The 225,709-nt window shown below is 64.3% G+C and carries 213 protein-coding genes, 1 tRNA gene and 2 pseudogenes; 105 read left to right on the forward strand and 111 right to left on the reverse strand.

The annotated features are described in order from the left end of the window. The first annotated feature begins 149 nt into the window (after positions 1-149). The gene (locus K8374_RS22425) at positions 150-782 is read left to right on the forward strand and encodes a C40 family peptidase (RefSeq protein WP_224457254.1); all 633 of its coding nucleotides are present in this window, start codon (positions 150-152) and stop codon (positions 780-782) included. Between the two features lie 106 nt (positions 783-888). Here the strand turns inward: K8374_RS22425 and K8374_RS22430 are convergent, their stop codons facing one another. Beyond that, positions 889-1,884 (reverse strand): type IV pilus twitching motility protein PilT, encoded by a 996-nt coding sequence (locus K8374_RS22430; protein WP_224457255.1) that lies wholly within the window; start codon positions 1,882-1,884, stop codon positions 889-891. 66 nt (positions 1,885-1,950) lie between these two features. Here K8374_RS22430 and K8374_RS22435 point away from each other — a divergent pair, with 66 nt between their 5' ends. From K8374_RS22435 to K8374_RS22475, 9 genes are all read left to right on the forward strand, one after another. Beyond that, the gene (locus K8374_RS22435) at positions 1,951-2,637 is read left to right on the forward strand and encodes a YggS family pyridoxal phosphate-dependent enzyme (protein WP_224457256.1); all 687 of its coding nucleotides are present in this window, start codon (positions 1,951-1,953) and stop codon (positions 2,635-2,637) included. Between the two features lie 38 nt (positions 2,638-2,675). After that, positions 2,676-3,494 (forward strand): pyrroline-5-carboxylate reductase, encoded by an 819-nt coding sequence (gene proC, locus K8374_RS22440; protein WP_224457257.1) that lies wholly within the window; start codon positions 2,676-2,678, stop codon positions 3,492-3,494. A 10-nt stretch (positions 3,495-3,504) separates the two neighbouring features. Then, positions 3,505-4,095: a YggT family protein gene (locus K8374_RS22445; protein WP_084853815.1), complete on the forward strand. Its 591-nt coding sequence runs from the start codon at positions 3,505-3,507 to the stop codon at positions 4,093-4,095. Positions 4,096-4,183: 88 nt separating this feature from the next. Beyond that, positions 4,184-5,323, forward strand: coding sequence for a homoserine O-succinyltransferase MetX (gene metX / locus K8374_RS22450; protein WP_224457258.1), 1,140 nt, complete (start codon positions 4,184-4,186; stop codon positions 5,321-5,323). Between the two features lie 7 nt (positions 5,324-5,330). Then, the gene (gene metW, locus K8374_RS22455) at positions 5,331-5,951 is read left to right on the forward strand and encodes a methionine biosynthesis protein MetW (RefSeq protein ID WP_224457259.1); all 621 of its coding nucleotides are present in this window, start codon (positions 5,331-5,333) and stop codon (positions 5,949-5,951) included. 32 nt (positions 5,952-5,983) lie between these two features. After that, positions 5,984-6,418 carry a DUF4426 domain-containing protein gene (locus K8374_RS22460; protein ID WP_224457260.1) on the forward strand — a complete coding sequence of 145 codons (435 nt, stop codon included), beginning with the start codon at positions 5,984-5,986 and terminating at the stop codon, positions 6,416-6,418. Next, positions 6,415-7,011, forward strand: coding sequence for an RdgB/HAM1 family non-canonical purine NTP pyrophosphatase (gene rdgB, locus K8374_RS22465; protein ID WP_224457261.1), 597 nt, complete (start codon positions 6,415-6,417; stop codon positions 7,009-7,011). Before K8374_RS22460 ends, rdgB begins: the two co-directional genes overlap by 4 nt. After that, on the forward strand, positions 7,008-8,195 hold the full coding sequence (gene hemW / locus K8374_RS22470) for a radical SAM family heme chaperone HemW (RefSeq protein ID WP_224457262.1): 1,188 nt from the start codon (positions 7,008-7,010) through the stop codon (positions 8,193-8,195). The genes rdgB and hemW overlap by 4 nt, the downstream gene beginning before the upstream one ends. Positions 8,196-8,204: 9 nt before the next feature. Next, positions 8,205-8,531: a DUF3392 family protein gene (locus K8374_RS22475; protein ID WP_224457263.1), complete on the forward strand. Its 327-nt coding sequence runs from the start codon at positions 8,205-8,207 to the stop codon at positions 8,529-8,531. A 391-nt stretch (positions 8,532-8,922) separates the two neighbouring features. On the opposite strand, the gene trmB is transcribed toward K8374_RS22475, so the two are convergent. The 4 genes from trmB to K8374_RS22495 form a co-directional block, all read right to left on the reverse strand. Then, positions 8,923-9,645: a tRNA (guanosine(46)-N7)-methyltransferase TrmB gene (gene trmB / locus K8374_RS22480; protein WP_224457264.1), complete on the reverse strand. Its 723-nt coding sequence runs from the start codon at positions 9,643-9,645 to the stop codon at positions 8,923-8,925. A gap of 9 nt (positions 9,646-9,654) precedes the next feature. Next, positions 9,655-10,449 (reverse strand): thiazole synthase, encoded by a 795-nt coding sequence (locus K8374_RS22485; protein WP_043208630.1) that lies wholly within the window; start codon positions 10,447-10,449, stop codon positions 9,655-9,657. Positions 10,450-10,503: 54 nt separating this feature from the next. Beyond that, positions 10,504-10,704, reverse strand: coding sequence for a sulfur carrier protein ThiS (gene thiS, locus K8374_RS22490; protein ID WP_084854288.1), 201 nt, complete (start codon positions 10,702-10,704; stop codon positions 10,504-10,506). Between the two features lie 103 nt (positions 10,705-10,807). After that, positions 10,808-11,179 (reverse strand): DUF423 domain-containing protein, encoded by a 372-nt coding sequence (locus tag K8374_RS22495; protein ID WP_224457265.1) that lies wholly within the window; start codon positions 11,177-11,179, stop codon positions 10,808-10,810. A 64-nt stretch (positions 11,180-11,243) separates the two neighbouring features. Between K8374_RS22495 and mtgA the strand changes: the two genes are divergently transcribed. Continuing rightward, on the forward strand, positions 11,244-11,942 hold the full coding sequence (mtgA, locus tag K8374_RS22500; RefSeq protein WP_084854286.1) for a monofunctional biosynthetic peptidoglycan transglycosylase: 699 nt from the start codon (positions 11,244-11,246) through the stop codon (positions 11,940-11,942). Between the two features lie 125 nt (positions 11,943-12,067). Here the strand turns inward: mtgA and rpoH are convergent, their stop codons facing one another. From rpoH to ftsY, 4 genes are all read right to left on the reverse strand, one after another. Further along, a complete protein-coding gene (rpoH, locus tag K8374_RS22505) occupies positions 12,068-12,922 on the reverse strand; it encodes an RNA polymerase sigma factor RpoH (protein WP_084853798.1) in 855 nt (284 codons plus the stop codon). A gap of 110 nt (positions 12,923-13,032) precedes the next feature. After that, on the reverse strand, positions 13,033-14,058 hold the full coding sequence (gene ftsX / locus K8374_RS22510) for a permease-like cell division protein FtsX (RefSeq protein WP_224457266.1): 1,026 nt from the start codon (positions 14,056-14,058) through the stop codon (positions 13,033-13,035). Then, positions 14,055-14,726 carry a cell division ATP-binding protein FtsE gene (gene ftsE / locus K8374_RS22515; protein ID WP_084853794.1) on the reverse strand — a complete coding sequence of 224 codons (672 nt, stop codon included), beginning with the start codon at positions 14,724-14,726 and terminating at the stop codon, positions 14,055-14,057. The genes ftsX and ftsE overlap by 4 nt, the downstream gene beginning before the upstream one ends. Then, positions 14,723-16,174, reverse strand: coding sequence for a signal recognition particle-docking protein FtsY (gene ftsY, locus K8374_RS22520; RefSeq protein WP_224457267.1), 1,452 nt, complete (start codon positions 16,172-16,174; stop codon positions 14,723-14,725). The genes ftsE and ftsY overlap by 4 nt, the downstream gene beginning before the upstream one ends. A gap of 230 nt (positions 16,175-16,404) precedes the next feature. Here ftsY and K8374_RS22525 point away from each other — a divergent pair, with 230 nt between their 5' ends. From K8374_RS22525 to K8374_RS22540, 4 genes are all read left to right on the forward strand, one after another. Continuing rightward, positions 16,405-17,760 (forward strand): M16 family metallopeptidase, encoded by a 1,356-nt coding sequence (locus tag K8374_RS22525; RefSeq protein WP_224457268.1) that lies wholly within the window; start codon positions 16,405-16,407, stop codon positions 17,758-17,760. Further along, positions 17,753-19,249, forward strand: coding sequence for a M16 family metallopeptidase (locus tag K8374_RS22530; protein WP_224457269.1), 1,497 nt, complete (start codon positions 17,753-17,755; stop codon positions 19,247-19,249). The genes K8374_RS22525 and K8374_RS22530 overlap by 8 nt, the downstream gene beginning before the upstream one ends. After that, positions 19,249-19,851: a 16S rRNA (guanine(966)-N(2))-methyltransferase RsmD gene (gene rsmD, locus K8374_RS22535; RefSeq protein ID WP_224457270.1), complete on the forward strand. Its 603-nt coding sequence runs from the start codon at positions 19,249-19,251 to the stop codon at positions 19,849-19,851. Before K8374_RS22530 ends, rsmD begins: the two co-directional genes overlap by 1 nt. Before the next feature lie 222 nt (positions 19,852-20,073). After that, positions 20,074-21,069, forward strand: coding sequence for a hydrolase (locus tag K8374_RS22540; RefSeq protein WP_224457271.1), 996 nt, complete (start codon positions 20,074-20,076; stop codon positions 21,067-21,069). Positions 21,070-21,374: 305 nt separating this feature from the next. Here K8374_RS22540 and K8374_RS22545 read toward each other — a convergent pair whose 3' ends face one another. Continuing rightward, positions 21,375-22,229 (reverse strand): sulfurtransferase, encoded by an 855-nt coding sequence (locus K8374_RS22545; protein WP_224457272.1) that lies wholly within the window; start codon positions 22,227-22,229, stop codon positions 21,375-21,377. Positions 22,230-22,265: 36 nt separating this feature from the next. Continuing rightward, positions 22,266-22,931, reverse strand: a complete 666-nt coding sequence (locus tag K8374_RS22550) for a TetR/AcrR family transcriptional regulator (protein WP_224457273.1) — start codon at positions 22,929-22,931, stop codon at positions 22,266-22,268. A gap of 224 nt (positions 22,932-23,155) precedes the next feature. Here K8374_RS22550 and K8374_RS22555 point away from each other — a divergent pair, with 224 nt between their 5' ends. From K8374_RS22555 to K8374_RS22575, 5 genes are all read left to right on the forward strand, one after another. Then, positions 23,156-24,586, forward strand: coding sequence for a coniferyl aldehyde dehydrogenase (locus K8374_RS22555; RefSeq protein ID WP_224457274.1), 1,431 nt, complete (start codon positions 23,156-23,158; stop codon positions 24,584-24,586). A gap of 13 nt (positions 24,587-24,599) precedes the next feature. Beyond that, positions 24,600-25,085, forward strand: a complete 486-nt coding sequence (locus tag K8374_RS22560) for a twin-arginine translocation pathway signal protein (RefSeq protein WP_224457275.1) — start codon at positions 24,600-24,602, stop codon at positions 25,083-25,085. Between the two features lie 25 nt (positions 25,086-25,110). Beyond that, positions 25,111-26,709 carry a GMC family oxidoreductase gene (locus tag K8374_RS22565; RefSeq protein WP_224457276.1) on the forward strand — a complete coding sequence of 533 codons (1,599 nt, stop codon included), beginning with the start codon at positions 25,111-25,113 and terminating at the stop codon, positions 26,707-26,709. A 112-nt stretch (positions 26,710-26,821) separates the two neighbouring features. Continuing rightward, the gene (gene coaD, locus K8374_RS22570) at positions 26,822-27,301 is read left to right on the forward strand and encodes a pantetheine-phosphate adenylyltransferase (RefSeq protein ID WP_003249065.1); all 480 of its coding nucleotides are present in this window, start codon (positions 26,822-26,824) and stop codon (positions 27,299-27,301) included. A 109-nt stretch (positions 27,302-27,410) separates the two neighbouring features. Continuing rightward, on the forward strand, positions 27,411-27,662 hold the full coding sequence (locus tag K8374_RS22575; RefSeq protein WP_043208655.1) for a YfhL family 4Fe-4S dicluster ferredoxin: 252 nt from the start codon (positions 27,411-27,413) through the stop codon (positions 27,660-27,662). Positions 27,663-27,787: 125 nt separating this feature from the next. Here K8374_RS22575 and mutM read toward each other — a convergent pair whose 3' ends face one another. Next, a complete protein-coding gene (gene mutM / locus K8374_RS22580; RefSeq protein ID WP_196156656.1) occupies positions 27,788-28,600 on the reverse strand; it encodes a bifunctional DNA-formamidopyrimidine glycosylase/DNA-(apurinic or apyrimidinic site) lyase in 813 nt (270 codons plus the stop codon). A 4-nt stretch (positions 28,601-28,604) separates the two neighbouring features. Continuing rightward, positions 28,605-29,417 carry an HDOD domain-containing protein gene (locus tag K8374_RS22585; protein WP_224459386.1) on the reverse strand — a complete coding sequence of 271 codons (813 nt, stop codon included), beginning with the start codon at positions 29,415-29,417 and terminating at the stop codon, positions 28,605-28,607. A 192-nt stretch (positions 29,418-29,609) separates the two neighbouring features. On the opposite strand from K8374_RS22585, the gene K8374_RS22590 reads away from it, so the two are divergent. Continuing rightward, positions 29,610-30,149, forward strand: a complete 540-nt coding sequence (locus tag K8374_RS22590; protein ID WP_224457277.1) for a type 1 glutamine amidotransferase domain-containing protein — start codon at positions 29,610-29,612, stop codon at positions 30,147-30,149. 179 nt (positions 30,150-30,328) lie between these two features. Beyond that, a complete protein-coding gene (locus tag K8374_RS22595; RefSeq protein WP_224457278.1) occupies positions 30,329-31,525 on the forward strand; it encodes a class I SAM-dependent rRNA methyltransferase in 1,197 nt (398 codons plus the stop codon). Positions 31,526-31,610: 85 nt separating this feature from the next. Here the strand turns inward: K8374_RS22595 and mgtE are convergent, their stop codons facing one another. Then, positions 31,611-32,666, reverse strand: a complete 1,056-nt coding sequence (gene mgtE, locus K8374_RS22600; RefSeq protein WP_224457279.1) for a magnesium transporter — start codon at positions 32,664-32,666, stop codon at positions 31,611-31,613. Positions 32,667-33,173: 507 nt separating this feature from the next. Here mgtE and ilvD point away from each other — a divergent pair. Next, positions 33,174-35,015: a dihydroxy-acid dehydratase gene (gene ilvD, locus K8374_RS22605; protein WP_224457280.1), complete on the forward strand. Its 1,842-nt coding sequence runs from the start codon at positions 33,174-33,176 to the stop codon at positions 35,013-35,015. A gap of 123 nt (positions 35,016-35,138) precedes the next feature. On the opposite strand, the gene K8374_RS22610 is transcribed toward ilvD, so the two are convergent. After that, positions 35,139-36,194: a haloacid dehalogenase-like hydrolase gene (locus tag K8374_RS22610; protein WP_224457281.1), complete on the reverse strand. Its 1,056-nt coding sequence runs from the start codon at positions 36,192-36,194 to the stop codon at positions 35,139-35,141. Positions 36,195-36,439: 245 nt separating this feature from the next. Here K8374_RS22610 and K8374_RS22615 point away from each other — a divergent pair, with 245 nt between their 5' ends. Further along, a complete protein-coding gene (locus K8374_RS22615) occupies positions 36,440-37,831 on the forward strand; it encodes an L-cystine transporter (RefSeq protein ID WP_224457282.1) in 1,392 nt (463 codons plus the stop codon). A 117-nt stretch (positions 37,832-37,948) separates the two neighbouring features. Here K8374_RS22615 and K8374_RS22620 read toward each other — a convergent pair whose 3' ends face one another. Beyond that, positions 37,949-38,464 carry a dihydrofolate reductase gene (locus tag K8374_RS22620; RefSeq protein ID WP_224457283.1) on the reverse strand — a complete coding sequence of 172 codons (516 nt, stop codon included), beginning with the start codon at positions 38,462-38,464 and terminating at the stop codon, positions 37,949-37,951. Between the two features lie 53 nt (positions 38,465-38,517). Between K8374_RS22620 and K8374_RS22625 the strand changes: the two genes are divergently transcribed. Both K8374_RS22625 and K8374_RS22630 read left to right on the forward strand, forming a co-directional pair. Next, positions 38,518-39,909, forward strand: a complete 1,392-nt coding sequence (locus K8374_RS22625; protein WP_224457284.1) for a DUF2868 domain-containing protein — start codon at positions 38,518-38,520, stop codon at positions 39,907-39,909. Then, entirely contained in the window at positions 39,902-41,266 is a 1,365-nt protein-coding gene (locus K8374_RS22630; RefSeq protein WP_224457285.1) for a GTPase/DUF3482 domain-containing protein, read from the forward strand. Before K8374_RS22625 ends, K8374_RS22630 begins: the two co-directional genes overlap by 8 nt. Positions 41,267-41,371: 105 nt before the next feature. Here the strand turns inward: K8374_RS22630 and K8374_RS22635 are convergent, their stop codons facing one another. From K8374_RS22635 to K8374_RS22655, 5 genes are all read right to left on the reverse strand, one after another. After that, the gene (locus K8374_RS22635; RefSeq protein WP_224457286.1) at positions 41,372-42,397 is read right to left on the reverse strand and encodes a putative 2-aminoethylphosphonate ABC transporter substrate-binding protein; all 1,026 of its coding nucleotides are present in this window, start codon (positions 42,395-42,397) and stop codon (positions 41,372-41,374) included. A 30-nt stretch (positions 42,398-42,427) separates the two neighbouring features. Then, a complete protein-coding gene (locus K8374_RS22640; RefSeq protein WP_224457287.1) occupies positions 42,428-44,152 on the reverse strand; it encodes a putative 2-aminoethylphosphonate ABC transporter permease subunit in 1,725 nt (574 codons plus the stop codon). A gap of 1 nt (position 44,153) precedes the next feature. Next, a complete protein-coding gene (locus K8374_RS22645; RefSeq protein WP_224457288.1) occupies positions 44,154-45,218 on the reverse strand; it encodes a putative 2-aminoethylphosphonate ABC transporter ATP-binding protein in 1,065 nt (354 codons plus the stop codon). A 400-nt stretch (positions 45,219-45,618) separates the two neighbouring features. Then, a complete protein-coding gene (locus tag K8374_RS22650; RefSeq protein WP_224457289.1) occupies positions 45,619-46,488 on the reverse strand; it encodes a LysR family transcriptional regulator in 870 nt (289 codons plus the stop codon). Positions 46,489-46,498: 10 nt separating this feature from the next. After that, complete coding sequence (locus K8374_RS22655) at positions 46,499-48,751, reverse strand: heavy metal translocating P-type ATPase (RefSeq protein WP_224457290.1); 2,253 nt, start codon at positions 48,749-48,751, stop codon at positions 46,499-46,501. Between the two features lie 124 nt (positions 48,752-48,875). Here K8374_RS22655 and cadR point away from each other — a divergent pair, with 124 nt between their 5' ends. Continuing rightward, positions 48,876-49,319: a cadmium resistance transcriptional regulator CadR gene (gene cadR / locus K8374_RS22660; protein ID WP_224457291.1), complete on the forward strand. Its 444-nt coding sequence runs from the start codon at positions 48,876-48,878 to the stop codon at positions 49,317-49,319. Between the two features lie 126 nt (positions 49,320-49,445). On the opposite strand, the gene K8374_RS22665 is transcribed toward cadR, so the two are convergent. Genes K8374_RS22665 through K8374_RS22675 form a run of 3 tightly spaced genes read right to left on the reverse strand, consistent with a single transcriptional unit; the run spans position 49,446 to position 52,073 of the window. After that, on the reverse strand, positions 49,446-50,417 hold the full coding sequence (locus tag K8374_RS22665) for a thymidylate synthase (protein WP_224457292.1): 972 nt from the start codon (positions 50,415-50,417) through the stop codon (positions 49,446-49,448). A 48-nt stretch (positions 50,418-50,465) separates the two neighbouring features. Continuing rightward, positions 50,466-51,275 (reverse strand): prolipoprotein diacylglyceryl transferase, encoded by an 810-nt coding sequence (gene lgt / locus K8374_RS22670; RefSeq protein ID WP_224457293.1) that lies wholly within the window; start codon positions 51,273-51,275, stop codon positions 50,466-50,468. Between the two features lie 15 nt (positions 51,276-51,290). Further along, positions 51,291-52,073 carry a sulfite exporter TauE/SafE family protein gene (locus K8374_RS22675; protein WP_224457294.1) on the reverse strand — a complete coding sequence of 261 codons (783 nt, stop codon included), beginning with the start codon at positions 52,071-52,073 and terminating at the stop codon, positions 51,291-51,293. A gap of 130 nt (positions 52,074-52,203) precedes the next feature. Here K8374_RS22675 and K8374_RS22680 point away from each other — a divergent pair, with 130 nt between their 5' ends. Beyond that, positions 52,204-52,950: an NRDE family protein gene (locus K8374_RS22680; protein WP_224457295.1), complete on the forward strand. Its 747-nt coding sequence runs from the start codon at positions 52,204-52,206 to the stop codon at positions 52,948-52,950. A gap of 105 nt (positions 52,951-53,055) precedes the next feature. Here the strand turns inward: K8374_RS22680 and ptsP are convergent, their stop codons facing one another. From ptsP to ilvA, 4 genes are all read right to left on the reverse strand, one after another. Further along, positions 53,056-55,335, reverse strand: a complete 2,280-nt coding sequence (ptsP, locus tag K8374_RS22685; RefSeq protein ID WP_084853747.1) for a phosphoenolpyruvate--protein phosphotransferase — start codon at positions 55,333-55,335, stop codon at positions 53,056-53,058. Positions 55,336-55,357: 22 nt separating this feature from the next. Further along, entirely contained in the window at positions 55,358-55,837 is a 480-nt protein-coding gene (locus K8374_RS22690) for an RNA pyrophosphohydrolase (protein WP_029614755.1), read from the reverse strand. Between the two features lie 377 nt (positions 55,838-56,214). After that, positions 56,215-56,640, reverse strand: a complete 426-nt coding sequence (locus K8374_RS22695) for a DUF2269 family protein (RefSeq protein ID WP_084853746.1) — start codon at positions 56,638-56,640, stop codon at positions 56,215-56,217. Between the two features lie 38 nt (positions 56,641-56,678). Continuing rightward, positions 56,679-58,193 (reverse strand): threonine ammonia-lyase, biosynthetic, encoded by a 1,515-nt coding sequence (gene ilvA / locus K8374_RS22700; protein ID WP_224457296.1) that lies wholly within the window; start codon positions 58,191-58,193, stop codon positions 56,679-56,681. Between the two features lie 143 nt (positions 58,194-58,336). Between ilvA and rpiA the strand changes: the two genes are divergently transcribed. Continuing rightward, the gene (gene rpiA, locus K8374_RS22705) at positions 58,337-59,011 is read left to right on the forward strand and encodes a ribose-5-phosphate isomerase RpiA (protein ID WP_084853742.1); all 675 of its coding nucleotides are present in this window, start codon (positions 58,337-58,339) and stop codon (positions 59,009-59,011) included. 138 nt (positions 59,012-59,149) lie between these two features. Here rpiA and K8374_RS22710 read toward each other — a convergent pair whose 3' ends face one another. The 4 genes from K8374_RS22710 to K8374_RS22725 all read right to left on the reverse strand — a co-directional run bounded on the left by K8374_RS22710 (position 59,150) and on the right by K8374_RS22725 (position 63,404). Next, positions 59,150-60,061 carry an SdiA-regulated domain-containing protein gene (locus K8374_RS22710; RefSeq protein ID WP_224457297.1) on the reverse strand — a complete coding sequence of 304 codons (912 nt, stop codon included), beginning with the start codon at positions 60,059-60,061 and terminating at the stop codon, positions 59,150-59,152. A 90-nt stretch (positions 60,062-60,151) separates the two neighbouring features. After that, on the reverse strand, positions 60,152-61,078 hold the full coding sequence (locus K8374_RS22715) for an SdiA-regulated domain-containing protein (RefSeq protein ID WP_224457298.1): 927 nt from the start codon (positions 61,076-61,078) through the stop codon (positions 60,152-60,154). 237 nt (positions 61,079-61,315) lie between these two features. Continuing rightward, on the reverse strand, positions 61,316-61,981 hold the full coding sequence (locus K8374_RS22720) for a fumarylacetoacetate hydrolase family protein (RefSeq protein ID WP_224457299.1): 666 nt from the start codon (positions 61,979-61,981) through the stop codon (positions 61,316-61,318). A gap of 25 nt (positions 61,982-62,006) precedes the next feature. After that, positions 62,007-63,404 (reverse strand): FAD-binding oxidoreductase, encoded by a 1,398-nt coding sequence (locus tag K8374_RS22725; RefSeq protein WP_224457300.1) that lies wholly within the window; start codon positions 63,402-63,404, stop codon positions 62,007-62,009. Positions 63,405-63,573: 169 nt separating this feature from the next. Between K8374_RS22725 and serA the strand changes: the two genes are divergently transcribed. Then, positions 63,574-64,803, forward strand: coding sequence for a phosphoglycerate dehydrogenase (gene serA / locus K8374_RS22730; RefSeq protein WP_084853736.1), 1,230 nt, complete (start codon positions 63,574-63,576; stop codon positions 64,801-64,803). A 102-nt stretch (positions 64,804-64,905) separates the two neighbouring features. Here the strand turns inward: serA and K8374_RS22735 are convergent, their stop codons facing one another. After that, positions 64,906-65,382, reverse strand: coding sequence for a DUF4399 domain-containing protein (locus tag K8374_RS22735; protein ID WP_224457301.1), 477 nt, complete (start codon positions 65,380-65,382; stop codon positions 64,906-64,908). Positions 65,383-65,607: 225 nt separating this feature from the next. Between K8374_RS22735 and K8374_RS22740 the strand changes: the two genes are divergently transcribed. Further along, on the forward strand, positions 65,608-66,090 hold the full coding sequence (locus tag K8374_RS22740) for a substrate-binding periplasmic protein (RefSeq protein ID WP_224457302.1): 483 nt from the start codon (positions 65,608-65,610) through the stop codon (positions 66,088-66,090). A 112-nt stretch (positions 66,091-66,202) separates the two neighbouring features. On the opposite strand, the gene K8374_RS22745 is transcribed toward K8374_RS22740, so the two are convergent. Beyond that, positions 66,203-66,712 (reverse strand): DUF523 domain-containing protein, encoded by a 510-nt coding sequence (locus K8374_RS22745; protein WP_224457303.1) that lies wholly within the window; start codon positions 66,710-66,712, stop codon positions 66,203-66,205. Then, positions 66,693-67,322 carry a 2OG-Fe(II) oxygenase gene (locus K8374_RS22750; protein ID WP_224457304.1) on the reverse strand — a complete coding sequence of 210 codons (630 nt, stop codon included), beginning with the start codon at positions 67,320-67,322 and terminating at the stop codon, positions 66,693-66,695. Before K8374_RS22750 ends, K8374_RS22745 begins: the two co-directional genes overlap by 20 nt. A gap of 114 nt (positions 67,323-67,436) precedes the next feature. On the opposite strand from K8374_RS22750, the gene K8374_RS22755 reads away from it, so the two are divergent. Next, complete coding sequence (locus K8374_RS22755; RefSeq protein ID WP_224457305.1) at positions 67,437-68,189, forward strand: hypothetical protein; 753 nt, start codon at positions 67,437-67,439, stop codon at positions 68,187-68,189. 1 nt (position 68,190) lies between these two features. Here the strand turns inward: K8374_RS22755 and K8374_RS22760 are convergent, their stop codons facing one another. Then, entirely contained in the window at positions 68,191-69,120 is a 930-nt protein-coding gene (locus K8374_RS22760; protein ID WP_224457306.1) for an alpha/beta hydrolase, read from the reverse strand. 117 nt (positions 69,121-69,237) lie between these two features. Between K8374_RS22760 and K8374_RS22765 the strand changes: the two genes are divergently transcribed. Then, positions 69,238-69,801 (forward strand): DUF6436 domain-containing protein, encoded by a 564-nt coding sequence (locus tag K8374_RS22765; RefSeq protein WP_224457307.1) that lies wholly within the window; start codon positions 69,238-69,240, stop codon positions 69,799-69,801. Here the strand turns inward: K8374_RS22765 and K8374_RS22770 are convergent. Beyond that, positions 69,780-70,346, reverse strand: coding sequence for a sugar O-acetyltransferase (locus tag K8374_RS22770; RefSeq protein ID WP_224457308.1), 567 nt, complete (start codon positions 70,344-70,346; stop codon positions 69,780-69,782). The two genes, K8374_RS22765 and K8374_RS22770, sit on opposite strands and share 22 nt — an antisense overlap. Before the next feature lie 87 nt (positions 70,347-70,433). On the opposite strand from K8374_RS22770, the gene K8374_RS22775 reads away from it, so the two are divergent. Further along, complete coding sequence (locus K8374_RS22775; protein ID WP_224457309.1) at positions 70,434-72,797, forward strand: penicillin acylase family protein; 2,364 nt, start codon at positions 70,434-70,436, stop codon at positions 72,795-72,797. Positions 72,798-73,183: 386 nt separating this feature from the next. Here the strand turns inward: K8374_RS22775 and K8374_RS22780 are convergent, their stop codons facing one another. From K8374_RS22780 to K8374_RS22800, 5 genes are all read right to left on the reverse strand, one after another. Then, positions 73,184-73,969, reverse strand: coding sequence for a MetQ/NlpA family ABC transporter substrate-binding protein (locus K8374_RS22780; RefSeq protein WP_224457310.1), 786 nt, complete (start codon positions 73,967-73,969; stop codon positions 73,184-73,186). Positions 73,970-74,145: 176 nt separating this feature from the next. Further along, positions 74,146-75,093 (reverse strand): sigma 54-interacting transcriptional regulator, encoded by a 948-nt coding sequence (locus K8374_RS22785; RefSeq protein ID WP_224457311.1) that lies wholly within the window; start codon positions 75,091-75,093, stop codon positions 74,146-74,148. 64 nt (positions 75,094-75,157) lie between these two features. After that, complete coding sequence (locus tag K8374_RS22790; protein ID WP_224457312.1) at positions 75,158-75,739, reverse strand: alpha/beta hydrolase; 582 nt, start codon at positions 75,737-75,739, stop codon at positions 75,158-75,160. A 177-nt stretch (positions 75,740-75,916) separates the two neighbouring features. Next, positions 75,917-77,023 carry an agmatine deiminase gene (gene aguA / locus K8374_RS22795; protein ID WP_224457313.1) on the reverse strand — a complete coding sequence of 369 codons (1,107 nt, stop codon included), beginning with the start codon at positions 77,021-77,023 and terminating at the stop codon, positions 75,917-75,919. Positions 77,024-77,263: 240 nt separating this feature from the next. After that, entirely contained in the window at positions 77,264-80,161 is a 2,898-nt protein-coding gene (locus tag K8374_RS22800; RefSeq protein WP_224457314.1) for an aminotransferase, read from the reverse strand. Positions 80,162-80,308: 147 nt separating this feature from the next. Here K8374_RS22800 and K8374_RS22805 point away from each other — a divergent pair, with 147 nt between their 5' ends. From K8374_RS22805 to K8374_RS22815, 3 genes are read left to right on the forward strand one after another with little or no spacing between them, the layout of a single operon-like run. Next, complete coding sequence (locus tag K8374_RS22805) at positions 80,309-82,123, forward strand: ATP-binding protein (protein WP_224457315.1); 1,815 nt, start codon at positions 80,309-80,311, stop codon at positions 82,121-82,123. Next, positions 82,120-83,529 carry a sigma-54-dependent transcriptional regulator gene (locus tag K8374_RS22810; RefSeq protein ID WP_224457316.1) on the forward strand — a complete coding sequence of 470 codons (1,410 nt, stop codon included), beginning with the start codon at positions 82,120-82,122 and terminating at the stop codon, positions 83,527-83,529. The genes K8374_RS22805 and K8374_RS22810 overlap by 4 nt, the downstream gene beginning before the upstream one ends. Beyond that, positions 83,526-83,981, forward strand: coding sequence for a YiiD C-terminal domain-containing protein (locus tag K8374_RS22815; protein ID WP_224457317.1), 456 nt, complete (start codon positions 83,526-83,528; stop codon positions 83,979-83,981). Before K8374_RS22810 ends, K8374_RS22815 begins: the two co-directional genes overlap by 4 nt. Before the next feature lie 173 nt (positions 83,982-84,154). On the opposite strand, the gene cysQ is transcribed toward K8374_RS22815, so the two are convergent. Together cysQ and nudE are read right to left on the reverse strand one after the other, a co-directional pair. Further along, entirely contained in the window at positions 84,155-84,985 is an 831-nt protein-coding gene (gene cysQ, locus K8374_RS22820) for a 3'(2'),5'-bisphosphate nucleotidase CysQ (protein WP_224457318.1), read from the reverse strand. Continuing rightward, the gene (gene nudE / locus K8374_RS22825; protein WP_084853701.1) at positions 84,982-85,548 is read right to left on the reverse strand and encodes an ADP compounds hydrolase NudE; all 567 of its coding nucleotides are present in this window, start codon (positions 85,546-85,548) and stop codon (positions 84,982-84,984) included. The genes cysQ and nudE overlap by 4 nt, the downstream gene beginning before the upstream one ends. Positions 85,549-85,612: 64 nt before the next feature. Between nudE and yrfG the strand changes: the two genes are divergently transcribed. Next, positions 85,613-86,275, forward strand: coding sequence for a GMP/IMP nucleotidase (gene yrfG / locus K8374_RS22830; protein WP_224457319.1), 663 nt, complete (start codon positions 85,613-85,615; stop codon positions 86,273-86,275). A gap of 111 nt (positions 86,276-86,386) precedes the next feature. Here yrfG and lysM read toward each other — a convergent pair whose 3' ends face one another. After that, entirely contained in the window at positions 86,387-86,827 is a 441-nt protein-coding gene (lysM, locus tag K8374_RS22835; RefSeq protein ID WP_224457320.1) for a peptidoglycan-binding protein LysM, read from the reverse strand. 174 nt (positions 86,828-87,001) lie between these two features. Here lysM and fdhD point away from each other — a divergent pair, with 174 nt between their 5' ends. After that, complete coding sequence (fdhD, locus tag K8374_RS22840) at positions 87,002-87,844, forward strand: formate dehydrogenase accessory sulfurtransferase FdhD (RefSeq protein WP_224457321.1); 843 nt, start codon at positions 87,002-87,004, stop codon at positions 87,842-87,844. A 189-nt stretch (positions 87,845-88,033) separates the two neighbouring features. Then, positions 88,034-88,519, forward strand: a complete 486-nt coding sequence (locus K8374_RS22845; RefSeq protein ID WP_224457322.1) for a YMGG-like glycine zipper-containing protein — start codon at positions 88,034-88,036, stop codon at positions 88,517-88,519. Positions 88,520-88,593: 74 nt separating this feature from the next. On the opposite strand, the gene K8374_RS22850 is transcribed toward K8374_RS22845, so the two are convergent. The 3 genes from K8374_RS22850 to hslO form a co-directional block, all read right to left on the reverse strand. Next, positions 88,594-89,028 (reverse strand): acyl-CoA thioesterase, encoded by a 435-nt coding sequence (locus K8374_RS22850; RefSeq protein ID WP_224457323.1) that lies wholly within the window; start codon positions 89,026-89,028, stop codon positions 88,594-88,596. Between the two features lie 156 nt (positions 89,029-89,184). Further along, positions 89,185-90,726, reverse strand: a complete 1,542-nt coding sequence (locus tag K8374_RS22855) for a phosphoenolpyruvate carboxykinase (protein ID WP_224457324.1) — start codon at positions 90,724-90,726, stop codon at positions 89,185-89,187. Between the two features lie 179 nt (positions 90,727-90,905). After that, the gene (hslO, locus tag K8374_RS22860) at positions 90,906-91,805 is read right to left on the reverse strand and encodes an Hsp33 family molecular chaperone HslO (protein ID WP_224457325.1); all 900 of its coding nucleotides are present in this window, start codon (positions 91,803-91,805) and stop codon (positions 90,906-90,908) included. Between the two features lie 108 nt (positions 91,806-91,913). On the opposite strand from hslO, the gene K8374_RS22865 reads away from it, so the two are divergent. Next, positions 91,914-92,714, forward strand: a complete 801-nt coding sequence (locus K8374_RS22865) for a phosphatase PAP2 family protein (RefSeq protein WP_224457326.1) — start codon at positions 91,914-91,916, stop codon at positions 92,712-92,714. Positions 92,715-92,810: 96 nt separating this feature from the next. Here the strand turns inward: K8374_RS22865 and K8374_RS22870 are convergent, their stop codons facing one another. Beyond that, complete coding sequence (locus K8374_RS22870) at positions 92,811-93,212, reverse strand: RNA-binding S4 domain-containing protein (RefSeq protein WP_224457327.1); 402 nt, start codon at positions 93,210-93,212, stop codon at positions 92,811-92,813. Between the two features lie 175 nt (positions 93,213-93,387). Here K8374_RS22870 and K8374_RS22875 point away from each other — a divergent pair, with 175 nt between their 5' ends. Both K8374_RS22875 and rimK read left to right on the forward strand, forming a co-directional pair. Next, positions 93,388-93,804 carry an ATP-dependent zinc protease gene (locus K8374_RS22875; RefSeq protein WP_253249296.1) on the forward strand — a complete coding sequence of 139 codons (417 nt, stop codon included), beginning with the start codon at positions 93,388-93,390 and terminating at the stop codon, positions 93,802-93,804. Beyond that, a complete protein-coding gene (rimK, locus tag K8374_RS22880; protein ID WP_084853683.1) occupies positions 93,801-94,706 on the forward strand; it encodes a 30S ribosomal protein S6--L-glutamate ligase in 906 nt (301 codons plus the stop codon). Before K8374_RS22875 ends, rimK begins: the two co-directional genes overlap by 4 nt. A gap of 75 nt (positions 94,707-94,781) precedes the next feature. Here the strand turns inward: rimK and K8374_RS22885 are convergent, their stop codons facing one another. Both K8374_RS22885 and ompR read right to left on the reverse strand, forming a co-directional pair. Continuing rightward, positions 94,782-96,095: an ATP-binding protein gene (locus tag K8374_RS22885; RefSeq protein ID WP_224457328.1), complete on the reverse strand. Its 1,314-nt coding sequence runs from the start codon at positions 96,093-96,095 to the stop codon at positions 94,782-94,784. Between the two features lie 124 nt (positions 96,096-96,219). Further along, positions 96,220-96,960: a two-component system response regulator OmpR gene (gene ompR, locus K8374_RS22890; RefSeq protein ID WP_084853679.1), complete on the reverse strand. Its 741-nt coding sequence runs from the start codon at positions 96,958-96,960 to the stop codon at positions 96,220-96,222. 232 nt (positions 96,961-97,192) lie between these two features. Here ompR and K8374_RS22895 point away from each other — a divergent pair, with 232 nt between their 5' ends. The 4 genes from K8374_RS22895 (at position 97,193) to K8374_RS22910 (ending at position 102,368) form a co-directional block, all read left to right on the forward strand. Next, on the forward strand, positions 97,193-99,514 hold the full coding sequence (locus tag K8374_RS22895) for a Tex family protein (protein ID WP_224457329.1): 2,322 nt from the start codon (positions 97,193-97,195) through the stop codon (positions 99,512-99,514). Then, entirely contained in the window at positions 99,514-99,897 is a 384-nt protein-coding gene (locus tag K8374_RS22900; RefSeq protein ID WP_224457330.1) for a PaaI family thioesterase, read from the forward strand. Before K8374_RS22895 ends, K8374_RS22900 begins: the two co-directional genes overlap by 1 nt. A 267-nt stretch (positions 99,898-100,164) precedes the next feature. Beyond that, a complete protein-coding gene (gene gshA, locus K8374_RS22905; protein ID WP_224457331.1) occupies positions 100,165-101,742 on the forward strand; it encodes a glutamate--cysteine ligase in 1,578 nt (525 codons plus the stop codon). After that, the gene (locus K8374_RS22910; protein WP_224457332.1) at positions 101,742-102,368 is read left to right on the forward strand and encodes a TetR/AcrR family transcriptional regulator; all 627 of its coding nucleotides are present in this window, start codon (positions 101,742-101,744) and stop codon (positions 102,366-102,368) included. Before gshA ends, K8374_RS22910 begins: the two co-directional genes overlap by 1 nt. Before the next feature lie 100 nt (positions 102,369-102,468). Here the strand turns inward: K8374_RS22910 and K8374_RS22915 are convergent, their stop codons facing one another. From K8374_RS22915 to K8374_RS22950, 8 genes are all read right to left on the reverse strand, one after another. Next, entirely contained in the window at positions 102,469-102,684 is a 216-nt protein-coding gene (locus K8374_RS22915; RefSeq protein WP_003255829.1) for a molybdopterin-binding protein, read from the reverse strand. A 31-nt stretch (positions 102,685-102,715) separates the two neighbouring features. Next, the gene (gene ssuB / locus K8374_RS22920) at positions 102,716-103,528 is read right to left on the reverse strand and encodes an aliphatic sulfonates ABC transporter ATP-binding protein (RefSeq protein ID WP_224457333.1); all 813 of its coding nucleotides are present in this window, start codon (positions 103,526-103,528) and stop codon (positions 102,716-102,718) included. Further along, entirely contained in the window at positions 103,525-104,319 is a 795-nt protein-coding gene (gene ssuC / locus K8374_RS22925; protein ID WP_224457334.1) for an aliphatic sulfonate ABC transporter permease SsuC, read from the reverse strand. Before ssuC ends, ssuB begins: the two co-directional genes overlap by 4 nt. Positions 104,320-104,329: 10 nt before the next feature. Then, positions 104,330-105,478, reverse strand: coding sequence for an FMNH2-dependent alkanesulfonate monooxygenase (gene ssuD, locus K8374_RS22930; protein WP_224457335.1), 1,149 nt, complete (start codon positions 105,476-105,478; stop codon positions 104,330-104,332). A gap of 60 nt (positions 105,479-105,538) precedes the next feature. Continuing rightward, on the reverse strand, positions 105,539-106,504 hold the full coding sequence (locus K8374_RS22935; protein ID WP_224457336.1) for a sulfonate ABC transporter substrate-binding protein: 966 nt from the start codon (positions 106,502-106,504) through the stop codon (positions 105,539-105,541). A gap of 93 nt (positions 106,505-106,597) precedes the next feature. Then, positions 106,598-107,191 carry an NADPH-dependent FMN reductase gene (ssuE, locus tag K8374_RS22940; RefSeq protein WP_224457337.1) on the reverse strand — a complete coding sequence of 198 codons (594 nt, stop codon included), beginning with the start codon at positions 107,189-107,191 and terminating at the stop codon, positions 106,598-106,600. 338 nt (positions 107,192-107,529) lie between these two features. Continuing rightward, positions 107,530-108,168, reverse strand: a complete 639-nt coding sequence (locus tag K8374_RS22945) for a peroxiredoxin (protein ID WP_084853658.1) — start codon at positions 108,166-108,168, stop codon at positions 107,530-107,532. A gap of 297 nt (positions 108,169-108,465) precedes the next feature. Beyond that, positions 108,466-109,806 (reverse strand): OprD family porin, encoded by a 1,341-nt coding sequence (locus tag K8374_RS22950; RefSeq protein WP_224457338.1) that lies wholly within the window; start codon positions 109,804-109,806, stop codon positions 108,466-108,468. Positions 109,807-110,302: 496 nt separating this feature from the next. On the opposite strand from K8374_RS22950, the gene tauA reads away from it, so the two are divergent. The 4 genes from tauA (at position 110,303) to tauD (ending at position 113,923) form a co-directional block, all read left to right on the forward strand. Continuing rightward, entirely contained in the window at positions 110,303-111,274 is a 972-nt protein-coding gene (tauA, locus tag K8374_RS22955; RefSeq protein ID WP_224457339.1) for a taurine ABC transporter substrate-binding protein, read from the forward strand. Positions 111,275-111,414: 140 nt separating this feature from the next. Beyond that, on the forward strand, positions 111,415-112,209 hold the full coding sequence (tauB, locus tag K8374_RS22960; protein WP_224457340.1) for a taurine ABC transporter ATP-binding subunit: 795 nt from the start codon (positions 111,415-111,417) through the stop codon (positions 112,207-112,209). After that, positions 112,206-113,045, forward strand: coding sequence for a taurine ABC transporter permease TauC (gene tauC, locus K8374_RS22965; RefSeq protein WP_224457341.1), 840 nt, complete (start codon positions 112,206-112,208; stop codon positions 113,043-113,045). The genes tauB and tauC overlap by 4 nt, the downstream gene beginning before the upstream one ends. A gap of 44 nt (positions 113,046-113,089) precedes the next feature. Further along, positions 113,090-113,923 carry a taurine dioxygenase gene (gene tauD, locus K8374_RS22970; RefSeq protein ID WP_224457342.1) on the forward strand — a complete coding sequence of 278 codons (834 nt, stop codon included), beginning with the start codon at positions 113,090-113,092 and terminating at the stop codon, positions 113,921-113,923. Between the two features lie 116 nt (positions 113,924-114,039). Here tauD and betT read toward each other — a convergent pair whose 3' ends face one another. Together betT and epsC are read right to left on the reverse strand one after the other, a co-directional pair. Further along, entirely contained in the window at positions 114,040-116,001 is a 1,962-nt protein-coding gene (gene betT, locus K8374_RS22975) for a choline transporter BetT (RefSeq protein WP_224459387.1), read from the reverse strand. 345 nt (positions 116,002-116,346) lie between these two features. Further along, complete coding sequence (gene epsC / locus K8374_RS22980; protein WP_224457343.1) at positions 116,347-117,279, reverse strand: serine O-acetyltransferase EpsC; 933 nt, start codon at positions 117,277-117,279, stop codon at positions 116,347-116,349. A gap of 296 nt (positions 117,280-117,575) precedes the next feature. On the opposite strand from epsC, the gene tcyJ reads away from it, so the two are divergent. From tcyJ to K8374_RS23025, 9 genes are all read left to right on the forward strand, one after another. Then, positions 117,576-118,370, forward strand: coding sequence for a cystine ABC transporter substrate-binding protein (tcyJ, locus tag K8374_RS22985; RefSeq protein ID WP_224457344.1), 795 nt, complete (start codon positions 117,576-117,578; stop codon positions 118,368-118,370). Beyond that, positions 118,367-119,035 (forward strand): cystine ABC transporter permease, encoded by a 669-nt coding sequence (gene tcyL, locus K8374_RS22990; RefSeq protein ID WP_224457345.1) that lies wholly within the window; start codon positions 118,367-118,369, stop codon positions 119,033-119,035. Before tcyJ ends, tcyL begins: the two co-directional genes overlap by 4 nt. A 2-nt stretch (positions 119,036-119,037) precedes the next feature. Beyond that, on the forward strand, positions 119,038-119,793 hold the full coding sequence (gene tcyN, locus K8374_RS22995; protein WP_224457346.1) for an L-cystine ABC transporter ATP-binding protein TcyN: 756 nt from the start codon (positions 119,038-119,040) through the stop codon (positions 119,791-119,793). Between the two features lie 243 nt (positions 119,794-120,036). After that, entirely contained in the window at positions 120,037-121,263 is a 1,227-nt protein-coding gene (locus tag K8374_RS23000) for an SfnB family sulfur acquisition oxidoreductase (protein WP_224457347.1), read from the forward strand. A 138-nt stretch (positions 121,264-121,401) separates the two neighbouring features. Then, positions 121,402-122,607 (forward strand): SfnB family sulfur acquisition oxidoreductase, encoded by a 1,206-nt coding sequence (locus K8374_RS23005; RefSeq protein ID WP_224457348.1) that lies wholly within the window; start codon positions 121,402-121,404, stop codon positions 122,605-122,607. Further along, on the forward strand, positions 122,607-123,995 hold the full coding sequence (locus K8374_RS23010; RefSeq protein ID WP_224457349.1) for an LLM class flavin-dependent oxidoreductase: 1,389 nt from the start codon (positions 122,607-122,609) through the stop codon (positions 123,993-123,995). Before K8374_RS23005 ends, K8374_RS23010 begins: the two co-directional genes overlap by 1 nt. Beyond that, entirely contained in the window at positions 123,988-124,788 is an 801-nt protein-coding gene (locus tag K8374_RS23015; RefSeq protein WP_224457350.1) for a MetQ/NlpA family ABC transporter substrate-binding protein, read from the forward strand. The genes K8374_RS23010 and K8374_RS23015 overlap by 8 nt, the downstream gene beginning before the upstream one ends. A 1-nt stretch (position 124,789) precedes the next feature. After that, positions 124,790-125,896, forward strand: a complete 1,107-nt coding sequence (locus K8374_RS23020; protein WP_224457351.1) for a methionine ABC transporter ATP-binding protein — start codon at positions 124,790-124,792, stop codon at positions 125,894-125,896. Continuing rightward, a complete protein-coding gene (locus tag K8374_RS23025; protein ID WP_084853629.1) occupies positions 125,886-126,530 on the forward strand; it encodes a methionine ABC transporter permease in 645 nt (214 codons plus the stop codon). Before K8374_RS23020 ends, K8374_RS23025 begins: the two co-directional genes overlap by 11 nt. 111 nt (positions 126,531-126,641) lie before the next feature. Here the strand turns inward: K8374_RS23025 and dibA are convergent, their stop codons facing one another. Next, a complete protein-coding gene (gene dibA, locus K8374_RS23030) occupies positions 126,642-128,579 on the reverse strand; it encodes a phosphodiesterase DibA (RefSeq protein ID WP_224457352.1) in 1,938 nt (645 codons plus the stop codon). A gap of 150 nt (positions 128,580-128,729) precedes the next feature. On the opposite strand from dibA, the gene desA reads away from it, so the two are divergent. Together desA and K8374_RS23040 are read left to right on the forward strand one after the other, a co-directional pair. Then, positions 128,730-129,914 (forward strand): delta-9 fatty acid desaturase DesA, encoded by a 1,185-nt coding sequence (desA, locus tag K8374_RS23035; RefSeq protein ID WP_224457353.1) that lies wholly within the window; start codon positions 128,730-128,732, stop codon positions 129,912-129,914. Between the two features lie 99 nt (positions 129,915-130,013). Further along, on the forward strand, positions 130,014-131,045 hold the full coding sequence (locus K8374_RS23040; protein ID WP_224459388.1) for a GGDEF domain-containing protein: 1,032 nt from the start codon (positions 130,014-130,016) through the stop codon (positions 131,043-131,045). Positions 131,046-131,055: 10 nt separating this feature from the next. Here K8374_RS23040 and K8374_RS23045 read toward each other — a convergent pair whose 3' ends face one another. The 8 genes from K8374_RS23045 to K8374_RS23080 all read right to left on the reverse strand — a co-directional run bounded on the left by K8374_RS23045 (position 131,056) and on the right by K8374_RS23080 (position 139,740). Then, on the reverse strand, positions 131,056-132,267 hold the full coding sequence (locus K8374_RS23045; RefSeq protein WP_224457354.1) for an HDOD domain-containing protein: 1,212 nt from the start codon (positions 132,265-132,267) through the stop codon (positions 131,056-131,058). 138 nt (positions 132,268-132,405) lie between these two features. Continuing rightward, entirely contained in the window at positions 132,406-133,683 is a 1,278-nt protein-coding gene (gabT, locus tag K8374_RS23050) for a 4-aminobutyrate--2-oxoglutarate transaminase (protein ID WP_224457355.1), read from the reverse strand. Between the two features lie 181 nt (positions 133,684-133,864). After that, positions 133,865-135,307 (reverse strand): NADP-dependent succinate-semialdehyde dehydrogenase, encoded by a 1,443-nt coding sequence (gene gabD, locus K8374_RS23055; protein WP_084853620.1) that lies wholly within the window; start codon positions 135,305-135,307, stop codon positions 133,865-133,867. A 348-nt stretch (positions 135,308-135,655) separates the two neighbouring features. After that, positions 135,656-135,931, reverse strand: a complete 276-nt coding sequence (locus K8374_RS23060; RefSeq protein ID WP_224457356.1) for a DUF971 domain-containing protein — start codon at positions 135,929-135,931, stop codon at positions 135,656-135,658. Continuing rightward, positions 135,931-136,896: a HEAT repeat domain-containing protein gene (locus K8374_RS23065; RefSeq protein WP_224457357.1), complete on the reverse strand. Its 966-nt coding sequence runs from the start codon at positions 136,894-136,896 to the stop codon at positions 135,931-135,933. The genes K8374_RS23060 and K8374_RS23065 overlap by 1 nt, the downstream gene beginning before the upstream one ends. A 46-nt stretch (positions 136,897-136,942) precedes the next feature. Next, the gene (locus K8374_RS23070; RefSeq protein ID WP_043208219.1) at positions 136,943-137,188 is read right to left on the reverse strand and encodes a ferredoxin family protein; all 246 of its coding nucleotides are present in this window, start codon (positions 137,186-137,188) and stop codon (positions 136,943-136,945) included. A 48-nt stretch (positions 137,189-137,236) separates the two neighbouring features. Then, the gene (locus tag K8374_RS23075; protein WP_224457358.1) at positions 137,237-138,994 is read right to left on the reverse strand and encodes a fumarate reductase/succinate dehydrogenase flavoprotein subunit; all 1,758 of its coding nucleotides are present in this window, start codon (positions 138,992-138,994) and stop codon (positions 137,237-137,239) included. Continuing rightward, complete coding sequence (locus K8374_RS23080) at positions 138,991-139,740, reverse strand: GntR family transcriptional regulator (protein WP_224457359.1); 750 nt, start codon at positions 139,738-139,740, stop codon at positions 138,991-138,993. The genes K8374_RS23075 and K8374_RS23080 overlap by 4 nt, the downstream gene beginning before the upstream one ends. Before the next feature lie 235 nt (positions 139,741-139,975). Between K8374_RS23080 and K8374_RS23085 the strand changes: the two genes are divergently transcribed. The 4 genes from K8374_RS23085 (at position 139,976) to K8374_RS23100 (ending at position 143,849) form a co-directional block, all read left to right on the forward strand. Further along, positions 139,976-140,052: transfer RNA gene (locus K8374_RS23085), tRNA-Arg, on the forward strand. Positions 140,053-140,265: 213 nt separating this feature from the next. Next, positions 140,266-141,264: an Abi family protein gene (locus K8374_RS23090; RefSeq protein ID WP_224457360.1), complete on the forward strand. Its 999-nt coding sequence runs from the start codon at positions 140,266-140,268 to the stop codon at positions 141,262-141,264. Positions 141,265-141,418: 154 nt separating this feature from the next. Next, positions 141,419-143,152, forward strand: a complete 1,734-nt coding sequence (locus K8374_RS23095) for a dipeptidase (RefSeq protein ID WP_224457361.1) — start codon at positions 141,419-141,421, stop codon at positions 143,150-143,152. Positions 143,153-143,411: 259 nt separating this feature from the next. After that, the gene (locus K8374_RS23100; RefSeq protein WP_084855411.1) at positions 143,412-143,849 is read left to right on the forward strand and encodes a CBS domain-containing protein; all 438 of its coding nucleotides are present in this window, start codon (positions 143,412-143,414) and stop codon (positions 143,847-143,849) included. Between the two features lie 30 nt (positions 143,850-143,879). Here the strand turns inward: K8374_RS23100 and K8374_RS23105 are convergent, their stop codons facing one another. The 3 genes from K8374_RS23105 to K8374_RS23115 all read right to left on the reverse strand — a co-directional run bounded on the left by K8374_RS23105 (position 143,880) and on the right by K8374_RS23115 (position 145,351). Continuing rightward, the gene (locus K8374_RS23105) at positions 143,880-144,518 is read right to left on the reverse strand and encodes an NADH:ubiquinone oxidoreductase subunit N (protein WP_224457362.1); all 639 of its coding nucleotides are present in this window, start codon (positions 144,516-144,518) and stop codon (positions 143,880-143,882) included. 70 nt (positions 144,519-144,588) lie between these two features. Further along, the gene (locus K8374_RS23110; protein ID WP_084855409.1) at positions 144,589-144,831 is read right to left on the reverse strand and encodes a DUF2789 domain-containing protein; all 243 of its coding nucleotides are present in this window, start codon (positions 144,829-144,831) and stop codon (positions 144,589-144,591) included. A 61-nt stretch (positions 144,832-144,892) separates the two neighbouring features. Then, the gene (locus tag K8374_RS23115) at positions 144,893-145,351 is read right to left on the reverse strand and encodes an aminoacyl-tRNA deacylase (protein ID WP_084855408.1); all 459 of its coding nucleotides are present in this window, start codon (positions 145,349-145,351) and stop codon (positions 144,893-144,895) included. A 96-nt stretch (positions 145,352-145,447) separates the two neighbouring features. Between K8374_RS23115 and K8374_RS23120 the strand changes: the two genes are divergently transcribed. Then, positions 145,448-146,794 carry an NfeD family protein gene (locus tag K8374_RS23120; RefSeq protein ID WP_224457363.1) on the forward strand — a complete coding sequence of 449 codons (1,347 nt, stop codon included), beginning with the start codon at positions 145,448-145,450 and terminating at the stop codon, positions 146,792-146,794. A 2-nt stretch (positions 146,795-146,796) separates the two neighbouring features. After that, the gene (locus tag K8374_RS23125) at positions 146,797-147,549 is read left to right on the forward strand and encodes a slipin family protein (RefSeq protein WP_196144611.1); all 753 of its coding nucleotides are present in this window, start codon (positions 146,797-146,799) and stop codon (positions 147,547-147,549) included. Positions 147,550-147,582: 33 nt separating this feature from the next. Here the strand turns inward: K8374_RS23125 and K8374_RS23130 are convergent, their stop codons facing one another. The 3 genes from K8374_RS23130 to K8374_RS23140 form a co-directional block, all read right to left on the reverse strand. Next, positions 147,583-148,215 (reverse strand): LysE family transporter, encoded by a 633-nt coding sequence (locus K8374_RS23130; RefSeq protein ID WP_196144612.1) that lies wholly within the window; start codon positions 148,213-148,215, stop codon positions 147,583-147,585. 189 nt (positions 148,216-148,404) lie between these two features. Then, the gene (locus tag K8374_RS23135; protein ID WP_224457364.1) at positions 148,405-148,992 is read right to left on the reverse strand and encodes a mechanosensitive ion channel domain-containing protein; all 588 of its coding nucleotides are present in this window, start codon (positions 148,990-148,992) and stop codon (positions 148,405-148,407) included. Beyond that, positions 148,992-150,902 carry an ATP-binding cassette domain-containing protein gene (locus tag K8374_RS23140; protein ID WP_224457365.1) on the reverse strand — a complete coding sequence of 637 codons (1,911 nt, stop codon included), beginning with the start codon at positions 150,900-150,902 and terminating at the stop codon, positions 148,992-148,994. Before K8374_RS23140 ends, K8374_RS23135 begins: the two co-directional genes overlap by 1 nt. Before the next feature lie 69 nt (positions 150,903-150,971). Here K8374_RS23140 and K8374_RS23145 point away from each other — a divergent pair, with 69 nt between their 5' ends. Continuing rightward, the gene (locus K8374_RS23145; RefSeq protein WP_224457366.1) at positions 150,972-151,454 is read left to right on the forward strand and encodes a TIGR02444 family protein; all 483 of its coding nucleotides are present in this window, start codon (positions 150,972-150,974) and stop codon (positions 151,452-151,454) included. On the opposite strand, the gene K8374_RS23150 is transcribed toward K8374_RS23145, so the two are convergent. Further along, on the reverse strand, positions 151,430-152,488 hold the full coding sequence (locus K8374_RS23150) for an AlgP family protein (RefSeq protein ID WP_224457367.1): 1,059 nt from the start codon (positions 152,486-152,488) through the stop codon (positions 151,430-151,432). The two genes, K8374_RS23145 and K8374_RS23150, sit on opposite strands and share 25 nt — an antisense overlap. A gap of 224 nt (positions 152,489-152,712) precedes the next feature. Here K8374_RS23150 and K8374_RS23155 point away from each other — a divergent pair, with 224 nt between their 5' ends. After that, positions 152,713-153,375, forward strand: coding sequence for an FKBP-type peptidyl-prolyl cis-trans isomerase (locus tag K8374_RS23155; RefSeq protein ID WP_224457368.1), 663 nt, complete (start codon positions 152,713-152,715; stop codon positions 153,373-153,375). 9 nt (positions 153,376-153,384) lie between these two features. Here the strand turns inward: K8374_RS23155 and rsd are convergent, their stop codons facing one another. From rsd to K8374_RS23190, 7 genes are all read right to left on the reverse strand, one after another. Beyond that, entirely contained in the window at positions 153,385-153,855 is a 471-nt protein-coding gene (rsd, locus tag K8374_RS23160) for a sigma D regulator (protein WP_084855399.1), read from the reverse strand. A gap of 231 nt (positions 153,856-154,086) precedes the next feature. After that, entirely contained in the window at positions 154,087-154,593 is a 507-nt protein-coding gene (locus K8374_RS23165; RefSeq protein WP_224457369.1) for a disulfide bond formation protein B, read from the reverse strand. Between the two features lie 222 nt (positions 154,594-154,815). After that, positions 154,816-156,054: a heme biosynthesis HemY N-terminal domain-containing protein gene (locus K8374_RS23170; RefSeq protein WP_224457370.1), complete on the reverse strand. Its 1,239-nt coding sequence runs from the start codon at positions 156,052-156,054 to the stop codon at positions 154,816-154,818. Next, on the reverse strand, positions 156,051-157,151 hold the full coding sequence (locus K8374_RS23175) for a uroporphyrinogen-III C-methyltransferase (protein WP_224457371.1): 1,101 nt from the start codon (positions 157,149-157,151) through the stop codon (positions 156,051-156,053). The genes K8374_RS23170 and K8374_RS23175 overlap by 4 nt, the downstream gene beginning before the upstream one ends. 45 nt (positions 157,152-157,196) lie before the next feature. After that, a complete protein-coding gene (locus K8374_RS23180; RefSeq protein ID WP_224457372.1) occupies positions 157,197-157,967 on the reverse strand; it encodes a uroporphyrinogen-III synthase in 771 nt (256 codons plus the stop codon). Continuing rightward, entirely contained in the window at positions 157,964-158,905 is a 942-nt protein-coding gene (gene hemC / locus K8374_RS23185) for a hydroxymethylbilane synthase (RefSeq protein ID WP_224457373.1), read from the reverse strand. Before hemC ends, K8374_RS23180 begins: the two co-directional genes overlap by 4 nt. A gap of 195 nt (positions 158,906-159,100) precedes the next feature. Further along, a complete protein-coding gene (locus K8374_RS23190; protein ID WP_196144622.1) occupies positions 159,101-159,844 on the reverse strand; it encodes a LytR/AlgR family response regulator transcription factor in 744 nt (247 codons plus the stop codon). Positions 159,845-160,153: 309 nt separating this feature from the next. Here K8374_RS23190 and argH point away from each other — a divergent pair, with 309 nt between their 5' ends. Next, entirely contained in the window at positions 160,154-161,548 is a 1,395-nt protein-coding gene (argH, locus tag K8374_RS23195) for an argininosuccinate lyase (protein ID WP_070572082.1), read from the forward strand. 91 nt (positions 161,549-161,639) lie between these two features. Here argH and K8374_RS23200 read toward each other — a convergent pair whose 3' ends face one another. Further along, positions 161,640-162,299: a glutathione S-transferase gene (locus K8374_RS23200; protein ID WP_224457374.1), complete on the reverse strand. Its 660-nt coding sequence runs from the start codon at positions 162,297-162,299 to the stop codon at positions 161,640-161,642. Positions 162,300-162,446: 147 nt separating this feature from the next. Between K8374_RS23200 and K8374_RS23205 the strand changes: the two genes are divergently transcribed. The 3 genes from K8374_RS23205 (at position 162,447) to K8374_RS23215 (ending at position 166,078) form a co-directional block, all read left to right on the forward strand. Further along, a complete protein-coding gene (locus K8374_RS23205) occupies positions 162,447-162,755 on the forward strand; it encodes a hypothetical protein (RefSeq protein WP_084855390.1) in 309 nt (102 codons plus the stop codon). 64 nt (positions 162,756-162,819) lie between these two features. Then, on the forward strand, positions 162,820-163,065 hold the full coding sequence (locus K8374_RS23210) for a TIGR02647 family protein (protein WP_084855389.1): 246 nt from the start codon (positions 162,820-162,822) through the stop codon (positions 163,063-163,065). Positions 163,066-163,213: 148 nt separating this feature from the next. Then, a complete protein-coding gene (locus K8374_RS23215; RefSeq protein ID WP_224457375.1) occupies positions 163,214-166,078 on the forward strand; it encodes a class I adenylate cyclase in 2,865 nt (954 codons plus the stop codon). Positions 166,079-166,208: 130 nt separating this feature from the next. Here the strand turns inward: K8374_RS23215 and rnk are convergent, their stop codons facing one another. The 3 genes from rnk to cyaY all read right to left on the reverse strand — a co-directional run bounded on the left by rnk (position 166,209) and on the right by cyaY (position 167,308). Continuing rightward, on the reverse strand, positions 166,209-166,619 hold the full coding sequence (rnk, locus tag K8374_RS23220) for a nucleoside diphosphate kinase regulator (protein WP_084855387.1): 411 nt from the start codon (positions 166,617-166,619) through the stop codon (positions 166,209-166,211). A gap of 133 nt (positions 166,620-166,752) precedes the next feature. Further along, the gene (locus K8374_RS23225; RefSeq protein ID WP_224457376.1) at positions 166,753-166,974 is read right to left on the reverse strand and encodes a DUF1289 domain-containing protein; all 222 of its coding nucleotides are present in this window, start codon (positions 166,972-166,974) and stop codon (positions 166,753-166,755) included. Between the two features lies 1 nt (position 166,975). Then, the gene (gene cyaY / locus K8374_RS23230) at positions 166,976-167,308 is read right to left on the reverse strand and encodes an iron donor protein CyaY (protein ID WP_043213409.1); all 333 of its coding nucleotides are present in this window, start codon (positions 167,306-167,308) and stop codon (positions 166,976-166,978) included. 269 nt (positions 167,309-167,577) lie between these two features. Between cyaY and lptM the strand changes: the two genes are divergently transcribed. Genes lptM through K8374_RS23260 form a run of 6 tightly spaced genes read left to right on the forward strand, consistent with a single transcriptional unit; the run spans position 167,578 to position 172,191 of the window. After that, positions 167,578-167,784, forward strand: coding sequence for an LPS translocon maturation chaperone LptM (gene lptM, locus K8374_RS23235; RefSeq protein WP_084855385.1), 207 nt, complete (start codon positions 167,578-167,580; stop codon positions 167,782-167,784). A 9-nt stretch (positions 167,785-167,793) separates the two neighbouring features. Next, complete coding sequence (lysA, locus tag K8374_RS23240) at positions 167,794-169,041, forward strand: diaminopimelate decarboxylase (protein ID WP_224457377.1); 1,248 nt, start codon at positions 167,794-167,796, stop codon at positions 169,039-169,041. A 4-nt stretch (positions 169,042-169,045) separates the two neighbouring features. Next, positions 169,046-169,876: a diaminopimelate epimerase gene (dapF, locus tag K8374_RS23245; protein WP_224457378.1), complete on the forward strand. Its 831-nt coding sequence runs from the start codon at positions 169,046-169,048 to the stop codon at positions 169,874-169,876. Between the two features lie 13 nt (positions 169,877-169,889). Beyond that, positions 169,890-170,600, forward strand: coding sequence for a DUF484 family protein (locus tag K8374_RS23250; RefSeq protein ID WP_196144629.1), 711 nt, complete (start codon positions 169,890-169,892; stop codon positions 170,598-170,600). Continuing rightward, on the forward strand, positions 170,600-171,499 hold the full coding sequence (xerC, locus tag K8374_RS23255) for a tyrosine recombinase XerC (protein ID WP_224457379.1): 900 nt from the start codon (positions 170,600-170,602) through the stop codon (positions 171,497-171,499). Before K8374_RS23250 ends, xerC begins: the two co-directional genes overlap by 1 nt. Then, positions 171,496-172,191 (forward strand): HAD family hydrolase, encoded by a 696-nt coding sequence (locus K8374_RS23260; protein ID WP_224457380.1) that lies wholly within the window; start codon positions 171,496-171,498, stop codon positions 172,189-172,191. The genes xerC and K8374_RS23260 overlap by 4 nt, the downstream gene beginning before the upstream one ends. Positions 172,192-172,344: 153 nt before the next feature. Here K8374_RS23260 and sutA read toward each other — a convergent pair whose 3' ends face one another. The 3 genes from sutA to glnK form a co-directional block, all read right to left on the reverse strand. Next, a complete protein-coding gene (gene sutA / locus K8374_RS23265) occupies positions 172,345-172,671 on the reverse strand; it encodes a transcriptional regulator SutA (protein WP_224457381.1) in 327 nt (108 codons plus the stop codon). Between the two features lie 454 nt (positions 172,672-173,125). Then, positions 173,126-174,457, reverse strand: coding sequence for an ammonium transporter (locus K8374_RS23270; RefSeq protein ID WP_224457382.1), 1,332 nt, complete (start codon positions 174,455-174,457; stop codon positions 173,126-173,128). 43 nt (positions 174,458-174,500) lie between these two features. Next, positions 174,501-174,839: a P-II family nitrogen regulator gene (gene glnK / locus K8374_RS23275; protein ID WP_002555808.1), complete on the reverse strand. Its 339-nt coding sequence runs from the start codon at positions 174,837-174,839 to the stop codon at positions 174,501-174,503. Between the two features lie 366 nt (positions 174,840-175,205). On the opposite strand from glnK, the gene K8374_RS23280 reads away from it, so the two are divergent. Together K8374_RS23280 and K8374_RS23285 are read left to right on the forward strand one after the other, a co-directional pair. Then, positions 175,206-175,469, forward strand: coding sequence for an accessory factor UbiK family protein (locus K8374_RS23280; RefSeq protein ID WP_084855377.1), 264 nt, complete (start codon positions 175,206-175,208; stop codon positions 175,467-175,469). A 179-nt stretch (positions 175,470-175,648) separates the two neighbouring features. Continuing rightward, positions 175,649-177,136, forward strand: coding sequence for a YifB family Mg chelatase-like AAA ATPase (locus tag K8374_RS23285; protein WP_224457383.1), 1,488 nt, complete (start codon positions 175,649-175,651; stop codon positions 177,134-177,136). Positions 177,137-177,213: 77 nt separating this feature from the next. Here the strand turns inward: K8374_RS23285 and K8374_RS23290 are convergent. Next, positions 177,214-177,380, reverse strand: a pseudogene (locus K8374_RS23290) (IS3 family transposase); the annotation flags it as partial. Positions 177,381-177,903: 523 nt separating this feature from the next. Here K8374_RS23290 and K8374_RS23295 point away from each other — a divergent pair. The 3 genes from K8374_RS23295 (at position 177,904) to K8374_RS23305 (ending at position 182,249) form a co-directional block, all read left to right on the forward strand. Then, complete coding sequence (locus tag K8374_RS23295) at positions 177,904-178,815, forward strand: AAA family ATPase (protein WP_224457384.1); 912 nt, start codon at positions 177,904-177,906, stop codon at positions 178,813-178,815. Then, complete coding sequence (locus K8374_RS23300; protein ID WP_224457385.1) at positions 178,812-181,025, forward strand: S8 family peptidase; 2,214 nt, start codon at positions 178,812-178,814, stop codon at positions 181,023-181,025. The genes K8374_RS23295 and K8374_RS23300 overlap by 4 nt, the downstream gene beginning before the upstream one ends. A gap of 69 nt (positions 181,026-181,094) precedes the next feature. After that, entirely contained in the window at positions 181,095-182,249 is a 1,155-nt protein-coding gene (locus tag K8374_RS23305) for a S8 family peptidase (protein WP_224457386.1), read from the forward strand. Here the strand turns inward: K8374_RS23305 and K8374_RS26350 are convergent. Together K8374_RS26350 and K8374_RS23315 are read right to left on the reverse strand one after the other, a co-directional pair. Then, positions 182,216-182,407 carry a DUF4917 family protein gene (locus K8374_RS26350; protein ID WP_224457387.1) on the reverse strand — a complete coding sequence of 64 codons (192 nt, stop codon included), beginning with the start codon at positions 182,405-182,407 and terminating at the stop codon, positions 182,216-182,218. The two genes, K8374_RS23305 and K8374_RS26350, sit on opposite strands and share 34 nt — an antisense overlap. A 109-nt stretch (positions 182,408-182,516) precedes the next feature. Next, positions 182,517-183,707: a hypothetical protein gene (locus K8374_RS23315; RefSeq protein ID WP_224457388.1), complete on the reverse strand. Its 1,191-nt coding sequence runs from the start codon at positions 183,705-183,707 to the stop codon at positions 182,517-182,519. 742 nt (positions 183,708-184,449) lie between these two features. On the opposite strand from K8374_RS23315, the pseudogene K8374_RS23320 reads away from it, so the two are divergent. The 5 genes and pseudogenes from K8374_RS23320 to K8374_RS23340 all read left to right on the forward strand — a co-directional run. Beyond that, positions 184,450-184,604: pseudogene (locus K8374_RS23320) on the forward strand (magnesium chelatase); the annotation flags it as partial. A 492-nt stretch (positions 184,605-185,096) separates the two neighbouring features. Then, entirely contained in the window at positions 185,097-186,881 is a 1,785-nt protein-coding gene (locus tag K8374_RS23325; protein ID WP_224457389.1) for a monovalent cation:proton antiporter-2 (CPA2) family protein, read from the forward strand. 453 nt (positions 186,882-187,334) lie between these two features. Next, the gene (locus K8374_RS23330; RefSeq protein ID WP_224457390.1) at positions 187,335-187,628 is read left to right on the forward strand and encodes a DUF3077 domain-containing protein; all 294 of its coding nucleotides are present in this window, start codon (positions 187,335-187,337) and stop codon (positions 187,626-187,628) included. Positions 187,629-187,800: 172 nt separating this feature from the next. Next, complete coding sequence (locus tag K8374_RS23335; protein WP_224457391.1) at positions 187,801-188,361, forward strand: PBECR2 nuclease fold domain-containing protein; 561 nt, start codon at positions 187,801-187,803, stop codon at positions 188,359-188,361. Positions 188,362-188,768: 407 nt separating this feature from the next. Next, positions 188,769-189,680 carry a LysR substrate-binding domain-containing protein gene (locus K8374_RS23340; protein ID WP_224457392.1) on the forward strand — a complete coding sequence of 304 codons (912 nt, stop codon included), beginning with the start codon at positions 188,769-188,771 and terminating at the stop codon, positions 189,678-189,680. Positions 189,681-189,771: 91 nt separating this feature from the next. Here K8374_RS23340 and ycaC read toward each other — a convergent pair whose 3' ends face one another. Next, positions 189,772-190,398: an isochorismate family cysteine hydrolase YcaC gene (gene ycaC, locus K8374_RS23345; protein ID WP_224457393.1), complete on the reverse strand. Its 627-nt coding sequence runs from the start codon at positions 190,396-190,398 to the stop codon at positions 189,772-189,774. A gap of 263 nt (positions 190,399-190,661) precedes the next feature. Here ycaC and K8374_RS23350 point away from each other — a divergent pair, with 263 nt between their 5' ends. Then, positions 190,662-192,089: a mechanosensitive ion channel family protein gene (locus K8374_RS23350; protein WP_224457394.1), complete on the forward strand. Its 1,428-nt coding sequence runs from the start codon at positions 190,662-190,664 to the stop codon at positions 192,087-192,089. Between the two features lie 45 nt (positions 192,090-192,134). Here the strand turns inward: K8374_RS23350 and K8374_RS23355 are convergent, their stop codons facing one another. Together K8374_RS23355 and K8374_RS23360 are read right to left on the reverse strand one after the other, a co-directional pair. Then, positions 192,135-193,421: an NAD(P)/FAD-dependent oxidoreductase gene (locus tag K8374_RS23355; protein WP_224457395.1), complete on the reverse strand. Its 1,287-nt coding sequence runs from the start codon at positions 193,419-193,421 to the stop codon at positions 192,135-192,137. 167 nt (positions 193,422-193,588) lie between these two features. After that, the gene (locus tag K8374_RS23360; RefSeq protein WP_318010855.1) at positions 193,589-195,079 is read right to left on the reverse strand and encodes an aldehyde dehydrogenase family protein; all 1,491 of its coding nucleotides are present in this window, start codon (positions 195,077-195,079) and stop codon (positions 193,589-193,591) included. A gap of 136 nt (positions 195,080-195,215) precedes the next feature. On the opposite strand from K8374_RS23360, the gene K8374_RS23365 reads away from it, so the two are divergent. Continuing rightward, complete coding sequence (locus K8374_RS23365) at positions 195,216-196,106, forward strand: LysR family transcriptional regulator (RefSeq protein WP_224457396.1); 891 nt, start codon at positions 195,216-195,218, stop codon at positions 196,104-196,106. A gap of 177 nt (positions 196,107-196,283) precedes the next feature. Further along, positions 196,284-197,669 carry a VOC family protein gene (locus K8374_RS23370; RefSeq protein WP_224457397.1) on the forward strand — a complete coding sequence of 462 codons (1,386 nt, stop codon included), beginning with the start codon at positions 196,284-196,286 and terminating at the stop codon, positions 197,667-197,669. Positions 197,670-197,721: 52 nt separating this feature from the next. On the opposite strand, the gene K8374_RS23375 is transcribed toward K8374_RS23370, so the two are convergent. Continuing rightward, positions 197,722-198,690: a LysR substrate-binding domain-containing protein gene (locus K8374_RS23375; RefSeq protein WP_224457398.1), complete on the reverse strand. Its 969-nt coding sequence runs from the start codon at positions 198,688-198,690 to the stop codon at positions 197,722-197,724. Positions 198,691-198,847: 157 nt separating this feature from the next. On the opposite strand from K8374_RS23375, the gene K8374_RS23380 reads away from it, so the two are divergent. Next, entirely contained in the window at positions 198,848-200,236 is a 1,389-nt protein-coding gene (locus K8374_RS23380; protein ID WP_224457399.1) for a NorM family multidrug efflux MATE transporter, read from the forward strand. Positions 200,237-200,332: 96 nt separating this feature from the next. Here the strand turns inward: K8374_RS23380 and K8374_RS23385 are convergent, their stop codons facing one another. Beyond that, positions 200,333-201,997, reverse strand: a complete 1,665-nt coding sequence (locus tag K8374_RS23385; protein WP_224457400.1) for a putative bifunctional diguanylate cyclase/phosphodiesterase — start codon at positions 201,995-201,997, stop codon at positions 200,333-200,335. A 251-nt stretch (positions 201,998-202,248) separates the two neighbouring features. On the opposite strand from K8374_RS23385, the gene rep reads away from it, so the two are divergent. Both rep and xpt read left to right on the forward strand, forming a co-directional pair. Then, a complete protein-coding gene (gene rep, locus K8374_RS23390; RefSeq protein ID WP_224457401.1) occupies positions 202,249-204,258 on the forward strand; it encodes a DNA helicase Rep in 2,010 nt (669 codons plus the stop codon). Positions 204,259-204,330: 72 nt separating this feature from the next. Further along, a complete protein-coding gene (xpt, locus tag K8374_RS23395; protein WP_084855360.1) occupies positions 204,331-204,903 on the forward strand; it encodes a xanthine phosphoribosyltransferase in 573 nt (190 codons plus the stop codon). A 120-nt stretch (positions 204,904-205,023) separates the two neighbouring features. On the opposite strand, the gene K8374_RS23400 is transcribed toward xpt, so the two are convergent. The 5 genes from K8374_RS23400 to dadA all read right to left on the reverse strand — a co-directional run bounded on the left by K8374_RS23400 (position 205,024) and on the right by dadA (position 210,808). After that, the gene (locus tag K8374_RS23400; protein ID WP_224457402.1) at positions 205,024-206,883 is read right to left on the reverse strand and encodes an acetyl-CoA hydrolase/transferase C-terminal domain-containing protein; all 1,860 of its coding nucleotides are present in this window, start codon (positions 206,881-206,883) and stop codon (positions 205,024-205,026) included. 227 nt (positions 206,884-207,110) lie between these two features. Next, on the reverse strand, positions 207,111-207,515 hold the full coding sequence (locus K8374_RS23405; RefSeq protein ID WP_224459389.1) for a c-type cytochrome: 405 nt from the start codon (positions 207,513-207,515) through the stop codon (positions 207,111-207,113). Positions 207,516-207,669: 154 nt separating this feature from the next. Further along, the gene (locus K8374_RS23410; protein ID WP_084855358.1) at positions 207,670-208,218 is read right to left on the reverse strand and encodes a cupin domain-containing protein; all 549 of its coding nucleotides are present in this window, start codon (positions 208,216-208,218) and stop codon (positions 207,670-207,672) included. A 110-nt stretch (positions 208,219-208,328) separates the two neighbouring features. Then, on the reverse strand, positions 208,329-209,402 hold the full coding sequence (gene alr / locus K8374_RS23415) for an alanine racemase (RefSeq protein ID WP_224459390.1): 1,074 nt from the start codon (positions 209,400-209,402) through the stop codon (positions 208,329-208,331). Between the two features lie 104 nt (positions 209,403-209,506). Next, the gene (dadA, locus tag K8374_RS23420) at positions 209,507-210,808 is read right to left on the reverse strand and encodes a D-amino acid dehydrogenase (RefSeq protein WP_224457403.1); all 1,302 of its coding nucleotides are present in this window, start codon (positions 210,806-210,808) and stop codon (positions 209,507-209,509) included. A 154-nt stretch (positions 210,809-210,962) separates the two neighbouring features. On the opposite strand from dadA, the gene K8374_RS23425 reads away from it, so the two are divergent. Next, positions 210,963-211,451, forward strand: a complete 489-nt coding sequence (locus tag K8374_RS23425) for an Lrp/AsnC ligand binding domain-containing protein (RefSeq protein ID WP_084855355.1) — start codon at positions 210,963-210,965, stop codon at positions 211,449-211,451. A 3-nt stretch (positions 211,452-211,454) separates the two neighbouring features. Here K8374_RS23425 and K8374_RS23430 read toward each other — a convergent pair whose 3' ends face one another. Then, positions 211,455-211,808 carry a YkgJ family cysteine cluster protein gene (locus K8374_RS23430; RefSeq protein WP_224457404.1) on the reverse strand — a complete coding sequence of 118 codons (354 nt, stop codon included), beginning with the start codon at positions 211,806-211,808 and terminating at the stop codon, positions 211,455-211,457. 259 nt (positions 211,809-212,067) lie between these two features. On the opposite strand from K8374_RS23430, the gene K8374_RS23435 reads away from it, so the two are divergent. Next, positions 212,068-213,360: an NAD(P)/FAD-dependent oxidoreductase gene (locus tag K8374_RS23435; protein WP_224457405.1), complete on the forward strand. Its 1,293-nt coding sequence runs from the start codon at positions 212,068-212,070 to the stop codon at positions 213,358-213,360. 26 nt (positions 213,361-213,386) lie between these two features. Here the strand turns inward: K8374_RS23435 and K8374_RS23440 are convergent, their stop codons facing one another. Continuing rightward, the gene (locus tag K8374_RS23440; RefSeq protein ID WP_224457406.1) at positions 213,387-213,617 is read right to left on the reverse strand and encodes a DUF1127 domain-containing protein; all 231 of its coding nucleotides are present in this window, start codon (positions 213,615-213,617) and stop codon (positions 213,387-213,389) included. A 180-nt stretch (positions 213,618-213,797) separates the two neighbouring features. On the opposite strand from K8374_RS23440, the gene K8374_RS23445 reads away from it, so the two are divergent. Together K8374_RS23445 and K8374_RS23450 are read left to right on the forward strand one after the other, a co-directional pair. Beyond that, positions 213,798-215,228 (forward strand): PLP-dependent aminotransferase family protein, encoded by a 1,431-nt coding sequence (locus K8374_RS23445; protein ID WP_224457407.1) that lies wholly within the window; start codon positions 213,798-213,800, stop codon positions 215,226-215,228. 59 nt (positions 215,229-215,287) lie between these two features. Then, a complete protein-coding gene (locus K8374_RS23450) occupies positions 215,288-216,844 on the forward strand; it encodes a phospholipase D family protein (RefSeq protein WP_224457408.1) in 1,557 nt (518 codons plus the stop codon). A gap of 108 nt (positions 216,845-216,952) precedes the next feature. Here the strand turns inward: K8374_RS23450 and K8374_RS23455 are convergent, their stop codons facing one another. Both K8374_RS23455 and K8374_RS23460 read right to left on the reverse strand, forming a co-directional pair. Then, positions 216,953-218,092 carry an MFS transporter gene (locus K8374_RS23455; protein WP_224457409.1) on the reverse strand — a complete coding sequence of 380 codons (1,140 nt, stop codon included), beginning with the start codon at positions 218,090-218,092 and terminating at the stop codon, positions 216,953-216,955. A 130-nt stretch (positions 218,093-218,222) separates the two neighbouring features. Further along, the gene (locus tag K8374_RS23460) at positions 218,223-219,716 is read right to left on the reverse strand and encodes an aldehyde dehydrogenase (protein WP_224457410.1); all 1,494 of its coding nucleotides are present in this window, start codon (positions 219,714-219,716) and stop codon (positions 218,223-218,225) included. A gap of 196 nt (positions 219,717-219,912) precedes the next feature. Between K8374_RS23460 and K8374_RS23465 the strand changes: the two genes are divergently transcribed. After that, complete coding sequence (locus K8374_RS23465) at positions 219,913-220,272, forward strand: cupin domain-containing protein (protein WP_224457411.1); 360 nt, start codon at positions 219,913-219,915, stop codon at positions 220,270-220,272. A gap of 80 nt (positions 220,273-220,352) precedes the next feature. After that, positions 220,353-220,556, forward strand: a complete 204-nt coding sequence (locus tag K8374_RS23470) for an I78 family peptidase inhibitor (protein WP_224457412.1) — start codon at positions 220,353-220,355, stop codon at positions 220,554-220,556. A 67-nt stretch (positions 220,557-220,623) separates the two neighbouring features. Here K8374_RS23470 and rpmG read toward each other — a convergent pair whose 3' ends face one another. Continuing rightward, positions 220,624-220,779, reverse strand: a complete 156-nt coding sequence (rpmG, locus tag K8374_RS23475) for a 50S ribosomal protein L33 (protein ID WP_003253507.1) — start codon at positions 220,777-220,779, stop codon at positions 220,624-220,626. Positions 220,780-220,790: 11 nt separating this feature from the next. Next, positions 220,791-221,027 carry a 50S ribosomal protein L28 gene (gene rpmB, locus K8374_RS23480; RefSeq protein WP_043212989.1) on the reverse strand — a complete coding sequence of 79 codons (237 nt, stop codon included), beginning with the start codon at positions 221,025-221,027 and terminating at the stop codon, positions 220,791-220,793. 367 nt (positions 221,028-221,394) lie between these two features. On the opposite strand from rpmB, the gene K8374_RS23485 reads away from it, so the two are divergent. Next, on the forward strand, positions 221,395-222,984 hold the full coding sequence (locus K8374_RS23485) for an ABC transporter substrate-binding protein (RefSeq protein ID WP_224457413.1): 1,590 nt from the start codon (positions 221,395-221,397) through the stop codon (positions 222,982-222,984). A 140-nt stretch (positions 222,985-223,124) separates the two neighbouring features. Here K8374_RS23485 and radC read toward each other — a convergent pair whose 3' ends face one another. After that, complete coding sequence (gene radC / locus K8374_RS23490; RefSeq protein ID WP_224457414.1) at positions 223,125-223,805, reverse strand: RadC family protein; 681 nt, start codon at positions 223,803-223,805, stop codon at positions 223,125-223,127. Between the two features lie 125 nt (positions 223,806-223,930). On the opposite strand from radC, the gene coaBC reads away from it, so the two are divergent. Together coaBC and dut are read left to right on the forward strand one after the other, a co-directional pair. Beyond that, on the forward strand, positions 223,931-225,142 hold the full coding sequence (gene coaBC, locus K8374_RS23495) for a bifunctional phosphopantothenoylcysteine decarboxylase/phosphopantothenate--cysteine ligase CoaBC (protein ID WP_084855345.1): 1,212 nt from the start codon (positions 223,931-223,933) through the stop codon (positions 225,140-225,142). Between the two features lie 5 nt (positions 225,143-225,147). After that, on the forward strand, positions 225,148-225,603 hold the full coding sequence (gene dut, locus K8374_RS23500) for a dUTP diphosphatase (protein ID WP_084855344.1): 456 nt from the start codon (positions 225,148-225,150) through the stop codon (positions 225,601-225,603). Positions 225,604-225,709: the final 106 nt, after the last annotated feature.

A 225,709-nucleotide genomic window follows, 5' to 3' on the forward strand; every position in this document is an offset into this window, starting at 1 on the left:
GTGAAAAATTTTCTAAGGAAATTTGTGACTTTTTCCTTGGAAGCCGACGTATGGTACCCGCGCAATCGACCAACGGAACGAAAAACCCACCGTAGGTGTTATAGAGTTGCGCGCCATACAGCCAACACATACCTAAAAGAGTTTCAACTATGCCGCCTTTGTTCAAGACATGGCTGACCCTCTGCCTTCTGTTACCCCTGGCCGCCCACGCCACCAACCGTGAGCAACGTCTTCCCAACGGGTTTACCGGCTACACCACCAATGCCAGTAGCACCGTGAAGCGCACGCCGATCAAGCAGACCAGCCTGCGCGCTCGCCCAAGCAATGCCGCCAAGGCCTCCAGCCAACTACCTGTGGCCATGATGTCGGCCAAGCAGAGCAGCAATGTGCTCAGCCGTGCCGTCAATGTACTCGGTACGCCCTATCGTTGGGGCGGCAGCAGCCCGAGCAAGGGCTTCGACTGCAGCGGGCTGGTCAAGTACGCCTTCACCGACGTCGCCGACGTCGACCTGCCGCGTACCTCCAATGCCATGGCCCGCGGGCATGGCGTCAAAGTGGCCAAGAGCGACCTCAAGCCAGGCGACCTGATCTTCTTCAACATCAAGAGCCGCCGGGTCAATCACGTGGCCATCTACCTGGGCAACGACCGCTTCATCCATGCGCCACGGACTGGCAAGAGGGTGAGCATCGATACCCTGAGCAAGCCGTACTGGCAACGGCATTACGTGGTGGCCAAGCGGGTGCTGCCCAAAGAACAGACGCTGGCACTGGCCAAGCGCTGAACTTAAATCGCCTGCTGTTCAGGTAGGCCTTGAGACGGGTGCTTGCCGTAAGATCGAGCGCCGCGCGGGCGGCGCTCGATCTTACAGGCACCGAAGCGCTTTAAGATCACCCTGCCTCAATAATCTGGCCCCGCAACGCCTGCAACGCCATCTCCATCGTCTTCATCCCCGCCGCCGCCCCGGTCTGCATCACGGACTGCAACTGCGCCATCCGCCCCTCGCGGATCAGGTTGCGCACCGCAGGCGTCGCCACCAGCACTTCCCGCGCAGCCACCCGGCCACCGCCCACACGCTTGACCAGCACCTGCGCCACCACCAGGCGCAACGACTCCGCCAGCATCGCCCGTACCAGCGCCTTTTCTTCTGCGGCAAACACCTCCACCAACCGGTCGATGCTGTTCACTGCCGAGCGGGTATGCACCGTCGCCAGCACCAGGTGGCCGGTTTCCGCCGCACGCAAGGCCAGACGAATACTCTCCAGGTCACGCAGTTCACCGATCACGATCACATCCGGGTCCTGACGCAAGGCGCTACGCAGGCCCTGGGCAAAATCCCGGCAGTCGCGACCGATCTCACGCTGGCTGACCAGGCTGCGCTGGCTGCTGTGGATAAGTTCAACAGGGTCTTCGAGCGTGATGATATGAAAGGGGTGCGCGTGGTTGAGCTGGTCGACCAGAGCCGCCACGGTGGACGACTTGCCGCTGCCGGTCGGCCCGCCTACCAGCACCAGGCCGTCGCGCCACTGCGCAATAGGTTGAAATACTTCCCCCAGGCCCAGCTCATCCACGGTCGGCACGCGGCTGGGCAGCAAGCGCAGGCTCGCCCCAGGCCCATTGCGCTGGCGGTACAGGTTCAAGCGGATACGCACAGGACCTGGCAGCGTCACGGCCAGGTCCAGCTCATCGCCACTCGCCCATTGGCGCCGCTGCGCCTCGTCCAGCAGCGGTGCGAGCGCGTCTTCCAAGGTGGAGGCTGCCAGCGGCGGCAGGTCCAGGCGCTGCAACTGGCCATCCAGGCGCAGCATGGGTACTTCGCCCGCGGCCAGGTGCAGGTCCGAAGCCCCCGCAGCCATGGCCCGGGCCAGCAGGTCGGTCACATCCATGAGACTCCCCAAAGGCCATCAAGCAGGTAGAATGCCGCAGACCATAGAGCCGTCGGCATCGATTCCATGTCCACCATAGCAGACAACCTTTCCGCCCTCGCCGCTCGCATCGACAGCGCAGCGCAGGCCGCCGGACGCGACCCGGCCAGCGTCCAGCTGCTGGCGGTGAGCAAGACCAAACCGGCCAGCGCCATCCGCGAGATCCACGCTGCAGGCGTGCGCGATGTCGGCGAGAACTACCTCCAGGAGGCCCTGGCCAAGCAGGTCGAGCTCGATGACCTGCCCTTGATCTGGCACTTCATCGGCCCCATCCAGTCGAACAAGACCAAAGCCATCGCCGAGCATTTCGACTGGGTACACTCCGTGGATCGCCTGAAGATCGCCCAACGCCTGTCCGAACAACGCCCCGAGAGCCTGGCGCCACTGAACATCTGCCTGCAGGTGAATGTCAGCGGCGAGGACAGCAAATCCGGCTGCGCCCCCGCCGACCTGCCCGCGCTGGCCCAGGCCGTGGCGGCCCTGCCCCGGCTACACCTGCGGGGTCTAATGGCGATCCCCGAGCCCACCGACGACCGCGCCGCCCAGGAGGCCGCCTTCGCCACCCTGCGCCGGTTGCAGGAAGGCCTTGGCCTGGACCTGGACACGTTGTCCATGGGCATGAGCCACGACCTCGAGGCTGCCATCGCCCAGGGCGCGACCTGGGTACGTATCGGCACCGCCCTGTTCGGGGCGCGTGATTACGGCGCCGCCTGAATCCATGCTTTACTCACTCTTTCCCTCAAGGACCTGACATGAGCAAGACACGAATTGCCTTTATCGGCGCCGGCAACATGGCCGCCAGCCTGATCGGTGGTCTGCGTGCCCAGGGCCTGGACGCCTCGCAGATCCGCGCCAGCGACCCGGGCGCCGAGACCCGCAGCCGCATCCAGGCCGAACACGGCATCGAAACCTTCGAGAACAACGCCCAGGCCATCGATGGCGCCGACGTCATCGTCCTGGCAGTAAAGCCGCAGGTCATGAAAGCCGTGTGCCAGGCCCTGCAACCGAGCTTGCAGGATGGTCAGCTGATCGTTTCCATCGCAGCCGGCATCACTTGCGCCAGCCTGCAGAGCTGGGTCGGCGCTCGCCCAGTGGTGCGCTGCATGCCCAACACCCCCGCACTGCTGCGCCAAGGCGTCAGCGGCCTGTATGCCACCGAGGAAGTATCCAGCGAACAACGCCAGCAGGCCGAGCAACTGCTGTCGGCCGTGGGTACCGCCCTGTGGCTGGAGCAGGAGCGGCAACTGGACGCTGTGACTGCGGTCTCCGGCAGCGGCCCGGCGTATTTTTTCCTGCTGATCGAAGCCATGACCGCGGCAGGCGAAAAGCTTGGCCTGCCACGTGAAACCGCCTCCCAGCTGACCCTGCAGACCGCCCTGGGCGCCGCGCACATGGCCGTAGCCAGCGACGTCGACGCCGCCGAACTGCGCCGCCGCGTGACCTCGCCGGCCGGCACCACGGAGGCTGCGATCAAGTCGTTCCAAGGCAATGGCTTCGAGGCCATCGTCGAGCAGGCACTGGAGGCCGCAGCGAAACGTTCCGCCGAACTGGCCGAGCAATTGGGCAAATAAGGAGCTGTCGATGAATGCATTGTCCGGCGCCGCGATCTTCGTGGTGCAAACCCTGGTCAGCCTGTACCTGGTGATCGTCCTGCTGCGCTTCGTGCTGCAACTGGTCAAGGCCGACTTCTACAACCCGCTGAGCCAGTTCGCGGTGCGCGCCACCCAGCCGCTGCTCAAGCCGCTTCGCCGCATCATCCCCAGCGTCGGTGGCCTGGACACTTCGTCCCTGGTGCTGTCGGTGGTGATCCAGGCGCTGCTGATGGCCTTCGTGCTGATGGTCAGCTATGGCACCTTCGGCGACGTCCTGCACCTGCTGATGTGGGCGATCATCGGTGTCACCTCGCTGTTCCTGAAGATCTTCTGGGTGGCGATGATCGTCATGGTGATCGTGTCCTGGGTCGCCCCCAACAGCCACAACCCGGCGGCCGAACTGGCCTACCAGATCAGCGAACCGGTGCTGGCGCCATTCCGTCGCCTGGTCCCGAACCTCGGCGGCATGGACATCTCGCCGATCTTCGCATTCCTGGCGATCCAGGTGATCCAGTCGTTCGTCATGCCCCCGCTGGCCGCCTACGCTGGCATGCCACAAGAGCTGTGGCGGATGATCTGACCAACCTTACCCACGGCGGCAAGCCTTCGCTTGCCGCTGGGGGTGGCCCTCTTTAGACTTACGCCTCCGTCAAGCGTGAGCAGGGTCGATGTCCACTGTCCTTCCCGAAGATTCCGTTGGTCTGGTAACACCGCAAACCGCCCGGTTCGATGAGCCGCTGGCCCTGGCCTGCGGCCGCTCCCTGGCCAGCTACGAGCTGGTCTACGAAACCTATGGCACCCTCAACAGCACTGCCAGCAATGCCGTGCTGATCTGCCATGCATTGTCCGGCCACCACCATGCCGCGGGCTACCACGCCCCTACCGACCGCAAGCCGGGCTGGTGGGACAGCTGCATAGGCCCTGGCAAGCCGATCGACACCAACCGCTTCTTCGTGGTCAGCCTGAACAACCTGGGCGGCTGCAACGGCAGCACCGGCCCGAGCAGCATCAACCCGGCCACCGGCAAGCCCTACGGCGCGGAGTTCCCGGTCCTGACCGTGGAAGACTGGGTACACAGCCAGGCGCGCCTGGCCGACCGCCTGGGCATCGGCCAGTGGGCCGCCGTGGTCGGCGGCAGCCTGGGCGGCATGCAGGCGCTGCAGTGGACCATCAGCTACCCGGACCGCGTTCGCCATTGCGTGGACATTGCCTCGGCCCCCAAGCTCTCGGCACAGAACATCGCCTTCAACGAGGTGGCACGCCAGGCCATCCTCACCGATCCGGAGTTCCACGGCGGCTCGTTCCAGGACCAGGGCGTGATTCCCAAGCGCGGCCTGATGCTGGCGCGCATGGTCGGCCATATCACCTACCTGTCCGACGACTCCATGGGCGAGAAATTCGGCCGCGAGCTCAAGAGCGACAAGCTCAACTACGACTTCCACAGTGTCGAGTTCCAGGTCGAGAGCTACCTGCGCTACCAAGGCGAGGAGTTCTCCGGGCGCTTCGACGCCAATACCTACCTGCTGATGACCAAGGCGCTGGACTACTTCGACCCGGCCGCACGCCACGGCGGCGATCTGGCCGCTACCCTGGCTCACGTCTCGGCGGACTATTGCATCATGTCATTCACCACCGACTGGCGCTTCTCCCCGGCGCGTTCACGGGAGATCGTCGACGCCCTGATGGCAGCACGCAAGAACGTCTGCTACCTGGAGATCGACTCACCTTACGGGCACGATGCCTTCCTGATCCCCACGCCTCGCTACATGCAGGGTTTCGCGAACTACATGAATCGCATCGCCATCTGAGGACAGCATGAGAGCCGACCTGGAAATCATCCACGACTGGATCCCCGCCGGCAGCCGGGTACTCGACCTGGGCTGCGGCAGCGGCGAGCTGCTGGCCTCGTTGCGCGAGCGCAAGCAGGTCACCGGCTATGGCCTGGAGATCGACGCCGACAACATCGCCGCCTGTGTGGCCAAGGGTGTCAACGTCATCGAGCAGGACCTGGACAAGGGCTTGGGCAACTTCGCCAGCAACAGCTTCGACGTGGTGGTCATGACCCAGGCCCTGCAGGCCGTGGAGTACCCCGACCGCATCCTCGACGAGATGCTACGCGTGGGGCGTCAATGCATCATCACCTTCCCCAACTTCGGCCACTGGCGTTGCCGTTGGTACCTGGCGACCAAAGGTCGCATGCCGGTCTCGGACTTCATGCCCTACACCTGGTACAACACCCCGAACATTCACTTCTGCACCTTCGCCGACTTCGAAGAGCTGTGCCACGAGCGCAACGCCAAGGTCATCGACCGCCTGGCGGTCGACCGTCTGCACCGTAATGGGTGGGCGGGCCGGCTATGGCCTAATCTTCTAGGGGAGATCGGCATTTATCGCGTCAGCAGCCGGGGCCTGCCAGAACATCAGGTCGCGGTCTGAACCTCGCGCCCAACCCATTGGAGGATTGCACCATGCGTCGCCTAGCCCTATTCCTGATCAGCCTGTGCCTGGCCCTGCCGGTACTGGCTGCAGACCCCGCCAGGCCGGAGCGCAAGGAAGTCTTCGGCGACGTCACGGTGCATTACAGCGCCTTCACCTCGAGCATGCTGCAGCCAGACGTGGCCGCCGCCACGGGCCTGACCCGCAGTAAGAACCAGGGCGTGCTCAACATTGCCGTGCTCAAGGCCGGGAAGCCAGGCATGGCGGTGGTCAGCGGCACGGTGAAGGACCTGACCGGGCGTAGCAGCCCGCTGTCGTTCAAGCAGATCAGCGACCAGGGCGCGGTGTACTACATCGCCCAGTTCAAGATCGAACAGCCGGAAACCCTGACCTTCGACGTCAACGTCGAAACCGGCGGTATCAGCCATAAACTCAGCTTCAACCAGGAAGTGTTCCCAGGCGAATGATGAATTTCCAGCAACTCGTATTGGCCAGCCACAACGCCGGCAAACTCAAGGAACTGCAGGCCATGCTCGGCGAGTCCGTGCACCTGCGCTCGATCGGTGAATTCAGCCAGGTGGAGCCTGAGGAAACCGGCCTGTCGTTCGTCGAGAACGCCATCCTCAAAGCCCGCAATGCCGCACGCATCTCCGGCTTGCCCGCCCTGGCGGACGACTCGGGGCTTGCGGTGGACTGCCTCGGCGGCGCACCGGGCATCTACTCGGCGCGCTACGCCGATGGCAAGGGCGATGCAGCGAACAACGCCAAGCTGCTCGAAGCCTTGAAGGACGTTCCGGTCGAGGAGCGCGGCGCGCAGTTCGTCTGCGTCCTGGCCCTGGTGCGCCATGCCGAGGACCCATTGCCCATCCTCTGCGAAGGCCTGTGGCACGGTAGCATCCTGTTCGAAGCCAGCGGCGAGCACGGCTTCGGCTACGACCCGCTGTTCTGGGTCCCCGAGCGCAAGTGCTCCAGCGCCGACCTCGATCCCGTGGAAAAGAACCAGCTCAGCCACCGCGCCCGCGCCATGGCCCTGCTGCGTCAACGTCTGGGCCTGGCATGACCGAAACGCTGTCCACCCAGCCACGCCAGCCCGGCGCGGCGGGTTTCGCCACGCTGCCGCCCCTGTCCTTGTATATCCACATTCCGTGGTGCGTGCGCAAATGCCCCTATTGCGACTTCAACTCCCATGCCGCCGGCCCTGAGCTGCCGGAAGAGGCGTATGTCGATGCCCTGCTGACCGACCTGGACCAGGAGATGGCCGCCGTGCAGGGCCGCGTGCTCAGTTCGATCTTCTTCGGCGGCGGCACGCCGAGCCTGTTCAGCGCCAATGCCTTGGGGCGGCTGCTGCGCGGCGTGGAGCAGCGCATCCCGTTCGCCACGGACATCGAGATCACCCTGGAGGCCAACCCTGGGACCTTCGAGCAAGAGAAATTCAAGGCCTATCGGCAAACGGGGATCAACCGCCTGTCCATCGGCGTGCAGAGCTTCCAGCCGGCCAAGCTCCAGGCCCTGGGGCGCATCCACAACGGCGACGAGGCGATCCGCGCCGCCGGCATGGCACGGGCGGCCGGCTTCGACAATTTCAACATGGACCTGATGCACGGCCTGCCCGACCAATCGCTGGAAGATGCCCTGGCAGACCTGCGCCAGGCCGTCGACCTGGGGCCGACCCATTTGTCCTGGTACCAGCTGACCGTCGAGCCGAACACCGTGTTCTGGAACCAGCCACCGGAGTTGCCCGAAGACGACATCCTGTGGGACATCCAGGAAGCCGGGCAAGCCTTGATGGCCGCGAACGGCTTCCAGCAGTACGAAGTTTCGGCCTACGCCCAGGCGGGCCGCGCCGCCAGGCACAACCTCAACTACTGGCGCTTTGGCGACTTCATCGGCATCGGTGCCGGCGCCCACGGCAAGCTGACCTTCGCCGATGGGCGCATCCTGCGCACCTGGAAGACCCGCCTGCCCAAGGACTACCTGAACCTGGCCAAGCCATTCAAGGCCGGGGAAAAGCGGCTACCGGTGGACGAACTACCGTTCGAATTCCTGATGAACGCCCTGCGCCTGACCCAAGGGGTGGAAGCCGAGCTGTTCAGCCAACGCACCGGGCTTGCGCTTTCGCAGTTGGCAGAAGCCAGGCGCGAGGCAGAACGAAAGGGCCTTTTGCAGGTCGAACCGGATCGGCTGGTGGCAACACCCCGGGGCCAATTGTTTCTCAATGACCTGTTGCAGTATTTCTTGACCTAAGGATGACCCATGGACCTGGTACTTGACCTGCTCGCGACCGTTTCTCGTTGGAGCCGCAGCAACCTGTCGGAAATCTCCCTGGCCTTGGTAGGCTGCTTGCTGGTGCTGTTCGGCACCGACATCAAGGGCTGGGTGGAAGGACGCCTGGGTGGCCTGGCCGGGGCCCTGCGCGTGCCCTTCATGGCACTGCTGGTGATGATCGGCAGCGGCGCCGCATTGATCTACGCAACCCCCTGGGTGGTGAAAGGCCTGGCCCAATTCAACAACTACGCCCTGGCACCGGTGCTGCTGGTGGTACTGGTCCTGATCGGCGTGGTAGCAGACCGCCGCGGCTGATCCGCTTGCGCCCATCGCCGGCAAGCCGGCTCTCATAGAACAACGCATGACCATTTGATTTGCGGCACCCTGTGGGAGCGGGCTTGTCCCGCGATTGGGCCGGGCCCGATATCACCGTCGCCTGGCAAGGGCTTCGCCCTTGATCGCGGGGCAAGTCGGACCGCCGCACCGCCGCTCCCACAGGGGCTGCATTGGCCGCTTGTTCTCTGCGCGACAGCGCAGCCCGAAGGGCTGGGTAATCTCCCACAGTGATTTCGCAAGTCTTGAGAGCGGCGCAATCTCGGTGGGAGCTGGCGACAGCCTGCGATGGGCTGCGTAGCAGCCCCAAGTGCAGCCGATAAGGCTTAACTGACTGGCGTTACCGTCCTGAGAGCGGTTTATTGAAACCCGATCACTCGACCTTTTCGAACTTCAGGTCCCAAACACCATGGCCAAGGCGCTCGCCACGGCGCTCGAACTTGGTGATCGGGCGCTCTTCGGGACGCGGAACGTAGGTGCCATCAGGCGCCTGGTTGCGGTACCCCGGCGCGACCTTCATCACCTCCAGCATGTGCTCAGCGTACGGCTCCCAGTCAGTGGCCATATGGAACACGCCACCGACCTTCAGCTTGCGGCGCACCAGCTCGGCGAATGCCGGCTGGACGATGCGGCGTTTGTGGTGACGCGCCTTATGCCACGGGTCGGGGAAGAACAGCATCAAACGGTCGAGGCTGTTGTCGGCCACGCAGCGGTTGAGCACCTCGATGGCGTCGCAATCGTATACCCGCAGGTTCTTCAGACCCTGGGTCAATACGCCATTGAGCAGTGCACCGACACCCGGACGGTGCACTTCGACACCGATGAAATCCAGCTCAGGCGCGGCCGCGGCCATTTCCAGCAGGGAATGGCCCATGCCGAAGCCGATCTCCAAGGTGCGCGGCGCCGAACGGCCGAACACCTGGTCGTAGTCCACCGGACTGTCGGCCAGGGGCAGGATGAACAGGGGGCCGCCCTGCTCCAGGCCGCGTTGCTGGCCTTCGGTCATACGCCCGGCGCGCATCACGAAACTCTTGATGCGGCGGTGCGGGCGGGCTTCGCCGTCGGTGGTGATCGGCGTGTCTTGCGATTCAGTCATCAGGGGCTCTTACTTGATCAGACCTTCCAGCGGCGACGAGGCGCTGGCATAGAGTTTCTTCGGCATGCGCCCGGCCAGGTAGGCCATGCGACCAGCGACGATGGCGTGCTTCATGGCCTCGGCCATCAGCACCGGCTGCTGGGCATGGGCAATGGCCGAGTTCATCAGCACCGCCTCGCAGCCCATCTCCATGGCGATGGTGGCGTCGGAGGCGGTACCTACGCCGGCATCGACCAGCACCGGCACCTTGGATTCTTCCAGGATGATCTGCAGGTTGTAGGGGTTGCAGATGCCCAGGCCGGTGCCGATCAGGCCCGCCAGCGGCATCACCGCGATGCAGCCGGCTTCGGCCAGCTGACGGGCGATGATCGGGTCATCGCTGGTGTACACCATCACGTCGAAACCGTCCTTGACCAGCACTTCGGCGGCCTTGAGGGTCTCGATGACGTTGGGGAACAGGGTCTTCTGGTCGGCCAGCACTTCCAGCTTGACCAGGTTGTGGCCGTCGAGCAGCTCACGCGCCAGGCGGCAGGTGCGCACGGCTTCGACGGCATCGTAGCAACCGGCGGTGTTCGGCAGGATGGTGTAGCGGTCCGGCGGCAACACGTCGAGCAGGTTCGGCTCGCCCGGGTTCTGGCCGATGTTGGTACGGCGCACGGCAACGGTGACGATCTCGGCACCCGAGGCCTCGATGGCCAAGCGGGTTTCTTCCATGTCACGGTACTTGCCGGTGCCGACCAGCAGGCGCGACTGGAAAGTGCGCCCGGCCAGGGTGAAGGGCTTGTCGCTGCGAACGTTGCTCATCGTGGATCCTCTGGAAAAGGTTGCGGGACTTGCAGGTGAATCGCCGGGCGGGACTCAGCCGCCACCGATGGCATGGACCACTTCGACCTGGTCGCCTTCGCTCAGCTGCGTGCTTTCGTGCTGGCTGCGCGGGACGATATCCAGGTTCAGTTCCACCGCCACCCGGCGGCCGGCGAGCTCCAGCCGACCCAGCAGGGACGCGACGCTCTCGCCATCGGGCAATTCGTAAGGTTCACCGTTCAATTGAATGCGCATGCGCACGGCCACCATTGTGCTTTGGGGGTCCGCATTCTAGCCCCGATCCGCATTCCAACCCAAGGGTGGCCGACGCCATTAGTCGCGATTGTGGACCACTTGGTCAGCTCAGGCGCCAGGCAGCCAGCCCCAGGCACAACCAGCCGGCCAGGAAACACAGGCCGCCGATGGGTGTGATGACACCAAGCTTGCCCAGGCCGCTTAGGGTCAGCACATACAGGCTGCCGGAGAACAGCACGATCCCCATGGCGAACAGCCCACCGGCCCAACCGACCAGGCGCCCGGGCAGGTGCACCGAGAGCAGCGCGACGCCAAGCAGGGCCAAGGCATGCACCAGTTGATAGGTCACGCCGGTCTGGAAGATCGCCAGGTAATCGGCGCTCAGGCGGCTCTTCAGGCCATGGGCGGCGAAAGCACCCAGGCCCACGCCGGTGAAGCCGAAGAAGGCAGCGAGCATCAGGAAGCTGCGAAGCATGGGACGACTCCTGGAAAGGGGTCTGTATAATGGCCCGTTCCACCGGTCCGGCCAAGCCATCACCATGTTGTCATCCCTAATCCGCCGCCTCGTCCGCGCCCTGCTCTGGTTCGCCGCCGGCAGCATCGTCGTGGTGCTGGCCCTGCGCTGGGTACCGCCGCCGGGCACGGCACTGATGGTCGAGCGCAAGGTGCAGTCATGGGTCAGTGGCGAGCCGATCGACCTGCAGCGGGACTGGACGCCCTGGGAGCGGATCTCCGATGAACTCAAGGTGGCGGTCATCGCCGGTGAGGACCAGAAGTTCGCCAACCATTGGGGCTTCGACCTGCCGGCCATCCAGGCTGCGCTGGCCTACAACGAGCGCGGCGGCAAGATCCGCGGGGCCAGCACCCTGACCCAGCAGGTGGCCAAGAACCTGTTCCTGTGGTCCGGCCGCAGCTGGCTGCGCAAGGGGCTGGAGGCCTGGTTCACGGCGCTGATCGAGCTGTTCTGGTCCAAGCAGCGGATCCTGGAGGTCTATCTGAACAGCGCCGAATGGGGCAAAGGAGTATTCGGCGCCCAGGCGGCTGCCCGCTACCACTTCGGTGTGGATGCCAGCCGCCTTTCGCGCCAACAGGCCGCGCAGCTGGCGGCTGTGCTGCCCAGCCCGTTGAAGTGGAGTGCCAGCCGACCCAGTGCCTATGTGGCCAACCGCGCCGGCTGGATCCGCCGGCAGATGAGCCAGTTGGGCGGACCCAGCTACCTGATGCAGCTTCGTCCCTGAAACACAGGCCGCACGCCCCCCCTGTAGGAGCGGCCTTGTGCCGCGAAAGGGCTGCGTAGCAGCCCCGACAAAAAAGCCGCTGCCTCTTCCGAGAGCAGCGGCTTTTTGCATCCAGCCAAGGGTGATCAGACTGTGATCAACGCCTTGACCTTGTTCATCGCGTTCTTTTCCAACTGACGGATACGCTCCGCCGACACGCTGTACTTATCCGCCAGCTCATGCAGCGTGGCTTTTTCCTCGGCCAACCAGCGCTGGTAGAGAATGTCCCGGCTGCGCTCATCCAGCCCTTGCAAGGCATCGTGCAGGTTGCTGGTGGAGTTATCGCTCCAGTCGGCATCCTCCAGCTGTACGGCCGGATCGTAGCGGTGGTCTTCCAGGTAATGCGCAGGCGACTGGAAGGCGCTGTCATCGTCGGCCTCGGCGGCCGGGTCGAAGGCCATATCCTGGCCGCTCAGGCGGCTTTCCATCTCGCGCACTTCACGCGGCTCCACGCCCAGGCTCTCGGCCACACGATGGACTTCGTCATTGTTCAGCCAGGCCAGGCGCTTCTTCTGGCTGCGCAAGTTGAAGAACAGCTTGCGCTGGGCCTTGGTGGTCGCCACCTTGACGATACGCCAGTTGCGCAGGATGAACTCATGGATCTCGGCCTTGATCCAGTGCACTGCGAAGGACACCAGGCGCACGCCCATTTCCGGGTTGAAACGCTTTACCGCCTTCATCAGGCCAACGTTGCCTTCCTGGATAAGGTCGGCCTGGGCCAGCCCATAGCCTGCATAGCTACGGGCGATATGTACGACGAAACGCAGGTGGGCCATCACCATTTGCCGAGCGGCCTCGAGATCCTGCTCATAGTAGAGACGCTCGGCCAGTTCACGCTCCTGCTCGACCGTCAGCAACGGGATGCTGTTGACCGTGTGCACGTAGGCTTCCAGGTTTGCACCGGGAACCAGGGCATAGGCAGGTTGCAACGAAGTGGTCATTAAGTACCTCCGACTCACGAACTCGTGCCTTTTGGGCACTGCCAACATTGACCGGAAACCGCGAAACAAGTTCCCAGAATGGTAAAAAAGTCAATGCTGGCGTAAAAACATTATCGTGGTGCCAGCTCGTTCAGGTGACGAGCGACCGCGATCCACGCACCGATATACCCCAACAGTACAGCACCGATCAAGAGCGAAAGTCCATCCGACCCTGGTACACCTGCCAGGGCGAAATCACTGCCATACAACCCGGAAAGGTCCACGACCGCATCGTTGAGCCAGTCCAGCGAGAAGGCCAGGATGCCCCAGGCCAGCACACCAGCGCCCAGGCCGTAGAGCGCGCCCATGTAGAGGAAGGGTCGACGGACATAGCTGTCGGTCCCCCCCACCAACTTGATCACTTCGATCTCGATGCGGCGGTTCTCGATATGTAGACGAATTGTGTTACCGATTACTAACAACAGGGCCGAAACGAGCATCACAGCCAGGCCGAACACGAAGCGATCACCCAGCTTGAGGATCGCCGCCAGGCGTTCCACCCAGACCAGGTCCAGCTGTGCCGCCTCGACCTTCGGCAGTTCCGCCAGGCGCTGGCGCAGGGCCTCCAGGGCCGGCTTGTCGACCTCGGTCGGGGTCACCACCACCACACCGGGCAGCGGGTTGTCTGGCAATTCGCGCAGGGCCTCGCCCAGGCCGGATTGCTGCTGGAACTCCTCCAGCGCCTGCTCGCGGCTGACATATTGGGCATCGGCCACGCCGGGCATGCCCTTGATCTCGTCACGCAGCGCCTCGCCTTCCTTGCTGCCCGCATCGAGCTTAAGATACAGGGAGATCTGCGCGGCGCGTTGCCAGGAGCCTCCAAGTTTCTCGACATTCTTGAGCAGCAACGACAGGCCCATGGGCATGCTCAGTGCCACGGCCATGACCAGGCAGGTGAAGAAGCTGCCGATCGGCTGCTTGCCCAGGCGGCGCAGGCTGTCGGCCAGGCTGGCGCGGTGGCTCTCCAGCCACGCATGCAACAGGGTGCGGAAGTCCGGGCCATCGTCGTCGTGGCCGCCGCGCTGCTTGTTCGGCTGCGGGTCGGCGGCTTTCGGCGCGACGCGCTCGGAGACTTTCGGCGTACGTGTCGTGTTCATTGCCCGGCCTCCCCATCGCCGATCAAGCGACCGCGTTGCAAGGTCAGCATGCGGTGACGCATGCGCGCGATCAGCGCCAGGTCGTGGCTGGCGATCAATACCGTGGTGCCCAGGCGGTTGATGTCCTCGAACACGCCCATGATCTCGGCGGCCAGGCGCGGGTCGAGGTTACCGGTGGGTTCATCGGCCAACAGCAAGGCCGGCTGGTGAACGATGGCGCGGGCGATGCCCACCCGCTGCTGCTGCCCGGTGGACAGGTCCGCCGGGAACAGTTCGCCCTTGTCGCTCAGGGACACACGCTCCAGGGCCGAGTCCACGCGTTTGGCGATCTCGGGCTTGGACAGCCCGAGAATCTGCAGCGGCAACGCGATGTTATTGAACACCGTGCGGTCGAACAGCAGTTGGTGGTTCTGGAAGACCACGCCGATCTGCCGACGCAGGAAAGGAATCTGTGCGTTGCTGATCTGCCCCAGATCCTGGCCGGCCAGCATCAGCTTGCCGCTGGTGGGGCGTTCCATGGCCAGCAACAGGCGCAGCAAGGTGCTCTTGCCCGCGCCCGAGTGGCCGGTGACGAACAGGAACTCGCCCCGGCGCGCCCGGAAGCTCAGCTCGTGCAGGCCGACATGGCCGTTGGGATAGCGCTTGGCAACCTGTTCGAATCGGATCATGGATGCTCCCGCTCGGCAAACAAGGCTTTGACGAAAGGCTCGGCTTCGAAGGTGCGCAGGTCGTCGATACCTTCGCCGACACCGATGAAGCGGATCGGCAGGTTGAACTGCTTGGCCAGGGCGAAGATCACCCCGCCTTTTGCGGTACCGTCCAGCTTGGTCAGGGCCAGGCCGGTCAGCTCGACGCTCTGGTTGAAGTACTTGGCCTGGCTGATAGCGTTCTGCCCGGTACCGGCGTCCAGTACCAGCAGGACCTCATGGGGCGCCTCGGCATCGAGCTTGCCGATGACCCGCCGCACCTTCTTCAGCTCTTCCATCAGGTTGTCCTTGGTGTGCAGGCGACCGGCGGTATCGGCGATCAGCACATCCACGCCGCGAGCCTTGGCGGCCTGCACGGCATCGAAGATCACCGAGGCCGAGTCGGCACCGGTGTGCTGGGCGATGACCGGGATCTGGTTGCGCTCGCCCCACACCTGCAGCTGCTCCACCGCCGCGGCACGGAAGGTATCGCCGGCTGCCAGCATGACTTTCTTGCCCTCCAACTGCAGCTTCTTGGCCAGCTTGCCGATGGTGGTGGTCTTGCCGGCACCGTTCACGCCGACCACGAGGATCACGTAGGGCTTGGTCTGCGACTGGATCTTCAGCGGCTGTTCGACCGGACGCAGCAGCGCGGCCAGTTCGTCCTGCAGCGACTTGTACAGCGCATCGGCGTCGGCCAGTTGCTTGCGGGCGACCTTCTGGGTCAGGTTCTGCACGATCACCGAGGTGGCCTCGACGCCTACGTCGGCGGTCAGCAGGCGGGTCTCGATCTCGTCGAGCAAATCGTCATCGATGGCTTTCTTGCCCAGGAACAGGCTGGCCATGCCCTCGCCGATGCTGGCGCTGGTCTTGGACAGGCCCTGCTTGAGGCGGGCGAAGAAGCCGACCTTGGCGTGTTCGGTGGCGACAGGTGCCGGAGCGGCCGGCTCGGGCTCAGGCTCGGCGACAGGGCGCTCGGGAATGGCCGGCGGGGCTTTCTGTTCGAGGTCCGGCACCAGGGCCACCGGCTCTTCGGCTACCGGCAACACCAGGTTGCTGACCGGCGCAGTGGGCTCGGGCACCGGTTCCACAACCGGTTGCACGGCTTGCAGCGGCATGGACGCCACAGGCTCCGGCGCAGGCGCCTGCATCGGCGTGGACGCGACCGGCTCCGGCCGTGGCGCCTGCAGGGGCTCGGAGGCGACGGGCTCGGGAGCAGGCGCTTGCACGACCGGGGCCACGGGCTCGACCGGAGCAACCTCGGGCTGCTCGACGGGGGCCTGCGGCGCGGCCGGTTCTACGGCCTGCGGTTCAGGGGTTTGTGGCTGTTCGGCGACAGGTTGCTGCGGCTTCTTGCGAAACCAGCTGAACAGGCCTTTCTTCTCGCCAGCCTCGGCCGGCGCTTTTTTGTCGTCGTTGGAACCAAACATGGAAGACGGCTATCTCAGGGTAGCGATGGGCCACCAGTGGCGCATCGGGAATTCTCTAAACGCAGAACAGACTATTTTGAATCCGGCTGGTTCATGCGCAATATTTTGTCGCCAAGCCCGCAGGCCAGAACGGCGACAGGCATGGTCGCCAGGCAACCGGATCAGTATCCTAGCACCTCCTGGCCCGCCGACGCTAAGCCAAGCGGGCCGCCGTACAGGTTATCCAACGTATGAATGCTCTAGCCCGCCGCGCCGCTGGCCTGTTGCTCAGCACGCTCTGCCTGCCGTTCGCGGCCCTGGCCGCCGATCTGCAACCCACCCATGAGTTCATCCTCGACAACGGCCTGAAGGTGGTCGTGCGCGAGGACCATCGCGCGCCGGTGGTGGTCTCGCAGATCTGGTACAAGGTCGGTTCCAGCTACGAGACGCCGGGCCAGACCGGCCTGTCCCACGCCCTTGAGCACATGATGTTCAAGGGCAGCGCCAAGGTCGGCCCGGGTGAGGCCTCGCGCATCCTGCGCGACCTCGGCGCCGAGGAAAACGCCTTCACCAGCGACGATTACACCGCCTACTATCAAGTGCTCGCCCGCGACCGCCTGCCGGTGGCCCTGGAGCTGGAGGCCGACCGCCTGGCCAGCCTGCGCCTGCCGGCCGACGAGTTCAGCCGCGAGATCGAGGTCATCAAGGAAGAGCGCCGCCTGCGCACCGACGACCAGCCCAACGCCAAGGCCTTCGAACTGTTCCGCGCCATGGCCTACCCGGCCAGCGGCTACCACACGCCGACCATCGGCTGGATGGCCGACCTGGAGCGCATGAAGGTCGAGGAGCTGCGTCACTGGTACGAGTCGTGGTACGCGCCGAACAATGCCACCCTGGTGGTGGTCGGCGATGTCACGCCCGATGAGGTCAAGGGCCTGGCGCAGAAATACTTCGGTGCCATCCCCAAGCGCGCGGTGCCTCCGGCCAAGCTGCCCCTGGAGCTAGCCGAGCCCGGCCTGCGCCAGCTGACCCTGCATGTACGCACCCAACTGCCGAGCCTGATCTACGGTTTCAACGTGCCGGGCCTGGCCACCGCCAAGGACCCGCGCACCGTCCATGCCCTGCGCCTGATCTCTGCCCTGCTCGACGGCGGCTACAGCGCGCGCATGCCGGCGCGCCTGGAGCGCGGCCAGGAGCTGGTGGCCGGTGCCTCTTCGGGCTACAACGCCTTCACCCGCGGCGACAGCCTGTTCATGATCTCGGCCACGCCGAACGTGCAGAAGCAGAAATCCCTCGCCGACGTGGAAAAAGGCATCTGGCAATTGCTCGATGAACTCAAGACCACGCCACCCACCGCCGAGGAGCTCGAGCGCGTGCGCGCCCAGGTGATCGCTGGCCTGGTATACGACCGCGATTCCATCAGCAGCCAGGCCACCACCATCGGCCAGCTGGAAACCGTAGGCCTGTCCTGGAAGCTGATCGACAGCGAACTGGACGAGCTCAAGCGCGTGACCCCGCAGGACATCCAGGACGCCGCACGCACCTACTTCACCCGCGAACGCCTGAGCGTTGCCCATGTACTGCCCGAGGAGTCCGCTCATGAGTGATCGCAGCGCCCCCCGCTACACCCTGCTTGGCCTCGGCATCATCGCCGTGGTGGTGGCCCTGGCCCTCGTCCTGGCCCGCCCGGCCCAGTCGGGCAGCAGCGCCGAAAGCAAGGCCCCGGCGGCCCGCCCGGCCAATACCCTGCAATCCTTGGCCGAGCTGGACGGCAAGGCGCCTACCCGGCGCACGTTGAACATCCAGAACTGGAACACCGCCGAAGGTGCCCGTGTGCTGTTCGTCGAGGCACGTGAGCTGCCGATGTTCGACCTGCGCCTGACCTTCGCCGCCGGCAGCAGCCAGGACGGCGACGTGCCGGGCCTGGCGACACTGACCAACGCCATGCTCAACGAAGGCGTGGCCGGCAAGGATGTCACCGCCATCGCCCAGGGCTTCGAAAGCCTGGGGGCGGATTTCGGCAACGGCTCCTACCGTGACATGGCCGTGGCCACGCTGCGCAGCCTCAGCACCCCGGACAAGCGCGAGCCAGCCCTGAAGCTGTTCGCCGACGTGGTGGGCAAGCCGACCTTCCCGGAGGATGCCCTCAAGCGCATCAAGAACCAACTGTTGGCCGGTTTCGAGTACGAAAAGCAGAACCCAGGCAAGATCGCCGGCAAGGCCTTGTTCACCAAGCTCTACGGCGACCACCCCTATGCCCACCCGAGCGATGGCACCGCCCAGAGCGTCCCCAGCATCACCCTGGACCAGCTGCGCGCCTTCCACGCCAAGGCCTACACAGCCGGCAACGCGGTGATCGCCCTGGTCGGCGACCTCAGCCGCGCCGAAGCCGAAGCCATCGCCGCCCAGGTGTCCGCCGCCCTGCCCAAGGGCCCGGCGCTGCCCAAGCCCGCTGAGCCTGCCGAGCCCAAGGCGGGCCTGACCCACATCGACTTCCCGAGCAAGCAGACCCACCTGATGCTCGCCGAGATGGGCATCGACCGCCAGGACCCGGACTGGCCGGCCCTGTCCCTGGGTAACCAGATCCTCGGCGGCGGTGCCTTCGGCACTCGCCTGATGAGCGAAGTACGCGAGAAACGCGGCCTGACCTACGGCGTCTATTCGGCTTTCAGCCCGATGCAGGTACGCGGCCCGTTCATGATCAACCTGCAGACCCGCGCCGAACTCAGCGAAGCGACCCTCAAGCTGGTCCAGGACATCCTCGCCGACTATCTCGAGCAGGGCCCTACCCAGCAAGAGCTGGACGATGCCAAGCGCGAGCTGGCCGGCAGCTTCCCGTTGTCCAACGCCAGCAATTCAAGCATCGTCGGCCAGCTGGGTGCCATCGGCTTCTACAACCTGCCGCTGACCTGGCTGGAGGACTTCATGCAGCAGTCCCAGGCCCTGACCGTCGAACAGGTCAAGGCGGCGCTGAACAAGCACCTGGCCGTGGACAAGCTGGTGATCGTCACCGTCGGCCCGACCGTGGCGCAGAAACCGCTGCCACCGCCCACTGACAAACCCGCCGAGCAACCGCTTGGCGTACCGGAGCACTAATGGCCAAGCCAACCCACACCGCCCGCCCGGGCCCGGCCCACAGCAAGGGGCAAGGCCACCTGCGCATCATCGCTGGCGAGTGGCGCAGCCGTCGCCTGGCCGTGCCGGACGGCGAAGGCCTGCGCCCGACGCCGGACCGCGTGCGCGAAACCCTGTTCAACTGGCTGGCGCCCTATATCGAGGGTGCCCAAGTACTCGACGCCTTCACCGGCAGCGGTGCCCTGGTGCTCGAGGCCCTGTCCCGCGGGGCCGAGGATGCCGTGGCCCTGGACAGCAACCCGGCGGCCATCGCCAACCTGAAGAACAACCTCGAGATCCTGCGCTGCCCACGCGGCCAGATCCTGCAGACCGATGCCCTGCGCTATCTGCAGAACCCGGCGAAGCAGCAGTTCGACCTGGTGTTCCTCGACCCTCCGTTCCATCAGGACCTGCTGGCCAACGCCTGCGACCTGCTCGAACAGAACCAATGGCTGCGTGAGCAGGCCTGGATCTACACCGAGAGCGAAGCCGCGCCTTCCTCCCTGCAGATGCCCGGCAATTGGCGCCTGCACAGGGAGAAAAAGACCGGGCAGGTGCATTACGCCCTCTGGCAACGAGGCTGATGCCACCGCCTGCCTGATTATGTAACGCAGGCGGTCTCCACCTTTCGCTGAAGCTGCTCCGGCCTATACCCACACGAGCACTTCAGCGATGCCTTCTCCCTTGCCATGCCCCGACGCCATCGAGCAGCAACCGCTGCCCACAACCGCGACCATTGGCGAACCGACCCACCCATAGGCAACGCTTCATGGCAAGCTAGGCAGGCACAACACGAGTCGCCTGACATGCCAAGCCCCGCCCCACCCCGTTTCGTTCCCGCCACCGGCCTCTCCAACCCGCACCTGCAAACGTTGTGGGGGCCGCTGTGGCGTAAGCTCGCCGACCTGCCGCGTACCCGCGAACGCCTGTGGCTGGCCGATGGCGACTTCCTCGACCTCGACTGGCACGGCCCGCACCAGGCCGATACGCCCGTGGTCCTGGTGTTGCACGGCCTGACCGGCTCGTCCCACTCGCCCTACGTGAAAGGCCTGCAGCAGGCCTTGCAGGCACGCGGCTGGGCCAGCGTCGCGGTGAATTGGCGTGGTTGCTCCGGTGAACCGAACCTGTTGGCGCGCAGCTACCACTCCGGCGCCAGCGAAGACCTGGCCGAAGCCGTTCGCCACCTGCGCACCCGACGGCCCCTGGCGCCGCTGTATGCGGTGGGCTATTCGCTGGGGGGCAATGTATTGCTCAAGTATCTGGGCGAAAGTGGCTCGGCCAGCCAACTGGAAGCGGCGGTTGCCGTGTCGGTGCCGTTTCGCCTGGACCAGTGCGCTGATCGTATCGGCCTGGGGTTTTCCAAGGTCTACCAGGCACACTTCATGCGTGAAATGCGGGCGTACGTACAGCGCAAGCAACAGCATTTTCGCGACAACGGCCACCTTGAGGGCCTGGCCGAACTGGAAAGGCTGGGGTCGTTGCGCAACCTGCGCACCTTCTGGGACTTCGACGGCAAGATCACGGCACCGCTCAATGGTTTTCGCGACGCCCATGACTATTACCGACGTGCGTCAAGCCGCTATTACCTGGGTGGAAACCGAACACCGACCTTGATCATCCATTCCAGCGATGATCCGTTCGTGTTCAGGCATAGCCTGCCCGGTAGGGACGAATTGGCGCCGCAGACGCATTTCGAGCTGCATGCACGTGGCGGGCATGTAGGGTTTGTCGAAGGGAGCCTGCGTAACCCAGGGTATTACCTTGAGCGCAGGATCCCGCAATGGCTGGCCGAGGGGACTTGAACGCCAGGGCCCGATCGCCGGCAAGCCGGCTCTCATAGAATAACGCATAACCGTTTGATTTGCGGCACCCTGTAGGAGCGGGCTTGTCCCGCGATTAGGCCGGGCCCGATATCACCGTCGCCTGGCAAGGGCTTCGCCCTTGATCGCGGGACAAGCCCGCTCCTACAGAAGAAGGCGGCGCTAGCCACTTGTTCTCTGCGCGACAGCGCAGCCCGAAGGGCTGGGTAATCTCCCACCGAGATTGCGCCGCTTTCAAGACTTGCGAAATCCCTGTAGGAGCCGGCTTGCCGGCGATCGGGGCCAGCTCAGTCGCCCCTGGCCACCCCTCGCGACGGATCGTTGATCCATTCACTCCACGAACCTGCATACAGCCGCCCCAGCGGATACCCCGCCAACGCCAGGGCGAACAGGTTGTGGCACGCGGTCACGCCGGACCCGCAATAGGCCACCAGCTGTTCCGGCGCCCGGCCTGCGAGCTTTTCGGCAAAGCGCTGCTTGAGTTGGTCCGCAGGCAGGAAACGCCCATCCGGCCCCAGGTTGTCGGTGAACGCCGCGCACTGGGCGCCCGGAATATGCCCGGCTACAGGGTCGATCGGCTCGACCTCGCCGCGAAAACGCGGCAAACCGCGGGCATCGATCAGGGTCAGCTCTGGCGCGCCCAGGCGCTTGGCCAGGTGTTCGGCGTCGATCAGCAGCTTCATGTCCGGCTTGCCGGTGAAGGTCCCTTCACGCCGGGCCGGAGGGTCGAGGCTCAACGGCAGGTGCGATGCATGCCACGCCTTCAGGCCACCATCGAGAATGAATACGCCATCACGCTTGCCCAGCCAGGCCAGTAGCCACCAGGCGCGGGCGGCGAATGCACCCGGGCCATCGTCGTACAGCACCACCTGGCTGTCGTTGTCCACACCCCAGTCCCGCAGCCGCTCCTGCAGCCGCTGCGGGTCAGGCAACGGATGACGGCCGGTGTGGCCTTTGACCACCGGCCCGCTCAGGTCACGCTCCAGGTCAGCGAAGTGCGCGCCGGCGATATGCCCTTGGGCATAGCTGCGCTGGCCGTAATCCACATCCTCCAGGGCAAAACGACAATCGAGGACCACCAGCCCCGGCGCTTCCAGGCGCTCGGCCAACTGCAGTGGGGTGATCAATTGCGCAAGGGGCATGACAATCTCCTGATCGATGGCACGAAAGACCCTGGATCACTGCTCCAGGGCCTGGTTGAAGGGAACGTGGAACTCGTCGCAGAGGGCATCCACGGCGCTGCGGGCACTGGGCGTGACGAAACCCAGCTCCAGCAACAGCACTTGGTAGACACCGCGCTTGAAGGCTTCTTCGCCCAGGTGGGCGGAATGCTCGCGGGTGGTGCTGAGAAAACGCACCCAGGATGTCAGGACGATCCAGGCGTTGATGGTCAGCGATTCGATCTGCGCCGCGTCCATCGCCAGGATGCCGGCATCGACGAAACCCCGGTAGATGGCCTGGGCCTGCTGCAGGCAGCGCTGGGAGAAGCGCCGATAGCGGGCTGCCAGCTCGGGGTCGCTCTCGAGCAGATGTTCAAGGTCGCGGTGCAGGAAACGGTAGTTCCACATCGCCGCCAGCAGGGCCTTGAGGTAGAAACGCTTGTCCTCGACCGTGGCGGCCCGCCCCTGAGGCGGGCGCAGGAAGCTGTCCACCAGCTCTTCGTACTGGCTGAACAGCACGGCGATGATCGCTTGCTTGTTGGGGAAGTGGTAGTACAGGTTGCCGGGCGAAATTTCCATATGCGCGGCAATGTGGTTGGTGCTGACGCTGCGTTCGCCCTGCTGGTTGAACAGCTCCAGGCTGTTCTGCACGATGCGCTCTCGGGTCTTCATGCGCGGGGCCATGCTCAGCTCCATGTTCTGCGATGCTTCATCTTACGGCGTATCGGCCAAAGGATGTACCGATGGTTTGTGTGGTGTTTGCTTGCGGCACATCTGGCTTGGCGGGTCGCAGCCCACTCCGGCAGGGCCAGCTGCCAATAAATAATTCGATACCTGGCCCTGTTGGGCTGCACAAGGCAAAAATTAGAGTATAGGCTCTAGGCATAACGCACCTTCGCGGAGCCGCCATGAACTCGCCAATCAGCCAGCCTCCTATGCATTGCGACCTCGACCTACAGGCGACGTTCGCCGCCCAGCGCACGGCCTTCGCAGCAAACCCGATGCCTCCGGCCGCCCAGCGCCGGCAATGGCTGAAAAGCTTGCGCGAGCTGTTGCTGGAACACCAACAGCCGTTGATCGAGGCCATCGATCGCGACTTCGAAGGCCGCAGTGCCGACGAGACCCGGCTGGCTGAGCTGCTGCCGTCCGTCCAAGGGCTTCGCCATGCCGAGCGACACCTGCAGCGCTGGATGCAACCCTCGCGACGCAAGGTCGGCCTGGCCTTCCAGCCGGCCCGTGCCCAGGTGCTCTACCAACCTTTGGGCGTGGTGGGCGTCATCGTGCCCTGGAATTATCCGCTGCTCCTGGCCATCGGTCCGCTGACCTGCGCCTTGGCCGCAGGCAACCGGGTGATGCTCAAGCTCAGCGAAGCCACGCCAGCCACTGGGGTACTGCTCAAGGCCTTGCTGGAGCGCGTGTTTCCCAACGACCTGGTGAGCGTCGTGCTCGGCGAGGTAGAGGTCGGCCAGGCCTTTTCCCGTCTACCCTTCGATCACCTGCTGTTCACCGGCGCCACCGGCGTGGGACGCCATGTGATGGCAGCCGCCGCGCAGAACCTCACGCCGGTCACGCTCGAGCTGGGCGGCAAATCGCCGGCCATCGTCTCCAGCAGCGTGCCTCTGGACACCGCCGCCGAGCGCATCGCCTTCGGCAAACTGGTCAATGCCGGGCAGACCTGCGTCGCCCCCGATTATGCGCTCGTACCCCGCGAGCGCCTGGACGCCTTCGCCGAGTCCTACCGGCGCGCCGTGCACCGGCTGTACCCACGCATCGCCGATAATCCCGACTACAGCGCCATCATCAACCCACGACAGCTGCAACGCCTGGAGCACCTGCTGGCCGACGCCCGTGACAAAGGCGCCCGGGTGCTCGACCTCTACCCCGGCGAACCCCGCCAAGGCCGGCGCCTGCCGCCCCACCTGGTGCTCGAGGTACGCGATGACATGCAGGTGATGCAAGACGAGATCTTCGGCCCGGTGCTGCCGCTGGTGCCCTACGACACCCTCGAGCAGGCATTGGCCTATATCCACGAACGCCCACGGCCATTGGCGCTGTACTACTTCGGGTATGACCGGGCCGAGCAGGCCCATGTGCTGAGCCATACCCATTCCGGTGGCGCCTGCCTGAACGACACCCTGCTGCACGTGGCCCAGGACGACCTGCCATTCGGCGGTATCGGCCCCTCAGGCATGGGCCATTACCATGGGCACGAGGGGTTCCTGACCTTCAGCAAGGCCAAGGCCGTGCTGGCCAAGCAGCGCTTGAACGCCGCCCGGCTGATCTACCCGCCTTATGGCAAAGCCTTGCAGCGCCTGGTCTTCAAACTGTTCATCCGCTGAGCGAGGCCCGACCATGCACCGCCGTGACCTGCTTGCCTTCAGCCTCGGCGCCAGCGCCTTCCTGGCCACTGCCAGCCTGGTTGGCTGCACGCCCCAGGCACCGGCGGCGGGCTTGCGCGTGCTGCGCGACGATGACCTGCCGCTGCTCAGTGCACTGATACCCGTGGTGCTTGCCGGCACCCAGGCCTCCACGCCGCTGGTGCTGCACAGCCTGGACCACAAGCTGGCTGCGCTGTCGCCACAGATGCTCAAGCTTACCCGCCAGTTGTTCGACGTGCTCAGCCTGCCGCTGACCCGCGGCCCGTTGACCGGCATCTGGGCCAGCTGGGAAACCGCCAGCCCCGCCCAGGTGAACGCCTTCCTGCGCCGCTGGAGCAACAGTTCGCTGGACCTGCTGCGCATGGGCCATGCCTCGCTGCTGCAATTGCTGCTGATGGCCTGGTACGAGCGCCCCGAGGCGTGGGCCGCCTGCGGCTACCCCGGGCCGCCGAAGGTCTGACCCCTCACCACGAGAGCATCCCCGAATGCCTACGACCGACCCGTTTCGCCAAGGCCTTGCCCGCGGCTGGATCACCCATGATGGCTCGCGCCTGAGCCAGGACCTGACGCTGGAGGCGGACGTCGCCGTGATCGGCAGCGGCGCAGGCGGCGCCACCAGCGCGCAAGTCCTCAGTGCCGCAGGCTTCAAGGTGCTGTTGATCGAGGAAGGCCCGCTCAAGACCAGCCGCGACTTCCATCTGCTGGAAAACGAAGCCTACACCCACCTGTACCAGGAAGGCCTCGGGCGCATGAGCAAGGATGGCGCCATCACCATCCTCCAGGGCCGTGCCGTGGGAGGTACCACCTTGGTGAACTGGACGTCGAGCTTCCGCACGCCTGCGCAAACCCTCGAGCATTGGGCACGCGAACACAGCGTGAAGGGGCTGGACAGCGAAGCGCTGCGCCCTTGGTTCGAACGCGTCGAGCAAGACCTTGGCATCACTCCCTGGATCATGCCGCCCAACGCCAATAACGATGTGCTGCGCCGTGGCTGCGAGGCACTCGGCTACCGCTGGGCAGTGATCCCGCGCAACGTGCGCGGCTGCCGCAACCTGGGCTATTGCGGCATGGGTTGTCCGGTCAATGCCAAGCAGTCGATGCTGGTGACGCGCATCCCGGCGACGCTCGAGCAGGGCGGCGAGCTGCTGTACCTGGCCCGTGCGCAGCGCTTGGAGCACAACGGCGAACGCATCGCCCAATTGCTGTGCCAAGCGCTCGACAGCCAGGGGATAGAGCCGAACGGGCATCAGGTCCGCGTACGAGCCCGGCATTACATCCTGGCCGGCGGCGGCATCAACAGCCCGGCCCTGCTGCTGCGGTCCGAGGCCCCCGATCCGCACCAGCGCCTGGGCAAGCGCACCTTCCTGCACCTGGTCAATTTCAGCGCGGCCGTGTTCGGCGAGCGCATCGATCCGTACTACGGCGCCCCCCAATCGATCTACAGTGACCAGTTCCAGTGGCAAGGCGGCGTCGACGGGCCTATCGGCTACAAACTGGAGGTACCCCCGCTGCACCCGGCCCTTGCCAGCACGCTGCTGGGTGCCTACGGCCAGGAAAATGCCCGGCGCATGGCCGAACTGCCCCATACCCACGTGATGCTGGCGCTGCTGCGCGATGGCTTCCACCCGCAAAGCCAGGGCGGCCAGGTGGAGCTGCGCGGCGACGGCTCGCCCGTGCTCGACTACCCGCTCACCGACTACCTGCGCGATGGCCTGCGCCGAGCGTACCGGAGCATGGCGCAGATCCAGTTCGCCGCTGGCGCTGCCCGGGTGATGCCGGTACACAGCGATGCCCGCTTTGCCAGTGAACTGCCCTCCACCCTGGCGATGATCGACGAGCTACGCCTGGAGCCCTTCCGAACCCGCCTGGGCAGTGCCCATGTGATGGGTGGTTGCGCCCTCGGCGAAGACCCGCGCCAGGCGGTGTGCGACAGCCTTGGGCGGCACCACCAGCTGGAGAACCTGTCGATCCATGACGGCTCGCTCTTCCCCACCAGCATCGGTGCCAACCCACAGTTGTCGGTCTATGCCCTTTGCGCCCTGCTCAGCGAGGCCCTGGCCAGCCGACTGGCACAAGGCGCATGACAAGCCACGGGCTGGCTGTCTATAGTGCCCCCAATCGGCCGCGCGACTTGGCCGGGCGCAGTCGCTGCGCTACCATCCGACTCCCCAACGCACTCCCAGCCAGGATGACGCGATGAACCGAGTGTTGTACCCGGGTACTTTCGACCCCATTACCAAAGGCCATGGCGACCTGGTCGAGCGCGCCTCGCGTCTGTTCGACCATGTGATCATCGCGGTGGCGGCCAGCCCGAAGAAGAACCCGCTGTTCCCCTTGGAACAACGCGTGGAACTGGCCCGTGAGGTCACCAAGCACCTGCCCAATGTCGAAGTCATCGGTTTTTCCAGCCTGCTGGCGCACTTCGCCAAGGAACAGGGTGCCAATGTGTTCCTGCGCGGCCTGCGCGCGGTGTCGGACTTCGAGTACGAGTTCCAGCTGGCGAACATGAACCGCCAGTTGGCGCCGGACGTCGAGAGCCTGTTCCTGACGCCTTCGGAGCGCTACTCGTTCATTTCCTCGACGCTGGTCCGGGAAATCGCCGCGCTGGGCGGCGACATCAGCAAGTTCGTCCACCCAGTGGTGGCCGACGCGCTGACCGAACGCTTCAAGAAGTGACCGCTACTGCCTGATCATCGCGCCCGCGTGCACTGCGGGCGCGAATGCGGCACAATTGTGCCCACTGGTTTGATACATGCCCGGGCCAAGAGCCCCGGCCGGAGCCCCCATGTCCCTGATCATCACCGACGATTGCATCAACTGCGACGTCTGCGAACCCGAGTGCCCGAACGCGGCCATCTCCCAAGGCGAAGAGATCTACGTGATCGACCCCAACCTGTGCACCCAGTGCGTAGGCCACTACGACGAGCCGCAGTGCCAGCAGGTCTGCCCGGTCGACTGCATCCCCCTGGATGAAGCCCACCCGGAGACCCATGACGAGCTGATGGAAAAATACAAGCGCATCACCGGCAAGGCTTGATCTGTAGCCTCAGGACTCTTGTAGGAGCGGGCTTGTCCCGCGATGGGGCCGGCACATGTGTATGGCAAGGGCTTCGCCCTTGATCGCGGCACAAGGCCGCTCCTACAGGGGTACAGCGAAACGCCTCAGCGCTGGCAGCGCGGGCAATACACGCTCGCCCGCTGCCCCAACTTCACTTCCCGCAATGTCGTGCCGCAGACCTTGCACGGCTGCCCGCCTCGCCCGTAGACGAACAGCTCCTGCTGGAAGTACCCCGGCTGCCCATCGCCGCCGATGAAGTCGCGCAGCGTGGTACCGCCCTGCTCGATCGCCGCGGCCAGCACCCGCTTGATCTCGATCGCCAGCTTCAGGTAGCGCGCCCGGGAAATCCCCCCGGCTTCGCGTCGTGGGTCGATGCCAGCCGCGAACAGCGCCTCGGTGGCGTAGATGTTGCCCACGCCCACCACCACGGCGTTGTCCATGATGAACGGCTTGACCGCCATGGACCGCCCGCGGGACAACTGGAACAAGCGCTCGCCATCGAACAGGTCGGTCAGCGGCTCCGGCCCCAGGCGCACCAGCAGTTCATGGTTGAGCGGGTCCAGGCTCCACAGCATGGCACCGAAACGGCGCGGGTCGGTGTAGCGCAGCGCCAGCCCCGATTCCAGCTCGATATCCACATGTTCATGCTTACCCACGGGCAGGCCCTGCTCCACCAGGCGCAGGTTGCCCGACATGCCCAGGTGGCTGATCAGGGTGCCCACCTCGGCATTGATCAACAGGTATTTGGCCCGCCGCTGCACGGTGACGATGCGCTGCCCGGACAGGCGGATGTCCAGGTCTTCGGGGATCGGCCAGCGCAGGCGCCGGTCGCGTACCAGCACGCGGCTGACCCGCTGGCCTTCCAGGTACGGCGCGATGCCGCGCCGGGTGGTCTCGACTTCAGGTAGTTCCGGCATGGTGTCAGTGCCCGCCCAATTCGCGAATGGTTTGCTTGAGGTGTTCGAAGTCGTACTCCGACAGACCGATGTAATCGAGCACCAGCGGGCCGACCACGTCCCACTCGTGGTCCTGGGCCTGGTTGCCCAGCACCCGGTGGGATGCACAGATATGCTCGGCCATCTTCAGCACCGCCAGCAGGTTCTTGAGCTGGGTGTTGCGCGAAGATTCGTCGCGGAAGATCGCCAAGGCGTTGTGATGGTTGGCGATCGCCGAGCTGATGTGCTCCGGCAGGCGCCAGGACTTGGCGGTGAAGTAGCCCACCACCGCATGGTTGGTGTTGAAGGTGCGGTTTTCCGTGTCCACCACCCGCGTGTCCATGCCGGCATTGGCGTAGGACGCCTCCAGCACCTCCATATAGTCGGGGAAGCGCTTGAGCATCAACGGCACGCCGCAATCGTGGAACAGGCCCAGGGTGTAGGCCTCGTCCACCGCCTGGATGCCGGTGCGCTTGGCCAGGGTCAGGCAGGTCATGGCCACGTCCTGGGCGGTGTCCCAGAAACGGTTGAGGGTGACGATGGTTTCGTCGCTCATCTCGCCCTTGATCGACTGGGCATTGATAAGGTTGATGATCGAGCGGCTGCCCAGCAGGTTCACTGCACGCTGGATCGAGCCGATCTTGTTGGCCAGGCCGAAGTGCGGCGAGTTCACCAGCTTGAGCAAGGCACCGGACAAGCCCGGGTCCTGGGCGATCAGCCGGGCGATGGTTTCCAGGTCAGGGTCGGGCATGTACTGCTCGAACTGCAGGTCGACCATGATCTGCGGCTGCGGTGGAATGCTGATCCCTTGCAGGGCTTGCTGGATCTGTTCGGGGCTGAGTTCCTGGGACATGGGGCGCACACTCGGTAAGGACGGTGAATTCTACCCTCGTCCGCCCGAAGGGGCACCCACTGGCGCGATGCGCCGGAACTTTCCCCACGCCTTGCGGGCCTCCTTTCACAGGCCCATCCCGAAAAGGAGAACATTCCCATGAGCGCAACACTCAACGGCAAGCGCGTGGCTTTCCTGGTGACCGACGGTTTCGAGCAGGTAGAGCTTACCGGCCCTCGCGAGGCCTTGGAACGCAACGGCGCGGTGGTCGATATCCTGAGCGACAAAGAAGGCAGCGTACGCGGCTGGAACCATGACAAACCCGCGGACGCGTTCGCCGTCGATGCCACCTTCGAAGCGGCCAGTCTCGACCTCTACGATGCCTTGGTACTGCCGGGCGGGGTACAGAACTCCGATACCATCCGGATCATTCCGGCAGCGCAGAAACTGGTGAAGAGCCATGACTCGGCCAACAAGCCGCTGGCGGTGATCTGCCATGGCGCCTGGTTGCTGGTGTCGTGCGGCCTGGCGCAGGGGCGCCGGCTGACCAGCTACAAGACCTTGCAGGACGATATCCGCAACGCCGGCGGCAACTGGGTGGACGAGGAGGTGGTCGTCGACGGCAACCTGATCACCAGCCGCAAGCCCGATGATATCCCGGCGTTCAGCGAACAGCTGGTCAAGGCCCTGGCAGCCTGAGCCCCCCGATCGCTGGCAAGCCACACAAGGCATGGCGGTGTCGCTGAAAAGAGCGCAGGACAGGTTGGAGCCGGCTTGCCGGCGATTGGGCCTTCAAGACCGTTGAAATCCCGACAGGGCCAACGCCTGCGCCGCCACCAACGCGCTATAATCCCGCTCTTTTTTCCCGGAGCGACGTCATGTCCCTGCCCAGCCTTCGCCTCAAAGCCAATGCCGACCGCCGCCTGCGCGCCGGCCACCTGTGGGTCTACAGCAATGAAGTCGATGTTGCCGCGACCCCGCTGCAAGGCCTGCGCGCCGGCCAGCAGGCCGTCCTCGAGACGGCCACCGGCAAGCCGCTGGGCGTGGTGGCGGTAAGCCCCAACAACCTGATCTGCGCCCGCCTGCTGTCGCGCGACGCCAAGCTACCGCTGGACAAGTCGCTGCTGGTGCACCGCCTGAACGTCGCCCTGTCCCTGCGCGAGCGCCTGTTCGACCAGCCCTGCTACCGCCTGGTCTACGGCGACTCGGACCTGCTGCCTGGCCTGGTGGTCGATCGCTTCCATGACATCCTGGTGGTGCAGCTGGCCTCGGCCACCATGGAAGCCCACAAGGACGAGGTGATCGCCGCCCTGGTGCAGGTGCTCAAGCCCAGCGGCATCCTGTTCAAGAACGACTCCGCGGCCCGCGATGCCGAAGGCCTGGAACGCTACGTCGAGACGGTCTACGGCGAAGTACCGGACTGGGTACCGCTGGTGGAGAACGGTGTGAAGTTCGAAGCGCCGGTGCGTGACGGCCAGAAGACCGGCTGGTTCTACGACCACCGCATGAACCGCGCGCGCCTGGCGCCGTACGTGAAGGGCAAGCGCGTGCTGGATCTGTTCAGCTACATCGGCGGCTGGGGCGTGCAGGCCGGCGCGTTCGGTGCCAGCGAAGTGTTCTGCGTGGATGCCTCGGGCTTCGCCCTCGATGGCGTGGAGCGTAACGCGGCGCTCAACGGCATCGCCGAGAAGCTGACCTGCATCGAAGGCGACGTGTTCGAGGCCCTGCGTGAACTGAAGGCGGCCGAAGAGCGCTTCGACGTGATCATCGCCGACCCACCCGCCTTCATCAAGCGCAAGAAGGACCTGAAGAATGGCGAGGCCGCCTACCGCCGCCTCAACGAACAAGCCATGCGCATGCTCACCAAGGACGGCATCCTGGTCAGCGCCTCGTGCTCGATGCACCTGCCCGAGGACGACCTGCACAACATCCTGCTGACCAGCGCCCGCCACCTGGACCGCAACCTGCAACTGCTCGAGCGCGGCGGCCAGGGCCCCGACCATCCGGTACACCCGGCCATCGCCGAGACCCGCTACATCAAGAGCATCACCTGCCGGCTGCTGCCCAATAGCTGATGGCACAAGGCTGCTCCTACATACGCCAAACCCTGTAGGAGCGGCCTTGCGCCGCGAAAGGGCCGCAACGCGGCCCCCGTTTCACTCAGATATCCAACACCCGCGACGCGATCCCGAAATACACCAGCACCCCCGCCGCATCGGCGATCGAGGTCACCAACGGCCCACTGGCCGTAGCCGGGTCAAGCCTGAAACGGCTGAGCAGGAACGGCAGGCTCATGCCGATCAGGCTGCCGACCAATACGATCACCAACATGCTGCTGGCCACGATCAGGGCGATCTCCGGGCCACCGCGCAATACCCCAAGCGACGCCACCGCCACCGCCATAGTGCCCCCCAGGGCCAACGCCACGCCGCATTCGCGCATCAGCATGCGCAACCAGTCGCGCATCACCACCTCGCCAGTGGCCAGGCCACGGACCATCAAGGTCGCCGACTGCGCGCCGGCATTGCCACCGCTGTCCACCAGCAGCGGCAGGAAGAACACCAGGGCGATATGGGCAGCGATGGTTTCCTCGAAGGCCGCGATACCCGCGCCGGAGAACAGGTTGCCGAACACCAGCAGCACCAGCCACAGCACACGCTTGCGGTACAGCAAGCCGATGGTGGCATTCCTCAGGTTGCCGACATGGTTGGTGATCGACGCCCCCTTGTGGAAGTCCTCGGTGGCCTCGTCGACCACCACGTCGAGGGCATCGTCGTAGGTGACGATGCCCACCAGGCGCCCCTGCTCGTCCAGTACCGGCACAGCCAGCAGGTCATGCTCGCGCATCAGCCGCGCCACCTCCTCCTGGCGTGTGGCGGTGCATACGCAGATGACCTTGCGCACCATGATCCGATCGATCGGCTGGTCGGGGGCGGCGAGAATCAGCTCGCGCAGTGACAGGGTGCCCAGCAGGTTGCGCTGCGCATCCAGGACGTAGGATTGGTAGATGGTCTCGGCATCGGCGGCTTCGCGTCGCAGCATGTCGATGGCTTGGCTGGCACTCAGGCCATCGTCCAGGCTCGAATATTCGCTGGTCATCAGCGCGCCGGCGGTGCCTTCGGGGTAATGACGGCCATCCAGCAGATGGTCGCGGCGGGCCTGGGCGGCCTGGCGCAGGTCAAGCGGGGAAACAAGCGTATCGGTGGTGTAGTGCATGAGGTTCTCCTGGCGCCGTGACAGGCGCCCGCAGACCTCAGCCAGACAGGCTCAAGCCTCCGAAAGCCCTGGCGACGGCGCGCTCAGTGCCAGATTGCAGGTTCGTGAAGAACTGAAACTGGGAAGGTCCATTGAGGTCATGTCTCGTGAAGCCGCACATGCGGCGCCGGGATGATAGGCCAAGCGCACAGGGGCGTCAGCGCCGCCAGAGCAGGTTTTTCAAGTTTGGGAAAGGTCCTACAAACATCGGGGAAGACGAAAACATCGCCGAACCCCAGGGCAGAGGCCGCCGACCATCCATATGCCCATTCCCTCCAGGCGCCAGCGGTGTAGAATCGACCCATTCATCGCCAGTCATCCCCGGCGGGTTTATGAGCTCTGGTCGAGCCTGCGGCGATCCCGCGCGGTCTTCGACCCCCTCCGTGCCAGCGGCAACCGGCCTCGGCGTCAAGGAAAGAGAAGCTCACTCCCCTATTCGTGACCTGATTCAGCCGCCAGGAGTGCTTCATGCCTGATTATCGTTCCAAGACTTCCACCCAGGGCCGCAACATGGCCGGCGCCCGTGCATTGTGGCGCGCCACCGGGATGAAGGACGAAGACTTCAAGAAACCGATCATCGCCATCGCCAACTCGTTCACCCAGTTCGTCCCAGGGCACGTGCACCTGAAGGACCTGGGCCAGCTGGTGGCCCGCGAGATCGAACGCGCCGGTGGCGTGGCCAAGGAATTCAACACCATCGCCGTCGACGATGGCATCGCCATGGGCCATGACGGCATGCTGTACTCGCTGCCGAGCCGCGAGATCATCGCCGACGCCGTGGAGTACATGGTCAACGCCCACTGCGCCGACGCCATCGTGTGCATCTCCAACTGCGACAAGATCACCCCCGGCATGCTGATGGCCGCCCTGCGCCTGAACATCCCGGTGATCTTCGTGTCCGGCGGCCCGATGGAAGCCGGCAAGACCAAGCTGGCCAGCCATGGCCTGGACCTGGTCGACGCCATGGTCATCGCCGCCGACTCCTCGGCCTCCGACGAGAAGGTCGCCGAGTACGAGCGCAGCGCCTGCCCGACCTGCGGTTCCTGCTCCGGCATGTTCACCGCCAACTCCATGAACTGCCTGACCGAGGCCCTGGGCCTGGCCCTGCCGGGCAACGGCTCGACCCTGGCCACCCATGCCGACCGTGAACAGCTGTTCCTGACCGCCGGGCGCACCATCGTCGAGCTGTGCAAGCGCTACTACGGCGACAACGACACCTCGGTCCTGCCACGCAACATCGCCAGCTTCAAGGCTTTCGAGAACGCCATGACGCTGGACATCGCCATGGGCGGTTCGACCAACACCATCCTGCACCTGCTGGCCGCGGCTCAGGAAGCCGAGGTGGACTTCGACCTGCGTGACATCGATCGCCTGTCACGCAAGGTGCCGCAACTGTGCAAGGTGGCGCCGAACATCCAGAAGTACCACATGGAAGACGTGCACCGCGCCGGCGGCATCATCAGCATCCTCGGCGAACTGGCCCGTGGCGGCCTGCTGCACACCGACCTGCCGACCGTGCACAGCCCGAGCATGGAAGAAGCCATCGCCAAGTGGGACATCACCCAGACCAACGATCCGGCCGTGCATGAATTCTTCAAGGCAGGCCCGGCCGGCATCCCGACCCAGGTCGCCTTCAGCCAGTCGACCCGCTGGCCGACCCTGGACACCGACCGCATCGAAGGCTGCATCCGCAGCGTCGAGCACGCCTACTCCCAGGAAGGTGGCCTGGCGGTGCTGTACGGCAATATCGCGATGGACGGTTGCGTGGTGAAGACCGCCGGTGTCGACGAGTCGATCCTGGTGTTCGAAGGCACGGCCAAGATCTTCGAGAGCCAGGACAGCGCCGTGCGTGGCATCCTCGCCGACGAAGTGAAGGCGGGCGACGTGGTCATCATTCGCTACGAAGGCCCGAAAGGCGGCCCGGGCATGCAGGAAATGCTCTACCCGACCTCGTACCTGAAATCCAAGGGCCTGGGCAAGGCCTGCGCCCTGCTCACCGACGGCCGTTTCTCCGGCGGCACCTCGGGCTTGTCGATCGGCCACGCCTCGCCGGAAGCCGCTGCAGGCGGTGCCATCGGCCTGGTGCGTGATGGTGACAAGATCCTCATCGACATTCCCAACCGCTCGATCAATCTGTTGGTCAGCGACGAGGAGCTGGCGCACCGGCGTATCGAGCAGGACAAGAAAGGCTGGAAGCCGGCCGAAGCCCGCCCACGCAAGGTGACCACCGCGCTGAAAGCGTATGCCCTGCTGGCCACCAGCGCCGACAAGGGTGCGGTGCGCAACAAGGCGATGCTCGAAGGGCTGTAAGACCAAGAGGGCCGCTTCGCGGCCCTTTCGCGGCACAAGGCCGCTCCTACAGAGGTCTGCGTGATCCCTGTAGGAGCGGCCTTGTGCCGCGAAAGGGCTGCAAGGCAGCCCCGTTACTCGGTCCTACTGGATCTGCTCCGGCGTCACGATCACCCAGTTCTTGTCCGCCGTCACCGGCAGCCCTTCCTTGGCCTGGGCCGCGGCGTTCTTGGCGATCATGCCGTTCATCTGGTCCATGTACTTGGCCTTGCGGTTGATCCACAGGTGGATGCCGCCCTTGTTCACATCCACACCATGGAACTGCATGTAGCCATCGCTGGTGGGCGTGTCGCCGCCGACCAACACCGGCTTCTTCCACTGGTCGATATAGGTGAGGATCGCGGCCTGCTTGCCCGCCATCCAGGTGGCCGGGGTCCACAGGTAAGGGGTCAGCTCCAGGTCCTGGTTGGCCTTCGGGTCATAGCCACCCTCGGCGATCTGCTTGCGTGCCGTGGTGAGCTGGCCATTGGCGCGGTCCTTGAGCAACAGGCTCACGCCGATGACGTTCTGCGGTTTGACGTTGTAGCCGTACTTGGGGTCGGACGCGACCATCCGCACCAGTTCCTCGGACGCGGCGGAGATCACATAGACGTCGATGCCGTTCTCCATCAGCTTGTTGAACAGCTCGGTCTGCCCGGTGAAGACCTTCGGCGGCTGCACCTCCATGCGCTTGACCTGGTCGCCCTCGAAATAGGTGGCGGGGATCGGCTTGCCGGCGGCCATCATCTCGTCGACCTGGACTTTCAGCTCCTTGAGGGTGAAGCCGGAAAACACCTGGGCGACCCAGGGGTAGCAGACCATGTCGTCGACTTCGCACAGCCGGTAGTAATAACTGAACAGGCTCTCCTTGTGCTCGGCGGTGTCCTTGAAGGGCATCAGCTTCAACGACGGGTCGAGCTTGTCACGGGTGATCAGGCCCTTGTTCTCCATGAACGGCAGCAGGGCTTCTTCCAGGTCGAAGCGGTAGCTGGTGTTGTCCATGTCGAAGACTGCGTAATTACCTTTGTTGGCATTGGCCGCGATCATGCTGTCCAACTGCTTGGCGGCCTCTGCGGGCCAGTGCTTGAGCTCGGTGGCCCAGGTCTCGACGCTGAGCAGCAGGGCCAGGCCCGCGGCGAGGACTTTCGGAGCAGACTTCATTGCAAGTTCTCCTGAACAGTGGACCTGCAACGCTAGACAAAGCCCTCCTTGCACAAGGCTCCGACAACGACCTTCAACCTGCTTGGAACGCCACCTGACATCCTAAAAACGACACCCGCATATTCCAATAGCGACTAAGCAAATTCGATTTAGATATAATTTCGTTTGTTTTCAGGCTGTTAGCATTTCCGTTCGCAATCGCTCATCCAGAGGCGGTGCCCCTTCTGCTTTACCCTGGAGCTTCAATGAACCTGCCGTTGTCACTCAACCTGCTGGCGTTCCTGGCCTTGCTGCTGGGCCTGGCGCAAACCCGCCGCACCGACTGGAGCCTGGCGAAGAAAGTACTGCTCGGCCTGGTGCTGGGCGTACTGTTCGGCCTGGTGCTGCACACCTGCTACGGCGCCGGCCATCCGGTCCTCAAGGCCACCATCGGCTGGCTCGACCTGGTCGGCAACGGCTACGTCGGCCTGTTGCAAATGATCGTCATGCCGCTGATCTTCGCCTCGATCCTCAGCGCCGTGGCGCGCCTGCACAATGCCTCATCGCTGGGCCGGATCAGCGTGCTGAGCATCGGCACGCTGCTGCTGACCACCGCCATCGCTGCACTGGTCGGCATCGTCCTGACCAACCTGTTCGGCCTCAGCGCCGAAGGGCTGGTCGCCGGTGCCCAGGAAAGCGCCCGCCTGCAGGCCATCCACAGCGACTATGCCGGCAAGGTCGCCGACCTCAACATCCCGCAGCTGCTGTTGTCGTTCATCCCCAGCAACCCGGTGGGAGACCTGGCGCGGGCCAAACCGACCTCGATCATCAGCGTGGTGATCTTCGCCGTGTTCCTGGGCCTGGCAGCGCTGCAGCTGATCAAGGACGATGCCGACAAGGGCAGCCGCGCCCTGGCCGCGATCGATACCCTGCAAGCATGGGTGATGCGCCTGGTGCGTCTGGTGATGAAACTCACCCCCTACGGCGTACTGGCGCTGATGACCAAGGTGGTAGCCAGCTCCAACCTGGACGACATCCTCAAGCTGGGCAGCTTCGTGGTGGTCTCGTACCTCGGCCTGGGCCTGATGTTCGTGGTCCACGGCCTGGTTTTGGCCGCGACCGGCGTCAGCCCGCTGCGCTTCTTCCGCAAGGTCTGGCCGGTGCTGACGTTCGCCTTCACCAGCCGTTCCAGCGCCGCGAGCATCCCGCTGAACATCGAAGCGCAGACCCGTCGCCTGGGTGTGCCGCAGTCGATCGCCAGCTTCAGTGCCTCGTTCGGCGCGACCATCGGCCAGAACGGCTGCGCCGGCCTGTACCCCGCCATGCTGGCGGTAATGGTCGCCCCGGCGGTGGGCATCGACACCTTCGACCCGCTGTGGATCGCCACCCTGGTGGCCATCGTCACCCTCAGCTCGGCGGGCGTGGCCGGCGTCGGCGGCGGCGCGACCTTCGCCGCGCTGATCGTGCTGCCGGCCATGGGCCTGCCGGTGGAACTGGTGGCGCTGCTGATCTCGGTGGAGCCATTGATCGACATGGGCCGTACGGCGTTGAACGTGAATGGGTCGATGATGGCGGGGGTGGTGACCAGCCAGTTGTTGAAAGAGACCGACAAGGAAGTCCTGGCAGGCGACGAGCATGCGCAGCTGAGTCAATCCTGAGGCTTTGGGGCCGCTGCGCGGCCCTTTCGCGGCGCAAGGCCGCTCCTACAGATACCGCGCAGCGGGTGTAGGAGCGGCCTTGTGCCGCGAAAGGGCTGCAAAGCAGCCCCAGCGCGCTCAAACCCGATCCCACACCTCGAAATGATAGGCGGGCTTGCCTTCCTCGACCTGCGGTTCACTCGACGCCAGCGCCCATTGCGCCTTGTCGAACTCAGGGAACCACGCATCCCCCTCCGGCGACAGCTCCACCCGGGTCAGGTACATCCGGCTCACCAACCCCTTCTCCAGCGCCTGCCCATACAGCTGCGCGCCACCGATCAGCATCAGCTCGCCAGCCCCCTGCTCCCGCGCCCACTGCTCGGCGCGCGCCACCGCAGCCTCCAGCGACGGGAACACTTCGGCCCCGCCCAGCGTCAGGCCCGGCTGGCGGCTGACCACGATGTTAAGCCGCCCCGGCAGCGGCCGCCCGAGCGAGTCCCAGGTCTTGCGCCCCATGATGATCGGCTTGCCCAGGGTGGTGGCCTTAAAGTACTTGAAGTCCCCCGGCAGGTGCCAGGGCATGGAATTGTCGATGCCGATCACGCGGTTCTCGGCGAGCGCCGCGATCAGGCTGAGAGGGAGTGATGTATTCATGCTGGCGAGGATAGCACCCAGTGCCTGGGTTATGCTTTGCCCTGACTTGTGCAATGGAAGAGCTCGTGACTGCACCCACCCGATTCGACAAACGCTGGCTCACCGAAGCGGTGCGCCTGCGCGAGGAACAGGCCGGCCCCCTGGAGGACCAGGAAGCCAACCGTCGCGCCCGCCAGCAGGGCGGTGACTTGGCGACGCGCATCGAAACCCGTGCCCTGTGGCTGGCCGAACGCGACGGCATGGTCGACGCCCTGCGCCATTGGAAACAAGGCGCGCGCCTGGCCTTGCTGGCCCTGTTGCTGCTTGCCACCCTCAGCGGCGCAGGCCTGGGCCTGGCGGCCCTGGGCGATGGCCAGCGCCCGGTGAATGTGTTCTGGGCCTTGGGCAGCCTGCTTGGCCTGAACCTGTTGACGCTGCTGGGCTGGGCAGCGGGCCTGCTGCTGGCTGGCGAACAGGGTGCGGGCCTTGGCCGCCTGTGGCTATGGCTCAGCGAACGCCTGGCGCGCGACGCCAAGGCCGCGCACCTGGCCCCGGCCCTGCTGGTGATGCTGCAGCGCCAACGCCTTAGCCGCTGGCTGCTGGGCGTGCTGGTGCACGGTCTGTGGCTGCTGGCGCTGGTGGTCGCGCTGGGCATGCTGCTGGCCCTGCTGGCCACCCGACGCTACGGCTTCGTCTGGGAAACCACCCTGCTGGCCGCCGAGCCCTTCATTGGCCTGACCCAGGCCTTGGGCGCCCTGCCGTCGCTGCTGGGCTTCGCCGTGCCGGACGAGGCCATGATCCGCGCCAGCGGCGACACCTCGCCAGCGCTGGACCTGGCGCGCCAGGCCTGGGCCAGCTGGCTGCTTGGCGTGGTGCTGGTGTATGGGCTGTTGCCACGCCTGCTGTTGACCGCCCTGTGCCTGTGGCGTTGGCGCCAGGGGCGCGAACGCCTGGCCCTGGACCTGAACCTGCCGGGCTACAGCCAACTGCGCGATGTGCTGATGCCCAGCAGCGAGCGGCTCGGCGTGCAGGATGCGGCCCCCGAGGCCCTGCCGCAGTTCCAGGCAGCCCAGCGCGATACCCAGGACGGCGGCGCCCTGTTGGTCGGCCTGGAGCTGGACGACCAACGCCCCTGGCCGCCGGCTTTGCCCCATAGCATCGGCAATGCCGGCGTGCTCGACAGTCGCGAGTCGCGCCACAAGCTGCTGGAGCAGCTCAGCCGCTTCCCGCCAGCACGCCTGGCCATCGCCTGCGACCCGCGCCGCTCGCCGGATCGCGGCAGCCTCGCGCTGTTGGCCGAACTGGCACGCAACGCCGGTGCCACGCGGATCTGGTTGCTCCAGGCCCTTCCTGGCCAAGCGCTGGATGCCGACCGCCTGGGCGACTGGCACGACGCCCTCGACCGCCTCGGCCTGCCCCACGCCGACACCGCGCCCTTGACCTGGCTGGAGCATGGCCATGACTGAGCCCCTGAAGCTGGCCGTGGTCGGCCATACCAACGTCGGCAAGACCTCCTTGCTGCGCACCCTGACCCGTGACGTCGGCTTCGGCGAGGTCTCCCATCGCCCCAGCACCACCCGCCATGTGGAAGGCGCACGCTTGTCGGTGGACGGCCAGCCCTTGCTCGAGCTGTACGACACACCTGGGCTGGAGGACGCCATCGCCCTGCTCGATTACCTGGAGCGCCTGGAACGCCCCGGCGAACGCCTGGATGGCCCGGCGCGGCTGGAGCGCTTCCTGCAGGGTAGCGAGGCCCGCCAGCGTTTCGAGCAGGAAGCCAAGGTACTGCGACAGCTGCTGGCCAGCGATGCCGGGCTCTACGTGATCGATGCCCGCGAGCCGGTGCTGGCCAAGTACCGCGACGAACTGGAAGTCCTGGCCAGTTGCGGCAAGCCGCTGTTGCCGGTGCTCAACTTCGTCGCCAGCAGCCAGCACCGCGAGCCGGAGTGGCGCGAGGCCTTGGCCCGCCTGGGCTTGCACGCGCTGGTGCGGTTCGACAGCGTGGCGCCACCGGAGGATGGCGAGCGTCGCCTGTACGAAAGCCTGGCGCTGCTGCTCGAAAACGCCCGCCCCGCCCTGCAGCGCCTGATCGATGACCAGCAGGCCCAGCGCTTGGCCCGACGCCAGGGTGCCAGGCGCCTGGTCGCCGAGCTGCTGCTCGACTGCGCCGCCTGCCGGCGCAGCGTAGCCGCCGAGCCGGCCGCCGAGGCCCGGGCCATCGAAACCCTGCGTCACGATGTGCGCCAGCGGGAGCAGCGCTGCGTCGAGGCACTGCTCAAGCTCTACGCCTTCCGCCGCGAGGACGCCCACGCTGCCGACCTGCCCTTGCTGGACGGGCGCTGGGGGGACGACCTGTTCAACCCCGAAACCCTCAAGCTGCTCGGCGTACGCCTGGGCAGCGGCGTCGCGGCCGGAGCCGCCGCCGGGGCCGGGGTGGACCTGTTGGTGGGCGGCCTGACCCTGGGCGCCGCGGCGCTGGCCGGGGCCATTGCCGGCGGAGCACTGCAGACGGCGCGCAACTATGGGTCGCGGTTGATGGGCAAGCTCAAGGGCCAGCGTGAGCTGACCGTGGACGACACCGTGCTGCGCCTGCTGGCGTTGCGCCAACAGCAGTTGATCGCCGCGCTCGACAGCCGCGGGCACGCGGCGCAAGACAGCATTCGCCTGGGTGAACCGGATGAAAGCACCTGGCGCGAGGGCAAGCTGCCCGAGGCGCTCAAGCGTGCGCGGGCACATCCGCAGTGGTCGTCGCTCAACCCAGGGGCGCGAGTCAACCAGACCGAGCGCCAGGAGCAGCTCGAAGCCTTGGTGAACGATCTTTAGACCCAATCGCGGGACAAGCCCGCTCCCACAGGTTTCCGCGAGCAACGGCGCACCTGTAGGAGCGGGCTTGCCCCGCGATTCGAGGCCGCAGGCCTCGCAGAACGCTTACTGTTGGGCAACCTTCTCCGACTTGCCGTCATAGCGCTTGCGCCACTCGGCGAGGATCTCGTCGCGGTTCTTCGACGCCCAGACAAAATCGTTCTTGATCAGGCGCTGCTCGTAGTCCGCCGGCAACTCGGTCTGCGGCTTGGCGATACCCGGTGCGGCCAGTACGGCGAAGTTCTCCTTGTACAGCTCCATGGCGGCCGGGCTTGCCGAGAAGTCGGCCAGGCGCTTGGCCGCATTGGCCTTCGGCGACCCCTTGATCACGGCGGTGGCCTCGATCTCCCAGCCCAGGCCTTCCTTCGGCAGGACGATGTCCAGCGGCGCGCCCTGGCGCTTGAGCTGCACGGCCGGATATTCGAACGAGATACCGATCGGGAATTCGCCGGCCGCCGCCAACTTGCACGGTTTGGACCCGGAATGGACGTACTGGCCGATGTTCTGGTGCAGGGCGTCCATGTAGGCCCAGCCCTGCGGCTCGCCAAAGGTCTGCAACCAGGCGCTGACATCCAGGAAGCCCGTGCCGGACGATGCCGGGTTGGGCATGACGATCTTGCCCTTGTACTCAGGCTTGGTCAGGTCCTGCCAGCTCACCGGCTTGCTCAGCCCCTGCTTCTCGGCCTCGATGGTGTTGAAGCAGAGGGTCGCGGCCCATACGTCCATGCCGACCCAGGCCGGCGGGTTGGCCGCATCCCGGTAGTTCGGCGAGATCTTGCCCAGGTCTTTGGGCGCATAGGCTTCGAGCATGCCGTTCTGGTCGAGGATCGCCAGGCTGGAGGCCGCCAGGCCCCAGACCACATCGGCCTGTGGACGGTCCTTCTCGGCCAGCAGCTTGGCGGTGATGATGCCGGTGGAGTCGCGCACCCACTTGATCTCGATGTCCGGGTTGGCCTTCTCGAAGGCCTGCTTGTAGCGCTTGAGCTGCTCGGCCTCGAGGGCCGTGTACACGGTCAGCTGGGTCGCGGCGGCCGAAGCCTGCAGGCTGAACACGGCGGATACGGCAGCGACAAGTGCGAGGGGCTTGAACATGATGCGGTTCCTTACAGGGTTGGCAGTCGGTCAGTGGCCGGGGGCGCGCTGGCGCCAGGCCTGGGAGCGGCGCAGCAGGCCGCGGGAAGCACCGGCCAGCAGCAGCGAGGCCGTCGCACTGGTCAGCAGGATCAGGGTCGACATGGCGGCAGCGCCGCCCACGTTGCCGGCGTCGTCCATGTTCAGCACAGCAACAGCGGCGAGGATGGTGTCGGGGCTGTACAGGAAAATCGCCGCCGACACCGTGGTCATCGCCGAGACGAACAGGTAGCGGATGATGTCCAGCAGCGCCGGCAGGCAGATCGGCACGGTGACCCGGGCAAAATGCTTGTACAGCGGCGCCTTGAGCGACAGCGCAGCGGCTTCGAACTCGCCGTCGAGCTGGCGCAGCGCGGTGGTCGCGGTCATCTGCGCGGTGGTCAGATAGTGGGCGATGGTGCATACCACCAACAGCGCCATGCCGCCGTAGAACACGTGCAGCGGGTTGCCTGCCAGGTTGAAGAAGAACACGTAGCCCAGGCCCAGCACCAACCCAGGCACGGCCATGGGGATGAAGCTCAGCAGGCGCAAGGCCTGGTTGAGCAGCCGTTGGCCCTGAGTCTTCTCCATCAGGTAGGCGCCGGTGAAGATCACCACGCTGCCGATCAGCGAGGTGGCCACGGCCATGGTCACGCTGTTGCGATAGGCCAGCCAGCCGCCACCGGCGGTGTCGTCGAACAGATAGTGCTTGAACGACAGCGACAGGTTGTAGGGCCAGAATTTGACCAGCGACGAATACACCGCCATGCCGATGACCAGCAGCAGCACCGCGCACACCAGCAACACGATGGCCAGGAAGCAGGCATCACGACGGCGCGAAGGCTTGGGCTGGAACACCTGGGCACGGCCACTCATGGCTTCGCCCTGGCGACGACGCAGCCAGGCATCCACGGCGAAGCTCAGCAGCGCCGGTACCAGCAAGACCATGCCGATCAGCGCGCCACGGCCAAACTGCTGCTGGCCCACCACGGCCTTGTAGGCCTCCAGCGCCAGCACCTGGTAGTCGCCGCCCACCACCACCGGCACACCGAAATCAGTGATGGTCAGGGTGAACACCAGGCAGAACGCGGCGAACACCGCCTGGCGCGTGCCCGGCCAGGTGACGCTGCGGAACGCCCGCCAGGGCCCCGCGCCCATGCTCGACGCAGCATCGAACAGCCGGGCATCGGCCAGCGACAGTGCCGAGAGCAGGATCATCAAGGCATGGGGGAAGGTGTAGATGGCCTCGCCCAGGACGATGCCCCAGAAGCCATAGACGTTGTCGGTCAACAACCCGCGCAGCAAACCCTGGTTGCCGAACAGGTACACCAGGGCGATGGCCGGCAACATCGACGGCGCCAGCAGTGGCAACAGGGAAATCCCGCGCCACAGGCCCTTGGCCGGTATCAGGGTGCGTTGCAGAGCGTAGGCGAACAGGTAGGCCAGCGGCACGACGATGGCTGCGACACTGAAGGCCACCTTGAGGCTGTTGCCCAGCAACCAGTGGAAATTCTCGCTGGCGAACAGCGCGCGGGCCGCGACCAGACCGCCGCCTTGGCCGGCGTCGCCATTGAAGCCGCGCCAGAAGATCGCCAACAACGGCATCAGCACGGCGAGGATGAGCAGGGCCAGCAACAGGCTCTTGCCGCCGACGACGAACAGGCGATCCCCCAGGGCCACACCACTGCGGGGCGCAGCCTTGGCTTGGACGATCGGCACGGACATTGGCGCGGCCATCTCAGGCAAAGACCTGCAGGCTGCGCGGTGGCAGAGCCACCCAGATGTCCTGGGAGCCCAGGCGCGGCATGGCCTCGGGGGCCACCTCCGCCAGCAGGGAATGGCCTGGCAGGGCCTTGAGCTCGAAGCTCATGCGGCAGCGGTTGCCGAGGAAGGTGATTTCCCGCACCAGGGCCGGGAACAGGTTTTCCTCATGCACCGGCGGGTTGACGGTGATCGCCTCCGGCCGGCAGAACAGGCGGCCACTGCCCGCCTGCACGGCGCCCGGTGCCAGGCGCATGTTCACGTCACCGACCTGGGCGTGATGCTCGCCGCTGCGGTGGAACGGCAGCCAGTTGCCCTGGCCGACGAACTCGGCGACGAAGGGTGTGGCGGGTTGGTCGTAGATTTCCTGCGGTGTGGCGTACTGCTCGACCTGGCCGTGGTTCATCACGGCGATGCGGTCGGCCATCAGCATGGCTTCGTCCTGGTTGTGGGTCACCATCAAGGTGGTGATGCCCAGCTGACGCTGCAGCTGGCGCAGCTCGGTGCACAGGTGCTCGCGCACGCGGGCATCGAGGGCCGACATCGGCTCGTCGAGCAACAGCAACGAAGGCGCCGGCGCCAGGGCGCGGGCCAGGGCCACACGCTGCTGCTGCCCGCCGGACAGCTGGCCGGGGTACTTCTTCTCGCTGCCGGAAAGGCCGACCAGCTCGAGCATCTCGGCCACTCGATGGCGGGCCTCTTCGCGGCTGCAGCCGGTCAGGCCGTAGGCGATGTTGGCCTCGACGGTGAGGTTGGGGAACAGCGCGTAGGACTGGAACAGGATGCCGTAGTCACGGGCCTGGGGCGGCAGCTCGGAGATGTCGCGCTCGCCGATGTACAGCTCGCCGCGATCCTGGCGCTCCAGGCCGGCGATGCAACGCAGCAGAGTGGTCTTGCCGCAGCCCGAGGGGCCGAGCAGGCAGACCAGCTCGCCTGCGGCGATGTCCAGGGACACATCGTTCAGTGCCGTGAAGGCGCCGAAGCGCTTGTGGATGCCGCGCACTTTCATTTGTGCGCCCGGGGTAGTGATGGCGTTGTTCATGACAGGGCCTCATCGAACAGATGGGGCCATGCTAGGAACTCAATGCGAAGGTTATGTGGCTGGGAAACAAAAGCTACCGATAGTGCTATTCAAAAATTTTGTAATGAATTCACCGGCCCTTTCGCGGGTAAACCCGCTCTCATAGAACAACGCATAACTCATTGATTTGACAAGGCCTGTAGGAGCGGGCTTGTCCCGCGATCAAGGGCGAAGCCCTTGCCATACAGCCGCGGCGGCTGGGCCGGCCCAATCGCGGGACAAGCCCGCTCCTACAGAAGAAGGCGGCGCCAGCCACTTGTTCTCTGCGCGACAGCGCAGCCCAAAGGGCTGGGTGATCTCCCACAGGGTTCAGCGCAATCCCTGTGGGAGCGGGTTTACCCGCGAAGAAGCCAACACCGATCTAGAACTGCGACCCAACCACCTCTTGCGCCACGCCCAGGAAGGCCGCTGGCAACCTGGCCTGGCGCCGCTCCTTGAGGCAATACAGGTACTCATGCATCACCGGCGCATTGTCCAGCGCCAGCACCCGCAGCTCCGGGTTATGCGGCACTTCATGGCGGGCGATGATGCTGATGCCGATGTTGCGCAGCACCGCCTCGCGGATCGACTCGCGGCTGCCGATCTCCAACAGCGTCCCGCCACCGATCCCGGCCTCCTCGAGCATCCGTTCGGTCAGCTTGCGGGTGGTCGAGCCCTGCTCGCGCATCAACAGGCAGTGCCCGGCCAGCGTCTCGATCGACACCGTTTCCCGATGGGCCAACGGGTGATTGCGGTGCACCGCCACCACCAGCGGGTCGGCCCCCAGCACCTTGCGCACCAGGCGATTGTCCTCCACCAGCTGCGACGACGCCGCAATGTCCACCCGGTAGTCCTCGAGCATTTCCAGCACCTGCTGGGAGTTGCCGATCTCCACCGTCAGCCCCACCTGGGGCAGGCGTTCGCGGAAGACCTTCACCAGGTCGAGGATGTAGTACGGTGCAGTGGCAGCGATGCGCAAGCCGCCCTGGGCCTGGCCACTGTTGCGCAGCTCGAACTCGATGTCGGCTTCCTGCTGGAGCAGCGCCTTGACCATCGGCAGCAACCGTGCGCCCTCCTCGCTCAGCACCAGGCGCCGCCCACCACGGTAGAACAGCTCCACCGCGTACTGGCTCTCCAGGTTGCGGATCTGTGTGGTCACCGTGGGCTGGCTGAGCCCGAGCTTCTTTGCGGCCAAGGTAATGCTGCCCAGGCGGGCCACCATGTAGAAAGCCTTGAGCTCGGCGCTCAGCATCGCGAAACCTCTATTTGCGCAGCAGGCGCAAGCCGTTGAACACCACCAGCAGGCTCACGCCCATGTCGGCGAACACCGCCATCCACATGGTCGCCAGGCCGGCGAAAGTGATCGCCAGGAAAATCGCCTTGATACCCAGGGCCAGCACGATGTTCTGGGTGAGTATCGCCGCACTTTGGCGCGACAGCCTGACGAAGGCGGGGATTTTGCGCAAGTCGTCGTCCATCAGTGCCACATCGGCGGTCTCGATGGCGGTGTCGGTGCCTGCGGCCGCCATGGCGAAACCGATCTCGGCACGGGCCAGGGCCGGTGCGTCGTTGATGCCATCGCCGACCATGCCCACGCGATGCCCCTGGGCATACAGCTGCTCGATACTGCCGAGCTTGTCTGCAGGCAGCAGGTTGCCCTCGGCGCGGTCGATGCCCACCTGGGCGGCGATGGCCTGGGCCGTGTGCGGATTGTCGCCGGTCAACATGACAGTCTTGATGCCCAGCGCGTGCAGTTCGGCGATGGCCTGGCGGCTGCTGTCCTTGACCGTGTCGGCTACGGCGAACAGCGCCAGCGGGCCGGAGCCGTCGAGCAGTAGCACCACCGTCTTGCCCTGGCGTTCCAGCTGGTCCAGCTCGGCCTCGAGCGCTGGCGAGCACAGGCCCAGTTCCTCGACCAGGCGATGGTTGCCCAAGTGATAGCGCACGCCCCCGATTTCGCCGCGCACGCCATGGCCGGCCAGGGCGGTGAATTCGCCGACCTCTTCCAAGGCCAGGCCTTGCACTCGCGCCAGCTGGGCGATTGCCCCGGAAACCGGATGGTCGGAGCGCGCCGCGAGGCTCGCGGCCAAGGCCTGGGCACGGCCTTCGAACAACGGATCGAGGACTTTGCTGTCGGTCTGCACCGGCTTGCCATGGGTGATGGTGCCGGTCTTGTCCAGGGCGAGGAAGTCCAGCTTGCGGCCGCCCTCCAGGTAGACTCCGCCCTTGATCAGGATGCCCTTGCGCGCCGCGGCGGCCAGGCCGCTGACGATGGTCACCGGCGTGGAGATCACCAGTGCGCACGGGCACGCCACCACCAGCAGTACCAAAGCGCGGTAAATCCAGTCGAACCAGGCGCCAGCCATGAGCAGCGGCGGGATGATCGCCACCGCCAGGGCCACGACGAATACCGCCGGCGTGTAGATGCGCGAGAACTGGTCGACGAAACGCTGGGTCGGTGCCCGGGCGCCCTGGGCCTCTTCGACGGCCTTGATGATGCGCGCCAGGGTCGACTGGCCGGCCAGGGCCGTGACGCGGTACTCCAGCGCGCCGGCCTGGTTGATGGTACCGGCGAACAGCTTGTCGCCCACCGCCTTCTCGACCGGCAGGCTTTCGCCGGTGATCGGCGCCTGATCGACGCTCGATTGCCCGCTGACCACTTCGCCGTCCAGGCCGATGCGTTCGCCCGGGCGCACCCGCACCAACGCTCCCAGGGCCACCTCGCGGACCTCGACCTCACGCCACTGGCCATCGGCCTGCTGCACCGTGGCCATGTCCGGGCTCAGCTGCATCAAGCCACCGATGGCGTTGCGGGCACGGTCCAGCGAACGCGCCTCGATCAGTTCGGCGACCGTGAACAACACCATGACCATGGCCGCTTCCGGCCATTGGCCGATCAACACCGCGCCGGTGACGGCGATGCTCATCAAGGCGTTGATGTTGAGGTTGCGGTTCTTCAGGGCGATCCAGCCCTTCTTGTAGGTCCCCAGGCCACAGCCCAGGATGGCCACCAGTGCCAGGGCGGCAACGACCCATTCCGGCGCCAGGCCAGCGAAGTGCACCCCCTCGGCGGCAATCGCCGCCACGCCGGAAAGCGCCAGCGGCCACCAACGGGTCTTGCCGGGCTGCGGTGCGGTGTGGGTACCGTCGTCCTCGCTGGCCAGGGGCTCGGCATGCATGCCCAGGCTGTCGATGGCCTGTTCGATCTCGGCGGTGCCGCCCAGGGTGTGATGCACACCGAGCACCCGGTTGATCAAGTTGAATTCCAGTTGCTCGACCCCGGCCAGCTTGCCGAGCTTGTCCTGGATCAGGCTCTGCTCGGTAGGGCAGTCCATCGCCTCGATGCGGAAGCGGCTGAGCCGAGCGCCGGCGCTGGCCGCCTGGGTCAGTTTCACCCTGGCAGGTGCCGCCGCGGCGCTGCAGCAGCTGTGGGCGTGGGCATCATGGCGATGGCCTTCCTGGCCGTGGTCATGGGCGTGGTCATGCTTGTGTTCATGGCTGACAGGCTGGTTCATGGAATCGTCCTTAATGAGCACTGGGCTCTGTAGGCGCGGGGCGAGCCCGCACTACAAAGTGGGTTGTTGCCAAGTGAACACCCTGTAGCCACTATAGGGTCAACCCTCCCCCTGGAGATTTGCCATGAAGATCGGAGAACTGGCCAAGGCCACCGATTGCGCCGTGGAGACCATCCGCTACTACGAGCGCGAGCAACTGCTGCCGGAACCGGCACGCACCGAAGGCAACTACCGGCTGTACACCCAGGCCCATGTGGAGCGACTGACCTTCATCCGCAATTGCCGCACACTGGACATGACCCTGGACGAGATCCGCAGCCTGCTGGCCCTACGTGACAGCCCCGATGGTTCGTGCGGTAGCGTCAATGCACTGATCGACGAACATATCGAGCATGTGCAGGCGCGGATCGATGGATTGATGGCGTTGCAGGCGCAGCTGGTAGAGTTGCGCCAGCGATGCAATGCCAAAGGGTCGGAGTGTGCGATCCTGCAGCAGTTGGAGACGAACGGGGCGGTATCGGTGCCGGAGACCGAGCACTCACATGTGGGGCGCAGCCACGGACATTGATCTTGCGGCCCATCGCGGGACAAGCCCGCTCCTACAGACACAGCACAAGATCAGGATCGGCGCCAAACCTGTAGGAGCGGGCTTGCCCCGCGATGGGCTGCGCAGCAGCCCCCGACGATCCAGAGGTCAGACCGCCATCGGCGCCGTCATCGGCGCATGGTGCTCGTACCCTTCCAGCCAGAAGTCGCTCGGCTCGATCTGCTCCAGCCACTCGGGCTCGTATTTGCCCGTCTCGGCAAAGGCCGGTACCCGGTCGCTGATCACCAGCTTCGGCGCTGCCAGCGGCTCGCGCTTCATCTGCTCGCTCAACATGTCCAGGTGGTTCTCGTACACATGGGCATCGCCGATGAAGTAGGTGAACCAGCGTGGGGTATAGCCGGTCAGGCGGCCGAACAGCGACAGCAGTGCTGCGCCCTCGGTCAGGTTGAACGGCGTGCCCAGGCCCAGGTCGTTGGAGCGGATGTAGAGGGTCAGGGAAATTTCCCGCGTCTCGACATTGGGGTGGAACTGGTACAGCAGATGGCACGGCGGCAGCGCCATTTCATCGAGCTGGGCGCAGTTCCAGCCGTGGAACAGGATGCGCCGGCTGCCCGGGTCGTTGGCGATGGTGTCCAGGCACTGACGCACCTGGTCGATGGCCTTGTACAGGATGACGAACGCCTGGCCGTCTTCCTCGTCCTGGGCGATCCGGCGGAAACCGGCCTTCTCGGCCATTTCGATGGCAGCCGGGTTGCTCAGCGGGATGCGCTTGTAGCCCGGCCACTGGCGCCACTGCACACCGTAGATCTCGCCGAGGTCGTCATGGCCCTGGCGGAACGGGTTGGCCAGCCACTGGGCATTTTCGTTGGCGTTCTGGTCCCAGACCTTGCAGCCCAGCTCGCGGAACTGACCGGCGTTCTTCACGCCGCGCAGGAAGCCCACCATCTCGCCGATCGCCGACTTGAACGCCAGCTTGCGCGTGGTGATGGCCGGGAAGCCCTTCTGCAGGTCGAAACGCAGCATGGCGCCCGGCAGGCTGATGGTACGGATGCCGGTGCGGTTTTCCTGCAACGTGCCGTTCTCGATGACGTCGCGGACCAGGTCTAGATACTGTTTCATGACTTACCTGTAGCAAGAACGGCAGGAGGATCGCCCCTGCCGTGAGAGTCAAACGGTGGCCTTGGCCGTCGGTTTACGGTTGTAGGCCCACCAGATCAGGAAGATGCCGCCGACGATCATCGGCACGCAGAGCAGTTGCCCCATGGTCAACCAGCCGAAGGCGATGTAGCCCAGCTGGGCGTCGGGCACCCGCACGAATTCCACGATGAAGCGGAAGATGCCATAGAACAGCGCGAACATGCCGGAAACGGCCATGGTCGGGCGCGGCTTGCGCGAATACAGCCAGAGGATGACGAATAATGCCACACCTTCGAGGGCGAACTGATACAGCTGCGACGGGTGACGCGGCAGCTGGGCCGGGTCGCTGAACGGCGGGAAGACCATCGCCCAAGGCACGTCGGTGGCCTTGCCCCAGAGCTCGGCATTGATGAAGTTGCCGATGCGCCCGGCGCCCAGGCCGATCGGCACCAGTGGGGCGACGAAATCCATCAGCTCGAAGAACGACTTGTTGTTGCGCTTGCCGAACCACAGCGCCGCCAGCATCACGCCGATGAACCCGCCATGGAATGACATGCCGCCCTTCCACACTTCGAAGATCAAGGTCGGGTTGGCCAGGTACTGGTGCAGGTCATAGAACAGCACGTAGCCCAGGCGCCCGCCGACGATCACGCCCATCGACAGCCAGAACACCAGGTCGGAGAGTTTTTCGCGGGTCCAAGTGGGGTCGAAGCGGTTCAGCCGACGCGAGGCGAGCAGCCAGGCACCGCCGATGCCGATCAGGTACATCAACCCATACCAGTGGATTTTCAGCGGGCCGATGGCCACGGCCACGGGGTCGATCTGCGGGTAAGGCAGCATGGTGGTTCCTCTAGGTCAAATCAGGAAGCTCAGGCCGACGCAGAACAGCAGCGCGGCGAACAGGCGCTTGAGCAGACGCGGCGACAACCGATGTGCCAGGCGCGCGCCGAAGCGGGCGAAAAACATGCTGGTCACGGCAATACCCACCAGCGCAGGTAGGTAGACGTAACCCAGGCTGTGGGCCGGCAGGTGCTCGTCGTGCCAACCCAGCCACATGAAGCTCAGGGCGCTGGCCACGGCGATCGGCAGGCCGCAGGCCGAGGAGGTGGCCACGGCCTTCTGCATCGGCAAGCTGCGCCAGGTCAGGAACGGCACGCTCAGCGAACCGCCACCGATGCCGAAGATCGCCGAGGCCCAGCCGATCACCCCACCGGCACCGACCAACCCAGGCTTGCCGGGGATGCCACGGCTGGCCTTGGGCTTGAGGTCCAGGGCCATCTGCACGGCGATCACCAGGGCGAACACGCCGATGATCTTCTGCAGCATCGGCCCCTGGATCAGCGAGGCGGTCTTGGCGCCGATGCCGGCACCGATGAGGATGCCCAGGGTCATCCAGGCGAAGATCGGCCACTGCACCGCGCCCTTGCGCTGGTGCTCCAGCACGGCGTTGATGGAGGTGAAGACGATGGTCGCCAGAGAGGTACCGACGGCCAGGTGGGTCAGCACCAACGGGTCGAAGCCCTGCAAGGTGAAGCTGAACACCAGCACCGGCACGATGATGATGCCACCCCCCACGCCGAACAGCCCCGCCAGTACGCCGGCACATGCGCCCAACAACAGATAGAGTACGAATTCCATTCGCCGTCCCCATGGAAACAATGCGGCATGGTAACGGATGCCAGCCCCGGGGCTCTAGTGAACTCTGTGTCAGATATTGGATCGACACGGGGCCAGCCGGTAGAGTGGCCAAAACAACCGAGGCCCTACCATGTGCCTGATCGTGTTCGCCTGGCGGCCAGGGCATGCCCTGCCGCTGATCGTCGCGGCCAACCGCGACGAATTCTATGCCCGGCCCACCCAGGCCCTGGAGGCCTGGAAGGATGCCCCTGGCGTGTATGCCGGGCGCGACCTGGAAGCCGGCGGCACCTGGCTGGGTGTCGGCCCGAACGGTCGGTTCGCCGCACTGACCAACATTCGCGACCCTGGCCAGCCCCTTGGGCCGCGTTCCCGTGGCGAGCTGGTGGCGGCATACCTCAGTGGCACGCTGGACGTGGACGCGTACCTGGATCAGGTGGCCAGCCGCGCCAGCCAGTATTCAGGGTTCAACCTGCTGGTGGGCGACGGCGAGCGTCTGGGTTACCTGCATGCCCGCGAGGCGGCGCCGCGCCTGCTCGAGCCGGGTATATATGGCGTGTCCAACGCCGGGTTGGATACGCCCTGGCCCAAACTGGTCAAGGCACGCAGAGGGCTGCAGGGCATGCTCGACGACCCGGACCCGCAGCGGCTGCTGGGGCTGCTGGGTGATGGCGAGCCTGCACCGGAAGCGGATCTGCCGGAAACCGGTGTAGGGCTGGCGACCGAGAAGCTGCTGTCGAGTGTGTTTATCGCCAGCCAGAACTACGGGACACGGGCCAGTACGGTGCTGATCGTGGATGCTCAGGGGCGGCGACGGGTAATCGAGCGCAGTTTCGGGCCGTTTGGTGGCCATTTGGGCGAAGTGGAGATTCTGGTCTAGCGAATGGGGCCGCTCCTACAAAGCACAGCTTTGGAGGGGCCACGCGGTCGGTGTAGGAGCGGGCTTGCCCCGCGATGGGCTGCGAAGCAGCCCCAAAGGGAAATGTCAGAGGGTCTTGTTGGCCCCAGGCCCGATCATCCGCGCCAGCCCCAGGTTCTTCAGGGCCAGCTGCAGCGCACTGTGGATAACCTGCGGGTTGTCATGGGCCATGGCCTCGGTCAGCAGCTCCTTGGCCTTGCTCAGGTTGATCTGGCGCAGCATCCACTTCACCTTCGGCAGGTTGGTGGCGTTCATCGACAGGCTGTCGAAGCCCATCGCCATCAACAGCACCGCCGCAGCCGGGTCTCCGGCCATCTCACCGCAAATGCTCACCGGCTTGCCTTCGGCGTGGGCGTCACGCACCACCGTCTGCAAGGCTTGCAGCACGGCTGGGTGCAGGTAGTCGTAGAGGTCGGCGACCCGCGGGTTGTTGCGGTCGACCGCCAGCAGGTACTGGGTCAGGTCGTTGGAGCCGACCGAGAGGAAGTCCACCTGGCGTGCCAGCTCACGGGTCTGGTAGACCGCCGCAGGAATTTCGACCATCACCCCGACCGGCGGCATCGGCACGTCGGTACCTTCGTCCCGCACCTCGCCCCAGGCGCGGTGGATCAGGTGCAGCGCCTCTTCCAGCTCATGGATGCCGGAAATCATCGGCAACAGGATGCGCAGGTTGTTCAAGCCCTCGCTGGCCTTGAGCATGGCGCGGGTCTGCACCAGGAAGATTTCCGGGTGGTCGAGGGTGACGCGGATGCCGCGCCAGCCAAGGAAAGGGTTTTCTTCCTTGATCGGGAAATACGAAAGCGCCTTGTCGCCACCGATGTCGAGGCTGCGCATGGTCACCGGCAACGGATGGAACGCCTGCAGCTGCTCACGATAGATCGCCAGCTGTTCCTTCTCGCTGGGGAAGCGCTGGTTGATCATGAACGGCACTTCGGTGCGGTACAGGCCCACGCCTTCGGCGCCGCGCTGCTGGGCACGGGCGACATCGGCGAGCAAGCCGGTGTTGACCCACAGCGGCATGCGATGGCCGTCCGGGGTGACGCAGGGCAGTTCGCGCAGGGCATCCAGGCCCTGGGCGAGCTGGCGCTCTTCCTCGACCACGTCGCTGTACTGCTTGCGCAGCACCTCGCCCGGGTTGGTGAACACTTCACCCTTGTAGCCGTCGACGATCAGCTCGATGCCGTCGACCTTCGAATACGGCAGGTCGACCAGGCCCATGACCGTCGGGATACCCATGGCCCGCGCCAGGATCGCCACGTGCGAGTTGCCCGAGCCCAGTACCGAGACCAGGCCTACCAGCTTGCCTTCGGGCACCTCGCCCAGCATGGCCGGGGTCAGCTCCTCGCTGACCAGAATGGTGTTGTCGGCATAGACCAGCGACTGCGAGCGCGCTTGCTGGAGATAGGCCAGCAGGCGGCGGCCGAGGTCCTTGACGTCCGACGCCCGCTCGCGCAGGTAGTCATCGTCCATCAGCTCGAAACGGTTGACGTGCTCGCCCACGACCTGACGCAGGGCGCCCTGGGCCCACTGGCCGGTCTTGATGACCTCGATCACCTCGCCACCGAGGGCGGCATCCTCGAGCATCATCAGGTAGACGTCGAACAACGCGCGCTCTTCAGGGCGCAGCTGGGTGGCGAGCTTGGCCGACAGCTTGCGCATGTCGGCGCGAACGCCCTCCAGGGCGTTGTTGAACAGCTTGAGTTCGGTGTCGATATCTTCGACGGTCTTGTCCGGGACCACTTCCAGGTCGGCAGGCGGTAGCATCACCACGGCCCTGCCGACGGCAGCGCCCGGCGAACCGGGCACGCCGACGAAACGGGCCTCCTGGATCCCCTTGCCCTGGCGGCCCAGGCCGCGGATGGAGCCGGTGGCCTCGGCATGGGCGATCACGCCGGCGAGCTGGGCGCTCATGGTGACCAGGAAGGCTTCCTCGCCTTCGTCGAACTGGCGGCGCTCCTTCTGCTGGATGACCAACACGCCCACCACGCGGCGGTGGTGGATGATCGGTGCACCGAGGAAGGAGGCGAAGCGCTCCTCGCCGGTTTCGGCGAAGTAGCGGTAACGGGGGTGGGCAGCGGCGTCCTCGAGGTTCAGCGGCTCTTCGCGGGTACCGACCAGGCCCACCAGGCCTTCGTTGGGGGCCATGCTGACCTTGCCGATGGAGCGCTTGTTCAGGCCTTCGGTGGCCATCAGCACGAAGCGGTTGGTGTCCGGGTCGAGCAGGTAGACCGAGCAGACCTGGCTGCCCATGGCTTCCTTGACGCGCAAGACAATGATCCCCAACGCCGTCTTGAGATCTTTGGCGGAGTTCACTTCCTGGACGATCTTGCGCAGCGTATTGAGCATGGCTCGGGGTCGGACTCCGTCGTCAGTCGCGCGTCAACAGGCGCGGGGCAAGCTCTTTCAAGGCGCGGCGATAGACCTCGCGCTTGAATGTCACCACCTGGCCCAAGGGATACCAGTAGCTGACCCAACGCCAGCCGTCGAATTCCGGCTTGCCGGTCAGGTCCATGCGCACCCGCTGCTCGTTGGACACCAGGCGTAGCAGGAACCATTTCTGTTTCTGGCCGATGCACAACGGCTGGCTATGGGTGCGCACCAGTCGCTGGGGTAAACGATACCGCAACCAGCCACGGGTGCAGGCAAGAATTTCCACATCCTCGCGCTCCAGGCCCACTTCTTCGTTCAGCTCGCGGTACAGGGCATCTTCCGGCGTCTCGTCAGGGTTGATGCCACCCTGGGGGAACTGCCAGGCATCCTGGTTGATCCGGCGAGCCCATAGCACCTGCCCGGCATCATTCGTGAGAATGATCCCGACATTGGGGCGAAAACCATCCGGGTCGATCACGGCAGCAACCTCGCAAACGCATGTCATCGCATTGTTCCACAAAGCTCACGAGCGCAGCAACGCGCCCGCCAAGCTTTGTTCGGGAGTATGGTTTGTAGGGTTATGGTGCCTGGTAGATCGAGCGCCGCCCGCGCGGCGCATCGCGAGCTGCGCTCGCTCCTACGTTTGTTTCGGACCAATTATGCCTGGGGGATTTTCGCGCGGACGCCTTGGGGCATGACGCAATATCGTGTCGCACGAACCAGGCGGTCGCGCGCGCCTGTCACAGGCGTTACTGGCCCGAAACAAACGTGGGAGCGAGCGCAGCTCGCGATGCGCCGCGCGGGCGGCGCTCGATCTCACTGGCACCACATCCCCAAACCAGACGCCCTTCCCGTTCAAACCGGCTTGGCGCCCATCAGCCCGGCAATGGACAGCAAGCACACCCCGCTGATCACCGCCAGCGCCAGGGTGAAACGAAGCCCGACAGGCTCGGCCTTGCGCAGCCGGTTCAGACGCACCAGCAACCACCAGGCGCTGAACGCACCGAGCGTATAGATGACGCTCGAGGCCAGGATCCAAGTCTGGCCCAGCGGCCAGCCGACCAGGTGCACCAACCACCAGCCGGTGAACGGCATGCTCACCAGGCACAGCCCCATCAGCAACCAGACGAACACCAGCGGCCGACGCAACAACTTGCCATACGCCTGCTCATCGCCACGCCGCCGAGCGAGCAGGGTCCAGGCGGCCAGGCCCAGGGCGCCGGCCAGCAGCAATACGGTGGCGGCGATGTGCGCGGCCTTGAGGGTGGTCAGGTATTCCATTGCTTCACGTCCTTGAGTGTTAGGCCAAGCTTAGTCGCTCAACCCAGGAACAGCTTGTAGGCTGGGTTGTCGGTCTCGTCCCAGTACGGGTAGCCGATCTTGGCCAGGGCTGCAGGCACCAGGTGGCGCTCGTCGTCCGGCACCTGCAGGCCTGCCACCACCCGGCCATCGGCGGCACCATGGTTGCGGTAGTGGAACATGGAGATGTTCCAGCGCCCACCCAGCTTGGTGAGGAAGTTGAACAAGGCACCCGGGCGCTCGGGGAACTCGAAGCGCAGCACCATCTCGTCGCTGGCCCCCGCCGAATGGCCGCCGACCATGTGGCGGATATGCAGCTTGGCCAGCTCGTTGTCGGTCAGGTCGGTGACCGGGAACCCTTGCTCGACCAGCTGTTGCACCAGTGCGGCCCGCGGGTCGGTTTCCGGATGGGTCTGCACGCCGACGAAAATGTGTGCTTCCTTGTCGACGTGGTACCGGTAGTTGAACTCGGTGATCTGGCGCTTGCCGATGGCCTCGCAGAAGGCCTTGAAGCTGCCCGGGCGCTCAGGAATGGTCACAGCGATGATCGCCTCGCGCTTCTCGCCCAGCTCGGCGCGCTCGGCCACATGGCGCAGGCGGTCGAAGTTGACGTTGGCGCCGGAGTCGATGGCCACCAGGGTCTGGCCCGTCACACCATGCAGTTCCACGTACTTCTTGATGCCCGCGACGCCCAAGGCGCCGGCAGGCTCGGTGATCGAGCGGGTATCGTCGTAGATATCCTTGATGGCAGCGCAGATCTCATCGGTACTGACCGTCACCACCTCATCCACATGGAGACGGCAGATGTCGAAGGTATGCTGGCCGATCTGCGCCACCGCCACGCCGTCGGCGAACAACCCGACCTGTGGCAACACCACCCGCTCGCCGGCAGCCATGGCGGCCTGCAGGCAGTTGGAGTCGTCCGGCTCGACGCCGATCACCTTGATCTCCGGGCGCAGGTACTTCACGTAGGCGGCAATGCCGGCGATCAGGCCGCCGCCACCGACCGGCACGAAGATCGCGTCCAGACGGCCAGGGTGCTGGCGCAGGATCTCCATGGCCACGGTGCCCTGCCCGGCGATGGTGTGCGGATCGTCATAGGGGTGGATGTAGACAAAGCCCTTTTCGTCCACCAGTTTCAGGGAATAGGCCAGCGCCTCGGGGAAGGAATCGCCATGCAGCACCACCTTGCCGCCCCGCGAGCGCACGCCTTCGACCTTGATCTCCGGGGTGGTCTTGGGCATCACGATGGTCGCCTTGATGCCCAACTCCCGTGCGGCCAAGGCCACGCCCTGGGCGTGGTTGCCGGCCGAGGCGGTGACCACGCCACGGGCCAGTTCTTCCGGGCTCAACTGCGCCAGCTTGTTGTACGCCCCGCGGATCTTGAAGGAAAACACCGGCTGCAGGTCCTCGCGCTTGAGCAAGACCTGGTTGCCTAGCCGCTTGCTCAGCTGGCCGGCGCTCTGCAGCGGGGTTTCGACGGCGACGTCGTAGACGCGCGAGGTGAGGATCTTCTTGACGTACTGTTCGAGCATCGGGAAAGCATCACTGGGCCGCGGGACAAGGCCTGGGAGTCTACCCCAGCGCCACGTCGGGCGACCACAGCGAAACCGAGGTTTTGCTGGCGCTTGCCGCTATAATAGGCAGCTTTCAAACTCCCGCCCCTCTCGGAGCCCGCATGACCCAGGACCAACTCAAACAGGCCGTCGCCCAGGCTGCCGTCGACTTCATTCTGCCCAAGCTGGATGAGAAAAGCGTCGTCGGCGTCGGCACCGGTTCGACCGCCAACTTCTTCATCGATGCCCTGGCCAAGCACAAGACCGCCTTCGACGGCGCCGTCGCCAGCTCCGAGGCCACCGCCGAGCGCCTGAAAGGCCATGGCATTCCTGTCTACGAGCTCAACAGCGTCAGCGAGCTGGAGTTCTACGTCGACGGCGCCGACGAAAGCGACGCGCACCTGAACCTGATCAAAGGCGGCGGCGCGGCCCTGACCCGCGAGAAGATCGTCGCGGCGGTGGCCAAGACCTTCATCTGCATCGCCGATGCCAGCAAGCTGGTGCCGGTGCTGGGTGCCTTCCCGCTGCCGGTGGAAGTGATCCCGATGGCCCGCAGCCATGTGGCGCGCCAGTTGGTCAAGCTCGGCGGCGACCCGGTGTACCGCGAAGGCGTGGTGACCGACAACGGCAACGTCATTCTCGATGTGCACAACCTGCAGATCACCGACCCGGTGGGCCTGGAGCGCCAGATCAACGCCATCGTCGGCGTGGTCACCAACGGCCTGTTCGCGGCACGCCCGGCCGACCTGTTGCTGCTGGGCACTGCCGAAGGCGTGAAGAGCCTCAAGGCCGAATAATCCACGCCGGACAATCCCCCCACGAGGGCTTCGCCTTCGAATCGCAGGACAGCCCGCTCCCACAGGCCAGCGCATGCCTAGAGATCGATGCGATCATTGTGGGAGCGGGCTTGCCCCGCGATGGGCAGCAAAAGCCCCTCAATCTGCGGGTTGCTTGAACACGTAGAACAGGTTCGGCTCACTGACCAGGTAGATGGTCCCGGAATCGTCCATGGCGATGCCCTCGGCCTGCGGCACGCTGCGCTTGAGGCCCTGGAAGCCCTTGTTCAGCGACAGGGTGCTCAGCGGCCTCCCCTTCACATCCAGCTCCAGCACCAGCCTCGATTCGTCCGACAGCGCCAGCAGGTGGCCGCTGCGCTCATCGAACTGCAGGCTCGACAGGTCACGCACGAACAACCGCGAATCACGCTTGCGGTCCTGCACCACATGCACGGCATAGGGCTGTTCGGGCTTGTCGTGGGGGAAACCATGGATCTCGTAGATCATCATGGGGTCGCGTTCCTTGGCCACGAACAGGCGCTTGCCCACGGAGTCGTAGGCCAGACCCTCGAAGCCCTTGTTGCCATTCAGGCCGATGCCCAGCGTGAGCTGCTCGGCATCGTTGGCGTCGAGAAACAGCGTGTCATCGTCCAGGCGCACGCGGATCAGCCGCTGCTGGCGTTCGTCGGTGATCACATAGCTGTTGGGCGCCACGTACTCAACGGCCTCGGGGTCGCCGAAGCCGGTCAGCGGCACACGGCGCAGGATACGCCCGTCCAGGGAAAGCTCGATCAGTTCCGAACGGGCATTGGTGACGGTGAACAGGCTCTTGCGGTCCGGGTCGTAGGTCAGCGCCGAGATGTCATCGTCCAGCCCTTCGATGGGCTGCCCCTCCACCACGACCTGGTAGCGATCGAGCCCCATGCTCAGCTCAGCGGGTTGCCACCAGGTGCGCAGGTTGAACCAGCCACGCTCGAACAGGCGAAACTCCTGTGCCGCGAGCCCGACGAGCAGCAGCCCTCCAGCCAAGAGCAAGACCAGGAAGCGAAAAAGACGTGGGCGGCGGCGCATGGGGGCAGACTCGACAAAAGAATGACGAATCTAACCACGACTCAGCTGAAATAAAGCTTAATGCCACCACTGAAAAAACGACGGGCCGCGTCAGTTTTTTCTGAATCGGTAGAAAAGGTCAGGTTCGCTCACCATGTACAACGTGCCCTGGTCGTCCATGGCCACGCCTTCAGCACGCGGAATGGTACGTTCGAGCCCGTTGAAGCCCCCCAACAGGGTCATGAAGCTGACCTGCTCACCTTTTTCATCCAGCTCGAGCAGCATGTTGGAGTCTGCGGACAGCACCAGCACATGGCCAGTGCGAGGGTCTACGCCAAGCGCCGAGAGGTTGCGCAGGTCCAGCTCATCGCTGGGCAGCGCCTGCTTGTCACCGGTCAACGGGCTCTTGCCGTCGGTGGCCCAGGTATACAGCTTCGGTGGCCGCTCCTCGCCGATCAGCAGCCGCTGGTGCGCCGGGTCCCAGGCGATCGCCTCGAAGCCCTTGTTCTTGTTGGCTGACTTGCCCAGGTCGTAGTGCGGGTAGTCGGCATGATTCAGGCTGGCAGTATGGGCATCCACGGTCACCAGGGTCAGGTCGTGCTTGCGCTCGTCGACGATCGCCAGCTGGCCGTTGGCCAATACGGCGACGCCCTCCGGGTTGTCCCAGCCCACCAGCGGCATCTTGCGCAGCACTTCACCGTCGAGGTTCAACTCGACGAGGAAGGGGTTGTTGCCCATCACAGCGAACAGAGTACGGGTCAGAGGGTTGAACGCCACGTCCGACGGCTCGTCGTCGGACATGCCCGGCAGGACCTTGGCCTCGATATCCGCCACGTAGTCCGGTAACCAGACGCTTTCCACCCGCTCGGCCTTGCTCTCCATGCCTTCCTTGAGCCACAGCAGGCCGCGGTCATCCCAATGCATGATCACCGACAGGCCGTAGCCGAGCACCAAGGCCAGGCCGAGCCAGAGCTGCCAGCGCCGGAAGATGCTGCGTTTGTGCAGGGGAGGAACGGGAGCGCTGGGGGAGACGGCCATCGACGATGCTTCCTGGATAGACTGCCGAAGTTCTCCATAACGCCGGCGGACGAAGGTGATCGGCAGGATTATCCAGATGCTTTGTGAAAAAAATGGCAAATCGTCGATGGGGGCTGCTTTGCAGCCCTTTCGCGGCACAAGGCCGCTCCTACAGGACTACGGGCGCGCTCTGTAGGAGCGGCCTTGTACCGCGAAAGGGCCGCACAGCGGCCCCAAAAACCTCAAGCCATACGCAGTTCAGAGCACCCGGCTTTCGAACCGGCTCGCCCCCGGCAACTCCAGCACCAGCTCATCTCCGACTTCCAGCGGGCCCACACCCGCCGGCGTACCGGTGAGGATCACATCGCCCGGCTGCAGCGAGAAGTGCGCCGCGATGTGCTGGATGATCGGCACGATGGGGTTGAGCATCAGGGCGCTGTTGCCGTCCTGGCGCACCTGGCCGTTGATCGACAGGCGAATGCCGATGTCGGCCAGGTCCTCGAAGCTGTCGGCGACCACGAACGGCGGCAGTACGCAGGCGCCATCGAAGCTCTTGGCCAGCTCCCACGGCAGGCCCTTTTCCTTGAGCCTGGCCTGCACATCACGCAGGGTCAGATCCAGGGCCGGGGCGAACCCGGAGATGGCGTCGCGCACTTCTTCCTCGGACGGGTGGGTGGACAACGGCTTGCCCAGCAATACTGCGATCTCGGCCTCGTAGTGCACCGCACCACGGTCGCTGGGGATCTTGAAGCCACCTTCCAGGGGAACCACGCAACTGCCCGGCTTGATGAACAACAGCGGTTCGCTGGGAATGGGGTTGTCCAGCTCCTTGGCGTGCTCGGCATAGTTACGGCCAATGCAGACCACCTTGCCCAGCGGGAAGTGGATGCGCGTGCCGTCTAGGTACTGGTGCTGGTAACTCATGGCCGACTCCTCTGGATACTGCTTTTTATTCAGGAGCGAAGATCTTACCCGGATTCATGATGCCGTTTGGATCGAATACCGCCTTGATCGCCTTCATGCAGGCGATTTCGGCGGTCGAGCGGCTGTAGCCCAGGTAGTCGCGCTTGGTCATGCCCACGCCATGCTCGGCGGAGATCGAGCCGTTGTAGCGCTCGACGATCTCGAACACCCATTTGTTCACCGTGGCGCAGCGGGCGAAGAACTCGTCCTTTGCCATGTGGTCGGGCTTGAGGATGTTCAGGTGCAGGTTGCCGTCGCCGATATGGCCGTACCAGACCACTTCGAAATCCGGGTAATGCTGGCCGACGATGGCGTCGATGTCGCGCAGGAACGCCGGCACCTTGGAGACAGTGACCGAGATGTCGTTCTTGTAGGGCGTCCAGTGGGAGATGGTCTCGGAGATGTACTCGCGCAGCTTCCACAGGTTCTTCAACTGGGTCTCGCTCTGGCTCATCACCCCATCGAGGACCCAACCCTGCTCGACGCAGTGCTCGAAGGTGGCCAGGGCTTCGTTGGCCACGTCCTCGTTGCTGGCCTCGAATTCCAGCAAGGCATAGAACGGGCAATCGGTCTCGAACGGCGGCGGCACGTCGCCGCGGCCCATGACCTTGGCCAGCGCCTTGTCGGAGAAGAACTCGAAGGCGGTGAGGTCGAGCCGGCCCTGGAAGGCATGCAGCACCGGCATGATCGAGTCGAAGTCAGGGGTGCCTAGGACCATCGCGGTGAGGTTGCGCGGGGCACGGTCCAGGCGCATGGTCGCCTCGACCACGAAGCCCAGCGTGCCCTCGGCGCCGATGAACAGCTGGCGCAGGTCGTAGCCGGTGGCGTTCTTGATCAGGTCCTTGTTCAGCTCGAGCAGCTCGCCCTTGCCGGTCACCACTTTGATGCCCGCGACCCAGTTACGGGTCATACCGTAGCGAATGACCTTGATCCCGCCGGCATTGGTGCCGATGTTGCCGCCGATCTGGCTGGAGCCGGACGAGGCGAAGTCAACCGGGTAGTAAAGCCCGTGCTCCTCGGCGAACTGTTGCAATTGACGGGTGACCACGCCCGGCTGGCACACCACGGTGCGGTCGAAGGCATTGAAGTCGAGGATCTTGTTCATGTAGTCGAAAGCCACCACCACTTCGCCATTGGCGGCGACCGCGGCGGCGGAAAGGCCGGTGCGCCCGCCCGAAGGCACCAGCGCGACCTTGTGGCGGTTGGCCCAGGCGACGATGGCCTGCACCTGCTCGATCGAGCGCGGGAAGACGATCGCCGAGGGTGCCGGTGGATAGTGCTTGGTCCAGTCCTTGCCGTAGGCCTCGAGCGAAGCCGGGTCGGTGAGGACCTTGCTCGGGTCGACCAAGGTCATCAGCTCATCAAGTACCGCTGTGTGGGTCATCGGTAGAACTCTCGAACTATTCATAGTCACCCTGAGCACTCTTCACCTGTCGGGATAAGCTCAGTTTCTGTCGCGTATGCTAGCATAGCGCTCCCGCCGTTCGTGCTAAGGCCGACGCCGCGCCGCTTCACCCCCTGCCATTTTTTCTCCGGGATACAGGTTTACGCAGATGAGCAAGACTTCTCTCGACAAGAGCAAGATCAGGTTCCTTCTTCTTGAAGGTGTGCACCAGAATGCGGTCGATACCCTCAAGGCTGCCGGGTACACCAACATCGAATACCTCACTGGTTCCTTGCCGGAAGCCGAGCTGAAGGAAAAGATCGCCGACGCCCACTTCATCGGCATTCGCTCCCGCACCCAGCTGACCGAAGAGATCTTCGACTGCGCGAAGAAGCTGGTCGCCGTCGGCTGCTTCTGCATCGGCACCAACCAGGTCGACCTGGCCGCGGCTCGCGAGCGCGGCATCGCCGTGTTCAATGCCCCCTACTCCAACACCCGTTCCGTCGCCGAGCTGGTGCTGGCCGAAGCCATCCTGCTGCTGCGCGGCATCCCCGAGAAGAACGCTTCCTGCCACCGCGGTGGCTGGATCAAGAGCGCAGCCAACTCCTTCGAGATCCGTGGCAAGAAGCTGGGCATCGTCGGCTACGGCTCGATCGGTACCCAGCTGTCGGTCCTGGCCGAAAGCCTGGGCATGCAGGTGTACTTCTACGACCCGCTGACCAAGCTGCCACTGGGCAACGCCACCCAGGTGACCAGCCTGCACGAGCTGCTGGGCCTGGCCGACATCGTCTCGCTGCACGTGCCTGAGCTGCCGTCCACCCAGTGGATGATCGGCGAGAAGGAAATCCGCGCGATGAAGAAGGGTTCGATCCTGATCAACGCTGCCCGTGGCACCGTGGTCGAGCTGGACCACCTGGCTGCCGCCATCAAGGACAAGCATCTGATCGGCGCCGCCATCGACGTGTTCCCGGTCGAGCCGCGCTCCAACGACGAGCAGTTCGAAAGCCCGCTGCGCGGCCTGGACAACGTGATCCTGACCCCGCACATCGGTGGTTCCACTGCCGAAGCCCAGGCCAACATCGGCCTGGAAGTGGCCGAGAAGCTGGTCAAGTACAGCGACAACGGCACCTCCGTCTCGTCGGTCAACTTCCCGGAAGTCGCCCTGCCGGCGCACCCTGGCAAGCACCGCCTGCTGCACATCCACGAAAACATCCCGGGCGTGCTCAGCGAGATCAACAAAGTGTTCGCCGAGAACGGTATCAACATCTCCGGCCAGTTCCTGCAGACCGACGAGAAAGTCGGTTACGTGGTCATCGACGTGGATGCCGAGTACTCCGACCTGGCGCAGGAGAAGCTGCAGCAGGTCAAGGGCACCATCCGTTCCCGCGTGCTGTTCTAAGCGATACCGCTGCATGGAAAAGGGAGGCCCGGGCGGCCTCCCTTTTTTTCGCCTGTGCGTTCAGCGGCGCCTGCTTCGGTAAACCCGCGAAGTATCCAGCCGTTACTTCACGGTCACGGTGATCTTCTGCGACTCGACGCTCGGCTTGAACGGCACGTGGTACATGTCGCCCAGCACCAACTGCAAGGTATGCTTGCCCGGTGTCAGGGTGATGGTGGCCTCGGTCTGGGCCTTGCCGAAGTGCAGCACTTGCGGGCCGGCCGGCAGCGGGGCGTTGTTCTCGGGCATCAGGCTAGTGGGCAACGGCTGGTCGGCCAGGGGTGCCTTGTCCACATCCACCAGCAAGTGGTGATGGCCCGTATGCGGCGTCTGGTCGCCTGCAGGCTTGAGCCCCATGCCTTCGATGCCGAACTTGACCGTGAAGGTCTTGTCGACGGTGGCGCCATCGGCAGGGGCAACGATGAAGACCTTGGCGCCCTGGGGCGGCTCCTGGCTCTTCAAGGCATCCGCGGCGCTGGCCAGAACCGACGCCCCCATCAGCAGGCCGGCAACGGCAGCACGCGAAAATAGGCTGTTCATTCACTTCTCCTGTGTTTCACTTCCATTGACCACTGTCCATCGACGAACGGCGGCGCTAGAACAACATAGTTCAATTGTGTGCAAAGGTCTCGTCGGCGGTGGCCAGAAATATTTGGACTGCAGCTAAACATTGGAAGCGCGTGGAGGTCATAGCCTGCACCGTGACCGCGGCATGGCACAAAGCTGCGGCATCGAATTCATCTGCCAAACACGAATGGGGGCATCATGCGGTTGAGCATTGGCGTATTGCTGGCACTTGCGATCAGTCCACTGGCCCAGGCCGAACTGATAGACGAGGTCAACGACCGGGGCGAACTGCGCATTGCCGTGCCAGCGGATACACCGCCCTACGCGTTCAAGGAGAACGAACACCTGACCGGCTTCGACGTGGAGCTGGGCCAGGCACTGGCCAAGGAGTTGGACGTACGCGCCGAGTTCATCGAAGCCCCTGCAGAAGAAGCGATCCCGGGCGTGGAGAGCGGCAAGTTCGACATCGTGCTCGACCAACCCAAGCCCGAGCAGGCCTCGCAACTGGCCGTCAGCGAGCCTTACGGCAGTGAGGCCCGGGTGATTCCGTTCCAGAAAGACAACCCGGCCTTCGAAACCGCAGTGAACAACGCCCTGCAGCGGATCAAGGAGGACGGCCGGCTGGCGGCGCTGGAACAAAAGTGGCTCAAGGGTGCACGAGAGACGGCCGCAGGCCAGTAACCCTGGCCGGCCCAATCGCGGGACAAGCCCGCCCCACAGAGATTTCGCAGGTTTTGAGAGCGTCGCAATCTCGGTGGGAGCCGGCTTGCCGGCGATTGGCCGTACAGCCGCCTCAAATCTCCAAGTCAGCCAATGCCCGCTGTGCAGCTTCCAACTCCAGCTCGCTGAACACTTGCACCCCTTCGCGCCGCAGCAGTGCCGTGGTCACGCCTTCACCCGCGACCTTCACCCCACTGAACGTCCCGTCATAGGTCAACCGGTTGCCACAGGACGGGCTGCCCGACTTGAGCACCGCCACCCGGATGCCATGCTGGCGGACCAAGGCCAGGGCCTGCTGCGCACCCGCCAAGAATGCTGCGCTGACATCGCTTCCAACCACCGTCACGACCTGGGCCTGGCCATCCAGCACGGCCCCGCCCTGCCCACCCGGAATTTCCGCAGGCGGGCGCGGTGTCGGCAGGCCGCCGGCCATCTCCGGGCAAAGCGCGACCACGCGCCCTTCGGCCTGCCAGCGCTGCAGCACGTCGGGGTGGCCACTGTCGCGCCCGTCGTAGCGCACCGGCTGCCCCAGCAGGCAGGCGCTGACCAGGACCTTGGCCGACTCAGAACAGGTCGTTGCCACGGCGACGGAACCAGCCGGTCAAGGACAGGCGCTCGCGCCCAGCCGGCAATACTTCGTGGGGGATGTCGCCCGACAGGAACACCACCAGAGTGCCCGCTTCCGGTTGCACGTCGTGCTCCACCCCATCGGCGAGAAACATGCGCAATTGCCCTCCATCCTCGGGTTGCCAATTTTCGTTCAGATAGAGCACCACCGACACCGCACGCCGGTCGTCGTCGCGAAAGCGATCGAGATGGCGACGGTAGAACGCGCCCTGCGGGTACAACGCGAAGTGGCATTCGAAATCTTCGAGCCCCAGGTAAAGGCCCTGGTTCAATGCCTGGCGCAGGCCTTCCATGACGTCCAAGTAGCGATCGCAGGCCTCGGATTGGCCCGGCTCGATCCATTGGATATGGTCGCCACGGATCGTTTCGCGCACCTCCTGCCCGATGCCGCGGCCCACGCTGGCAGGGCTCAGCTCGCCCTCGGCAGAACGTTGTCGACACTCGGCCGCCAAGACGCGAGTCAGCGCAGCAGGCACAAACAAGGGTTGCCGGCTCCAACCGTAGTTGGCCAGCTCATCGACAATGTTGGAAAGCATCGGATACTCAAGAGAGAGATGATGACGCATAGTATCCACTCGCCATGAAAACCGACAGCGCCACTTGGCCGCCAACCGTCATCGGCGTCTCGACAAAGCCCCGCCGCGCCACGGACAATAGCGGCCTGCCGACAGGAGTCCTGAATGCGCCGTTTGTTTTCCCTGCTGCTGATGATGATCTGCACCATGCCTGTCTGGGCAGACAGCCTCGACCAGTTGTACAAGGCCGCCGGCTGGCCCGACCAGCGCGCCCACTTCACCGACGCGGTGAGCGCCGCCCAGCAGCGTTACAAGAACAGCCTGCCTCCGGCTGTCTACCAGGCGCTGGTCAACAACAGCAACCAACGCTTCCAGGCCCAGGCCATCGACCGCCGGGCCCAGGCGCAATTGCGCGCCAACCTGCCGAATCCGTCGCCCGCACTGGCCTTTTTCCAGTCGCCCCTGGGGCGCAAGGTGGTGGCCGCCGAACTGCTGGCCACACGCAAGGACCAGCTGGCCAAGCACGCCAAGGGCCTGCCGAAGATCCAGGCCAGCGACAACCGCTTGTTGATCATCGGCCACCTGGCCCAGGCCTTGCCGGCCCGGGAAGCCGGTGCCGAGGTCAGCCTGGCGATTGCCGGCGTGGCGGCCGACAGCCTGAGCTCGATGCTGCCCGGCTTGTTCGGCGCAGGCCAGGCCCAAGGCCTGCTCGATGGCCAGCGGCAACGCCTGATGCAGCAGATCGGCGAAGACCTCAACAATACCCTGCTGTATGTCTATCGCGACCTCTCCGACACCGAGCTTGAAGCGTTCGCCACCTTCGCCGAATCGGCCGATGGCCAGGCCTACTACAAGGCCGCCATCGCCGCCGTGCGCGCGGGCCTGGCCGTCGGCCAGAACGCTGCTGACCTGAACTGAGTCAACCCAGGCGCTGGTCGAGGAAGGCGAAGTAACGCTGGCGGATGCCCGGCAGTTCGTTGGCCAGGTGATGCCTGGCCTCGGGCAGCAGCAGGATCTGCGGGTCGGCGAACTTGGCCTTGAGCACCTTGAGGTTGTAGGGCCAGTCCACCGTGCCGTCCGCTTCCCCTTGTACGATCAACGGCCGCCGCTGGCTGCACGGCGCGGCCTCGATGCGCTTGACCCAGGCCACCAGGGCACCGACCCAGGCGGTGGGTAGCTGGCGTGGCTGCAGTGGGTCGGCCTCGAGGAACGGCAGGAAGGCCGGGTCGTTGCTGTTTTCGCTGAAGCGCCGTTCGATGCCGTTGACGAAGTGGCGCAACACGCAATAACTGAGCTTGGACCAATGCCAAGCCCGGGGCCGCACCAGGGGCGCCAACAGGATCACCTGGCCATCGGCCGGGCTTTGCTCGCCCCGGTGCAGCAGGTGATCGACCACGATCGCCCCGCCGGTGCTTTGCCCGCACAGGTGCCAAGGGCGCGGCAGGTCGAGCTTACGCGCCTGCTCGAACAAGGCATCGAGCATCTGCTGATAGATGCCGAAGTCGGCGATGCTGGCCCGCTCACCGCTGGACAGCCCATGCCCGGGAAGGTCGCAGCTGATCACCGCGAAGCCCTGTTGCAAGGCCCATTCGACCACATGGCAGTACAAGCCCATGTGGTCGTAGTAGCCATGCAGCAGAAACAGGGTCGCCACCGGTTGCTGCGGCAACCACACCTGCCCCACCAGCTCGAACCCCGCCGCCTGGAACACGCCCAGCCAGCTTTGCCGTGCGGGAAGGTCCAGACCGTAATAATGCTGGTACTCCCGCGCCTGGGGCGACAACGGTTGGCGGTCGGCCAAGGGCCAGAGGCTGGCGCGCAGCAGATCAGGGTGAAAGGAGGCAGGCATCGGTACATCCACAGCGAAGCGAGTATTGACCTGTGATATTCAGCTCTGGGCCGCATCGTGGCAAGCTAGACCGCTTTTCTACGGGCCTGCGGCGCCCCACAGCCATGCGGACACACCATGCCCATCCGGAAAACCCTGCTGACCACCCTCGCGCTGTTGCTCTGCGCCGCTGCCCTCTGGTGGGCCTACGCGAGTTTCCAGGCCCGCTACCTGCGCCCCTTCGACAACCAGCCCACACTGTTCGAAGGCGGCCAGCTGCAGCTGCCACCAGAGCTCGCCGGCCCAGGGCCGATCCGGGTCGTGCATTTCTGGGACCCTGCCTGCCCCTGCAACGTCGGCAACCAGCAGCATCTGGGGGAACTGGTCGAACACTTCGCACCCCAGGGCGTGAGCTTCCATGTCGTGCAGAAAGCCGGCAGCCACGGCCAGTTGCCGGCCAACCTCACCGGCCTCAGGCCCCTGGCCCTGTTGCCCGGCAGCGAGCGGATCCCCGCCTCGCCCGCCGTGGCGATCTGGGACCGGGAAGGCCGCCTGGCCTACTTCGGCCCCTACAGCGAAGGCGCGGTGTGCAATGCCAGCAACAGCTTCGTCGAGCCGATCCTCAAGGCACTGCTCGAGGGCCGTTCGGTCAATGCCTCCAACACCCTGGCCCAGGGCTGCTATTGCCCCTGGGCCGGCTGACGTACCCGCGCCGGGTTGCCCACCGCGATCGCGCCTGCCGGCACGTCACGGGTCACCACGCTGCCGGCGCCGATCACTGCATTGTCGCCGATGGTCACTCCCGGCAGGATGATCGCCCCGCCACCGATCCACACGTTGTCGCCGATGGTCACCGGCCGCCCGCTTTCGAGCCCCGTGCGGCGCACCTCGGGGTCGAGCGGGTGGTCGGCGGTGTAGATCTGCACCGCCGGGCCGATCTGGCAATCCGCGCCGATACGCACGGGCAGCACGTCGAGGATCACGCAGTTGAAGTTCATGAAGGTGTTGGCACCGACACTGATGTTGTAGCCATAGTCGCAGTAGAACGGCGGGCGGATCACCGCACCGCTGCCCGCATGGGCGAAGTGCGCGACCAACAGCCCGTGGCGGGCATCGTTGAGCAGGTCGGTGCTGGTGTTGTAGCGGTGCATCCAGTGCTTGTTGGCGATCTGCTCGGCCTGCAGTTCGGGGCATCCCGCATGATAGAGCTGGCCGGCCAGCATTTTCTGTTTTTCGCTCAGGGACATGGAGACTCCTTCCAGGGGGCTATGCTGAGTTCGCGAATCCGTCGATGATCGGACCACATTTTTCGCTCGAGTGCACAAGGAGTCTCGATGAAGCGCAGCCTGACCCTGCTGGCAGTGGTGGTCGCCGCCGCCGTGGGTGCCGGTTTCTGGTACGTGCAGAGCAAGCAACCGCAGCGCGAGGGCGAGGTCGCCATCGCTGGCCTGCAGGCGCCGGTCAGCGTGCGCTACGACGCCCGCGGCGTGCCACACCTGCTGGCTGGCAACGAACCAGACCTGTACCGCGCCCTGGGCTACGTACACGCCCAGGACCGCTTGTTCCAGATGGAGATCCTGCGCCGCCTGGCCCGAGGTGAGCTGGCTGAGGTGCTGGGCGCCAAGCTGGTGCCCACCGACACGTTGTTCCGCAGCCTGCGCATCCGCGAGCAGGCCGCGCGCATGGTCCAGCGTCAGGACCGCCAGTCTCCTGCCTGGCAGGCCCTGCAAGCCTACCTCGACGGCGTCAACCAGTGGCAGGCCAGCCATCCCAAGCCCATGGAGTTCGACCTGCTGGGCATCGCGCCGCGCCCTTTCACCGCCGAAGACACCCTCAGCATCGCCGGCTACCTGGCCTACAGCTTTGCTGCCGCATTCCGTACCGAGCCGGCGCTCACTTACGTGCGCGACCAGCTCGGCCCCGAATACCTGAAGATTTTCGACCTGGCCTGGCAACCCCAGGGCGCCTTGGCCACGCCCCTGGCGGCTGCCGACTGGCGCAGCCTGGAACACTTGGCGCGCTTGAGCCACGAAGCCCTCGGCAATGCCGGCCTGCCCCAGTTCGAAGGCAGCAACGCCTGGGCCGTCGCCGGCAACCGCACCCGCAGCGGCCGCCCACTGCTGGCAGGCGACCCGCACATCGGCTTCGCCGTGCCGGCCGTGTGGTACGAAGCAGAGCTGTCGGCACCGGGCTTCAACCTGTACGGCTACTTCCAGGCCCTGAACCCCTTCGCCCTGCTCGGCCACAACCGTGACTTCGGCTGGAGCCTGACCATGTTCCAGAACGACGATGTTGACCTGGTGGCCGAGCAGGTCAACCCGGGCGACCCGAAGCAGGTGCGTATCGATGGCCGCTGGCAGCCGCTGGAGCAAAGCGAACAGCAGATCGCGGTCAAGGGTGAGGCGCCGGTGAGCATTACCCTGCAGCGTTCGCCCCACGGTCCGATCGTCAACACAGCGCTGGGCGAAACGGCAGGCACCACACCCATCGCCATGTGGTGGGCCTTCCTGGAAACCGAAAACCCAATCCTGGAAGCGTTCTACCGGATCAACCGTGCCGACACCCTGGACAAGATGCGCGAGGCGGCGGCCAAGATCCAGGCGCCCGGGCTGAACCTGGTGTGGGCCAATGCCCGGGGCGATATCGGCTGGTGGGCGGCCGCGCAGTTGCCGATCCGCCCAGACGGCGTCGACCCGGCTTTCATTCTCGATGGCAGCACGGCCCAGGCCGACAAGCTCGGCTTCTACCCCTTCAGCGTCAACCCGCAGCAGGAGAACCCAGCCAGCGGCTACATCGTCTCGGCGAACGTCCAGCCCCCGGCGGTGGTGCCGATCCCGGGCTACTACAACCTGCCGGACCGTGGCCGTCAGCTCGACCGGCAGCTGGCCGACCCAAGCATCAAGTGGGATATCCAGAACAGCCAGGCTCTGCAGCTCGACGACACGACGGACTATGGCCCGCGGACCTTGGCGCCGCTGCTGGGCACCTTGCGCGCCATCGCCCAGGGCGATGAGGAAAAGGAGCTAGTGGAACAGTTGGCCGCCTGGCGCGGCGACTACCCGATAGGCTCCAGCAGTGCGACCTTGTTCAACCAGTTCCTTTATGAACTGGCCTTCGCCGCCCTGCACGATGAGCTCGGCGACACCTGGTTCCCGGCCTTGATCAATACTCGCGTCATCGATGCTGCCCTGCCGCGGCTGGCTGCCGACCCGGATGCGCCCTGGTGGAACATGCAGGGCAGCAACGAGCACACCGACCGTACCGCCATCATCCGCCTGGCCTGGCAACGCAGCCTCGCGCACTTGCGCGACGTGATGGGCAAGGATCCGGCCAGTTGGCAATGGGGCAAGGCCCACACCCTTACCCACAACCATCCGCTGGGGGTAAAGAAGCCGCTGAACCTGCTATTGAATGTCGGCCCGTTTGCCGCGCCCGGCAGCCACGAAGTGCCGAACAACCTGTCAGCCAAGATCGGGCCGGCCCCCTGGGCAGTCAACTACGGCCCCTCGACCCGGCGCCTGATCGACTTCGGCGACCCCGGTGCCGCGCTGACCATCAACCCGGTGGGGCAAAGTGGCGTGCCTTTCGACCGGCATTATGGCGACCAGGCGCAGGATTACATCGAAGGGCGGTATCACAGGGTACGGATGGGGGAGATACCGGCCCAGAGCACGCTGCGGCTGGTGCCCGGCAGATGAATGTACGGGGCTGCTGCGCAGCCCAATCGCGGGACAAGCCCGCTCCAACAGGGGTCGCGTTGTGCATGCAATGTGACCTATTTGTGCGAGCGGGCTTGCCCCGCGATTGGGCCGCAACGCGGCCCCAGTATCACGTTCGTCGGATTAGCCGGAAATTTGCGCCCGGCGCGGGATCTTTCCGGCAAAAACCTTTTCCAAGAGCTCTGACCCGTACGGCCCTCTACTGGAACGACAACAATGAACAGCTCTTGCCCGCCGGTTTCCAACGAACAGCTTCAATGGCTCCTGGCCCTGCGCCGGGCGCTGGCCAATTCGCGCTGATTGGCCCTGCATGAACGAAAACGCCGACGCAAATGCGTCGGCGTTTTCGTTTCCAGGCGTTTGAATCAGAACGCCGGCAATACCGCGCCGCTGTATTTCTTGGCGATGAATGCCTTGACCTCTGGGCTGGTCAGGGCCTTGGCCAGCTTCTGGATGGCCTCGCTGTCCTTGTTGTCGGGGCGGGCGACCAGGAAGTTCACGTAGGGCGAGTCGCTGCCTTCGATCACCAGAGCATCCTTGGCCGGGTTCAGGCCGGCTTCCAGGGCATAGTTGGTGTTGATCATGTCCAGGTCGACCTGGTCCAGCACGCGCGGCAGCATGGCCGATTCCAGCTCGCGGAACTTCAGCTTCTTCGGGTTCTCGGCGATGTCCTTCGGGGTGGCCAGGGCGTTCTTGGGGTCTTTCAGGGTGATCAGGCCAGCCTTCTGCAGGAGCAGCAGCGCACGGCCGCTGTTGCTGCCTTCGTTGGGGATGGCGACGGTGGCGCCCTCCTGCAGGTCAACCAGGCTCTTGACCTTCTTCGAGTAGCCGCCGAAAGGCTCGACATGCACACCGATGACGGTTTCCAGGTGGGTACCCTTACCTTCGTTGAAGTTCTTCAGGTACGGCAAGGTCTGGAAGTAGTTGGCATCCAGGCGCTTCTGGTCGACCTGGACGTTGGGCTGTACGTAATCGGTGAAGACCTTGATCTGCAGGTCCACACCTTCCTTGGCCAGGGTCGGCTTGATCAGTTCGAGGATCTCGGCGTGGGGCACCGGGGTGGCAGCTACCACCAGTTTCTCAGCGGCGTTGGCGAAGCCGGTCAGCGACAGGGCTGCGGCCAGGGCTGCGGTCAGCAGGGTCTTTTTCATGGTGATCCTTGTTATCAAGCTGATGCCATCGAAGTGGCGAAGTCGGTGCCCCTTCGGCAGGGGCGTGAAACGGACGATACCGGGAATATTTATTCCTTAACAATATCTTTTGTTTAGCTGCTTATTCCAAAAACAAATGACCATTATGAGCTTGGAGCATGAGCGGACCGTCCGACCTAGCGTGCGGAGGCGTTCAGGCCCGTCAATGAGTCCTCCAGCAACCGGCGCACGGCATGCCGGGTCTGCGGATTGCGGCTGCGGGCCAGTTGCTCGAGTTGCCGGGCCAGGCCGGCCAAGGGTGTGATGCCCGGCAGGTCCAGATGCTCTGGCAGGATCTGCTCGCCCTCGCTCACCAGCAGGGCAAAATGGATGACGTTCTCGAGTTCCCGGGTATTGCCCGGCCACGCATGGGCTTCCAGGGCTTGCTGTGCGGCCTCGCTGATCAGCGGCACCGAGCGGTCCAGGCGCACGCTGTAGATGCCCACGAAATATTCGGCCAATGGCAGGATGTCACCGACCCGCTCGCGCAGGGCCGGCAGCTCCAGCTGGCCTTCGCGCAGGTAATGGTAGAGGCGTTCGTTGAAATGCCCGGCGCGCACGGCCTGGGCCAGGTCGATGCTGGAGGCGGCGACCAGGCGTACGTCCACCGGTAGCGGCCGCTGGGCACCGACACGGGTGACCTCGCGGTTTTCCAGCGCCGCCAGCAGCTTGGCCTGGATGGCCAGCGGCAGGTCGGCGATCTCGTCCAGGTACAAGGTGCCGCCGTTGGCCGAACCGAACCAGCCAGCCCGGCCGCCGGCCGTCCCGCCTTGGGCACCGGCGCTGTAGCCGAACAGCTCGGCATCGGCATAGGTCGGGCTGATCGCCGCGCAGCTCACCGAGACGAACAACCCGCCGCGGTCGCTGGCCCGGTGCACCTGACGGGCCAACAGTTCCTTGCCGGTGCCGGTCTCGCCGCGGATCAGCACCGGCACCGGTTGCGGCGCCAGGCGCTCCAAGGCATCGCGCAGCTGTTGCGAGCGCGGGTCGATGAACACCAGCGCCTTGGCGCGGATGCTCAACGGGCTCTTGTCCAGTTCGGGAAAGGTCAACAATGGTTGGCCGAAGGCATTATGCGAAGTCATGACGAACTCCCGCCCGACGCCGTCGCCGGCCGGGCGTCAAGGTATTCGAAGAAGCGCTGGCGAATCAGGCGCGGCGCAAGGCCCGCTGTTCGATCCGACCCTGCAGCCGGTAGAGGTAGGCGAAGCCTTGTTCCCAACGCTCATGACCGGACTTGACGTTGATGTGCCCCGCGTTGGCCAGCAGCCCCGCCTCGGCGCCCCATGCCCGTGCCAGGTGCAGCGCACGCGGCACGCTCACCGCCGGGTCGTTGTCGGAGCTGACCACCTGGCTGGGGAACGGCAGGGCCTGCAGCGGGATCGGCGCGAAGTTGCGCAGCACCGGCGCGCAGGTCGGCCGCTCCACGTCCGCCGGTGCTACCAGCAGCGCCCCGTGCACCCGGCGCAGCAAGGCCGGGCTGGCCTGTGCGGCCCAATGGGCGACGGTGATGCAGCCCAGGCTGTGAGCGATCAAGATCACCGGCGAGCGTTCGGCGGCGATCGCCTGCTCCAGTGCGTGCACCCAGTCATGCCGCTGCGGGGTGAGCCAGTCGTGCTGCTCGACCCGGGCACTGTTGGGCAGGCTGCGCTGCCAGTGACTTTGCCAATGGTTGTCTGGCGATCCTTGCCAGCCCGGCACAATCAGGTAACGAATAGACTCATTGCGCATGGGGACGCCTCCAGAAGTTTGCGTGCTTGGGCTCAAGTATAGGGAGGCGTTTATATCAGTAAAGGAATAAGAAGATATTTACTTATAACCATTAAACAAAAAACCGCCCCTACACGATCCCTGTAGGAGCGGCCTTGTGCCGCGATGGGCCGCACAGCGGCCCGAAAACAGCGGACGTCAGCGCTTGACCGGCGCCGGCTGCTGCTGAGTCAGGCAATGAATGTTACCGCCGCCCAGAAGCAATTCGCGCCCCGGGATCATCACCACTTCGTGGTCCGGGAACAGCTTGGCCAGAATCGTGCGTGCCTGGGCGTCCGCCGGGTCGTCGAAGCTCGGCGCGATGATGCCGCCATTGACGATCAGGAAGTTGACGTAGGAACCGGCCAAGCGCACCGACGGGTCACGCTCCTGGCTGCCAGCCACCTGGTCGACACCGGCGCACTCCTCCTCGGTGGCATACAGCGGGCCCGGGATCGGCATCTTGTGTACGACGAACTCGCGGCCCTTGGCGTCGCGGCTGTTCTTCAGCACGTCATAGGCAGCCTGGCAACGGGCGTAGTTCGGGTCGTTGACGTCATCGGTCCAGGCCAGCAGCACTTCGCCTGGGCTGACATAGCAGCAGAAGTTGTCGACGTGGCCATCGGTCTCGTCGTTGTACAGGCCATCCGGCAACCAGATGATGGTGTCCACCGCCAGATGCTCGCGCAGGACCTCTTCGATCTGTTCGCGGGAGAGGTGCGGGTTGCGGTTGCGGTTGAGCAGGCACTCTTCGGTGGTGATCAGGGTGCCTTCGCCATCGACATGGATCGAGCCGCCTTCGAGCACGAAGCCTTCGGTGTGGTAGCGCTGGCAGCGCTCCATTTCCAGGACCTTGGCGGCCAGCTCCTCGTCACGGTTCCAGGGTGCGTACAGGCCACCCTCGAAACCGCCCCAGGCGTTGAAGCCCCAATCCACGCCGCGCACTTCACCGTGGTCGTTGATGACGAAGGTCGGGCCGGTATCACGCACCCAGGCGTCGTCGTTGCTGATTTCCACCACACGGATGTTCGGAACGTCCAGCTGGCGGCGAGCGTTCTCGTACTGGCCAGCGGAGACCGCGACGGTCACGGGCTCGAAGCGGGCGATGGCCTTGGCCAGGGTCACGTGGGCGGCCTGCGCCGGCTTGCCGCCCAGGCGCCAGTTGTCCGGGCGCTCCGGCCAGACCATCCACACCTGGGTCTGTGGTGCCCATTCGGCGGGCATGTGGAAACCGTCGGCACGCGGGGTCGAATTGAGGGTTTTCATCGGTAACCTCTGCAAAGCCCGGCGCCGACTGCGCCAGGTCGTTGATCAATCGGGACGTAAGGAAAACGCAGCCCCCTGTAGGAGCGGCCTTGTGCCGCGATGGGCCGCCAGCGACCCTGTTCGATGGCTCATTATATACTCGATAAAAATCGAACTTAAAGACCAGCCAGCAAAATATTTCGCCATAAAAAGGCCACCTAAACCGATAACAATCGATTCAGCTGGCCATCTACACGGATGTTAGAGATCCTCGCCGAGAATCCTATCCACGCAATCGACGAAGTAATCCACGCTGGCACGTGTGGTGCACATGGGTGGCTTGATCTTGAGGATGTTCAGGTAATCGCCGGTCGGCTGCATGAAGATGCCCAGGTCGCGCAAGCGGTTGCACAGGGCCATGGTTTCCTCGGTGGCCGGCTCCAGGGTCTGGCGATCGCGCACCAACTCCAGGCCCAGGTAGAAACCGGAACCGTGGGCGGCACCAGCAAGCGGATGTTTATCGACGAGCGCCTGCAGGCGGGCCTTGAAATAGCGCCCGACTTCCCGGGTGTTTTCCCACAGGCCCTCCTCCTGCATCACATCCAGCACCGCCATGCCGATACGGCAACTGACCGGGCTACCGCCGGCCGAAGAGAAGAAGTAACCCTCGGCCTCCAAGGCCTCGGCAATCTCACGGCGGGTGATCACCGCGCCCAGCGGCTGGCCGTTACCCATGCCCTTGGCCATGGTGATGATGTCCGGCACCACGCCTTGCTCTTCGAAGCCCCAGAAATACTCGCCCAGGCGGCCATAGCCGACCTGCACCTCGTCGGCGATGCACACGCCGCCGCGGGCGCGCACCTTGGCGTAGGCCTCGCGCAGGTAGCCTGCCGGCAAGGCAATGCCGCCGGCATTGCCATACACCGGCTCGCAGATGAAACCGGCCAGCTGGCGGCCGCGCTCGTCCAGGTCGGCGAGCTTGGCATCGACATCGCGCAGGTAGTCCGCTGCACAGTCCGGGCCGCGGAAGCGCCCACGGAAGGTGTTCGGCGCTTCCACCGGGTGCACCCAGTCCGGGCGGGTTTCCAAGGCCTGGGGGTTGTCGGCGATGGAGGTAGAAATGGCGTCGGTGGCCACCGACCAGCCATGGTAGGCCTCCAGCACGCTGAGCAGGTCGCGCCCACCGCTGTAGGCCCAGGCCAGGCGGATGGCCAGGTCGTTGGCCTCGGTGCCGCTGTTGACCAGGAACACCCGGTCGAAGCCCTCCGGTGCCAACTCGAGCAGGCGCTCGGAGAATTCGGCGATGGCCGCATAGTGGAAGCGTGAGTTGGTATTGACCAACGACCACTGGCGTGCCGACTCGGCGGCCATACGCGGATGGCCATGACCCAGCACGGCAACGTTGTTGAGCATGTCCAGGTAGGAGCGGCCCTGCATGTCGATCAGGTAGTTGCGCCAGCCACGCTCGATATGCGGCGGCTGGGCGTAGTAATGCTTCTGCGAACGGGCGAAGCTGGCATCGCGGCGCGCCAGCAAGGCCTGGGCATCGACCAGCGGCTCAGCGTCGCAATCGAACCCGAGCAGTGGCTTCGGCGACGGGCACAGGGCCAGCCAGGCGTCGGCGTGCGATGGCGTGGCGAAGAACGGCGGGCGCTGTTCATCGTCACGGCACAGCTGGACCTCGAGGAAACCGCAAGTCAGGCCCAACGCCTGCCCCTTGGCCAACTCTTGGCCGTCTGCCGGCGCCTCTTCGAGCCCGCTCAGCCACAGGCTCCAGGTCGCCGTGCGCAGCCGCCCGCGACCCTCGCCGGTACGCTCCCAGGTGCCGGCCTCGGGCGCCTGCAGCGCGGTCCCGGCCGGTACGCTCAGTTCCACGCCCAAGGCGCAGGTGGCCGGCTCCTCGGGGCGGTCGATATGGGTCTGCGACAGGCGATACTGGCCGTGCAGCGTACAGGCCGGGCCTGCCTGGGCAGCCAGCAGCCGCTGGTCGAAGCCCGGCTGCTCCCAGTTGCCCGCCTCGCAGTGCGGGCTGAGCACGCCAAGGTCGACCCGCGTCACCGCCTGCCCCGCCAGGGCCGGGATCAGTGGCACGCCCCCAGACAACGCCAGGGGCGCCAGCGCACCGCCCGTTGCCTGGAGAATCGCCGCTTCCATCAGGGCGACAGGCACAGCCGCAGCGGTATCGAAGATGGCCCATTCATGGGCGATGTTATCGCGGATGTATTGATTGCCCGGGTCGACCCGCAACTGCTGTTCGCTGCTGAGCACCAGCACGGCGGCACGCATCAGCACCAACGGCCACAGAGCGCGCAGTTCGGCATCCTGCAGCGGGTTGACGGCGTGGTAGGCACGAACGGCCGGCAGGATGCGCAGCGGGTCGCCTTCGGCGTGATGCAGCAGCGCCGCGCAGGTGACGGACAGGTCGGCGATACGCCAGGTGCGCAGCAGGTCGCCGAAGTCGATGACGCCCTGCAGCTGCCACTGGCGCGCCTCGTCAAGGGCCCAGACGGCATTGTCGTCGGTGATGTCCAGATGCACGGCCTGGATCGGCAGGTCGGCCACCAGCGGCTGCAGGCGTTCGACGGCCAAGCCAGTGACGCGCTCGACGCGCTGGCGACGCTCGTCGTCCAGCACCGGCAGCAAGTGTTCGATCAGCGCCTGGGCGTGGCGCGGGTCCCACTGCAGGGTGCGTTCGAGGCCCGGGTGCTGGAAGCCGGCCAGGGCCTGGTCGACCCGGGCGCACAACGCGCCCAGCTCGCCAACCAGCCTTGCCGGCATGTGCGCAAGACGGGTCAGCGGCTGGCCATCGATGTAGTCCAGCAGGCGCACCCGCAGCGGCTGGCCGTCGATCTCCACAGCCAGCAGGTCCTGGCCATCGCGCGCCCGGCGTACCTGTGGCACCGGCAGGCCCTGTTCGCCCAGGTAGGCCAGCGCCGCATGCTGCGCCTCGAGTTCCACCTGGGCATAGCTGCCGTGGCAGGCCTTGAGCACGAAGCGCCCCTGGTCGCTGTCCAGCCGCAGGTTCAAGTCCTGCTGGCTGCCCAACGGTTGCAAGCGCCCTGCCAGGTCGTAGTGCGCTCGCAGCAGGGCGTGGGCCTGGGCTTCGCTGAGCGAGGGGCTGGGCTGGCTGGAACGCTGGATCAGGGTGCTCAAGGGCATGGGAGGGAACCTCGGTTTTTTTGTCGCCTATATCGCCACTGCTCACGGCGATATACAAGAGGCCGATGACAAAAGCATGGCTATGCGGCGCTGATGGACAGGCGCAAGTAGCGCATAATTGCGCCAGATCCTTCTGGCGCCCGATAGATGATTCCAACCCAAACGCCTCCACGACGCCCACGCTGGCGCAGCCTCGCCCTGCTGGCCCTGTGCCTGGCACCCCTGCTCTGGCCGCTGCATCACCTGGCCGAGCGCTACTACCAGGATGAGCTGGCCTCGCAGAATCGCCAGACCCTCGACCTCTATGTCGCCAACCTGCTGGGTACCCTGCACCGCTACGAGACCCTGCCGCGCATCCTCGGCGACCTGCCGGCCCTGCGCGGTGCGCTGCACGACCCGTTCAAGACCGAGGCGATCACCAACGCCAACCGCTTGCTCAAGGAAATCGCCAAGCAGACCGGCGCCGAGGTGATGTACCTGATGGATGTCAGCGGCAATACCCTGGCGGCGTCCAACTGGGATAAGCACGACAGTTTCGTGGGCCGCAACTTCGCCTTCCGCCCCTACTTCCTCGAAGCCATGGAGGGCCGCCTGGGGCGCTTCTTCGGCCAGGGCACCACTTCGGCCAAGCGCGGCTACTTCTTCGCTGCGGCGGTGCATGACCGGGACAAGGTCGTGGGCGTGTTGGTGGTCAAGGTCGACCTCGACCACACCGAGACCCTGTGGGGGCGTACGCCCGAGCAATTGCTGCTGACCGACCAGAACGGCGTGGTGGTGCTGACCTCCCGCCCGGACTGGCGTTTCCGCGCCACCCGCGAGCTGACCCCGGCCGAGCGCGAGGCGATCGTCGCCATCCAGCCCTACCCGACCCAGGCGCCCCAGCCGCTGAACCTCAACCCCGCCGCCTGGCTGGTACAGACCCGCGACATCAAGGAAACCGGCTGGCAGGTCAGCATCCTTGCCCCGCGCATCCTGGTCGATCGCTCGGTACAGACGGTCATGGCCATCGGCGCCGGCGCCTTGCTGGTGCTGATGCTGCTGGCCGGCCTGGTGATGCAGCGTCGGCGCCACTACATCGACCGCATCGATTTCGAAGCGCGCGGGCGCCAGCAGCTTGAACAACGGGTCATGGAGCGCACCGCTGACCTCGAAGGCCTCAATACCCGGCTGAAGAAGGAAGTGCTAGAACGCGAACAGGCCCAGCAGGAGCTGGTGCGCGCCCAGGATGAACTGGTCCAGGCGGGCAAGCTGTCGGTGCTCGGCACCATGTCGGCGAGCATCAGCCATGAGCTCAACCAGCCCCTGGCGGCGATCCGCAGCTATGCCGAGAACGCCGAAATCCTCCTGGACCACCAGCGCACCGAGGACGTTCGCGGCAACCTCAAACTGATCGGCGAGCTGACCGGTCGCATGGCCTCGATCATCACCCACCTGCGTGCCTTTGCCCGCCGCGACCAGCACGCGCCGGAAAGCGTGGCCCTGCAGCCGGCGCTGGATGATGCCCTGGCGCTGCTGGCCAAGCGTCGCCGGGCCATGGCCGTGGAGCTGGTGCGCGACCTGCCCGAGGCCACGCTGTGGGTGCAGGCCGGCGAAACGCGCCTGCGCCAGGTGCTTGGCAACCTGTTGGCCAATGCCCTCGACGCACTCACCGAAAAAGCCAACCCACGTAAGCTGTGGCTCAGTGCCGAACGCCAGGATGACTGCGTCTACCTGTACATTCGCGACAATGGCCCGGGTTTCAGCCGCCAGGCCCTGGCGCATGCCAAGGAGCCCTTCTTCACCACCAAGACCCGCACCCAGGGCCTGGGGTTGGGGCTGGCCATCTGCGAAAGCCTGATGCATGCCCTGGGCGGCGAGCTGCTGCTGGGTAACCACCCGGAAGGCGGCGCCCTGCTGACCCTGCGACTGCGCGTGGCCAAGCCCGGCGCCAACCTGCAATCTTCGGAGGACCCTTCGGCATGACGACCGAGACACAGATCGACAGCCGCACCCAGGTCATCCTGGTGGACGACGATCCGCACCTTCGCCAGGCCCTGGGCCAGACCCTGGACCTGGCCGGGCTCAAGGTCGTGGCCCTGGCCGATGCCCAGGGGCTGGCCGAGCGTATCGAACCGGACTGGCCCGGCGTGGTGGTCAGCGACATCCGCATGCCCGGCATCGATGGCCTGCAACTGTTGGAGCAACTGCACGGACGCGACAACGAGCTGCCGGTGCTGCTGATCACCGGCCACGGCGATGTGCCGCTGGCCGTGCAGGCCATGCGCGCCGGTGCCTATGACTTCCTGGAAAAGCCCTTCGCCAGCGATGCCCTGCTCGACAGCGTGCGCCGCGCGTTGGCCCTGCGCCGCCTGGTGCTGGACAACCGCAGCCTGCGCCTGGCCCTGAGCGACCGCCAGGAGCTGTCCGCGCGCCTGGTCGGCCAATCGCCGGCCATGCAGCGCCTGCGCGAGCAGATCGGCGCCCTGGCTGCGACCCGCGCCGACGTGCTGATCCTTGGCGAAACCGGTGCCGGCAAGGAAGTCGTGGCCCGCGCCCTGCACGACCTGTCGAGCCGCCGCGACGGCCCGTTCGTGGCGATCAATGCCGGCGCGCTGGCCGAGTCGGTGGTCGAAAGCGAACTGTTCGGCCATGAGCCGGGCGCCTTCACCGGGGCGCAGAAGCGCCGTATCGGCAAGTTCGAATTCGCCAACGGGGGCACGCTGTTCCTCGACGAAATCGAAAGCATGAGCCTGGATGTGCAGGTCAAGCTGCTGCGCCTTCTGCAGGAGCGGGTGGTGGAGCGCCTGGGCGGCAACCAGCTGATCCCGCTGGATATCCGTATCATCGCCGCCACCAAGGAGGACCTGCGCCAGGCCGCCGACCAGGGCCGCTTCCGCGCCGACCTGTACTACCGCCTGAACGTGGCGCCCCTGCGCATCCCGCCCCTGCGCGAGCGCGGCGACGATATCCTGGTGCTGTTCCAGCATTTCGCCGATGCCGCCAGCCAGCGCCATGGCCTGCCGGCCAACAACCTGCAACCCGCCCATCGCGCCCTGCTGCTGCGCCACGACTGGCCAGGCAATGTGCGCGAGCTGCAGAACGCCGCCGAACGCTTCGCCCTGGGCCTGGAGCTGGCCCTCGATGGCCAGGCGCCTGCTGCCCCCGCCACCGCCGAGCCTGTGCGTACCGGCAACCTCAGCGAACAGGTCGAGCACTTCGAGCGTTCGCTGATCGCCGCCGAACTGGCTCAGACACACAGCTCCATGCGCAGCCTGGCCGAGGCCCTCGGCATTCCGCGCAAGACCCTGCACGACAAGCTGCGCAAGCACGGCCTGAGCTTCGCCGACAGCGCCAGCGGGCAAGACGACCCGGAGGACAACCGCCCATGATCAGCGACAGCCAGTACCTGCAGTCCGTACTGCACAGCGACATTCCCCTGACCCGCGAAATGGGCATGGCCGTCATCGACTGGCACGACCAGCGCCTGCGCCTGCAGTTGCCGCTGGCGCCCAACGTCAACCACAAGAGCACCATGTTCGGCGGCAGCCTGTATTGCGCCGCAGTGCTGGTGGGCTGGGGCTGGTTGCACCTGCGCCTGCGCGAACTGGGTATCGACGATGGGCATATCGTCATCCAGGAAGGCCAGATCAGCTACCCGCTGCCGGTCATCGGAGCAGCGGTCGCGAGCTGCCCGGCGCCGGACGAGAAGACCTGGGAGCGGTTCCTGGCGATGTACCAACGCCGGGGGCGGGCGCGGCTGACGCTCGAGACGGTGGTGTGCAATGCTGGCAGCGACGCGCCTGCCGTGAAATTCAGCGGGCAGTACGTGTTGCATCGCTGATACAGGGGGCGCTTTGCGTCCCTTTCGCGGGACAAGCCCGCTCCTACAGGTATAGCGGTGTCTCTGAAAACGGCGCAGGACAGGTGGGTGACGGAGCCTGCTCCCTCCGAGATTGCGCCGCTCTCAAGACGTGCGAAATCCCTGTGGCCGGGCCGCGCAGCGCCCCCGCCAACTCAACCGATCGCGGCAGCCAACTGCAACAGGGCCGCACGCCACGGCGCCGCGGCCGGCAAGGCCAGGAAGAACGGGTTGAGCAACGATTCACGCGCCGGATAGCGGAACGGCTGGCCATCAAGGCCGATCACCTCGCCCCCAGCGCCTTCGAGCACACCCTGGGCGGCAGCAGTATCCCATTGAGACGTCGGGGCCAGCCGTGGATAGCAATCGGCGGCTCCTTCGGCCAGCAGGCAGAACTTCAAGGAACTGCCCACATTGGTCAGTTCCAGCTCACCGACCGCGCTGCCCAACCCGCCCAGCAACGCCTCCTGTTGCGGGCTTGAGTGGCGCTTGCTGGCCACCACGGTGAAACGCCCTTTCTGCGGCGGTTGCTGGCGTACCTGGATCGGCTGGGCTTCAGCGCCCGACTCCGCACACCACGCCCCTAGCTGCCGACCGCCGAAATAGCAGCGTCCATTGGTCGGCATCGACACCACGCCGAACACCACCTCGCCGCGCTCGATCAAGGCGATGTTGACCGTGAACTCCTCGCTGCCAGCGATGAATTCCTTGGTGCCGTCCAGGGGATCGACCAACCACCAGCGTGTCCAGGCCTGGCGCTCGCCCAGAGCGATGTCGCAGTCTTCTTCGGACAGGACCGGGATGTGCGGCGCCAAGGCCTGCAAGCCCTCAGCGATCACCTGATGGGCAGCGAGGTCGGCCGCGGTCACCGGCGAATCATCCGCCTTGTTGGTCACCGCGACGTCGGCACGCCAGAACGGCAGGATCGCCTCGCCAGCCAGGCGGGCCAGCTTTACCACTTCGAGCATCAGCTGCTGGTCGTTCATGCGCTCAACTGCCCCCGCTGGATCAACAGGTCACGGGCCAGATACAGCGCCGCCAGGGCCCGGCCCTCGGAAAACTGCGGGTGCATGGCCAGGGCCGACAGCTCGCGCAGGTTGACCTTGTCCACGCGCATCGGCTCCGGCTCGTCACCCTCGAGACGTTCTTCATACAGGTCGGTGGCCAGCACCACCTGGATCTTCTGGCTCATGTAGCCAGGCGAGAGCGACAGCTCGGTCAGGTGCTCCAGCTGGTGCGCGCCGAAACCCGCTTCCTCCTTGAGCTCACGGTTGGCGGCCGCCAGCACGTCCTCCCCCGGCTCGATCAGGCCCTTGGGTAACGACAATTCATATTCGTCGGTGCCGCCGCAGTACTCCTCCACCAATACCGCATGCTCGGCGTCGAGCATCGCCACCACCATCACCGCACCATAGCCGTTGCCGCGGCCGACCAGGCGCTCGTAGGTCCGCTCGGTGCCGTTGGAAAAGCGCAACTGCACGGCTTCGACGCGGAACAGGCGGCTGCTGGCGACGATTTCGCGAGCGAGTACGGTGGGTTTCTGGCGCATGGGGCGGCTCCTTGGCGTGAACGGGTTACTATACCGTGGCTTGCCGACCGATCGAGAGTTTCCCATGCCTGTTCTTCCCTGGTCCGCCATCGATACCGTCCTACTGGACATGGATGGCACCCTGCTCGACCTGCACTACGATAACCAGTTCTGGCTGGAACACCTGCCCCAGCGCTATGCCGAGCTGCACGGCGTCAGCCGGGCCATGGCGGAGCTGGAGCTACAGCCGCTGTTCGAGCGCAACGCCGGTACCCTGAACTGGTACTGCCTGGACTTCTGGAGCCGCGAGCTGAAGCTGCCGATCCGCGAACTCAAGCAGGAAATCGCCGACCTGATCGCCCTGCGCCCGGATGCCGACACCTTCCTCGAGGCGCTACGCAAGGCCAACAAACGGGTGGTATTGATCACCAACGCCCATCGCGACTCGCTGTCGCTGAAGCTGGAGCGGGTGGAGCTGGCGCCGTATTTCGAGCGGCTGATCAGCTCCCATGACTATGGTTACCCGAAGGAAAGCGCGCAGTTCTGGGATGCGCTGCAAGCGGATATCGGCTTCGAGCCCGCGCGCAGCCTGTTCATCGACGACACCCTGGCGATTCTGCGCAGTGCACGGCGCTTTGGTGTGCAGCACCTGCTGGCGGTGCGCGAACCCGACAGCCAGGCAGGACCGCGCGATACCCAGGAGTTCGCGGCGGTGGAGGACTACCGGGAATTACTGGCGGGGCTGTGAGGCCATAAATCGCGGGGCAAGCCCGCTCCCACAAAGGTCATCGCCGCACCAACGATCCCCGTGGGAGCGGGCTTGTCCCGCGATAGGGCCGGTACAGGTTACGGCATAGGGTCAGTCAGGAATACGCAGCACCTGCCCCGGGTAGATCTTGTCCGGGTGCTTGAGCATCGGCTTGTTGGCCTCGAAGATCTTGTTGTACTGGTTGGCATCGCCGTACTCGGCCTTGGCGATGGCACTGAGGGTGTCGCCCTTTTTCACCGTGACGAAGCGCGCTGCCTGGGCCACCGGCCCGGTGACAGTGATCTGGTCATCCACCGTGGCAACGCCATCGATGTTGCCCGCAGCCAGGATGATCTTCTCCTTCTCCTCCTGGCTGGCAACCTCGCCCTTGAGGATGATCTTGTCACCCTCGACCGTGGCGGAAATGTTCGGGTTGCCCAGGCCAACGCTTTCCACATGCTTCTTGAGTTGCTCTTCGGCATTGGCATTACCGGGCGTCAGCAGGTCGATCAGCTTTTCGCCGGCTTCCTTCACGAAACTGAACAGGCTCATGTCACACTCCTTGATGGTGAATTCCAGGAAGCAGGAGTCTAGGACAGCTTTGCCCACTCTGCCGCCCGGAAGCCGATCAACCCGCTCTATCACGGCATAGAACCTGGCAACTGGACGCCACTGCCCCAGGGGCATAGGCTTGTGCCGTAACAAAGCCGCCGGTGATCCACCCTGATGAACAGCAAACCCCCGGTCTGCGCGGCATCCCTGCCTGCTGCCCTGCCGGCCGCCAGCAATACCTATGACTACGTACAGCTCACCGATGCTGCAGCAGACTCGACCCCGCTTGCCGAGGAAGTCGCCCTGGCCATCGCCTACAACGGCCTGAACCAAGCGGTGATGCTGGTCAGCCCCACCGACCTGGAAGACTTCGCGGTCGGCTTCAGTGTCGGCAGCGGGATCGTCGACAGCACCGATGAAATCTATGACGTGAAGCTGTCCGGCAGCGGCTCGGCCTTGTACGCGGACCTGGAGATCTCCAGCCGCGCGTTCTGGAACCTGAAGAACCAGCGCCGCCAGTTGGCCGGCACCAGCGGTTGCGGCCTGTGCGGCGTCGAAGCCCTGGAGCAGGCGCTGCCGGAACTGGCCGAATTGCCCGGTGCGCCGCTACCACCAGCCCAATGGCTGGCCGGCCTGCGCCAACGCATCGATGCCTACCAACCTTTGGGACAGCATTGCGGCGCGGTGCATGCCGCCCTGTTCATGGACCGACAAGGCCAACTGCTCATGGGCCGCGAAGACATCGGCCGGCACAATGCCCTGGACAAGCTGATCGGCGCCCTGCTGCGCCAGCGCATCGACACCGACGGCGGCCTGGCCATCGTCACCAGCCGCTGCAGCCTGGAACTGATCCAGAAAGTGTTGCGTGCCGGCATCCAGACCCTGGTCAGCCTCTCGGCCCCTACCGGCTTGGCGCTGCAATGGGCGCGCAAACACAACCTCAACCTGATCCACCTGCCCAAGCACAGCCCGCCGCGCGTGTTCAGCCCGGCCATGGAGGCTGGCAAACAGCCATGAAAAAAGCCCTGTCCGAGGGTGACAGGGCTTGGTTTCAAATAGCTCAGACAAGCGAAAATCCAGAAAGTTCCCCATAAAAAACAACAAGTTAGAGAATTGTGTACAACTCGTGCTACTCGTCGGATTTCAATTGCCAGACGCCTCGCCGAGCCTCACATTCGCCTCGTCATCCCTATGAGGCTCTCTTGAATGAAGAAGTACTCCTCGATTCTGTTGTTGTCCTTCAGCCTGCTCAGCGGCGTTGCCATGGCAGGCAGCAATACCGAGGCCGGCATTGGCGGCGCATTGGGTGGGGTACTCGGCTCCGTGGTGGGTAACTCCATCGGTGGTAGCACCGGTGGCGCCATCGGTGCCGGTCTGGGCGGTGCGGCCGGCGGCGCCCTGGGTGCCGACAAGCGCCAGCGCGGTGAAGCCGCCATCGGTGGCGCACTGGGCGCTGCCGGCGGTAACGTGGTCGGTCGCTCGATGGGCGGCACCACCGGTAGCCACATTGGTGCAGCCGCAGGCGGCGGCGTCGGTGGTGCGCTGGGTAACTACCTGGGTAACAAGGCCGACGAAGACGATTGGGACGATCGTCGCCGTTATCGTCGCGACTATGATGGCCGCCGCCACTGGGACCGTGGCCACCACTACGGCCATCGCAAGCACAAGCGCCACTGGCGTTATGATGACTGATCGCTGAACAGCTCAGTCCACAAGAAGGCCCTGCCCTGACCGGCAGGGCCTTTTCGTTTGCGGTGGATCGATGATCAGCCGTTGAGCTGCAGGCCCGCCAGGGTCATGCGCAATGTATCGGCCAAGGCCACCGGCTGGCCCGACCCACGCTCCACGAACACCTGCACCAAAGTACCTGCCGCCAGGGCCTGCGCCTCGCCGGGGCGGAACAGCGCCAGGCGGTATTCCACGGTGCTGCCCGCCAGGCGCGCCACGCCCAGGCCCACTTCCAGCACATCAGGAAACCCTGGCAGGGCATAGAACTGCGCCGCCGAACTGATCACCACTCCAGCCAGCGCGCCGTCACGTAGGTCCAGCTCGGCCTGCTCCACGAGGAACGCCTGCAGCGCCGTCTCGAAGTAGCCATGCACCGTGGAGCCGGCGATGTGGCCGTTGAGGTCGTTATCCTGCGGGCGGGTGAGGATGGGATGGAAATGGTTGAAATGGCTGCGCTGAGGGGATTCGGTCATAGGTTACCCAGGCTTGGTTACCCAAAGTGAAGATAGCATCGTGCAGGGCCAAGGAGCGACGGCCCGACCTAGCATCAGCGACCTTACCATTGCACCAGTATCGGATACAAAAAAGCCGCCCCGAAAGGCGGCTTCTTGATCCGTGCCGGCTACAGCTTACAGCTGTGGGCCTGCGGCCTTGATGGCCTCGGAAACATCGAACTTCTGGAAGTTCTCGGTGAACAGCTTGGCCAGGCCCTTGGCGGCTTCGTCGTAGGCAGCCGGGTCAGCCCAGGTGTTGCGTGGGTTGAGCAGGACGGTCTCGACGCCCGGCACAGCCTTCGGCACGTCCAGGTTGATGATGTCCAGGTGCTCGGTCTCGGCACCGACCAGGGCACCGCTCTGGATCGCGGCGATCACGGCACGGGTGGTCGGGATGCTGAAGCGCTTGCCCACGCCGTAGCCACCACCGGTCCAGCCGGTGTTGACCAGGTAGACCTTGGAACCGAAGCCCTTGATGCGCTTGATCAGCAGTTCGGCATATTCGCCGGCCGGGCGCGGGAAGAACGGAGCGCCGAAGCAGGTGGAGAAGGTCGACTTGATGCCGCCGCCCGAGCCCATTTCGGTGGAACCGACCAGCGCGGTGTAGCCGGACAGGAAGTGGTAGGCCGCCTGCTCGTTGTTCAGGATCGACACAGGAGGCAGTACGCCGGTCAGGTCGCAAGTCAGGAAGATGACTGCATTCGGCTCGCCGCCCAGGTTCTTCTCGGAACGCTTCTCGACGTGCTCCAGCGGGTAGGCGGCGCGGCTGTTCTGGGTCAGGCTGCCGTCGGCGTAGTCGGCGTGCTTGGCGTCGTCGAGCACGACGTTCTCCAGCACCGCGCCATGCTTGATGGCTTTCCAGATGACCGGCTCGTTCTTCTCGGACAGGTCGATGCACTTGGCGTAGCAGCCGCCTTCGATGTTGAAGACCACGCCCTCGCCCCAACCGTGCTCGTCGTCACCGATCAGGTAGCGGCTTTCGTCGGCCGACAGGGTGGTCTTGCCGGTGCCGGACAGGCCGAAGAACAGGGTCACGTCGCCCGCTTCGCCGATGTTGGCAGCGCAGTGCATCGGCAGCACGTCGGCAGCCGGCAGCAGGAAGTTCTGCACGGAGAACATGGCTTTCTTCATTTCACCGGCATAGCGCATGCCGGCGATCAGCACCTTCTTCTGGGCGAAGTTGATGATGACGCAGCCGTCGGAGTTGGTACCGTCGCGCTCGGGAACACATTCGAAGTTGGCGACGTTCAGCACCTGCCACTCTTCACGGCCAGCCGGGTTGTACTGGGCCGGGTTGATGAACAGGCAACGGCCGAACAGGTTCTGCCAGGCAGTCTGGGTGGTCATCTTGACGGCCAGGTAGTGCTCGGCGGCAGCGCCTACGTGAACGTGGGAAACGAAGTGCTCCTGGGCGTTGTTGAACGCCTCGACGCGGGCCCACAGGGCATCGAACTTGTCAGCCGGGAACTTGCGGTTGATCGGCCCCCAGGCGATGGCGGAGGAAGTGCTGGGCTCGTCGACGATGAAACGGTCTGCCGGCGAACGACCGGTACGATGACCGGTTTTCACGACCAGTGCGCCAGTATCGGCCAGCTCGCCTTCACCGCGGGACAGCGCTTCTTTTACCAGTTCATCGACGGTCAGGTCGGTGTACACGGTGTTGTTGGCTTGCGTCATGAGATACCCCATCCGGCCCGAGGCCGAGTGCTCCAAACGTTTTGTAGTCGTCTGTTTTAAACTACTACAGCGAAAAAAGTGGCCGGATTATGCCAGAAAAGCCCAAAAAAAGTAGGCCCCTCCTGTCAGAACTGCGCTTTCGCGCAATTCGACAGGAGATTCTCCTGTAGTTAAACGTTTCAGTGCTGAGTATCTGACGGAAGCTCGGTGCCGCCACCGGCAAACAATTGCGCCACATCGGTCGTATCGAAGAAATAGCGTTCGTTGCAGAACTGGCAATCGATCTCGACCTTGCCGCCGCACTCCTCGACCAGCGCCTTGGCATCCTGCTCGCCGAGGCTGACCAGGGCGTTGCCGGAACGCTCGCGCGAGCAGCTGCAGCGGAAGCGCAGCGGCTGGATGTCGAACAGGCGCACGGCATCTTCGTGGTAAAGGCGGTGCAGCAGCGTTTCGTTGTCCAGCGGCCATTCTTCGGCCTTCAACGTGCTGGCCAGAGCCACTACATGCTGCCAGCTTTCTTCACGCTCTTCGTCGTCCGGCTGGCGGTCACGGGGCAGTTGCTGCAGCAGCAGGCCACGAGCCTTGCCGTCTTCGGCGTTGAGCCAGAAGCGGGTATTGAGCTGCTGCGACTGCACGAAGTAGTTGGTGAAGCACTCCGACAGGTTGGCGCCATCGAGCTCGACGGTGCCTTGGTAGCGCTGGCCCTTGACCGGGTCGATGGTCAGGGTCAGGTGACCGCCTGGCATCAACTGGGCCAGGGTCGCATCGGCGGGGATCTGGTCAGCTTCGTAGCGCGCCATGCCGCGGATATCACGCTCGCCCGAGCACTCCACCATCAGCAGTGGAATAGGCCCTGCCGAGCGCGCCTGGAGAATCAGCAGGCCGTCGAACTTGAGTGCACCGACCAGCAAGGCCGTGGCCGCCATCAGTTCGCCAAGCAGTGTGGCCACCGGTTGCGGGTAAGGGTGACGGGCCAGGACGTCGGCATAGCTCTGGTCGAGCGCCACCCACTCGCCGCGGATATCGCGGTCGTCGAAGATGAAACGCTGGGTGAAATCGGTATCTGGCAAGTCGCTCATAGGTTCTGGCTATCTGAAAATGATGACAAAATGATTACAAGGGTTTACGAAGCCCTGTTTGGAGAGCATTCACGAGATGCTCGAACCCGCTGGTAATAGAGGTATTTTATGGACAATCGACCACTGTTCCAAGCAAGGTGGTCCTGGGGACCTTTGCTGGCCTGCACCTTGGTGCCTGTAGCGTTACTGTGTTTCTGGTTATGGCCCATTGGCCAGATCTTGTGCCTGACTTTCGACGAATGGCTGTTCCATAGCCTCAATGCGCCCCTGGCCGACAACACGGCCTGGCGCTACATCTGGACCGTCGGCAGCCTGCGCCCCTTCGATATCGTCGTTGGCCTCATCCTGCTGGCCCTGTTGATCCGCGGCAATTGGGTGTTCAAAGCGGGTCAGGTACGCGAAGCCTTCCTGGGCTTTCTCGTCACGCTGATTCTCTTAGTGGTGATTCGCGCGCTGTTTTCCAAGTGGGTGGCGATCATGGGCTGGCAACATAACAGCCCGTCGATGGTCTTCGACAACGTCGTGCACCTGAGCGACTACTACCCGAACCTGGAAGCGAAATGGGAACTCAAGGACCGCTCCAGCCAGAGTTTTCCAGGTGACCACGCCTCGGTGCTGCTGATCTGGGCGCTGTTCATGAACCTGTTCAGCCGCGGGGTGGTGCAGCGCCTGGTGATCTGGGGCCTGGCGCTGCTGTTCATGCTGCCGCGTCTGGTGGCGGGCGCCCATTGGGGGCAGGACGACTACATCGGCGGGCTGCTGATGGCGTTGCTGGCCCTGGGCTGGAGCTGCCATACCCCGCTGGCGGCCAAGGCCAGCGCGGCGTTGCTGCGCTGGACGGCGCCGTTGTTCCGGGTGTTGGCGCGCTTGCCGCTGGTTGGGCGGATGAGCGTCATACGCAGTGCCTGATCGACCCGGGGCTGCTTTGCAGCCCAATCGCGGGACAAGCCCGCTCCTACAGGGGCACTGTTGCCCTCAGCGGGCTTGCGCCGCGATTGGGCCCTTTCAGTCGTAATTGCCCTGCAACTGGTGAATCTGCCGCCGCTGTTTCTTGGTCGGGCGCCCGTCGGTGGTGACGCCCATGGCCCCGGCCTTGCGCATCTCGGCGGCCTGCTCGCGCTTGCGCACGCTCTCCTGGGTTTCCTCGTACAGTGCCTGCGCCTGCGGCGCGCCACGGCGCACATCGGAAAGCGCCTTGACCACCACGGTGCGCTCGTCGAAACCTGTACGCAGCACGAATTCATCGCCCACCCGCGGCTCCTTGCCCGGCTTGCAGCGCTCGCCCCGGCAATGCACCTTGCCGCTTTCGATCGCTGCCTTGGCCAAGGCACGGGTCTTGTAGAACCGCGCCGCCCACAGCCATTTGTCCAGGCGCACCTTGTCGTCTTCTTCTGGCTTGTGTGCCATCCCGTTACCTCGAATTCTGTCTTTCACGGAACTGTACTACCGTAACTTGCGGATGCAAAAAGTCCGCGCCGTGCTTACAGTTCACCACCTCATCCGCAGGGTGTGTTTCGTGAAGACATTCGACCATCTGACTGTGATCGGCCTGCGCGAGTGGGTCGCCCTACCCGACCTGGGCTTGGCCGGCCTGCGCGCCAAGATCGATACCGGCGCCAGCACCTCCAGCCTTCACGCCACCGACGTGGAGCCGTTCGAGCGCGACGGCCAGCCCTGGGTGCGCTTCACCGCCCACCTGGGGTCGGTGGTGCAGTTGCGTCACCGCCGTTGCGAGGCGCCGCTGGTCACGATGAAAACCATCAAGAGCTCCAACGGCCAGGCCCAGGTCCGCTATGTGATCCGTACACCGCTGGCGTTGGGCGACCGGGTCTGGGAGGTGGAGTTCACCCTGGCCTGTCGCAAGAACATGCGCTACCGGTTGCTGCTGGGTTCCAAGGCGCTGATCCATGGCCAGCTGGTGGTCAACCCGGGCGTGAAATACGTCCAGGACAAACCGGCCTTCCCGGCCACTCTTTCCCCTGTTACAGGTGCTGCATGAAGATCGCTGTGCTATCGCGCAACCCGCGTCTGTATTCCACCCGCCGCCTAGTCGAAGCTGGTACCCAGCGCGGTCATGAAATGGTGGTGATCGATACCCTGCGTGCGTACATGAACATCGCCAGCCACAAGCCACAGATCCACTACCGTGGCAAACCGCTGGAAGGCTTCGATGCGGTGATCCCGCGCATCGGCGCATCGGTCACCTTCTATGGCTGCGCGGTGCTGCGCCAGTTCGAGATGATGGGGGTCTACCCGCTCAACGAGTCGGTGGCCATCGCCCGCTCGCGGGACAAGCTGCGCTCGCTGCAGTTGCTGTCGCGACGTGGCGTCGGCCTGCCGATCACAGGCTTCGCCCATTCGCCGGACGACATTCCCGACCTGATCCAGATGGTCAACGGCGCACCGCTGGTGATCAAGGTGCTCGAAGGCACCCAAGGCATCGGCGTGGTGCTGTGCGAAACCACCAAGGCCGCCGAGTCGGTGATCGAGGCCTTCATGGGCCTGAAGCAGAACATCATGGTCCAGGAATACATCAAGGAAGCGGGCGGTGCCGATATCCGCTGCTTCGTCGTCGGCGACAAGGTCATCGCCTCGATGAAGCGCCAGGCCAAGCCTGGCGAGTTCCGCTCCAACCTGCACCGTGGCGGTGTCGCCAGCCTGATCAAGATCACGCCGGAGGAGCGCATGACCGCCATTCGCGCAGCCAAGGTCATGGGCCTGAGCGTGGCCGGCGTGGATATCCTGCGCTCCAATCATGGGCCGCTGGTGATGGAGGTGAACTCATCGCCTGGGCTGGAAGGCATCGAAGTCACCACCGGCAAGGACGTGGCCGGGATGATCATCGGGCACCTGGAGAAGAACGGCGGGCCGAACCAGACCCGGACCAAGGGTAAAGGCTGAGGACCTGGGGCTGCTTTGCAGCCCTTTCGCGGCACAAGGCCGCTCAGGTTCGGCTCAATGCCTCGGGGCCTGGCATCACACGGCATTACGCGGCAACAACAACCCCAACGGCAACCTCACCCGCGCCTCGATCCCGCCACCCGACCGGTTGCGCAGTTCCACATTCCCGCCATGCTGCGCCGCGATTCGCTTGACGATCGCCAACCCCAGCCCGGTGCCCTTGCCACCGCGGGCACGGTCCCCACGGATGAACGGGTTGAAGATGGTCTCCAGCTCCGACTCGTCGATCCCTGCCCCACGGTCCAGCACGCTGAGCACCACATAGGGCGCGCTCTGGTCACCTGATACATAGGCCGCCACCTCGACGCCCTTGCCGGCATGGTGCAGGGCGTTACCGATCAGGTTGCCCAGCATGCGCTTGAGCGACACCCGGCGCAGCGGGAATGGCGGGATCGGCTCCAGGCACAGCCGCACCCGTTCCTCGGGCTGGTTGTAGGGTGCCACCACTTCGCGCACCAGGTCGCCCAGGTCGGCCTCCTCCACCGGCTCGTCACGGCCATCGCGGATGAACGCCAGGAACTGGTCTAGAATCGCGTCCATGTCCTCGATATCACGGACCATGTCATCGGTCAGCTCGCTGTCGTTGGCCAACAGCGACAGCGACAGGCGCAACCGGGTCAGCGGTGTACGCAGGTCATGGGAGACACCCGCCAGCATCAGTTCACGCTCGCGCCCGGCCTGCTCGACATCCTCGGCCATCTGGTTGAATGCCCGGTACACCTCGGTCATTTCGCTTGGTGTATCGCTGATCGGCAGACGCACGCTACGCCCCTGGCCCAGTTGCCGGGCGGCGAACACCAGGCGCTTGAGAGGCTGGTTGAGCTGGCGCACGAAGATCCATGCCGAGGCGGTGGACAACAGGCCGATGGCCAGGAACCAACCCAGCACGTTCCAGATCTTCTGCCCGCGCAGCGGGTGCGGGTACAGCGGAACCTTCAGCCAGCCCGGGCCCAGGCTGGGCGCGTTGACCCACAAGGCAGGTGGCGCATGGATGCGCAGGCGTACTTCGGTATCCTCGCCCAGCTCGGCCTGCATCTGGCGCTGGTAGATCTCGCTGTAGGGCCAATGCTGCTCGCCCTCGGGCACGCCAGCGCCGGTCACCCGGATCAGGCCGGCGGCGTCGGCGATCTTCTCACGGTTTTCCTCGTCGGCCGCCCAGTAGGCGCGCAGCGTCAGCGCCACGCCATGGCTGTACTGGCGATCGACCAGCACATCCTCGTTCATCAACAGGTACACCAGGGTCAGTGCCTTGGAAAACAGGACGACGATCAACACCAGCCACAGGGTGCGGGCGAAGAAGCTTTGTGGGAACCAAAGGGGCGTTTTCATCTGGACAACTACTGCGCTGCGGTCACGGGCGAAGTCTCGCCGGGCTGCAAGCCTGCCTCAGACGCAAACAGGGCGACCCATTCGGGTCGCCCTGCCGCGTGCTGGCAAGCCTGCAGGCTGAAGGTCATTTGCTGGTGTTTCCGTCCGGCACGAAGACGTAGCCTACGCCCCACACGGTCTGGATGTAGCGCGGTTTGGAGGGGTCTGGCTCGATCATGCGGCGCAGGCGTGAGATCTGCACGTCGATGGAACGCTCCAGGGCATCCCACTCGCGGCCTCGGGCCAGGTTCATCAGCTTGTCGCGGGTCAGCGGCTCGCGGGCATGCATCACCAGAGCCTTGAGCACGGCGAATTCGCCGGTGGTCAGCATGTGGACTTCTTCGCCGCGCTTGAGCTCGCGGGTGGCCAGCGACAGCTCGTAGTCGCCGAACGTGACGGTCTCCTCCTCGCTGCCGGGCGCCCCCGGTACGGAGGGTGCCTGACGACGCAGCACGGCCTTGACCCGCGCGACCAGTTCATCAGGGTTGAACGGTTTGCCGAGGTAGTCGTCGGCGCCCAGCTCCAGGCCCTTGATGCGGCTGAGTTCGTCGCCCTTGGCAGTGAGCATGATGATCGGGATCTGGTTGTTCGCCGCACGCAGGCGCTTGCAGGCTGCCAGGCCATCCTCGCCGGGCAGCATGAGGTCGAGCACCACCAGGTTGAAGACTTCGCGCGACAGCAGGCGGTCCATCTGCTCGGTATTGGGCACCGTGCGGGCGCGGTAGCCCTTGCTGGTGAAAAAACGCTCCAGCAGGCTGCTCAGCCCCGGATCGTCATCGACGATGAGAATCTTGTCGCCTTCAGCGGTATTTGCGGTGCTGGTCATGAATAACTCCTTTGGTATCGCCGCGCATTATGGCGTAGCCACTGCCATGCGTGCCGTGTGCATTGTTAGCAGATTTTTCCCCTGGCGCCACTTCACACCCGCCCCGCACTGGCCCAGCGCCATCACCGCAAGCCCGGCACGATGGGTATAATGCGCCGCTTTCATCCAGCGCCGCCGGGCCTGCACGCCCTCCTCGCGGCCTCCAGCATTCTCAATTTGTCAGGTGGTTTTCATGGATAGCATCAACAGCCGTATCGCCGAGGAACTGGGCGTTCGCCCGCAGCAGGTCGAGGCGGCCGTGGCCCTGTTGGACGAAGGCTCGACGGTGCCTTTCATCGCCCGTTACCGCAAGGAGGTGACCGGCAGCCTGGACGACACCCAGCTGCGTCACCTGGAGGAACGCCTGCGCTACCTGCGCGAGCTCGACGAGCGGCGTGCCAGCATCCTGGCCAGCATCGAGGAGCAGGGCAAGCTGACCCCGGAGCTGGCCCGCGAAATCAAGCTGGCCGACACCAAGACCCGCCTGGAAGACCTCTACCTCCCCTACAAGCAGAAGCGTCGCACCAAGGGCCAGATCGCCCTGGAGGCCGGCCTGGGCGAGCTGGCCGACGGCCTGCTCGGCGACCCGCAGCTGACCCCGGAGACCGAAGCGGCGCGTTTCGTCGATGCCGAAAAAGGCGTGGCCGACATCAAGGCCGCCCTCGAAGGCGCCAAGTACATCCTCATGGAGCGCTTCGCCGAGGACGCCGCCCTGCTCGACAAGCTGCGTGGCTTCCTCAAGCAGGAGTCGGTACTCAGCGCCCGCGTGGTGGCGGGCAAGGAAGAGGAAGGCGCCAAGTTCCGCGACTACTTCGCCCATGACGAATTGCTGCGCAACGTCCCCTCGCACCGCGCCCTGGCGATCTTCCGCGGCCGCAACGAAGGTGTGCTCAGCGCTTCTTTGAAGGTGGGCGAAGAGCTGCCAGGCACCCTGCACCCGTGCGAGCTGATGATCGCCAGCCATTTCGGCCTGGACAACCGCAACCGCCCGGCCGACAAATGGCTGGCCGAAGTGGTGCGCTGGACCTGGAAGGTCAAGCTGTACACCCACCTGGAAACCGACTTGTTCGGCGAACTGCGCGACAACGCCGAAGGCGAGGCGATCAACGTCTTCGCCCACAACCTGCACGACCTGCTGCTGGCCGCCCCGGCCGGCCCCCGCGCCACCCTGGGCTTCGACCCTGGCCTGCGCACCGGCTGCAAGGTCGCCGTGGTCGACGCCACCGGCAAGCTGCTGGATCACACCACGGTCTACCCACACGCTCCGAAGAACGACTGGGACCGCACCATTTCCATCCTCGCGGCCCTGTGCGCCAAGCACTCGGTCGAGCTGATCGCCATCGGCAACGGTACCGCCAGCCGTGAGAGCGACAAGCTGGTGACCGAGCTGGTCAAGAAATACCCGGCCCTGAAGATCACCAAGATCATGGTCTCCGAGGCCGGCGCATCGGTGTACTCGGCCTCGGAACTGGCCGCCCGTGAGTTCCCGGACCTGGACGTGTCGATCCGTGGCGCCGTGTCCATCGCCCGCCGCCTGCAGGACCCGCTGGCCGAGTTGGTGAAGATCGACCCCAAATCCATCGGTGTCGGCCAGTACCAGCACGACGTCTCCCAGGTGAAGCTGGCCCGAGGCCTGGACGCCGTGGTCGAGGACTGCGTGAACGCCGTGGGCGTGGACGTCAACACCGCCTCGGTGGCGCTGCTGACACGCATTTCTGGCCTCAATGCGACCCTGGCCCAGAACATCGTCGCCCACCGCGACGCCAACGGCCCGTTCACCACCCGCGCGGCGCTCAAGAAGGTCAGCCGCCTGGGCGAGAAGACCTTCGAACAAGCCGCCGGCTTCCTGCGCGTGATGAACGGCGACAACCCGCTGGATGCCTCGGCGGTGCACCCGGAGGCCTACCCGCTGGTGCAGCGCATCGCCGTCGACACCGGCCGCGACATCCGTTCGCTGATCGGCGACAGCGCCTTCCTCAAGCGCCTGGACCCGAAGCAGTTCACCGACGAAACCTTCGGCCTGCCGACCGTCACCGACATCCTCCAGGAGCTGGACAAGCCCGGTCGCGACCCACGCCCCGAGTTCAAGACCGCTACCTTCCAGGACGGCGTCGAGGACCTCAAGGACCTGGAACCGGGCATGATCCTCGAAGGCGTGGTGACCAACGTCACCAACTTCGGCGCCTTCGTCGACATCGGCGTGCACCAGGATGGCCTGGTGCATATCTCGGCGCTCTCGGAGAAGTTCGTCAAGGACCCGCGCGAAGCGGTCAAGGCGGGCGATGTGGTCAAGGTCAAGGTCATGGAAGTGGACATCCCGCGCAAGCGCGTCGGCCTGTCCATGCGCATGAGCGACACCCCCGGTGAAAAAGTCGATGGCAACCGTGGTGGCAACCGCGGCAATGGCGGCAACCGCCAGCAGCAGGCGCCGCGCCAGCGGGAAACCGCCGCGGCACCGGCCAACAACGCCATGGCAGCCCTGTTCGCCAATGCCAAGCAGTTGAAGAAGAAGTGATGGACGTTCCGGCCGAATACGTCGAAAGCGCCTTCAGCCAGCTCCTGGGCTGCCGCCTGCAACGCCTGGAAACAGGCGTGGCCGAGGTGGCCCTGAGGCTCGAGCCACACCTGCGCAACCGCGGCCAGAAGCTGCATGGCGGGGCGATCTTCAGCCTGGTGGACATCGCCATGGGGCTGGCCTGCTCGGCCAGTCATGGCTTCGACCAGCAGAGCGTGACGATCGAATGCAAGATCAACTACCTGCGTGCCGTGAGCGACGGCGAAGTCGTGTGCACGGCACGTGTGCTGCACGCCGGGCGCCGCACCCTCGTGGTCGACGCCGACGTACTTCAGGGCGACAAGCTCGTGGCCAAGGCGCAAGGAACCTTCGCCGTTCTCTAGCTCACCAAGGCTTATCTGCGGTATTTTCGGCAGCAATGAAAGCCTGGGGCCGTTGCGCGCTCCATCGCGGGACAAGCCGCTCCCACAGGATCACGCCGAACCCTGTGGGAGCGGGCTTGTCCCGCGATGGGGCACGCGGCGACAGCCAGACAAACAAGCGCTGGAACCGCGTAAACCAGGCGACAACGCCAGTTCCTTTGTCCCTACCCTTGTAGACCGTCATCTCTACCCCCATATTGGGGCGACTGACGCGTGAAGGAATCCATCTTGAGCGAACTCCTCAACCGCCGCCTGAGCCTGCTCGGCGCCAATCTCCCCCTGCTCAAGCAGTGCCTGCACGGCATTGAGCGCGAATGCCTGCGCGTGACCGACGAAGGTCGCCTGGCCCAGACCCCGCACCCCGAAGCCCTGGGTTCGGCGCTGACCAACGAGCAGATCACCACGGATTATTCCGAGTCGCTGCTGGAGTTCATCACCCCAGCCCTGGCGGACCCGGCCAAGGTGCTCGAAAGCCTCGACCAGATTCACCGCTTCGTCTACACCAAGCTTGGCGGCGAATACCTGTGGAGCCCCTCGATGCCCTGTGCGCTGCCGGCCGAGGAGGACATCCCGATCGCCGAGTACGGCACCTCCAACATCGGCAAGCTCAAGCACGTCTACCGCAAGGGCCTGGCCCTGCGCTACGGCCGTACCATGCAATGCATCGCCGGTATCCACTACAACTTCTCCCTGCCCGAAGCGCTGTGGCCATTGCTGCGCGAAGCCGAAGGCAGCGAGCAGAACGACCGCGACTTCCAGTCGGCGGCGTATATCGCCCTGATCCGCAATTTCCGCCGCTACAGCTGGCTGCTGATGTACCTGTTCGGCGCATCGCCGGCACTGGACAAAGGCTTCCTGCGCGGCCACCCGCACCAGCTCGAGGAGCTGGACGCCGAGACCCTGTACCTGCCCTACGCCACCAGCCTGCGCATGAGCGACCTGGGCTACCAGAGCAACGCCCAGGCGGGCCTGACGCCGTGCTACAACGACCTGGCCAGCTACACCGACAGCCTGCGCAAGGCGGTAGGCACGCCCTACCCGCCCTATGTGGAAATCGGCACCCACAAGGATGGCGAGTGGGTGCAACTGAACACCAACATCCTGCAGATCGAGAACGAGTACTACTCGAACATCCGGCCCAAGCGCGTCACCTACACCGGCGAACGTCCGATCCAGGCCCTGATGTCCCGGGGCGTGCAGTACGTCGAAGTGCGCTGCCTGGACATCAACCCATTCCTGCCGGTAGGCATCGACCTGCCCCAGGCGCGTTTCCTCGACGCCTTCCTGCTGTTCTGCGCACTCGATGACAGCCCGCAGTTGGGCAATGGCGAATGCGGCCAGTGCACCAGCAACTTCCTCACCGTGGTCAAGGAAGGCCGTCGCCCCGGCCTGGAACTGCGCCGCGATGGTCAACCGATCGGCCTGCGCGACTGGGCCAGCGAGCTGATCACCCGCATCGCGCCACTGGCCGAGCTGCTCGACCGCGCCCAGGGTGGCGACGAGCACGCCAAGGCGCTGGCCGCACAGCAGGCGAAGGTCGACGACGCCTCGCTGACTCCGTCGGCACAGGTACTGGCGCGCATGACCGAGCACGACGAGACCTTCGTCCAGTTCGCGCTACGCCAGAGCCGCCTGCACGCCGAGACCTTCCGTGAGCAGCCGCTGGATGTCGAACGCCAACAGGCCTTCGAGACCCTGGCGCGCGAATCGCTGGCCGAGCAATCGCGTCTGGAACAGCAAGAAGTCGGCGACTTCGACCTGTTCGTCGGCGCCTACCAGGCCAGCATCCTGGCGATCAGCAACTGATGAGCCGCACCGTCAGCCCGCGCAAGCCCCGCGCCAGCAGCCAGGCCAGGATCGCCTCGATCCTGGCGGCGGCGCGCGAGCTGCTGGCCGACCAGGGTGTGGCAGGCCTGTCGATCTACAGCGTGGCCGAGCGGGCGCAGATTCCCCCCTCGTCGGTGTATCACTTCTTCGCCAGCGTCCCGGCGCTGCTCGAGGCGCTGACCGCCGACGTCCACCTGGCGTTTCGCGAAACGCTCTGCGCACCGATCGACAGCGCGGCCTTGACCACCTGGCACGACCTGTCGCGGCTGGTCGAGCAACGTATGCTGGAGATCTACAACGAGGATGCCGCGGCGCGCCAGCTGATCCTGGCCCAGCATGGGCTGAGCGAAGTGGTCCAGGCCGACCGTCAACACGACATGGAGCTGGGCGAGCTGATGCACAAGCTGTTCGACCAGCATTTCCAATTGCCGGTGATGCCGGTCGATGTGGATGTGTTCGCCTTGGCCATGGAGCTGAGCGACCGGGTCTATGCCCGGTCGGTGCAGTTGCATGAGCAGATCACCCCGCGCATGGCCGAGGAGGGCAAACGGGTATTCGAGGCATATCTGGGGCTGTACCTACCGCCGTTCCTACCCAAACGCTGATCGATGCAACATGCCAGCAGTTCGGCGGTTTGGAGGCTTGCGCCCGACGCAGGCCTGAAGCGGTGACGCCCGGGCCGGCAATCGGCCCGGGCGTCACGCCTCACAACTTGGCAATCGACACCTCGGTGGATTTGACGAAGGCGATCACTTCGCTGCCCACCTGCAGTTCCAGCTCACGCACCGAACGGGTGGTGATCACCGAAGTGACGATGCCGGAGGCGGTTTGCACGTCGATTTCCGACAATACCGGCCCTTCGAGGATTTCCTTCACGGTGCCTTTGAACTGGTTGCGGACGTTGATAGCTTTGATGGTCATGGCTTGATTCCTTCTCGATGGCTATTGGGGTTCAATGCGCCCAACGCAGCTGCGTGGGCAAAGGGGCTACAGGTTCCGGCTCGGGCGGTGTGCCCGGGGCGGCAAGAACACGGTCGAGCACTTGGCTTTCAAGCGCCGCCAGGCGATGCGAACCACGGGCCCTTGGCCGGGGCAGGTCGACGGTCAGGTCCAGGCCCACGGCGCCGTCCTCGATCAGGATCACCCGGTCGGCCACGGCAACGGCCTCGTTGACGTCATGGGTGACCAGCAGCACGGTGAAGCCATGCTGGTGCCACAGGCGTTCGATCAATTGCTGCATCTCGATCCGGGTCAGGGCGTCGAGCGCGCCCAGCGGCTCGTCCAGCAACAACAGGCGCGGCTTGTGAATCAGCGCCCGGGCCAAGGCCACGCGCTGCTTCTGGCCGCCCGACAACGCAGCCGGCCAATCATTGGCCCGCTCTGCCAGGCCGACGGCCTCCAGGGCCTGCAGGGCATCGGTGCGCCAGTTGCCGGAAAGGCCCAGGCCGACGTTGTCGATCACCTTCTTCCAGGGCAGCAGACGCGCGTCCTGGAACATCAAGCGGGTTTCCTCACGGGCCTGGGCCAATGGCGCGGCGCCAGCGAGCAACTGACCGCCGCTGGGCTGGTCGAGGCCAGCGAGCAGGCGCAACAAGGTGCTCTTGCCGCAGCCGCTACGGCCGACGACGGCGACGAACTGGCCGGCCGGGATGTGCAGGTCGATGCCCCGCAGCACCTCGCGCTGGCCGAACGCCTTGCGCACGCCCTGTACCGCCAAGGGGATGCCGCGCAGCAGGCGCGGCGGCTGTTCCTTGAGCACGCTCATGCGCCCTCCTTCTTCGCTGCTTGATAGGCCGGGTGCCAACGCAGCCAGACACGCTCCAGGCCTCGGGCGGCCAGGTCGGCGAGCTTGCCGAGCACGGCGTACAGGACGATGGCCAGCACCACCACGTCGGTCTGCAGGAACTCCCGAGCGTTCATCGCCAGGTAGCCGATACCGGAATTGGCCGAGATGGTCTCGGCGACGATCAGCGTCAGCCACATGAAGCCCAGGGCGAAGCGCACGCCCACCAGGATCGAGGGCAACGCCCCCGGCAGGATCACCTGGCGGAACAGGCCCAGGCCCGACAGGCCATAGCTGCGCGCCATCTCCACCAGGGCCGGGTCGACGTTGCGGATGCCGTGGTAGGTGTTGAGGTAGATTGGGAACAAGGTCCCCAGCGCCACCAGGAAAATCTTCGCCGACTCATCGATGCCGAACCACAGGATCACCAGCGGGATCAGCGCCAGGTGCGGCACGTTGCGGATCATCTGTACCGAGCTGTCGAGCAGGCGTTCACCCCAGTTCGACAGGCCCGTGATGAAGCCCAGCACCAGGCCGATGCTGCCACCGATCAAAAAGCCCAAGGCAGCGCGCCAGCCGCTGATGGCCAGGTGCGTCCAGATCTCGCCGCTGCGCACCAGCTCGACGCCCGCGCTGACCACCGCGCTCGGCGCCGGCAGAATGCGGGTCGACAGCCAGCCGCTGGCGACCGCCAGTTGCCATACCACCAACAGCAGCAATGGCAAGGCCCAGGGCGCCAGGCGCTTCGACCAGGCAGAGGTTGCATGACTCATGACCAGGCCCTCAGCTCTGCGCCACGGACTTGGGCAGGATGTCGTTGGCCACCATTTCACCGAATGGGCTCACGTAGCCGCCGCTCTTCGGTTGCTCGGGGCGTTGCACATTCAGGTGCGGGAACAGCAGCTCAGCAACCCGGTACGACTCTTCCAGGTGCGGGTAGCCCGAGAATATGAAGGTGTCGATGCCCAGGTCGGCATATTCCTTGACCCGCGCTGCCACGGTCGGGCCATCGCCCACCAGCGCAGTACCGGCGCCGCCGCGTACCAGGCCGACACCGGCCCACAGGTTGGGACTGACTTCGAGCTTGTCGCGCTTGCCGCCGTGCAAGGCGGCCATGCGCTGCTGGCCCACCGAATCGAAGCGCGCCAGGGACGCCTGGGCACGGGCGATGGTGTCGTCGTCCAAGTGCGAGATGAGCGTGTCGGCCGCTGCCCAGGCCTCTGCGTTGGTTTCACGCACGATCACGTGCAGGCGAATGCCGAAGCGCACTGTGCGCCCCTGGGCGGCAGCTTTCTTGCGCACCTGGGCGATCTTCTCGGCCACCGCGGCGGGCGGCTCGCCCCAGGTCAGGTACAGCTCGACCTGTTCGGCGGCCAGGTCCTGGGCGGCATCGGACGAGCCTCCGAAATACAGCGGCGGACGCGGCTGCTGGATCGGTGGATAGAGCAGCTTCGCGCCCTTGACCTGAATGTGCTTGCCGTCATAGTCGACCACCTCGCCTTCGAGCACCTTGCGCCAAATGCGGGTGAATTCGACGCTGGCCTCGTAGCGCGCCTGGTGGTCCAGGTGCAAGCCGTCGCCGGCCAGCTCGTCCGGGTCACCGCCGGTCACCAGGTTGAACAGGGCCCGGCCGTTGGACAGGCGATCGAGGGTGGCGGCCTGGCGCGCCGCCACGGTGGGCGAAATGATGCCAGGGCGCAGGGCCACCAGGAACTTCAGGCGCTGGGTGACCGGGATCAGCGACGCCGCCACCAGCCAGGAGTCCTCGCAGGAGCGGCCGGTAGGGATCAGCACGCCGCCAAAGCCAAGGCGGTCGGCAGCCTGGGCGATCTGTTGCAGGTAGCCGTGATCGACCGCCCGGGCGCCGTCGGTGGTGCCCAGGTACTTGCCGTCACCATGGGTCGGGAGGAACCAGAAGATGTTCAGGCTCATTGGAGTTGTCTCCTCAAGGTTGGCTCGGGCCGGGGCCACGCCCCGGCGCAGGCGAATCGGTCAAGGCGCGCTGGCGACCTTGGCAGGGGGTGTCCAGATCACGTCCTTGATGGTCAAGGGCTTGGGGATCAGCTTCAGGGCCCGGAAGGTGTCGGCGATCTTCTGCTGCGCGGCGACCACCTCGGGCGTCAGCGGCGTGGCCCCGAAGCCCTGGCGCTTGACCGAGGTGAGGGTGATGTCGGCCGGCAGGCCGAGCAACGGCGCCACCTGGTCGGTGACCTCCTGCGGGTTGGCCTGGGACCATTCACCGATAGCACGCACTTCATCGACCAGAGTGTTGATCACTGCCGGGTGGGCCGTGGCATACGTACGGGTGGCCAGGTAGAACTGGTGATTGTCCACCAGGCCCTTGCCGTCACGCAGGGTACGGGCTTGCAGCTGCTGCTCGGCGGCAGCCTGGTACGGGTCCCAGATCACCCAGGCGTCGACGCTGCCCCGCTCGAAGGCAGCGCGGGCATCGGCAGGCGGCAGGTATACCGGCTGGATGTCGCTGTACTTCAGGCCTGCGTCCTCCAGGGCGCGGACCAGCAGGTAGTGCACGTTGGAACCTTTGTTGAAGGCGACCTTCTTGCCCTTGAGGTCCTTCACCGACTGAATGGGCGAGCCCTTGGGCACCAGGATCGCCTCGCTGTGCGGGGCTGGCGGCTCATAGGCCACGTAGAGCAGGTCGGCGCCGGCCGCCTGGGCGAACACGGGTGGCGTCTCGCCGGTGACCCCGAAGTCGATCGAGCCGACGTTCAGCCCTTCGAGCAGCTGCGGGCCGCCAGGGAACTCGGTCCACTGGACCTGGATGCCCTGCTCGGCCAGGCGCTTTTCCAGGGTGCCCTTGGCCTTGAGCAGCACCAGGGTGCCGTATTTCTGGTAACCGATACGCAGGCTTTCGGCCTGGGCCTGGGTGATGGCGCCGAAGGACACAGCCGCCGCGAACAGGGCGACCAGACCACGACGCAAGAAGACTGTGCGCATGGCGCTCTCCTGTGCGAGTTGGGTTCGGGTTGCACCTGCTTGCCTCGTTGGCGGGCGAGTAAGGTGGTAAAGCGGTGAAGCGATGGTGCCGGCTCAGATGCTCCAGCGAGCCGTGAGCAGGCGTTCGTTGAGCACGCCTGGGGCCACGGGCCTGGGCCGCCTGGCCAGGGCGCCGTGGAACTGCTCCAGCGCATCCAGCAGGCGCGTTTGCAGCGCCTCGTCCAGGTGCGCGGGTTTGCCGGGTTCGCCGTAGGCGATCTGCTTGTCGTCGGCGAAGATCCCTTGCAGGGTCTCTTGGGCCTTGAGCGCCGACAACACCGGCTTGAGTGCGTAGTCCACCGCCAGCATGTGGGCGATGCTGCCGCCGGTGGCGATGGGTAGCACGACCTTGTGTTCGAGCGCACGCTCGGGCAGCAGGTCGAGCAGGGTCTTCAGGGCGCCGGAGAACGACGCCTTGTACACCGGCGTGGCGACCACCAGGCCATCGGCCTGGGCCACCAGTTGCTGGAAGTGCTGCACCTGGGGGCTGTCGAAGCGCGCATGGAGCAAATCCTCGGCGGGGAATTCACGTACCTGGAAGGTCACCACCTCCACGCCACGGCCCTGCAGCCACTGGCGCGAACGCTCGAGCAGCACGCCGGAGCGTGAACGAAGACTGGGGCTACCACCGACAGAAACAACCAGCATTGAACGCTTCCTTCGATTCGATTGCGGGACCGCGAGGGGTTGGCCCCGCTGGAATGGAATCGACATTAACAGCCTGCCACATATATCTAGAAATCATATTTTTTCATTTGTTTATTTCATATTGAAATATAGATGCAGGGGCTGCTGGGCAGCCCAATCGCGGGACAAGCCCGCTCCTACAGGTGCAGCGCCACGCTCAAGCACAGCGCTGAGCCTGTAGGAGCGGGCTTGTCCCGCGATTAGGCCGGTACAGCCACCGCAAACCACACAGGCATAAAAAAGGGCCGTCGAAACGGCCCAAAATCCCTGCTATGGCAAGAGCATTGCAACGAAGGATCCTAACGATTCGGCTGCGGGGTCAGGCGCAGATAGGGTTTGACCGCCCGGTACCCTTTGGGGAAGCGCTGCTTGATTTCGTCCTCGTCCTTGAGCGACGGCACGATCACTACCTCATCGCCATCCTGCCAGTTCGCTGGCGTGGCCACCTTGTGGTTGTCGGTCAATTGCAGCGAGTCGATCACCCGCAGGATTTCGTTGAAGTTGCGCCCGGTGCTCGCCGGGTAGGTGATGGTCAGGCGCACCTTCTTGTTCGGGTCAATGACGAACAGCGAGCGCACCGTCAGGGTGTCGCTGGCGTTGGGGTGGATCAGGTCGTACAGGTCCGAGACCTTGCGGTCGGCGTCGGCGAGGATCGGGAAGTTGACCACGGTGTTCTGGGTCTCGTTGATGTCGTCGATCCAGCGGGTATGCGAGTCGACCGGGTCCACCGACAGGGCGATGGCCTTGACGCCACGCTTGGCGAATTCGTCCTTGAGCTTGGCGGTCAGGCCCAGCTCGGTGGTGCACACCGGGGTAAAGTCGGCCGGGTGGGAGAACAGCACGCCCCAGCTGTTGCCCAGCCACTCGTGGAAACGGATCTTGCCGGCGCTGGAATCCTGTTCGAAATCGGGGGCGATGTCGCCGAGTTTCAGGCTCATGGGTGGACTTCCTGTGCTGTGGGATCTATGGGTTCAATGTGCCTGCATTCGCATAAGAATAAAAAGAATAAACAATGATTTATTTATAACCCATAGCCATATCAAATGGCGGGCGAAAAAAACCTCGCGCTAGGCGCAATGCCCGATTGGGGCTGCTCTGCAGCCCATCGCGGGGCAAGCCCGCTCCTACAGGGGATGGCGTACACCGGCCTTGTAGGAGCGGGCTTGTCCCGCGATGGGGCGCGTAGCGACCCCAGCCGGACATCACGCCCGAGGCGAGGCTTCTTCGACTACGGCTTACAGGAAGTTGTAAGTGTAGTTCACGATGAAGCGAGTTTGATCCGTGTCCTTGGTGAACTCGTTGGTCGAACCGTTGGTGCCACGATAGACACCCTGGCGCAGGCTGAAGCCCAACCCCTTGAGGGCACCTTCCTGAATCACGTAGTCAACACGCGCATCACGTTCCCATTCGCTGTATGTGCCATGACCCGAAGCGTAACGAACATCAGTACCACGCAGGTACGAAACAGATGCTTTCAGACCAGGCACACCCAGACGCGCAAAGTCGTAGGAGTATTGTCCGAAGGTAGTGTTCTCACCAGCACGAGCGAACTGGTTGATCATGCTGTCAGTGAACAGGTAGAAGCTAGAGCCACCCGCCCCCTCCGCACGGCCATTACCATCGACAACGCTGCCTTGGTTAAGCCAGACGAACGCACCGTCATCGCTCACACGCTGGTGTCCGAGCAGGAATGCATGACCACCCAAGGTGTAGGTGAACATTGCCGACCAGGTCTTGTTGTCGACCTCGCCTGCATGCTTGGCATAGCCCTTGTTGTTGTCGAAGTTGTAACCACCACCATCACCGTTTTTTCCGTCGCTGCTGCTATCGAAGTAGCGCAGGTCGGTCTTGAACGACTGGTCATCAGAAATCTTGAAGACATGAGTTGCACCCAGGAAGTGCTGTTTGTAGAAGTCTTCCAGATTCGAGTAGTAGTACTGCAAGGTCAGGTCTGGCGTGAGCTTATAGTCCAGGCCACCGTAGCGGAACTTGTTGCTGTCCGCGGTAGCACCTGAAACCGACAGACCGGTACGGTTACTCGAAGCACGACCCATTGCATGGGTCAGCTGACCGGCATTGATGGTCAGGTTGTCGATTTCCTTCGAGGTGATGGTGCCACCTTCGAAGGTTTGCGGCAGCAGACGGCCATCGTTGGAAACCAGGATCGGCAGCATGGGCGCCAAAGCGCTACCGAAGTGGGCTTCGGTCTTGGAGAAGCGAGCCTTGGCATTGGCGCCGAAACGTGTCCATTGATCCACTGCCGAGCCGTTGGTCTCGCTCGGGAAGAAGGTGCTGCTGTTCGGATGCTTGCCGCGACCACCATCCAGGTGAATACCCCACAATGCCTGGGCATCTACACCGAACCCTACAGTACCGTCGGTGAACCCGGAGATGTAGTCGAGCTTGAAGCCCTGACCCGACTCACGGTTATCGGCGCCACCCGCACGGTTGTCATTGTTGAAGTACATGGTGCGCGAGCTCAGGGACAGCTTGCTGTCCTCGACGAACCCTGCTGCACCTGCTTGTTGGGCGAGAACCCCCAGTGCCACGGCCAGAGCCAGGCTGGACTTGTACATGTTTTGCTCCTCTACGTTCTAATTTTTATGCGTCTCAGGTGGCAGGGTCTGACGCCCTGCTCACCGGGATGGGCCGATTTAGCACCAACCCATGTCCGCCAAGTCAATCGTTACAAACCGTTTCGCGACTAAGGTCTAAGACGCCGTCTGCGCAAACAGGATAATGACAATCCTATAAATCCAAAATGACTGTTTTATGAATTTCTAAGACTTTTAGGGAATATCTTTGGAACCATTACAGCCAAAAGTTGTATCGGCAAGGTCATTTCATTCCTTTAGGTTATTTGCAAACGTTTGCTTATAGGCGCCTTCCACCTCCCGCAAAATCGAAAAAGCCTAGCAGGCGGTCAGGATTTCGCCATCGCGCTCAGCCGGCTGCACCTTGGCTGGCTTCATTTGGCTCCTAAGCTAATGCTTAAAAGTTATTTATTTTTGATTTCTTAGATCAATTAGCCTTCTCGTCATCGAGCCCATTTGCCTGACGAGGAGTTCACCCATGACCCCGCACACTCCGCTGCGCCTGTTCGCTGCCCTGACCCTCGCCGGCACCAGCTGGCTGGCCCAGGCCGCCGACCTGACGGTGGCCTACCAGACCACCGTCGACCCGGCCAAGGTCGCCCAGGTCGACGGCACCTACGAGAAAGCCAGCCAGGCCAGCATCGACTGGCGCAAGTTCGACAACGGTGCCGACGTGATCACCGCCGTCGCCTCCGGCGACGTGCAGATCGGCTATTTGGGCTCCAGCCCCCTGGCCGCCGCCGCCAGCCGCAAGCTGCCGGTGGAAACTTTCCTGATCGCCACCCAGATCGGCGCTGGCGAGGCCCTGGTGGCTCGCGACAGCATCAAGACCCCGCAAGACCTGGTCGGCAAGAAAGTCGCCGTACCGTTCGTGTCCACCGGGCACTACAGCCTGCTGGCGGCGCTCAAGCAGTGGAACATCGACCCGGCCAAGGTACAGATCCTCAACCTCGCGCCGCCGGCGATCATTGCGGCCTGGAAGCGTGGCGACATCGATGCCACCTACGTCTGGGACCCGGCCCTGGGCGTGGCCAAGGAAAACGGCAAGGTGCTGATCACTTCTGGCGAGCTGGCCGGCAAGGGTGCGCCGACTTTCGACGCCTGGATCGTGCGCAAGGACTTCGCCGCCAAGCACCCGGACATCGTCAAATCGTTCGCCAAAGTCACCCTCGACGCCTACGCCGACTACCGCAAGGACCCGAATGCCTGGCTGGCCAACCCGGACAACGTCAGCAAGCTGGCCAAGCTCTCCGGCGCCAAGCCTGCGGATATTCCGGTGCTGCTGCAGGGCAACGTGTACCCGCTGGCGGCCGACCAGGCCAATGCCTTGGGCGCGCCGACCACCCAGGCGCTGACCGACACCGCCACCTTCCTCAAGCAGCAGGGCAAGGTCGAAGCGGTGCTGCCGGACTACTCGCCGTACGTCAGCGCGCAATACCTGCCCAACTGAACACGGGGGCCGCTGCGCGGCCCATCGCGGGACAAGCCCGCTCCTACAACGATCACCGCAAAACCTGTGGGAGCGGGCTTGCCCCGCGATCAGGTGTGCAGCGGCCCTGATCAACAGCAGTATTCACGACGGAGCCTGCCATGGCCTTGCTCGAACTGGAGCGCATCAGCGCACAGTACCCCGGCACCGACGCCCCGGTGCTGGCCGACATCAACCTGAGCCTCGGGCCACGCCAGTTGCTGGTGGCCCTGGGGCCTTCCGGCAGCGGCAAGACCTCGCTGCTCAACCTCATCGCCGGCTTCGTCGTCCCCAGCGCAGGCCGCATCACCCTTGACGGCAAGCCGGTCGAAGGCCCCGGAGCCGAACGCGGTGTGGTGTTCCAGGACGATGCCCTGTTGCCCTGGCAGAACGTGCTGGGCAATGTCGCCTTCGGCCTGGAGCTAGCCGGCGTACCTCGCGCCCAGCGCGAAGCCAAGGCTCGTGAGCTGCTTACGCTGGTCGACCTCGCAGGCTTCGGCGACCGCCACATCTGGCAACTCTCCGGCGGCCAGAAGCAACGCGTAGGTCTGGCCCGGGCGCTGGCGGCAGACCCGCGGGTGCTGCTGATGGACGAACCCTTCGGCGCCCTCGACGCCTTCACCCGCGAGCAGATGCAGGAACTGCTGCTGCAGGTCTGGCAGCGCACTGCCAAGCCCGTGTTCCTGATCACCCATGACATCGAGGAAGCCGTATTCCTGGCCAGCGAACTGGTGTTGCTGGCCCCCAACCCGGGGCGGGTGGTCGAGCGCCTACAGCTGGATTTCGGCCAGCGCTACGCCGCCGGCGAACCGGCGCGGGCGATCAAGTCCGACCCACGTTTCATCGAAACCCGCGAGCACGTGCTGGCGCGGGTGTTTTCCCAACGCGAAGCCGCCCGTCGGCAGGAGCCCGCATGAGCAGCCTGGACCTGCCGGTCAGCGACAAGCCTGTCGCCCGGCCAACCGTCACACCCCCCACACACCGCCCGCTGCCCACCCGCTGGATCAGCGCCCTGACCCTCGCCACCCTGTTGCTGGCCTGGTGGCTGGTGACAGCGGCCGGCTGGATCGAGCCGCTGTTCCTGCCCTCGCCTGCCGACATCCTGGCCAAGGCCTGGACCCTGTTCACCCAGGGCTACATGGATGCGAGCCTCTGGCAACACCTGGGCGCCAGCCTAGGGCGCATCGGCCTGGCCCTGGCTGCCGCCATCCTCAGCGCCATTCCGATCGGCATCGCCATCGGCCACAACCGCGTGGCCCGAGGCATCCTCGACCCGCTGATCGAGTTCTACCGGCCGATCCCGCCGCTGGCCTACCTGCCGCTGATCGTGATCTGGTGCGGCATCGGCGAGCTGTCGAAGGTGTTGCTGATCTACTTGGCCATCTTCGCGCCGATCGCCATCGCCACCGCCACCGGCGTGCGCACGGTCGACCCGGCCAAGCTGCGCGCCGCGCAGTCCCTGGGCGCGACCCGGGCCCAGCTGGTTCGCCACGTGATCCTGCCCAGCGCACTGCCCGACATCCTGACCGGTATCCGTATCGGCCTGGGCGTCGGCTGGTCGACCCTGGTGGCCGCCGAGCTGATCGCCGCCACCAGCGGCCTGGGCTTCATGGTGCAGTCGGCGGCGCAGTTCCTGGTCACCGACGTGGTGGTGCTGGGCATCCTGCTGATCGCGCTGATCGCCTTCGCCCTGGAGATGGGCCTGCGCGCCCTGCAACGCAAGCTGGTGCCCTGGCATGGGCAGAGTCACTGACCACGCCGGCAGCCCGGCGCCTTGAATTCAAGAACGAGACCGACATGAGCCTGACCATCACTCCCCTGAGCCCTGCGCTCGGCGCCCAGATCAGCGGCGTGGACCTGAGCCGCGACATCACCCTCGAGCAACGCGACGCCATCGAGCAGGCGCTGCTCAAGCACCAGGTGCTGTTCTTCCGCGACCAGCCGATCACGCCTGCGCAGCAGGCCAGGTTCGCGGCCCAGTTCGGCGACCTGCACATCCACCCGATCTACCCCAACGTGCCGGAAACTCCACAAGTGTTGGTTCTCGACACGGCGGTCACCGATGTCCGCGACAATGCTGTCTGGCACACCGACGTCACCTTCCTGCCAACACCTGCCTTGGGCGCGGTGCTCAGCGCCAAGCAACTGCCGGCCTTCGGTGGCGACACCCTATGGGCCAGCGGCATCGCGGCCTTCGAGGCATTGTCGGCCCCACTGCGGGAGATGCTCGACGGCCTGACCGCGACCCATGACTTCACCAAGTCCTTCCCGCTGGAACGCTTCGGCACCACGCCCGAGGACCTGGCGCGCTGGGAGGCCACCCGACGCAACAACCCGCCACTGTCGCACCCGGTGGTGCGCACCCACCCGGTCAGCGGGCGCAAGGCGTTGTTCGTCAACGAAGGGTTCACCACGCGGATCAATGAATTGAACGAGCAGGAAAGCGAGGCGCTGCTCAAGCTGCTGTTCGCCCATGCCACGCGGCCGGAGTTCAGCATTCGCTGGAGATGGCAGGAAAATGACGTGGCGTTCTGGGACAACCGCGTGACCCAACATTTCGCGGTGGACGACTACCGGCCGAGCCGGCGGGTGATGCATCGGGCGACCATCCTGGGGGATGCGCCGTTTTGATGGGAGTGGGAGGCCTGCGGCCTCCTTTCGCGGCACGAGGCCGCTCCTACAGGCGATCGCGTTGCCTGTAGGAGCGGCCTTGTGCCGCGAAAAGACCGCAAGGTGGCCCCGGCGATCTAGCGGACCAGGTGCAGGAACTGCATGTGCCGCTCGTACTGGTCGAGGATGTCGTTGATGATCTGCTCCTTGCTGTAGCCCACCAGGTCGTAGTTCTGGCTACCTTCGGCCAGATGCACCTCGGCACGGTAGTAACGGCGGTTCTTCAACTCCTGCGTCCCCAGCCCGCCCAAGGCGAACGAGGGGGTGAAATACCCGCGCATCTGTACCTGGTAGATGAACGGCTGTTCCTCGCCCAGGCCGATCTTCAGGCTGACGTTGTCGTGGCTGGGGTCGTCCTGGGTGATCAGGTTCACCCCTTTTTGCATGAACACCTCGCTCACCTCGCCAATGGCCGGGCGCACCACGTCGTCCATGAAGCGGTACACCTCGTCGCGCGATGGGAAGTGCACCGCCTGGCTCAGGCGCTGGCGCCAGCCACCACGGCCACGGCGCGACACGGCGAACGGCGCCAGGGAATGCATCTGCGCGATCTGCCGCTGGGACTCCAGGTAGAACGCCTTGTGCAGCCCCCACATCATGCACAGCAGGATCAGCGAGAACGGCAGCGAGGTCAGCACCACCGCCGACTTGAGCGAGTCGATGCTGCCGGCGAACAACAGGCCGATGGTCACCAGCGCGGTCATCGCGCCCCAGAAGATGCGCAGCCAGTTCGGGCCGTCTTCGTCGGCCTCGCCACCCTTGGCCGACAAGGTCGAGAGCACCACGGTGCCGGAGTCGGCGGAGGTGACGAAGAACACGAAGCTGATGAACACCGTCACCGCGATCACCGTCTTGCTCCACGGGTAGGTTTCCAACAGCAGGTACAGGCTCATCGACGGGTTTTCCAGGGCCGACTGGCCGAGGGCAGTCAGGCCATGGTCGAGCACCTGTGTCAGGGCGCTGTTGCCGAAGATCGACATCCACGCCAGGGTGAAGCCCAGCGGGATGAGCAGCACGCCGAAGACGAATTCACGGATGGTGCGCCCACGGGAGATCCGCGCGATGAACAGGCCAACGAACGGCGCCCAGGCGATCCACCAGGCCCAGTAGAACACGGTCCAGCCACCCAGCCAGTCGCGGTTCTCGCCGTAGGCATACACGTCGAAGGTCTTGCGCGGCAAGGCACCGAGGTAGTCGCCCAGGTTCTGGATCAGGGTATTGAACAGGTGCTGGGTAGGGCCTGCGAACAACACGAACAAGAGCAGCGCACAGGCCAGGAACAGGTTGATGTCGCTCATCACCCGCACGCCCTTCTCCACCCCGGCCACCGCCACGGCCACTGCGGCGCCCATCATCAGGGTGATGAGGATCACCTGCACCCACTGGCTGTGGCTGATGCCGAACAGGTAGTCCAGGCCCGCGTTCAGGTGCAGTACGCCAAAGCCCATGTCGGCGCCCAGGCCGAACACCGTGGCGATGATGCCGAAGCCGTCCACCGCGTAGCCGATCGGGCCGTTGATACGCTTGCCGATCAGCGGGTACAGGGCCGACCGCAGCGCCAGCGGCAGGTTGTGCCGGTAGGCGAAATAGGCCAGGGCCATGCCGACGAAGGCGAACACGCCCCAGCCATGCAGCCCCCAGTGCAGGAACAGCAGTTCCATTGCCTGGCGCCCGGCTTCCACCGTGCCGCCTTCGCCCTGGGGCGGCTGCATCATGTGGGTCAGCGGTTCGGAGACGCAGAAGAAGAACAGGGTGATGCTGATGCCGGCGGCGAACAGCATGCCGGCCCAGGACAGGTAGCTGAACTCGGGCTCGTCGTGGTCGGCACCGAGCTTGATCTTGCCGTAGCCGGACAAGGCGGTGACCACCACGAAGACCAGGTACAGGGTCATGGCCAGCATGTAGTACCAGCCCACGGTATTGGCCGCCCAGTTCTGCGCCGCGAGCAGCCACTCGCCTGCCGCCGTAGGGTTGGCGATGACCACCAGGCCGAAGATGAGGATGAAACTTGCCGCGAAATAGAACACCGGGGGGTTCATGCGGATCTTGCCATTGGCAAGGGAGGGGGTCGGTGCACTCATGAGGCGTGCACCTCGTGGAGCGGTGAAAGGTTCGGATTGAACGGGTTCAGCAAAGGGGATCCTCCTGTTGAACACCGGCAATGGACCAGCGTTTTAATTTGAACAAGCGTTCAAGTTAAACATGGATCGGCGTTCAATGCGACCTTGCCCGACCGTTGAACCTCAAGCCGCAATCGCGGGACAAGCCCGCTCCCAGCCCTTCGGGCTGCGCTGTCGCGCAAAGAACGAGCGGCAAGCGCTGACCTCTGTAGGAGCGGGCTTGTCCCGCGATTGCGCCGGCACAGTCAACCCTTGAGGCCAGGTTTACTTCTGCCCTTCGCACTCCAACTGTAGGTTCGCCTGGGTGATGTTGCTCTCGGCCGGCACGCTGCGGGTCAACCAGACATTGCCGCCGATGGTCGAGCCCTTGCCGATGGTGATCCGCCCCAGGATGGTCGCGCCCGCATAGATCACCACATCGTCCTCGACGATCGGGTGGCGCGGCTCGCCCTTGTGCAGCATGCCGGTTTCGTCCGCCGGGAAGCGCTTGGCGCCCAGGGTCACGGCCTGGTAGATGCGCACCCGCTCGCCGATGATCGCCGTCTCGCCGATCACCACGCCGGTGCCATGGTCGATGAAGAAACTCGGGCCGATCTGCGCGCCAGGGTGGATATCGATGCCGGTGGCCGAGTGGGCCAGTTCTGAACTGATCCGCGCCAGCAGCGGCAGGCCAGCCTGGTACAGGTGGTGGGCCAGGCGGTGGTGGATGATGGCCAGGATACCGGGGTAGCACAGCAGCACCTCGTCGACGCTGCGCGCCGCCGGGTCGCCCTGGTAGGCCGCCAGTACGTCGGTGTCGAGCAGCACGCGCAACCCCGGCAAGGCGGCAGCGAAGCCCTGGATCAGGTGCAGGGCATGGGCGTCGACATCCGTCACCTCGGCCTTGCCCTGGCGCGCAGCGTAGCGCAACTCCAGGCGTGCCTGGGCCAACAGCGCCGTCAGCGCAGCGTCCAGCGTATGGCCGACATAGAAGTCCTCGCTTTCTTCACGCAGGTCCACCGGCCCCAGGCGCATGGGAAACAACGCCCCGCACAATTGCTCGAGGATGTGCCGCATGGCCTCGCGCGACGGTAGCTCGCGCCCGCCCTGCTCGCCGCTGCTGCGGCCATTGCGGGTTCGCCATTGTTCGCGGGCACTGCGCAAGTCACTGACGATACCCTGCAGTTGCCAACGGCCTGTGGATGAATGTTCGCTCACGGTGTTCTCCTGGCTCGGCGGCTTGTTGGAAAGCCTCTTTGGGGAATGACGCCGCCGGTGCGATCCACTCTACGGCAAATCCGTCTCTTGGAAAAAACAACGCTTTATTCCATCCTGCGCTAAGTCGGGTATAAGCAGACGACGAACTTACGTTCGTGGCCTACCCTCAAGGCTGCCGAACCCTCGACGAAACACAAAAAAGAAATAACAAAATAAGTTTTTATTATTTCCAGACCTAACAAGCCCACCCCTATAGTCGCCACCCACTACTTCCACAACAAGCGCGGGGCCCAGCCATGACCAGATTCACCAAGCCACTTCTCAACGCCAGCCTTGCCCTCCTGTTGGGCACCGGCCTGTTCAGCCAGGCCTTCGCCGGCGAGCAGCTGAAGAACATCCAGGAAAAAGGCAGCATCAGCATCGGCCTGGAAGGTACCTACCCGCCGTTCAGCTTCGTCGACGAAGACGGCAAGCTCGCCGGTTTCGAAGTGGAGCTTTCCGAGCTCCTGGCCAAGGAGCTGGGCGTCAAGGCCAAGATCCGGCCAACCAAGTGGGATGGCATCCTCGCCGCACTCGAGTCCAAGCGCCTGGACGTGGTGGTCAACCAGGTCACCATTTCCGATGAGCGCAAGAAGAAATACGACTTCTCCGAGCCCTACACCATCTCCGGCATCCAGGCCCTGGTTCTGAAGAAGAAGGCCGAGCAGCTGAACATCAAGACCGCGCAGGACCTGGCCGGCAAGAAAGTGGGCGTGGGCCTGGGCACCAACTACGAGCAGTGGGTGAAGAAAGACGTCCCGCAAGCGGACGTGCGCACCTACGAAGACGACCCGAGCAAGTTCGCCGACCTGCGCAATGGCCGCATCGATGCGATCCTGATCGACCGCCTGGCCGCGCTGGAGTACGCGCAGAAAGCCAAGGACACCCAGCTCGCCGGCGAGGCCTTCTCGCGCCTGGAGTCGGGCGTGGCCCTGCGCAAGGGCGAGCCTGAGCTGCTCGAGGCGATCAACAAGGCGCTGGACAAGCTCAAGGCTGATGGCTCCCTGGCCAAGCTGTCCGAGAAGTACTTCGGTGCCGATGTCACCCAATGATCGCTGAAAGCCTGCAACTCGTCATCGACTCCACGCCCTTCCTGTTGAAGGGCGCTGGCTACACGGTGCTGCTCAGCGTCGGCGGCATGTTCTTCGGGCTGGTCCTGGGCTTTGCCCTGGCCTTGATGCGCCTGTCGAAGATCCTGCCGCTGGACTGGCTGGCACGGGTCTATGTGTCGTTCTTCCGTGGTACGCCGCTGCTGGTGCAACTGTTCGTCATCTACTTCGGCATGCCGCAGATCGGTATCGAGCTCGACCCGATACCGGCGTCACTGATCGGCCTGTCGCTGAACATGGCGGCGTACATCTGTGAAATCCTGCGCGCGGCGATCGCCTCGATCGACCGTGGCCAGTGGGAGGCTGCCGCCAGCATCGGCATGACCCGCACCCAGGCCATGCGCCGGGCGATCCTGCCCCAGGCCATGCGCACGGCCTTGCCGCCACTGGGCAACAGCTTCATCTCGCTGGTCAAGGACACCGCCCTGGCGGCAACCATCCAGGTGCCGGAGCTGTTCCGCCAGGCCCAGCTGATCACCGCACGGACCTTCGAGGTCTTCACCATGTACCTGGCCGTTGCCGTGATCTACTGGGTGCTGTGCAGCATCCTCGCGCACTTCCAGAACCGCATGGAAGCGCGGGTCAACCAGCATGACCAGGAGCACTGAAGATGATCGCAGTACAAGGCCTGACCAAGCAGTTCAAAGGCCACACCGTGCTCGACGGTATCGACCTGACGGTCCAGCCCGGCGAGGTGGTGGCCATCATCGGCCCCAGCGGTTCGGGCAAGACCACCTTCCTGCGCTGCCTCAACCTGCTGGAGACGCCCGACGCCGGGCGGATCCAGATCGGTGACATCAGCATCGACGCCAACCGCCCGCTGGGCAGCCAGCAAGGGGCGATTCGCCGCCTGCGCCAGCAGGCCGGGTTCGTGTTCCAGAACTTCAACCTGTTCCCCCACCGCTCGGCGCTGGAGAACGTCATCGAAGGGCCGGTGATCGTCAAGAAGACGCCCCGCGCCCAAGCCATCGAACTGGGCCGACGGCTACTGGCCAAGGTCGGCCTGGCCGGCAAGGAAGACGCCTACCCACGGCGCCTGTCCGGCGGGCAGCAACAACGGGTGGCCATCGCCCGGGCCCTGGCCATGGAGCCGGAGGTGATCCTCTTCGACGAGCCGACCTCGGCGCTCGATCCCGAACTGGTCGGCGAGGTGTTGGAGACCATCCGCGGCCTTGCCGAGGAGAAACGCACCATGATCATCGTCACCCACGAGATGAGCTTCGCCCGGGACGTGGCCAACCGGGTGATCTTTTTCGACAAGGGTGTGATCGTGGAGCAGGGAGAAGCCAAGGCACTGTTCGCCAACCCCAGGGAAGAGCGCACGCGGCAGTTCCTGCGCAAGTTCCTCGGGACAGCAGCTGGCTGACCGATGCAATCGCGGGACAAGCCCGCAGGGCATGCATCATGCCTGCTAGCTTGCACTGCCTTTGTAGGAGCGGGCTTGTCCCGCGATTGCGTCCGTTCGGGCAATACGAATCCCAACTTCTATACATAGTCCAAAAAGTTAGTTCATAAAGTTTTTATAAGCGCATACGGTATATAGACCGGACCACCGGACCAGCAAATGTCTGTCGCCACCGGCGACGTTTTCAACTTTGTGAGGTAAGGAATGGTCAGGTCCACCCGCGATCTCGACAGCTCGCCCCTGTTGCTGCCGGCCACGGTATTGCAAAACGACGCCCAGGCCCTGCAAGCGGCCCGCGAACTGGCACATACCGCCCGCCAGCAGGCCGCGCGCCGCGACCAGCAGCGCAAGCTGCCATGGACGGAAATCGAACAGTTCACCCGCAGCGGCCTGGGCAGCATCAGCATCCCCAAGGCCCATGGCGGCCCCGAGGTCTCCTTCGAGACCATCGCCGAAGTCTTCCGCCTGATCAGCGCCGCCGACCCGGCCCTGGGGCAGATTCCGCAAAACCAGTTCGGCATCATCCAACTGCTGCGCCTGACCGCCACCGAGGCCCAGCAGGCGGTGCTCTTTCGCTCCATGCTCGATGGCTGGCGCATCGGCAACGCCGGGCCTGAGCGTGGCACCAAGGACACCCTGACCCTCAAGGCACGGATCACCCGCGATGGCGATCGCTATCGCATCAGCGGTGAGAAGTTCTACTCCACCGGCGCCCTGTTCGCCCATTGGGTGGCAGTCAAGGCTCTGGACGACGAAGGCCGCCAGCGCCTGGCGTTCGTGCGCCGAGGCAGCCCGGGGCTGCGGATTGTCGACGACTGGTCTGGCTTTGGCCAGCGCACCACGGCCAGCGGCACCGTGCTGCTCGACCAGGTGCCGGTCGAAGCCGACCTGGTGATCGACAGCTGGCGCCTGCGCGAGGTGCCCAGCACCCAGGGCGCCGCCTCGCAATTGATCCAGGCGGCCATCGATGCCGGCATCGCCGAAGCGGCCATCGAGGATGCAATCGGCTTCGTGCGGGAAAAATCCCGCCCCTGGATCGAAGCCAAGGTAGAGCGCGCCAGCGACGACCCCTACGTGATCGCCGACATCGGCCGCCTGAAGCTCGAACTGCATGCCGCCCAGGCCCTACTGCGCAAGGCTGCGCGCGTGCTCGACCAAGTCAACGCCGGCCCGGTGGACGAGGACGGCGCGGCACGGGCCTCGATCGCCGTGGCCGAGGCCAAGGTACTGACCACCGAGGTCGCGTTGCAGGCGAGCGAGAAGCTGTTCGAACTGGCCGGCAGCCGCGCCACCCTCGCCGAGTTCAACCTCGACCGGCACTGGCGCAACGCCCGCGTGCACACCTTGCATGACCCGGTGCGCTGGAAATACCACGCCGTCGGTGCCTGGCACCTGAACGGCACACGCCCTGCGCGGCATTCCTGGATCTGATTGGCGAGCCCTGAGGCTGCTACGCAGCCCTTTCGCGGCGCAAGGCCGCTCCTACAGGGGTATGCGTTCTTCTGTAGGAGCGGGCTTGCCCCGCGAAAGGGGCGCGAAGCGGCCCCGGCGCTCCCACTGGAGAAACACATGAACGCACTGACCACGCCCTTCCCCAAACCGGCGCTCATCACCTCCGACGCCCAGGCCCTGGCCGTCGCCGAGGACATCGCCCAATACCTGCACTGTGACAGCGCCCTGCGCGACCGCGAACGCCGCCTGCCTCACGCCGAACTCGACCTATTCACCCGTTCCGGCCTGTGGGCCATCAGCGTACCCAAGGCCTTCGGCGGTGCAGGCGTGTCCAACGTCACCCTGGCCAAGGTCGTGGCCCGTATCGCCCAGGCCGACGCCGCCCTGGGGCAGATCCCGCAGAATCATTTCTATGCCCTGGAAGTGCTCCGCGTGAACGGCACCCTGCACCAGCAGCAGCGCCTCTATGCCGAGGTACTGGCTGGCCAGCGCTTCGGCAATGCCCTGGCAGAACTGGGTACCCGCACCGCCCACGATCGCACCACCCGCCTGATACGCGAGGGCGACGGCCTGCGCATCGATGGCCGCAAGTTCTATGCGACCGGCGCGCTGTACGCCCAGCGCATCCCCACCTCGGTGGTGGATGAAGATGGCGTGCAACACCTGGTGTTCGTGCCCGCCGACAGCCCGGGCCTTAAGGTGATCGACGACTGGAGCGGTTTCGGCCAGCGCACCACCGGCAGTGGTTCGGTGGTGTTCGACAACGTGCCCGTGCGCAGCGAAGATGTCGTGCCCTTCCAGAGCGCCTTCGAGCGCCCCACCCCGGTCGGCCCTCTGGCGCAGATCCTTCATGCCGCCATCGACACCGGCATCGCCCGTGCCGCACTCGACGACGCCCTGCACTTCGTGCGTACACGCAGCCGACCGTGGATCGACGCCGGCCTGGACAAGGCCAGCGATGACCCGTTGACGTTGAAGAGCTTCGGCCACCTCGCCATCCGCCTGCACGCGGCCGAAGCGCTGCTGGAGCGGGCCGGCGAATACCTCGACCGGGCCCGCGACGACAGCAGTGCCGACAATGTCGCGGCCGCCTCCATCGCCGTGGCCGAGGCCCGGGCGATCAGTACGGAGATTTCCCTCGCCGCCGGCAGCACCCTGTTCGAGCTGGCCGGCAGCCAGGCCACCCTGGCCGAGCACAACCTCGACCGCCACTGGCGCAACGCCCGGGTACATACCCTGCATGACCCGGTGCGCTGGAAATACCACGCCATCGGCAACTACTACCTCAACGGGGAAAACCCGCCACGTCGGGGGACCATCTGATGGCCAGGCAGATCCTGCTCAATGCCTTCAACATGAACTGTGTCGGGCATATCAACCACGGCCTGTGGACCCACCCTCGGGACACCTCGACCCAATACAAGACCCTGGCCTACTGGACCGACCTGGCACGCCTGCTCGAGCGCGGGCTGTTCGACGGCCTGTTCATGGCCGACATCGTCGGTACCTACGATGTCTACGGGCAGTCCGTTGATGTGCCCTTGAAAGAGTCCGTCCAGCTGCCGGTCAACGACCCGTTGCTGCTGGTCTCGGCCATGGCGGCCGCCACCGAGCACCTGGGCTTCGGCCTCACCGCCAACCTCACCTACGAGGCGCCCTACCTGTTCGCCCGACGCCTCTCCACGCTCGATCACCTGAGCGGCGGTCGGGTCGGTTGGAACATCGTCACCGGTTACCTGGACAGTGCCGCCCGAGCCATGGGCCTGGCGCGACAACCCGAGCACGATCGGCGCTACGATCAGGCCGACGAATACCTGCAGGTGCTGTACAAGCTGCTCGAAGGCAGCTGGGAGGACGATGCGGTCGTCGTTGACCGCGAACGCCGGGTCTATGCCCGGCCGGACAAGGTGCACAAGGTCCGCCACCATGGCGAGTTCTACAAGGTCGAGGGCTACCACCTGTGCGAACCCTCGCCCCAGCGTACCCCGGTGCTGTTCCAGGCCGGCAGCTCGCCCCGTGGCCTGGCCTTCGCCGGCCACCACGCCGAATGCGTGTTCATCGGCGGCCAGAGCCAGGAAGCCACCCGCGCCCAGGTCGACAAGGTGCGCGCAGCAGCCAGAACCGCCGGCCGTGATCCACAGGCGATCAAGGTCTTCCTGGGCATCACGGTGATCGTCGCGCCCACCGAGGCACAGGCCCGCGCCAAGCATGCCGAGTACCTGCGCCATGCCAGCGCAGAAGCGGGCGTGGCGCATTTCGCCAGCTCCACCGGCATCGATTTCGCCGCCTACGGGCTCGACGAACCGATCGGTTTCGCCAAGGGCAACGCCATTCAATCCGCCACCCGCCAGTTGCAGGAAAGCGCCTGGACCCGTCGTCGCCTGCTGCAGCAACACGCCCTGGGCGGGCGCTACGTGACCTTGGTCGGCGCACCCGGGCAGGTCGCCGAGCAATTGATCGACTGGATCGACCAGACCGGCCTGGACGGTTTCAACCTGACCCGTACCGTCACTCCGGAGAGCTACGAGGATTTCATCGACCTGGTGATACCCGAGCTGCAACGTCGCGGCCGCTACAAGACTGCCTACGCACAGGGCACCTTGCGTCAGAAGCTGTTCCAGGCAAGCCACCCCCACCTGCCCGCCGACCACCCCGGCGCCAGCTACCGCACCCCCACCACCGCCCCGACTGGAGCCCTGCACCATGCTTGAGAAACTGTTCCGGCCCGTCGCGGCCGCTGTCCTGTCCCTGGGTATCGTCACCGGCGCACTGGGCGCCGAACCCCTGAAGATCGGCACCACCGCCGCCTTCGCCATTCCACTGGAAGCAGCCGTGGAGGAGGCGCACAAGCAAGGCCTGGAGGTGAAGCTGATCGAGTTCAGCGACTGGATCGCGCCCAATGTCAGCCTGCAGAGCGGTGACATCGACGTGAACTACTTCCAGCACATTCCCTTCCTCGAGAACGCCAAGGCCGCCGCCGGGTTCGACCTGGTGCCCTATGCCCCAGGCATCATCAACAACGTCGGGCTGTACTCGAAGCAGTACAAGCAGTTCAGCGAACTGCCCGAAGGCGCCAGCGTGGCCATCGCAAACGATCCGATCAACAGCGGGCGCGGGCTGCAACTGCTGGCCAAGGCCGGGTTGATCACGCTCAAGCCGGGCGTGGGTTACAAGGCGACCGAGGAAGACATCATCGCCAACCCGAAGAAACTGAAGATCCTCCAGGTGGAGGCGGTGCAGCTGGTGCGGGCCTATGACGACGCCGACCTGGTCCAGGGCTATCCGGCCTATATCCGCCTGGCCAACAGTTTCGACGCCACCTCGGCACTGCTGTTCGACGGCCTGGAGAACAAGGAGTACGTGATCCAGTTCGTCATTCGCCCGCAGAGCAAGGACGACCCGCGCCTGGCGAAGTTCGTCGATATCTACCAGCACTCGCCGGCGGTGCGCGCAGCCCTGGACAAGGCCCATGGCAGCCTCTACCAGGCCGGCTGGGAGGGTTGAGATGAGCAGCGCCAACGCCCTTGGGGCGCCCCTTTCGAACCTTTCGCCGCCCCTGGCCCGCCAGCAGGCTCTGCGCCCGGAAGTCAACGAAGCCCATGTGCGCTTCATCGGCCTGGGCAAGACCTACCCAGGCCAGGACCAGCCCGCGTTGCACGGCATCGACCTGAACATCCGCCGCGGCGAGATCTTCGGCATCATCGGCCGCAGTGGTGCCGGCAAGTCGTCCTTGCTGCGCACCATCAACCGCCTGGAACAGCCCAGCCAGGGCCGGGTGCTGATCGACCAGGTGGACATCGCCGCGTTCGACGAACAGCGCCTGGTCGCCCTGCGCCGGCGCATCGGCATGATCTTCCAGCACTTCAACCTGATGTCGGCCAAGACGGTCTGGCAGAACATCGAGCTGCCACTGAAGGTGGCCGGCGTGCCCCAGGCCGAGCGCCACCGCAAGGTGCGTGAACTGCTGGAGCTGGTGGGCCTGGGGCACAAGCACGACGTATACCCGGCGCAACTGTCCGGCGGGCAGAAACAGCGTGTCGGCATCGCCCGCGCGCTGGTGCACGACCCCGAGATCCTGTTGTGCGACGAAGCCACCTCGGCCCTGGATCCGGAAACCACCGCCTCGATCCTCGAGCTGTTGCGCGACATCAACCAGCGCCTGGGCCTGACCGTGGTGCTGATCACCCACGAAATGGCGGTGATCCGCGATATCTGCCACCGGGTCGTGGTACTCGAGCGCGGCGAGGTGGTCGAGCAGGGCGAGGTCTGGCGGGTATTCGGCACGCCCCGGCACGAGGTGACCCGAACCCTGCTGGCGCCCTTGCAAACCAAGCTGCCTGCCGCGCTGCAGGCCAGCCTGCGCTCGGAACCTGGGAAAGGCGCTGCCGTGGTGCTGCGCCTGGGCCTGCTGGGCGAGCCGGCACTGTCGGACCTGTTCGCCGACCTGGGCGGGCGGGTGCGCCTGCTCCAGGGCGGCATCGAGACCATCGGCGCCCATGCCCTGGGGCAATTGATCCTGTCGGTGCAGGGCTCGCCCCATGAGGTGTCGCATTTGCTGGAACGTGCCCGCAGCTGGGCCGAGGACGCGGAGGTACTGGGCTATGTGGTTTGATCGCCTGCTCGAAGGCTTGCTCGATACCTTGCTGATGGTGGGTGTGTCATCGCTGGTGGCCCTGCTGGTCGGCGTACCGATGGCGGTGTTCCTGGTGACCAGCGACAAGGGCGGAATCTTCGAGGCCCCGACGTTGAATCGCACGCTGGGCGCCATCGTCAATCTGTTCCGCTCGATCCCGTTCCTGATCCTGATGGTCGCGCTGATCCCCTTCACCCGCCTGGTGGTCGGCACCACCTACGGTGTGTGGGCCGCGGTGGTACCCCTGACCATCGCCGCCACGCCGTTCTTCGCCCGTATCGCCGAGGTGAGCCTGCGCGAGGTCGACCATGGCTTGGTGGAGGCCGCCCAGGCCATGGGCTGCCGGCGCTGGCACATCGTCTGGCATGTGCTGCTGCCCGAGGCGCTGCCGGGTATCGTCGGTGGCTTCACCATCACCCTGGTGACGCTGATCAACTCCTCGGCCATGGCCGGTGCCATTGGTGCCGGCGGGCTGGGCGATATCGCCTACCGGTATGGCTACCAGCGATTCGACAGCCAGATCATGCTGACCGTGATCGCCATGCTGGTGGCGTTGGTGGCGGTGATCCAGCTGGGCGGTGACCGGCTGGCCAAGGGGTTGAACAAGCGGTAGTTTTTTGCAGCCAGTGTGGGAGCGGGTTTACCCGCGAATGCCGCGCTCATCTGTTGGATGATGCAGGCCTCCTGTGTGCGGGCTTGTCCCGCGATTAGGCCTGGCCCGATATCACCGTCGCCTGGCAAGGGCTTCGCCCTTGATCGCGGGACAAGCCTGCTCCCACAACACCCCCGCCGGCACCGGTCGCCCGAACCAATACCCCTGCCCCACATCGCATTGCTGTTCCAACAGGAACCGTGCCTGCTCGGCCTGTTCGATCCCTTCGGCATGCACCTGCATACCCATGCTTCGGGCCAGGGCGATGATCACCCGCACGATGGCCATGTCGTCCTCGTCCTCAGGTAGCCCGGCGACGAAGCCCTGGTCGATCTTGAGCTTCTGCACCGGCAGGCGCTTGAGCCGCAGCAACGACGAGTAACCGGTTCCGAAGTCATCGATGGCCAGGTTCAGCCCCAGCTCGCGCAGCCGGTGCAGCTGTTCGAGCGCCACTTCCGGGTCCGCCATCACTGCGCTCTCGGTGACTTCCAACTCCAGCAGCGCCGGATCCAGCCCGGTGTCATGCAGCACCTCGGCCACCTGCCGGTACAGCTCACGCTGGCCAAACAGCCGGGCGGAGATGTTCACCGCAACGAACCGCAACTGGCGCCCTTCACGCTGCCACTGCACCATCTGCCGGCACGACTGGCGCAGCACCCAGGCATCGATCTCGGCGATCAGGCCGGTACGCTCGGCGATGGGAATGAACTCCCCTGGCGACACCAGCCCGCGGGTGGGGTGCTCCCAGCGTACCAGCGCCTCGACGCCGACCATCTGGCCGCTGAACAGGTCATGCACCGGCTGGTAGAACACGCGCAGTTCCTGTTGCTCCAGGGCCCTGCGCAGCTCACTGGCGGTCTCGACCCGGTGCTGGGCATGAGCGGTCAGCTCTTCGGTGTACAACGCATAGCAGGCGCGGCCGTTGTGCTTGGCCTTGCCCAGTGCCGCGTCCGCGTTGCGCAGCAGTTGCGCGGCGCTCTGCGCATCGCTGGGGAACAGGCTGATGCCGATACTGACACCAACGAACAAACGATGGTCGTCGAAGACGAACGGCTCGCGCATACGCTCCAACAGGGCCTGGGCCAAGGTCGCTGCCTGCCCCACCTGCTCGCAGCCCTCGGCCAGCACACCGAATTCATCACCGCCCAGGCGCGCCAGCGTCACGCCATTGCCCAGGGCCTCGCGCAGACGCTCGCCCACCAGCTTGAGCAACTGGTCACCGACGGTATGGCCAAGGCCATCGTTGATGCTCTGGAAATGGTCGAGGTCCAGCAACAGCAAGGCACAGCCGCGCTTGTTGGCCTGGGCATTGGCCAGCGCCTGCTCGGCACGGTCGCTGAACAGCAGGCGGTTGGGCAGGCCCGTCAGCGGGTCGTGGTGCGCCAGGTAGGCCAGCTCCTGTTCGGAGTGCTTGATCGCACTGATGTCGCTGAACACCGCCACATAGTGGCTGAGGGCACCGCTGTCGTCGCGGATGGCACAGATGGTCTGCCATTGCGGGTAGATTTCACCGCTCTTGCGCCGGTTCCAGATCTCCCCGCTCCACTCGCCCTTTTCCGCCAGCGCGGCATAGATCTGCTGATAGAACCCCGCGCCATGGCGGCCGGACTTGAACTTGCTCGGGCGCTGGCCGATCACTTCGTCCCGGCTGTAGCCGGTGATGCGCATGAAGGCACGGTTGACGTGCACGATCAGGCCACTGCTGTCGGTCACCAGCACGCCTTCGAGGGTACTGTCGAATACTGCAGCGGCCATGCGCAGGCGTTCGCGATCCTCGCTGCGCAGGCGGGCGCCGATGCCAATGAATTTGAGCAGGCGGGCCCGCGAGACGAAGATCAGCGCGGCGCTGACCAGCACCCACACGAATACGTTGGCCGAGCGCCCTGCCGCCAGCAACTGCGGGTCCAGGAACAAACCCTGCAACACGTGCTCGGACGCCACCAGCCAGAGCAACGAGAACACCAGGTACAACGCAGCCATGCGCAAGGCGTCGCGAACGGAAACAGACATGTCGGGTGGGTAAGCCCATGAAAAATAATGGGGCATTATAAAGGCTGAAACATGCCGTGACTTGCTAGCGGAAAGGTCGACTGGTTTTATTTCGCCACCTAGGGATAATGCCAGCGCTGTTCCCCTGTTTTTTCGAGGGTTTCTACACCTATGTGGTACTACGGTCTGCTCGACTTGTCGGCCTGGCAACTGGTCGGCGTCACCCTGCTGATGACCCACGTGACGATCATCAGCGTCACCCTCTACCTGCATCGCTATTCCGCCCACCGCGCGCTGGAGCTCAACGCCGGTCTCAAGCACTTCTTCCGCTTCTGGCTGTGGCTGACCACTGCGCAGAACACCCGTGAATGGACGGCCGTGCACCGCAAACACCACGCCAAGTGCGAAACCCCCGACGACCCGCACAGCCCCGTGCACAAGGGCCTGGGCACGGTGCTACGCAAAGGCGCCGAGCTGTACCGCGAGGAGGCGCGCAACCCCGAGACCCTGCGCATCTACGGCAAGAACTGCCCGGACGACTGGATCGAGCGCAACCTCTATTCACGCTACAAGTTCGGTGGCATCGCGCTGATGGCGGTCATCGACCTGCTGCTGTTCGGCACCATCGGCATCACCATCTGGGCGATCCAGATGATGTGGATTCCGTTCTGGGCTGCCGGCGTGGTCAACGGCCTGGGCCACGCGCTGGGCTACCGCAACTTCGAATGCCGCGACGCCGCCACCAACCTGGTGCCCTGGGGCATCGTGATCGGTGGCGAGGAGCTGCACAACAACCACCACACCTACCCCAACTCGGCCAAGCTCTCGGTCAAGCGCTGGGAATTCGACATGGGCTGGATGTGGATCCGCCTGCTGTGCCTGCTGCGCCTGGCCAAGGTGCAGCGTGTAGCCCCCATCGCCCACCGGGTCGCAGGCAAGGCGCACCTGGACATGGACACCGCCATGGCGATCCTCAACAACCGTTTCCAGATCATGGCCCAGTACCGCAAGCTGGTCATCGCGCCCCTGGTCAAGCAGGAGCTGGCGCGGGTCGACGCGTCGGTGCGCCATCGTCTGCGCCACGCCAAACGCCTGCTGTCGCGTGAAACCAGCCTGCTGCAAGACCGTCATCACGTACGCATCGAGTCCATGCTCGCCCATAGCCAGGCACTCAAGACCATCTATGAGAAGCGCCTGGCCCTGCAGCAGATCTGGGCCCGCACCAGCGCCAACGGCCACGACATGCTGGCCGCCATGAAGGATTGGGTACACGAGGCCGAGGCCAGCGGCATTCACGCCCTGCGCGACTTCGCCGGCCAACTCAAGACCTATTCCCTGCGCCCTACCGGGGCCTGATCGCCGTTGATCGGCACGCCCTGCGCCAGGGCGTGCCGCCCGGAACTTCGCCGCCTGTTCCCGACTCAAATCCGGCATATCGCCCGCGTGGCGGGCCGGATCGTGGCCGCACGCTTCAATGCCGAGAACCACTCCGTGCTCATGGCCAAAGACCTCACTCCAACCTTACCCGGCACTGCACCGCCGGAAACCGCCCAAACCCTGCTCGCCCTGCTCCACGCCCAGGGCGAAGTCGCCCGCCTGAGCGAACGCGAGCAGCTCTACAGTTCCCTGCTCGACAGCGTCAATGCCGTGCTCTGGGCGTTCGACTGGGAAACCCACCAGGTGCTCTATGTAAGCCCCGCCTACGAACGCATTTTCGGCCGCCCCGCCAGCCTGGTGCTGGCCGACTACAACGAGTGGCGCGACAGCATCTACCCCGATGACCTTGAATACGCCGAGCACAGCCTGGCCCAGGTGCTGCTCCATGGCGCGGTGGAAAACCGTGAGTACCGCATCATCAATGCGGCCGGCGAGATACGCTGGCTGAGCGACAAATGCTACGTCAACCAACAGCGCGAGGCGGACCAGCGGGTGATCATCGTCGGCATCGCCGAGGACATCACCGAAAAGAAGCAGCTCGAAGGCGAGCTGCAGCGCCTGGCCACCACCGATGTGCTGACCCAGAGCAGCAACCGCCGGCACTTCTTCGAGTGCGCCCGGCAGGCATTGGAAACCGCCCGCGAGGAAGGCACGCCCCTGGCCTTCCTGTTGTTGGATATCGACGACTTCAAGCGCATCAATGACAGCTACGGCCACCAGGAAGGCGACCAGGTGCTGCAGCGCATCGCCGACAGCGGCCGCGCCGTACTACGCCGGGGTGATTTGTTCGGGCGCATCGGTGGCGAGGAATTCGCCGCCGTGTTTCCCGGTTGCACCGCCGAAATCGCCGAACAGATCGCCGACCGCCTGCAACGGGAGATCCAGCGCCAGCGTTTCAACCATGGGCCGGAAACCTATGGCGTCACGGTCAGCCAGGGCGTGACCGGGCTGACCGATGAAGACGACAACATCGACACCCTGTTCGCCCGTGCCGATGCGGCCATGTACCAGGCCAAGCGCCAGGGCAAGAACCAGATCGTTCGGGCATAGATCCTGGCATTCAGCCTTCGACCTTGCGCAACCGGCTCAACTCCGCCAACCCCAGCTTGAGCAACCGCGCCGTCTTGTTGCTGGCCACCTTCTCCAGCCCCTGCCCGGCCGGCAGCCGCGACAACTGACCGGCCAGGTTCATGGCCAGGATCTCCCGTGAATACACCCCGCCGCCCAGCTGGTAGATCGCCGCGATCAGTTCGCGCAGCCCCAACGGCAAACGCCAGCGCGTGCGCAACGCCGAGCCGAAGGCGGCGCCATATTCGTCGAGCGCTCGTTGCACCTGGCCCTCGTCCAGTTCACCGCCGGCCAGGCGCCACTCCTGCAGGCAACGCAGCACCGCCAGGTCACCCAGGCAATGCAGCAACCCTGCGCAATAGCACCGCTCTTCTTCCAGCTCCAGCAGGCGCGCCAGGCTACGCGCATATTCGGCGGTGTGCAGCGAGAGGTCCCAGTAACGGGCCGCAGGGCCAGCCAGCATCGGGTCGCTCAGCCGCGCGCTGCGCTTGAGGGTCAGGCCCAGGATCAGGTTCATGCTCTGGGTACTGCCCAGCTTGCTCAAGGCCTGCAACAGGGTCTGCACCGGTACTTCACTGTGCAGGGCGGCGCTGTTGGCAGCGGCGATCAACACCGCAGTGATCTGCGGGTCGTTGCGCAGCTCCTGCTCGAGCAGTTTGAGGTCCAGCCCATGGGGATCGAGCGCACGCTTGATCGCCACCTGCACATCGGCGAACAGCGGGCCACCATCGGCACTGGCCCGGCGTTGCTCCAGGTAGGCCGCCAACGTGATCCCCGGCGGCAATGGCGCCACCGGGCAGGCGATCTGTTCGCCGACGTCCAGCAGCAGTTTCTCCAGGCGCTGGCGCAGGGTATCCAGGTCCAAGGGTTTGCTCAGGTAGGCCGTGGGGTGCAGCGGCAGCACTTCGTGCACGCTGGCGCTGTCGTTGCGCTCGCTCATCAGGATGAACGGCAACGCGGGCTTGTGCCCCTTGGCCCGCACGTTGCGCAGCAAGTCGAGGCCATCGACGCCGGCCAGCTCACGGGCGGCGATGATCAGGTCGGGCTTGCTCGCCAGCGCGGCCAGGGCCTCCGGGCCATCGGCGCAGACCTGCAGGCGTGCATCGCAACGCACGCTGAGCAGCATTTCGCGGAGCATGTCGCGCACCCAAGGATCGCCTTCGGCGATCAGGACACAAGGCGGGGTGGGGTTTGCAGCGCTCATCGGCGACTCCTGGCAATCCTTTACATGCGATCCGTCGCAGCATCCAAGCGGATCCATGGCACAACGATAGCGTTCCGCTCCGGCATTGGGCATAAAAAAAACCCGCCGAAGCGGGTTTTTTTCTGACGCCTGTCACATTCAGGCGAGCTCGGCGAAGCACTCTTCGATGATCGCCAGGCCCTTGTCCAGCAGCGCATCTTCCGCGGTCAGCGGAACCAGGATACGCAGGACGTTGCCGTAGGTGCCGCAAGACAGCAGGATCAGGCCCTTGTCACGCGCCTTGGCCACAACCTGGGCGACTGCGGCAGCGTTCGGGGTGTGGGTGCCTTTCTCGAAGACTTCCACAGCAATCATCGAGCCCAGGCCGCGGACATCACCGATGATCGGGTGCTTTTCCTGGATCTTGCGCAGGCCGGTGGTCAGGCGCTCGCCCACAGCCTTGCTGCGGTCCAGCAGCTTCTCTTCTTCGAACACCTGGATGACGGCCAGGGCCGCGGCGCAGGCGATCGGCGAACCGGCGTAGGTGCCGCCCAGGCCGCCCGGAGCGATGGCGTCCATGTACTCGGCCTTGCCGCACACACCGGCCAGCGGGAAGCCGCCGGCGATGGACTTGGCGAAGGTGGTCAGGTCAGGCGCGACGCCCATCTGCTCCATGGCGAAGAAGGTACCGGTACGGCCAGCGCCGGTCTGGACTTCGTCGGCGATCAGCAGGATGCCGTGCTGGTCGCACAGGGCGCGCAGGCGCTGCATCAGCTCTTTCGGCGCTGGCAGGAAGCCGCCTTCGCCTTGTACCGGCTCGAGGATGATGGCAGCGATGTCGCGTGGCTCGGCGTCGTTCTTGAAGATGCGCTCGACCGAGGCGATAGCGTCGTCAACGCTGATGCCGTGCAGTTCGCTCGGGAACAGGGCGCGGAAGATGCCGCCCGGCATCAGGCCCATGCCAGCGGAGTAAGGCACGACCTTGCCGGTCAGGCCCAGGGTCATCATGGTGCGGCCGTGGTAGCCGCCGGTGAAGGCGATCACGCCGGCACGGCCAGTGGCGGCACGAGCGATCTTCACGGCGTTCTCGACGGCTTCGGAACCGGTGGAGACCAGCAGGGTCTTCTTGGCGAAGTCGCCAGGGACCATGGCGTTGATCTTCTCGCACAGCTCTACGTAGGGCTCGTACGCCAGAACCTGGAAGCAGGTGTGGCTGACTTTGGTCAGCTGCTCTTGAACGGCGGCAACCACTTTCGGGTGCAGGTGGCCGGTGTTCAGTACTGCGATGCCGCCGGCGAAGTCGATCAGTTCGCGGCCTTCAACGTCGATCACGGTCGAGTTCTTCGCGGTGTCGACGAAGATCGGGTGGATCTGGCCAACGCCACGTGGGACGGCGTTGACACGGCGTTGCATCAAGGATTCGTTGGTCTTGCTCATAATGCCCTCATTCGCGCCGACTCAAGATGGCGCTGTTATTCGGGGGTGGCTGGATGCGACCACGCACAGTATTCGTTGATCGACTGTCGTGAACGCCCTGGCCACCAGGTACTACGGTGTCAAAAAGGCCAGCGAGACGTCGCTCTCGCGCCCCGCTGGCAGAGGGAAATTCAGTACGTGATCAGATGCTGATGCACAGGTACTTGATCTCGAGGTAGTCCTCGATGCCGTACTTGGAACCTTCGCGGCCCAGGCCCGAGGCCTTGATGCCACCGAACGGCGCCACTTCGTTGGAGATCAGGCCGGTGTTGATACCCACCATGCCGTACTCCAGGGCCTCGGCGACACGGAACACACGGCTCATGTCACGGGCATAGAAGTACGAAGCCAGGCCGAACTCGGTGTCGTTGGACATGGCGATGACTTCGGCTTCGTCTTTGAAGCGGAACAGCGGCGCCAGCGGGCCGAAGGTTTCTTCCTTGGCCACGGCAGCGCTCTTCGGCACGTCGACCAGGATGGTCGGCTCGAAGAAGTTGCCTTCGATCAGCTTGCCGCCGGACAGCACCTTGGCGCCCTTGGAGACTGCGTCTTCGATGTGCTCCTGGACCTTGGCGACAGCCTTGCCGTCAATCAGCGGACCGGTGGTGGTGCCTTCTTCCAGGCCGTTACCGATCTTCAGCTTGGCGACAGCGGCCTTGAGCTTCTCGGCGAACGCGTCGTAGACGCCGTCCTGCACGTAGATACGGTTGGCGCAGACGCAGGTCTGGCCGTTGTTGCGGTACTTGGAGATGATCGCGCCCTCGACCGCCTTGTCCAGGTCGGCGTCGTCGAACACGATGAACGGCGCGTTGCCGCCCAGCTCCAGGGAGACCTTCTTGATGTCCTTGGCGCATTCTTCCATCAGCTGGCGACCGATTTCGGTGGAGCCGGTGAAGGAAAGCTTGCGAACCAGGGCGTTGCTGGTCAGCTCGCCGCCGACCTCGCCAGCACTGCCGGTCACCACGCTCAGCACGCCAGCCGGGATGCCGGCACGGTTGGCCAGCTCGACCAGGGCCAGGGCGGAGTATGGGGTCTGGGAGGCAGGCTTGAGGACCATGGTGCAGCCAGCGGCCAGGGCCGGGCCGGCTTTACGGGTGATCATCGCGGCCGGGAAGTTCCACGGGGTGATGGCGGCGGTGACACCGATCGGCTGCTTGATGACGATCAGGCGCTTGTCCGGCTGGTGGCCAGGAATCACGTCACCGTAGACGCGCTTGCCTTCTTCGGCGAACCACTCGATGAACGAGGCGGCGTAGGCGATCTCGCCCTTGGCTTCGGCCAGTGGCTTGCCCTGCTCGGTGGTCATCAGGCGGGCCAGGTCGTCCTGGTGCTCGATCATCAGCTCGAACCAGCGACGCAGCTTGCCAGCACGCTCTTTGGCGGTCAGTGCGCGCCAAGCCGGCAGGGCCTTGTCGGCGGCTTCGATGGCGCGGCGGGTTTCGGCGGCGCCCATCTTCGGCACGGAACCAATGACTTCACCGGTGGCCGGGTTGGTCACCTTGATGGTCTGACCGTTGTCCGCGTCCAGCCACTCACCGTTGATGAAGGCTTGCTGGCGGAACAACTGAGCGTCTTTGAGCTGCATGTCGGATTCCCTTGAAAGCACCGTGCACGGACGGGCCTGATTATTGATTGTTGAGAGGCGCCCAGGGGCACCATCAGGAATTCTTGCACCAGGGGTGTTCAACGCCTGGGCATCGAGCGTTTGAAATCTCAAACGGAATGCTAAGCGGCTGCTGGGGTGTTGGACAATAGGCTGTTCGAAAAAAAGAACGAACGGTTGAACACCGGTGGCCACTCCCATCGCTGGCAAGCCGGTTCCCACAAACGCGGGTGTATCTCTGTGGGGGCCGGCTTGCGGCGATGAGGCCAGTACAGGTTAGCCCAGTGTCATGAAGGAAGAATGGCGTAGGGACCGACGGCCGGCGCAGCTCTACCCGAGGCTACGCAGATAGCTCCATGGGTAGATGCCCCGGTCATGCCCGTCGCTGAAGACCAGTTGCACCCCATACCCTTGCAACGCGATACGCTCCACCCGCACACCTTCGCGTACCAGGGCGATCCCACCCCGCAATGCCGCCGCCCGGCACTGCGAACAGGGGCAGGCACCGCGCAGCCGCGCATGGCTGACCACCTGCAAGGTCTCGCCCCATTGCACCGCCAGTTCGCCTTGCCCACGCACGTTGCGCACGGCGTTGGGCGCGTCCATCACACCGCTCCTTGCAACTGGGCCAAGGCAATGCGCACGGCCTTGCGCACCTCCGGGTCGGTATCGGCTTCGGCGGCCTGCAACGCAGGCAATGCCCGGGCCTGGCCCAGCTCGCCCAAGGCCAGGGCAGCCTCCTTGCGCAGGTTCGCGATGCCGTGGCCCAACAAGCTGGCCAGGGACTCCAGTGCCGCGTCGTGACGCAGCCGACCCAAGGCCCGGGCGGCGCGCAGGCGCACTTGCCAGTAAGCGTCCTCGAGCGCCTCGACCAAGGCCGGGCCCGCCTCGCCAAGGCCGACCTTGCCCAGCGTGGTGGCCGCCTCCTCGCGCACCTGCCAGGCCTCGTCGCGCAATGCCATGACCAGCGCCGGCAGCACACCCGCATCACGTGCCAGCCCCAGCGCACCGATCGCGGCGCGGCGCACCTCGGTGTCCATTTCCTCGGTCGCCAACCGGGCCAGGGCCGGCAAGGCAGGCGCATGTTTCAGCCAGCCGAGGATACCCACCGCCTCACGGCGTACGGCAGCCTCCGCGTCATCGAGCGCCCTCAAGGCAGGGGCCGCGGCCTCTTCCAGGCGCAGCTCGCGCAGCGCCCGCAGCGCGCTGGCGCGCACGAACCCATCGGCATGCTCGGCCCAGGGCAGGATGAGCAGGCCGGTCTCCAGGGACTTGAGCTCGCTCAGGCTCTGGGCCGCAGCCTGGCGCACCGGCTCGGCCGTGTCGGCCAGGGCCGCGCACAGCGCCTGTACCACCTCGGGCGCTTCCCAGGCTTCCAGCAAACGCGCGGCCTCGGCGCGCACCTCGGGGTCGCTGTCCACCAGCAGGGCATCGGTCAGCCAGGGCAGGCCGTCCGGGTCTTCCAGGTCGGCCAGTTCGATCAGGGCGATGCGCCGCACCCCTGCGTCGGTGTCAGCCAGGCGGGGCAGCAATTGATGGATGTCGGGGTTGTCGGTGGTTCGTTCGGTCATGGCGCGATCCGCAGCTGTGGGTGTTCGAATGGCAGGGTGCGTGGCGTCAGCGCAACAGGTAGGGAATGTCCACCTTCACTGCGCCTGTCGGGCAGTCTTTCTCGCACGGCATGCAGTACCAGCATTCGTCGAAGGCCATGTAGGCCTTCTGGGTGGCTGGGTTGATCGCCAGCAGGTCCATGGGGCAGACCTCGACGCAGACGGTGCAGCCTTTTTCGGCGATGCATTTGTCTTCGTCGATGGTGACCGGGGCATTGCTGCGAAAGAAGATTTCTTGGGGTTGGTAAGCCATTTCAGGGCTCCTTGAAGCCGATGGTTCGCATTGTGAGTTGTCGAAAGGCTACTGGCCCAATCGCGGGACAAGCCCGCTCCCACAGGTATCCGCCAGGTTCACTCGCAGCCGGTCGTATGCGCTCTGCTCCTGGGCGTCCAGGGGAATCAGGTACGGCTCCACCGGCTTCTTGAAGCTGGTCATCCGCCCGGCCTCGTCCTTCTTCAGATGGCAATGGCAGAACCACTCGCCATCGTTGCGCTCGGGGAAGTCGACCCGGTGGTGATACAACCCCCACCGGCTCTCTTCGCGGAACAGCGAGGCCCGCGCGGCCATTTCGGCGCAGTCGCGGATCACGCTCACCTCCATGGCACGCATCAGCTCATGGGGGTTATTGGCCTTCATCTGCGAAAGGTCCCGTTCGATCTCGGCGAAGCGTGCTAGGCCGATTTCCATCTTCTTGGTCACTTTCGGCGGCTGCAGGTAGTCGTTGACCATGCGCCGCAGCTTGTATTCCACCTGGGCCGGCGGCAGGCCGTACTCACGCTGCAGCGGGGCGTACACCCGCTCGCGCTCGCGCTCGACCTGGGCCGGGTCCACCTCGGCCAGCGCGCGCCCGGCCACATAGCGGGCAGCGTTGACCCCGGCGAACCAGCCATAGGTGAACGCGCCCAGCATGTAGTTGTGCGGTACCGCCGCCATGTCTCCGGCCGCGTACAGGCCTTGCACACTGGTCTCGGCCTTCTCGTTGACCCACACCCCCGAGGCCGAGTGCCCGGAACAGAAACCGATCTCGGAGATGTGCATCTCCACCATGTGCTGGCGATAGTCGGTTCCGCGCCCGGCATGGAACTGGCCACGGCTGGGGCGTTCATTGCTGTGCAGGATCTGTTCGATATCCTGGATGGTTTCCTCGGCCAGGTGGTCGAGCTTGAGGAACACCGGACCATTGCCGCCCTCCAGCTCCTGGTGGAACTCCCACATCATCTGCCCGCTCCAGTAGTCGCACTCGATGAAGCGCTCACCCTTGCCATTGGCCGTATAACCGCCCAGAGGGCCGGTGACATAGGCGCAGGCCGGGCCGTTGTAGTCCTTGATCAGTGGGTTGATCTGGAAGCACTCCAGGTTCGCCAGCTCCGCCCCGGCGTGGTAGGCCATGGCATAGCCGTCGCCAGCATTGGTCGGGTTCTCGTAGGTGCCCATCAGGTAACCCGACGACGGCAAGCCCAGGCGCCCGGCCGCGCCACAGGCGAGGATCACCGCCTTGGCGCGGATCACCTGGAATTCGCCGCTGCGGCAGTCGAAGCCCATCACCCCGGCCGCAGCGCCTTCAGCGTCCAGCAGCACGCGGGTGCAAACCACGCGGTTGCTGATCTCGACTCGCGCGCGCTTGAGCTGGCGATAGAGCACCTTCTTGATGTCGTGGCCCTCAGGCATGGGCAGCACGTAGGCGCCCATGTGGTGGACCTTCTTCACCGCGTAATCGCCGGTTTCGTCCTTCTCGAACTTCACACCCCAGCGGTCCAATTGCTCGAGGGTCTCGAAGCTGTGGGTGGCGTAGGCATGCACGGCGGCCTGGTTGACGATGCCGTCGTTGGCCACGGTGATTTCCTTGGTGTACTGCTCCGGCGTGGCATGGCCAGGGACGATCGCGTTGTTCAGGCCATCCATGCCCATGCTGATGGCACCGCTGCGCTTGACGTTGGCTTTTTCCAGCAGCAGCACGCGCAGGGTCTTGTCCTGCTCCTTGGCCTTGATCGCCGCCATGGGCCCTGCAGTACCGCCGCCGATGACGATGATGTCGTAGTCGCGTGTGTCGAGGGTCATGCCTTGGCTCCTTTCTGGCGGTCGATACGCAGGCGGTACTGGAAGGCATCGCCGCGGTAGTAGAGGTGTTCGAAGTCCAGCGGCGTGCCGTCGGCGGCGTGAGTCAGGCGCTCGATACGCATGATCGGCGAGCCCTCCTCGACCTCCAGCGCCTGGGTCAGGTCACGGTCGGCGAGCACCGCGTCGATGGCCAGGTCCGCATGGCCCAGCGGGATGCCGCAATCGTTCTCCAGCAGCAGGAAGATGTCGCACGTGGCCAGGTCGGCTTTCTCCAGCTTCTCGCCTACGGCCTTGGGCAGCCAGGTCAGCTCCAGCGACACCGGTTCGCGGTTGATCAAGCGCACCCGGCGGATCTCGGTGACCAGGCTGCCCTCCTCCACCTGCAGCCGCGCCGCCACCAGCGCACTGGCCGGCACATGACGGAAGCTGCGCAGCCGGTTGAGCACCTCGTAGCCCATCTGCGTCATGGACTCGGCCAGCCCTTGCAGGTGGGTCACGTTCTGGAATGCCTTGGGCTTGGCCACGAAGGTGCCCTTGCCGTGGATCTTGAAGATCAGCCCCTCCTTCTGCAGGTCGCCCAGGGCCTGGCGTACGGTGATACGGCTGACGTCGAACGCCTTGCCCAGCTCGCTTTCCGACGGCATACGGCTGTGGGGTGGGTAGGTGCCATCGAGGATGCGCTCGCGCAACACTTCCTTGAGCTGGGTGTAGAGCGGTACCGGGGACAAGGGGAGCAGTTCGGCCATGGTTCTCTTCGCTATAGGCTGACTTGTTATAACAAGTTGTGACGAGACAATAGCAGGCATAAGAACGGCATGGGAAATACCGATATCGCATAACATTATGGCAGGCGCTCATCGCGGGCTCGCTGAGTCGCCCTTGTGGGAACGGGCTCGCCCCACATCACCGTCTTGTGGCAAAAACAGCTACAGATCAAGGCGATGGACGCAACCCACGGAGATGGGTATCATGCGCCCCGTTGCACTCGTAGCTCAGCTGGATAGAGTACTGCCCTCCGAAGGCAGGGGTCGTGGGTTCGAATCCCGCCGAGTGCGCCATACCTGAAGCCCTGGGAGATTTCCCGGGGCTTTTTCGTTTGTGCTGAAGCCTTGCAAGATGCGTTTACATCTCCACCGGTCAGCGCAGCGTCAAGCTTCTTGCAAAACTGGGCGCAGCTCCATAACCTTGGCCACAACACACCCGCCATGCCTCTGGCTGCCTCGGCAACCATGCACAAATTGAGCGGGTTTTTTTTGCCTGGCCAATCCCTTATGAAGCGCTTTCTCAAGCCCGCGATTAGTGTTCCCGAGCAATTGGCATTGCTAAGAGGGCGCGGGCTTGTTATTCAAAACGAAGCCAAAGCGCTTTGTTTTCTGGAGGCAGTCAGCTTCTTTCGCCTTACGCCCTATATGCGCCCCTTTCAGGTTTCCGATGATCCGGACCACGGCTTCAAACCAGGAACCAGGCTGCGCTCACTTACCCGCTTATACGATTTTGATCGTCGCTTACGATTGCTGGTCATCGACGCGGTCGAGCGAATTGAAGTAGCGACACGCACCGCAATCAGCAACCACATGGGACCTGCGCATGGGGCGCATTGGTATTTAGAGCGCGAGCTGTTCCAACGCGGCTATCGTCACCAAGAGCTTCTGGACGCGATACGAGACAAACAAGAAAAGGCTCGCCGCGACTATCTACGAGAATGCCAACGCATCAATACATCCAGCATGCCCATGCTTCGCAAACAGCAGCTTAAAAGCTTGAGAAGCAAGGAAAGCTATGCACGCCACTACACCCTGAGCTATGACACGCCGGCGCTGATGCCCGCTTGGGCTGCGATGGAAGAAATCACTCTAGGTGACCTTTCCCACTTGTTCAAAGGCTTAGCCAAGGATGCTGATCGTAAAGCTATTGCTCGTCGGTTGGCGTTACCCGGCCCTCTCCTGCAATCCTGGCTGCATACCCTCACCACCATTCGGAATATTTGTGCCCATCATGCACGCTTGTGGAATCGAGAGTTGGGGATTCGTCCTGAGTTGCCTAGATCCGTCACTTTCCTCTGGCCCAAGCACCTCCAACATCCTGGTCAACATGCTCGTGTATTCACCGTTTTGTGCATCCTCAACTTATTGATGCGCCAAGTGAGCCCTCATACCAGCTGGGATCGTCGTCTTCATGATTTACTGGCCGAGTTTCCAGAAGTCCCATTGCATGCCATGGGCTTTCCGCGTGATTGGCAAGAAGACCCGTTCTGGCAGATAAGGATTTAGAGCAACCCTTCGAAGAGTTTCCGGCTCTTTCGTTTGTGCTCCAGTGCCATTGTGCCTCTCCCCTGAGGCAGGTCATTGGTGTTAGCGTGGGTGCCTTCCCGTTCCTACGGAGCGGGCTCTTCTTTCCATGATCTGCGAAGGACTGCGCTGACCCATGACCCTGAAAAAATTCACCACCGCCACGCTACTGCTCGCCAGCCTTGGGCTGTTCGCCGGCCAGGCCCAGGCCAACCTCACGCCACAGCAATCGGCCGCTATCCTCAAGGCCTACGACGGCAGCGACCCGGCTGGTTTCCGTCAGTTCCTCGGCAAGCTGGCAGACAGCGACCTGGCCAAGGCGGACAACCTCGCTGCCACGGTAAAGGCCTACCTGGCCAGCAAACCGCTGTCCGCCGACCAGCAGGATGAAATCAACCGCCTGCTCGGCCTCTACACCCGCATCAAGTACGGCAAGGCCGCCACCGAGACCCTGCGTGAACTGGTGGCCATCCCGACCTTCCAGGTCGAGGGCGTGCCGCAGCACGAGAACCCCGAATTCCTCAAGATCGCCGACAAGATCAAGGCGCTGGCCGAGGGTTTCGGCCTGAGTTTCCGCAACGTCGACAACCGGGTCTACGAGATCTCCCTGGGTGACAACGACAAGGAAGTCGTCGGTATCCACGCCCATGCTGACGTGGTGCCGGTGAACCCGGCCAACTGGAAGCTCGAGGATGGCACGCGCCTGGACCCGTTCAAGGTCACCTTGGTCGGCGACCGCATGTATGGCCGTGGCACCGAAGACGACAAGAACGGTATCGTCGTGGCGCTGTACGCCTTGAAAGTGGCCAAGGACGAAAAGCTGCCGCTGGCCCGCCAGTTCAAGCTGCTGGTGGACACCACCGAGGAAACCACCGGCGAGGCCATCCCCTACTATTTCGCCCGCAACCCCAAGCCCAACTACAACCTGGCCCTGGATGGCGGCTACCCCGTGGTGATCGCGGAAAAAGGCTACGGCACCGTGATGGCCAGCTTCCGTCGACGCCCGGCCACCGGCAAGGGCGCGGAAGTCACCCAGTTGACAGGCGGGCTGGCCACCAACCAGATCCCCTCCACCTCGGTGGCGACCTTGCTCGGCGACAACCCGGCCGCACTGGCCGAGGGTCTGAAGAAAGCGGGCGACGCGTACGTCAAGCGCAACGGTGGGGACTTCACCATCGATGCCAAGGTAGCCGGCAAGGAGGTGATCCTGACCGTCACCGGCGTCTCGGCCCACTCCTCGGAGCCGGAGTCGGGGGTCAACCCGGTAGCGCGCATGCTCGACTTCCTCAATGGCCTCGGTGACCGGGTGCCGCTCAAGCACAACCACATCACTGACGCTGCCCGCTACGCGGCCGACAACTGGGGCCTGGACTACCTGGGCAAGAAGCTGGGCGTGGGCTTCGAGGATGCGTTCATGGGCCCGTTGACCGCTTCGCTGACCTACGTCGGCCTCGACCAGAAGGCCTTGAAACTCGCAGTCAACCTGCGCATCCCGAAAGGCAAGCCGATCGCCGCGATCAAGGACGACCTGGCTGACAAACTGGGCGCCTGGGCACGTGGCAGCCACACCTCGGTGGCCTTCGACTACAGCCTCGACGAGCCGATGTACCGCAACCCGGAAGGCGAGTGGGTCAAGGCGCTGCTCGACGTGGCCACCGAAAACCTCGGCTTGCCCCACGAGTTCGGCACCTCCGCCGGCGCGACTTCGGTGCATGACCTGCCCAACGGGGTGCAGTTCGGCCTGGCCATGCCCAACGTGAAGTACACCGGGCACAACGACAACGAGTTCAAGACCGTGGAGCAGTTCATGCTCGATTTGCAGATCGTCAGCGAGATGGTCGCGCGGATCGGGCAGATGCCCAAGCTCTGAAGTGTTCCCTCCTGTAGGAGCGGGCTTGTCCCGCGATTGAGCCGGCCCGACCACGCGATTGCATGGCAAGGGCTTCGCCCTTGATCGCGGGACAAGCCCGCTCCTACAGAACCAGCGCAGCCCCAACAGACGATGTCGGGGTGACTGCCATGACGTTTTTCAATCGCGTCGATGCCGTTTCCTGCATTGCCGTGCAGGTCGGCATGCCGGATGCTTTAGTTAAATCGACCCATCGATTTTTCCACCTGCAGAGGCCCGTATGAAGAACGTCGAACAATTGCTCAAGACCAAGTCACAGCATCAGACCGTCTACACCATCGGCCCTGACGACTCGGTGCTCGACGCCCTCAAACTGCTGGCGGAAAAAAACATCGGCGCGTTGCCGGTGGTGGAAGACAACCAGGTGGTGGGGATCGTCAGCGAACGCGACTACGCCCGCAAGCTGGTGCTCAAGGGCCGCTCCTCGGCCGCCACCCCCGTGCGCGAGATCATGAGCGCGCCGGTGGTCACGGTCGAGCCCAAGCAGAACCTTGAATACTGCATGAACCTGATGACCAACCGCCACCTGCGCCACCTGCCGGTAGTGAGCAATGGCGAGCTGCTCGGCCTGCTGTCGATCGGTGACCTGGTCAAGGAAACCATTGCCGAACAGGCCAACCTGATCCTGCAGCTGGAGCAGTACATTCGCGGTGAATGAGCGAAAGGGCTGCAAAGCAGCCCCTGCCCTTCAATGGTAGTCACGCTCCAACTCGTCCAGCTGATGATCGAAGCTGCGCAGGCGCGCTGACCAGGTGTACACCAGCACTTCCAGGTCGCGGTTGAGCACGGCCGTGTTGCCGCCCTCGCGCCCTTGCGAGTCGCACAGGTCCAGCTGGTAACGCTCGCGGGCCATGGCCGTGGCCACGCTGGAAAGGTCGCGGGCATTGGCCAGCCAGCGGTGCTGATGGTCGTGGACTTCCCGGTCCAGCTCCCGGCATTGGCGCTTGAGCGCATCCAGGCTCTGTTCCAGCGGCGTGCCCTTGAGCTCGCCCATGACCTCCTCGAAAGTCCGCCCGGAATGCCAGTAGCTGCCCCAGAAATAACGGTCGAACACGGTCTCGACGCGCCGCAGCGCGACCTTGGTGTTCCAGATGGCCAACAGCGTATGGCCCTGGCTCACCTCACGCTTGTTCAAGCGCAACTGCTGCCAGGCGATCCATGCCAGCACGCAGAGCACCGCTGCCGCCGTGATCGCGGCAGCGGCATACATGAACTGCAGCGCGTGGTCCATGGAGTGGACATGGCGGATACCGTAGAAGTAACCGGCCGTCAGGATGCCCAGGATCGTCACGGAGCACCAGAAACCTGATGCGTAGGGATCTTTCATCACGCTATCCCCTGTTGTTTTACCTGAGCATAGCAACGGCCCCATCACCCATCAGGTGCCACTCGGCGCTTTATTGCCTGGGTCGGCGCAACGCCTCGTTGAGTTGATCGAACGGCACGGCCCAATCGGCGTCGTCTATCACGCTCTCCTTGAGAAAGGCGCGCTGGGCCTCGGTCCAGAACGGCGCATCCACCAGCTTGATCTCGTTCTTGAGCGGTGAATGGGTGGTGATGAACTTGTCGATGCTCTCGGCATCGTCAGCCAACCCCAGTTGCTTGAACAGTTCGGCGAACGGATGGATCGGTGCTTCCATGATTCCTCCTGCGGCCGGGCGGGTCGTCCACGACGCCAGCCCGGCAATGGGTTGAGGGACATCAGCACAGTTCGCGCACTTCGGCATGCGGAACCAGCTTCAGGTACTGCTCCATGCTCATGTGGATCAAGTGATCGTGGTCACCCGCCTCCAGGTAGACATCGCCCTGGCGGGTAAGGCTCGGGTCGAGCAGCATTTTTATGTCATAGGCATCGCCAAGCGCTGGCACGGCGCCACGCTCGCAGTCGCCGAACAGGGTCGGCAAGCCGCTTTCGCGGGTCAGCTGCCAGGCGCCGGACATGCGGATCTTGCTCATGTCCAGATGCCGGTTGGCCGGTAGCACGGCCATGATGTAGTTGCCATGGCGGTCGTCGAGCATCACCGACTTGGCGACCCGCTCTGCGGGAACGCCGGCCGTGCGTGCCGACTCCAGGCTCGTGGCCGAGTGAGGATGGGGAATGATGTCGTAATCGCAGTTGGCCTTGTCCAGGCGCTGCTGCAGGGTCTTGGCCATACGCATGATGCACCTCCGGTTTACCCCCCATCTGCAAGTTTAGGCCGTGCCCCGGCAGGCACGACTAAACTTCGGTGACAGGACTTGACGAGGTGACGACAGGTGATCGCTCGCTGCTGGCGTTGGCTGCTGCTCGTGCTGTTGCTCGGCACCGTACCGGGCGGCCAGGCGGTGCCCGGCGCCAGCGTCTGGGTGCTGAGCGTGGACGACGCCATCGGCCCGGCCAGTGCCGACTACCTGGTGCGTGGCCTGGAACAGGCCCAGGAACAAGGCGCGCAGTTGGTGGTGATCCGCCTGGATACGCCCGGCGGGCTGGATACCTCCATGCGTCAGATCATCAAGGCTATCCTCGCCAGCCCCGTGCCGGTGGCCAGCTTCGTCGCCCCCGGCGGCGCCCGCGCAGCCAGCGCCGGAACGTACATCCTGTACGCCAGCCACGTGGCGGCCATGGCCCCGGGCACCAACCTGGGCGCGGCCACGCCGGTGCAGGTTGGTGCGCCGTCGCCTGGCAAACCGGCGCCAGACGGGCCCCGCGAGGACGATGCCCTGGCCCGCAAGCAGGTCAACGACGCCGCGGCCTATATCCGCGGCCTCGCTCAGTTGCGCGGGCGCAACGCCGACTGGGCGGAACAGGCGGTACGCGAGGCGGTGAGCCTGTCGGCCAGCGAGGCGCTGCGCATCAAGGTCATCGACCAAGTGGCGCACGACCTGCCCGAGCTGCTCGCACAACTGGACGGCAAGACCCTGGTCGCCGCCGACCAGCCCCGCCAGTTGCACACCGCAGGGGCGGCCGTCGTCGAACACCTGCCCGACTGGCGCACTCGCCTGCTGGCGGTGATCACCAACCCCAGCGTGGCGCTGATCCTGATCATGATCGGCATCTACGGCCTGCTGTTCGAATTCATCAACCCAGGCTCCGGTGTCGGCGGCGTGGTGGGCGGTATCTGCCTGCTGCTGGCGCTGTACGCCCTGCAGCTGTTGCCGGTGAGCTACGCCGGGGTGGCCCTGGTATTGCTCGGCGTAGCGTTCATGATCGCCGAGGCGTTCCTGCCGAGCTTCGGCGTGGTCGGTTTCGGCGGCATCGTCGCCTTCGTGGTGGGCGCGGTGATCCTGATCGATACCGACGCCCCTGGCTTCGGCATCCCGCTGGCGCTGGTCGTCGCCCTGGCGGTGGTCTCGGCCCTGCTGCTCGGCGGTGTGCTGGGCATGGCCATCAAGGCGCGCCAACGCGCCCTGGTCAGCGGCGACGCCGGCCCGGTCGGCAGCTTGGTCACGGTGACCCAGGTGATGGCGGACAACCCGTTCTGCGGCTCGGTGCAGGCCCAGGGCGAACAATGGCAAGTCCAGTGCGCGACCCCGTTGCAAGCTGGGCAACATGTGCGCGTGACAGCCCGCCGTGGTGTGATGCTGGAGGTCAGCGCCACCGCGCCCGACGCGCAAGGAGAGTGACGATGTTCGTTCAATTCGGTTTCGGTGCGGTGCTGGCGGTCCTCGGCCTACTGCTGCTTTCGGCCCTGCGCATCCTGCGCGAATACGAGCGTGGCGTGGTGTTCCAGTTGGGGCGCTTCTGGCAGGTCAAGGGGCCTGGGCTGATCCTCCTGATCCCGGGCATCCAGCAGATGGTGCGGGTCGACCTGCGCACGGTGGTACTCGATGTGCCGACCCAGGATGTGATCACCCGCGACAACGTCTCGGTCAAGGTCAATGCCGTGGTGTACTTTCGCGTACTCGACCCGCAGAAGGCGATCATCCAGGTGGAGGACTTCTTCAGTGCCACCAGCCAGCTGGCCCAGACCACCCTGCGCGCGGTACTGGGCAAGCATGAGCTCGACGAATTGCTGGCCGAGCGCGAGCAACTGAATTCGGACATCCGCCAGGTGCTCGACGCCCAGACCGATGCCTGGGGTATCAAGGTGGCCAACGTCGAAATCAAGCACGTCGACCTCAACGAATCGATGGTGCGCGCCATCGCCCGCCAGGCCGAGGCCGAACGTGAACGGCGGGCCAAGGTGATCCACGCCGAAGGGGAATTGCAGGCCTCGGAAAAATTGATGCAGGCCGCGCAGATGCTCGGCAAGGAGCCGGGAGCGATGCAGTTGCGCTACATGCAGACCCTGGGAACGATTGCCGGGGACAAGAGCTCGACCATCGTCTTTCCGCTGCCGGTGGACCTGCTCAAGGGATTGGTCGATAAACAGCCGTGAAGGCCCTGCCCCTGCAGGGCCGTCTGCGGCTGGTCAGACCGGCGCGCGGCGCAAGGTGGCCAGGAAGGTCGCCGCACCGATGAACAGCCCGGCGAAGGTGCGGTTCAGGCGCTTCTGCTGCTTGGGTGTGCGCAGCAACCGCAGCACGCGGGCTGCGAGCCCTGTGTAGCCAGCCATCACCAGCATGTCGACGGTGATCATGGTCGCGGTAATGGCCAGGTACTGCGGCAGCAACGGCTCATGGGGGTTGATGAACTGCGGCAGCACCGCGAGCATGAATACCAGGGCCTTGGGGTTGCTGACGTTGACCAGGAAGCCACGGAACACCAGGCTCAACGGCTTGCCGATCGGCCGCACGGCAGAAGAGTCGCTCATGTCCATGGGCAAGGCGCGCCATTGCTTGTAGGCCAGGTACACCAGGTAGCCGACGCCGAACCACTTGATGAGCTGGAAGGCGGTGGCCGACGCCGCGAGGATGGCACCGACACCGGCGGCGATGACAGCGATCTGCACGATCAGGCCCAGTTGCAGGCCCAGGGCGTTCCAATAGCCACGCCAAAAACCGTACTGCAGCCCGCTGGACATCGAGGCAATGGCCCCGGCACCCGGCGACAGGCTGATCACCCAGCATGCGGCAAAAAAGGCCAACCAGGTTTCCATCGACATCGCACACCTCGCTCGAACAAATGTTGCAAATCGTTAAGCTACGGTCTTGGCGAAAAAATAACCAGCGATTTTTATGGCGCCGGTGCAGGCTTTTTCGCGGGTAAATCCACTCCCACAATGCAACTCTGGCTTCGGCGGTATGCCTGTGGGAGCGGGTTTACCCGCGAACAGCCGATACGGTTCCAGCGATCAATCAGCCTCGACCGCCTCACCCTTGGTCACGACCGGCACCTCGGTCCCTCGCCAGCGGCGCACAGCCTTCTGGAAGAACTGGCTGTTCGGCACCTGCACCAGCGCCCCGCCCGCCTCGGGCGTTTCCATCAGCGTGGTGTACAACAGGTTGATGGCGATCACCCGGCCCTTGACCCCGGGTTTGTCCAAGGTGTCGACCAGCTCGACCACATCGCCGATGCGAAACGGCCCGACCGTGAAGATCAGCACCGCGCAGAGCAGGTTGGACAACACGCTCCAGATGGCGAAGAACGCCACCGCTGCCACAGCCACGAAGCCCGACAGGGCCGTCCACAGCACCGTGGCCGAGACGCCCATGCGCTCCAGCACGAACAACAGTGCGCTGCCCATGATCAGCCAGCGCAGACCACCACGTACCGGCACCAGCAGCTCCGGCGGCAGCGGGTAGCGCTCGCCCAGGCTCTTCAGGCCCCGCGCGACCACCCGCTGCAGGATGAACGCGGCGATCAGGATCAGCAGGATCTGCAACCCCAGCCAGAACGCATCCATCCATTGCCCCGGCAGCAGCGAACGCAGCTCCTCCATCAGGACAGCGCCTCGAGTTCGGCCTGCATGCTCTCGAGGGTCTCAAGCGCTTCCATCCAGGCTTCCTCAAGCTCACCTTCACGCTGCTTGAGCTTGGTCTGGCGGGCCAGCAGGTCACGCAGTTCATCCTTGCGGGCCGCTTCGTAGAGGCTGGCATCGCCCAGGGCGGCTTCGATCTCGGCCAATTGCCCGTGCACCTGGTTCAGCTCGGCTTCCAGCTTCTCGGCTGCGCGCTTGTGTGGCGCCAGTTGCTGGCGCAAGGCGGCGGCAGCCTGGCGCTGGGCCTTCTTGTCGGTCTTGTCCGGGTTGGCCGGAGCATTGCTGGCAGGGGCGCTGCGCTGGCGATAGTCGATCAACCAGCGGCTGTAGTCGTCCAGGTCGCCATCGAAGGCCTCGACCTTGCCGTCGGCCACCAGCAGGAAATCGTCGGTGGTGCTCTTGAGCAGATGGCGGTCGTGGGAAACCACCACCACTGCGCCGCTGAATTCCTGCAGGGCCATGGTCAGGGCCAGACGCATCTCCAGGTCCAGGTGGTTGGTCGGTTCGTCGAGCAGCAGCAGGTTGGGCCGCTCCCAGGCGATCAACGCCAGGGCCAGGCGCGCCTTCTCGCCACCGGAGAAATTCACCACAGGCTCGTCGACGCGGTCGCCATGGAAGTCGAAGCCGCCGAGGAAGTCACGCAGGGTCTGCTCGCGCTCGGCAGGTGCGATGCGTTGCAGGTGCAGCAACGGGCTTGCCTTGTCGTCCAGCGAGTCGAGCTGGTGCTGGGCGAAGTAGCCTACAGCCAGGTTCTCGCCACGGACCAGGCGCCCGGCGAGCGGTTGCAGTTCACCGGCCAGGTTCTTGATCAGGGTCGACTTGCCGGCGCCGTTGGGGCCGAGCAGGCCGATGCGGGCACCGGGCGCCAGCTGCAGCTTGACCTTCTCCAGAACGGCCTTGTCGCCATAACCGAGCCGACCTTCGGAAAGGTCGAGCAAGGGGTTGGAGATCTTCTCCGACTCACGGAAGACGAAGTCGAACGGCGAATCCACATGGGCCGCCGACAGCTCTTCCATCCGCTCCAGTGCCTTGATCCGGCTCTGCGCCTGGCGAGCCTTGGTGGCCTGGGCGCGGAAGCGGGCGATGTACTTCTCCATGTGCGCACGGCGGGCCTGCTGCTTCTCGTAGGCCTGCTGCTGCTGCGCCAGGCGCTCGGCCCGGGTGCGCTCGAAGGCGGTATAGCCGCCCTTGTAGAGGTTGAGCTTGCGCTGCTCGACATGCACCACATGGTCGACCACCGCATCGAGAAAGTCGCGGTCGTGGGAAATCAGCAGCAGCGTGCCGGGATAGCCCTTGAGCCAGTCTTCCAACCAGAGGATGGCGTCCAGGTCCAGGTGGTTGGTGGGTTCGTCGAGCAGCAGCAGGTCCGACGGGCACATCAATGCTTGTGCCAGGTTCAGGCGCATCCGCCAGCCACCGGAGAAGTCGCCGACGCGGCGATCCATCTGCTCGGCGGTGAACCCGAGCCCGGCCAACAGCTTGCGTGCGCGGGCATCGGCGGTATAGCCGTCGGCACTGTCCAGCTCACTGTGCAGGCGTGCCAGGGCGGTGCCGTCGTGGGCGGCCTCGGCGACGGCCAGTTCGGCCTGGACCTTGCGCAGGCGCACGTCACCGTCGAGCACATAGTCCACGGCCAGGCGGTCGAGGGTATCGACTTCCTGGCGCATGTGGGCGATGCGCCAGTCGGCCGGCAGTTGGCAATCGCCGCCATCGGGTGACAGCTCGCCACGCAGCAAGGCGAACAGGCTGGATTTTCCGGCGCCGTTGGCGCCGATCAGGCCGGCTTTGTGACCGGCGTGCAGGGTCATCTCGGCGCCTTCTAGCAAGCGCTGCGGACCACGCTGTAAAGTGAGGTTGGATAGTCTGATCATGATGGTCGCGGAGTCTATCAGCTTCCCACTGGAGCACACAGGCCACCTTGACCACTGGCGAGCCCGAACATGCACGACGATTTGTGGAACTACGCCCTGGCCCTGTACACCCGGCCGGGGGTTGAAAGCGCCTGCCTGACCTTGCAGGCACTGGGCGGTGATGTCTGCCTGCTGCTGTGCGGCACCTGGCTGCGAGCGCGTGGCGTGGCGCCGGATGCCGAGCGGGTGCGTGCACTGCAGGAGCTTGCCGCGCCCTGGCAACGCCAGGTCGTGACGCCGTTGCGAACGCTACGCCAACAGTGGCGTGCTGGCGCGCAGGACGACCCGCAGCTGGCGGCATTGCGCGAGCGAGTGAAAGGGTTGGAATTGGAGGCCGAGCGCACCTTGCTGGCACGCCTGGAGCAGCGGGCACAGGCATGGCCCACTACGCAGGGCCACCTTGTGGAAGACTGGCTGCCCTGGCTGGCGCCAGAGCAGGCCCGCGGCCACGACGCGCTGCGTCAACTGCGCGTCGTGGCCGAAGGGCTTCAGGACGCCGACGAAGGCGACTGAGCCGGGCTGCTGGCCGGTGCTGGCGAAGCGGCAGCCGGTGCCGCCGAGTTGGTCGCTGGCGCCGAGCTGCTGCTTACCGCCGGTGTGGAAGGCTTGGTTTCGGCAGGCTTGCTGGCGGCAGGCTTGGCTGCAGCTGGCTTGGCCGGGGCTTTTGCCGCAGCGGGTCTGGCTGCGGGCTTGCTCGCGGTGGCCTTGGCAGCAGCGGGTTTGGTAGCCGGCTTGGCGGCGGCGCTCTTGACCGCGGTAGGTTTGGCTGCGGGCTTGGCAGCAGCCTTGGTGGCGGCAGGTTTGGCTGCAGGCTTCGCGGCAGCGGCCTTGGCGGCAGCTGGCTTGGCAGCGGTGGCTTTGGCAGCAGGCTTGGCAGCAGCGGTACGCACGGCTGGTTTGGCAGCAGCAGTCTTCGTGGCTGCGGGCTTGGCGGCGCTGCGGGTAGCCGGCTTGGCAGCAGCGGCTTTGGCGGCGGCCGGTTTTGCAGCAGGTTTGGCAGCGGCAGTGCGAGCGGTAGCCGGTTTAGCGGAAGCCTTGGCTGGGGCCGCTTTGGCGGCCGGCTTGGTAGCCGGTTTGGCCGCGGCTTTTACCGGCGCCTTGGCCGCAGGCTTGGCCACTACCCGCGCCGGAGCCTTGGCGGCGGCGGCACGTTGGTCAAGCGCCTTGCCGGCGGCTTCGCGTACCTTGCCGACACCCTGCGCCAGCTTCAGGCTTTCCTGGGCATCGCGCTTGAGCTGTTGAATATAAGTACGAGTCTGTGCCTGACGCTCTTTGAGCGAATCGAGCAATTCTTCAAGTTCGCCGGCTGCTTTCTGGGCCTTGCCCTGGGCCTTGGCTTTACCGGCCTTGGCGGCGTCCTGCAACTTCAGGCGCGCATTGTGGAGTTTCTCCTGCGCCTTGCCACGTTGCTTTTCCAACTTGGTCAGCAGTTTCTCGGCATCCGCCAGCGCTTGCGAGCAGGCATCTTCCAAATGTTCGAGCAGGCTGCCCGAAAGTTGCTGGAGCAGGTGCAACGGCGTACTGACTGGCTTCTTCTTGGCCGACATGGCTTACCTCCTGGCTGACGAGAGTGCGGCTCATACTATGCTTCTGCTGCTTACGCCGCTAGGGCATGTTGACCGTAATATTGATGCCGCGTTGCATGCCTGGGCAAAGTTGTCATCTTGCAGCTCGGTGCAAGTGTAGTTGGTCAATAAAGTGTTGCTGATATTTACATATCTTTCATCAACAAGGCTGGCATACTTTCCGTTCCTCCCAACCGGAGTTGAACGTGCCTCGTTATCTTGTCCTGAGCCTGTGCCTGGCAGCCCCCTTTGCCCTGGCCGATCCTGCTACCCCTGCCAATGACCATGACCTGGCCTACAGCCTGGGCGCGAGCCTCGGTGAACGCCTGCGCGCCGAAGTCCCCGGCCTGCAGCTCGATGCACTGCTCGAAGGGTTGCGCCAGGCCTACCAAGGCCAGCCACTGAAACTGGAAAAGCCGCGCATGCAGGCCATCCTCCAGCAGCACGAGGAACAGGCCAACGCAGCGGCAGAGAAGGCCGAGATCGAGCGGTTACAGGCGGACGAAAAACGCTTCATGGCCAGCGAGCGGGCGCGCGCCGGCATGCATGAGCTGGACGGGGGCATCCTCTACACTGAACTGGCGCGTGGCAATGGCAACGCCCCCAGGGCCGGCGGCAAGGTGCAGGTACGCTACGTGGGGAAACTGCCGGACGGCTCGGTCTTCGACCAGAGCCTGCAACCGCAGTGGTTCAGCCTGGATTCGGTAATCGAAGGGTGGCAGGCAGCCTTGCCGCGCATGAAGGCAGGGGCGAAGTGGCGCCTGGTGATCCCCTCGGCGCGGGCCTATGGCGCCGAAGGCGCGGGCGACCTGATCGCCCCTTACACGCCCCTGGTGTTTGAAATCGAACTGCTGGCGGTCGCCAACTGACACAGGCCGTCAGGCCTGCACCGCGCTCTCTTCCTTGTGCGCGTTGTGCAGCACTTCGATCAGGCAGTCTTCCAGCTCGAAACGCTCATGCAGCAAGCTGCCGAGCTTGCCCAGTTTTTCGGCGAAGCGCTCTGTGTCCTTGCATTCCCCTTTCTCGCAATGGTCATTGAAGGCCAGGGCGATCTGGGTAATGTCGTTGATTCGCGGATTGATATCCTCGGCCAGCTTCAGGGCCTCGTTGTCACCGAACGCCTTGGCCTCCGTGACCAATTGTTCGCAGACTTCGAAATGCCACGCCGACACATAATCGACCAGCACCGCACAGAAATCGCGGTTCTTGTCCTTGTCGGCAAAGGCTGGCTTGGCATCGCGCAAGGTGCGAAAAGCCTTGACCAGCTCCTCCCGCTCCTTGAGCCAACGATCGATCAGCTTGTGAACCCCACCCCAGCGTTCCTGAGCGTTCTGACAACTATCGAGCATGGCTATCTCATCCCTTCTGGGTTGATGCCGCTGCACCTCGCGCATAAGCACCGCAGCACAAAGGTGACATCAGCAGGACGGCATCGAGCAGTTGTGTTTTCGGTATGCGTGCTGGGAGATTATTCCCGCGCGTGCTGGCCTTCAAGGTACGCAGCGGACAAAGTTCATACAAGCGTTTAATACCCTTCCGGGGCACCGCTGGTCGAACAATCCCATCGCGCTTGCCATGGGTCAACCTTTGTCGATCCTGTGCAAGCGATACGCAACCAACCACCCCAGGGGTAGCGTCGATAACAGCAAGAAGGCCAGCAGGCTCCATTCGGGCAGGGTCAGGTCGATGAAGCTCCAAGTCAACGAGGTGCAGTCGGGGCCACCGAACAGAAGTTGCCTCAAGGCCTCGCGCCAGGATTGCTCCACGACCCGCCCGAACGGCATCTGGCAGGTCTCGGCCACCGCCCCAGCTCCCTGCAGCCAGACATGCCGCGCCGCCAACAACGCGCCCCCCACCGAACTGGCCAGCGCCAGCCCGGCATAGTTGCGACTGCCACGCAGCTGCGGCCTGTGGACAATGGCGCATAGGCAGATCAGCGAATACATCCCCAACAGCAGCCGCTGGCTGAAACACAGCGGACATGGCACCAGGTTCAACACATGCTCGAGGTGGAAAGAGGCGATCAGGACCGCCATCGAGGCGAGCCAGCCTGGTAGGAAGAAGACGCGCAAACGGGCCGGCAGCATGGGCAAGGAAAGTCCCGGGTTGGATGAAGTAGTCCGGAACGGTAGAGGAAAGACACGCTTTGTTTCAAGGCACTACCGGGAAGACAAGTCCCTGATTGAAAAAGGAAAGTGTTCAATTTCCCGTAGGAAGTTTCCGAAGCAGGCCAGCATAAACACTGGCGATGCTACCGGAGAAGTTACTGACACAAGTGCCCACGGGGTGACATGGACACTTGTGTCGGGTCAGGCACGCACGCCTTCGGGTAGAGGCAGGGCTAGCAGGCGCTCGTCCAGCAGGCCCAGGCCCTCCTGGAACAACTGGTTGCTGCGCTCGGTTTCCCCAAGCCCGGCAAGCAGGCGGGCCAATTCGGCACAGGCTTCCGGGTTGCGCTCCATGCGCAAGCTGCTCTCCAGGTAGTCGCGGGCCTTGCCCCACAGGCGGTTCTGCAGGCTCAGCCGCCCCAAGGTCAGCAACAGGCTCGGGTCTTGCGGATGCTCCTTCAGCCAACCCTCGGCAGTTTGCAATTGGCGGGCGGTATCGTCACCGCGCACCAGGCCATACAGCCGGGCCAGGTGGCTTTCATACTGCCGCTTGAGGGCTGCGCGCAGCACCTGCTCGGCCTCGCCCTGGGCCCCGACTTGGCGCAATTGCTCGGCATACGCCGAAACCAACTGCGGCTCCTGGCGCTGGGCGGCGGTCAGCTGTTGCCAGGCTCGTTCCAGTGCCTGCCGGGCCGCCTGCGGGTCTTCGCCGCGGGTCGCGGCCAAGCCCAGGTTCTGGCCCCAGGCACGTTGCTCCAGTTCGGCCAGTTCCTTGGCTGGCAGCACCTTGCCCTTGCGCAACTCGGGCAGCAGCCGGATGAGGGCCGACCAGTCACCGGTCTCCAGGTGCAGGCGATGCAGCAGGCGCAGCACCTGCGGGTTGTGCGGGTGGCGCTCCTGCATGGCCAGCAGGGTTTCATGGGCGCCGCCGATATCACCACGGTCCATCTGCAACTGCGCATGAGTCAAGGCGATGGCCAGTTCAGCCTGTGGCTGGCGCTCGAGGGCACGTTCGAGCAGGTTGTCGCTCTCTTCGGCCCGGCCCAACTCGTTGGCGGCACGTGCGGCACCGAGGTAGTACAACAGTGGCTGGCGCTCGGCCTCGGCCGCGCGGTGCAGGTGACGCTGGGCACTGGCCCAGCGGCCTTCGGCCAGGTCCAGCTGGCCTTGCTCGATGGCGATGCGGGTGCGCCGGCTGCGGTTGCGACGCGACCAAGGGTTGACCACGCCGGTGGAGGTCAGCACCAGGCCCACCAGGTAACGCAACAACCAGAGCACCACGACGACGGCAACCAGCGCCGCCAAGGCCGCCCACAGCCCGGATTGGTAACGGAACCCACCATAGGCGATCAATACGTAGCCGCTGTGCTTGGCAACCGCGATGCCCAATGCCGCGGCCACCACGATCGCCAGCACCGCCAGCAGGTAGACTCGCTTCATGGCTTGCCCCCTTCGGCTTCGGCCGGCAGGTGCCTGCGCTGGATATAGGCCTGCACCGCCGCCAGGCTCTCGCTCAGGTCAGGGGTGACCACCGAGACCGGCTGCTCGGCCAGTTCGTTGAGGCTGGCAAGCATGGCCTTGCTCTGCGGGTTGTCGGCGTTGAAGTTGGCCAGCAGTACGCTGCGCGCATCGTCCAGGGCCTGGGTATAGACCTTGGCGTCGCCATTGAGCGCGGCCCATTGGGCCTGTTCGATGGTCAGGCTCAAGGCCAGGCGCAACTGGTTCAGCGACTGCCCAGACAGCAGCGGCCGCACATTCTCATCGGCATTGAACTCGATCTGGAAGTACTTGGAGATCTCGGCCCACCACTGGGACAGGCGGCTGGCACCGTCGCCGTCGGCGGTCAGTGCCCCCAGGGCATCAGCCTTGGTTTCGAACTCCGGCGCCTGGGCGCTGAGTTGCTGGACCAGCTCACGCTGGGCGGCGAGCTTGAGGAACAGGCCGGTGCGATCCGGCTGTTCGGTGCTGTTGAGGGTCGCAAGGCTGCGGGCCAGTTGCTCGCGGGCGGCGAAGGCGCCCGGGTCGCTCTGCTCGCGCAGGATCTCATCGGCGCCTTCGACCAGCGCCTTGGCGCTGGTGATGTCCTGCAGGGCCGACAGGCGCAGGGTCGCCAGGCGCAGCAGGTGCTCGGCCTCGGCCAGGCGCCATTCCTTGCGGCTTTCGCCGAGCACCGTCTCCAGGCGCTGGCTCAGGCGTTGCTGGTCGCCCTGCAGTTGGGCCACCAGGCGCCGGCGATCTTCCAGCTCACTGGCCGCCGGCAGGCTGGCCAGCTGGGCGCTGATCTGCTGTTCGCGCTGCTGCAAGGTGGCCGTGCGCTCGTTGAGGGTTTGCAGGTGCTGGCCCTGGCCCTGCTCGGTGCCTTGCAGCTGGCGAACCTGCCAGACGCCCCAACCACCGACTGCGACCCCAGCCGCACCCAGCAGCAGAGCCAACAGCGCCAAGCCATTGCCAGAGCGCTTGGCAGGCGTGGCGGAGGTGGGTTCCGGCGTCTCGGACGCCGTAGGTTGTTCGTTGTTGGACAAGACAGTTTCGCTCACGTATCCATCCTTTGCATGGGGGCGCGTCGCATACAGCTTAGCGCCTTAGTCGGCAGGTGCAGCACTTCGCTGCACCGCAGCAATCAAGGCCGTGGCACTGGCGCCACGGCAATCCACAATCTGTTGGGCGCCTGCCGCCCTGGCCTGTTCGGCGACCCTGGGGCTCGGCACGAACAATGGCAGGTGCGAGAGGCGCGGCCAATCGGTGCCTGCCAGCTGCAGCAGGTGCTCGAGGCCCTGCCCACTGCTGACCACCAGACCGTTGAGGCGTTCCGCCTCGACGCGGCGCAGCAGGGTACCGGCCGGATACTCCGGCAGGGTGCGGCGATACAGTTCCAGATAATCGACACTAGCACCTTGCTCTCCAAGACGCCCGGCCAACAGTTCGCGACCTCCCACACCACGGACGATCAAAACCCGCGGCCTGGCGACCTCGGCGATAGCCTCGCGCAGCTGGGGCAGCGCGAGCAAGGCCTCGCTGTCATCGCCCTGGGCTGGGAAGCTGGCGTGCAGGCCGTGGCGCTCGAGCACCTGGGCCGTGGCCGCGCCCACCGTGAACCAGCCCCGGCATGGCGGCTTCAGGCCAGCCTGGGCCAGGTGTTCGAGCAACAGGCGTGCAGCCGGCTTGCTGACCACGATGATCGCCTGGTACGCCTGCAGTTGCGCAAGCACCCCGGCCTGAGGCGTCTCGAGCACTACAGGCGCAATGGCCAGCAACGGCAGGCTGCTGCTGGCGATACCTACCTGCGCGAGGCTTTGCGCCAGTGCCTGGCACTCCTCTTCGGGGCGGGTCAGCAGCAGGCGCCAGGGGCTCACGGGTGGCCGGCCTCGCCGTAGACGTCCTTGAGGATCGCCTCGGCGCCCTGTGCCAGCAGGGCCTCGGCAACCTGCACACCCAGCGCCTCGGCCTCGCCGCGCGGCGCCCGGGCATCGGCCACCAGCAAGGTGCCACCGGTGGGTTGGCCGACCAGGCCACGCAACCACAGCTGCTCGCCTTCGAGCACCGCATAGCAGGCGATCGGCACCTGGCAGCCGCCGTTCAGACGTTTGTTCAAGGCCCGCTCGGCCACCACCCGGTCGGCGGTGTCGGCGTGGTGCAAGGGCGCCAGCAAGGCATGGATCGCCTGGTCGGCGCTGCGGCACTCGATACCCACCGCGCCCTGCCCGCCCGCCGGCAGGCTGTCTTCGACACTGATGCTGGAGCGGATACGGTCTTCGAAGCCCAGGCGGATCAGGCCGGCCGCGGCAAGAATGATGGCGTCGTATTCACCGGCATCGAGCTTGGCCAGACGGGTGTTGACGTTGCCACGCAGGAAGCGGATCTGCAGGTCTGGGCGGCGAGCCAGCAGCTGTGCCTGGCGGCGCAGGCTGGAGGTGCCGACGATGCTGCCGGCCGGCAGCTCCTCGAGGCTGGCGAAACGGTTGGAAACGAAGGCATCACGGGGGTCTTCACGCTCGCAGATGCAATACAGGCCCAGGCCCTCGGGGAAGTCCATGGGCACATCCTTCATCGAGTGCACGGCGATGTCGGCTTCGTTGTCCAGCAGGGCCGTTTCCAGTTCCTTGACGAACAGCCCCTTGCCGCCGATCTTCGCCAGCGGAGCGTCGAGCAGCTTGTCGCCGCGGCTGACCATGGGCACCAAGGTCACGACCAGGCCAGGATGGGCCTGTTCCAGGCGGGCCTTGACGTATTCGGCCTGCCACAGGGCTAAGGCACTTTTACGGGTGGCAATGCGGATTTCGCGAGTGGACATGGAACGCCCCGATCCAGAGAAATGCTGTCGATGATAACAGCATCGTCGGGGTCGCTTGCAGATATGGGGCAGGATCCTTTGTTGCCTGCTGCGCCCCAATCGCCGGCAAGCCGGCTCCCACAAGGGTGGTGCAATGCGCGAGCCTGGCGGTATTCCTGTGGGAGCCGTCTTGCCGCCGATTGGGCCGCAGCAGGCTCAGAGGCTCTGCATCATCTTGCGCACGCCGGCCACATGGCGGCGGCTGACGGTCAGGGCGTCACCGTCCAGGCCCTTGAGGTACAGCTGGAAATGCCCCAGCGGCGTACGCTGCAGGCGTTCGATACGTTCACGGGCGACCAGCGCGTTGCGGTGGATGCGCACGAAGCGCTCACCGAATTCGTCTTCCAAGGCCTTGAGCGGCTCGTCCAGCAGGACCTCGCCGGCTTCGTGGCGCAAGGTCACGTACTTGTGGTCGGCGATGAAATAGATGACCTGGGGCAACGGGATCAACTCGATGCCTTTACGCGTCCTTGCACTGATATGGCTGCGCGGTCCGCCGCCTTCATTGGCAGGCCGGGTAAGGGCGGCGAGCTGGGCACGGTTGGGTTTGTCGGCCTTGCGCAAGGCATCGCGCAGGGCCTGGGGTTGGATGGGCTTGGTGACGTGGCTGAGGGTACTGTCCTTGAAGGCCTGGCTTCCATATTCATCGTCACCGGTGCAGAACACCACCGCCGGCGGTGCCTCGCGTTCGCACAGGCGGGCGGCGACCTGCAGGCCATCAACGCCGGGCATGCCGATGTCCAACAGGACCACATCGGGCTTGAGGCTTTCGATCAAGGCCAGGGCCTCCTCGCCGTTGGTGGCGCTGGGCTCCAGCACGGTGTAGCCCTCCAGCTCGCCAAGCAGCCTGCCAAGGCGTTCGCGGGCCAGGGGTTCGTCATCAACGATCAGGACATTCATGATTACGCTGGATTCCTGAGTGAGTCTCGCATGGGTATAGCGTAGACAGATGTAGGGTGACCGACAGCGCGGTCACGCTCTAGACCGATGCGATGGCCAAAGATTCACTGACCTGACAGATTCGCTGCCAGTCCTTTGTCCAACTGTAGACGCTTCGTGGAACACTGCCGTTCAATCGTTGAATATCCCCACATCCAACCCGGGCACGCATTTTCGGCGGATTCTCTCGACCAGCGCCCTGCGGCGCGTGCCCCAACCCTGCTATGATCGGCGCCACTTTTTTCGTTCACGCCTTCAACGAGTGAATCCATGAGCACCGACAAGACCAATCAGTCCTGGGGCGGCCGCTTCAGTGAGCCCGTCGACGCCTTCGTCGCCCGTTTCACCGCCTCGGTCGATTTCGACAAGCGCCTGTACCGTCACGACATCATGGGTTCGATCGCCCACGCCACCATGCTGGCGCAGGTCGGCGTGCTCACCGATGCCGAGCGCGATGCCATCATCGATGGCCTGAAGACCATCCAGGGCGAGATCGAGGCTGGCAGCTTCGACTGGCGTGTGGACCTCGAAGACGTGCACATGAACATCGAAGCACGCCTGACCGACCGCATCGGCATCACCGGCAAGAAGCTGCACACCGGTCGCAGCCGCAACGACCAGGTGGCCACCGACATCCGCTTGTGGCTGCGCGACGAGATCGACCTGATCCTGGCCGAGATCACCCGCCTGCAGCAGGGCCTGCTGGAGCAGGCCGAGCGCGAAGCCGAGACCATCATGCCGGGCTTCACCCACCTACAGACGGCCCAGCCGGTCACCTTCGGCCACCATCTGCTGGCCTGGTTCGAAATGCTCAGCCGTGACTACGAGCGCCTGGTCGACTGCCGCAAGCGCACCAACCGCATGCCCCTGGGCAGCGCCGCGCTGGCAGGCACCACCTACCCGATCGACCGCGAGCTGACCTGCAAGCTGCTGGGCTTCGAGGCCGTGGCCGGCAACTCGCTGGACGGCGTCTCGGACCGCGACTTCGCCATCGAATTCTGCGCCGCGGCGAGCCTGGCGATGATGCACCTGTCGCGCTTCTCCGAAGAGCTGGTGCTGTGGACCAGCGCCCAGTTCCAGTTCATCGACCTGCCCGACCGCTTCTGCACCGGCAGCTCGATCATGCCGCAGAAGAAGAACCCGGACGTCCCGGAGCTGGTGCGCGGCAAGAGCGGCCGCGTGTTCGGCGCCCTGACCGGCCTGCTGACCCTGATGAAAGGCCAGCCGCTGGCCTACAACAAGGACAACCAGGAAGACAAGGAGCCGCTGTTCGACGCCGCCGACACCCTGCGCGACTCGCTGCGGGCCTTCGCCGACATGATCCCGGCGATCAAGCCCAAGCACGCCATCATGCGTGAAGCGGCCCTGCGCGGCTTCTCCACCGCCACGGACCTGGCCGATTACCTGGTGCGCCGTGGCCTGCCGTTCCGTGACTGCCACGAGATCGTGGGCCATGCGGTGAAGTACGGGGTGGATACCGGCAAGGACCTGGCCGAGATGAGCCTGGACGAGCTGCGCCAGTTCAGCGACCAGATCGAGCAGGATGTGTTTGCCGTGCTGACCCTGGAAGGGTCGGTCAATGCACGCAACCACATCGGCGGCACCGCACCGGCCCAGGTGCGTGCAGCCGTGGCACGCGGCAAGGCGCTGCTGGCTTCGCGCTGAGCCGCTTGGCGAGGGCGGCGCCCTCGTTCGCGGGTGAACCCGCTCCCACAAGGTTGGCGTGATCCTTGTGGGAGCGTGGGGTCTCTTCTTCTCAACGCTTGCCGCGAACCATCTCCAGGAACGCCGGCATCGCCGCGTCCTTGTCTGCCGCGATCTGCGCCATGTGCGGATTGTCCGCGAATTTCTTCATCAACGCCTCGGCCTGCGGGAAATCCGCCAGGAAATCGATGTTCAGCACCTTTTTGCCCACGACACAGGCCAGGTCCACCGAGAAGCAGAACATCAGGTCGGCCAAGGTCATCTGTTCGCCCGCCACATAGGGAGCGAAACGGCCATTGCGCTTGAGCGTGGCGAACCCTGCCAGCAAGTCGGCGCGGGCACGCTCCTTGACCACCGGCTCAACCGCCATGCCGAAGAAGGCTTCCGGGTAGCAGGTGCGCGCCGGCAGCTCGATGTACAGCTCGATTTCCTTGAGCAGCTCACGCACCTTGGCCTGGGCGAAGGCATCGGCCGGCAGCAGCGGCTTGCCACCCTGGGTCTGCTCGATGTAGTCGAGAATCACGCTGGTCTCGCTGAGAAAGCCGTGTTCGGTCTCCAGCACCGGCACCTTGCCACGCGGGCTGATGGCCAGGGACTGCGGCGTCTGGCTGGGGAAGAGCAGCACTTCTTCGAAGGGCAAGCCTTTTTCCAGCAGGGCCAGCTTGACCATGTTGTAGTAATTGCTGACGGCAAATCCATGTAGCTTGAGCATTGGTTACAGCCTCCAGGCCGTAGTGGGATGAGCCGGCTGTTTATAGCCCCATCGCCTGCGGCTGGCCAGCATCATCCGCCAGGTCGATGGCCAGGCATCGCCGACGCGGGCATGGCACACTGTGCATCTCATTCCAGGAGCACAGCCATGAGCGAGCCCAGCGACATCGACAACAATGAAGAGGAAGCCTTCGTCGAGGCGACCCTGACCCAGGCCATCGAGAACCAGATCGAAAGTGGCGAGCCACCGGCGGCCAAGGCCACCTTCAACAAGCTGACCCTGGTCGGCTACGAGCGTGAAGATATCCTCAACCTCATGGCCCACGTGCTGGCCATCGAAATCGATGCCATGCTCGATGAAGACCGTCCGTTCAATGGCGAGTGGTACGAGAACGCCCTGCGTGCCCTGCCCGAGCTTCCACCTGAAGCAGATCAAGGCGACAACGACGAAGCCTGACTACACTCCAGGATCAGGCGCCGGCCACGGTGCCTCCGTCCTCGTCTGGAAGTCAGGAGTCGCCATGTCCTTCACCCCCGAACTGATCGCCGAACTGGAAGTCCTCGCCCTGTTCAACCTGGATTCCCACCAGGAAGGCATCAAGGTCCACAGCAATGCCTCCCCTGCCCTGGTGGCTGCCGCCCGGCGCCTGTACGAAAAGCAACTCACCGACCAACCCGACGGCGGCTACCTGACCAGCCTGGGGCTCGATGCTGCCCAGAGTGTCCAGCAGGTGCTGACCATCCTCAAGGCGGCACAACCGGCCTGAGCCAAACCCGCGCCTCAGGAATACCTGCATCGCCGCCCCCACAGAGGGGGCGGCAGCAGGAAAATGACGTCAAAAAGCCACTTATCGCTTATCCGACTGCAATACTCAGGCTAAACTCGGCGCAGCGCCTGGAAGCCCTGAGTACGCAATGAACCGCCCCCACGAAATCCGCCCCGATCTCGACCAAGGCATCGACCGCAAGGAACTGGCGAAACTGCGTGCGCGCTTCCTGCAGGTCAACCAGGGGCGGCTGGAGCGGGCACGGGAAGGCCTTTCGGCACGCCAGCAACACGTGCTGACCTTGTTGCCGCTGCTGTTCCACGTCAATCACCCGCTATTGCCAGGCTACGTCTCGGGCAATACCCCCGCCGGCCTGTCCGGCTTCGAGCCCGGCCCGCAGTTGCTGGCCGAGGCCCAGCGCCTGGCGCGCTCCTTCACCCACAAGGCCCGCCGGGGCAATGTGCCGCAGCCCATCCACGGCCTGTTCCTGATGGGCAGCCTGGGCACGCTGGCCCAGGCCGAGCAAAGCGACATGGATGTATGGGTGTGCCATGCCCCGGGGCTTGGCGAACATGAACTGGCCGAACTGCGGCGCAAATGCCAGCTGCTCGAGGCCTGGGCGGCCAGCCAGGGCGCGGAGGCCCACTTCTTTCTCATAGAGCCCCAGGGGTTCGTCGACGGCGAGCGCAATGGCCAGCTGAGCTCCGACGACTGCGGCACCACTCAACACTACCTACTGCTGGACGAGTTCTACCGCACCGCCATCTGGCTGGGCGGGCGTACGCCCTTATGGTGGTTGGTGCCGGTGTACGAAGAGCCCAACTACCGGGCCTACACCCAGACGCTGCTGTCCAAGCGTTTCATCCGTGCCGAGGACGACCTCGACCTCGGCCACTTGGCGCACATTCCACCCGGCGAGTTCGTCGGTGCCGGGCTGTGGCAGCTGTTCAAGGGCATCGACTCACCTTACAAATCCTTGCTCAAGCTCCTGCTGACCGAGGCCTATGCCAGCGAGCACCCTGGCGTGCGCTGCCTGAGCCTGGACTACAAGCAGGCGGTATTCGCCAACCAACTGGACCTGGACGCCCTGGACCCGTACGTGATGGTCTACCGGCGTATCGAACATTACCTGCAAGGCCGTGGCGAAACCGCACGCCTCGAACGGGTACGGCGCAGCCTGTACCTGAAGGTCAACAAGAAGCTCAGCGAGCTCGGCCGCGCCCGTGCCGGTGACTGGCAACGCCAGTTGCTGCAACGCCTGGCCGGGGAATGGGGCTGGGACGAACGCCAACTGGCGATGCTCGACAGCCGTGCCCAGTGGAAAGTGCGCCAAGTCGCCGTCGAACGCCGTGAGCTGGTAGCCGAGCTCAACCACAGCTACCGATTCCTCACCCAGTTCGCCCGCGGCCAGAACGCCAGCACCCGCGCCGACCAACGCGACCTCAACGTCCTGGGCCGCCGCTTGTATGCAGCCTTCGAGCGCCGCGCCGGCAAGATCGAGGTGATCAACCCGGGCATCGCACCGGACCTGGCCGAGGACACCCTGACCCTGGTGCAATCGCCCAACCGAAAGGAGCCCGGCACCTGCCACTGGGGCTTGTACAACGGCAATCTGGGCGTGCACGAATGGGAGCATTTCAGCCCCATCAAACGCTGCCGCGAGCTGCTCGAGCTGCTCACCTGGGCCCATCGCAATGGCGTGATCGACAGCAGCACACGCCTGGCGCTGCACCCTGGAAGCAGCGACCTGACTGAGTTCGAGCTGTTCAACCTGCTGGGTGCCCTGCAACAGACGATCGCACTGCCATTGGAAACCGTCAGCGAGATCCGCCTGCTGCAACCGAGCGTGGCCGACGAGATCCTGCTGCTGGTCAATGTCGGCATCGACCCGTTGCGCCAGCATCGCGACCTGAACATCCTGATGACCACCGAACGCACCGACTCGCTGAGCTACGCGGGCGTGCGCGAGAACCTGGTGCTGACCCTGGACCAGGTCACCCTCAACAGCTGGAACGAAGTGCTGGTGCACCGCTACGACGGCGAACACGCCCTGGTGCGCTGTCTGCGCGACTACCTCAACAGCCTCGGCCAGCGCCGTCATCGCCCGCGCCTGCGGGTGCGCTGCTTCTGCCACAACCGCGCCCAGGCCATCACCCAGCGGGTCGAGGGCATCTTCGCCACCGTACAACAGTTGCTCGACCAGGGCCTGAACCACCGTTACCTGTTGCAGGTTGCGCAGCATACCCATGTGCTGGAGCTCGAGCCCGGCCAGGTCACCCTCGCCACGCTCCCTGATCACGAGGCAGTGCTGGCGTGCCTGGGCGAGGAGCGTGGCGCCTACAGCCCCCTGCACCTGGATGCCAATGCCTTGCAGGACCATGACCTGCCACTGCTGCTGGAACAGGGACGCCCCCATTGCATCCAGGTGTTCTACCGCCTGTTCGAGGGCTGGGCTGACCTCTATGTACTCGATGAATACAACGCCCTGTGGCAACAGCGCCTGCCTTTGCAGGACGAGGCGCACCTGCTGCTACCGTTGCAACGTTTCTTGCGCTCGGTGGTGGTTCGCCGCGACGCCCAACTGCCGCTGGACAGCCTGCAACAGGCATCGCTGGAAATCCTGTATTACCAGCTGCTGCCGTCGGGCAACGGCAAGGCGCGTAGCCTGGAGCCGCGACCGGTGCCGAACGAAGAGGGTGGCCGGGGTGGCTATGAAGTCCAGGCGATCCTGCAGGCCGGTGCGGATGACGAGGTGCATGTGACGCTCTACTGCGACCAGCTGGAGTTTTCCGAACTCGAGCATGGCGACCAGCTCTATGCCGTGGTCGCCCGCCAGATTCTTGGCCAGCGCCGCAGTGCAGGCAGCTACCGGTGCTACATCACCGACCTGGACCTGTCCGAGTTGTTGGAGGATGAGCCGGGTTCGACTGCGCTGTACCTGCGCTACAAGACCGAGCTGGAGAGGGCGTTGAATGAAGGGCTGGAGCAGTTGCAGGCGGTGCGGGAGCCTTGAGGTCGGGGGCTGCGTTGCAGCCCGATCGCGGGACAAGCCCGCTCCTACAGGGGCGCTGTGCACATGCGGCGCCTCTGTAGGAGCGGGCTTGCCCCGCGATCGGGCCGCAAAGCGGCCCCTTTCGTACCTTTCAAAGGTCGAAATCACCCGCCGCTTCCGGCTGGTACTCGACCTCCAGCAACGTCAGCTTGAGGGTCTTGCCGCCAGGGGCCGGCCAGTCGATCTGCTCGCCCACCGACAACCCCAGCAGCGCGCAGCCGATCGGTGCGAGGATCGACACCTTGCCTTCGCCGCCGGCATCCTTCGGGTACACCAGGGTCAGGTGATAGTCCTTGCCGCTGGCTTCCTCGCGGCAGTGCACGCGCGAGTTCATGGTCACCACCCCGGCCGGGACCTCCTCGTGACCCACCACCTGCTCGGCGCGGTCCAGCTCGTCCTGCAGGGCGAGCACACCCGGCGTACTTTCGTCGAGGCTGTCGATCAGACGCTCCAGACGCTGTACGTCCAATCGGGTGAGGATGAGGGAAGGCTTGGTGCTCATGATCCAGTCAGACTCCTTTTTAACAGGCAGATAAAGCAAAACCCCGCCCAAGGGCGGGGTTTGTGAATGCTTTTGGCGTCAACGACGCAAACCCGACACTACCACAGCCGGGCAAATACTCAAGCCCATGGCGTCATTGGGCGCTGTGCTGCGCCCGCAACACCTGGGCTTCGCGGCAGATCTGGCGGCGCCGTTCGTCGTCTGCCGAGCGCCATTCACGGATGTGTTCCACATGACGGAAACAACCGGTGCAGACCCTGCGCTCGTCGAGCCGACAAACGCTGACACACGGCGAAGGCACCGCCGGGCTTACGTTGCTGTACAGCGGCTTGGGCGGCCGGGGTTGCTCGCTCATCTCAGATCTCGTCGAAGTCCAGCTTCTCGCCGGCGCGCTCCCAGACAATGCGCTCGAGCATCTCGCCCAGCAACTCCTCGCTCTTCTCGCAGACCCATTTGCCGCTCTCTTCGTCATAGTCGAAGTGGAAGCCCCCCGAGCGGTCGGCCAGCCACAGCTGGCGCAGCGGCTCCTGACGGCTGAAGATCAGCTGGCTGCCACTGTCGAACTTGATGGTGAGCACCCCGGCGGAGTTCTCCATGTCCACATCCAGCCCGCTTTCATCGAACAGGTCTTCCAGGGCCTGTTGGGTCGCGTCGACCAGGTCGTGGAAACGCGCTTCGCTCAAACTCATTGCAGGAACCTCGAAATTGGCTGCTTACGGCAAGCCGGGCAAGATACGGGCGCTTGCCGGCGAATGCAAAGGTTAGCATCTGTGCCAGCGGCGCTCCGTTCGTAGGTAGAACCGCTCCCGCAGCCCAGCGTTCGGCCCAGTCGGAGCGGGTCCACCCGCCAACAGCATGCAGGCAGTACGTCCGCCAGGCGGACCGGTCCTTGCATAGGCAAGCCCGCAGGCGCTCGGTATACTCGGGCGTAATACTGCATATTTCAAAGGATTCGCCAATGAAGCGCCTGATTTCCTCCCTCGCGGCGCTGGTCGCGGTTGCCTGCCTCGTTTCGGCCTGCGGTCAGAAGGGCCCTCTGTACCTGCCTGAAGAAGGCAAGGACGGCAAGGACAGCCACAAGTCGCACCAGCATCAAGCTGCCGAGCCGGCTGCACCGGTCGATGCCGCCGAACCCGCCCAGCAAGAGCCGCAGCCCGAGCAGTAAGGAAATCCAATGGACGCTTTCAACTACCGCGACGGTGAGCTGTTCGCGGAAGGCGTGGCCTTGTCGGCCATCGCCGAACGTTTCGGCACCCCCACCTACGTCTACTCGCGTGCCCACATCGAGGCCCAGTACCGCAGCTACGCCGACGCCCTGCAAGGTGTCGAGCACCTGGTGTGCTTCGCGGTCAAGGCCAACTCCAACCTGGGCGTGCTGAACGTCCTGGCGCGCCTGGGCGCGGGCTTCGACATCGTCTCCGGCGGTGAGCTGGAGCGTGTGCTGGCCGCCGGCGGGCGTGCCGACCGCGTGGTGTTCTCCGGCGTCGGCAAGACCCGCGAGGACATGCGCCGCGCCCTGGAAGTGGGCGTGCACTGCTTCAACGTCGAGTCCACCGACGAACTCGAGCGCCTGCAGGTCGTGGCGGCCGAGATGGGCAAGGTCGCACCGGTGTCGCTGCGAGTGAACCCGGACGTCGACGCCGGTACCCACCCGTACATTTCCACCGGCCTGAAAGAGAACAAGTTCGGCATCGCCATTGCCGACGCCGAGGCCATCTACGTGCGCGCCGCGCAGTTGCCCAACCTGGAGGTGGTCGGTGTCGACTGCCATATCGGTTCGCAGCTGACCACCGTCGAGCCGTTCCTCGATGCCCTCGACCGCCTGCTGGTGCTGGTCGACCGCCTGGCCGAGTGCGGCATCCACCTGCGTCACCTGGACCTGGGCGGCGGCGTCGGCGTGCGCTACCGCGACGAACAGCCGCCGCGGGTGGCCGACTACATCAAGGCGATCCGCGAACGCGTAGGCGAGCGCGACCTGGCCCTGGTGTTCGAGCCTGGCCGCTACATCGTCGCCAATGCCGGCGTGCTGCTGACCCAGGTCGAATACCTCAAGCACACCGAGCACAAAGACTTCGCCATCATCGATGCGGCGATGAACGACCTGATCCGCCCAGCCCTTTACCAGGCCTGGATGGGCGTCAGCGCGGTCAAGCCACGCCAGGGCGAAGGCCGCAGCTACGACCTGGTCGGCCCGATCTGCGAGACCGGTGACTTCCTGGCCAAGGACCGCATATTGAACCTGGCCGAAGGCGATCTGCTGGCCGTGCAGTCCGCGGGCGCCTATGGTTTTGTCATGAGCTCGAACTACAACACCCGTGGCCGCTGTGCCGAAGTGCTGGTCGACGGCGACCAGGCCTTCGAGGTCCGTCGCCGGGAAACCATCGCCGAACTGTTCGCCGGCGAAAGCCTGCTCCCGGAGTGACCCCATGCTGCTGCGTTTCACCAAGATGCATGGGCTGGGCAACGACTTCATGGTCCTGGACCTGGTCAGCCAGCACGCGCACATCCAGCCCAAGCACGCCAAGCAGTGGGGCGACCGCCACACTGGCGTGGGCTTCGACCAGCTGCTGATCGTCGAGGCCCCCAGCAACCCGGACGTGGATTTCCGCTACCGGATCTTCAACGCTGATGGCTCCGAAGTCGAACAGTGCGGCAACGGCGCGCGCTGCTTCGCCCGCTTCGTGCTGGACAAGCGCCTGACCGCCAAGAAGCGTATCCGCGTGGAAACCAAGGGCGGCATCATCGAGCTGGACGTGCGCAACGATGGCCAGGTGTGCGTCGACATGGGCCCACCGCGCTTCGTCCCGGCCGAAATACCCTTCGTCGCCGATAAACAGGCCCTGAACTACCCGTTGGAAGTCGACGGCCAGGTCCATTCGATCGCCGCCGTTTCCATGGGCAACCCCCATTCGGTGCTGCGTGTCGACGACGTGCGCACTGCGCCGGTGCATGAACTGGGGCCGAAGATCGAACACCACCCGCGCTTCCCGCAGCGGGTCAACGCCGGCTTCATCCAGGTCATCGACCGCCATCGCGCCAACCTGCGCGTGTGGGAACGTGGCGCCGGCGAGACCCAGGCCTGCGGCACCGGCGCCTGCGCCGCTGCCGTGGCGGCCATCAGCCAAGGCTGGATGGATTCGCCGGTGACCATCGACCTGCCGGGCGGGCGCCTGAACATCGAATGGGCCGGCCCCGGCAAGCCCGTACTGATGACCGGCCCCGCCGTGCGCGTCTACGAAGGACAGGTTCGTCTTTAAGCGAGTAACCGCCATGACCGATCAGCCCCAGGCTGCACCCAAGCAGGCCCAGGACCTCGATGCCGAGGCCGTGGTCGCCTACCTGCGCGCCCACCCGACCTTCTTCGCCGAACACGACGAGTTGCTGGTCGAACAGCGCATCCCGCACCAGCGCGGTGACAGCGTGTCGCTGGTGGAGCGCCAGCTCAAGCTGCTGCGCGACCGCAACATCGAGATGCGCCATCGCCTGTCGCAGCTGATGGACGTGGCTCGGGACAACGACCGGCTGTTCGACAAGACCCGACGGCTGATCCTCGACCTGCTCGACGCGGGCAGCCTGGAGGAAGTGGTGATGGCGGTCGAGGACAGCCTGCGCCAGGAATTCCAGGTGCCCTTCGTCAGCCTGATCCTGTTCGGCGAAACGGCCGCCCCGGTCGGTCGCTGGGCCAGCAATGGCGAGGCCCAGCAGGCCATCGGCGCGCTCCTGGGCAGTGGCAAGACGGTCAGCGGCAACCTGCGCGAGCACGAGCTGGCCTTCCTGTTCGGCGAGGAGCAACGCAAGGAAGTCGGCTCCAGCGCCGTGGCCGCCTTAGAATATCAGGGGCTGCATGGCGTGCTCGCAATCGGCAGCCGCGACCCGCAGCACTACAAGAGCAGCGTCGGCACCCTGTTCCTCGGCTACATCGCCGAAGTGCTCGGCCGCGTCGTCCCACGCTTCACCCAAACCCTGCGACCGGTGCGCTGATGGAACGCCAGCTGGAGGCTTATTGCGCACACCTGCGCAACGAGCGCCAGGTGTCCGACCACACCCTGCTGGCCTACCGTCGCGACCTGCAGAAAGTCATCGAATACTGCAACAGCCAAGGCATCGGCGGCTGGGAGGCGCTGCAGGTACAGCAACTGCGCCAGCTGGTCGCACGCCAGCACCACCACGGCCAGTCGTCGCGCAGCCTGGCACGCCTGCTCTCGGCAGTGCGGGGCCTGTACCGCTACCTCAACCGTGAAGGCCTGTGCCAGCACGATCCCGCCAACGGCCTATCGCCCCCCAAAGGTGAACGGCGCCTGCCCAAGACCCTGGATACCGACCGCGCGCTGCAACTGCTCGATGGCGGCGTCGATGACGACTTCATCGCCCGACGCGACCAGGCCATCCTCGAGCTGTTCTATTCGTCCGGGCTGCGCTTGTCGGAGCTGACCAACCTCGACATGGACCACCTGGACCTGGCCGGCGGGTTGGTCCAGGTCCTGGGCAAGGGCGGCAAGGCCCGCGTCCTGCCGGTCGGCCGCAAGGCCCGCGAGGCCCTGCAGGAGTGGTTCAGGCTGCGCGGTATCAGCGCCCCCCGGGACAACGCCGTGTTCGTCACCCGCCAGGGCAAACGCCTCGGCCCCCGCGCCATTCAAATACGGGTCAAGACTGCCGGCGAGCGCGAGCTCGGCCAGCACCTGCATCCGCACATGCTTCGCCATTCCTTCGCCAGCCACCTGCTGGAATCGTCCCAGGACCTGCGCGCCGTGCAGGAGATGCTCGGCCACGCCGACATCAGCACCACGCAGATCTACACCCACCTGGACTTCCAGCACCTGGCCGCGGTGTACGACAGCGCCCACCCTCGGGCCAAACGCAGCAAAGGCACAGACTCATGAGCATCAAGCTGATCACCTTCGACCTGGACGACACCCTGTGGGACACCGCACCCGTGATCGCCAGCGCCGAGATCGTCCTGCGCGACTGGCTCGAGGCCAACGCCCCGAGCCTGGGGCCGATCCCGGTCGAACATCTGTTCGCCATCCGTGAGCGCCTGGTACAAGCCGAGCCTGGCCTCAAGCACCGGATCAGCGCCCTGCGCCGCCGGGTGCTGTTCCATGCCCTGGAAGAAGTCGGCTACAGCGCAAAACAGGCCCAGGAACTGGCCAACGAAGGGTTCGAGGTATTCCTCCATGCCCGTCACCAGGTCGAGGTGTTCCCCGAAGTGCAACCGGTGCTGGAGATTCTGCGTCACCAGTACATCCTCGGCGTGGTCACCAATGGCAACGCCGATGTGCGTCGCCTGGGGCTGGCGGACTATTTCCGATTCGCCTTGTGCGCCGAGGACCTGGGCATCGGCAAGCCGGACCCGGCGCCTTTCCTGGAGGCACTGCGCCGTGGCGAGGTCGAGGCCAGCGCGGCCGTGCACATCGGCGACCACCCCGGCGACGACATCGCCGGCGCCCAGCGCGCCGGGCTGCGGGCGGTGTGGTTCAACCCCCAGGGTAAGGCCTGGGCGGGCGAGCAGGCGCCGAATGCCGAGATCCAGCGGCTTTCCCAGCTGCCGGACGTCCTGACCCGCTGGCGTTGACTGGGGGCGCGTTGCGCCCCTTTCGCGGGGCAAGCCCGCTCCTACAAGGATCGGCGCCGCTGTTGTAGGAGTGGGCTTGTCCCGCGATCAGGCCGGCAAGGCCATACACAAAAAAAGCCCGCAGCGACGGCGGGCTTTCTTGTGTTCAGCCACTCAGATAGGGCGGCTGCCGTACTTGTTGTCCGGCTTCTTGGGCGGGTCGGCGACCACGTTGGCTTCGACCTCTTGAACCTTGCCACCCCGTGCAAGAAACTCTTCCATGGCCTTGGCCAGCGCATCGCGCTCCTTCTGCTTGGCCTCCATGCTCGGCATCTCGTCTACCGAGACCGCTGCCTTGGATTTGCCCTTGGCGGCAGGTGCGGGGCTGTCGTCTTCGCCGGCATCTTCCGCGCCGTCGTCGGCTGCAGCTTCAAGGCCCTCATCGGCCTCGTCTTCGTCGCCTACTTCGAGGTCGTCATTTTCCAGATCGTCGTCGCTCATGTTCTACCTCATGACTTGCGAAAAGCAGGTTAGTTATAGACCAGTGGAGCCGTAGACCGGCGTCCACCAGTGAAAATTCAACTGGCCGTGGGTTGGCCACTGCCCGGGCATCCATCTCCTGATGGGAGACTGCCGCCCTGCAGGCCCTGCTCCTGGCAGTGCCTGAAAAATCATCGAGCCATCGGCCGGAAAAAAGCGCCGGCAATTACCTGCTGGCCATGCGCTATTGCAAGCCTAGCAAAGGGTTGAGAAGAGTGTGGACAGCTCATCGAACACCCTTCGGCGCGCATTCTAGCGCGCTCGTGAAAAAAGCAAAGCTCCCTGAACGCTTGGCAACCTGTAAGTTTTTTACGAATGTCACGAACGTGCCGGGTAAACCGTTTGCCCTACGCCAAACCACGAATTTCAGGCAGAAAAAAGCCCGGCGAACCGGGCAGTTTTCATCGCGTCGCGGTTACAGGTTGTAGCCGCGCTCGTTGTGCTGAGCCAGGTCGAGGCCGACCGACTCTTCTTCGTCATTGACCCGCAGCCCCATCAGGCCATCGAGCACCTTGAGGATCACGTAGGTAACGATGGCGGTATAGACGACAGTGAACAGCACGCCCTTGGTCTGCACCCAGACTTGCGCGCCAATGTCTTCGACCGCACCAAAGCCGCCCAGGGCAGGCGCTGCGAACACGCCGGTGAGGATGGCACCGACGATACCGCCGACTCCATGCACGCCGAAGGCATCCAGGGAGTCGTCGTAGCCGAGCTTGCGCTTGAGGCTGGTGGCGCAGAAATAGCAGATCACGCCCGAAGCCAGGCCGATCACCAGCGCGCCCATCGGGCCAACGGTACCGGCAGCCGGTGTGATGGCCACAAGGCCGGCGACCACACCCGAGGCGATGCCCAGGGCACTCGGTTTACCGTGGCCGATCCATTCGGCGAACATCCAGCCCAGTGCCGCGGCGGCGGTGGCGATCTGGGTGACCAGCATGGCCATGCCGGCGGTGCCGTTGGCGGCGGCGGCGGAACCTGCGTTGAAACCGAACCAGCCGATCCACAGCATGGCCGCGCCCATCAGGGTGTAGCCCAGGTTGTGCGGGGCCATCGGCGTGGTCGGGTAGCCCTTGCGCTTGCCCAGCACCAGGCAGCAGACCAGACCTGCGATACCCGCGTTGATGTGCACCACGGTGCCACCGGCGAAGTCCAGTACACCCCAGTCCCACATCAGCGCGCCGTCACCGCTCCATACCATGTGGGCGATCGGGGCGTAGACCAGGGTGAACCACACACCCATGAACACCAGCATGGCGGAGAACTTCATGCGCTCGGCGAAGGCACCGACGATCAGCGCCGGGGTGATGATGGCGAAGGTCATCTGGAAGGTGATGAACACCGCTTCGGGGAACAGCGCGGCAGCCGAGGTCAGGCTCTCAGGCGTCACACCGCTGAGGAAGGCCTTGGAAAAGCCGCCGACGAAGGAATTGAGGTTGACCACGCCCTTTTCCATACCGGAGGTATCGAACGCCAGGCTATAGCCGTAGACGACCCAGAGAATGCTCATCAGGCCGGTGATGGCGAAGCATTGCATCATCACCGACAGCACGTTCTTCGAGCGCACCATACCGCCGTAGAACAGTGCCAGGCCTGGAATGGTCATGAACAGCACCAGCGCCGTGGCGGTGAGCATCCAGGCGGTGTCGCCGGAGTTCAGCGCCGGGGCAGCTTCCTCTGCCAGGGCCAGGCCGGGCATTACGAGGGACAATAGGGCTCCTAGCCCTGCGATCTTGCGCAGAGTCATGTTGTTTTCTCCTGGGGCGTTGGGTTTGGTGAGGCTGTGGTGCTTAGATCGCGTCGGTATCGGTTTCGCCGGTACGGATGCGGATGGCCTGCTCCAGATTGACCACGAAGATCTTGCCGTCACCGATTTTGCCGGTGTTGGCCGCCTTGGTGATGGCTTCGATGACCCGGTCAAGATCCTTGTCGTCGATGGCGACGTCGATCTTCACCTTGGGCAGGAAATCGACCACGTACTCGGCACCGCGGTACAGCTCGGTATGGCCTTTCTGCCGACCGAAGCCTTTGACTTCGGTCACGGTGATGCCCTGCACGCCGATTTCCGACAGCGACTCGCGCACGTCGTCCAGCTTGAACGGCTTGATGATGGCAGTGACTAGCTTCATGAAACTTCTCCCGATTTGGTGGACTTGCCCCAGGAAAACAAACCCGTCTCAAGTCTAAGCGCAGCGCCTGGCTTTGTAACGCGCCGTCGGCGGCATCTGGCATCGCGTGCGCGCTGCCTGGTTCAAGGAACTGCATCAGTGCATGGCTCGCAGAGGTCTAAGCAGAAACCTTGCCAGTTCAAATAAAACTATGAAAAACAAAGAGTTACTGTGAATACGCTTGCTTGGCCAATCGCCATCAGGCAAAACGCGCACAATTAAGGTGCATGCGAGCCAGGCGCATTGCGCAAAAAATGTGCAGCGCGAGCCCCGCCAGGGCGCGTGTTACACTGCCCGCCTTTTCATTGATTCAGCGGACAGCCCAACATGCTCGCGCCAAAAGCCTTCCTCGATGCCCTGAGCGACCAGGCCTCCCGCCTGTTCAGCGGCGACACCGCCCAACCCCGCGCCGAACTGGAAAGCCAGTTCAAGGTCCTGATGCAAGGTGCCTTCAGCAAGCTGGACCTGGTCAGCCGGGACGAATTCGACAGCCAGATGGTCGTTCTGGCGCGCACCCGCGCCCGCCTGGAGGCGCTGGAGAAGCAACTGGCCGAGCTGGAGGCCCGGGTCGCGCCGCCTGCCCAGGAATGACAGCCGGTACCCCTGTGGGAGCGGGTTCACCGCCGAAGGACCGCACAGCGGCCCCAACCTGGCCTTGACCCGCTTCGCTGCAAAACCCCGACGCACTCTTTCGCGATTACCCTTCCCCAGGCGCTCTATGCTTGCCAAACCGCAGGAAGCGGTTCCCCACAAGCGACCACGGAGTGTCCATGTCCCTCGCCCTCGTCCACAGCCGCGCCCAGGTCGGAGTACTGGCGCCCGCTGTCAGCGTCGAAACCCACCTGGCCAACGGCCTCCCAACCCTGACCCTGGTCGGGCTGCCCGAAGCCACGGTCAAGGAAAGCAAGGACCGGGTGCGCAGCGCCATCGTCAACTCCGGGTTGGACTACCCCAACCGACGCATCACCCAGAATCTCGCGCCCGCCGACCTGCCCAAGGATGGTGGCCGTTACGACCTGGCCATTGCCCTGGGCATCCTCGCCGCCAATGGCCAGGTACCGGTGGCGGCCTTGAGCGAGATCGAGTGCATTGGTGAGCTGGCCTTGTCGGGTGGGTTGCGCCCGGTGCAGGGCGTCTTGCCGGCGGCGCTGGCGGCACGGGAGGCCGGGCGGGCGTTGGTCGTGCCGAAGGAGAATGCGGAAGAGGCAAGCCTGGCAAGCGGCCTGGTGGTCTATGCGGTGGGCCATCTACTGGAGCTGGTCGCCCACCTCAACGGCCAGGTGCCCCTGCCACCCTATGCGGCCAACGGCTTGCTGCTGCGCAGCCGGCCCTACCCCGACCTCAGCGAAGTACAAGGCCAGGCCGCCGCCAAGCGTGCGCTGCTGGTGGCGGCGGCAGGGGCCCATAACCTCTTGTTCACAGGCCCACCCGGCACGGGCAAGACACTGCTCGCCAGCCGTTTGCCCGGTTTGCTTCCCCCGCTGGATGAACGCGAAGCCCTGGAAGTGGCGGCGATCCAATCCGTCAGCGGTCAAAAGCCGCTGGATTGCTGGCCGCAGCGCCCGTTTCGCCACCCACACCATTCGGCGTCCGGGCCAGCACTGGTCGGCGGGGGCAGCAGGCCGCAACCGGGGGAGATCACCCTGGCGCACCACGGCGTGTTGTTCCTGGACGAGTTGCCGGAGTTCGAACGGCGCGTGCTGGAGGTCCTTCGCGAACCCTTGGAGTCCGGCGAGATCGTGGTGGCGCGGGCCAAGGACCGGGTCCGCTTCCCGGCGCGCTTCCAGTTGGTGGCAGCGATGAATCCCTGCCCGTGCGGCTACCTGGGCGACCCCACCGGGCGCTGCCGCTGCAGCACCGAACAAATCCAGCGCTACCGCAACAAGCTTTCCGGCCCCCTGCTCGACCGCATCGACCTGCACCTGACCGTGGCACGGGAAAGCACGGTGCTGACCAACGAACCCAGCGGCGATTCCAGCGCCAGCGTCGCCCGCCTGGTAGCCGAGGCCCGCGAGCTGCAGCAGCGCCGCCAAGGGTGCGCCAATGCCTTTCTCGACCTCAATGGCCTGCGCCGCCACTGCGTGCTGGAGCCTGCTGACCAGGCCTGGCTGGAAGGTGCCTGCGAGCGTTTGACCTTGTCGCTGCGCGCAGCCCATCGCCTGCTCAAGGTGGCCCGCACGCTGGCTGATCTCGAGCAAGTGGAGCGCATTGGCCGTGCGCACCTGGCCGAAGCGCTGCAGTATCGGCCTGGTTCCTGATCACCGCAGTGCAGGCGACCCCATCGCGGGGCAAGGCGTTCCACAGGTTTGGACTGTCCCCAAAAAGTTGGACAGTTCTAAGCTGCGGCCTGAGCCCTGTACTCAACAGGGCTCAGGCCATTAAGCCTCAGCTTGATGCGGTTCTGGTTGTAATACTCATCCAGACCCGCTTTCAACTCGTCGATAGTCTCGAAACGCTTCAGATAAAAAACTCGGATTTGAGCGTGCCGAAGAAACTTTCCATCTCAAGCCGGAAACCTCACAGACGCGGACCGCTTGAAGGAAAGCGAACGCGTGGGAGCAGGAAGAAACTGTTGCGCCGGCCCACCAGCCTCCGCCCAGGAAGACGGCCCTCTCTAGCCCCTACCGTTGGTCAATTCACTGCTTTAGGGAGCAAGGGCGACCACTGCGCTTGAGGACGAAAATAAACCCATGTGCTATAATCTAGGCCACTTAGCCTCTCACTAAAAAACCTTTAAAATCAGCATATTGTCATGACAATGGAAGACTCCAGCAAAGTAAAATCTGATTTAGTCCAGGTCGCTAGGCTAGCTTTAAGCGAAAAAACTGAGGACGTCAGGCTTTTCGTGGCACGCCTCGTTCGTCAGTACCGAGCGAGTGAGCCGGGCCTGGCTGAGCAGCTAGAGAATTTCCTCCGCACTCTCGCCCCTAGCGGGTCTTCGGCCTATATGCGCCGTGAGCCTCAGACTGGAAAGACCTCCAGAAGGGAGGACAGCTCATCTCTACCGGTCGATGAGGAATCTCGAATGTCGTTGTTGAAAATTTTTAACGACGGCCCCAATTATCCTTCCCCACTACTCAGCGAAAGCGTCCAGCGATCCCTGGCACAGCTCATTCGCGAGCGAAAGCAGATCAAGAAACTGTCATCGCTGGGCTTGAGCCCAACGAGATCATCCGTATTTGTCGGAGCACCCGGCGTCGGGAAAACAATTACCGCTCGCTGGATCGCTGCGCAGTTGGGTGTCCCGCTTCTAGTTCTCGATTTAACCGCGGTCATGAGCAGCCTGCTCGGGAAAAGCGGTGCCAATATCCGAGCGGCCCTCGACTACGCGAAGCGCACGCCATCTGTGCTTTTCCTAGACGAGATTGACGCAATCGCTAAGCGGCGCAGCGATGAAAGTGACATCGGTGAGCTCAAGCGACTGGTGACAGTGATCCTGCAAGAGGTTGATGAATGGCCTTCGAGCGGGCTGTTACTGGCAGCAACCAACCACCCCGAACTGATCGATCCGGCTCTGTGGCGCAGGTTCGATATGGTTATTGAGTTTAAATCGCCAGATGCAGATGCGATCAAAGCAGCGGTTGAACGTTTCCTAGGCCCTGACGCTTCAAAATTCGGAAACTGGCTTGACATACTCTCATACACCTTCCAAAACCAGTCTTTCAGTGATATTGAGCGAGATATACAGCGCCTGAGACGTACTCTCGCCCTCAGCGGTGGTAGCGTCCAGAAGTTGATCGAGGACTTCATTTCGCATAGAGCCTCCGATCTAGAACGGGCGCAGCAGCTTGAGTTCGCTTTACTGTTGGACAGAGAGACCTCTTTATCCCAACGCTCGATACACGAGCTAACCGGGGTAAGCAGAGACACCATTCGAAAACATCGGAAAGTAGAAGATGCATCTACTAGCCGATCAAGGACGAGAACCACTGCATGAGCCAAACGAACTTTCTCATAGGTCGCGGGGAGCTGCTGACGCGGGATATCAAAGGGCCGAAAAGGAAAATGAAAAAGGCTGTTGCGTACACGCTTGAGCGTGCACGTGAGCGGCTGTCCGGCCAAGCGGACAATGCATCGCTCGCCCTTAGCGAGCTTCCGGTAAAGGCTTGTCCTCGTGACTTCGGTGTAGCGCGCATTGTGCTGAACCCAAGCTACATTGCACGCTCTTATTTCCCGTCCGACCTACTCCGCGCCACCGGCCTTGAGTCGATCGGTAGCCGGCGCATAAAGGTTACGCCCGAGAGCTGGACTCGGACGATTGAACCTCATGAGTGCGCGACCACTGAGATTTTCGTTGCCGGGAAGCGTAATGCCTTTCGAGCGTTGAGCGGCTGGATGGCTGAGGTAGAAGAAAAAACCGAAGAAGCCGACGACCTAACTCACATCGAAAAAATTCTCGCTTTCGAGCCCAGCGACCGCATCGTCAACTCGGGTACTTTAAACGACAAACATTTCGAGTTCGGCATCCATCTGCTGCCTGATAAGGACAGCACGTTTATACAGAAGGCATTCGTAGACTATGCCTCGGAGCTGAATCTGACTGTGCACACCGACTTGAGCTTTGAAGTCGGAAACCTATGGTTCGTACCGGTTGAAGGCAAGCAAAGCCAGGCACTCAAGCTTTCGAAGTTCGTCTTTGTTCGAGTCATCCGCCCCGTGCCTAAAATGCGAGGATTGCTGCCCTCAACCAAGCGCAGCGGCCCTTCGGTTGGATGCACCCTCCCCACACAGGACCCGCTCTCGTCCGAGCCAAGGGTAGCGATTCTCGACGCGGGACTTCCTGACACCCATACGATCGGAAAGTGGTTGCGCAATTATCGGATTCTGGATGAAGACGCCAGTGACGATCCAGAAGGCCCCGAGCACGGGCTGGCAGCTACGTCCGCGTTTTTGTTTGGCCCCATTGAGCCTGAGGGCGCAGCGGCTCGCCCGTATTCCTACGTAGATCATCTTCGCGTATTGGATGAGGGCGCCAGTCTAGAGAACCCATTGGAGCTGTATCGGACGCTAGGTCACATCGAAGAAGTTCTGCTCTCCAGGCAATACGAATTCATCAACCTTAGCGTTGGTCCGGACGTAGCCATTGAAGACAACGATGTGCATGCCTGGACATCGGTGATCGATGATTTGCTGAGTGATGGCAACACCTTCATGACTATCGCGGCTGGCAACAACGGTGATCGCGATGAACTCTTGCAGTTTGACCGCGTGCAAGTCCCATCGGACTGCGTCAATGCAATCACCGTTGGAGCGGCCAACTGCACAAGCTCCACTTGGGCACGCGCGCCATACAGCGCACGAGGACCAGGGCGCAGCCCTGGGGTAATCAAACCAGATTTGATGGCCTTCGGCGGTGGCAAGCAATACTTCCATGCGTTAGTACCAGGCAAGAAGCCAGCGCTAGTTCCGTTGTTAGGCACCAGTTTTGCTGCCCCCTATATCCTCCGCAGCGCCGTGGGCGTACGTGCTGTCCTCGGCCAGGAGTTGTCAGTACTCGCAATCAAAGCTCTCCTGGTTCATGCGGCAGATAAGAACGGGCATGAGACGATCGATGTGGGATGGGGCAAGGTTCCGGAAGATCTGCTGGACGTAATCACCTGCCCTCCGGGAGTGGCGAGGATCGTCTATCAAGGCGAGCTCAAGCCGGGCAAGTACATTCGGGCCCCCCTCCCTCTCCCAGAGGGCTCGCTGACAGGCATGGTGAATTTGAAGGCTACCTTCTCATTTGCCTGCGCCACCGATCCGCAAGACCCAGCATCCTACACGCGCGCGGGACTGGAAGTCACCTTCCGGCCGAACAAGGATAAAGTCAACACGGGTAAGGCCGATGCCAAAACCAAGCCGTTCTTCGAGAAGAAAAAGTTCGCAACGGAGGAAGAGCGGCGTTCTGATTCAGGCAAGTGGGAGACAGTGCTGCATGACTCAAAGAATATGCGGGGCAGCACTCTCAACGGAGCCACCTTTGACATCCATTACAATGCTCGCGAGCAAGGCGGTACAGCCGAAAAAGCCGATAAGATCAAATATGCGCTGATAATCACCGTCGAAGCGCCAAAGCACCCAGAACTCTACGCAGAGATACTAAAAGCCTATGCAGACACGCTAGTTCCGATCCAACCGCAGATTAGCCTGCCTGTACGGACTTGATGAATGGGCGCTGAGTACAATCGGCGCCACCAGAGTTGTTGCCTCGAATACAGTCGATAAGGACCAGGGATGGAAACGTACCTCGTTTTAAGAAAACCTCCAGAGCAGCGTATCGGGTTCACTCGATCTGCAATCCGCGGAGGCAGTGCCACGATTGCTGTTGAGCGCATTCCTGGACATGCGCTATCTGACTTAAAAAAGGATCCTGACGTGCTAGTCGTGACTCCCCCGATGGCTACCGCACTGATCAGTCCGAGACAGAGCACCCAAGAACACCCGCCAACAGGAAGCGCTTGGGGTATAGCCTCCGTAGAAGCGGACCAGTCCCCTTACACGGGTGAGGGTGTGGTCGTTGCCGTGCTGGATACTGGCATCGAAAAAACTCATCCGGCTTTTGCGGGAATGGACATTCTGGAAGAGGATTTCACTGGCGAGGGCATTGGTGATCACGATGGGCATGGAACCCACTGCGCCGGTACGATTTTCGGCCGAGACGTTAATGGACAGCGAATCGGAATAGCCAGAGGTATCAACCGAGCACTCGTAGGAAAGGTCATTGGACAGAGAGGGGGTGACTCTCAGATGATTTTCGACGGGTTGCAATGGGCAATGAGAGAAAGGGCAAACATCATCTCAATGTCTCTTGGCTTCGACTTCCCCGGCGAGGTACAGAAGAAGGTAGATGCCGGATGGCCAGCGGACTTGGCTACCTCAGAGGCACTCGAAGCCTATCGCGGCAATATTCGGCTGCTTGACGCCCTGATGGGCTTTTTCAAAGCACAATCCGCATTTGATGCCGCGCCGCTAGTTATTGCGGCAGCAGGAAACGAAAGCCGTAGAGCGGTGAACTCTCGCTACAAAATAGCTGCCTCCATTCCCGCAGCCGCTGACGGGGTCATTTCGGTTGCCGCATTGCAATCAAGCGGTTCTCTTTACGAGGTGGCAGATTTTTCTAACAGTCATGCACAGGTCAGCGCTCCCGGCGTAAATGTGCTTTCCGCCTGGCTTGGAGGGCAGCTTAAAGCCATCGACGGCACAAGTATGGCGTGTCCTCATGTAGCGGGAGTTGCAGCCCTTTGGTGGCAGCATTTACGCGAAAAACGCTCCCCAAACCTAGCCAGCGCTGTCACCTCGCACCTAACCACTCATGCCCGTAGTGACTGCTTTGTTTCAGGTTTTGATTCGAGCGATTACGGACACGGCCTGGTCACTTGCCCCCGATAAAAGGTGGGTGAGGGAAGCCACCGAGACCCGGCAGCTTGTCTAGCTAGCTTATTCTCTCGTGCATGCGCTAATAGAGAGCCATAGGAGAAGGTCGGCGCAATCGAAATGCTCACACCGTTGCCGAGCAAAATGGCCTCACGACGGTAGCTCGCAGACATCTCTGCTTACAGCAGGATAGGAAGTGGCATACCGGCTCCGTTTTGGCTATTATCGCGGATGATTGTCCTAGGCGGTGGAAATTTAGCAGAGCTAGGATTAGTGCAATATCTAAGCGCTCTTAGAGTCGATAGATTGTAGCAAGTCCTGGGTCAATAATTCAAAAACACAGAAATCCTCCGGGTCTCGGAAGCCGGCCGATTTGATCTTCTTCAAAAGCCTCGAAATGTTCCTTGCCTGTAATCGCCCCACTCCAAGCTTATTCACGAGATAATCCTCAAAGACCGTCTCCCCGTCGCACCGTAAAACAAGATTGACACCAAACTCGAATTGCGTCATTGACACCACATCTAAGTCCTCTTCAGAGACCACCTCTACTGGCCAATCGTCAAGTGATTTGATGAGCGCGCTATAGATCTCGGTTAATTCCCCTAGCAATGCGATCGCTTGTGGATAGGACTGGTTATACCACGCCTTGTTGGTCTGCAGAGCATACGTGACGCCATTACAAGTAACTTCGCGAGGCTTGCCTCGATAAACCCCAGAGTTGTGCACAGTATTCCTACAGGCGCCTAAGAAATCTATGACCTCTTTATCATGATTTATATCTCTCACATAAGCCTTCTTATCAACCATCTTAAAAAGTGCATTAACTTTATCTGGAAATGATCGATAGCCACTTCGAACGGAGAGGATTTTTTCTAGACACTTAGTTTTGGCATCCTCAGAGTCCGCCTCTCCATGCCTCGCGAGCAGCTCAACAATCTTTGCTCTACGACTTTCTTCATATTCAGCCTCAAGCTTTTTCGCGTAACCAGAATATAGCTTAGAGATCCAATTTTCGAAGCAGGAAAACGCTGAGACAGTAAAGTCCAGCATCAGACTCGAGACCATCCCGTTAATTCTTTCGCTTAATAGTTTCCTAACGTCAGACACCGATGATAAGAAATCATCATCCGAAAGCCTAGCGGGCTTGCCGTTGATCTGCACGAATGGAGTCAAGTGCTTTTCATCATGAATCTCAAGCAGCAAGTCGGGACAGTAATGTCTAGCGGCCATATTAGAAAGTTCTTCATTAATCATGAAAACAATGGGTAAGTCACAGACATCCTTGAGATTGGTATAATAATTACGCACCCTTATGAACGGAAGATCATTTTTGTTAATAGTATAATCCCCACGCAGCGTGCATTTTTCCAAAAGAACAGCCTTATTCTTTAAGGCCATAAATGCAGAAATTATTTTTTTATGATTCTCGTCAAAAAATCCCATTAAAACCCTACCTCCTATATTGGCACTCACCTGTTTATACGGGTACTGGACTGACTTGCAGCCAAGTAAATCCTGATGGTAATCCTCCAACTAATTAATAGCAACATGTCATCAAACTCCAAAAATAGACATCGCGAATTATTCCTTATGAACGCGGTGAAGGACAGCCGAGCGCGCGGGGATTTTCTTTGGAGAATGGAGCAAAATGATCTATTTCCGAACAATAAAGCGAATTAGATTATTGAGGCTGCGTAGCGCACATAACCTCATAGACCAAAGAATTGAAAGAGCGCTCATGAAATAGCTTGAACACAATAACCGTAGAAGAAAGCAGCATCGCAATAGAGTTAGCAACCATCGCCGGCGTATCAGCTGTCTTAAAGCTCTATGATGCCCCACAAGACAACCCAAATAGCAGTGCTAACCACATAGCAAGCGATAGACCGCTTACATCTTGGTTCTTGGTGAGGTGAAGAACTCGCAGAAGAAACGACCCGGTTGTAACCTATGCAGCCAGTGCCACCGGTCAATGCTGCAAGATTGCGACACTCAAAACAGCCAACACCAATATGCTAACGACAATGACTTTATTACTCGTCCCTTTACCTCACCTCGACCCACTTTTTTGCAGCGGCCCGTGTGACGTTACTACGCGGTGAACCTCAACGCAGATGTCTTGTATCTTCTAATCAACGCACCCTCATTTGCAACCACCACCAATGGCAATCCATGCAATACAAGTGCTGCAATATCCAGGAGGCTCACCACGGTGCTGGCACTTGCCGACCAGGCCTGGCTGGAAAGTGCCTGCGAGCGTTTGACCATGTCGCTGCGGGCGGCCCATCGATTCTCAAGGTGGCCCGCACGCTGGCCGATATTGAACAGGTGGCGGACATTGGCCGGGCGCACCTGGCTGAAGCGCTGCAGTCGGCCTGGCTCTTGATCGGCACGGTTCTGCGGTCAAGGACAAGCCACACCGCCCCACCAAGCCCGCTCCCAGAAGATCAGTTTGTTCTTTGCGCTACAGCGCGGCCCAAAAGGGCTGGGTGATCTCCCACAGGGATCCCATGGCAACAAGCGTACACGGGGCCTGTAGCAGCTGGCGGAGCCTGCGATGGGCCGCATAGCGGCCCCTTGAGTCTGGAGGGGCTCCAGCGTTTGAGGGCTTGGGGCTGCTTTGCAGCCCATCGCAGGCTGTCGCCAGCTCCCACCGAATTGCGCCGCTCTCAAGACTTGCGAAATTCCTGTGGGCTTGTCCCGCGATGGGGTCTGCAAAGGTGCCAATGACAGAACGCTGCTTCTCGGGAAACCTGGATTGTCCTGTTTCGATCCCCGAACGAAAATGCGCCCCTCGCTTACCCTGGCGTAAGCTGATACCGCTGCGCCAATCCCCCACAAGCCGCTCAAGGAGCCCGAGCAATGCCCCACGAAGGCAGCCTTCTACAAACCGCGGTGATCTTCCTGCTGGCCGCCGTCCTTGCCGTCCCCCTGGCCAAGCGTCTGCAACTGGGCGCGGTCATCGGCTACCTGCTCGCTGGCGTGGCCATCGGCCCGCAGGCCCTGGGCCTGATTCGCGATACCGAAAGCGTCGCGCATATTTCCGAGTTGGGCGTGGTATTGCTGCTGTTCATCATCGGCTTGGAGCTGTCGCCGAAACGCCTGTGGCTGATGCGCAAGTCGGTGTTCGGTGTCGGCACCACCCAAGTGTTGTTGACCGGTGCGGTCATCGGGGCCATCGCTCTGTTCGGCTTCGGCCAGTCGCTGCCGGCAGCGGTCGTGCTCGGCCTGGGCTTGGCGTTGTCGTCCACCGCCCTGGGCTTGCAGAGCCTGGCCGAAACCAAGCAGCTCAATGCCCCGCACGGGCGCCTGGCATTCGCCATCCTGCTGATGCAGGACATCGCGGCGATCCCACTCATCGCCCTCGTCCCTCTGCTGGCCGCCAGCGGCCCGGACACCAGCCAGGGCGACAGCCTGGAGCATGGCCTGAAGGTGTTCGCCAGCATCGCCATCGTCATCGTCGGCGGCCGTTACCTGCTGCGCCCGGTGTTCCGCACCGTAGCCCGTACAGGCATCCCCGAGGTCTCGACCGCCACTGCACTGCTGGTGGTAATCGGCACCGCCTGGCTGATGGAGGAAGCCGGCATTTCCATGGCCCTGGGCGCCTTCCTCGCCGGCCTGCTGCTGGCGGACTCCGAATACCGCCACGAGCTGGAGTCGCAGATCGAGCCGTTCAAAGGGCTGCTGCTGGGGCTGTTCTTCATCAGCGTAGGCATGGGCGCCAACCTGGGCTTGCTGCTGGAGATGCCCTTCGTGCTGCTGGGCCTGACCCTGCTCCTGGTCGCAGTGAAGCTGGCGCTGTTGATCGGCGTCGGCCGCGTCGCAGGCCTGAGCAGCACCAGTGCCTTGCGCCTGGGCATGGTGCTGGCGGCGGGCGGTGAATTCGCCTTCGTGGTGTTCAAGCTGGGCAAGGACCAGGGCCTGTTCGACACCCAGACCTACGACCTGCTGCTGATGACCATCACCCTGTCGATGGCCATCACGCCCCTGCTGATGCTCGGTTGCGCCCGCGCCCTCAAGCGCCCGCAAGCCACGCGTGAGGTGCCCGAGCAGTACAAGCAGATCCAGACCGACACGCCACGGGTGGTGATCGTCGGCATGGGCCGCATGGGGCAGATCGTTTCGCGCATCCTGCGCGCCCAGAAAATCCCCTTCATCGCCCTGGAAACGTCGGTGGACGCCATCGAGATGACCCGCATGTTCGAGCAGGCCCCGGTGTTCTACGGCGACCCGCTGCGCCCGGAAGTGCTGCATGCGGCCAAGGTCGGCGAGGCGGAGTACTTCGTCATCACCACCGACGACCCCGACGTCACCACCCGCACGGCGGAGCGGGTCAAGCGCCTGTACCCCCACCTGAAGGTGCTGGCCCGCGCGCGCAACCGCCAGCATGTGCACAAATTGGTGGATGTAGGCGCCGAACCGATCCGCGAGACGTTCTACTCCAGCCTGGAGATGAGCCGCCGGGCATTGGTGGGGTTGGGCTTGAGCGACGAACAGGCAACCGACCGGATCGAACGCTTCGCCCAGCATGACGAAGAGGTGCTGGTGGCCCAGGGGCAGGTACGCGATGACCGGGCCAAGGTGATGCAGACGGCCAAGGAGGCGCGGTTGGAGTTGGAGCGGTTGTTTGAGTCGGATACTGATTGAGGCCTTGTGGCGTAGGTCTTGGGAGTTGTAGCGCCTTCAAAATCGAGCGCCGCGCGGGCGGCGCTCGATCTCATAAGCGCTCCCCCCCTCAAAGGCGGTCACCCGATAGCCCGTGCACAGCTTCAAAACACAAACCTCTCAGCAACGCCCTACTTCATCGCGAGCCATTTCCTACGTAGGCGCACAGCGTGGGGATTTATCGTACACACCGTGTCGATGCCCGTCTGATTGTCCGGGGAAAGCCTGCTCTCTAGGCTTGCCGGGTCGCTGTCGGTTCAGCGATCGGGCGTGGAAACCCGGCAGGTAATCGGAATAGCTGTCGTCATGGCAGCTGCATGCGGGAGGCCGAATGGCCTGCCGGGGTTCCGATAGCCTGGCTTTCCACCCCGCGTGCAGCCGCCACCCTTCGCGTGGAAACGGATGGTGCCGGCCAACTTCTATCGGAGCTTGGCTATGAAAAAGATCGTCCCCGACCCACCCCTCCCCAACACCACACAACGTGCCTTCAGCCGCTGCGACGCCGGCCACCCACCACTGTTCACGGTAAATCCGGACATATCCGCCCATGACGCCCTTGTACACGTCGCACAGTACCTGCGAGGTGCCTACGACTGTGGCTACAAAGCTCTGGAACACCTGGACGAAACCGGCAAGAGCTTGTTCTGGAGCACTCTGAGTGCAGTCGAAATGGCAGAGGGATTGATTGAGGCGCTGCTGGATGGGATCGAGTCGCAGCCCATGAATTGAAGTGTATTGCACCAGCCCAAGGCAGGCTGTGGTGAACAGCCTGCTCAACTTCAAATACAAGAAATGCCCTACGGAACGCGTCCCTCTCCTTCTGATTGTTCGAGGATGCCCTTCTCCATAGGCTCACCTGGCCGCCGTCGCACCGTGACATGATCGCAGCCAGGTAATTTTATTGAGTCAAAACAGCTCGACCGCGAAAATCGCCGAGAAGAAAAGCCAGCACTCCTGGCTAGACGAACACCTACCCGATCTCCGAACGCTTGCACGTGAACTGCGTGCCCAACCTATCGAAGCGTTAGCTTCTGCCGACTCGCATGACGCCGCAATCGAACTTACTGCGCAACATCTGGGTTTGAACGATGACCCCGACGGCGTAGTAACCATTAGAACGCCAATAGGCGACATCTGGGTTCGGCGTAGCTGTATTTATCATATCGTTGAGAAGCGACAAGATGCTCGGGAACGCTACGTGAAATTAGCGCTGGACACATTGACCGGTCCATTTGAGGTGTGGCAGGTCGCCTATACGAACGAGATCTATAGGCTGGCTTTCATTGGCGCCTACGAAACCAAGCGGCAGATGCTGGTGGTCGTGGCGCTCGATAACGGCAAAACTCTGTGGAATTTCATGCAATGCGATGCCAAGGCGCTGAACAAGCATCGCCATGGGACTCTGCTCTACAAGCGGTACGCTTTTCTAGCGAGCAAAGAAAAGGGCCACTGTTACCAGTAGCCCTATGTTCGTGCTTGATATTCATATGCACACCCTCAAGCCGGGGTGTGGAGGTCTCACCCGACGCTGATGATTCAGCCATCGACGGGGTTCCTACGCCAGCTGATGCCGCTGAATGGCAGCTGGTTTCGCGCTCAGGTGGAACGCTAGCAACACTCGAGAACCAAGTCAATGAAGGTGCGCCTGCGAAAACCATCCATCGAGTTACGTGATATCACCCACTCGCAGCCGGCGCGATTCAGCTGGCGTTCTCTTTCATGGACGATTGTTTTGTACTATCTACGCCAGCCCTTTCGCATCTGGAGCCGCCCCACAACGATTGCACTGGATCTGGTCCTGTACAGTCCCGGTGGCGGCTTTAGCCGCGAAGAGGCCAGTACAAGCAGCCACGCATCCGGAGACGATCATTGGAAGACCTCAATTCCCTCTACTACTTCACCCAGGTAGTCGAGCATGGCGGCTTCGCCCCGGCTGGCCGGGCGCTGGACATTCCCAAGTCCAAGCTCAGCCGGCGCATCGCCGACCTGGAAGAGCGCCTGGGCGTGCGCCTGCTTCAGCGCACCAGCCGCCACTGTTCGCTGACCGAAATCGGCCAGGCCTACTACCAGCGCTGCCTGGCCATGCGCGTGGAGGCCGAAGGAGCTGCAGAAATCATCGAGCGCAACCGCAGCGAACCTCGCGGGCTGGTACGCATCAGCTGCCCGACCACCCTGCTCAACTCCTGGGTCGGGCCGATGCTGACCCGCTACATGATCAAGTACCCGCAGGTGGAACTGTTCATCGAGAGCACCAACCGCCGGGTCGACCTGCTGCACGAGGGCTTCGACCTGGCCTTGCGAGTGCGCTTCCCACCCTTGGAGAACACCGACATGGTGATGAAGGTGCTGAGCAACAGCACTCAGTGCCTGGTCGGCCAGCCAGCGTTTCTCGAACAACTGCCCAAGGGCTTCGACCCGCAGATGCTAGGGCAATTGCCCAGCCTGCACTGGGGTGGCTCGCAGCGCGAATACCAGTGGGAGCTGTACGAGAACGAGCACATGAAGGACAAGCTGGTGATCACGCATACGCCGAAGGTGGTCACCGACGACCTGCCCACCTTGCGTAATTTCGTCGTGGCAGGTGTCGGTATCGCACACTTGCCTCGAGTGGCAGTCCGTGAAGACCTGGCGGCAGGCAGGCTGGTGGAGATGCTGCCGGGCTGGCAGCCACGTTGCGGGATTGTCCATGCGATCTTCCCGTCGCGGCGAGGGCTGCTACCGTCGGTACGGGCGTTGATCGATCACCTGGCAGAAGAATTCGCGATCAGCGATATGGCGTGAAGCGATCACTGGCAAGCCAGCCTGCACCCGCTCAAGAGGCGCAGATGCAGAAAAGCCAGGCGCCGTATGCGACGCCTGGCTGTTTCGGGGCTTACTTGGCGGCCAGCGTGCTGTAGCTGGTCATCAGGTTGCGGTAGTCCGGGATGTGGTTGGAGAACAGGGTACCCAGGCCTTCGATGTCGTTGCGCCAGTCGCGATGCAGCTCACAGGCCACGCCGAACCAGGTCATCAGTTGCGCACCTGCGCGGCTCATACGGTCGTGGGCGGCGTCGCGGGTCATCTCGTTGAAGGTGCCGGAGGCATCGGTGACCACGAACACGTCGAACTCTTCCTCCAGGGCCGACAGCGCCGGGAAGGCCACGCACACTTCGGTCACTACGCCAGCGATGATCAGCTGCTTCTTGCCGGTGGCCTTCACGGCCTTGACGAAGTCCTCGTTGTCCCAGGCATTGATCTGGCCAGGGCGGGCGATGTAGGGGGCGTCCGGGAACATCGCCTTGAGCTCCGGCACCAGCGGGCCGTTGGGGCCTTGCTCGAAGCTGGTGGTGAGGATGGTGGGCAGGTTGAAGTACTTGGCCAGGTCAGCCAGGGCGAGCACGTTGTTCTTGAAGCGGTCCGGCTCGATGTCCCGTACCAGCGAGAGCAGGCCAGCCTGGTGGTCGACCAGCAGAACGGCGGCGTTGTTCTTGTCCAGGCGGTTGTAGGTGAATGGGGTCATGGTCTGTGCTCCTTCAGGTTTGGGTTGGGGTGTTGCCTTGACTGCATGGGTACAGATTAAAAAACATTACCTTTGAGGCACTAGATGGCGAAAATCGGCTCTTGCGTTCTATTTTCAGAACGAAGCCCCGGCGCGAAAACCCTGTAGGAGCGGGCCCGCCCCGCGATTGCGCTGGTTGCGCCACCTCACCCCCATCGATCCTGGTTGCCGACGCCAACGCCCTGCTCTTTACTACCTTCAGCCCCTTCCTCACCGAGACCATCATGCTGGCCTTCATCCAGTCCTCACCGCTGCTGCTCGGCGCCTGCCTGGTACTTCTGGACCTGCTGCTGTGGCAACTGATCCCGGTGGAGCGCCGGGCCTGTCGCATCACGGCCCGGCTGGTGATCTTCCTGCTGTTCAGCTGGGTCTTGCTCACCGCGGGCCTGAGCCCGTTGCAACCTGCGCCCTGGCCGGACGATGTGCCGCGTAACCTGGTCGCCACCCTGCTGGAGATCGCCTGGTGGCTGTTCGGCGCGCGCACGGTCACGGTGGTGTTCGGCCTGCTGCTGGTGGCGCGAGGCGGCCATGGTGGGCGTTTACTGCAGGACGTGCTGGGCGCGTTGATCTTTCTCGCGGCGGTGGTGGCCGCGGCAGCCTACGTGATGCAGCTGCCGGTCAAAGGGTTGCTGGCCACCTCCGGCGTCATGGCCATCGTCATCGGCCTGGCGTTGCAGAGCACCCTGGCGGACGTGTTCTCCGGCATCGTGCTGAACACCACGCGGCCCTACCAGATCGGCGACTCGATCTCCATCGATGGCACCGAAGGCAAGGTATTGGACATCGACTGGCGCGCCACGCGGCTGCTCACCGGCACTGGCAGCCTGGCCGTGGTGCCCAATTCAGTGGTGGCGAAAGCCAGGCTGCTCAATTTCAGCCGTCCGGCGGATGTGCATGGGGTATCGATCAGTGTGGTGGTGCCGGCCAAGGTACGGCCCAAACGGGTATTCGATGCTTTGGAAAAGGCGCTGCAGGGCACCAGCGCGTTGCTGGCCACGCCCAAGCCCAAGGTCACGGTAAAAGCCTCGACCCTCGAATCGGTGGAGTACGAGGCCAGCGGCTTCGTCGCCAGCATGGAACGCAAGACCGAGGTGCGTAACCAGTTGTTCGACCTGGCCCACCGCCATCTGGAAGCCAGCGGCGTGATGTGGAACGTCGACCTCGCCCTGCCGCCGCGCAGCCGCCAGCGGGATCTGCTCGACGAGGTACGGGTGTTCCGCTCGTTGACCAGCGAAGAGCGCGACGCCCTGAGCCAACGCATGACAGCCGTGGAGTACCTGGCCGACCAGGTGATCCTCGGCGTGGGCGAGCAATCCGACCATTTGCTGGTGATCGGCAGCGGCGTGATCTCGGCGTCGATCCGCGATGGCGAGCGCCTGGTCGAGGCCGGACGCATGGGACCGGGCGAGGTGCTGGGGATCGAAGGGTTGACCGACGACGAGGCGTCCTTCGCCGAGTTCCGCACGCTGACCGGTTGCCTGCTCTACCGCATCGACAAGGAGCAGGTACGCAGCTGCCTGGTCAAGCGTGGCGAGGTGCAGTCGGCACTGACCAAGCTGCAGCGGTTCCGCCGTCAGAGCCGGGAATCACTGTTGCTGCAAAAGCCGCCGGAAGTGAAGAAAGGCGGGTTCCTGAGCTGGTTGCACAAGTAGGCGTCGACGCTCCTACAGGGCCTGGCATCGATGCAGCCGCAACGGTTACAGCACTACCCGCAGGCACTGGCCCGCGTGGTACAGCGAGAACCCGGACTCATAGAACGCGGTACGCAACGAGGGCGCACTCACCGGCTTCATCGGCGAGAACGGGATCGGTAGGCTGTCCGGGTCATCCTTGAGCAGGAATTCGGCAAACGCTCGGCCGATCACCGTGCCGGTGGTGTTGCCGCGGCCGTTGTAGCCGGTCACCGCCACCAGGCCAGGAGCCGGCTCGAACAGGCGCATCAGGTGATCGGGGGTGAAGTCGATGCAGCCGGTCCAGTGCATCTCCCACTCGACCTTGCCCAATTCCGGATAGTAATGGCTCTGGATGCGGTCGGCCCAGCTGCGCACGAACCAGGCCGGCTTGTTGTCGACCCGGCCCAAACTGCCCAGCAACAGGCGGCCCTGGTCGTCGCGGCGAATGCTGCTGAGCACGGTACGGGTGTCCCAGGAGCCTTGGCCGTGGGGCAGGACCTTGTCCGCCGCGGCGCCTTGCAAGGGCTTGGACGCGACCTGGTAGTAATAACCCCGGAAGAAGTGCTTCTGCAGGTTGCTCCACTCGCCTTCGGTGTACGCGCCGGTGGAAATCACCACCTTGTCGGCACGTACCGAGCCGCGAGCGGTGTTCACCCGCCAGCCGTCGCCATCGCGCTCCAGGCCCTGGACGGAGGATTGCTGGAACAGCTGGCCGCCCAGGCGTACCACGGCGGCGGCCAGGCCTTGGGTGTAGCCCATGGGGTTGATGGTGCCGGCGCGGCGGTCGAGCAGCGCGGCGGAAATCTTGTCGGTGCCGCAATATTCCTGGCACCGCGCGCCGGTCAACAGTTCGACGTCGGCGCCGCGTCGGCTCCACTGGGCATGGCGGGCCTCCAGGTCGGCGATGCCGGTGGCATTGTGCGCCATGTGCAGGGTGCCCTTGTGCTGGGCCTGGCAGTCGATGCCCAGGCGCTCGATCATGGCGAACACTTCGGCGGGGGCCTCACCGAGCACCTTGTTCAGGCGGCTGCCCTGTTGCAGGCCAAGGGTCGCCTCGACGTCGTCGGGGCGGATCCAGGTGCCGGCGTTGACCAGGCCGACGTTGCGTCCGGAACCACCGTGGCCGATCTTCCAGGCCTCGAGCAGGATCACCGTCTTGCCCTGTTCGAGTAGGTGGATCGCCGCCGACAGGCCCGTGATGCCACCGCCGATCACGCAGACATCGGCCTTGTGCTCACCGGCCAGGGCCTGGGTGGCGACGGTTGGCTTGGTGATGAATTCCCACAGACATTCTTGACGCAGTTCGGACATGGCCCGGCTCCAGCAATGTTGTTCTTGTAGGGGCCGCAAGGCGGCCCTTTCGCGGGCAAACCCGCTCCCACAGGTACATCACAGGTTTCGAACACTGTGTTGTACCTGTGGGAGCGGGTTTACCCGCGAACCGGGGGCACCGCCCCCGGCCATGCAGCATCAATACATCAGTCGAACACGATCCCCTGCGCCAGCGGCAGCTCGCGCGAGTAGTTCACGGTGTTGGTCTGCCGACGCATGTAGCCTTTCCAGGCATCCGAGCCGGACTCACGGCCACCGCCGGTTTCCTTCTCGCCGCCGAAGGCGCCACCGATCTCCGCACCGCTGGTGCCGATGTTGACGTTGGCGATGCCGCAGTCGCTGCCCGAAGCGCTCTGGAAGCGTTCAGCCTCGCGGATGTCGGTGGTGAAGATGCACGAGGACAGGCCTTGCGGCACTTCGTTGTTCAGGCGCAGGGCCTCTTCGAAGTCGTCATAGGCCAGCACGTAGAGGATCGGGGCGAAGGTCTCGTGGCGCACCACGTCGCTCTGGCCCGGCATCTCGGCGATGGCCGGCGAAACGTAGTAGGCGTTCGGGTATTCGCTGGCCAGCTGGCGCTCGCCGCCGAACACCTGCCCGCCTTCGTCGCGAGCCTTGGCCAGCGCACCTTGCATGGCGTCGAAGGACTGCTTGTCGATCAGCGGGCCGACCAGGTTGTCCTTGCGTGGGTCACCGATGCGTACCTTGCCGTAGGCGGCTTTGACACGGGCAACCACCTCATCCTTGATGGAGCGGTGCACGATCAGGCGACGAAGGGTGGTGCAGCGTTGGCCGGCGGTACCGACCGCAGCGAACAGGATGCCGCGCACGGCCAGGTCGAGGTCGGCGCTCGGGGCCAGAATCATGGCGTTGTTGCCACCCAGCTCGAGGATGCTGCGCCCGAAACGCGCCGCGACGCGCGGGCCGACTTCGCGCCCCATGCGGGTGCTGCCGGTGGCGCTCACCAGCGGTACGCGTGGGTCGTCCACCAGGGCTTCGCCGGCTTCACGGCCACCGATCACCAATTGGCTCAGGCCTTCAGGTGCATCGCCAAAGGCTTTCAGGGCTTTTTCGAACAGCGCCTGGCAAGCCAGGGCGGTCAATGGAGTCTTTTCGGACGGTTTCCACACCACGGCGTTGCCGCACACCAGCGCCAACGCGGTGTTCCAGGCCCAGACCGCAACCGGGAAGTTGAAGGCGCTGATCACACCAACCACGCCCAGCGGGTGCCAGGACTCACGCATGTGGTGGCCCGGGCGCTCGGAAGCGATGGTCAGGCCGTACAGCTGGCGCGACAGGCCGACGGCGAAGTCGCAGATGTCGATCATCTCCTGGACTTCGCCCAGGCCTTCCTGGGTGATCTTGCCGGCCTCGATGGACACCAGCTCGCCCAGTTCGGCCTTGTGCGCACGCAGCACCTCACCGAACAGACGCACCAGTTCACCGCGACGCGGGGCCGGCACGCTGCGCCAGGCCTCGAAGGCTTTTTGCGCCTGGTCGATGCGCGCGGTGGTCTCAGCCTTGCCGAGCAGTTTCACCGAGGCGATCTGGCTGCCGTCGATCGGCGTGTGAACAGGGTAGTCACCCTGGGTGTAAGCCTCGGCGGCAACGCCAAGGCGCTCGAGCAATCCAGCGACCATGTGCTTCTCCTACAGAAGGTGGAGGGTTGAAAACCTGATGTGGATCAGTATTAATCCGATGACACTGGCGCAACAAACGACCTTTATTCCGCATATCATTCCGCCAGGTAATGACCAACCCGCCGTAGAGACCGCTATGTCCAAACGCCTGGTGCCATCGATGACTGCCCTGCAGTGCTTCGAGGCCGCTGCCCGTCACCTGAGCTTCACCCGTGCCGCCGAGGAACTGCACCTGACCCAGAGCGCGGTCAGCAAGCAGGTGGCGCAGCTCGAGGAAATGCTCCGTCACCATCTGTTCCTGCGCATCCGCCGGCGCCTGCAACTGACGCCTGCAGGCTCACTGTACCTGGCCGAGGTCAACAAGATTCTCACCCAGGTGGACATGTCCAGCCGCTACGTACTGACCTACGGCGAGCAGACCGAAGTCTTGAAGGTAGCCACCCAGCCGAGTTTCGGCGTGCGCTGGTTGATCCCGCACTTGAAAGGGTTCGGCAAGCGCCACCCCAACATCCACCTCGACATCCGCAACGAGATGGAGCCTTTCTCCCTGCTCCAAGGCTCGGCCGACGCGGTGTTCTTCTATGGCCAGGGCACCTGGCCGGGCGCCACCTGCGTAGAGCTGTTCGGCGAGGAAGTGGTGCCGGTGTGTGCCCCAGAGCTGTTGCAGGGGCGGACCTTGCACGATGCCAGCGAACTGGCCGAACTGGTGCTGCTGCAAAGTACCTCGCGACCCGAGGCCTGGCATGAATGGTTCCTGGAGCAGCGCTTGCACACCGACGACAGCTACCACGGGCCGCGCTTCGACACCTTCTACATGGCGCTGAGCGCAGCCCAGGCCGGTTGTGGCGTGGCCCTGGTGCCGCGCTACCTGGTGAGCAAGGAGCTGGCCGAGGGCAGCCTGGTGGTGGCCTGGGACTATGCGATGAAGAGCCCCGGGGCCCATTACCTGGCCTTTGCCGAACATGCGGCGGAGGTGCCGAAGGTGCGGGCATTGGTGGAGTGGGTTCGGGAGCAATTGCAGGGCTGACTGTTATCGGGCCCGCTTTGCGGGCCGTCGCGGGGCAAGCCCGCTCCTACAGGGATGGCGCAACACTCGCGATCATCAATCGCAAAAGGAATGATACCTGCACTTTTTTTCGCTTGTGGGTGAGGTGCATTCCCCGCTTTCATGTACGGGTATCCACTCACCTCCAGGAAGCTAGCGATGCCCGCCCATGATTTCGTCAGCCCCGACAGCATCCGTGCGCAGTTCTCTGCCGCCATGTCGCTCATGTACAAACAGGAAGTGCCCCTGTACGGCACGCTGCTGGAGCTGGTGAGCGAAATCAACCAGCAGGTGATGACCCAGCAGCCCACGGTCGCCGAGGCCCTGCGCTGGACCGGTGAGATCGAGCGCCTCGACCAGGAGCGCCATGGCGCCATCCGTGTCGGCACCGCCGAGGAGCTGGCGACCATCGCCCGGCTGTTCGCGGTCATGGGCATGGAGCCGGTGGGCTACTACGACCTGAGCTCAGCCGGCGTGCCGGTGCATTCCACCGCCTTCCGCGCCGTGCATGAACAGTCGCTGCACATCAGCCCGTTCCGCGTGTTCACTTCCCTGCTGCGCCTGGAGCTGATCGACAACCCGCAACTGCGCGAGCTGGCCCAGGGCATCCTGGCCAAGCGCAAGATCTTCACCCCACGGGCCCTTGAACTGATCGCCCAATGCGAGCGCGACGGTGGCCTGGGCGCTGCCGATGCCGAGGCCTTCGTCCAGGAAGCACTGCACACCTTCCGCTGGCACCAGGACGCCACGGTGACCGCCGAGCAATATCAGCAGTTGCACGATCAGCATCGCCTGATCGCCGATGTGGTGGCCTTCAAAGGCCCGCACATCAACCACCTGACCCCGCGCACCCTGGACATCGACGCCATCCAGCTGGGCATGCCGGCCAAGGGCATCCCGCCCAAGGCGGTGGTCGAAGGCCCGCCCACCCGCCGTCACCCGATCCTGCTGCGCCAGACCAGTTTCAAAGCCCTGCAAGAAAAGGTCGCCTTCAGCGACGCGCAAGGCAGCCATACGGCACGCTTCGGCGAGATCGAACAGCGTGGCGCGGCGCTGACGCCCAAGGGGCGTCAGCTCTATGACCGCCTGCTCGACGCCACCCGCGCCGCCCTGGGCGGCGTGCCGGCCGAGGCCAATGCCGAACGCTATATGGCGCTGCTGGCCGAGCACTTCGCCGAGTTTCCCGATGACCTGGCGCAGATGCGCGAGCAAGGGCTGGCGTACTTCCGTTACTTCGCGACCGAAAAGGGCTTGGCCGAGCGTGATCAGCAGGGCCGTCCAACCACCTTGCAGGGCTTGATCGACGCCGGCCATGTGCACTTCGAGGCGTTGGTGTACGAAGATTTCTTGCCGGTGAGCGCAGCGGGGATCTTCCAGTCCAACCTGGGCGACGATACCCAGGCCGACTATGGCAGCAATGCCAACCGCGCTGCCTTCGAAGCAGCGCTGCAGATGAAGGTGCAGGATGAGCTGGCCTTGTATGCCCAGAGCGAGCAGCGGTCGCTGCAGGCCTGTGCCCAGGCGCTGAACCTGGGCGCTTTGTAAGGCTTCAGGTCGCGATCGCGGGACAAGCCCGCTCCCACAGGTTCGGCACTGTTCACGAGAACTGTACGCTTGCTGTGGGAGCGGGCTTGTCCCGCGATTGGCCCTCGAGAATGCGCACATCCGGCAGGTTCATCGCCGCAGCCTCTTCCTGCAGGAATGCACTCAACCGGCGCAACCGCTCTCCCCCAGGCCGTGTGCGTGGCCACACCAGGTAGTAATCCATGCCACTGGGCACAGCCGTCGGCCACGGCAGGCTCAACCGCCCCTGGGCGACATCCTCGGCAACCATCAGCAAATCGCCCATGGAGATGCCATAGCCACGTGCCGCCGCGATCATGCCCAGCTCCAGGGTATCGAACACCTGCCCACCCTTGAGCGAGACCTTGTCGGCAAGCCCCATGCGCGCCAGCCAGGCACGCCAGTCGCGCTTATCGGGCGTGGGATGCAGCAGCTCGATACCCGCCAGGCGCCGTTCGTCCCAGGGCCCGTCCTTGAGCAGGTCGGGCGCCCCCACCGGAATCAACAACTCTGAAAACAGCCGCCGTACTTCCCAGTCGGCCGGAAACACCCCGTCGCTGAGCAGCACCGCGCAATCGAAGGGCTCCTGGTTGAAGTCCACGTGGTCCACATCCATCCAGGCACTGGTCAGCTGCACTTCGTTGCCCGGCTGCTGGTGGCGGAACTGGCTCAGGCGCGCCAACAGCCAACGCATGGTCAGGGTCGAAGGGGCCTTCATGCGCAGGATGTCGTCCTCGCCGCGCAAGGTATCGCAGGCCCGCTCCAGCGCGCTGAAGCCATCGCGTACACCTGGCAGCAGTACCCGCGCCGCCTCGGTGAGCTGCAGGCTGCGCCCGTTGCGCACGAACAGGCGGCAGGCGAAGTGCTCCTCCAGGGTACGGATGTGCCGGCTGACCGCACTCTGGGTAATGGACAGCTCCTCGCCGGCCCGGGTGAACGAGCTCAGCCGGGCAGCGGCTTCGAATGCGCGCAACGCATACAGCGGGGGAAGCTGACGGGACATTTCGCACCTGCCCTGCGGGAACATCAATGGAATGAAATGGATCATACATACATGAGTTCAACTCATGCCAACGATCGCTTTTATCCTTTTGTGCAAAGTTGACCGAAGCCTCAGAATCGACGCCTCGCTCAACAGGCCCCGGAAAAAGGACACCTCCATGCACGTCGCGCCCACCACCGAACTCAAGGCTCTGCTGCGCCTGGCCGGCCCGCTGATCGCCTCGCAGTTGGCGCACATGCTGATGGTGCTGACCGACACCCTGATGATGGCCCGCATCAGCCCCCAGGCCCTGGCCGGTGGCGGCCTGGGCGCGGCCAGCTATTCGTTCGTGTCGATCTTCTGCCTGGGCGTGATTGCCGCAGTCGGCACATTGGTCGCCATTCGCCAGGGCGCAGGCGATGTGCCCGGCGCGACCCGGCTGGCGCAGAACGGCCTTTGGCTGGCCTGGGGCCTGGCCCTGGTGGCCGGGCTGGTGCTGTGGAACCTGGAGCCGGCCCTACTGCTGTTCGGCCAGAAGCCCGAGAACGTCGCCTCGGCCATGGAATTCCTCACCCTGCTGCCTCTGGCCCTGCCCGGCTACCTGACGTTCATGGCCTTGCGCGGCTTCACCAGCGCCCTGGGCCGTTCGACGCCGGTGATGGTGATCAGCCTGGTGGGCACGGTGCTCAACTACCTGTTCAACCACGCCTTGATCGAAGGCATGTTCGGCCTGCCCAAGCTGGGCCTGATGGGCATCGGCCTGGTCACCGCCGTGGTGTCCATGGGCATGGCCATCGCCCTGGCGCTGTATATCCGCTGGCACAAGGCCTATGCCGACTACCCGCTGCGCAAGGGCCTGTCGCGGCCCTCGCTGCCGGCGCTGCGCGAGCTGTGGCGCCTGGGCCTGCCGATCGGCGGCACCTACATGGTGGAGGTCGGCCTGTTCGCCTTCGCCGCCCTGTGCATGGGTGTGCTGGGCAGCACAGAGCTGGCGGCACATCAGATCGCCCTGCAGATCGTCTCCACGGCGTTCATGGTGCCGACGGGGCTGTCCTATGCCGTGACCATGCGCGTGGGCTTGTACTACGGTGCAGGCAACCTGTTGGCAGCACGCAGTGCCGGGCGGGTGGGGATCGGCTTCGGGGCGATGATCATGTTCGCCTTCGCGGCGCTGTTCTGGCTGCTGCCTGAGGCACTGGTGGCGTTGTTCATCGACCGGAACGACCCGGCCTTCGCGGCGATCTTCCAGCTGGCCGTGAGCCTGTTGATGGTGGCGGCCTGGTTTGAGTTGTTCGATGGCATGCAAACCATCGCCATGGGCTCGATCCGTGGCCTGAAGGACGCTAAGACCACCTTCCTCATCGGCCTGTGCTGCTACTGGCTGGTGGGCGCGCCCAGCGCCTGGCTGTTCACCTTCACCCTCGGTGGTGGTGCGGTGGGCGTGTGGTGGGGCCTGGCATTGGGGCTGGCCTGTGCGGCGGTGGCGCTGACCATCGGCTTCGAGTGGCGGACCCGGCGGTTGCTGGGCAAAGCGCAGAAGGCAGCAGCGGAAGTAGTGTCGGTTTGAGCCTTGGGGCCGCCTTGCGGCCCTTTCCGCTCCTACAGTCAGCACGCGCCGGGAGCGGCCTTGTGCCGCGATGGAGGGCAAAACCCTCCCCTTCAATTACAGGCTCATCACCTGCGGCCCTGTCGCCCGCTGCAGGTAGCTCACCAGCTCATCCACCGGCAACGGCTTGCTGACCAGGAAGCCCTGCACCTGATCACAGCCAAACCCCTGCAGCAACGCCAACTGTTCCTGCGTCTCCACCCCTTCGGCGACCACCTCCAGGTTGAGGTTGTGCGCCAGGTTGATCATCGCATGTACCAGCTTGCGGTTCTCCTCGCGCAGCTCCATACCGGCGACGAAGCTGCGATCGACCTTGAGCAAGGTGATCGGCAGGCTGTTCAGGTGCACGAATGATGAAAAGCCCGTGCCGAAGTCATCCAGCGAGAACCGAACCCCCAGGCGCCCCAGGGCATCCATGGTCTGCTGTACCAACTCGTTGCGGCGCATCACCGCGGTTTCGGTGAGTTCGAATTCCAGCCAACGTGCGTCGACGCCATGCTCGATGATCAGGCGGCTCAAGGTGGCCAGCAGCTGGCTGTCCTGGAACTGGCGGAAGCTCAGGTTCACCGCCATGTGCAGCGGCGCCAGGCCGCCTTCGCTCAGGGCCTGCATATCGCGCAGGGCGCGGGAAATCACCCAGTAGCCCAGCGGCACAATCAGGCCGCTCTGTTCGGCCAGGGGCACGAATTCGCTCGGTGGCAACAGCCCGCGCTCGGCGTGGCGCCAGCGCACCAGGGCCTCGAGCCCGACGATACGCCCATCGGCGAGGCTCAACCGTGGCTGGTAATGCAGCTCCAGCTCGTCGCGGCGCAGCGCCCGGCGCAGTTCGCCTTCCAGGTCAGCGAGGCTGCGGGCGTTGCGGTTGATCCGTTCGTTGAACACATGGAAGGTGCAGCCCTGGCTGCCCTTGGCCTGGCGCATGGCGATGTGGGCATGCCACATCAGCGGGTCGGCGCCGGCCTGGGCACGGGCATGGGCCACGCCCAGGCTGCAACCGAGCAGCAGGCTCTCGCCATCTATCCAGTAGGGCTCGGCCAAGGCCTCGACGATGCGTTCGGCCACCGACTCGGCACGGCCGGCATCGCGCCGGGTATCGATCAGCAGGGCGAACTCGTCGCTGCCCAGGCGCGCCAACTGGTCACCGGCTTCCAGCTGCTGCTTCAGGCGTGCCACCACCTGCAGGATCAGCCGGTCGCCCCCCTGGTGGCCAAGGGCATCGTTGACATGGCGGAAGTTGTCCAGGTCCAGATGGCCAAGGGCGACGCCGCGGCCTTCGTTCTGCGCCAGGCGCGCGACCAGCAGGGCCTGGAAGCCCTGGCGATTGGCGATGCCGGTCAGTGGGTCCTGCTCGGCCAAGCGCTGAAGCGTTGCCACCAGCACACCCCGCTCGCGCACGTGGCGCAGGGAACGGCGCAAGGCATCGCTGTTCAACTGCCCGCGCACCAGCCAGTCGCTCACCGCCGCTGGCGGCGTCTCGGGCTCATCGTCGAGCAGCAGGATGGTCGGCAGCTCGCAGCGGCCCGGGGCCGGCTGCAGGGCTGGCGTCGCCAGCACCACAGCGTGGCGGTCATGGGTGAACAGGCTGTCGACCGACTCCCAGTTCGGTGCGGTCAGCAATACCGCACTGCCCGCCAACGGCTGCAAGCACTCGCGCAGCAGGGCGGCCCATTCCGGCTCATCGGCCAACAGCAGCAAACGCAACGGTTCGACAGGCGTGGACAAGCGGGCTCCTCAGGCTTGGACGGTAGAACGGCGAGCGCAGGCATCCCCACCTCATGAGTGAAAATGATTTTTACTCCAGGTGCCATTCCTTGGCCAGCATCCCGACGCATTATGTCGTGCATCCTGCGCGAAACCGACGAAAGCGGCAAATCTGATTCATGCACTGCGTCACACTGTCAGACGGTCGCGCCACAACCGCCCCATGCCTGCTAGAATGCGCGGCTATTTTCTGGTGACCCCCGGTTTCTAGCATGTCCCGACTCAATCCCCGGCAACAGGAAGCCTGTGACTACGTCGGCGGCCCTCTATTGGTGCTCGCCGGTGCAGGCTCCGGCAAGACCAGCGTGATCACACGCAAGATCGCCCACCTCATCCAGAACTGCGGCATCCGTGCCCAGTACATCGTGGCCATGACCTTCACCAACAAGGCGGCGCGCGAGATGAAGGAGCGGGTCGGCACCCTGCTGCGTCCCGGCGAAGGCCGCGGCCTGACCGTGTGCACCTTCCACAACCTGGGCCTGAACATCATCCGCAAGGAGCACGAACGCCTGGGCTACAAACCTGGCTTCTCGATCTTCGACGAAACCGACATCAAGGCATTGCTGTCGGACATCATGCAGAAGGAATACTCCGGCGACGACGGCATCGACGAGATCAAGAACATGATCGGTGCCTGGAAGAACGACCTGATCCTGCCGGCCGAGGCCCTGGAAAAGGCGCGCAACCCGCGCGAGCAGACCGCCGCCATCGTCTACACCCATTACCAGCGCACGCTCAAGGCGTACAACGCGGTGGACTTCGACGACCTCATCCTGCTGCCGGTGAAGCTGTTCGAGGAACACAAGGATGTCCTGGAGCGCTGGCAGAACCGCGTGCGCTACCTGCTGGTGGACGAATACCAGGACACCAACGCCAGCCAGTACCTGCTGGTGAAGATGCTGATCGGCATGCGCAACCAGTTCACCGTGGTGGGCGACGACGACCAGTCGATCTATGCCTGGCGCGGCGCCCGCCCGGAAAACCTCATGCTGCTCAAGGAGGACTACCCCTCCTTGAAGGTGGTGATGCTGGAGCAGAACTACCGCTCCACCAGCCGCATCCTGCGCTGCGCCAACGTGCTGATCGCCAACAACCCCCACGCTTTCGAGAAGCAGCTGTGGAGCGAGATGGGCGTGGGTGACGAGATCCGCGTGATCCGCTGCAAGAACGAGGAAGCCGAGGCCGAGCGCGTGGCCATGGAGATCCTCACCCTGCACCTGCGCACCGACCGGCCCTACAGCGACTTCGCGATCCTCTACCGGGGCAACTACCAGGCCAAGCTGATCGAACTCAAGCTCCAGCACCACCAGGTGCCCTACCGCCTTTCCGGCGGCAACAGCTTCTTCGGGCGCCAGGAAGTCAAGGACCTCATGGCCTACCTGCGCCTGCTGGTCAACCCGGACGACGACAACGCCTACCTGCGCGTGATCAACGTGCCGCGCCGGGAGATCGGCTCCACGACCCTGGAAAAGCTCGGCAACTATGCCACCGAGCGTGGCGTGTCGATGTATGCCGCCAGCGAGGAGCTGGGCCTGGGCGAGCACCTCGATGCCCGCTATACCGAGCGCCTGCAGCGCTTCAAGCATTGGCTCGACGGGGTGCGCCAGCGCGTGGCCCTGGAAGACCCGATCGCCGCCCTGCACGACATGGTCCGCGACATCGACTACGAGAACTGGATCCGCCAGAACACCGCCAGCGACAAAGCCGCAGAGTTTCGTATCAGCAACGTCTGGTTCCTGATCGATGCCCTGAAGAACACCCTCGAGAAGGACGAAGAGGGTGATATGACCATCGAGGACGCCATCGGCAAGCTGGTGCTGCGCGACATGCTCGAGCGCCAGCAGGAAGAGGAAGAAAACGCCGAAGGCGTGCAGATGATGACCCTGCACGCCTCCAAGGGCCTGGAGTTCCCTTACGTGTTCATCATGGGTATGGAGGAGGAAATCCTCCCGCACCGCTCCAGCATCGAGGCCGACACCATCGAGGAAGAGCGGCGCCTGGCCTACGTGGGCATTACCCGCGCGCGCCAGACCCTGGCGTTCACCTTCGCCGCCAAGCGCAAGCAGTACGGCGAAATCATCGACTGCACGCCCAGCCGGTTCCTCGACGAACTGCCGCCGGACGACCTGGCCTGGGAAGGCCTGGACGATGCGCCAGTCGAGGTGAAGGCCGCTCGCGGCAACAACGCACTGGCCGACATCCGGGCAATGCTCAAACGCTGACCAACCCTTACTCTTTAAACCTTTGTCGCGGCCCTGGCTGCGGCCACCTTTGCTACATCGAGGAATACCACAGTGGAAGCACTGCAGCAGAAGATTCGCGAAGAAGGCATCGTGCTTTCCGACCAGGTTCTCAAAGTCGACGCGTTTCTCAACCATCAGATCGACCCGGCGCTGATGCAGCTGATCGGTGACGAGTTCGCCCGCCTGTTCGCCGATTCGGGCGTGACCAAGATCGTCACCATCGAAGCGTCCGGTATCGCCCCGGCGGTAATGACCGGCCTGAAACTGGGCGTGCCGGTGATCTTCGCCCGCAAGCACCAGTCGCTGACCTTGACCGAGAACCTGCTGACCGCCTCGGTGTACTCCTTCACCAAGCAGACCGAGAACACCGTGGCCATCTCGCCACGCCACCTCAACAGCAGCGACCGCGTGCTGGTGATCGACGACTTCCTGGCCAATGGCAAAGCCTCGCAGGCGCTGATCTCGATCATCAAGCAGGCCGGTGCTACCGTTGCGGGCCTGGGCATCGTGATCGAGAAATCGTTCCAGGGCGGCCGTGCCGAACTGGATCGCCAGGGCTATCGCGTCGAGTCGCTAGCCCGGGTGAAGTCGCTGGAAGGTGGCGTGGTCACGTTCATCGAGTGATGACCCTAGGGGCCGCTGTGCGGCCCTTTCGCGGCACAAGGCCGCTCCTACAGAAGATCGCGCTCCCTGTAGGAGCGGCCTTGTGCCGCGAAAGGGCTGCACAGCAGCCCCGGCCATTCATCAGGTTGCCGCTAACCCCGCCAGCAACAGCCGCTGATACAGCTCTTCCTTGAGCCCCTGCGGCAGCTCCAGCCCCATCCGCGCCAAGTGCGCCGGATACGCCTCGGGCGCGGGCGCGTCCAGCGCCGCCTTGCCCAGCTCCAGCACCTCGCTCAGCTTGAACTTGCTCTTGAGCCAGTTCAGCGCGCGTAGCAAATCCCGCTCTTCGGCCGTGAAGTCGCACCCCAGCGGATACTCCGGGAACAACCGCCCATGTTGCTCGCGGATCGCCTCCAGGCGCTCGGGCGTGTTATCGGTGAAGCGGGCATCCAGCTGGAAGTCTTTCGGCAGCTTGCCCGCTGCCTTGGCCTGCTCCATCAATTGCGGCTGGAAGCGCGAATCGCTGATCGCCAGCAACCTGGCGATCACCTCGCTGTCGGTCTGCCCGCGTAGGTCGGCGATGCCGTACTCGGTCACCACGATGTCGCGCAGATGCCGAGGGATGGTGCAATGGCCGTAGCTCCAGAACAGATTGGAAGTGACCTCGCCCCCTGCCTCACGCCAGCTGCGCAGCAGCAGGATCGAGCGCCCGCCTTCCAGGGCATGGCCCTGGGCGACGAAGTTGTATTGCCCGCCCACGCCACTGAGCACCCGCCCGTCCTCGAGCTGGTCGGCCACGCCAGCACCCAGCAAGGTCATGCCGAACACCGTGTTGACGAAGCGGGCATCACGGCGCTGGCGGCGCTTGAGCGCTTCTTGGCCATACAGCTCGTTGATGAAGCCGATGCCGGTCATGGCGAAGCGCCTACGTTGCTCGAGGGGCATTTCCCGCAAGCGCTGGTAGAACGCCTGCGGGCCCAGGAAGAACCCGCCGTGGACCAGGACCCCGCGCTCATCGGCCGGGCGCCGGATCACCCCTGCGTCAGCCAGGGCCAGCAAGCCGTTGACGAACATCTCGCTGCAGCCGTACAGCCCTTGGGCGAAGGCATCCAGGCCTCCTTCCCGGTCGATCAGGGCCTGCCATGGAGCGATGTCCAACGCCCCAAGCACCGCACGATAACCGGCGTTGTCCCCCTGGCGGGCCAGCAGCGCGGCAGCCACCGCATCACCCATGGCGCCGATGCCGATCTGCAGGGTGCCGCCGTCGCGCACCAAGGCACTGGCATGCAGGCCGATGCAGTGGTCCTGGGTCGATACCGGCATGTTCGGCGTGGAGAACAACCGGCGCCGCTCCGGCTCTTCGATCAACAGGTCGAAATCACCCTCGCCCAGTTCGGCATCGCCAGGCATGTAGGGCAGCTCGGTGTGCGCCTGGCCGAGCAGCAGGATGGTTTCGCCCGCAGCGCGGCGGCGGGCCAGCATCGGCAGCAGGTCGAGGGTGATGTCCGGGTTGCAGGCCAGGCTGAGCTTGCCGGGGCGCTCGGGCGTGGTGGCCACCAGTTGGGCGACCAGGTTCAAACCCTTGGCGTTGATGTCGCGCGCCGCATGGCTGTAGTTGCTGCTGACATAATCCTGCTGTGCCGCTTCGCTGTGCAGCAGGCTGCCCGGCTGCAGGAAGAACTGCTCGATGCGGATGTTCGCAGGCAGGGTGTCGTTGCGCAGGTCGGCAAGGTAGTCGAGCTCTTCGTAGTCGGCGAAGACCCGCTCGATGAACGGCTCCAGGAAGCGCCGCTGCAGCCCATCGCCCAGCGGCGGGCGGCCCAAGCTCAGGGCGGTGTAGATCGTCAGTTGGCGCTCGGGCAGCTCGCGCATCCGGGCGTACAGAGCGTTGACGAAGGCATTGGGTTTGCCCAGGCCCAGGGGCAGGCCCATGTGGATATGGGCAGGCAGGCGGGCGAGGACCTGTTCTACCGCCTGGTCGATGGAAACGCGTTGCGTCATCTGGGCCTCCTGTGAATATCCGTACATGCAGGGATTGGACATGGGCTTTGGACAGGTTGCTGAACATGCCGCCCCAATCGCGGGACAAGCCCGCTCCCACAGGTTTCGCGCCGCTCTGGAGGGTAGCATTGAACCTGTGGGGCTTGTCCCGCGATGGGGCCGGCGAGTCCTAAAATACAAAGCCCGCCATGGAAGGCGGGCTTGCGGGTAAGGAAATCAGGCTGGGTTCAAAGCCCCGACATCTTCTTGATGGCGCCCTTGAGTTCTTCGTCCGAGCAGTCGGCGCAGGTGCCTTTCGGCGGCATGGCGTTGATGCCGGTGATGGCCTTGGCCAGGATGCCGTCGAGGCCGCCCTGGTGGTCCGCGCGTTCCTTCCAAGCGGCGGTGTCGCCGATCTTCGGCGCGCCGAGCAGGCCGCTGCCATGGCAGGCGTTGCAGTGCTTGGCGATGACCTCGTCCGGTGTCTTGGCGCCGCCACCACCCGCGGTGGCAGCCACGGCCATGCCTTTGCATTCCTGGCCCTGGACGCACACCTGGCCGACCGGCTCGAGGCGCTTGGCAAGGTCGTCGTTGGTCGCAGCGGTTGCGCTCATTGCCCAAAGGGCGAATACGGCTGCTGGTACCGCCAGCATCTTCTTGATTTGGTTCACGCGAACACCCTCATGGTGGCTAATCACGCCCGCGGCGACGGATCTGCGAGCGTTTGAAAGTATAGCGGGAACCCAGGGCCCGTGAAACGACCCCACAAGGGAAAGGGATATTGCCGCAACAATGCACTGCGCTGGATCAAAAGTTCGACGGTGTCGCTGCACTGATCAGCCGGGCAGGCTCGTCGAAGGGGTTGCGAAAACGGTGCGGCCGGGTGCTTTCGAAGTAATAGCTGTCGCCTGCTTCGAGGACGAAAGTCTCGGTACCGACCACCAGTTCCAGGCGCCCTTCCAGCAGGATGCCGGTTTCCTCGCCGTCGTGGGTGAGCATTTCCTCACCGGTGTCGGCGCCAGGCGGGTACACCTCATTGAGGAAGGCGATGGCCCGGTTGGGGTGCGACTTGCCCACCAGCTTCATGGTCACCGCACCGTCGGAGATGTCGATCAGCTCGTGGGCCTTGTAGACGATCTGGGTCGGACTTTCGGGGGCGAGCTCGACAGAAAAGAATTCCACCATCGACATGGGAATGCCACTGAGCACCTTGCGCAGGGAGCTGATCGATGGGCTCACGCTGTTCTTCTCGATCATCGAGATGGTGCTGTTGGTAACGCCCGCGCGCTTGGCGAGTTCACGCTGGGACAGGCCCTTGAGCTTGCGGATGGCTTGCAGTCGTTCACCGACGTCCAAAGCTGGAGCCTCCTGAAACGGTCGAGGTGGGAGCAAAGTGTGAACGATATGATGGCGATGCCGTTCAGTATTTACAACACTTTACCCCGCAGCCTGTCCGCTTCGGCCGCTTATTCGCCGATGTAGTCCAGCGGTACGCGCTTGAGGTTACAGAAGATCTGGTACGGGATCATGCCCGCCTGGGCCGCCACCTCGCTGGCCAGCACCTGCTTGCCCCACAGCTCCACCGGGCTGCCGAGGGTCGCCTCGGGCACGTCGGTCAGGTCGATGCAGAGCATGTCCATGGACACCCGCCCGATCAGTTGGCTGCGCTTGCCGGCGACCATCACCGGGGTGCCGGTGGGCGCCTGGCGCGGGTAGCCATCGGCATAGCCCATGGCGACCACGCCGACCCGGGTCGGGCGTGGGGTGATGAACTTGGCGCCGTAGCCCACCGGCTCGCCGGCCGGCAGTTCACGCACGCCGATGACGCGTGATTGCAAGGTCATCACCGGTTGCAGGCGCTCGGCCTGGGGCTGGGAGACTTCGAAGGGCGTGGCACCGTAGAGCATGATACCCGGGCGAACCCAGTCGCTCGGCACCTGAGGCCAACCCAGGACCGCGGGCGAATTGCGCAGGCTGCATTCGGCGGCCAGGCCCTGACGGGCGGCTTCGAACACCGCCACCTGCTGCGACGTGGCGTCCGCGTCCAGTTCATCGGCCCGGGCGAAGTGGCTCATGAGCACGATGCGTGCGACCTTGCCGCTGGCCAGCAGGCGCTGGTAGGCCTCCTGGTAGTCCTTCGGGTGCAGGCCAACACGATGCATGCCGGTGTCCATCTTCAGCCAGACGGTCAGTGGCTTGTGGACGGTTGTCTGCTCGATCGCTTCCAGCTGCCACAGCGACTGCACCACGCACCACAGGTCGTGCTCGGCGATCAGCGCCAGCTCGCTGGCTTCGAAGAAACCTTCTAGCAGCAGCACCGGCGCCTTGATCCCGGCGGCACGCAGCTCGAGCGCTTCCTCGATGCAGGCCACCGCAAAGCCGTCGGCTTCGGTTTCCAGGGCCAGGGCACAACGCACTGCGCCATGCCCGTAGGCATCGGCCTTGATCACGGCCAGGGCCTTGGCACCGGCCAGTTCACGGGCCAGGCGATAGTTGTGGCGAAGGGCTTGGAGGTCGATGAGGGCACGGGCGGGACGCATGGCGGCAGCCTTATGGTGGTTCAGGTTGAAGTCGGTGTTGCCCATCGCCGGCAAACCGGCAACCACACAGGGTTGCCGGCGATAGGGCCGGTGAAGCAGGCCAATTACTGATGCACAGGCTCAGCCTGGCCGTGCTTGGCCACTTCCCGGTTATTGCCGTAACGGGAAATGTCGAGGCCTTCGGCACTGATCTGCGGCTTCTTGCGCGCGATCAGGTCGGCCAGCAGGCGACCGGAGCCACAGGCCATGGTCCAGCCCAAGGTACCGTGACCGGTGTTCAGGAACAGGTTGCGGTACGGGGTGGCGCCCACGATCGGGGTGCCGTCCGGGGTCGCCGGGCGCAGACCAGTCCAGAAACTGGCCTGGCTCAGGTCGCCGCCGCGAGGATAGAGATCATTGACGATCATCTCCAGCGTTTCGCGCCGGCGCGGGTTCAGCGAAAGGTCGAAGCCGGCGATCTCGGCCATGCCGCCCACGCGGATTCGGTTGTCGAACCGGGTGATGGCGACCTTGTAGGTTTCATCCAGAATGGTCGAGGTCGGCGCCATGTCGGCATTGGTGATCGGCACCGTCAGCGAATAGCCCTTGAGCGGGTACACCGGCGCCTTGATGCCCAGCGGCTTGAGCATCTGCGGCGAGTAGCTGCCCAGGGCCAGCACGTAGCGGTCGGCGGTTTCCAGCTTGCCGTCGATCCATACACCGTTGATGCGGTCACCAGCGAAATCCAGGCGCTGGATGTTCTGCTCGAAGCGGAATTCCACGCCCAGCTTGACCGCCATTTCGGCCAGTTTGGTGGTGAACAGCTGGCAGTCGCCGGTCTGGTCGTTGGGCAGGCGCAGGGCACCGGCCAGGATGTTCTTCACCCCGGCCAGGGCAGGTTCGACGCGGGCGATGCCATCGCGGTCGAGCAGCTCGTAGGGCACGCCGGACTGTTCGAGCACGGCGATATCCTTGGCGGCGGCATCCACCTGCGCCTGGGTACGGAACAGCTGGGTGGTGCCCAGGGAGCGGTTTTCGTAGGCGATACCGGTTTCGGCGCGCAGTTCGTCGAGGCAGTCGCGGCTGTACTCGGACAAACGCACCATGCGCTCCTTGTTCACCGCGTAGCGGTTGGCCGTGCAGTTGCGCAGCATCTGCGCCATCCACAGGTACTGGTCGACGTCGCCGGTAAGCTTGATGGCAAGGGGGGCGTGGCGCTCGAGCAGCCACTTGATAGCCTTCAGCGGCACGCCAGGGGCGGCCCAGGGCGAAGCATAGCCGGGCGAGATCTGGCCGGCGTTGGCGAAGCTGGTTTCCATGGCCACCGCGGGTTGGCGGTCGACCACCGTCACTTCGAAACCTTGCCGGGCCAGATAGTAGGCACTGGCGGTTCCGATCACACCGCTACCAAGTACCAGAACTCGCATTGTTTATCCCTCGCACGCGGTCAACCGCAGACTTTTGTTGAAATGGCTGGATGGGCGCAGTATATGGAGGAATAGCCAGTGCATTTCACTATATAAAAGCCTATATTTGGCGAGAATTCTCGGCAAAATCGCCTTTCACGGAGGGGCATCCCCTATGAGAACCCAGCACCAGAGCAAGCGTGAACTGGACAAGATCGACCGCAATATCCTGCGCATCCTGCAGAACGACGGGCGCATCTCGTTCACCGAACTGGGCGAAAAGGTAGGCCTTTCCACCACGCCGTGCACCGAGCGGGTTCGCCGGCTGGAGCGCGAGGGAATCATCATGGGCTACAACGCCCGGCTCAATCCGCAACACCTCAAGGGCAGCCTGCTGGTGTTCGTCGAGATCAGCCTGGACTACAAGTCCGGCGACACCTTCGAGGAGTTCCGCCGCGCGGTGCTCAAGCTGCCTCACGTACTGGAGTGCCACCTGGTCTCCGGCGACTTCGACTACCTGGTGAAGGCGCGTATTTCGGAAATGGCCTCCTACCGCAAACTGCTTGGCGATATCCTGCTCAAGCTGCCGCATGTGCGCGAGTCCAAGAGCTACATCGTCATGGAAGAGGTGAAGGAAAGCCTCTGCCTGCCGATTCCGGAATAAGGCTCAGACCAGCACCTGACGGGTGCTGGCGATGAACTGATGCACCAGTTGCTCGGCCTCGGGTTCGATCATCTGTTCGGGCCCCCGCCCCCGCGGGCAGGCCAGGCGCGGCGTGGTGCCGAACAGGCGGCAGATCATCGGGCGCTCTTCGTAGACCGTGCAGCCGTTGGGGCCCAGGTGCACACAGTCCAGACGCTCCAGGGCGGCGTCCTGCTCAGCGCGGGACTTGCGCGGCAGGCGGGCCATCTCTTCGGCCGAGGTGGTGACCGGGCCGCAGCAGTCGTGGCAACCGGGTTCGCATTCGAAGGATGGAATCAGTTCGCGCAGGAACTGGATCTTGTGGCGGTTGCAGGACATGGTCGGGTACAAAGCTGGGAAATTGACCCGATTATATAGCGCCGCCCTTCGGTAGGAGCGGCCTTGTGCCGTGAATGGGCCGCAAAGCGGCCCCGGCAACCTATGCAGCGAAGCTGAAGTTCTGGGGGGCGCTGCGCACCCCTTTCGCGGCACAAGGTCGCTCCTACAGGTGACCGCGCCAACCAGGGTTGGCCGGTTGCCCACCCCAGAGCCGCAGCTTATCCTCCTCGCCTAGCCCACCAGCCCAGGACCCAGCCCGATGATCCACAGCGCGCAGCACGCCGCCTCCTACTATGCCGCCAGCAGCGCGCCTCACCCTGACTACGCCTTCCTGCAAGGCGACCATCGCGCCGACGTCTGCATCGTCGGCGGCGGTTATTCCGGCCTCAATACCGCCATCGAGCTGGCCGAGCGTGGGCTTTCGGTGATCCTGCTGGAGGCGCGCAAGATCGGCTGGGGCGCCAGCGGGCGTAACGGTGGGCAGTTGATCCGCGGGGTCGGCCATGGGCTGGAGCAGTTCCTGCCGGTCATCGGCGAGGACGGCGTGCGCAGCATGAAGCTCATGGGCCTGGAGGCTGTGGATATCGTCCGCGAGCGCATCGAGCGCCATGCCATCGACTGTGACCTGACCTGGGGTTACTGCGACCTGGCCAACAAGCCGGGTGAGCTGCAAGGCTTTGCCGAAGACGCCGAAGAGCTGCGCAGCCTGGGCTATCGCCATGAACTACGCCTGGTGCAGAAGGACGATATCCACAGCGTGGTCGGCTCCGACCGCTATGTCGGCGGCCTGATTGACATGGGCTCGGGGCACCTGCATCCGCTGAACCTCGCGCTTGGCGAAGCCGCCGTGGCCAGCCGCCTGGGCGTGGGCCTGTACGAACAATCGGAAGTCGTTCACATCGACTACGGCCCCGAAGTGACCGTGCATACCGCCCAGGGCCGCGTACGTGCCAAGACCTTGGTACTGTGCTGCAACGCCTACCACAACGACCTGAACCGCGAACTCGGCGGCAAGGTGCTGCCCGCCGGCAGCTACATCATCGCCACCGAGCCGTTGGGCGAGGAGCGTGCCCGTCAGTTGCTGCCGCAGAACATGGCCGTATGCGACCAGCGCGTGGCACTGGATTACTATCGGTTGTCCGCCGACCACCGCCTGCTGTTCGGCGGCGCCTGCCATTATTCCGGTCGTGACCCGCAGGACATCGCCGCCTATATGCGGCCCAAGCTGCTCAAGGTATTCCCGCAGCTGGCCGACGTGCGTATCGACTACCAATGGGGCGGCATGATCGGCATCGGCGCCAACCGCCTGCCGCAGATCGGCCGCCTGGCCAGCCAGCCGAACGTCTATTACGCCCAGGCCTATTCCGGCCATGGCGTGAACGCCACCCACTTGGCCGCGCGTCTGCTGGGCGAGGCCATCAGCGGCCAGCACAGCGGGCGTTTCGACCTGTTCGCCAAGGTGCCACATATCACCTTCCCCGGCGGCAAGCTGCTGCGCTCGCCGCTACTGGCCCTGGGGATGCTCTGGCATCGCCTGAAAGAGCTCGCCTGACACCCCTTTGTAGGAGCGGGCCGTGTTCAACTTTTCCAGAAGGGTTTGCGTCCTTCCTCCCGCGCCTGCGCCCAACTGAGCCCGATATCCCGAAGCTGGGCCTCGTCGAGCTGCAACAAGTGCCTGCGGGTGCGCCAGCGATGCACCATCAACCCCCACCGGCCCAAACCCGCCGGTGTGTCGTAGACCTTGGCCCGCTGTCCGGCGTCCAGTTCCTTGGCCAACAGTTGCAAGCGCACATCGCTCATGCCGTCCATCGCTGCATTCTCCCGATCAGTTGATACCGTGGGAGAAAGCATGCACGTCGACACCCATGACCATACAGACTCAACGCAAGATTATTATTTCCATACAGAATTGACTGGCCGGCGCCTGAATGCTGTATTTTCAACCGATCTGTACTGGTCTGCATGCAAGCCATTGCGCAGGAGTATGCCGTGACGCTCTACCTCAACCTCGCCGAACTGCTCGGCGCCCGCATCGAACAAGGCCTGTACCGCCCCGGCCAGCGCCTGCCCTCGGTGCGTGCGTTGAGCCTGGAACATGGGGTCAGCCTGAGCACGGTGCAGCAGGCTTATCGCCTACTCGAGGACAATGGCCTGGTCTCGCCGCGGCCCAAGTCCGGCTATTTCGTCGCCGAAGACCGCAGCCTCCCCGCCCTGCCCGCCGTCAGCCGCCCGGCCCAGCGTCCGGTGGACATTTCCCAGTGGGAACAAGTGCTGGAGCTGGTGCGCAGCACGCCTCGAAAGGATGTGATACAGCTCGGCCGCGGCATGCCCGATATCGACAGCCCGACCTTGAAACCCCTGCTGCGCAGCCTGGCGCAACTGAGTCGACGCCAGGACATGCCGGGGCTGTACTACGACAATATCCACGGCAATCTGGCCCTGCGCGAGCAGATCGCCCGCCTGCTGCTCGACTCCGGCTGCCGCCTGGACCCGGCCGACCTGGTGGTCACCACCGGTTGCCATGAGGCGCTGTCCACCAGCATTCGCGCCGTGTGCGAGCCAGGCGATATCGTTGCGGTGGAGTCGCCAAGCTTCCACGGCGCCATGCAGACCCTCAAGGGCCTGGGGATGAAGGCCCTGGAGATCCCTACCGACCCGCTTCAGGGCATCAGCCTGGAAGCCCTGGAACTGGCGCTGGAACAATGGCCGATCAAGCTCATCCAGCTCACCCCCAGCTGCAACAACCCCCTGGGCTACATCATGCCGGAGGCGCGCAAGAAAGCCCTGCTGAACCTCGCCCAGCGCTATGACGTGGCGATCCTCGAGGACGATGTCTACGGCGATCTGGCCTACACCTACCCGCGCCCGCGGACCATCAAGTCGTTCGACGAAGACGGCCGCGTGCTGCTGTGCAGTTCCTTCTCCAAGACCCTGGCGCCGGGGCTGCGGGTCGGCTGGGTGGCGCCCGGGCGCTACCTGGAGCGGGTGTTGCACATGAAGTACATCAGCACCGGCAGCACGGCCTGCCAACCACAGCTGGCCATCGCCGACTTCATCGAGGCCGGGCACTACCACCCCCACGTAAGACGCATGCGCAGCCAGTACCAGCGTGGCCGCGACCAGATGAGCGACTGGGTGACCCGCTACTTCCCCGCAGGCACCCGCGCCAGCCGGCCCCAGGGCGGCTTCATGCTGTGGGTCGAATTGCCGGAAAGTTTCGACACGCTACGCCTGAACCGGGCTTTACTGGAGCAGGGGGTGCAGATTGCGGTTGGCAGCATCTTCTCGGCGTCGGGCAAGTACCGGCATTGCCTGCGCATGAACTTTGCCGCACGGCCGACGCCGCGGATCGAAGACGCTGTGCGCAAGGTGGGCGAAACCGCCCTTCGTCTACTGGAAGCGGACGAAAGCCCAGCGTAACTTTGCGCCGCCCCCCACGGTCCAACCCATAGGCCTTTGCTGTACAGGACGTTCTACCCTTGAGACTCCAGCGAGCTCTGCCTCTCTTTCTGGCGCTGTTGCTTGGCCTGTCAGGCTGCGCCAGCGTCGGCACACCACGCCAGGTCAGCCAGGCGCTGCCGGCCAGCGATTCGGCCTTCGGCCGCTCGGTGCAGCGCCAGGCCGCGCCTTACGAGGGGCGCTCGGGCTTTCGCCTGCTACCCAACAGCAACGAGGCCTTTCGTGCCCGTGCCGAGCTGATCCGCAACGCCCAGGCGAGCATCGACCTGCAGTACTACATCGTCCATGACGGCCTGAGCACCCGAGCCCTGGTGCATGAACTGCTGCGTGCCGCCGACCGCGGCGTGCGGGTACGCATCCTGCTCGACGACACCACCAGCGACGGCCTGGACACGCTGATGGGCACCCTGGCTGCCCACCCGAACATCCATATCCGCGTATTCAACCCCCTGCACCTGGGACGCAGCACGGGGGCCACCCGCACCGTGGGCCGACTGTTCAACCTGTCGCGCCAGCATCGGCGCATGCACAACAAGCTGTTCCTGGTGGACAACAGCATGGCCATCGTCGGTGGGCGCAACATCGGCGACGAATATTTCGATGCCGAGCCCAACCTGAACTTCACCGATATCGACCTGCTCGGCGTGGGCCCGGTGGCCGAACAGCTCGGGCACAGCTTCGACCAGTACTGGAACAGCGCCCTGAGCCGGCCGATCGGCGACTTCCTCTGGCGCCAGCCGGACGCCGCCGACCTGCGCGCCAGCCGCAAACGCCTGGAAATCTCCCTGGCCCAGGCAAGGATCAAACACAAAGCGTTGTACGACCGGTTGATGGCCTATCAGTCCCGCCCACGCCTGGACACCTGGCGCAACGAGCTGATCTGGGCCCATAGCCAGGCCCTATGGGACTCGCCGAGCAAGGTGCTGGCCCAGGACGAGCCGGACCCGCACCTGCTGATGACCCAGCAGCTGGCGCCGGAGTTGGCCAAGGTCCAGCATGAACTGATCCTGGTGTCGGCCTATTTCGTGCCTGGAGAATCCGGCCTGCTGTACCTCACCAGCCGCGCCGATGCGGGCACCTCGATCAAGCTGCTGACCAACTCCTTGGAAGCCACCGACGTGCCGGCGGTGCATGGCGGCTACGCCCCCTACCGCCGTGCCCTGCTCGAACACGGCGTGCAGCTGTACGAGCTGCGCCGCCAGCCGGGCGACCCCAGTGCCTATCGCAGCCTGAGCTTTCGCGGCAGCTCCGACTCCAGCCTGCACAGCAAGGCGATCGTCTTCGACCGGCGCAAGACTTTCATCGGCTCGTTCAACTTCGACCCGCGCTCCGTGCTGTGGAACACCGAGGTCGGTGTATTGGTGGATAGCCCGGAACTGGCCGAATACACCCGGGAAATGGCTGTCGAAGGCATGGCGCCGGCGTTGAGCTACCAGCCAAAGCTGGTGGGGGACCAACTGGTCTGGGTGACCGAGGACAACGGCAAGCGGCGCATGCTCACTTCCGAGCCAGGTGGGCTGTGGCGGCGCTTCAATGCCTGGATCAGCAAGGCGGTGGGGCTGGAGAAGATGCTGTGAGCCGCCACCCCGTTCGCGGGTAAACCCGCTCCCACAGGTACAGCGCTGTCATTGAGAGCCCTGCATAACGTGTGGGAGCGGGTTTACCCGCGAATGGGCGCACACTTATCAGGCCGAAGCAGGCTCGAAGGCATCCCGCCGGCGGGTCAACACCACCAGCCCTGCCGCCCCCGCCGCCATCAGCCATGGCAATGCATGCCCACTGATCCATTGGCTCCCTGCACCAGCGATCAGCGGCCCGAGCAGGCAACCGATGCCCCACAGCTGCGCCACATGCGCATTGGCCCGCACCAGCTCATCGTCCCGGTAACGCTCACCGATCAACACCAGCGACAAAGTGAACAGGCCACCGGCACTGGCGCCGAACAGCACCCATACCGGCCAGATCACAGGCATGTGCAACGTCAGCGGAATCGCCAGGCTGGAAACGAGCAAGGTCAAGGCGCAACCGCTGAACAGCGTCCGCCGCGACATGTAGTCGGCCAGGGCACCGATCGGCAGCTGCAGCACCGCATCGCCCACCACCACGGTGCTGACCATGAACAGCGCCACTTCCGCAGTGAACCCTTGCTGCAGGCAGTACACCGGCAACAGCGTCAGGATCATCGCCTCGAACGCAGCGAACAGGGCAATGGCCCAGGCGATCACCGGCAGGCGCCGGCAGAAGGCGAACAGGTCGCCGAAGGTGACGCTGCAGGCTTCGGTACTCGGCGCACCACCGCGCCCCAGCAGTACCAACGGCGCGCACAGCAGCAAGGCCGTCGCGGCCCAGAACCCGAAATCGTCATCCGACCCCAGGAACCCCAGCACCAGCGGCCCGGCCAACTGGCTCAAGGCGTAGCTGCTGCCATACAACGCCACCAGCCGCCCCCGCCACTGCTCGACCACCAGTTGGTTGATCCAGCTTTCGCCGAGGATGAACACCACCGTCAAGGCCATGCCGATCAGCAGACGCAAGGCCAGCCATAGCGGATAGCTAGGCAGCAGTGCCACCAGGCCGATCGACAAGGCCCCGCCCCACAGACACAGGCGCATGGCGGCCGGTACGCCGACCCAACCGGCCAGGCGGCTGGCTAGGCTAGCGCCGAGCAGGACCCCGAGCGCCGGCATCGCCGCCATCACGCCGATGGCGAACCCACCGTAGCCCCAGCCCTCCAGGCGCAAGGACACCAGCGGCATGCTCACGCCGAGCGCGAGCCCGACACTGAGCACCGAGGCCAGTACGGCAAAGTAGGTTCCCCAACGCATGGCAGCCCTCCTAGGCCTAGTTTTCAGAACCCCATTCGCGGGTAAACCCGCTCCCACAGGTACTACGCCGTTGTTAAGGGCAATATGAAACCTGTGAGAGCGGGTTTACCCGCGAAGCGTCCGCGATGGATTACAGCTTGATCCAGGTCGCCTTCAGCTCGGTGTACTTCTCCAGTGCATGCAGCGACTTGTCACGGCCGTTGCCCGACTGCTTGAAGCCGCCGAACGGCGCGGTCATGTCGCCGCCATCGTACTGGTTGACCCACACGCTGCCTGCGCGCACGGCGCGGGCGGTCTGGTGGGCCTTGGAAATGTCCGAGGTCCAGATGCCGGCGGCCAGGCCGTATGGCGTGTCGTTGGCGATGGCCACGGCTTCCTCGGCGGTGTCGAAGGTGATCACCGACAACACGGGGCCGAAGATCTCTTCCTTGGCGATCTTCATGGCGTTGGTCACGCCGTCGAAGATGGTCGGCTCGACATAGGTGCCGCCGGTTTCCTCCAGAGTGCGCTTACCGCCAGCCAGCAGCTTGGCGCCATCCTGGTGGCCGGCCTCGATGTACGACAGCACAGTGTTCATCTGCTGGGTATCGACCAACGCACCGACGGTGGTCTCGGGATCCAGCGGGTTGCCCGGCTTCCAGGCCTTCAGGGCCTCGACCACCATCGGCAGGAACTGGTCCTTGATCGAGCGCTCGACCAGTAGGCGGGAGCCGGCAGTGCAGACCTCGCCCTGGTTGAAGGCGATGGCGCTGGCAGCAGCCTCGGCGGCAGCCTTCAGGTCAGGCGCGTCGGCGAACACGATGTTCGGGCTCTTGCCGCCGGCTTCCAGCCAGACACGCTTCATGTTCGACTCGCCCGCATAGACCATCAGCTGCTTGGCGATCTTGGTAGAGCCGGTGAACACCAAGGTGTCGACGTCCATGTGCAGGGCCAGGGCCTTGCCCACGGTGTGGCCGTAGCCAGGCAGCACGTTCAGCACACCAGCCGGAATACCGGCTTCGATGGCCAGCTGGGCGATGCGGATGGCCGTCAGCGGCGACTTTTCCGACGGCTTGAGCACGATCGAGTTACCGGTGGCCAGGGCCGGGCCGAGCTTCCAGCAAGCCATCAGCAGCGGGAAGTTCCACGGCACGATGGCACCGACCACACCCACGGGCTCGCGGGTGACCAGGCCCAGCTGGTCGTGCGGAGTCGGGGCGACTTCGTCGTAGACCTTGTCGATGGCTTCGGCGGTCCAGTGGATGGCGTTGGCGGCGCCTGGGATATCGATGGTGGAGGAGTCACCGATCGGCTTGCCCATGTCCAGGGTTTCCAGCAAGGCCAGCTCTTCGACGTGCTCGCGCAGCAGGCCTGCGAAACGGATCAAGGTGGCTTTGCGCTTGGCCGGGGCCAGGCGCGACCAGACGCCGGATTCGAACACGGCGCGGGCGTTCTCGACGGCACGGTTGGCGTCGGCCAGGTCGCAGCTGGCGACCTTGGCCAGGAAGCGTCCGTCCACCGGGCTCAGGCAGTCGAAGGTTTCACCGGATGCGGCATCGGTGTATTCGCCGTTGATGAAGGCGCGACCTTCGATCTTCAGTTGTTGGGCACGCTGTTCCCAATCCGCACGAGTCAGGGTGGTCATACGAAACTCCTCCTCTTGTTAAGGTGCAACGCCGTACTGAGGACATCACGACGCTGTCGAAAATTCTGGCAGGGCGACAAGCGCATACTGGCACCCGACACCCTAAACCAGCCGGGTAAAACTATCAATATATTTGACACCAAAGGCCTAAAAGCCTACTGATGTGCATTTTATTAAACAACAAGAGGGCTTCACCATGACCATCAGCAGCATCATCGATTTCGCTCAGGTGCTCACCGAGGCAGAACGCTATCGCCCAGCGGCCGAGAAAATCCTCAAGGGCGAACCCGACCAGGCGGTCTACAACCACTACTCAAGCCCCTGCGGCCAGTTCGCCGCTGGTGTATGGGAAGGCGCGGTCGGCCAGTGGATGGTGAACTACACCGAGCACGAGTATTGCGAGATCACCCAGGGTGTCTCGGTGCTGCGCGACCAGGACGGCAATGCCAAGACCTTGCGTACCGGTGATCGTTTCGTGATCCCTGCAGGCTTCAAGGGCACCTGGGAAGTCCTCGAGCCTTGCCGCAAGATCTACGTCATGTTCGAACAGAAGTAATAGTTAACGCAGGCGCAGGCCCCCCTGGCGAGAGGATAGCCCGGCCCATCCGGGCAATCCATCAACCAAGGAGTATCACCATGACCAATGAAGAAGTCGTGCAAGCGCTGCAACACCTGGTCGGCATGCCCTATGAAGGGTCGATCAAAACCGCCATCACCCAGGTCACCGGTCGCACACGCGTGGTAGGCCCCAACGAAATGTCCACCCGTGAGTTCGACCCCGAACGCGTGCATGTACGTGTCGATGCGAGCGGCGCGGTTTCGGGCTTCGCGTTCAACTGAAGCTGAACGCTAGACATAAAAAAACCCGCTTCCTCACGGAAGCGGGTTTTTTCAGGTCGCCGATCAATTACTTGATCTTGGCTTCCTTGTACACCACGTGCTTGCGAACGACCGGATCGTATTTCTTGATCTCGATCTTGTCCGGAGTGGTGCGCTTGTTCTTGTCGGTGGTGTAGAAGTGGCCGGTACCGGCACTCGAAACCAGACGGATCAATTCACGCATGATGTTCTCCCTTAAACCTTGGCGCCAGCGCGACGGATGTCGGCCAGGACGGCATCGATACCGCGCTTGTCGATGATACGCATGCCCTTGGCGGAAACGCGCAGACGCACGAAACGCTTCTCGGATTCAACCCAGAAACGGTGGTGCTGCAGGTTCGGCAGGAAACGACGACGGGTTTTGTTGTTTGCGTGGGAAATGTTGTTCCCGGTTACCGGACCCTTACCGGTAACTTGACAGACTCTCGACATGCCTCAGCCCTCTAAAACCACATGCCCAACCCGGCATGGGTTGGCCGCTTAATCTCTCAGTCTATGGCGCCAGGCGCCGTGTTTCCGGGGGTCTTATCGACCGGATCCGCTTGCGCGACAGACCGTGCCCCTAGAAAAGAGCGCTGCTTTATACCAGAAAGACTCGGCCACAACAACAGAAGATGCGTTTCCTGATAGGGGCCGAGCGCGCCCGGCCAGCATAGCGACAAGCCCTGCGCGCTGTCGACCGCTCGTCGCCGTGCCCATGAAAAAGAGGGTGGTCATTTAGCGATGCGCACACTAGGGTAGGACGTTTCCGACTGCATAGATAGATAAAATGGGCCATCTGGCCAGCCAAGGAGCCACCATGCGTGCCGCCGCCCTTTCGTTGTTGTTCGCTTCCCTGTTCGCCACGGGCCTTGCCCAGGCAGCGCCGCTTGCCGTCTGTACCGAGGCCAGCCCCGAAGGTTTCGACGTGGTCCAGTACAACTCGTTGACCACCACCAATGCCTCGGCAGACGTGCTGATGAACCGCCTGGTGGAGTTCGATGCCAGCCAGGGCAAGGTAGTACCCAGCCTGGCCGAAAGCTGGACGGTGTCCGATGACGGCACGGTCTACGACTTCAAGCTGCGCAACGGCGTGAAGTTCCATACCACGGCCTGGTTCAAGCCCAGCCGCGCGCTGGATGCCGACGACGTGCTGTTCAGCTTCCAGCGCATGCTCTACCCCGCCCATGCCTGGCACAAGACCGCTGCGGGCGGCTACCCGCATGCCCAGTCGCTGCAGCTGGGCAGCCTGATCAAGCTGATCGAGGCGCCGGAGCCGCACACCGTGCGCTTTACCCTGACCCACCCGGATGCCACCTTCCTGGCCACCTTGAGCATGGGCTTCGCCTCGATCTACTCCGCCGAGTATGCCGACAAGCTGCTCAAGGCCGGCACGCCGGAGAAGCTCAACAGCCAACCGGTGGGCACCGGGCCGTTCGTGTTCCAGCGCTTCCAGAAGGACGCCGTGGTGCGCTACCGCGCCAACCCCGACTACTTCGCCGGCAAGCCGGCCATCGACCCGCTGATCTATGCCATCACCCCGGACGCCAATGTGCGCCTGCAGAAGCTCAAGCGCGGCGAATGCCAGGTGGCGCTGTCGCCCAAGCCGCTGGATATCGCCGAAGCTGGCAAGGATGACAGCCTCAAGGTAGCGTCCACCCCGGCCTTCATGACCGCCTTCGTCGCCCTCAATAGCCAGCATCCGCCGCTGGACAAGCCCGAGGTGCGCCAGGCGATCAACCTCGCCTTCGACAAGCCGGCCTACCTCAAGGCCGTGTTCGAGGGCACCGCCACTGCCGCCAACGGCCCCTACCCGCCCAACACCTGGAGCTACGCCAAGGACCTGCCCGGCTACTCACTGGACCTGAAAAAGGCCAAGGCGCTGCTGGCCAAGGCCGGATTGGCGAACGGCTTCGCCACGACGATCTGGACCCGCCCCTCGGGCAGCCTGCTCAACCCAAACCCGAACCTGGGCGCGCAGATGCTCCAGGCTGACCTTGCCAAAATCGGCATCAAGGCCGAGATCAAGGTCATCGAGTGGGGCGAGCTGATCCGCCGGGCCAAAGCTGGCGAGCATGACCTGCTATTCATGGGTTGGGCAGGCGACAATGGCGACCCGGACAACTTCCTCAGCCCGCAGTTTTCCTGCGCGGCGGTAAAGTCGGGGACCAACTTCGCGCGCTTTTGCGACAACCGCCTGGACCAGTTGATCAGCGCCGGGCGCACCACCAACGACCAGAGCGTGCGCAGCCGCCTGTACCAGCAGGCGCAGACGCTGATCCACCAGCAGGCCCTCTGGTTGCCGCTGGCCCACCCGACTGCGGCGACCTTGCTGCGCCAGGGTGTGGAGGGGTACCAGGTGAGCCCGTTCGGACGGCTGGATTTGAGCAAGGTCTCCGTCAATCGCTAAAGCCCTGTAGGAGCGGCCTTGCGCCGCGAAAGGGCCGCAACGCGGCCCCAGCTCTATTGCCCACCACGAGGCAAGGGGCTGCTGCGCAGCCCTTTCGCGGCACAAGGCCGCTCTACAGGATGATGAAGGCCTGGGGATAGCTAGGTTACGAACCACCCCTGCTCCAGCATCGACAGCGGCTCCCCATCGCCAATGATGATGTGATCCAGCACCCGCACATCGATCAACGCCAGCCCCCGCTTCAGCGAAACCGTCAGGTGCACGTCATCCTGGCTCGGCTCGCTGTTGCCCGATGGATGGTTGTGGCACAAGATCAACGCCGCCGCATTGTGCAGCAATGAGCGCCGCACCACTTCACGGGGGTAGACGTCCGCTCGGTTGACCGTCCCTCTGAACAGGATCTCGAACGCAATCGGCCTGTGCTTGGTGTCCAGAAACAGGCAGCCGAATACCTCGCTGACCTCATGGCGCAGCATGGATTTGAGGTAGCGCCGCACAGACGCCGGGCTCTCCAGGGCCGGCTCACGCTCGATGGACTCATCCAGATAACGCCTGCCGATCTCCAGCAAGGCCTGCAACTGCGCGTATTTCACCGGCCCCATGCCTGGCTCTCGCAGTACGGCTTCGCGGTCGGCCTCGAGAAACTGCCTGAGCCCGCCAAAGCGCGCCAACAGCCCGCGCGCAAGGTCCAGCACGTTGCGCCCGGCGACACCCGAGCCCAGCAATACAGCGAGCAATTCGGCATCGGACAGCACGGCCGTACCGCGTTGCAACAGCTTCTCCCGCGGCCGTTCATCCGCCGGCCACTCCCTGATGTTCATACCCCTCCTTGCGTGTTACTGCGGCCCGTTTCGGCCCTGTGTTAATCTATCCCGCTCCGTAGATGCGACGTTCTGCCGCAGGCAGTTGTCGTCGCCGCCCGCTTTCACTGGAAAAAGGCAAGCCTATGCAGCGGCTGTATCGCAAGCGCATCGTTCTCGGCGTGGGTGGCGGCATCGCCGCCTACAAGAGCGCCGAGCTGATTCGCCGACTCCTGGAACACGGCGCGCAAGTGCGCGTCGTCATGACCCGAGGTGGTGCCGAGTTCATCACCCCGCTGACCCTGCAGGCGCTGTCCGGCCACCCGGTGCACATGGATCTGCTCGACCCGGCCGCCGAAGCGGCCATGGGGCACATCGAACTGGCCAAATGGGCCGACCTGGTACTGATCGCTCCGGCCACCGCCGACCTCATGGCACGCCTGGCCCAAGGCATGGCCGACGACCTGCTGACCACCCTGGTGCTGGCCACCGATGCCACCGTGGCCGTCGCCCCGGCGATGAACCAGGCCATGTGGCGCGACCCGGCCACCCAGGCCAACCTCGAACTGCTCAAGAGCCGCGGCATCCAGGTGTTCGGCCCGGCCTCCGGCAGCCAGGCCTGCGGTGACGTGGGGCTGGGGCGCATGCTCGAGGCCACGGACCTTGCCTGGTGCGCAGCCGAGAGCTTCAAGCGCCAGGCACTGACCGGCAAGCACGTGCTGATCACCGCCGGCCCTACCCAGGAAAACATCGACCCGGTGCGCTACATCACCAATCATAGTTCGGGGAAGATGGGCTTCGCCCTGGCCGAGGCGGCCGCCGAAGCCGGGGCTCGGGTGACCCTCGTCACGGGCCCGGTGCACCTGCCGACCCCCGACCGGGTCAACCGCATCGACGTGGTCAGCGCACGGGACATGCTCGCGGCGTGCGAGGCAGCCATGCCATGCGACCTGTTCATCGCCTCGGCTGCGGTCGCGGACTACCGCCCGGAAGTCGTTGCCCCGCAAAAGCTCAAGAAGGATCCTACGACCGGTGACGGCATGCTGCTGCAGATGGTGCGCAATCCGGATATCCTTGCGACCATCGCCGGCCGTGCCGACCGCCCGTTCAGCGTCGGCTTCGCCGCCGAAACCGAACACCTGCTCGATTACGCCACGCGCAAGCTCAAGGACAAGAACCTCGACCTGATCGTCGCCAATGATGTGGCCAACCCCAGCATCGGCTTCAACAGCGAGGAAAACGCCCTGACCGTGATCGACCGCCAGCAGCACCAGACTCTCTTCGCGCAGACCAGCAAGGGCAAGATCGCTCGCCAGTTGGTCGCCTTCATCGCCGAACGGCTCAACCAGGTTCAATAAGTTACATGCACGCTCTTCAAGCCAAGATCCTCGACCCTCGCCTGGGCAACGAATTCCCCCTGCCGCAGTACGCCACGCCCGGCTCCGCCGGCCTGGACCTGCGCGCCATGCTCAAGGAAGACACCGTCCTGGAGCCGGGCCAGACCCTGCTGATCCCAACCGGCCTGTCGGTCTACATCGGTGACCCGGGCCTGGCCGCCATGATCCTTCCGCGCTCGGGCCTGGGCCACAAGCACGGCATCGTGCTGGGCAACCTGGTCGGCCTGATCGACTCGGACTATCAAGGCGAGCTGATGGTCTCCTGCTGGAACCGCGGCCAAACGCCATTCACCATCGCCATCGGCGAGCGTATCGCCCAGCTGGTGCTGGTGCCGGTGGTGCAGGCGCATTTCGACATCGTCGAGTCCTTCGACGAGAGCCAGCGCGGCGCTGGCGGCTTCGGCCACTCGGGTAGCCACTGAGCCGATAGAGCGACCGTTGGGCCATGGATGGCGAACTCTCTGGCGAAAGCATCGTCCAAGCGTTCAGTTTGCGCCTGCCCAGAAGCCTTTGATTATTGGAGCACCC

The sequence above is a fragment of the Pseudomonas sp. p1(2021b) genome (genome assembly GCF_020151015.1).
Classification (GTDB): Bacteria; Pseudomonadota; Gammaproteobacteria; order Pseudomonadales; family Pseudomonadaceae; genus Aquipseudomonas; species Aquipseudomonas putida_K.

Coding starts and splice junctions, on each gene's coding strand:
- K8374_RS22425 (WP_224457254.1), top strand. CDS start 150: ATGCCGCCTTTGTTCAAGACATGGCTGACCCTCTGCCTTCTGTTACCC.
- K8374_RS22430 (WP_224457255.1), bottom strand. CDS start 1,884: ATGGATGTGACCGACCTGCTGGCCCGGGCCATGGCTGCGGGGGCTTCG.
- K8374_RS22435 (WP_224457256.1), top strand. CDS start 1,951: ATGTCCACCATAGCAGACAACCTTTCCGCCCTCGCCGCTCGCATCGAC.
- proC (WP_224457257.1), top strand. CDS start 2,676: ATGAGCAAGACACGAATTGCCTTTATCGGCGCCGGCAACATGGCCGCC.
- K8374_RS22445 (WP_084853815.1), top strand. CDS start 3,505: ATGAATGCATTGTCCGGCGCCGCGATCTTCGTGGTGCAAACCCTGGTC.
- metX (WP_224457258.1), top strand. CDS start 4,184: ATGTCCACTGTCCTTCCCGAAGATTCCGTTGGTCTGGTAACACCGCAA.
- metW (WP_224457259.1), top strand. CDS start 5,331: ATGAGAGCCGACCTGGAAATCATCCACGACTGGATCCCCGCCGGCAGC.
- K8374_RS22460 (WP_224457260.1), top strand. CDS start 5,984: ATGCGTCGCCTAGCCCTATTCCTGATCAGCCTGTGCCTGGCCCTGCCG.
- rdgB (WP_224457261.1), top strand. CDS start 6,415: ATGATGAATTTCCAGCAACTCGTATTGGCCAGCCACAACGCCGGCAAA.
- hemW (WP_224457262.1), top strand. CDS start 7,008: ATGACCGAAACGCTGTCCACCCAGCCACGCCAGCCCGGCGCGGCGGGT.
- K8374_RS22475 (WP_224457263.1), top strand. CDS start 8,205: ATGGACCTGGTACTTGACCTGCTCGCGACCGTTTCTCGTTGGAGCCGC.
- trmB (WP_224457264.1), bottom strand. CDS start 9,645: ATGACTGAATCGCAAGACACGCCGATCACCACCGACGGCGAAGCCCGC.
- K8374_RS22485 (WP_043208630.1), bottom strand. CDS start 10,449: ATGAGCAACGTTCGCAGCGACAAGCCCTTCACCCTGGCCGGGCGCACT.
- thiS (WP_084854288.1), bottom strand. CDS start 10,704: ATGCGCATTCAATTGAACGGTGAACCTTACGAATTGCCCGATGGCGAG.
- K8374_RS22495 (WP_224457265.1), bottom strand. CDS start 11,179: ATGCTTCGCAGCTTCCTGATGCTCGCTGCCTTCTTCGGCTTCACCGGC.
- mtgA (WP_084854286.1), top strand. CDS start 11,244: ATGTTGTCATCCCTAATCCGCCGCCTCGTCCGCGCCCTGCTCTGGTTC.
- rpoH (WP_084853798.1), bottom strand. CDS start 12,922: ATGACCACTTCGTTGCAACCTGCCTATGCCCTGGTTCCCGGTGCAAAC.
- ftsX (WP_224457266.1), bottom strand. CDS start 14,058: ATGAACACGACACGTACGCCGAAAGTCTCCGAGCGCGTCGCGCCGAAA.
- ftsE (WP_084853794.1), bottom strand. CDS start 14,726: ATGATCCGATTCGAACAGGTTGCCAAGCGCTATCCCAACGGCCATGTC.
- ftsY (WP_224457267.1), bottom strand. CDS start 16,174: ATGTTTGGTTCCAACGACGACAAAAAAGCGCCGGCCGAGGCTGGCGAG.
- K8374_RS22525 (WP_224457268.1), top strand. CDS start 16,405: ATGAATGCTCTAGCCCGCCGCGCCGCTGGCCTGTTGCTCAGCACGCTC.
- K8374_RS22530 (WP_224457269.1), top strand. CDS start 17,753: ATGAGTGATCGCAGCGCCCCCCGCTACACCCTGCTTGGCCTCGGCATC.
- rsmD (WP_224457270.1), top strand. CDS start 19,249: ATGGCCAAGCCAACCCACACCGCCCGCCCGGGCCCGGCCCACAGCAAG.
- K8374_RS22540 (WP_224457271.1), top strand. CDS start 20,074: ATGCCAAGCCCCGCCCCACCCCGTTTCGTTCCCGCCACCGGCCTCTCC.
- K8374_RS22545 (WP_224457272.1), bottom strand. CDS start 22,229: ATGCCCCTTGCGCAATTGATCACCCCACTGCAGTTGGCCGAGCGCCTG.
- K8374_RS22550 (WP_224457273.1), bottom strand. CDS start 22,931: ATGGCCCCGCGCATGAAGACCCGAGAGCGCATCGTGCAGAACAGCCTG.
- K8374_RS22555 (WP_224457274.1), top strand. CDS start 23,156: ATGAACTCGCCAATCAGCCAGCCTCCTATGCATTGCGACCTCGACCTA.
- K8374_RS22560 (WP_224457275.1), top strand. CDS start 24,600: ATGCACCGCCGTGACCTGCTTGCCTTCAGCCTCGGCGCCAGCGCCTTC.
- K8374_RS22565 (WP_224457276.1), top strand. CDS start 25,111: ATGCCTACGACCGACCCGTTTCGCCAAGGCCTTGCCCGCGGCTGGATC.
- coaD (WP_003249065.1), top strand. CDS start 26,822: ATGAACCGAGTGTTGTACCCGGGTACTTTCGACCCCATTACCAAAGGC.
- K8374_RS22575 (WP_043208655.1), top strand. CDS start 27,411: ATGTCCCTGATCATCACCGACGATTGCATCAACTGCGACGTCTGCGAA.
- mutM (WP_196156656.1), bottom strand. CDS start 28,600: ATGCCGGAACTACCTGAAGTCGAGACCACCCGGCGCGGCATCGCGCCG.
- K8374_RS22590 (WP_224457277.1), top strand. CDS start 29,610: ATGAGCGCAACACTCAACGGCAAGCGCGTGGCTTTCCTGGTGACCGAC.
- K8374_RS22595 (WP_224457278.1), top strand. CDS start 30,329: ATGTCCCTGCCCAGCCTTCGCCTCAAAGCCAATGCCGACCGCCGCCTG.
- mgtE (WP_224457279.1), bottom strand. CDS start 32,666: ATGCACTACACCACCGATACGCTTGTTTCCCCGCTTGACCTGCGCCAG.
- ilvD (WP_224457280.1), top strand. CDS start 33,174: ATGCCTGATTATCGTTCCAAGACTTCCACCCAGGGCCGCAACATGGCC.
- K8374_RS22610 (WP_224457281.1), bottom strand. CDS start 36,194: ATGAAGTCTGCTCCGAAAGTCCTCGCCGCGGGCCTGGCCCTGCTGCTC.
- K8374_RS22615 (WP_224457282.1), top strand. CDS start 36,440: ATGAACCTGCCGTTGTCACTCAACCTGCTGGCGTTCCTGGCCTTGCTG.
- K8374_RS22620 (WP_224457283.1), bottom strand. CDS start 38,464: ATGAATACATCACTCCCTCTCAGCCTGATCGCGGCGCTCGCCGAGAAC.
- K8374_RS22625 (WP_224457284.1), top strand. CDS start 38,518: ATGGAAGAGCTCGTGACTGCACCCACCCGATTCGACAAACGCTGGCTC.
- K8374_RS22630 (WP_224457285.1), top strand. CDS start 39,902: ATGACTGAGCCCCTGAAGCTGGCCGTGGTCGGCCATACCAACGTCGGC.
- K8374_RS22635 (WP_224457286.1), bottom strand. CDS start 42,397: ATGTTCAAGCCCCTCGCACTTGTCGCTGCCGTATCCGCCGTGTTCAGC.
- K8374_RS22640 (WP_224457287.1), bottom strand. CDS start 44,152: ATGGCCGCGCCAATGTCCGTGCCGATCGTCCAAGCCAAGGCTGCGCCC.
- K8374_RS22645 (WP_224457288.1), bottom strand. CDS start 45,218: ATGAACAACGCCATCACTACCCCGGGCGCACAAATGAAAGTGCGCGGC.
- K8374_RS22650 (WP_224457289.1), bottom strand. CDS start 46,488: ATGCTGAGCGCCGAGCTCAAGGCTTTCTACATGGTGGCCCGCCTGGGC.
- K8374_RS22655 (WP_224457290.1), bottom strand. CDS start 48,751: ATGAACCAGCCTGTCAGCCATGAACACAAGCATGACCACGCCCATGAC.
- cadR (WP_224457291.1), top strand. CDS start 48,876: ATGAAGATCGGAGAACTGGCCAAGGCCACCGATTGCGCCGTGGAGACC.
- K8374_RS22665 (WP_224457292.1), bottom strand. CDS start 50,417: ATGAAACAGTATCTAGACCTGGTCCGCGACGTCATCGAGAACGGCACG.
- lgt (WP_224457293.1), bottom strand. CDS start 51,275: ATGCTGCCTTACCCGCAGATCGACCCCGTGGCCGTGGCCATCGGCCCG.
- K8374_RS22675 (WP_224457294.1), bottom strand. CDS start 52,073: ATGGAATTCGTACTCTATCTGTTGTTGGGCGCATGTGCCGGCGTACTG.
- K8374_RS22680 (WP_224457295.1), top strand. CDS start 52,204: ATGTGCCTGATCGTGTTCGCCTGGCGGCCAGGGCATGCCCTGCCGCTG.
- ptsP (WP_084853747.1), bottom strand. CDS start 55,335: ATGCTCAATACGCTGCGCAAGATCGTCCAGGAAGTGAACTCCGCCAAA.
- K8374_RS22695 (WP_084853746.1), bottom strand. CDS start 56,640: ATGGAATACCTGACCACCCTCAAGGCCGCGCACATCGCCGCCACCGTA.
- ilvA (WP_224457296.1), bottom strand. CDS start 58,193: ATGCTCGAACAGTACGTCAAGAAGATCCTCACCTCGCGCGTCTACGAC.
- rpiA (WP_084853742.1), top strand. CDS start 58,337: ATGACCCAGGACCAACTCAAACAGGCCGTCGCCCAGGCTGCCGTCGAC.
- K8374_RS22710 (WP_224457297.1), bottom strand. CDS start 60,061: ATGCGCCGCCGCCCACGTCTTTTTCGCTTCCTGGTCTTGCTCTTGGCT.
- K8374_RS22715 (WP_224457298.1), bottom strand. CDS start 61,078: ATGGCCGTCTCCCCCAGCGCTCCCGTTCCTCCCCTGCACAAACGCAGC.
- K8374_RS22720 (WP_224457299.1), bottom strand. CDS start 61,981: ATGAGTTACCAGCACCAGTACCTAGACGGCACGCGCATCCACTTCCCG.
- K8374_RS22725 (WP_224457300.1), bottom strand. CDS start 63,404: ATGACCCACACAGCGGTACTTGATGAGCTGATGACCTTGGTCGACCCG.
- serA (WP_084853736.1), top strand. CDS start 63,574: ATGAGCAAGACTTCTCTCGACAAGAGCAAGATCAGGTTCCTTCTTCTT.
- K8374_RS22735 (WP_224457301.1), bottom strand. CDS start 65,382: ATGAACAGCCTATTTTCGCGTGCTGCCGTTGCCGGCCTGCTGATGGGG.
- K8374_RS22740 (WP_224457302.1), top strand. CDS start 65,608: ATGCGGTTGAGCATTGGCGTATTGCTGGCACTTGCGATCAGTCCACTG.
- K8374_RS22750 (WP_224457304.1), bottom strand. CDS start 67,322: ATGCGTCATCATCTCTCTCTTGAGTATCCGATGCTTTCCAACATTGTC.
- K8374_RS22755 (WP_224457305.1), top strand. CDS start 67,437: ATGCGCCGTTTGTTTTCCCTGCTGCTGATGATGATCTGCACCATGCCT.
- K8374_RS22760 (WP_224457306.1), bottom strand. CDS start 69,120: ATGCCTGCCTCCTTTCACCCTGATCTGCTGCGCGCCAGCCTCTGGCCC.
- K8374_RS22765 (WP_224457307.1), top strand. CDS start 69,238: ATGCCCATCCGGAAAACCCTGCTGACCACCCTCGCGCTGTTGCTCTGC.
- K8374_RS22770 (WP_224457308.1), bottom strand. CDS start 70,346: ATGTCCCTGAGCGAAAAACAGAAAATGCTGGCCGGCCAGCTCTATCAT.
- K8374_RS22775 (WP_224457309.1), top strand. CDS start 70,434: ATGAAGCGCAGCCTGACCCTGCTGGCAGTGGTGGTCGCCGCCGCCGTG.
- K8374_RS22780 (WP_224457310.1), bottom strand. CDS start 73,969: ATGAAAAAGACCCTGCTGACCGCAGCCCTGGCCGCAGCCCTGTCGCTG.
- K8374_RS22785 (WP_224457311.1), bottom strand. CDS start 75,093: ATGACTTCGCATAATGCCTTCGGCCAACCATTGTTGACCTTTCCCGAA.
- K8374_RS22790 (WP_224457312.1), bottom strand. CDS start 75,739: ATGCGCAATGAGTCTATTCGTTACCTGATTGTGCCGGGCTGGCAAGGA.
- aguA (WP_224457313.1), bottom strand. CDS start 77,023: ATGAAAACCCTCAATTCGACCCCGCGTGCCGACGGTTTCCACATGCCC.
- K8374_RS22800 (WP_224457314.1), bottom strand. CDS start 80,161: ATGCCCTTGAGCACCCTGATCCAGCGTTCCAGCCAGCCCAGCCCCTCG.
- K8374_RS22805 (WP_224457315.1), top strand. CDS start 80,309: ATGATTCCAACCCAAACGCCTCCACGACGCCCACGCTGGCGCAGCCTC.
- K8374_RS22810 (WP_224457316.1), top strand. CDS start 82,120: ATGACGACCGAGACACAGATCGACAGCCGCACCCAGGTCATCCTGGTG.
- K8374_RS22815 (WP_224457317.1), top strand. CDS start 83,526: ATGATCAGCGACAGCCAGTACCTGCAGTCCGTACTGCACAGCGACATT.
- cysQ (WP_224457318.1), bottom strand. CDS start 84,985: ATGAACGACCAGCAGCTGATGCTCGAAGTGGTAAAGCTGGCCCGCCTG.
- nudE (WP_084853701.1), bottom strand. CDS start 85,548: ATGCGCCAGAAACCCACCGTACTCGCTCGCGAAATCGTCGCCAGCAGC.
- yrfG (WP_224457319.1), top strand. CDS start 85,613: ATGCCTGTTCTTCCCTGGTCCGCCATCGATACCGTCCTACTGGACATG.
- lysM (WP_224457320.1), bottom strand. CDS start 86,827: ATGAGCCTGTTCAGTTTCGTGAAGGAAGCCGGCGAAAAGCTGATCGAC.
- fdhD (WP_224457321.1), top strand. CDS start 87,002: ATGAACAGCAAACCCCCGGTCTGCGCGGCATCCCTGCCTGCTGCCCTG.
- K8374_RS22845 (WP_224457322.1), top strand. CDS start 88,034: ATGAAGAAGTACTCCTCGATTCTGTTGTTGTCCTTCAGCCTGCTCAGC.
- K8374_RS22850 (WP_224457323.1), bottom strand. CDS start 89,028: ATGACCGAATCCCCTCAGCGCAGCCATTTCAACCATTTCCATCCCATC.
- K8374_RS22855 (WP_224457324.1), bottom strand. CDS start 90,726: ATGACGCAAGCCAACAACACCGTGTACACCGACCTGACCGTCGATGAA.
- hslO (WP_224457325.1), bottom strand. CDS start 91,805: ATGAGCGACTTGCCAGATACCGATTTCACCCAGCGTTTCATCTTCGAC.
- K8374_RS22865 (WP_224457326.1), top strand. CDS start 91,914: ATGGACAATCGACCACTGTTCCAAGCAAGGTGGTCCTGGGGACCTTTG.
- K8374_RS22870 (WP_224457327.1), bottom strand. CDS start 93,212: ATGGCACACAAGCCAGAAGAAGACGACAAGGTGCGCCTGGACAAATGG.
- rimK (WP_084853683.1), top strand. CDS start 93,801: ATGAAGATCGCTGTGCTATCGCGCAACCCGCGTCTGTATTCCACCCGC.
- K8374_RS22885 (WP_224457328.1), bottom strand. CDS start 96,095: ATGAAAACGCCCCTTTGGTTCCCACAAAGCTTCTTCGCCCGCACCCTG.
- ompR (WP_084853679.1), bottom strand. CDS start 96,960: ATGACCAGCACCGCAAATACCGCTGAAGGCGACAAGATTCTCATCGTC.
- K8374_RS22895 (WP_224457329.1), top strand. CDS start 97,193: ATGGATAGCATCAACAGCCGTATCGCCGAGGAACTGGGCGTTCGCCCG.
- K8374_RS22900 (WP_224457330.1), top strand. CDS start 99,514: ATGGACGTTCCGGCCGAATACGTCGAAAGCGCCTTCAGCCAGCTCCTG.
- K8374_RS22910 (WP_224457332.1), top strand. CDS start 101,742: ATGAGCCGCACCGTCAGCCCGCGCAAGCCCCGCGCCAGCAGCCAGGCC.
- K8374_RS22915 (WP_003255829.1), bottom strand. CDS start 102,684: ATGACCATCAAAGCTATCAACGTCCGCAACCAGTTCAAAGGCACCGTG.
- ssuB (WP_224457333.1), bottom strand. CDS start 103,528: ATGAGCGTGCTCAAGGAACAGCCGCCGCGCCTGCTGCGCGGCATCCCC.
- ssuC (WP_224457334.1), bottom strand. CDS start 104,319: ATGAGTCATGCAACCTCTGCCTGGTCGAAGCGCCTGGCGCCCTGGGCC.
- ssuD (WP_224457335.1), bottom strand. CDS start 105,478: ATGAGCCTGAACATCTTCTGGTTCCTCCCGACCCATGGTGACGGCAAG.
- K8374_RS22935 (WP_224457336.1), bottom strand. CDS start 106,504: ATGCGCACAGTCTTCTTGCGTCGTGGTCTGGTCGCCCTGTTCGCGGCG.
- ssuE (WP_224457337.1), bottom strand. CDS start 107,191: ATGCTGGTTGTTTCTGTCGGTGGTAGCCCCAGTCTTCGTTCACGCTCC.
- K8374_RS22945 (WP_084853658.1), bottom strand. CDS start 108,168: ATGAGCCTGAAACTCGGCGACATCGCCCCCGATTTCGAACAGGATTCC.
- K8374_RS22950 (WP_224457338.1), bottom strand. CDS start 109,806: ATGTACAAGTCCAGCCTGGCTCTGGCCGTGGCACTGGGGGTTCTCGCC.
- tauA (WP_224457339.1), top strand. CDS start 110,303: ATGACCCCGCACACTCCGCTGCGCCTGTTCGCTGCCCTGACCCTCGCC.
- tauB (WP_224457340.1), top strand. CDS start 111,415: ATGGCCTTGCTCGAACTGGAGCGCATCAGCGCACAGTACCCCGGCACC.
- tauC (WP_224457341.1), top strand. CDS start 112,206: ATGAGCAGCCTGGACCTGCCGGTCAGCGACAAGCCTGTCGCCCGGCCA.
- tauD (WP_224457342.1), top strand. CDS start 113,090: ATGAGCCTGACCATCACTCCCCTGAGCCCTGCGCTCGGCGCCCAGATC.
- betT (WP_224459387.1), bottom strand. CDS start 116,001: ATGAACCCCCCGGTGTTCTATTTCGCGGCAAGTTTCATCCTCATCTTC.
- tcyJ (WP_224457344.1), top strand. CDS start 117,576: ATGACCAGATTCACCAAGCCACTTCTCAACGCCAGCCTTGCCCTCCTG.
- tcyL (WP_224457345.1), top strand. CDS start 118,367: ATGATCGCTGAAAGCCTGCAACTCGTCATCGACTCCACGCCCTTCCTG.
- tcyN (WP_224457346.1), top strand. CDS start 119,038: ATGATCGCAGTACAAGGCCTGACCAAGCAGTTCAAAGGCCACACCGTG.
- K8374_RS23000 (WP_224457347.1), top strand. CDS start 120,037: ATGGTCAGGTCCACCCGCGATCTCGACAGCTCGCCCCTGTTGCTGCCG.
- K8374_RS23005 (WP_224457348.1), top strand. CDS start 121,402: ATGAACGCACTGACCACGCCCTTCCCCAAACCGGCGCTCATCACCTCC.
- K8374_RS23010 (WP_224457349.1), top strand. CDS start 122,607: ATGGCCAGGCAGATCCTGCTCAATGCCTTCAACATGAACTGTGTCGGG.
- K8374_RS23015 (WP_224457350.1), top strand. CDS start 123,988: ATGCTTGAGAAACTGTTCCGGCCCGTCGCGGCCGCTGTCCTGTCCCTG.
- K8374_RS23020 (WP_224457351.1), top strand. CDS start 124,790: ATGAGCAGCGCCAACGCCCTTGGGGCGCCCCTTTCGAACCTTTCGCCG.
- K8374_RS23025 (WP_084853629.1), top strand. CDS start 125,886: ATGTGGTTTGATCGCCTGCTCGAAGGCTTGCTCGATACCTTGCTGATG.
- dibA (WP_224457352.1), bottom strand. CDS start 128,579: ATGTCTGTTTCCGTTCGCGACGCCTTGCGCATGGCTGCGTTGTACCTG.
- desA (WP_224457353.1), top strand. CDS start 128,730: ATGTGGTACTACGGTCTGCTCGACTTGTCGGCCTGGCAACTGGTCGGC.
- K8374_RS23045 (WP_224457354.1), bottom strand. CDS start 132,267: ATGAGCGCTGCAAACCCCACCCCGCCTTGTGTCCTGATCGCCGAAGGC.
- gabT (WP_224457355.1), bottom strand. CDS start 133,683: ATGAGCAAGACCAACGAATCCTTGATGCAACGCCGTGTCAACGCCGTC.
- gabD (WP_084853620.1), bottom strand. CDS start 135,307: ATGCAGCTCAAAGACGCTCAGTTGTTCCGCCAGCAAGCCTTCATCAAC.
- K8374_RS23060 (WP_224457356.1), bottom strand. CDS start 135,931: ATGGACGCGCCCAACGCCGTGCGCAACGTGCGTGGGCAAGGCGAACTG.
- K8374_RS23065 (WP_224457357.1), bottom strand. CDS start 136,896: ATGACCGAACGAACCACCGACAACCCCGACATCCATCAATTGCTGCCC.
- K8374_RS23070 (WP_043208219.1), bottom strand. CDS start 137,188: ATGGCTTACCAACCCCAAGAAATCTTCTTTCGCAGCAATGCCCCGGTC.
- K8374_RS23075 (WP_224457358.1), bottom strand. CDS start 138,994: ATGACCCTCGACACACGCGACTACGACATCATCGTCATCGGCGGCGGT.
- K8374_RS23080 (WP_224457359.1), bottom strand. CDS start 139,740: ATGGCCGAACTGCTCCCCTTGTCCCCGGTACCGCTCTACACCCAGCTC.
- K8374_RS23090 (WP_224457360.1), top strand. CDS start 140,266: ATGAAGCGCTTTCTCAAGCCCGCGATTAGTGTTCCCGAGCAATTGGCA.
- K8374_RS23095 (WP_224457361.1), top strand. CDS start 141,419: ATGACCCTGAAAAAATTCACCACCGCCACGCTACTGCTCGCCAGCCTT.
- K8374_RS23100 (WP_084855411.1), top strand. CDS start 143,412: ATGAAGAACGTCGAACAATTGCTCAAGACCAAGTCACAGCATCAGACC.
- K8374_RS23105 (WP_224457362.1), bottom strand. CDS start 144,518: ATGAAAGATCCCTACGCATCAGGTTTCTGGTGCTCCGTGACGATCCTG.
- K8374_RS23110 (WP_084855409.1), bottom strand. CDS start 144,831: ATGGAAGCACCGATCCATCCGTTCGCCGAACTGTTCAAGCAACTGGGG.
- K8374_RS23115 (WP_084855408.1), bottom strand. CDS start 145,351: ATGCGTATGGCCAAGACCCTGCAGCAGCGCCTGGACAAGGCCAACTGC.
- K8374_RS23125 (WP_196144611.1), top strand. CDS start 146,797: ATGTTCGTTCAATTCGGTTTCGGTGCGGTGCTGGCGGTCCTCGGCCTA.
- K8374_RS23130 (WP_196144612.1), bottom strand. CDS start 148,215: ATGTCGATGGAAACCTGGTTGGCCTTTTTTGCCGCATGCTGGGTGATC.
- K8374_RS23135 (WP_224457364.1), bottom strand. CDS start 148,992: ATGGAGGAGCTGCGTTCGCTGCTGCCGGGGCAATGGATGGATGCGTTC.
- K8374_RS23140 (WP_224457365.1), bottom strand. CDS start 150,902: ATGATCAGACTATCCAACCTCACTTTACAGCGTGGTCCGCAGCGCTTG.
- K8374_RS23145 (WP_224457366.1), top strand. CDS start 150,972: ATGCACGACGATTTGTGGAACTACGCCCTGGCCCTGTACACCCGGCCG.
- K8374_RS23150 (WP_224457367.1), bottom strand. CDS start 152,488: ATGTCGGCCAAGAAGAAGCCAGTCAGTACGCCGTTGCACCTGCTCCAG.
- rsd (WP_084855399.1), bottom strand. CDS start 153,855: ATGCTCGATAGTTGTCAGAACGCTCAGGAACGCTGGGGTGGGGTTCAC.
- K8374_RS23165 (WP_224457369.1), bottom strand. CDS start 154,593: ATGCTGCCGGCCCGTTTGCGCGTCTTCTTCCTACCAGGCTGGCTCGCC.
- K8374_RS23170 (WP_224457370.1), bottom strand. CDS start 156,054: ATGAAGCGAGTCTACCTGCTGGCGGTGCTGGCGATCGTGGTGGCCGCG.
- hemC (WP_224457373.1), bottom strand. CDS start 158,905: ATGTCCACTCGCGAAATCCGCATTGCCACCCGTAAAAGTGCCTTAGCC.
- K8374_RS23190 (WP_196144622.1), bottom strand. CDS start 159,844: ATGAATGTCCTGATCGTTGATGACGAACCCCTGGCCCGCGAACGCCTT.
- argH (WP_070572082.1), top strand. CDS start 160,154: ATGAGCACCGACAAGACCAATCAGTCCTGGGGCGGCCGCTTCAGTGAG.
- K8374_RS23200 (WP_224457374.1), bottom strand. CDS start 162,299: ATGCTCAAGCTACATGGATTTGCCGTCAGCAATTACTACAACATGGTC.
- K8374_RS23205 (WP_084855390.1), top strand. CDS start 162,447: ATGAGCGAGCCCAGCGACATCGACAACAATGAAGAGGAAGCCTTCGTC.
- K8374_RS23210 (WP_084855389.1), top strand. CDS start 162,820: ATGTCCTTCACCCCCGAACTGATCGCCGAACTGGAAGTCCTCGCCCTG.
- K8374_RS23215 (WP_224457375.1), top strand. CDS start 163,214: ATGAACCGCCCCCACGAAATCCGCCCCGATCTCGACCAAGGCATCGAC.
- rnk (WP_084855387.1), bottom strand. CDS start 166,619: ATGAGCACCAAGCCTTCCCTCATCCTCACCCGATTGGACGTACAGCGT.
- K8374_RS23225 (WP_224457376.1), bottom strand. CDS start 166,974: ATGAGCGAGCAACCCCGGCCGCCCAAGCCGCTGTACAGCAACGTAAGC.
- cyaY (WP_043213409.1), bottom strand. CDS start 167,308: ATGAGTTTGAGCGAAGCGCGTTTCCACGACCTGGTCGACGCGACCCAA.
- lptM (WP_084855385.1), top strand. CDS start 167,578: ATGAAGCGCCTGATTTCCTCCCTCGCGGCGCTGGTCGCGGTTGCCTGC.
- lysA (WP_224457377.1), top strand. CDS start 167,794: ATGGACGCTTTCAACTACCGCGACGGTGAGCTGTTCGCGGAAGGCGTG.
- dapF (WP_224457378.1), top strand. CDS start 169,046: ATGCTGCTGCGTTTCACCAAGATGCATGGGCTGGGCAACGACTTCATG.
- K8374_RS23250 (WP_196144629.1), top strand. CDS start 169,890: ATGACCGATCAGCCCCAGGCTGCACCCAAGCAGGCCCAGGACCTCGAT.
- xerC (WP_224457379.1), top strand. CDS start 170,600: ATGGAACGCCAGCTGGAGGCTTATTGCGCACACCTGCGCAACGAGCGC.
- K8374_RS23260 (WP_224457380.1), top strand. CDS start 171,496: ATGAGCATCAAGCTGATCACCTTCGACCTGGACGACACCCTGTGGGAC.
- sutA (WP_224457381.1), bottom strand. CDS start 172,671: ATGAGCGACGACGATCTGGAAAATGACGACCTCGAAGTAGGCGACGAA.
- K8374_RS23270 (WP_224457382.1), bottom strand. CDS start 174,457: ATGACTCTGCGCAAGATCGCAGGGCTAGGAGCCCTATTGTCCCTCGTA.
- glnK (WP_002555808.1), bottom strand. CDS start 174,839: ATGAAGCTAGTCACTGCCATCATCAAGCCGTTCAAGCTGGACGACGTG.
- K8374_RS23280 (WP_084855377.1), top strand. CDS start 175,206: ATGCTCGCGCCAAAAGCCTTCCTCGATGCCCTGAGCGACCAGGCCTCC.
- K8374_RS23285 (WP_224457383.1), top strand. CDS start 175,649: ATGTCCCTCGCCCTCGTCCACAGCCGCGCCCAGGTCGGAGTACTGGCG.
- K8374_RS23295 (WP_224457384.1), top strand. CDS start 177,904: ATGTCGTTGTTGAAAATTTTTAACGACGGCCCCAATTATCCTTCCCCA.
- K8374_RS23300 (WP_224457385.1), top strand. CDS start 178,812: ATGAGCCAAACGAACTTTCTCATAGGTCGCGGGGAGCTGCTGACGCGG.
- K8374_RS23305 (WP_224457386.1), top strand. CDS start 181,095: ATGGAAACGTACCTCGTTTTAAGAAAACCTCCAGAGCAGCGTATCGGG.
- K8374_RS26350 (WP_224457387.1), bottom strand. CDS start 182,407: ATGTCTGCGAGCTACCGTCGTGAGGCCATTTTGCTCGGCAACGGTGTG.
- K8374_RS23325 (WP_224457389.1), top strand. CDS start 185,097: ATGCCCCACGAAGGCAGCCTTCTACAAACCGCGGTGATCTTCCTGCTG.
- K8374_RS23330 (WP_224457390.1), top strand. CDS start 187,335: ATGAAAAAGATCGTCCCCGACCCACCCCTCCCCAACACCACACAACGT.
- ycaC (WP_224457393.1), bottom strand. CDS start 190,398: ATGACCCCATTCACCTACAACCGCCTGGACAAGAACAACGCCGCCGTT.
- K8374_RS23350 (WP_224457394.1), top strand. CDS start 190,662: ATGCTGGCCTTCATCCAGTCCTCACCGCTGCTGCTCGGCGCCTGCCTG.
- K8374_RS23355 (WP_224457395.1), bottom strand. CDS start 193,421: ATGTCCGAACTGCGTCAAGAATGTCTGTGGGAATTCATCACCAAGCCA.
- K8374_RS23360 (WP_318010855.1), bottom strand. CDS start 195,079: ATGGTCGCTGGATTGCTCGAGCGCCTTGGCGTTGCCGCCGAGGCTTAC.
- K8374_RS23365 (WP_224457396.1), top strand. CDS start 195,216: ATGTCCAAACGCCTGGTGCCATCGATGACTGCCCTGCAGTGCTTCGAG.
- K8374_RS23370 (WP_224457397.1), top strand. CDS start 196,284: ATGCCCGCCCATGATTTCGTCAGCCCCGACAGCATCCGTGCGCAGTTC.
- K8374_RS23375 (WP_224457398.1), bottom strand. CDS start 198,690: ATGTCCCGTCAGCTTCCCCCGCTGTATGCGTTGCGCGCATTCGAAGCC.
- K8374_RS23380 (WP_224457399.1), top strand. CDS start 198,848: ATGCACGTCGCGCCCACCACCGAACTCAAGGCTCTGCTGCGCCTGGCC.
- rep (WP_224457401.1), top strand. CDS start 202,249: ATGTCCCGACTCAATCCCCGGCAACAGGAAGCCTGTGACTACGTCGGC.
- K8374_RS23400 (WP_224457402.1), bottom strand. CDS start 206,883: ATGACGCAACGCGTTTCCATCGACCAGGCGGTAGAACAGGTCCTCGCC.
- K8374_RS23405 (WP_224459389.1), bottom strand. CDS start 207,515: ATGCTGGCGGTACCAGCAGCCGTATTCGCCCTTTGGGCAATGAGCGCA.
- alr (WP_224459390.1), bottom strand. CDS start 209,402: ATGCGTCCCGCCCGTGCCCTCATCGACCTCCAAGCCCTTCGCCACAAC.
- dadA (WP_224457403.1), bottom strand. CDS start 210,808: ATGCGAGTTCTGGTACTTGGTAGCGGTGTGATCGGAACCGCCAGTGCC.
- K8374_RS23425 (WP_084855355.1), top strand. CDS start 210,963: ATGAGAACCCAGCACCAGAGCAAGCGTGAACTGGACAAGATCGACCGC.
- K8374_RS23430 (WP_224457404.1), bottom strand. CDS start 211,808: ATGTCCTGCAACCGCCACAAGATCCAGTTCCTGCGCGAACTGATTCCA.
- K8374_RS23435 (WP_224457405.1), top strand. CDS start 212,068: ATGATCCACAGCGCGCAGCACGCCGCCTCCTACTATGCCGCCAGCAGC.
- K8374_RS23440 (WP_224457406.1), bottom strand. CDS start 213,617: ATGGACGGCATGAGCGATGTGCGCTTGCAACTGTTGGCCAAGGAACTG.
- K8374_RS23455 (WP_224457409.1), bottom strand. CDS start 218,092: ATGCGTTGGGGAACCTACTTTGCCGTACTGGCCTCGGTGCTCAGTGTC.
- K8374_RS23460 (WP_224457410.1), bottom strand. CDS start 219,716: ATGACCACCCTGACTCGTGCGGATTGGGAACAGCGTGCCCAACAACTG.
- K8374_RS23465 (WP_224457411.1), top strand. CDS start 219,913: ATGACCATCAGCAGCATCATCGATTTCGCTCAGGTGCTCACCGAGGCA.
- K8374_RS23470 (WP_224457412.1), top strand. CDS start 220,353: ATGACCAATGAAGAAGTCGTGCAAGCGCTGCAACACCTGGTCGGCATG.
- rpmG (WP_003253507.1), bottom strand. CDS start 220,779: ATGCGTGAATTGATCCGTCTGGTTTCGAGTGCCGGTACCGGCCACTTC.
- rpmB (WP_043212989.1), bottom strand. CDS start 221,027: ATGTCGAGAGTCTGTCAAGTTACCGGTAAGGGTCCGGTAACCGGGAAC.
- K8374_RS23485 (WP_224457413.1), top strand. CDS start 221,395: ATGCGTGCCGCCGCCCTTTCGTTGTTGTTCGCTTCCCTGTTCGCCACG.
- radC (WP_224457414.1), bottom strand. CDS start 223,805: ATGAACATCAGGGAGTGGCCGGCGGATGAACGGCCGCGGGAGAAGCTG.
- coaBC (WP_084855345.1), top strand. CDS start 223,931: ATGCAGCGGCTGTATCGCAAGCGCATCGTTCTCGGCGTGGGTGGCGGC.
- dut (WP_084855344.1), top strand. CDS start 225,148: ATGCACGCTCTTCAAGCCAAGATCCTCGACCCTCGCCTGGGCAACGAA.